219 protein-coding genes, 1 tRNA gene and 1 riboswitch (1 of these 221 running past the window's edge) are annotated in these 226,295 nt (G+C 61.9%); of the genes, 103 read left to right on the forward strand and 117 right to left on the reverse strand.

Annotated features, from left to right (window positions below; translation table 11 throughout):
* On the forward strand, positions 1-1,131 hold a 1,131-nt coding region (locus AC1DJO_RS14400; protein WP_477971286.1), incomplete at its 5' end, for a B12-binding domain-containing radical SAM protein.
* Here the strand turns inward: AC1DJO_RS14400 and AC1DJO_RS14405 are convergent.
* Together AC1DJO_RS14405 and iolG are read right to left on the reverse strand one after the other, a co-directional pair.
* Entirely contained in the window at positions 1,132-2,022 is an 891-nt protein-coding gene (locus AC1DJO_RS14405) for a DMT family transporter (RefSeq protein WP_477971288.1), read from the reverse strand.
* A 171-nt stretch (positions 2,023-2,193) separates the two neighbouring features.
* On the reverse strand, positions 2,194-3,186 hold the full coding sequence (gene iolG, locus AC1DJO_RS14410) for an inositol 2-dehydrogenase (RefSeq protein WP_477971290.1): 993 nt from the start codon (positions 3,184-3,186) through the stop codon (positions 2,194-2,196).
* A 154-nt stretch (positions 3,187-3,340) separates the two neighbouring features.
* On the opposite strand from iolG, the gene AC1DJO_RS14415 reads away from it, so the two are divergent.
* Positions 3,341-3,586, forward strand: coding sequence for a hypothetical protein (locus AC1DJO_RS14415; protein WP_477971621.1), 246 nt, complete (start codon positions 3,341-3,343; stop codon positions 3,584-3,586).
* On the opposite strand, the gene AC1DJO_RS14420 is transcribed toward AC1DJO_RS14415, so the two are convergent.
* Together AC1DJO_RS14420 and AC1DJO_RS14425 are read right to left on the reverse strand one after the other, a co-directional pair.
* On the reverse strand, positions 3,587-4,090 hold the full coding sequence (locus AC1DJO_RS14420) for a hypothetical protein (RefSeq protein ID WP_477949420.1): 504 nt from the start codon (positions 4,088-4,090) through the stop codon (positions 3,587-3,589).
* 62 nt (positions 4,091-4,152) lie between these two features.
* Positions 4,153-5,154, reverse strand: coding sequence for a LysR family transcriptional regulator (locus AC1DJO_RS14425; protein ID WP_477971292.1), 1,002 nt, complete (start codon positions 5,152-5,154; stop codon positions 4,153-4,155).
* A 273-nt stretch (positions 5,155-5,427) separates the two neighbouring features.
* Here AC1DJO_RS14425 and chvE point away from each other — a divergent pair, with 273 nt between their 5' ends.
* From chvE to AC1DJO_RS14470, 9 genes are all read left to right on the forward strand, one after another.
* On the forward strand, positions 5,428-6,492 hold the full coding sequence (chvE, locus tag AC1DJO_RS14430) for a multiple monosaccharide ABC transporter substrate-binding protein (protein WP_112390245.1): 1,065 nt from the start codon (positions 5,428-5,430) through the stop codon (positions 6,490-6,492).
* A 96-nt stretch (positions 6,493-6,588) separates the two neighbouring features.
* Positions 6,589-8,127, forward strand: a complete 1,539-nt coding sequence (gene mmsA, locus AC1DJO_RS14435) for a multiple monosaccharide ABC transporter ATP-binding protein (protein ID WP_310294149.1) — start codon at positions 6,589-6,591, stop codon at positions 8,125-8,127.
* Positions 8,124-9,335 carry a multiple monosaccharide ABC transporter permease gene (gene mmsB / locus AC1DJO_RS14440; protein WP_112390243.1) on the forward strand — a complete coding sequence of 404 codons (1,212 nt, stop codon included), beginning with the start codon at positions 8,124-8,126 and terminating at the stop codon, positions 9,333-9,335. Before mmsA ends, mmsB begins: the two co-directional genes overlap by 4 nt.
* A gap of 119 nt (positions 9,336-9,454) precedes the next feature.
* On the forward strand, positions 9,455-10,450 hold the full coding sequence (gene araD1 / locus AC1DJO_RS14445) for an AraD1 family protein (protein ID WP_477971294.1): 996 nt from the start codon (positions 9,455-9,457) through the stop codon (positions 10,448-10,450).
* A 69-nt stretch (positions 10,451-10,519) separates the two neighbouring features.
* The gene (locus tag AC1DJO_RS14450) at positions 10,520-11,953 is read left to right on the forward strand and encodes an aldehyde dehydrogenase family protein (RefSeq protein WP_477971296.1); all 1,434 of its coding nucleotides are present in this window, start codon (positions 10,520-10,522) and stop codon (positions 11,951-11,953) included.
* Between the two features lie 60 nt (positions 11,954-12,013).
* A complete protein-coding gene (araD, locus tag AC1DJO_RS14455) occupies positions 12,014-13,753 on the forward strand; it encodes an L-arabinonate dehydratase (protein ID WP_112515563.1) in 1,740 nt (579 codons plus the stop codon).
* A 117-nt stretch (positions 13,754-13,870) separates the two neighbouring features.
* Complete coding sequence (locus AC1DJO_RS14460) at positions 13,871-14,113, forward strand: hypothetical protein (RefSeq protein WP_112537983.1); 243 nt, start codon at positions 13,871-13,873, stop codon at positions 14,111-14,113.
* A gap of 43 nt (positions 14,114-14,156) precedes the next feature.
* Positions 14,157-15,041 (forward strand): transglutaminase family protein, encoded by an 885-nt coding sequence (locus AC1DJO_RS14465; protein WP_112537984.1) that lies wholly within the window; start codon positions 14,157-14,159, stop codon positions 15,039-15,041.
* A gap of 89 nt (positions 15,042-15,130) precedes the next feature.
* A complete protein-coding gene (locus AC1DJO_RS14470) occupies positions 15,131-16,024 on the forward strand; it encodes a transglutaminase-like domain-containing protein (protein WP_477971299.1) in 894 nt (297 codons plus the stop codon).
* On the opposite strand, the gene AC1DJO_RS14475 is transcribed toward AC1DJO_RS14470, so the two are convergent.
* The 4 genes from AC1DJO_RS14475 to AC1DJO_RS14490 form a co-directional block, all read right to left on the reverse strand.
* The gene (locus tag AC1DJO_RS14475; protein WP_477971301.1) at positions 15,972-16,796 is read right to left on the reverse strand and encodes a transglutaminase family protein; all 825 of its coding nucleotides are present in this window, start codon (positions 16,794-16,796) and stop codon (positions 15,972-15,974) included. The genes AC1DJO_RS14470 and AC1DJO_RS14475 overlap by 53 nt on opposite strands.
* A gap of 11 nt (positions 16,797-16,807) precedes the next feature.
* Entirely contained in the window at positions 16,808-17,752 is a 945-nt protein-coding gene (locus AC1DJO_RS14480) for an alpha-E domain-containing protein (RefSeq protein WP_477971303.1), read from the reverse strand.
* Positions 17,752-19,161, reverse strand: a complete 1,410-nt coding sequence (locus tag AC1DJO_RS14485) for a circularly permuted type 2 ATP-grasp protein (protein WP_112390234.1) — start codon at positions 19,159-19,161, stop codon at positions 17,752-17,754. The genes AC1DJO_RS14480 and AC1DJO_RS14485 overlap by 1 nt, the downstream gene beginning before the upstream one ends.
* Positions 19,162-19,416: 255 nt before the next feature.
* Positions 19,417-20,652, reverse strand: coding sequence for an ROK family transcriptional regulator (locus AC1DJO_RS14490; protein ID WP_112515555.1), 1,236 nt, complete (start codon positions 20,650-20,652; stop codon positions 19,417-19,419).
* A 225-nt stretch (positions 20,653-20,877) separates the two neighbouring features.
* On the opposite strand from AC1DJO_RS14490, the gene xylF reads away from it, so the two are divergent.
* The 4 genes from xylF (at position 20,878) to AC1DJO_RS14510 (ending at position 24,526) form a co-directional block, all read left to right on the forward strand.
* Positions 20,878-21,918: a D-xylose ABC transporter substrate-binding protein gene (xylF, locus tag AC1DJO_RS14495; protein ID WP_477971305.1), complete on the forward strand. Its 1,041-nt coding sequence runs from the start codon at positions 20,878-20,880 to the stop codon at positions 21,916-21,918.
* Positions 21,919-22,171: 253 nt separating this feature from the next.
* Positions 22,172-23,482, forward strand: a complete 1,311-nt coding sequence (locus AC1DJO_RS14500; protein ID WP_112390231.1) for a sugar ABC transporter permease — start codon at positions 22,172-22,174, stop codon at positions 23,480-23,482.
* Positions 23,483-23,496: 14 nt separating this feature from the next.
* The gene (locus AC1DJO_RS14505) at positions 23,497-24,279 is read left to right on the forward strand and encodes an ATP-binding cassette domain-containing protein (protein WP_112390230.1); all 783 of its coding nucleotides are present in this window, start codon (positions 23,497-23,499) and stop codon (positions 24,277-24,279) included.
* 170 nt (positions 24,280-24,449) lie between these two features.
* Positions 24,450-24,526, forward strand: a tRNA-Arg gene (locus AC1DJO_RS14510).
* Positions 24,527-24,541: 15 nt separating this feature from the next.
* Here AC1DJO_RS14510 and AC1DJO_RS14515 read toward each other — a convergent pair.
* On the reverse strand, positions 24,542-24,757 hold the full coding sequence (locus AC1DJO_RS14515) for a DUF6719 family protein (protein WP_112390228.1): 216 nt from the start codon (positions 24,755-24,757) through the stop codon (positions 24,542-24,544).
* A gap of 260 nt (positions 24,758-25,017) precedes the next feature.
* Between AC1DJO_RS14515 and AC1DJO_RS14520 the strand changes: the two genes are divergently transcribed.
* Positions 25,018-26,127, forward strand: a complete 1,110-nt coding sequence (locus AC1DJO_RS14520; protein WP_477971307.1) for a helix-turn-helix transcriptional regulator — start codon at positions 25,018-25,020, stop codon at positions 26,125-26,127.
* Positions 26,128-26,160: 33 nt separating this feature from the next.
* Here AC1DJO_RS14520 and AC1DJO_RS14525 read toward each other — a convergent pair whose 3' ends face one another.
* The 3 genes from AC1DJO_RS14525 to AC1DJO_RS14535 form a co-directional block, all read right to left on the reverse strand.
* Positions 26,161-26,343 carry a hypothetical protein gene (locus AC1DJO_RS14525; RefSeq protein ID WP_148194282.1) on the reverse strand — a complete coding sequence of 61 codons (183 nt, stop codon included), beginning with the start codon at positions 26,341-26,343 and terminating at the stop codon, positions 26,161-26,163.
* A 104-nt stretch (positions 26,344-26,447) separates the two neighbouring features.
* Positions 26,448-26,642 (reverse strand): FliM/FliN family flagellar motor switch protein, encoded by a 195-nt coding sequence (locus AC1DJO_RS14530; RefSeq protein ID WP_477971309.1) that lies wholly within the window; start codon positions 26,640-26,642, stop codon positions 26,448-26,450.
* Positions 26,636-26,839, reverse strand: coding sequence for a hypothetical protein (locus AC1DJO_RS14535; protein ID WP_477971311.1), 204 nt, complete (start codon positions 26,837-26,839; stop codon positions 26,636-26,638). Before AC1DJO_RS14535 ends, AC1DJO_RS14530 begins: the two co-directional genes overlap by 7 nt.
* Before the next feature lie 387 nt (positions 26,840-27,226).
* Between AC1DJO_RS14535 and AC1DJO_RS14540 the strand changes: the two genes are divergently transcribed.
* The gene (locus AC1DJO_RS14540) at positions 27,227-27,667 is read left to right on the forward strand and encodes a hypothetical protein (RefSeq protein WP_477971313.1); all 441 of its coding nucleotides are present in this window, start codon (positions 27,227-27,229) and stop codon (positions 27,665-27,667) included.
* A gap of 56 nt (positions 27,668-27,723) precedes the next feature.
* Here the strand turns inward: AC1DJO_RS14540 and AC1DJO_RS14545 are convergent, their stop codons facing one another.
* From AC1DJO_RS14545 to AC1DJO_RS14565, 5 genes are all read right to left on the reverse strand, one after another.
* Positions 27,724-27,933 carry a hypothetical protein gene (locus AC1DJO_RS14545; RefSeq protein WP_112390223.1) on the reverse strand — a complete coding sequence of 70 codons (210 nt, stop codon included), beginning with the start codon at positions 27,931-27,933 and terminating at the stop codon, positions 27,724-27,726.
* Positions 27,934-27,975: 42 nt separating this feature from the next.
* Entirely contained in the window at positions 27,976-28,218 is a 243-nt protein-coding gene (rpsU, locus tag AC1DJO_RS14550; protein WP_112518562.1) for a 30S ribosomal protein S21, read from the reverse strand.
* 27 nt (positions 28,219-28,245) lie between these two features.
* Complete coding sequence (locus AC1DJO_RS14555) at positions 28,246-28,530, reverse strand: cold-shock protein (RefSeq protein WP_112390221.1); 285 nt, start codon at positions 28,528-28,530, stop codon at positions 28,246-28,248.
* Between the two features lie 110 nt (positions 28,531-28,640).
* Positions 28,641-28,850: a cold-shock protein gene (locus AC1DJO_RS14560; protein WP_112390220.1), complete on the reverse strand. Its 210-nt coding sequence runs from the start codon at positions 28,848-28,850 to the stop codon at positions 28,641-28,643.
* A 352-nt stretch (positions 28,851-29,202) separates the two neighbouring features.
* Positions 29,203-29,979 (reverse strand): class I SAM-dependent methyltransferase, encoded by a 777-nt coding sequence (locus AC1DJO_RS14565; protein WP_477971315.1) that lies wholly within the window; start codon positions 29,977-29,979, stop codon positions 29,203-29,205.
* A 165-nt stretch (positions 29,980-30,144) separates the two neighbouring features.
* Here AC1DJO_RS14565 and AC1DJO_RS14570 point away from each other — a divergent pair, with 165 nt between their 5' ends.
* The gene (locus AC1DJO_RS14570; RefSeq protein ID WP_477971317.1) at positions 30,145-31,038 is read left to right on the forward strand and encodes a LysR substrate-binding domain-containing protein; all 894 of its coding nucleotides are present in this window, start codon (positions 30,145-30,147) and stop codon (positions 31,036-31,038) included.
* Here AC1DJO_RS14570 and AC1DJO_RS14575 read toward each other — a convergent pair.
* The 9 genes from AC1DJO_RS14575 to AC1DJO_RS14615 form a co-directional block, all read right to left on the reverse strand.
* Positions 31,035-32,519: an ethanolamine ammonia-lyase reactivating factor EutA gene (locus AC1DJO_RS14575; protein ID WP_477971319.1), complete on the reverse strand. Its 1,485-nt coding sequence runs from the start codon at positions 32,517-32,519 to the stop codon at positions 31,035-31,037. The two genes, AC1DJO_RS14570 and AC1DJO_RS14575, sit on opposite strands and share 4 nt — an antisense overlap.
* Positions 32,520-32,521: 2 nt before the next feature.
* Complete coding sequence (locus tag AC1DJO_RS14580; protein WP_477949451.1) at positions 32,522-33,760, reverse strand: cupin domain-containing protein; 1,239 nt, start codon at positions 33,758-33,760, stop codon at positions 32,522-32,524.
* Between the two features lie 104 nt (positions 33,761-33,864).
* The gene (locus AC1DJO_RS14585; RefSeq protein ID WP_477971321.1) at positions 33,865-35,370 is read right to left on the reverse strand and encodes an ethanolamine ammonia-lyase reactivating factor EutA; all 1,506 of its coding nucleotides are present in this window, start codon (positions 35,368-35,370) and stop codon (positions 33,865-33,867) included.
* A 66-nt stretch (positions 35,371-35,436) separates the two neighbouring features.
* Positions 35,437-36,657 carry a cupin domain-containing protein gene (locus AC1DJO_RS14590; protein ID WP_477971322.1) on the reverse strand — a complete coding sequence of 407 codons (1,221 nt, stop codon included), beginning with the start codon at positions 36,655-36,657 and terminating at the stop codon, positions 35,437-35,439.
* A 127-nt stretch (positions 36,658-36,784) separates the two neighbouring features.
* A complete protein-coding gene (locus tag AC1DJO_RS14595) occupies positions 36,785-37,642 on the reverse strand; it encodes an NAD(P)-dependent oxidoreductase (protein WP_477971323.1) in 858 nt (285 codons plus the stop codon).
* Between the two features lie 34 nt (positions 37,643-37,676).
* Positions 37,677-39,470, reverse strand: coding sequence for a thiamine pyrophosphate-binding protein (locus AC1DJO_RS14600; RefSeq protein WP_477971325.1), 1,794 nt, complete (start codon positions 39,468-39,470; stop codon positions 37,677-37,679).
* 79 nt (positions 39,471-39,549) lie between these two features.
* Complete coding sequence (locus AC1DJO_RS14605; protein ID WP_112390213.1) at positions 39,550-40,554, reverse strand: Bug family tripartite tricarboxylate transporter substrate binding protein; 1,005 nt, start codon at positions 40,552-40,554, stop codon at positions 39,550-39,552.
* A 157-nt stretch (positions 40,555-40,711) separates the two neighbouring features.
* Positions 40,712-41,260: a tripartite tricarboxylate transporter TctB family protein gene (locus AC1DJO_RS14610; protein WP_112540630.1), complete on the reverse strand. Its 549-nt coding sequence runs from the start codon at positions 41,258-41,260 to the stop codon at positions 40,712-40,714.
* The gene (locus AC1DJO_RS14615) at positions 41,257-42,768 is read right to left on the reverse strand and encodes a tripartite tricarboxylate transporter permease (RefSeq protein ID WP_112390211.1); all 1,512 of its coding nucleotides are present in this window, start codon (positions 42,766-42,768) and stop codon (positions 41,257-41,259) included. The genes AC1DJO_RS14610 and AC1DJO_RS14615 overlap by 4 nt, the downstream gene beginning before the upstream one ends.
* A gap of 543 nt (positions 42,769-43,311) precedes the next feature.
* On the opposite strand from AC1DJO_RS14615, the gene AC1DJO_RS14620 reads away from it, so the two are divergent.
* The 4 genes from AC1DJO_RS14620 (at position 43,312) to AC1DJO_RS14635 (ending at position 46,492) form a co-directional block, all read left to right on the forward strand.
* Entirely contained in the window at positions 43,312-43,893 is a 582-nt protein-coding gene (locus tag AC1DJO_RS14620; RefSeq protein ID WP_477971327.1) for a chromate transporter, read from the forward strand.
* The gene (locus AC1DJO_RS14625) at positions 43,886-44,425 is read left to right on the forward strand and encodes a chromate transporter (RefSeq protein ID WP_477971329.1); all 540 of its coding nucleotides are present in this window, start codon (positions 43,886-43,888) and stop codon (positions 44,423-44,425) included. Before AC1DJO_RS14620 ends, AC1DJO_RS14625 begins: the two co-directional genes overlap by 8 nt.
* A gap of 114 nt (positions 44,426-44,539) precedes the next feature.
* Entirely contained in the window at positions 44,540-45,409 is an 870-nt protein-coding gene (locus tag AC1DJO_RS14630; RefSeq protein ID WP_477971331.1) for a substrate-binding domain-containing protein, read from the forward strand.
* A gap of 42 nt (positions 45,410-45,451) precedes the next feature.
* Positions 45,452-46,492, forward strand: a complete 1,041-nt coding sequence (locus tag AC1DJO_RS14635; protein WP_477971333.1) for an amidohydrolase family protein — start codon at positions 45,452-45,454, stop codon at positions 46,490-46,492.
* Positions 46,493-46,503: 11 nt separating this feature from the next.
* On the opposite strand, the gene AC1DJO_RS14640 is transcribed toward AC1DJO_RS14635, so the two are convergent.
* The gene (locus AC1DJO_RS14640; protein ID WP_477971335.1) at positions 46,504-46,800 is read right to left on the reverse strand and encodes a hypothetical protein; all 297 of its coding nucleotides are present in this window, start codon (positions 46,798-46,800) and stop codon (positions 46,504-46,506) included.
* A 155-nt stretch (positions 46,801-46,955) separates the two neighbouring features.
* On the opposite strand from AC1DJO_RS14640, the gene AC1DJO_RS14645 reads away from it, so the two are divergent.
* Genes AC1DJO_RS14645 through AC1DJO_RS14655 form a run of 3 tightly spaced genes read left to right on the forward strand, consistent with a single transcriptional unit; the run spans position 46,956 to position 49,621 of the window.
* Positions 46,956-48,065 carry a zinc-dependent alcohol dehydrogenase gene (locus AC1DJO_RS14645; protein WP_112540626.1) on the forward strand — a complete coding sequence of 370 codons (1,110 nt, stop codon included), beginning with the start codon at positions 46,956-46,958 and terminating at the stop codon, positions 48,063-48,065.
* A 10-nt stretch (positions 48,066-48,075) separates the two neighbouring features.
* Positions 48,076-48,753, forward strand: a complete 678-nt coding sequence (locus AC1DJO_RS14650; protein ID WP_477971337.1) for an RraA family protein — start codon at positions 48,076-48,078, stop codon at positions 48,751-48,753.
* A gap of 22 nt (positions 48,754-48,775) precedes the next feature.
* On the forward strand, positions 48,776-49,621 hold the full coding sequence (locus AC1DJO_RS14655) for an alpha/beta fold hydrolase (RefSeq protein WP_477971338.1): 846 nt from the start codon (positions 48,776-48,778) through the stop codon (positions 49,619-49,621).
* 3 nt (positions 49,622-49,624) lie between these two features.
* Here the strand turns inward: AC1DJO_RS14655 and AC1DJO_RS14660 are convergent, their stop codons facing one another.
* Positions 49,625-50,545 (reverse strand): LysR family transcriptional regulator, encoded by a 921-nt coding sequence (locus AC1DJO_RS14660; protein ID WP_477949473.1) that lies wholly within the window; start codon positions 50,543-50,545, stop codon positions 49,625-49,627.
* 213 nt (positions 50,546-50,758) lie between these two features.
* Between AC1DJO_RS14660 and AC1DJO_RS14665 the strand changes: the two genes are divergently transcribed.
* Positions 50,759-51,358 carry a HupE/UreJ family protein gene (locus tag AC1DJO_RS14665; RefSeq protein WP_112390202.1) on the forward strand — a complete coding sequence of 200 codons (600 nt, stop codon included), beginning with the start codon at positions 50,759-50,761 and terminating at the stop codon, positions 51,356-51,358.
* 78 nt (positions 51,359-51,436) lie between these two features.
* On the opposite strand, the gene AC1DJO_RS14670 is transcribed toward AC1DJO_RS14665, so the two are convergent.
* From AC1DJO_RS14670 to AC1DJO_RS14700, 7 genes are all read right to left on the reverse strand, one after another.
* On the reverse strand, positions 51,437-51,640 hold the full coding sequence (locus tag AC1DJO_RS14670; RefSeq protein WP_162706075.1) for a hypothetical protein: 204 nt from the start codon (positions 51,638-51,640) through the stop codon (positions 51,437-51,439).
* A gap of 127 nt (positions 51,641-51,767) precedes the next feature.
* The gene (locus AC1DJO_RS14675) at positions 51,768-52,766 is read right to left on the reverse strand and encodes a substrate-binding domain-containing protein (RefSeq protein WP_477971340.1); all 999 of its coding nucleotides are present in this window, start codon (positions 52,764-52,766) and stop codon (positions 51,768-51,770) included.
* A 199-nt stretch (positions 52,767-52,965) separates the two neighbouring features.
* Entirely contained in the window at positions 52,966-53,898 is a 933-nt protein-coding gene (locus AC1DJO_RS14680; protein WP_477971342.1) for a LysR family transcriptional regulator, read from the reverse strand.
* A gap of 1 nt (position 53,899) precedes the next feature.
* Complete coding sequence (locus AC1DJO_RS14685) at positions 53,900-54,910, reverse strand: FAD-binding oxidoreductase (protein ID WP_477971344.1); 1,011 nt, start codon at positions 54,908-54,910, stop codon at positions 53,900-53,902.
* 13 nt (positions 54,911-54,923) lie between these two features.
* Complete coding sequence (locus AC1DJO_RS14690; RefSeq protein WP_442207789.1) at positions 54,924-55,748, reverse strand: IclR family transcriptional regulator; 825 nt, start codon at positions 55,746-55,748, stop codon at positions 54,924-54,926.
* Positions 55,749-55,836: 88 nt separating this feature from the next.
* Positions 55,837-56,361: a hypothetical protein gene (locus AC1DJO_RS14695; protein WP_112390198.1), complete on the reverse strand. Its 525-nt coding sequence runs from the start codon at positions 56,359-56,361 to the stop codon at positions 55,837-55,839.
* Positions 56,362-56,389: 28 nt separating this feature from the next.
* Positions 56,390-57,676, reverse strand: coding sequence for an aromatic ring-hydroxylating dioxygenase subunit alpha (locus AC1DJO_RS14700; RefSeq protein ID WP_112390197.1), 1,287 nt, complete (start codon positions 57,674-57,676; stop codon positions 56,390-56,392).
* Between the two features lie 207 nt (positions 57,677-57,883).
* Between AC1DJO_RS14700 and AC1DJO_RS14705 the strand changes: the two genes are divergently transcribed.
* The 3 genes from AC1DJO_RS14705 to AC1DJO_RS14715 all read left to right on the forward strand — a co-directional run bounded on the left by AC1DJO_RS14705 (position 57,884) and on the right by AC1DJO_RS14715 (position 59,976).
* Entirely contained in the window at positions 57,884-58,201 is a 318-nt protein-coding gene (locus AC1DJO_RS14705) for a non-heme iron oxygenase ferredoxin subunit (RefSeq protein WP_112390196.1), read from the forward strand.
* A 67-nt stretch (positions 58,202-58,268) separates the two neighbouring features.
* Complete coding sequence (locus AC1DJO_RS14710; RefSeq protein ID WP_477971346.1) at positions 58,269-59,033, forward strand: class II aldolase/adducin family protein; 765 nt, start codon at positions 58,269-58,271, stop codon at positions 59,031-59,033.
* A 193-nt stretch (positions 59,034-59,226) separates the two neighbouring features.
* Entirely contained in the window at positions 59,227-59,976 is a 750-nt protein-coding gene (locus AC1DJO_RS14715) for an IclR family transcriptional regulator (protein ID WP_477971348.1), read from the forward strand.
* A 30-nt stretch (positions 59,977-60,006) separates the two neighbouring features.
* Here AC1DJO_RS14715 and AC1DJO_RS14720 read toward each other — a convergent pair whose 3' ends face one another.
* A complete protein-coding gene (locus tag AC1DJO_RS14720; protein ID WP_477971350.1) occupies positions 60,007-61,617 on the reverse strand; it encodes an FAD-dependent monooxygenase in 1,611 nt (536 codons plus the stop codon).
* 205 nt (positions 61,618-61,822) lie between these two features.
* Here AC1DJO_RS14720 and AC1DJO_RS14725 point away from each other — a divergent pair, with 205 nt between their 5' ends.
* The 4 genes from AC1DJO_RS14725 (at position 61,823) to AC1DJO_RS14740 (ending at position 66,108) form a co-directional block, all read left to right on the forward strand.
* Positions 61,823-62,812: an ABC transporter substrate-binding protein gene (locus AC1DJO_RS14725; protein WP_477971352.1), complete on the forward strand. Its 990-nt coding sequence runs from the start codon at positions 61,823-61,825 to the stop codon at positions 62,810-62,812.
* Positions 62,805-63,593, forward strand: a complete 789-nt coding sequence (locus tag AC1DJO_RS14730; RefSeq protein WP_477971354.1) for a class II aldolase/adducin family protein — start codon at positions 62,805-62,807, stop codon at positions 63,591-63,593. The genes AC1DJO_RS14725 and AC1DJO_RS14730 overlap by 8 nt, the downstream gene beginning before the upstream one ends.
* A 34-nt stretch (positions 63,594-63,627) precedes the next feature.
* Positions 63,628-64,644: an amidohydrolase family protein gene (locus AC1DJO_RS14735; protein ID WP_477971356.1), complete on the forward strand. Its 1,017-nt coding sequence runs from the start codon at positions 63,628-63,630 to the stop codon at positions 64,642-64,644.
* Between the two features lie 93 nt (positions 64,645-64,737).
* Positions 64,738-66,108, forward strand: coding sequence for an MFS transporter (locus AC1DJO_RS14740; RefSeq protein ID WP_477971623.1), 1,371 nt, complete (start codon positions 64,738-64,740; stop codon positions 66,106-66,108).
* Between the two features lie 2 nt (positions 66,109-66,110).
* Here AC1DJO_RS14740 and AC1DJO_RS14745 read toward each other — a convergent pair whose 3' ends face one another.
* A complete protein-coding gene (locus AC1DJO_RS14745) occupies positions 66,111-67,016 on the reverse strand; it encodes an AraC family transcriptional regulator (RefSeq protein ID WP_477971358.1) in 906 nt (301 codons plus the stop codon).
* Positions 67,017-67,105: 89 nt separating this feature from the next.
* Here AC1DJO_RS14745 and AC1DJO_RS14750 point away from each other — a divergent pair, with 89 nt between their 5' ends.
* On the forward strand, positions 67,106-67,930 hold the full coding sequence (locus tag AC1DJO_RS14750) for an SDR family oxidoreductase (RefSeq protein WP_112540610.1): 825 nt from the start codon (positions 67,106-67,108) through the stop codon (positions 67,928-67,930).
* Between the two features lie 51 nt (positions 67,931-67,981).
* On the opposite strand, the gene AC1DJO_RS14755 is transcribed toward AC1DJO_RS14750, so the two are convergent.
* The 3 genes from AC1DJO_RS14755 to AC1DJO_RS14765 form a co-directional block, all read right to left on the reverse strand.
* Positions 67,982-68,410 (reverse strand): SRPBCC family protein, encoded by a 429-nt coding sequence (locus AC1DJO_RS14755; RefSeq protein ID WP_477971360.1) that lies wholly within the window; start codon positions 68,408-68,410, stop codon positions 67,982-67,984.
* The gene (locus AC1DJO_RS14760) at positions 68,403-68,738 is read right to left on the reverse strand and encodes an ArsR/SmtB family transcription factor (protein WP_477971362.1); all 336 of its coding nucleotides are present in this window, start codon (positions 68,736-68,738) and stop codon (positions 68,403-68,405) included. The genes AC1DJO_RS14755 and AC1DJO_RS14760 overlap by 8 nt, the downstream gene beginning before the upstream one ends.
* An 83-nt stretch (positions 68,739-68,821) precedes the next feature.
* On the reverse strand, positions 68,822-69,037 hold the full coding sequence (locus tag AC1DJO_RS14765) for a DUF1127 domain-containing protein (RefSeq protein WP_112540607.1): 216 nt from the start codon (positions 69,035-69,037) through the stop codon (positions 68,822-68,824).
* A 94-nt stretch (positions 69,038-69,131) separates the two neighbouring features.
* Between AC1DJO_RS14765 and AC1DJO_RS14770 the strand changes: the two genes are divergently transcribed.
* Positions 69,132-70,007 (forward strand): LysR family transcriptional regulator, encoded by an 876-nt coding sequence (locus tag AC1DJO_RS14770; protein WP_477971364.1) that lies wholly within the window; start codon positions 69,132-69,134, stop codon positions 70,005-70,007.
* Between the two features lie 6 nt (positions 70,008-70,013).
* Here the strand turns inward: AC1DJO_RS14770 and AC1DJO_RS14775 are convergent, their stop codons facing one another.
* Complete coding sequence (locus tag AC1DJO_RS14775; RefSeq protein WP_477940491.1) at positions 70,014-70,409, reverse strand: hypothetical protein; 396 nt, start codon at positions 70,407-70,409, stop codon at positions 70,014-70,016.
* Between the two features lie 237 nt (positions 70,410-70,646).
* Here AC1DJO_RS14775 and AC1DJO_RS14780 point away from each other — a divergent pair, with 237 nt between their 5' ends.
* The 6 genes from AC1DJO_RS14780 to AC1DJO_RS14805 all read left to right on the forward strand — a co-directional run bounded on the left by AC1DJO_RS14780 (position 70,647) and on the right by AC1DJO_RS14805 (position 79,687).
* The gene (locus tag AC1DJO_RS14780; RefSeq protein ID WP_477971366.1) at positions 70,647-70,967 is read left to right on the forward strand and encodes a hypothetical protein; all 321 of its coding nucleotides are present in this window, start codon (positions 70,647-70,649) and stop codon (positions 70,965-70,967) included.
* A gap of 121 nt (positions 70,968-71,088) precedes the next feature.
* Entirely contained in the window at positions 71,089-72,510 is a 1,422-nt protein-coding gene (locus tag AC1DJO_RS14785) for an efflux transporter outer membrane subunit (RefSeq protein WP_477971368.1), read from the forward strand.
* A 536-nt stretch (positions 72,511-73,046) separates the two neighbouring features.
* Positions 73,047-74,369 carry a polysaccharide biosynthesis/export family protein gene (locus AC1DJO_RS14790; RefSeq protein ID WP_477971370.1) on the forward strand — a complete coding sequence of 441 codons (1,323 nt, stop codon included), beginning with the start codon at positions 73,047-73,049 and terminating at the stop codon, positions 74,367-74,369.
* 18 nt (positions 74,370-74,387) lie between these two features.
* Entirely contained in the window at positions 74,388-77,600 is a 3,213-nt protein-coding gene (locus AC1DJO_RS14795; RefSeq protein ID WP_477971372.1) for a glycosyltransferase, read from the forward strand.
* 3 nt (positions 77,601-77,603) lie between these two features.
* Positions 77,604-78,860 (forward strand): glycosyltransferase family 4 protein, encoded by a 1,257-nt coding sequence (locus tag AC1DJO_RS14800; RefSeq protein ID WP_477944598.1) that lies wholly within the window; start codon positions 77,604-77,606, stop codon positions 78,858-78,860.
* Positions 78,861-78,994: 134 nt separating this feature from the next.
* Complete coding sequence (locus AC1DJO_RS14805; protein WP_112516396.1) at positions 78,995-79,687, forward strand: sugar transferase; 693 nt, start codon at positions 78,995-78,997, stop codon at positions 79,685-79,687.
* On the opposite strand, the gene AC1DJO_RS14810 is transcribed toward AC1DJO_RS14805, so the two are convergent.
* Positions 79,677-79,874 (reverse strand): hypothetical protein, encoded by a 198-nt coding sequence (locus tag AC1DJO_RS14810; protein WP_112390127.1) that lies wholly within the window; start codon positions 79,872-79,874, stop codon positions 79,677-79,679. The two genes, AC1DJO_RS14805 and AC1DJO_RS14810, sit on opposite strands and share 11 nt — an antisense overlap.
* A 245-nt stretch (positions 79,875-80,119) precedes the next feature.
* Here AC1DJO_RS14810 and AC1DJO_RS14815 point away from each other — a divergent pair, with 245 nt between their 5' ends.
* Positions 80,120-81,580, forward strand: coding sequence for an oligosaccharide flippase family protein (locus AC1DJO_RS14815; RefSeq protein ID WP_477971374.1), 1,461 nt, complete (start codon positions 80,120-80,122; stop codon positions 81,578-81,580).
* A gap of 30 nt (positions 81,581-81,610) precedes the next feature.
* Positions 81,611-82,432, forward strand: a complete 822-nt coding sequence (locus AC1DJO_RS14820; protein WP_112516393.1) for a methyltransferase, TIGR04325 family — start codon at positions 81,611-81,613, stop codon at positions 82,430-82,432.
* Between the two features lie 69 nt (positions 82,433-82,501).
* Here the strand turns inward: AC1DJO_RS14820 and AC1DJO_RS14825 are convergent, their stop codons facing one another.
* The gene (locus AC1DJO_RS14825; RefSeq protein WP_477971376.1) at positions 82,502-84,199 is read right to left on the reverse strand and encodes an FAD-dependent oxidoreductase; all 1,698 of its coding nucleotides are present in this window, start codon (positions 84,197-84,199) and stop codon (positions 82,502-82,504) included.
* A 232-nt stretch (positions 84,200-84,431) separates the two neighbouring features.
* On the opposite strand from AC1DJO_RS14825, the gene AC1DJO_RS14830 reads away from it, so the two are divergent.
* Positions 84,432-85,610 carry a DegT/DnrJ/EryC1/StrS family aminotransferase gene (locus AC1DJO_RS14830; protein WP_477971378.1) on the forward strand — a complete coding sequence of 393 codons (1,179 nt, stop codon included), beginning with the start codon at positions 84,432-84,434 and terminating at the stop codon, positions 85,608-85,610.
* Positions 85,600-86,346, forward strand: coding sequence for a 4'-phosphopantetheinyl transferase family protein (locus AC1DJO_RS14835; RefSeq protein ID WP_477971380.1), 747 nt, complete (start codon positions 85,600-85,602; stop codon positions 86,344-86,346). Before AC1DJO_RS14830 ends, AC1DJO_RS14835 begins: the two co-directional genes overlap by 11 nt.
* On the opposite strand, the gene AC1DJO_RS14840 is transcribed toward AC1DJO_RS14835, so the two are convergent.
* The 5 genes from AC1DJO_RS14840 to AC1DJO_RS14860 form a co-directional block, all read right to left on the reverse strand.
* Positions 86,316-87,908 (reverse strand): glucosamine inositolphosphorylceramide transferase family protein, encoded by a 1,593-nt coding sequence (locus tag AC1DJO_RS14840; protein ID WP_477971382.1) that lies wholly within the window; start codon positions 87,906-87,908, stop codon positions 86,316-86,318. The genes AC1DJO_RS14835 and AC1DJO_RS14840 overlap by 31 nt on opposite strands.
* A 29-nt stretch (positions 87,909-87,937) precedes the next feature.
* The gene (locus tag AC1DJO_RS14845) at positions 87,938-90,733 is read right to left on the reverse strand and encodes a condensation domain-containing protein (protein WP_477971384.1); all 2,796 of its coding nucleotides are present in this window, start codon (positions 90,731-90,733) and stop codon (positions 87,938-87,940) included.
* The gene (locus AC1DJO_RS14850; RefSeq protein WP_477971386.1) at positions 90,733-98,814 is read right to left on the reverse strand and encodes an amino acid adenylation domain-containing protein; all 8,082 of its coding nucleotides are present in this window, start codon (positions 98,812-98,814) and stop codon (positions 90,733-90,735) included. Before AC1DJO_RS14850 ends, AC1DJO_RS14845 begins: the two co-directional genes overlap by 1 nt.
* Positions 98,811-100,730 carry a non-ribosomal peptide synthetase gene (locus AC1DJO_RS14855; RefSeq protein WP_477971388.1) on the reverse strand — a complete coding sequence of 640 codons (1,920 nt, stop codon included), beginning with the start codon at positions 100,728-100,730 and terminating at the stop codon, positions 98,811-98,813. The genes AC1DJO_RS14850 and AC1DJO_RS14855 overlap by 4 nt, the downstream gene beginning before the upstream one ends.
* A gap of 282 nt (positions 100,731-101,012) precedes the next feature.
* Positions 101,013-101,870, reverse strand: coding sequence for a glycoside hydrolase family 16 protein (locus AC1DJO_RS14860; protein WP_310294078.1), 858 nt, complete (start codon positions 101,868-101,870; stop codon positions 101,013-101,015).
* A 144-nt stretch (positions 101,871-102,014) separates the two neighbouring features.
* On the opposite strand from AC1DJO_RS14860, the gene AC1DJO_RS14865 reads away from it, so the two are divergent.
* From AC1DJO_RS14865 to AC1DJO_RS14890, 6 genes are all read left to right on the forward strand, one after another.
* On the forward strand, positions 102,015-103,445 hold the full coding sequence (locus tag AC1DJO_RS14865; RefSeq protein WP_477831739.1) for a hypothetical protein: 1,431 nt from the start codon (positions 102,015-102,017) through the stop codon (positions 103,443-103,445).
* Positions 103,442-104,668 carry a polysaccharide pyruvyl transferase family protein gene (locus AC1DJO_RS14870; RefSeq protein WP_477971390.1) on the forward strand — a complete coding sequence of 409 codons (1,227 nt, stop codon included), beginning with the start codon at positions 103,442-103,444 and terminating at the stop codon, positions 104,666-104,668. Before AC1DJO_RS14865 ends, AC1DJO_RS14870 begins: the two co-directional genes overlap by 4 nt.
* Positions 104,669-104,889: 221 nt before the next feature.
* Positions 104,890-105,558, forward strand: a complete 669-nt coding sequence (locus AC1DJO_RS14875; protein ID WP_112516405.1) for a Crp/Fnr family transcriptional regulator — start codon at positions 104,890-104,892, stop codon at positions 105,556-105,558.
* 368 nt (positions 105,559-105,926) lie between these two features.
* Positions 105,927-106,568, forward strand: a complete 642-nt coding sequence (locus AC1DJO_RS14880; protein ID WP_310294071.1) for a response regulator transcription factor — start codon at positions 105,927-105,929, stop codon at positions 106,566-106,568.
* A 218-nt stretch (positions 106,569-106,786) separates the two neighbouring features.
* Positions 106,787-107,977 carry a glycosyltransferase gene (locus AC1DJO_RS14885; protein WP_477971392.1) on the forward strand — a complete coding sequence of 397 codons (1,191 nt, stop codon included), beginning with the start codon at positions 106,787-106,789 and terminating at the stop codon, positions 107,975-107,977.
* Between the two features lie 118 nt (positions 107,978-108,095).
* The gene (locus AC1DJO_RS14890; RefSeq protein WP_310294067.1) at positions 108,096-108,491 is read left to right on the forward strand and encodes a DUF1236 domain-containing protein; all 396 of its coding nucleotides are present in this window, start codon (positions 108,096-108,098) and stop codon (positions 108,489-108,491) included.
* A 72-nt stretch (positions 108,492-108,563) separates the two neighbouring features.
* Here AC1DJO_RS14890 and AC1DJO_RS14895 read toward each other — a convergent pair whose 3' ends face one another.
* From AC1DJO_RS14895 to AC1DJO_RS14910, 4 genes are all read right to left on the reverse strand, one after another.
* Positions 108,564-109,607 carry a Gfo/Idh/MocA family protein gene (locus AC1DJO_RS14895; protein ID WP_112390115.1) on the reverse strand — a complete coding sequence of 348 codons (1,044 nt, stop codon included), beginning with the start codon at positions 109,605-109,607 and terminating at the stop codon, positions 108,564-108,566.
* Positions 109,608-109,616: 9 nt separating this feature from the next.
* Positions 109,617-110,402: a ThuA domain-containing protein gene (locus AC1DJO_RS14900; protein WP_477944569.1), complete on the reverse strand. Its 786-nt coding sequence runs from the start codon at positions 110,400-110,402 to the stop codon at positions 109,617-109,619.
* Between the two features lie 198 nt (positions 110,403-110,600).
* Complete coding sequence (locus AC1DJO_RS14905; RefSeq protein ID WP_477971394.1) at positions 110,601-110,942, reverse strand: SMR family transporter; 342 nt, start codon at positions 110,940-110,942, stop codon at positions 110,601-110,603.
* Positions 110,943-110,960: 18 nt separating this feature from the next.
* Positions 110,961-111,524, reverse strand: coding sequence for a TetR/AcrR family transcriptional regulator (locus AC1DJO_RS14910; protein ID WP_112390112.1), 564 nt, complete (start codon positions 111,522-111,524; stop codon positions 110,961-110,963).
* Positions 111,525-111,683: 159 nt separating this feature from the next.
* Here AC1DJO_RS14910 and AC1DJO_RS14915 point away from each other — a divergent pair, with 159 nt between their 5' ends.
* From AC1DJO_RS14915 to AC1DJO_RS14925, 3 genes are read left to right on the forward strand one after another with little or no spacing between them, the layout of a single operon-like run.
* Positions 111,684-112,073, forward strand: a complete 390-nt coding sequence (locus AC1DJO_RS14915; RefSeq protein ID WP_477971396.1) for a group II truncated hemoglobin — start codon at positions 111,684-111,686, stop codon at positions 112,071-112,073.
* A 7-nt stretch (positions 112,074-112,080) separates the two neighbouring features.
* A complete protein-coding gene (locus AC1DJO_RS14920; RefSeq protein WP_477971398.1) occupies positions 112,081-112,455 on the forward strand; it encodes a DUF423 domain-containing protein in 375 nt (124 codons plus the stop codon).
* Positions 112,452-112,976, forward strand: coding sequence for a GNAT family N-acetyltransferase (locus AC1DJO_RS14925; protein WP_477971400.1), 525 nt, complete (start codon positions 112,452-112,454; stop codon positions 112,974-112,976). The genes AC1DJO_RS14920 and AC1DJO_RS14925 overlap by 4 nt, the downstream gene beginning before the upstream one ends.
* A 65-nt stretch (positions 112,977-113,041) precedes the next feature.
* On the opposite strand, the gene AC1DJO_RS14930 is transcribed toward AC1DJO_RS14925, so the two are convergent.
* The 8 genes from AC1DJO_RS14930 to AC1DJO_RS14965 form a co-directional block, all read right to left on the reverse strand.
* Positions 113,042-113,419 (reverse strand): pentapeptide repeat-containing protein, encoded by a 378-nt coding sequence (locus AC1DJO_RS14930; protein WP_477971402.1) that lies wholly within the window; start codon positions 113,417-113,419, stop codon positions 113,042-113,044.
* Positions 113,420-113,612: 193 nt separating this feature from the next.
* Positions 113,613-114,386 (reverse strand): sugar phosphate isomerase/epimerase family protein, encoded by a 774-nt coding sequence (locus tag AC1DJO_RS14935; RefSeq protein WP_477971404.1) that lies wholly within the window; start codon positions 114,384-114,386, stop codon positions 113,613-113,615.
* Positions 114,387-114,467: 81 nt separating this feature from the next.
* Complete coding sequence (locus tag AC1DJO_RS14940) at positions 114,468-114,827, reverse strand: bleomycin resistance protein (RefSeq protein ID WP_477971406.1); 360 nt, start codon at positions 114,825-114,827, stop codon at positions 114,468-114,470.
* Between the two features lie 3 nt (positions 114,828-114,830).
* Entirely contained in the window at positions 114,831-115,145 is a 315-nt protein-coding gene (gene hmuQ, locus AC1DJO_RS14945; RefSeq protein ID WP_477971408.1) for a heme-degrading protein HmuQ, read from the reverse strand.
* A 10-nt stretch (positions 115,146-115,155) separates the two neighbouring features.
* The gene (locus tag AC1DJO_RS14950; protein WP_112390105.1) at positions 115,156-115,416 is read right to left on the reverse strand and encodes a hypothetical protein; all 261 of its coding nucleotides are present in this window, start codon (positions 115,414-115,416) and stop codon (positions 115,156-115,158) included.
* Entirely contained in the window at positions 115,413-115,823 is a 411-nt protein-coding gene (locus tag AC1DJO_RS14955) for a DUF2325 domain-containing protein (RefSeq protein WP_112538962.1), read from the reverse strand. The genes AC1DJO_RS14950 and AC1DJO_RS14955 overlap by 4 nt, the downstream gene beginning before the upstream one ends.
* Positions 115,824-115,935: 112 nt before the next feature.
* Positions 115,936-117,222, reverse strand: a complete 1,287-nt coding sequence (gene tolA / locus AC1DJO_RS14960; protein WP_477971410.1) for a cell envelope integrity protein TolA — start codon at positions 117,220-117,222, stop codon at positions 115,936-115,938.
* A 61-nt stretch (positions 117,223-117,283) separates the two neighbouring features.
* Positions 117,284-117,736: a hypothetical protein gene (locus AC1DJO_RS14965; protein ID WP_477971412.1), complete on the reverse strand. Its 453-nt coding sequence runs from the start codon at positions 117,734-117,736 to the stop codon at positions 117,284-117,286.
* A gap of 144 nt (positions 117,737-117,880) precedes the next feature.
* On the opposite strand from AC1DJO_RS14965, the gene hemP reads away from it, so the two are divergent.
* From hemP to AC1DJO_RS15000, 7 genes are all read left to right on the forward strand, one after another.
* Positions 117,881-118,060, forward strand: a complete 180-nt coding sequence (hemP, locus tag AC1DJO_RS14970) for a hemin uptake protein HemP (protein ID WP_112390101.1) — start codon at positions 117,881-117,883, stop codon at positions 118,058-118,060.
* A gap of 9 nt (positions 118,061-118,069) precedes the next feature.
* Positions 118,070-119,119, forward strand: coding sequence for a hemin-degrading factor (locus tag AC1DJO_RS14975; protein WP_477971414.1), 1,050 nt, complete (start codon positions 118,070-118,072; stop codon positions 119,117-119,119).
* 10 nt (positions 119,120-119,129) lie between these two features.
* Positions 119,130-120,062 carry a heme/hemin ABC transporter substrate-binding protein gene (locus tag AC1DJO_RS14980; protein ID WP_477971416.1) on the forward strand — a complete coding sequence of 311 codons (933 nt, stop codon included), beginning with the start codon at positions 119,130-119,132 and terminating at the stop codon, positions 120,060-120,062.
* A gap of 1 nt (position 120,063) precedes the next feature.
* Complete coding sequence (locus AC1DJO_RS14985) at positions 120,064-121,179, forward strand: FecCD family ABC transporter permease (protein ID WP_112538956.1); 1,116 nt, start codon at positions 120,064-120,066, stop codon at positions 121,177-121,179.
* A gap of 10 nt (positions 121,180-121,189) precedes the next feature.
* The gene (locus tag AC1DJO_RS14990; protein ID WP_477971418.1) at positions 121,190-121,975 is read left to right on the forward strand and encodes a heme ABC transporter ATP-binding protein; all 786 of its coding nucleotides are present in this window, start codon (positions 121,190-121,192) and stop codon (positions 121,973-121,975) included.
* 148 nt (positions 121,976-122,123) lie between these two features.
* Complete coding sequence (locus AC1DJO_RS14995) at positions 122,124-122,474, forward strand: ElaB/YgaM/YqjD family protein (RefSeq protein WP_112390096.1); 351 nt, start codon at positions 122,124-122,126, stop codon at positions 122,472-122,474.
* Positions 122,475-122,482: 8 nt separating this feature from the next.
* Entirely contained in the window at positions 122,483-122,884 is a 402-nt protein-coding gene (locus AC1DJO_RS15000) for a hypothetical protein (protein ID WP_477971420.1), read from the forward strand.
* 187 nt (positions 122,885-123,071) lie between these two features.
* On the opposite strand, the gene AC1DJO_RS15005 is transcribed toward AC1DJO_RS15000, so the two are convergent.
* A complete protein-coding gene (locus tag AC1DJO_RS15005; protein ID WP_112390457.1) occupies positions 123,072-123,626 on the reverse strand; it encodes an RNA polymerase sigma factor in 555 nt (184 codons plus the stop codon).
* A gap of 9 nt (positions 123,627-123,635) precedes the next feature.
* The gene (locus AC1DJO_RS15010) at positions 123,636-123,839 is read right to left on the reverse strand and encodes a NepR family anti-sigma factor (protein WP_112390456.1); all 204 of its coding nucleotides are present in this window, start codon (positions 123,837-123,839) and stop codon (positions 123,636-123,638) included.
* Positions 123,840-124,104: 265 nt separating this feature from the next.
* Between AC1DJO_RS15010 and AC1DJO_RS15015 the strand changes: the two genes are divergently transcribed.
* From AC1DJO_RS15015 to AC1DJO_RS15040, 6 genes are all read left to right on the forward strand, one after another.
* Positions 124,105-124,899, forward strand: coding sequence for a response regulator (locus AC1DJO_RS15015; RefSeq protein WP_112390455.1), 795 nt, complete (start codon positions 124,105-124,107; stop codon positions 124,897-124,899).
* Between the two features lie 193 nt (positions 124,900-125,092).
* On the forward strand, positions 125,093-126,088 hold the full coding sequence (locus AC1DJO_RS15020; RefSeq protein WP_477971626.1) for a sensor histidine kinase: 996 nt from the start codon (positions 125,093-125,095) through the stop codon (positions 126,086-126,088).
* Between the two features lie 412 nt (positions 126,089-126,500).
* A complete protein-coding gene (locus AC1DJO_RS15025; RefSeq protein WP_477971422.1) occupies positions 126,501-127,862 on the forward strand; it encodes an NAD(P)-dependent oxidoreductase in 1,362 nt (453 codons plus the stop codon).
* Between the two features lie 15 nt (positions 127,863-127,877).
* Positions 127,878-129,191, forward strand: coding sequence for an NAD-dependent dihydropyrimidine dehydrogenase subunit PreA (gene preA / locus AC1DJO_RS15030; RefSeq protein ID WP_477971424.1), 1,314 nt, complete (start codon positions 127,878-127,880; stop codon positions 129,189-129,191).
* A 78-nt stretch (positions 129,192-129,269) separates the two neighbouring features.
* On the forward strand, positions 129,270-129,560 hold the full coding sequence (locus AC1DJO_RS15035; protein ID WP_477971628.1) for a type II toxin-antitoxin system RelE/ParE family toxin: 291 nt from the start codon (positions 129,270-129,272) through the stop codon (positions 129,558-129,560).
* A gap of 13 nt (positions 129,561-129,573) precedes the next feature.
* The gene (locus tag AC1DJO_RS15040) at positions 129,574-129,885 is read left to right on the forward strand and encodes a HigA family addiction module antitoxin (RefSeq protein ID WP_477971426.1); all 312 of its coding nucleotides are present in this window, start codon (positions 129,574-129,576) and stop codon (positions 129,883-129,885) included.
* A 2-nt stretch (positions 129,886-129,887) separates the two neighbouring features.
* Here the strand turns inward: AC1DJO_RS15040 and ftrA are convergent, their stop codons facing one another.
* Positions 129,888-130,868: a transcriptional regulator FtrA gene (ftrA, locus tag AC1DJO_RS15045; protein WP_477971427.1), complete on the reverse strand. Its 981-nt coding sequence runs from the start codon at positions 130,866-130,868 to the stop codon at positions 129,888-129,890.
* Positions 130,869-130,936: 68 nt separating this feature from the next.
* Between ftrA and AC1DJO_RS15050 the strand changes: the two genes are divergently transcribed.
* Entirely contained in the window at positions 130,937-131,344 is a 408-nt protein-coding gene (locus tag AC1DJO_RS15050; RefSeq protein ID WP_477971429.1) for a rhodanese-like domain-containing protein, read from the forward strand.
* Positions 131,345-131,382: 38 nt separating this feature from the next.
* On the opposite strand, the gene AC1DJO_RS15055 is transcribed toward AC1DJO_RS15050, so the two are convergent.
* Positions 131,383-132,396: a zinc-dependent alcohol dehydrogenase family protein gene (locus AC1DJO_RS15055; RefSeq protein ID WP_477971431.1), complete on the reverse strand. Its 1,014-nt coding sequence runs from the start codon at positions 132,394-132,396 to the stop codon at positions 131,383-131,385.
* Positions 132,397-132,504: 108 nt separating this feature from the next.
* On the opposite strand from AC1DJO_RS15055, the gene AC1DJO_RS15060 reads away from it, so the two are divergent.
* The 3 genes from AC1DJO_RS15060 (at position 132,505) to AC1DJO_RS15070 (ending at position 136,647) form a co-directional block, all read left to right on the forward strand.
* Positions 132,505-133,404 (forward strand): LysR family transcriptional regulator, encoded by a 900-nt coding sequence (locus AC1DJO_RS15060; protein ID WP_477971433.1) that lies wholly within the window; start codon positions 132,505-132,507, stop codon positions 133,402-133,404.
* Positions 133,405-133,546: 142 nt separating this feature from the next.
* Entirely contained in the window at positions 133,547-134,083 is a 537-nt protein-coding gene (locus AC1DJO_RS15065; RefSeq protein ID WP_477971435.1) for a biliverdin-producing heme oxygenase, read from the forward strand.
* A complete protein-coding gene (locus AC1DJO_RS15070) occupies positions 134,080-136,647 on the forward strand; it encodes an HWE histidine kinase domain-containing protein (RefSeq protein ID WP_477971437.1) in 2,568 nt (855 codons plus the stop codon). Before AC1DJO_RS15065 ends, AC1DJO_RS15070 begins: the two co-directional genes overlap by 4 nt.
* Before the next feature lie 3 nt (positions 136,648-136,650).
* On the opposite strand, the gene AC1DJO_RS15075 is transcribed toward AC1DJO_RS15070, so the two are convergent.
* Positions 136,651-137,295, reverse strand: coding sequence for a TetR family transcriptional regulator C-terminal domain-containing protein (locus tag AC1DJO_RS15075; protein ID WP_112390446.1), 645 nt, complete (start codon positions 137,293-137,295; stop codon positions 136,651-136,653).
* Between the two features lie 281 nt (positions 137,296-137,576).
* Here AC1DJO_RS15075 and AC1DJO_RS15080 point away from each other — a divergent pair, with 281 nt between their 5' ends.
* From AC1DJO_RS15080 to AC1DJO_RS15095, 4 genes are all read left to right on the forward strand, one after another.
* Positions 137,577-138,830 (forward strand): Zn-dependent hydrolase, encoded by a 1,254-nt coding sequence (locus AC1DJO_RS15080; protein WP_477971439.1) that lies wholly within the window; start codon positions 137,577-137,579, stop codon positions 138,828-138,830.
* Positions 138,831-138,882: 52 nt separating this feature from the next.
* Complete coding sequence (locus tag AC1DJO_RS15085) at positions 138,883-139,080, forward strand: hypothetical protein (RefSeq protein WP_112390444.1); 198 nt, start codon at positions 138,883-138,885, stop codon at positions 139,078-139,080.
* 102 nt (positions 139,081-139,182) lie between these two features.
* Positions 139,183-140,637: a dihydropyrimidinase gene (hydA, locus tag AC1DJO_RS15090; protein ID WP_477971441.1), complete on the forward strand. Its 1,455-nt coding sequence runs from the start codon at positions 139,183-139,185 to the stop codon at positions 140,635-140,637.
* 5 nt (positions 140,638-140,642) lie between these two features.
* Positions 140,643-141,020, forward strand: coding sequence for a hypothetical protein (locus AC1DJO_RS15095; protein WP_477971443.1), 378 nt, complete (start codon positions 140,643-140,645; stop codon positions 141,018-141,020).
* A gap of 2 nt (positions 141,021-141,022) precedes the next feature.
* Here AC1DJO_RS15095 and AC1DJO_RS15100 read toward each other — a convergent pair whose 3' ends face one another.
* Complete coding sequence (locus tag AC1DJO_RS15100) at positions 141,023-141,436, reverse strand: cupin domain-containing protein (protein WP_112516359.1); 414 nt, start codon at positions 141,434-141,436, stop codon at positions 141,023-141,025.
* Between the two features lie 99 nt (positions 141,437-141,535).
* Between AC1DJO_RS15100 and AC1DJO_RS15105 the strand changes: the two genes are divergently transcribed.
* The 6 genes from AC1DJO_RS15105 to AC1DJO_RS15130 all read left to right on the forward strand — a co-directional run bounded on the left by AC1DJO_RS15105 (position 141,536) and on the right by AC1DJO_RS15130 (position 150,489).
* Positions 141,536-142,318, forward strand: coding sequence for an ABC transporter ATP-binding protein (locus AC1DJO_RS15105; protein WP_310294008.1), 783 nt, complete (start codon positions 141,536-141,538; stop codon positions 142,316-142,318).
* A 204-nt stretch (positions 142,319-142,522) separates the two neighbouring features.
* Entirely contained in the window at positions 142,523-143,407 is an 885-nt protein-coding gene (locus AC1DJO_RS15110) for an ABC transporter permease (RefSeq protein WP_112516356.1), read from the forward strand.
* Positions 143,404-144,531, forward strand: coding sequence for an ABC transporter permease (locus AC1DJO_RS15115; protein WP_477971446.1), 1,128 nt, complete (start codon positions 143,404-143,406; stop codon positions 144,529-144,531). Before AC1DJO_RS15110 ends, AC1DJO_RS15115 begins: the two co-directional genes overlap by 4 nt.
* A 57-nt stretch (positions 144,532-144,588) precedes the next feature.
* Positions 144,589-145,560 (forward strand): ABC transporter substrate-binding protein, encoded by a 972-nt coding sequence (locus tag AC1DJO_RS15120; protein WP_112390438.1) that lies wholly within the window; start codon positions 144,589-144,591, stop codon positions 145,558-145,560.
* Between the two features lie 418 nt (positions 145,561-145,978).
* Positions 145,979-147,172: an efflux RND transporter periplasmic adaptor subunit gene (locus tag AC1DJO_RS15125; RefSeq protein WP_477971448.1), complete on the forward strand. Its 1,194-nt coding sequence runs from the start codon at positions 145,979-145,981 to the stop codon at positions 147,170-147,172.
* Positions 147,173-147,183: 11 nt separating this feature from the next.
* A complete protein-coding gene (locus AC1DJO_RS15130) occupies positions 147,184-150,489 on the forward strand; it encodes an efflux RND transporter permease subunit (protein WP_477971450.1) in 3,306 nt (1,101 codons plus the stop codon).
* A gap of 216 nt (positions 150,490-150,705) precedes the next feature.
* On the opposite strand, the gene crcB is transcribed toward AC1DJO_RS15130, so the two are convergent.
* Together crcB and AC1DJO_RS15140 are read right to left on the reverse strand one after the other, a co-directional pair.
* Positions 150,706-151,137 (reverse strand): fluoride efflux transporter CrcB, encoded by a 432-nt coding sequence (crcB, locus tag AC1DJO_RS15135; protein WP_477971452.1) that lies wholly within the window; start codon positions 151,135-151,137, stop codon positions 150,706-150,708.
* A gap of 52 nt (positions 151,138-151,189) precedes the next feature.
* Positions 151,190-151,252, reverse strand: a riboswitch (Fluoride riboswitch).
* 104 nt (positions 151,253-151,356) lie between these two features.
* On the reverse strand, positions 151,357-152,109 hold the full coding sequence (locus AC1DJO_RS15140; protein ID WP_477971454.1) for an SDR family oxidoreductase: 753 nt from the start codon (positions 152,107-152,109) through the stop codon (positions 151,357-151,359).
* 111 nt (positions 152,110-152,220) lie between these two features.
* Between AC1DJO_RS15140 and AC1DJO_RS15145 the strand changes: the two genes are divergently transcribed.
* Positions 152,221-153,162, forward strand: coding sequence for a LysR family transcriptional regulator (locus AC1DJO_RS15145; RefSeq protein ID WP_477971456.1), 942 nt, complete (start codon positions 152,221-152,223; stop codon positions 153,160-153,162).
* 11 nt (positions 153,163-153,173) lie between these two features.
* On the opposite strand, the gene ureG is transcribed toward AC1DJO_RS15145, so the two are convergent.
* The 12 genes from ureG to urtE all read right to left on the reverse strand — a co-directional run bounded on the left by ureG (position 153,174) and on the right by urtE (position 161,759).
* Positions 153,174-153,785, reverse strand: coding sequence for an urease accessory protein UreG (gene ureG, locus AC1DJO_RS15150; protein WP_310293994.1), 612 nt, complete (start codon positions 153,783-153,785; stop codon positions 153,174-153,176).
* A gap of 76 nt (positions 153,786-153,861) precedes the next feature.
* Positions 153,862-154,533 carry an urease accessory protein UreF gene (locus AC1DJO_RS15155; RefSeq protein WP_477971458.1) on the reverse strand — a complete coding sequence of 224 codons (672 nt, stop codon included), beginning with the start codon at positions 154,531-154,533 and terminating at the stop codon, positions 153,862-153,864.
* Between the two features lie 6 nt (positions 154,534-154,539).
* Entirely contained in the window at positions 154,540-155,109 is a 570-nt protein-coding gene (gene ureE, locus AC1DJO_RS15160; protein WP_477971460.1) for an urease accessory protein UreE, read from the reverse strand.
* Between the two features lie 81 nt (positions 155,110-155,190).
* Positions 155,191-156,060 (reverse strand): GGDEF domain-containing protein, encoded by an 870-nt coding sequence (locus AC1DJO_RS15165; RefSeq protein ID WP_477971462.1) that lies wholly within the window; start codon positions 156,058-156,060, stop codon positions 155,191-155,193.
* Positions 156,061-156,374: 314 nt separating this feature from the next.
* Positions 156,375-158,084 carry an urease subunit alpha gene (ureC, locus tag AC1DJO_RS15170; RefSeq protein WP_310293988.1) on the reverse strand — a complete coding sequence of 570 codons (1,710 nt, stop codon included), beginning with the start codon at positions 158,082-158,084 and terminating at the stop codon, positions 156,375-156,377.
* 3 nt (positions 158,085-158,087) lie between these two features.
* Positions 158,088-158,711 (reverse strand): Urease operon accessory protein, encoded by a 624-nt coding sequence (locus AC1DJO_RS15175; protein ID WP_310294886.1) that lies wholly within the window; start codon positions 158,709-158,711, stop codon positions 158,088-158,090.
* Between the two features lie 16 nt (positions 158,712-158,727).
* Entirely contained in the window at positions 158,728-159,144 is a 417-nt protein-coding gene (locus tag AC1DJO_RS15180) for a lysozyme inhibitor LprI family protein (protein WP_477971464.1), read from the reverse strand.
* Positions 159,145-159,177: 33 nt separating this feature from the next.
* Positions 159,178-159,483, reverse strand: coding sequence for an urease subunit beta (locus AC1DJO_RS15185; protein ID WP_310293986.1), 306 nt, complete (start codon positions 159,481-159,483; stop codon positions 159,178-159,180).
* A gap of 10 nt (positions 159,484-159,493) precedes the next feature.
* Positions 159,494-159,748 carry a DUF1272 domain-containing protein gene (locus AC1DJO_RS15190; protein ID WP_310293984.1) on the reverse strand — a complete coding sequence of 85 codons (255 nt, stop codon included), beginning with the start codon at positions 159,746-159,748 and terminating at the stop codon, positions 159,494-159,496.
* A 10-nt stretch (positions 159,749-159,758) separates the two neighbouring features.
* Positions 159,759-160,061, reverse strand: a complete 303-nt coding sequence (locus tag AC1DJO_RS15195; RefSeq protein ID WP_310293982.1) for an urease subunit gamma — start codon at positions 160,059-160,061, stop codon at positions 159,759-159,761.
* 21 nt (positions 160,062-160,082) lie between these two features.
* Positions 160,083-160,904 (reverse strand): urease accessory protein UreD, encoded by an 822-nt coding sequence (locus tag AC1DJO_RS15200; protein WP_310293980.1) that lies wholly within the window; start codon positions 160,902-160,904, stop codon positions 160,083-160,085.
* A 159-nt stretch (positions 160,905-161,063) separates the two neighbouring features.
* On the reverse strand, positions 161,064-161,759 hold the full coding sequence (gene urtE / locus AC1DJO_RS15205) for an urea ABC transporter ATP-binding subunit UrtE (RefSeq protein WP_112390422.1): 696 nt from the start codon (positions 161,757-161,759) through the stop codon (positions 161,064-161,066).
* Between the two features lie 122 nt (positions 161,760-161,881).
* Here urtE and AC1DJO_RS15210 point away from each other — a divergent pair, with 122 nt between their 5' ends.
* Entirely contained in the window at positions 161,882-162,166 is a 285-nt protein-coding gene (locus tag AC1DJO_RS15210) for a GIY-YIG nuclease family protein (RefSeq protein ID WP_477971467.1), read from the forward strand.
* A 233-nt stretch (positions 162,167-162,399) separates the two neighbouring features.
* On the opposite strand, the gene urtD is transcribed toward AC1DJO_RS15210, so the two are convergent.
* The 4 genes from urtD to urtA form a co-directional block, all read right to left on the reverse strand.
* On the reverse strand, positions 162,400-163,155 hold the full coding sequence (gene urtD / locus AC1DJO_RS15215) for an urea ABC transporter ATP-binding protein UrtD (protein WP_477971469.1): 756 nt from the start codon (positions 163,153-163,155) through the stop codon (positions 162,400-162,402).
* 6 nt (positions 163,156-163,161) lie between these two features.
* Positions 163,162-164,322, reverse strand: a complete 1,161-nt coding sequence (gene urtC / locus AC1DJO_RS15220; RefSeq protein ID WP_477971471.1) for an urea ABC transporter permease subunit UrtC — start codon at positions 164,320-164,322, stop codon at positions 163,162-163,164.
* Positions 164,319-165,938, reverse strand: a complete 1,620-nt coding sequence (gene urtB, locus AC1DJO_RS15225; RefSeq protein WP_477971473.1) for an urea ABC transporter permease subunit UrtB — start codon at positions 165,936-165,938, stop codon at positions 164,319-164,321. The genes urtC and urtB overlap by 4 nt, the downstream gene beginning before the upstream one ends.
* A gap of 118 nt (positions 165,939-166,056) precedes the next feature.
* Entirely contained in the window at positions 166,057-167,349 is a 1,293-nt protein-coding gene (gene urtA / locus AC1DJO_RS15230; protein WP_112538920.1) for an urea ABC transporter substrate-binding protein, read from the reverse strand.
* Positions 167,350-167,565: 216 nt separating this feature from the next.
* Here urtA and AC1DJO_RS15235 point away from each other — a divergent pair, with 216 nt between their 5' ends.
* Together AC1DJO_RS15235 and AC1DJO_RS15240 are read left to right on the forward strand one after the other, a co-directional pair.
* Positions 167,566-170,952, forward strand: a complete 3,387-nt coding sequence (locus AC1DJO_RS15235) for a hybrid sensor histidine kinase/response regulator (protein WP_477971475.1) — start codon at positions 167,566-167,568, stop codon at positions 170,950-170,952.
* Entirely contained in the window at positions 170,945-171,862 is a 918-nt protein-coding gene (locus AC1DJO_RS15240; protein WP_477971477.1) for a response regulator, read from the forward strand. Before AC1DJO_RS15235 ends, AC1DJO_RS15240 begins: the two co-directional genes overlap by 8 nt.
* A gap of 264 nt (positions 171,863-172,126) precedes the next feature.
* On the opposite strand, the gene AC1DJO_RS15245 is transcribed toward AC1DJO_RS15240, so the two are convergent.
* The 7 genes from AC1DJO_RS15245 to AC1DJO_RS15275 form a co-directional block, all read right to left on the reverse strand.
* Positions 172,127-173,095 (reverse strand): 2-hydroxyacid dehydrogenase, encoded by a 969-nt coding sequence (locus tag AC1DJO_RS15245; protein WP_477971479.1) that lies wholly within the window; start codon positions 173,093-173,095, stop codon positions 172,127-172,129.
* Positions 173,096-173,249: 154 nt separating this feature from the next.
* Positions 173,250-174,374 carry a branched-chain amino acid ABC transporter substrate-binding protein gene (locus AC1DJO_RS15250; RefSeq protein ID WP_112538915.1) on the reverse strand — a complete coding sequence of 375 codons (1,125 nt, stop codon included), beginning with the start codon at positions 174,372-174,374 and terminating at the stop codon, positions 173,250-173,252.
* A 229-nt stretch (positions 174,375-174,603) separates the two neighbouring features.
* Positions 174,604-174,957 carry a DUF6867 family protein gene (locus AC1DJO_RS15255; RefSeq protein ID WP_112390414.1) on the reverse strand — a complete coding sequence of 118 codons (354 nt, stop codon included), beginning with the start codon at positions 174,955-174,957 and terminating at the stop codon, positions 174,604-174,606.
* A 24-nt stretch (positions 174,958-174,981) separates the two neighbouring features.
* Positions 174,982-175,710, reverse strand: coding sequence for an ABC transporter ATP-binding protein (locus AC1DJO_RS15260; protein WP_112390413.1), 729 nt, complete (start codon positions 175,708-175,710; stop codon positions 174,982-174,984).
* On the reverse strand, positions 175,710-176,573 hold the full coding sequence (locus tag AC1DJO_RS15265; RefSeq protein WP_112390412.1) for an ABC transporter ATP-binding protein: 864 nt from the start codon (positions 176,571-176,573) through the stop codon (positions 175,710-175,712). Before AC1DJO_RS15265 ends, AC1DJO_RS15260 begins: the two co-directional genes overlap by 1 nt.
* A complete protein-coding gene (gene livM, locus AC1DJO_RS15270; protein WP_477971482.1) occupies positions 176,573-177,964 on the reverse strand; it encodes a high-affinity branched-chain amino acid ABC transporter permease LivM in 1,392 nt (463 codons plus the stop codon). Before livM ends, AC1DJO_RS15265 begins: the two co-directional genes overlap by 1 nt.
* A gap of 5 nt (positions 177,965-177,969) precedes the next feature.
* On the reverse strand, positions 177,970-178,872 hold the full coding sequence (locus AC1DJO_RS15275; protein WP_112390410.1) for a branched-chain amino acid ABC transporter permease: 903 nt from the start codon (positions 178,870-178,872) through the stop codon (positions 177,970-177,972).
* Between the two features lie 477 nt (positions 178,873-179,349).
* Here AC1DJO_RS15275 and cysQ point away from each other — a divergent pair, with 477 nt between their 5' ends.
* Together cysQ and AC1DJO_RS15285 are read left to right on the forward strand one after the other, a co-directional pair.
* Positions 179,350-180,147: a 3'(2'),5'-bisphosphate nucleotidase CysQ gene (cysQ, locus tag AC1DJO_RS15280; RefSeq protein WP_477971484.1), complete on the forward strand. Its 798-nt coding sequence runs from the start codon at positions 179,350-179,352 to the stop codon at positions 180,145-180,147.
* 113 nt (positions 180,148-180,260) lie between these two features.
* Positions 180,261-181,295, forward strand: coding sequence for a DUF2793 domain-containing protein (locus AC1DJO_RS15285; RefSeq protein WP_477971486.1), 1,035 nt, complete (start codon positions 180,261-180,263; stop codon positions 181,293-181,295).
* Positions 181,296-181,298: 3 nt separating this feature from the next.
* On the opposite strand, the gene AC1DJO_RS15290 is transcribed toward AC1DJO_RS15285, so the two are convergent.
* Complete coding sequence (locus AC1DJO_RS15290) at positions 181,299-182,045, reverse strand: helix-turn-helix transcriptional regulator (protein WP_310293961.1); 747 nt, start codon at positions 182,043-182,045, stop codon at positions 181,299-181,301.
* A gap of 396 nt (positions 182,046-182,441) precedes the next feature.
* Between AC1DJO_RS15290 and sciP the strand changes: the two genes are divergently transcribed.
* Positions 182,442-182,717 (forward strand): CtrA inhibitor SciP, encoded by a 276-nt coding sequence (gene sciP, locus AC1DJO_RS15295; RefSeq protein WP_034476390.1) that lies wholly within the window; start codon positions 182,442-182,444, stop codon positions 182,715-182,717.
* 19 nt (positions 182,718-182,736) lie between these two features.
* Here the strand turns inward: sciP and AC1DJO_RS15300 are convergent, their stop codons facing one another.
* On the reverse strand, positions 182,737-183,204 hold the full coding sequence (locus tag AC1DJO_RS15300) for a paraquat-inducible protein A (RefSeq protein WP_112516332.1): 468 nt from the start codon (positions 183,202-183,204) through the stop codon (positions 182,737-182,739).
* A gap of 102 nt (positions 183,205-183,306) precedes the next feature.
* Here AC1DJO_RS15300 and AC1DJO_RS15305 point away from each other — a divergent pair, with 102 nt between their 5' ends.
* The gene (locus tag AC1DJO_RS15305; protein WP_112390405.1) at positions 183,307-183,585 is read left to right on the forward strand and encodes a GNAT family N-acetyltransferase; all 279 of its coding nucleotides are present in this window, start codon (positions 183,307-183,309) and stop codon (positions 183,583-183,585) included.
* Between the two features lie 105 nt (positions 183,586-183,690).
* Here the strand turns inward: AC1DJO_RS15305 and AC1DJO_RS15310 are convergent, their stop codons facing one another.
* Positions 183,691-184,041 (reverse strand): flagellar export protein FliJ, encoded by a 351-nt coding sequence (locus AC1DJO_RS15310; RefSeq protein ID WP_112390402.1) that lies wholly within the window; start codon positions 184,039-184,041, stop codon positions 183,691-183,693.
* Positions 184,042-184,484: 443 nt separating this feature from the next.
* Between AC1DJO_RS15310 and ctrA the strand changes: the two genes are divergently transcribed.
* Positions 184,485-185,186, forward strand: coding sequence for a response regulator transcription factor CtrA (gene ctrA, locus AC1DJO_RS15315; protein WP_112390401.1), 702 nt, complete (start codon positions 184,485-184,487; stop codon positions 185,184-185,186).
* Positions 185,187-185,386: 200 nt separating this feature from the next.
* Here the strand turns inward: ctrA and AC1DJO_RS15320 are convergent, their stop codons facing one another.
* Both AC1DJO_RS15320 and chpT read right to left on the reverse strand, forming a co-directional pair.
* The gene (locus tag AC1DJO_RS15320) at positions 185,387-185,749 is read right to left on the reverse strand and encodes a response regulator (RefSeq protein ID WP_112538909.1); all 363 of its coding nucleotides are present in this window, start codon (positions 185,747-185,749) and stop codon (positions 185,387-185,389) included.
* 119 nt (positions 185,750-185,868) lie between these two features.
* Positions 185,869-186,516 (reverse strand): histidine phosphotransferase ChpT, encoded by a 648-nt coding sequence (gene chpT, locus AC1DJO_RS15325; RefSeq protein ID WP_112445871.1) that lies wholly within the window; start codon positions 186,514-186,516, stop codon positions 185,869-185,871.
* A 189-nt stretch (positions 186,517-186,705) separates the two neighbouring features.
* Between chpT and AC1DJO_RS15330 the strand changes: the two genes are divergently transcribed.
* Together AC1DJO_RS15330 and AC1DJO_RS15335 are read left to right on the forward strand one after the other, a co-directional pair.
* Positions 186,706-187,302, forward strand: coding sequence for a DUF1134 domain-containing protein (locus tag AC1DJO_RS15330; protein ID WP_112516328.1), 597 nt, complete (start codon positions 186,706-186,708; stop codon positions 187,300-187,302).
* Between the two features lie 118 nt (positions 187,303-187,420).
* Positions 187,421-188,578 carry a hypothetical protein gene (locus AC1DJO_RS15335; RefSeq protein WP_477944281.1) on the forward strand — a complete coding sequence of 386 codons (1,158 nt, stop codon included), beginning with the start codon at positions 187,421-187,423 and terminating at the stop codon, positions 188,576-188,578.
* 2 nt (positions 188,579-188,580) lie between these two features.
* Here AC1DJO_RS15335 and AC1DJO_RS15340 read toward each other — a convergent pair whose 3' ends face one another.
* Both AC1DJO_RS15340 and AC1DJO_RS15345 read right to left on the reverse strand, forming a co-directional pair.
* On the reverse strand, positions 188,581-189,399 hold the full coding sequence (locus AC1DJO_RS15340; protein ID WP_477971489.1) for a TrmH family RNA methyltransferase: 819 nt from the start codon (positions 189,397-189,399) through the stop codon (positions 188,581-188,583).
* A gap of 3 nt (positions 189,400-189,402) precedes the next feature.
* The gene (locus tag AC1DJO_RS15345; protein ID WP_477971491.1) at positions 189,403-189,786 is read right to left on the reverse strand and encodes a hypothetical protein; all 384 of its coding nucleotides are present in this window, start codon (positions 189,784-189,786) and stop codon (positions 189,403-189,405) included.
* A gap of 36 nt (positions 189,787-189,822) precedes the next feature.
* On the opposite strand from AC1DJO_RS15345, the gene AC1DJO_RS15350 reads away from it, so the two are divergent.
* Together AC1DJO_RS15350 and rpoH are read left to right on the forward strand one after the other, a co-directional pair.
* Positions 189,823-190,857 (forward strand): RluA family pseudouridine synthase, encoded by a 1,035-nt coding sequence (locus AC1DJO_RS15350; RefSeq protein ID WP_112516323.1) that lies wholly within the window; start codon positions 189,823-189,825, stop codon positions 190,855-190,857.
* Between the two features lie 163 nt (positions 190,858-191,020).
* Positions 191,021-191,929: an RNA polymerase sigma factor RpoH gene (rpoH, locus tag AC1DJO_RS15355; RefSeq protein ID WP_112390391.1), complete on the forward strand. Its 909-nt coding sequence runs from the start codon at positions 191,021-191,023 to the stop codon at positions 191,927-191,929.
* Positions 191,930-192,017: 88 nt separating this feature from the next.
* Here the strand turns inward: rpoH and AC1DJO_RS15360 are convergent, their stop codons facing one another.
* The 4 genes from AC1DJO_RS15360 to AC1DJO_RS15375 form a co-directional block, all read right to left on the reverse strand.
* On the reverse strand, positions 192,018-192,527 hold the full coding sequence (locus tag AC1DJO_RS15360) for an SRPBCC family protein (RefSeq protein ID WP_477971493.1): 510 nt from the start codon (positions 192,525-192,527) through the stop codon (positions 192,018-192,020).
* Positions 192,511-192,867, reverse strand: a complete 357-nt coding sequence (locus AC1DJO_RS15365; RefSeq protein ID WP_477971630.1) for an ArsR/SmtB family transcription factor — start codon at positions 192,865-192,867, stop codon at positions 192,511-192,513. Before AC1DJO_RS15365 ends, AC1DJO_RS15360 begins: the two co-directional genes overlap by 17 nt.
* Before the next feature lie 228 nt (positions 192,868-193,095).
* Entirely contained in the window at positions 193,096-195,468 is a 2,373-nt protein-coding gene (locus AC1DJO_RS15370) for a hypothetical protein (RefSeq protein WP_477971495.1), read from the reverse strand.
* A gap of 59 nt (positions 195,469-195,527) precedes the next feature.
* The gene (locus tag AC1DJO_RS15375) at positions 195,528-196,823 is read right to left on the reverse strand and encodes an adenylosuccinate synthase (protein ID WP_112390388.1); all 1,296 of its coding nucleotides are present in this window, start codon (positions 196,821-196,823) and stop codon (positions 195,528-195,530) included.
* Between the two features lie 196 nt (positions 196,824-197,019).
* Between AC1DJO_RS15375 and AC1DJO_RS15380 the strand changes: the two genes are divergently transcribed.
* Positions 197,020-197,937: a DMT family transporter gene (locus AC1DJO_RS15380; RefSeq protein WP_477971497.1), complete on the forward strand. Its 918-nt coding sequence runs from the start codon at positions 197,020-197,022 to the stop codon at positions 197,935-197,937.
* Here AC1DJO_RS15380 and AC1DJO_RS15385 read toward each other — a convergent pair.
* A complete protein-coding gene (locus AC1DJO_RS15385; protein ID WP_310293938.1) occupies positions 197,934-198,779 on the reverse strand; it encodes a GNAT family N-acetyltransferase in 846 nt (281 codons plus the stop codon). The genes AC1DJO_RS15380 and AC1DJO_RS15385 overlap by 4 nt on opposite strands.
* 321 nt (positions 198,780-199,100) lie before the next feature.
* The gene (locus AC1DJO_RS15390) at positions 199,101-201,140 is read right to left on the reverse strand and encodes a response regulator (RefSeq protein WP_477971632.1); all 2,040 of its coding nucleotides are present in this window, start codon (positions 201,138-201,140) and stop codon (positions 199,101-199,103) included.
* 351 nt (positions 201,141-201,491) lie between these two features.
* Between AC1DJO_RS15390 and AC1DJO_RS15395 the strand changes: the two genes are divergently transcribed.
* Positions 201,492-202,361: a DUF6030 family protein gene (locus AC1DJO_RS15395; RefSeq protein ID WP_477971500.1), complete on the forward strand. Its 870-nt coding sequence runs from the start codon at positions 201,492-201,494 to the stop codon at positions 202,359-202,361.
* A gap of 4 nt (positions 202,362-202,365) precedes the next feature.
* Here AC1DJO_RS15395 and AC1DJO_RS15400 read toward each other — a convergent pair whose 3' ends face one another.
* From AC1DJO_RS15400 to ung, 3 genes are all read right to left on the reverse strand, one after another.
* Positions 202,366-202,974: an alpha/beta hydrolase gene (locus tag AC1DJO_RS15400; RefSeq protein WP_477971502.1), complete on the reverse strand. Its 609-nt coding sequence runs from the start codon at positions 202,972-202,974 to the stop codon at positions 202,366-202,368.
* Positions 202,975-202,985: 11 nt separating this feature from the next.
* A complete protein-coding gene (locus AC1DJO_RS15405) occupies positions 202,986-203,918 on the reverse strand; it encodes a VOC family protein (RefSeq protein WP_477950086.1) in 933 nt (310 codons plus the stop codon).
* 139 nt (positions 203,919-204,057) lie between these two features.
* Positions 204,058-204,759, reverse strand: a complete 702-nt coding sequence (ung, locus tag AC1DJO_RS15410; RefSeq protein WP_477971504.1) for a uracil-DNA glycosylase — start codon at positions 204,757-204,759, stop codon at positions 204,058-204,060.
* Positions 204,760-204,912: 153 nt separating this feature from the next.
* Here ung and AC1DJO_RS15415 point away from each other — a divergent pair, with 153 nt between their 5' ends.
* The 4 genes from AC1DJO_RS15415 (at position 204,913) to AC1DJO_RS15430 (ending at position 210,235) form a co-directional block, all read left to right on the forward strand.
* Positions 204,913-206,334 (forward strand): phosphomannomutase, encoded by a 1,422-nt coding sequence (locus tag AC1DJO_RS15415; RefSeq protein ID WP_477971506.1) that lies wholly within the window; start codon positions 204,913-204,915, stop codon positions 206,332-206,334.
* Positions 206,335-206,366: 32 nt separating this feature from the next.
* Positions 206,367-207,794 carry a mannose-1-phosphate guanylyltransferase/mannose-6-phosphate isomerase gene (locus AC1DJO_RS15420; protein WP_477971508.1) on the forward strand — a complete coding sequence of 476 codons (1,428 nt, stop codon included), beginning with the start codon at positions 206,367-206,369 and terminating at the stop codon, positions 207,792-207,794.
* Between the two features lie 97 nt (positions 207,795-207,891).
* Positions 207,892-209,208, forward strand: a complete 1,317-nt coding sequence (locus AC1DJO_RS15425; protein ID WP_477971510.1) for a UDP-glucose dehydrogenase family protein — start codon at positions 207,892-207,894, stop codon at positions 209,206-209,208.
* Between the two features lie 4 nt (positions 209,209-209,212).
* The gene (locus AC1DJO_RS15430) at positions 209,213-210,235 is read left to right on the forward strand and encodes an NAD-dependent epimerase (RefSeq protein WP_477971512.1); all 1,023 of its coding nucleotides are present in this window, start codon (positions 209,213-209,215) and stop codon (positions 210,233-210,235) included.
* Here the strand turns inward: AC1DJO_RS15430 and AC1DJO_RS15435 are convergent, their stop codons facing one another.
* From AC1DJO_RS15435 to AC1DJO_RS15460, 6 genes are all read right to left on the reverse strand, one after another.
* On the reverse strand, positions 210,236-212,023 hold the full coding sequence (locus AC1DJO_RS15435; RefSeq protein ID WP_477971514.1) for a putative bifunctional diguanylate cyclase/phosphodiesterase: 1,788 nt from the start codon (positions 212,021-212,023) through the stop codon (positions 210,236-210,238). It abuts the gene before it with no gap.
* A 179-nt stretch (positions 212,024-212,202) separates the two neighbouring features.
* Positions 212,203-213,090, reverse strand: coding sequence for an NAD(P)-dependent oxidoreductase (locus AC1DJO_RS15440; protein ID WP_477971516.1), 888 nt, complete (start codon positions 213,088-213,090; stop codon positions 212,203-212,205).
* Positions 213,087-214,073 (reverse strand): D-erythronate dehydrogenase, encoded by a 987-nt coding sequence (denD, locus tag AC1DJO_RS15445; RefSeq protein ID WP_477971518.1) that lies wholly within the window; start codon positions 214,071-214,073, stop codon positions 213,087-213,089. Before denD ends, AC1DJO_RS15440 begins: the two co-directional genes overlap by 4 nt.
* A gap of 142 nt (positions 214,074-214,215) precedes the next feature.
* Positions 214,216-217,413 (reverse strand): efflux RND transporter permease subunit, encoded by a 3,198-nt coding sequence (locus AC1DJO_RS15450; RefSeq protein WP_112390374.1) that lies wholly within the window; start codon positions 217,411-217,413, stop codon positions 214,216-214,218.
* A 233-nt stretch (positions 217,414-217,646) separates the two neighbouring features.
* Positions 217,647-218,834, reverse strand: coding sequence for an efflux RND transporter periplasmic adaptor subunit (locus tag AC1DJO_RS15455; protein WP_112518335.1), 1,188 nt, complete (start codon positions 218,832-218,834; stop codon positions 217,647-217,649).
* Positions 218,835-218,882: 48 nt separating this feature from the next.
* Positions 218,883-219,695: an alpha/beta hydrolase fold domain-containing protein gene (locus AC1DJO_RS15460; RefSeq protein ID WP_112390372.1), complete on the reverse strand. Its 813-nt coding sequence runs from the start codon at positions 219,693-219,695 to the stop codon at positions 218,883-218,885.
* 165 nt (positions 219,696-219,860) lie between these two features.
* On the opposite strand from AC1DJO_RS15460, the gene AC1DJO_RS15465 reads away from it, so the two are divergent.
* Positions 219,861-220,772 carry a LysR family transcriptional regulator gene (locus tag AC1DJO_RS15465; RefSeq protein WP_477971520.1) on the forward strand — a complete coding sequence of 304 codons (912 nt, stop codon included), beginning with the start codon at positions 219,861-219,863 and terminating at the stop codon, positions 220,770-220,772.
* A gap of 234 nt (positions 220,773-221,006) precedes the next feature.
* Here AC1DJO_RS15465 and AC1DJO_RS15470 read toward each other — a convergent pair whose 3' ends face one another.
* Both AC1DJO_RS15470 and AC1DJO_RS15475 read right to left on the reverse strand, forming a co-directional pair.
* Positions 221,007-221,909 (reverse strand): SDR family oxidoreductase, encoded by a 903-nt coding sequence (locus AC1DJO_RS15470; RefSeq protein ID WP_477971522.1) that lies wholly within the window; start codon positions 221,907-221,909, stop codon positions 221,007-221,009.
* A gap of 60 nt (positions 221,910-221,969) precedes the next feature.
* A complete protein-coding gene (locus AC1DJO_RS15475; RefSeq protein WP_477971524.1) occupies positions 221,970-222,710 on the reverse strand; it encodes an SDR family oxidoreductase in 741 nt (246 codons plus the stop codon).
* A 118-nt stretch (positions 222,711-222,828) separates the two neighbouring features.
* Here AC1DJO_RS15475 and AC1DJO_RS15480 point away from each other — a divergent pair, with 118 nt between their 5' ends.
* Positions 222,829-223,746, forward strand: a complete 918-nt coding sequence (locus AC1DJO_RS15480; RefSeq protein WP_477971526.1) for a LysR family transcriptional regulator — start codon at positions 222,829-222,831, stop codon at positions 223,744-223,746.
* 2 nt (positions 223,747-223,748) lie between these two features.
* Positions 223,749-224,330, forward strand: a complete 582-nt coding sequence (locus AC1DJO_RS15485; RefSeq protein ID WP_477971634.1) for a DNA-3-methyladenine glycosylase — start codon at positions 223,749-223,751, stop codon at positions 224,328-224,330.
* Between the two features lie 16 nt (positions 224,331-224,346).
* Here the strand turns inward: AC1DJO_RS15485 and AC1DJO_RS15490 are convergent, their stop codons facing one another.
* Together AC1DJO_RS15490 and AC1DJO_RS15495 are read right to left on the reverse strand one after the other, a co-directional pair.
* Positions 224,347-225,891 (reverse strand): DHA2 family efflux MFS transporter permease subunit, encoded by a 1,545-nt coding sequence (locus tag AC1DJO_RS15490; protein ID WP_112390366.1) that lies wholly within the window; start codon positions 225,889-225,891, stop codon positions 224,347-224,349.
* Positions 225,892-225,903: 12 nt separating this feature from the next.
* On the reverse strand, positions 225,904-226,295 hold the end of the coding sequence (locus tag AC1DJO_RS15495; RefSeq protein WP_112538885.1) for an HlyD family secretion protein. 826 nt of this gene lie beyond the right edge of the window; the window shows 392 of its 1,218 coding nt (coding positions 827-1,218); its start codon lies off the right edge, out of view; it ends in the stop codon at positions 225,904-225,906.

Consider the following 226,295-nt stretch of genomic DNA (forward strand, 5'->3'; position numbering starts at 1 on the left):
TCCTTCTGCACCATCATCAATGTCCAGGGCCGCAAGTCGCGTTTCCGCTCGGCCGACGATATCGAGAAGCTCGTCCGGATGAACTGGGCGCAGGGCATCCACAAATTCTTCATCACCGACGACAACTTCGCCCGCAACCGCGATTGGGAAGCGATCTTCGACCGGCTGATCGAACTGAAGGAAAAGGACGGCATTCCGCTCGGCCTGATGATCCAAGTCGATACGCTCTGCCACAAGATCCCGAACTTCATCGAGAAATCGAAGCGCGCCGGCGTCACCCGCGTCTTCATCGGCCTGGAAAACGTCAACCCCGATAATCTGACAGCGGCCAAGAAGAACCAGAACAAGATCACCGAATACCGCAAGATGCTGCTCGCCTGGAAGGCACAGGGCATCATGACGCTGGCCGGCTACATCCTGGGCTTCCCCGCCGATACGCCCGAGAGCATCCGCCGCGACATCCAGATCATCCAGCACGAACTTCCGCTTGATGTCATCGAGTTCTTCGTGCTGACGCCCCTGCCGGGTTCGGAGGACCATCAGACGCTATGGCGCAAGGGCGTAGAGATGGATGGTGACCTCAACACCTACGACGTCGAGCATGTCTGCACCGCCCATGACAAGATGAGCCGCGAGGAGTGGGAGACAGTCTACCGCGAGGCGTGGTCGCTCTATTACTCGCCCGAACATGTAAAGACGCTGCTGCGCCGTGCGGTCGCAACCGGCGTGCCGCTCGCCAGCCTCGTCAAGGTCCTCGTCTCCTTCGCAACGACGGTCCCGCTCGAAAACGTCCATCCGCTGCAGAGCGGCTTGCTGCGCCTGAAGCATCCCTCGGAATTGCGCCCCGGCCTGAAGCCGGTTCATCCGCTGCTCTTCTGGCCGCGTTTTGCGTGGGAAACCTTCAGCAAGCATATGAAGCTTGCCGGCGTCATCGTGAAGATGAGCTACGCCGCCTTCAAGATCGCCAGGGATCCGGCCTCGAAGACCTACATGGACCAGGCGCTGACGCCGGTCGAGGATAACGAGGAAGAACGCCTCGAGCTCTTCACCAAGACCTCGGGCGGCACCGCTGCCGTCACCCACGTCCGCAAGATCGCAAAGCTCACCCACGCGGCTCCGGCCGCCGAGTAATCAGGCCTCGATCGCCCGCACGCTCTTTCGATTGGTCAGATAGACACCAGTGACAACAACGACAGTCCCGAGGATGAGCGGCAGTGTCAGCGGCTCGCCAAAGGCGATGAAGGCCTCGATCGCCACCGTCGGCGGCATCAGGTAGATCAGCGACGCTGCGCGCGACACCTGACCGCGGCGGATCAGGTAGAGCAACAGGCCGATACCGCCCATCGACAGACCGAAGACCGACCAGGCCAGCGCCGCGAAGGCTTCGGCGGTGCCGTCGAAATGCAGGCTTTCGAAGGCGAGCGCCAGCGGCACGGTGATGATGAGCGCGCCGAGATATTGCAGTGTCGCGATGGTCTTCAGGTCGCCGCTGTGGAGGTGCTTCTTCTGATAGATCGTTCCGTAGGTGACCGAGGCCATGCCGATCAGGTTGATCGTCAGCGGCACCGCCGAATGCATCAGATCGGCGGTCGCCGGTTCGAGAAGCTTGGGCGACACGGCAATGATGATGCCAAGGAAACCGAGCGCCAGGCCGAGCTTCTGCGCCGGCTGCAGACGCTCACCGATCAGGAAGGGTGCGGCCATCGCCGTCAGTAGCGGCTGCATGGCGGCAATCACGCCGGAGATTCCGGCCGGTACGCCATTGGCGATCGCCCACCAGATGGCGGCAAGATAGAAGCCGTGCAGGAAGAACCCGGAATAGATCGCCCGCCAGATGGTCGCGCGGTCGGGCCACTTCGCCTTCAGCACCAGACAGAGCGCCAGGAAGGCGAGCGCCGACAGCGTGTAGCGCATGACGAGAAACGTGAACGGCTCCGAATGCATCGCCGCATATTTCGCCACGACCCAGCCGGTCGACCAGAGAAGCACGAAGATGGCGGGAGCGAAGCGGTCGAGGGTCATGATGCGGCTCGGGGCAAGAGCAAGAATATCCCCGGCTGATAGCCTCCCCGCTCCGCTGCGTCAAAGGCGAAACGTTGATGCTAAATTCAAATCCGGCTGATGCCCGGAAACCGAAATGGCCGGGCGATTGCCCGGCCATCTCATGGTCAGCTTTCGGTCGGGAGAAGGCCGTCAGCCGATCTTGATGAGCTTGCCTTCCTTGACGGACTGAACCGCGGCATCGGCAAGCGCCAGCGCTGCGAGACCATCGGCACCCGACGGCGCGATCTTGCTGCCCTTTTCGATCGCGGCGATGAAGCTGGCGATCTCGTTGGCATAGGCTTCGGTGTAGCGCGTCATGAAGAAGTCGTGCAGCGGCGGGCGGGTATAGCCGTCGCCATTGGCAACCTCGATGGAAACGGGACGCTGGTTTTCCGCAGCAACCATGCCCTTCGAACCATGCACTTCAATGCGCTGGTCGTAGCCATAGGTGGCGCGGCGCGAGTTGGAGATCATCGCCTGCCTGCCGGATTTCGTCTGCAACAGAACCGAAACGCTGTCGTAATCGCCAGCTTCGCCGATCGCCTTGTCGACGAGAACGGCAGCCGTTGCGAACACCGAGACCGGCTCTTCGCCGAGCAGGAAGCGCGCCATGTCGAAGTCATGGATCGTCATGTCGCGGAAGATACCGCCCGAACGCTTGATGTAATCGACCGGTGGTGCGCCCGGATCGCGCGAGGTGATCGTCACCATCTCGACATCACCGATCCGGCCGTCGTCGATCGTCTTGCGCACAGCCATGAAATGCGGGTCGAAGCGGCGGTTGAAGCCAACCATCAGCTTGCCCTTGTTCTCTTCCACGACCTTCATGCAGGCCCGGACGCGGTCAACGTCGAGATCGATCGGCTTTTCGCAGAAGATCGCCTTGCCGGCGCGCGCGAAGCGCTCGATCAGATCGGCATGCGTATCGGTCGGCGTGCAGATGACGACGGCATCGATATCCTTGGCGGCCTCGATCGCCTCGATCGTGCGCACTTCGCAGCCATAGGCGGACGCGATGGCATCAGCCGCCTGCGGAAACGCGTCGGCGACGGCGACGAGCTTGGCATTCGCATCGCCGCTTACGGCCTTGGCATGCACCTTGCCGATACGGCCGGCACCGAGAAGACCAAATCTGACAGTCATGAGAACCTCCCTGAGAATTCGGAACAAATGGACCGAATTGCAATATTTCTGGAATTTTCATTCCATTTTCTATGCGAGCCGTCAAGCCCGCCACCCTTTCACATTTGTGAAATCCATCCTAAAGACAAGTGATGGAAATATGACCGGGGAACTTATGCAGCTGATTGATCCAACCCATCCCGCCTATCGCAACGTCTGGGTACGTGCGCTCATCGTTGCAGTCTGCCTTGGCTGGGCGGGTGTGGAATTTCTCGGCGGCGATCCCTTCTGGGGCGTGCTGTCGGGCGCAGCGGGCATCTATGCCTTCTATATGCTGTTCTGGACTTTCAAGCCGCAGCAGCCAGCGGAAGAGAAGACGGAAACCGCAGAGCCCGTCGCCGAAGACAAGGATCCGGAGTGATCAGCGGCTGAGGCGGCGCACCGCTTCATCGATCAGAAGATTCGCCAATGTCATGCGCCGCGTCGCGTTGTCGCGAAACTGCGGCAGCACGCGATCGGGATGATTGGCCTTGGCAAAGGCTCGGCGCTTTTCGCCGAGCGACTGCACCGTATCCGTCGATGAGATCGCCAGCTCCGCCGCAATGTCGGCCGGGGCGATGCGAGACAGATGTTCGGGCATGACGGGTTCCGGCTCAGGCTCCGGTGCGGGTTCAGGCTCGGGCACGGCCACAGGCGTTTCCGGCGCGGGTGGTGGCGCTTCGAATTCGAGATTGTCGAAATAGCCCTGGCCGGGCTTCTGCTCCCCCGCTGTCGACACCCCTTCCATCACATCGAAGGCAAGACCGGTCGCGAAGCCGCGAACGCGATATGCCGCGGGCTGATCGCCAGCCTCGTCGTCTTCCTCGCCTTCTTCCGCCTTCAGGCGCTCCAGAACCGACTGGAACACCGATTGTCCGAACAGCATGTCGCCTTCCCGTTTCGAAGGGCGCAGTCTCGCGTCCCAACATGGCGCCGGGCTTGCGGCCATTACGACAGCGCCATCGCCTCCGCGAGGATCAGGTCGTAGAGCAGCCGTGCGCTCGGTGGCAGCGCCCGCTCTCGCGCCGTGATCAGGCTGTAGGGCTTCACGTTGATCTCGAATTCGGTCGGCAGGATGCGAACATCGGCGGCCTGCGAATTCTGGCTCGCCAGGAACTGCGCAACGTCGATCGCCACCGGCGCGATCGCATCGGTCTTGCAGACGATGGCGCAGGTCAGAAGCAGCGATGAGGTGTTGACGATATTTCCGGGCACCGGAACACCCGCGCCCAGGAAGATGTCCTCGACCGTACGGCGCAGCAGCGTACCCGGCGGCTGGAACACCCAGTCATAGTCGCTGAGGTCGGACAGGCTGCTCGGGCCGCCCTGCAGCAGCGGATGGCCGCTGCGCACGATCAGGCAGGCCTTCTCGATGCCGATCTCGCGCACCTCGAAAAGTCGCGGATTGAGATCGTCGGGGATACGGCTGATGATGAAGTCGTGCCGCGCCGCCAGGAGTTCGCGCGCCAGCACGTTGCTGGTCTCCACCTGGATGTTGACCTCGATCCCCGGGAAGCTCTTTCGCACCTTGTCGATGGCCGGAACGACGAGGCTCATGGCCGGCGCGGTGACCGCGCCGATGAACACCGAGCCGCCCTTCCCGCTCTTCAGTTCGGCGATCTCCCGGCCCGCCTCGCGCAGCTCCAGCAGGATCTTGCGTGCACGTCTGGCGAGTGCTTCTCCGAAGGTCGTCAGTACCACGCCGCGTGCCACCCGCTCGTAGAGCGCGGTCTTCAGGATTGATTCCATTTCGGACAGCATCCGTGATGCGGCGGGCTGCGAGATGGCGAGCGTCTCCGCGGCGGCGGAAATCTGGCCGCTATCTTCGATTGCGACGATCATACGCAGGTGATTCAGCTTTAAACCCGCACGCAGAAAGGCATCGTCGGCAAAATTATCGCTGTGGATATCGACGTGATCCAGCGAAATCGGCTCGGAAATAATCGGCATGGTTGCGGCCTCCCCTCCGCCTTCCATTAAAAGTAATACTTTTTAACGATATACCAAATTTGTTATGCACTTTACCACTTATTCTATTTGACAGTTATAGGATTCCGTACGAGTTTGCCGCCGTGTGCTGGTTGGCACTCAACACGTGTGAGATCGTGGAGGAGACCTACTTCGTTTCTCACCATCTGAAGTAACTATCCGATCTACGGAACCTGCCACAGTTTCGTGGTGGGCGATTTTTCGTCCGCCGATCTATTAACAAGGGAGAGAGAAATGAAATCCATTATCTCATTGATGGCTGCGGCTGCCTTCGGCGTCGCTTCGTTCGTTGTGCCTGCAATGGCAGCTGACAAGGGCCTCGTTGGCATCGCAATGCCGACCAAGGCTTCGGCTCGCTGGATCGACGACGGCAACAACATCGTCAAGCAGCTCACGGACGCCGGTTACCAGACCGACCTCCAGTATGCTGACGACGACATTCCGAACCAGCTTTCGCAGATCGAAAACATGGTCACCAAGGGTGCCAAGGTTCTCGTTGTTGCTTCTATCGACGGCACGACCCTTTCGGACGTTCTCCAGAAGGCTCATGACGCCGGCATCAAGGTCATCGCTTATGACCGCCTGATCCGCGATTCCGGCAACGTTGACTACTACGCAACGTTCGACAACTTCCAGGTTGGCGTTCTCCAGGCTGGCACGATCGTCGACAAGCTCGGCCTCAAGGACGGCAAGGGCCCGTTCAACATCGAACTCTTCGGTGGTTCGCCGGACGACAACAACGCCTTCTTCTTCTATGACGGCGCAATGTCGGTTCTTCAGCCTTACATCGACAGCGGCAAGCTCGTCGTAAAGTCCGGCCAGACCGGCATGGACAAGGTTGGCACGCTGCGTTGGGATCCGGCAACGGCCCAGGCTCGCATGGACAACTTGCTCTCGGCTAACTACACCGACGCAAAGGTTGACGCTGTTCTGTCGCCTTACGACGGCCTGTCAATCGGCATCATCTCGTCGCTGAAGGGCGTCGGCTACGGTACGGCTGCACAGCCGCTGCCGGTCGTCACCGGCCAGGACTCGGAAATCCCGTCGATCAAGTCGATCATCGCTGGCGAACAGTATTCCTCGATCTTCAAGGATACCCGCGATCTCGCCAAGGTAACCGTTGCCATGGTTGATGCCGTCATGTCCGGCAAGGAGCCGGAAGTGAACGACACCAAGACCTACGACAACGGCGTCAAGGTCGTTCCGTCCTACCTGCTGAAGCCGGTTGCTGTCACCAAGGAGAACTACAAGGCAGTTCTCGTTGATGGCGGTTATTACAAAGAAGACCAGCTGAAGTAATATTATGAATGGCCGGAACCTGCACAATTGCGGGTTCCGGTCTTCGATTCTATGATCGCCAGATCATTTTCGGTCGCGGCGTTGGGTTTTAAAGTAATGGACAATTTAATCCTCGAAATGCGGAACATCACCAAGACGTTCCCGGGTGTGAAAGCGCTCGAGAATGTGAACCTCAAGGTTCGCCAAGGTGAAATCCACGCATTGGTGGGCGAAAACGGGGCCGGCAAATCGACCCTGATGAAAGTGCTCTCCGGCGTTTATCCAGCAGGAAGCTATGAAGGCGACATCGTCTACGAAGGCGACGTCCGCAACTTCAAAGTCCTGAAAGATTCCGAAGAAATCGGCATCGTCATCATCCACCAGGAACTTGCCCTGGTACCGCAGCTTTCGATCGGGGAAAACATCTTCCTCGGCAACGAAAACGCCACGAACGGCGTCATCAGCTGGGGCGAAACGTTCAATCGCACCAAGAAATTGCTGGCCAAGGTCGGCCTGGCGGAATCTCCGAATACGCTCGTGACCGACATCGGCGTCGGCAAGCAGCAGCTCGTCGAGATCGCCAAGGCATTGTCGAAGAGCGTCAAGCTGCTCATCCTCGACGAGCCGACGGCATCGCTGAACGAAAGCGATTCCGACGCATTGCTCACCTTGCTGATGGAATTCCGCAAGCAGGGCATCACCTCGATTATCATTTCGCACAAGCTGAACGAGATCCGCAAGGTCGCCGACCAGATCACGGTCCTGCGCGACGGCATGACCGTCAAGACGCTCGACTGTCATGCGGACGAGATCAGCGAAGACATCATCATCAAGAACATGGTGGGCCGCGACCTGGCCGACCGTTATCCGCCGCGCTCTGTGCCGATCGGCGAGACGATCTTCGAGGTCAAGAACTGGAACGCCTTCCATCAGCAGCATCGCGACCGCCAGGTTCTGCACGACATCAACGTCCATGTCCGCAAGGGCGAGGTTGTCGGCATCGCCGGCCTGATGGGTGCCGGCCGTACCGAATTCGCCATGAGCGTGTTCGGCAAGACCTATGGTCACAAGATCACCGGTGACGTCTTCGTCGATGGCAAGAAGGTCGATACGACGACGGTGCGCAAGGCGATCGACGCCGGTCTTGCCTATGTGACCGAAGACCGCAAGCATCTCGGCCTCGTTCTGGGCGAGACGATCGTTCACAACACCACGCTCGCCAATCTGGCGGCAGTGTCGAACGCCACGGTCATCGACAGCGTCAAGGAAACACGGGTCGCGTCCGACTATCGCTCGAAGCTGCGCATTCGTTCTTCCAGTATCTTCCAGGAAGCGGTCAACCTGTCCGGCGGCAACCAGCAGAAGGTGGTTCTGTCGAAATGGCTGTTCTCGGATCCCGATGTTTTGATCCTGGACGAACCAACGCGCGGCATTGATGTTGGCGCTAAATATGAAATCTATACTATCATCAACCAGCTCGCGGCTGACGGCAAAGGCGTTCTGATGATTTCATCGGAAATGCCGGAGCTCCTTGGTACGTGCGACCGCATCTACGTCATGAATGAAGGACGGATCGTTGCGGAACTGCCTAAAGGGGAAGCGAGCCAGGAAACCATCATGCGCGCCATCATGCGTTCAGGAGATAAGAAACAATGACGCCGATCAATCAACCAATCACCGAACAAGGGCGTGTCGTATCCATCGGCGAATTTGTTCGCGGTAACATCCGCGAGTACGGCATGTTCATCGCGCTCATCGCGATCATGGTGTTCTTCCAGATCTCGACCGGCGGCGTTCTCTTCCGCCCGCTCAACCTGACCAACATCATCCTGCAGAATTCCTTCATCGTCGTCATGGCGCTGGGCATGCTGCTGGTGATCGTTGCCGGCCATATCGATCTTTCGGTTGGCTCCGTCGTCGGTTTCATCGGCGCCATCGCCGCCGTCATGACGGTCGAGTGGCACATGAATTATGTGCTGGCAGCCGTTATTTGTCTGGCCGTGGGTGCGCTGGTTGGCGGCCTGCAGGGCTATTTCGTCGCCTATCACAAGATCCCGTCCTTCATCGTCACTCTTGCGGGCATGCTGGTCTTCCGCGGCCTGACGCTGACCGTGATGACGGGTGCCGGAACCGGCACCAGCATCGGTCCATTCCCGCCCGCCTTCCAGCTGATCAGCATCGGCTTTTTGCCGAACCTCTTCGACATGGGCGGCATTAATTCGACGTCGCTCATCCTGACCGTCGTCGGCGCCGTTACCCTCGTCTACCTGGCCTGGCGCCAGCGCAAGTCGAACGAGAAGCATGGCAACGACGTCGAGCCGCTCGGCTTCTTCCTTGCGCAGAACGGTGTCATCGCTCTCGCCATCCTGGCGCTCGGCTATCAGCTGTCGATCTACAAGGGCTTTCCGAACGTGCTCGTGATCATGCTTGTGCTGATCACCGCTTACGCCTTCATTACCCGCCGCACGACGATCGGCCGCCGCATCTACGCCATGGGCGGCAACGAGAAGGCAACGAAGCTGTCCGGTATCAACACCGAGCGGCTGACGTTCCTCACCTTTGCGAACATGGGCCTGCTTGCCGGTCTCGCCGGTCTCATCGTTGCGCTGCGCCTCAACTCGGCAACGGCAAAGGGCGGTTTCGGCCTGGAGCTTGACGTCATCGCGGCCTGCTTCATCGGCGGTGCATCCGCCCAGGGCGGCGTCGGCAAGGTGACCGGCGCTGTGATCGGTGCTCTCATCATGGGCATCATGAACAACGGCATGTCGATCCACGGCCTCGGCACGGACTCCCAGCAGATGGTCAAGGGCGCAGTCCTTTTGGCCGCCGTCTTCTTCGACGTCTATAACAAGAATAAGGGCTGAGCGCTCCGGCGCCGGCTCCATGCATTCGCATTCGCAGTCATGAAAACGAATAGTTCCGGCTCCCCAGGGAGCCGGACGGGCGGAGCATTATCCGCAGCTACCCAAAGAGGATGAAGACCGTGCTCATTTCGCAGATCAAGGGTTCGAACGGAGAGATCATCGTCGCCGTGCGCGAGCCGGGCGGTGCAGCGAAAGCCGTGAAGAATGCAGGCAGCGTCTATGCGCTGGCGATGGAAGCGGCAAACGCCGGCAAGTCCCTCGTTTCGGTCATCGAGGCGCATGGCCTCGGCGATGCCGTCGATCTGGAGAAGGCTTACGCCGATGGCAGCTTCCTGCCGCCGATCACCCATCCCGACGCCGCCCACCTGCATCTGACCGGCACCGGCCTGACGCATCTGGGCTCGGCCGCCACCCGCGACAGCATGCACAAGAAAACCAGCGAAGCCGCTGAGGAAACCCTCACGGACTCGATGAAGATGTTCAAGATGGGCATCGAGAACGGCAAGCCGAAGGCTGGCGAAAAGGGCGTGCAGCCCGAGTGGTTCTACAAGGGCAACGGCTACGGCGCTGCAGCACCGGGCGCGCCCCTCGTCTCCCCCTCCTTCGCGCTCGATGGCGGCGAAGAACCCGAAATGGCCGGCATCTACGTCATCGCCGAAGATGGCTCACCGTTCCGCATCGGCTTTGCGCTGTCGAACGAATTTTCCGACCACGTCACCGAGCGGATCAACTACCTCTACCTCGCCCATTCCAAGCTGCGTCCGGCGAGCTTCGGCCCGGAAATCCGCATCGGCGTTGCCCCTGAGGATATCCGCGGCACCTCGCGCATCAAGCGCGGCGACAAGGTGATCTTCGAAAAGCCGTTCCTGTCGGGTGAAGCGAACATGTCGCACACCTTTGCGAACCTCGAATACCATCACTTCAAATACGGCCTGTTCCGCGTACCGGGCGACGTTCACGTCCACATGTTCGGCACGGCGACCCTGTCCTTTGCCGACGGCATCAAGCCGGAAGCCGGCGACGTCTTCGAAATCGAGGTCGCCGAATTCGGCCTGCCGCTGAAGAACCCGCTGAAAATCGACGCCGAAGAAGACATCGTCATCAAGCAGCTCTAATTTCCCATGACCCGGCTGCCGCTACGGCCGGGTCATTTTTCATAAAAGGTAAAGGAGGCTCGCGAGCCCATGACCATTTATCAGAACCTGATCGCCGGCGAATGGGTCGGCACCAATGCGACGAAGAACATCAACCCGTCGGATACCAACGAAGTCGTCGGCCTCTATGCCGATGGCTCCGCCGAAGACACCAGGAACGCCATCGCTGCCGCCAAGGCCGCCTTCCCGGCCTGGTCGCGCTCCGGCATCTGGGAACGCCACGTCATCCTGAAGAAGACCGGCGACGAGATCATGGCCCGCAAGGACGAGCTCGGTGTGCTGCTTGCCCGCGAAGAAGGCAAGACCCTGCCTGAGGCCATCGGCGAAACCATCCGCGCCTCGCAGATCTTCGAATTTTTCGCAGGCGAAGTGCTGCGCCTTGCCGGCGAGATCGTCCCCTCGGTGCGCCCGAATATCGGCGTCGAGATCACCCGCGACCCACTCGGCGTCATCGGCATCATCACGCCCTGGAACTTCCCGATCGCCATTCCGGCGTGGAAGATCGCCCCTGCCCTCTGCTATGGCAACACCATCGTCTTCAAGCCGGCGGAACTCGTTCCGGGCTGCTCCTGGGCGATCGTCGATATCCTGCACCGCGCAGGCCTGCCGAAGGGCGTCCTCAACCTCGTCATGGGCAAGGGCTCGGTCGTCGGCCAGGTCATGCTCGACAGCCCGGATGTTTCGGGCATCACCTTCACCGGCTCCACCGGCACCGGCAAGCGCGTCGCTGCCGCCTCCATCGAGCATAACCGCAAGTTCCAGCTGGAAATGGGCGGCAAGAACCCGATGGTCGTTCTCGACGATGCCGACCTGACGGTCGCCGTCGAAGCGGCTGCCAATTCCGGCTTCTTTTCGACCGGTCAGCGCTGCACCGCCTCGTCGCGCCTGATCGTCACCGAAGGCATCCACGACAAGTTCGTTGCTGCACTGACGGAAAAGCTGAAGACCATCGTCGTCGACAACGCTCTGAAGCCCGGCACCCATATCGGCCCTGTCGTCGATGAGCGCCAGCTGAAGACCGACACCGATTACATCGAGATCGGCAAGAAGGAAGGCGCCAAGCTCGCCTTCGGCGGCGAAACCATTACCCGCGAAACGCCCGGCTTCTATCTACAGCCGACGCTCTTCACCGAAGCGACCAACCAGATGCGCATTTCGCGCGAAGAGATCTTCGGACCTGTCGTCTCCGTCATCCGCGTCAAGGATTACGAAGAAGCACTGGCAACCGCCAACGACACGCCCTTCGGCCTCTCGTCGGGCATCGCCACCACCAGCCTCAAGCATGCGACGCATTTCAAGCGCAATGCAGAAGCCGGCATGGTGATGGTCAACCTGCCGACCGCAGGCGTCGATTTCCACGTTCCGTTTGGCGGCCGCAAGGGCTCCTCCTACGGCCCGCGCGAGCAGGGCAAGTACGCCGCCGAATTCTACACAACCGTCAAGACCAGCTACACACTGGCCTAAGACATCCATTGGCGTTCCGGGCCGTGCGAGGCGGTCCGGCGCCCTTGAAGGACAGAGACTATGTTCAAGAAAGCGGAATGGCCGCGCAAGCTTCGGTCGCAGGAATGGTACGGCGGCACCAGCCGTGACGTCATCTATCACCGCGGCTGGATGAAGAACCAGGGACATCCCCACGACCTGTTCGACGGACGCCCGGTGATCGGCATCCTCAACACTTGGTCGGACATGACGCCGTGCAACGGCCATCTGCGCGAGCTCGCCGAAAAGGTGAAGGCCGGCGTTTGGGAAGCCGGCGGCTTCCCGATGGAAGTGCCGGTGTTCTCGGCCTCCGAAAACACCTTCCGCCCGACGGCGATGATGTACCGCAACCTTGCCGCTCTCGCGGTCGAGGAAGCGATCCGCGGCCAGCCGATGGATGGCTGCGTGTTGCTCGTCGGCTGCGACAAGACCACGCCGTCGCTGATCATGGGCGCGGCCTCCGTCGATCTGCCGTCGATCGTCGTCACCGGCGGCCCGATGCTGAACGGCTATTTCCGCGGCGAGCGCGTCGGGTCCGGCACGCATCTCTGGAAGTTCTCCGAAATGGTGAAGGCCGGCGAGATGACGCAGGCCGAGTTCCTCGAGGCAGAAGCGTCGATGAGCCGTTCGTCGGGCACCTGCAACACGATGGGCACCGCCTCGACCATGGCGTCGATGGCCGAAGCTCTCGGCATGGCTCTCTCGGGCAATGCCGCAATCCCCGGCGTCGACAGCCGCCGTAAGGTGATGGCGCAGCTGACAGGCCGCCGCATCGTGCAGATGGTCAAGGACGACCTGAAGCCCTCCGACATCATGACCAAGCAGGCCTTCGAAAACGCCATCCGCACCAACGCGGCCATCGGCGGCTCGACCAATGCCGTCATCCACCTGCTCGCCATGGCCGGCCGCGTCGGCATCGACCTGACGCTTGACGACTGGGATCGCTGTGGCCGCGACGTGCCGACGATCGTCAACCTGATGCCGTCGGGCAAGTACCTGATGGAGGAGTTCTTCTATGCCGGCGGCCTGCCCGTCGTGCTGAAGCGCCTCGGCGAGGCCGGTCTCCTCCACAAGGATGCGCTGACCGTCTCCGGCGAAAGCATGTGGGATGAGGTCAAGGACGTCGTCAACTGGAACGAAGACGTCATCCTGCCGGCTGAAAAGGCGCTGACGCAGTCCGGCGGCATCGTCGTCGTGCGCGGCAACCTGGCGCCGAAGGGCGCCGTCCTGAAGCCATCCGCCGCCTCCCCGCACCTGATGGTCCACCGCGGCCGCGCCGTCGTCTTCGAAGACATCGACGACTACAAGGCGAAGATCAACGACGACAATCTCGACATTGACGAGACCTGCGTCATGGTCATGAAGAACTGTGGTCCGAAGGGCTATCCGGGCATGGCCGAAGTCGGCAACATGGGCCTTCCGCCGAAGGTGCTCAAGAAGGGCATCACCGACATGGTGCGCATCTCCGACGCCCGCATGTCCGGCACCGCCTACGGCACCGTCGTCCTGCACACCTCGCCGGAAGCTGCCGTCGGCGGCCCGCTGGCTGTCGTCAAGAACGGCGACTTCATCGAGCTCGACGTCCCGAACCGCCGCCTGCACCTCGACATTTCCGAAGAGGAGCTGGCAAAGCGTCTCGCCGAATGGAAGCCGCACCACGACCTGCCGACCTCGGGCTACGCCTGGCTGCACCAGCAGCACGTTGAGGGCGCCGACACCGGCGCCGACCTCGACTTCCTCAAGGGATGTCGTGGCAGTGCTGTCGGCAAGGACAGCCACTAAACAACCATGTCTTGAACGTGATGGAAGGCGGGGCGAAAGCTCCGCCTTTTCTTTGTGAGCGGAAAGCCTATCTGGAACGAACCAGAGCCAGAACCGTTAGCGGTCATGGAGAGCGCCATGCCCGGAATACGAAAGCTGATTGTGCTGAGTGCCTTCAACAGGGATTCCGAAGGTGGTTTGACACCGGCCTTCGAACCACGCCGGATGAAACAGGAAGACACGGCAGTCTATGTCGCCCAGACGCTCGTCAACGATTACGCCGGCGTGGTCGTGTGGACGCGTGAATCCAATGTGGCGATCGGCGAAGCAGGACCCTCGGTGATCCTGTTTCAGTCCGGGCAGGTACCGGAATTCGAATAGCGGCGGCTCCTGCCTCTGCTCGAATCCGGCAGACAGGGGCACCATGACCGTCTACGCCGTCAGACACGTAACGCACTATAGCTACAAACGCCCTGTCACCTTCGGCCAGCATCGCGTGCTGTTCCGGCCGCGCGACAGCTTCGATCAGCGCCTCCTTGATGCGACGATTGCGATCATGCCCAAGCCCGCCAACATTCGCTGGATCCACGATGTCTTCGGCAATTGTATCGCCCTTGTGGACATGGCCGGACCGTCTGATCACCTGCGTTTCGAGACCAACATCCGCCTGGATCACACCGCGCAGGTCCCTCTCGATCTGGAGATCGACACTGAGGCTCTGACCTATCCCTTCGCCTATGACGAGGAGGAAATGCCGGATCTCGATTGCACGATTATCCGCCGCTACCCCGACCCCGAAAATGAGGTTGCGCATTGGGCACGCCAATTCGTCGGCACCGAGCCGGCGGCGCGTACAGGGCATATCCTGATGACGCTCTGCTACGCGATCCGCCAGAGCTTCTCCTACGCGCGCCGCGTCGAGCGCGGGACGCAGACCCCCGTTCAGACATTGCAGAAGCGCCAGGGCACCTGCCGCGACTTCGCGCTGTTGATGATGGAGGCAGCCCGCTCGCTCGGCTTCGCGGCCCGCTTCGTCACTGGCTACATCTATGTGCCCGACCGCGATGGCTCGACGACTCTCGGCGGCGGCTCGACGCATGCGTGGTGCCAGGTCTATCTCCCGGGCGCCGGATGGGTCGAGTTCGACCCAACCAACGGCATCGTCGGAAACCAGGATCTCATCCGTGTCGGCGTCGCGCGCGACCCGGTTCAGGCCATCCCGCTATGGGGCAGCTATGATGGCGATGCCGGCGATTTCGGCGACATGACCGTGCAGGTCAACGTCACCACTGAGCCCGGACCGTCCTAGAAGCATTGGCGCCATGGAACCGATCGACTGCAGTGGCGTTCCCAGATGGCCCGCTGCCGGGTGTCAACCCGCTCCGCAAAGGACATTCCATGAAGATCCACGCTGGTTTTACGATTGGCTATGAATGCGTTCAGCCCACCCCGATGCTTTTGGTGCTGAACATCCATCCCTCGCGGCGGGGTGACCTGCTGACGGAGCAACCGCTATCGTTCAATCAGCCGATCGATGCCTGGGGCTATACCGACACGTTCGGCAACGCCTGCACGCGCATCGTCGCCCCGGCGGGGCTGACGACGATCTCGACCGAATTCGACATCTACGATAGCGGCCAGCCGGATCTCGTGCCTGTCGATGCCGCACAGCACGACATCAAGGATCTCCCCGATGACGTCCTGGTCTTCCTGCTGGGCAGCCGCTACTGCGACACCGACAGGCTTGCCGATTTTGCCTGGAAGACCTTTTCCGGCACGCCGCTCGGCTGGGCGCGGGTCCAGGCGATCGCCGATTTCGTGCACGGCCATATCCGCTTCGACTACATGAACGCCGACTTGCTGCGAACCGCGCATGGCGGCTACACGGACAGAACCGGCGTCTGCCGCGACTTCGCACATCTCGCCATCACGCTCTGCCGCTGCATGAACATCCCGGCGCGCTATTGCACCGGCTATCTCGGCGATATCGGCGTTCCCAGGGATCCCGCGCCGATGGACTTCAGCGCCTGGTTTGAGGTCTATCTCGGCGGCCATTGGCACACGGTGGACGCACGCCACAATACCCCGCGCATCGGACGAATCCTGATGGCGACCGGCCGGGACGCGACCGACGTTGCCCTATCGACCGCTTTCGGTCCCGCGAAGCTGGCGCAATTCGAGGTGGTCACCGACGAGATCCCGGCCGTAGGCGATATCGCGCCGCCGCCGGGTGCGGCCATCAGCTCTGGCTCTGGCTTTGCCCCTGCGCATTATCTTCCACCTTCACCGTGACCGTCAGCGTCTCGCCCGGCATGCCGATGCGCATGCCGGAGACGGGTGCAGCATCCCGGTAGCAGAGGCCAGACGCGGTGCGGACGTAGCGGGCGTCAGGGCAGATCTCGTTTGCCGGATCGAAACCGACCCAGCCGAGACCGGGAATGTGGGCCTCGCCCCAAGCATGCGTTGCCGCCTGCTCGACCTTCTCTTCCATCATCAGATAGCCGGAGACGTAGCGCGCCGGCACTTTCAACGCCCGGGCAGCCGAGACGAAGATATGGGCGTGGTCCTGGCAGACACCGCTCTTGCGTTCCATCGCCTGCTCGACGGTGGTTTCGCTATCGCTGGTGCCCGGTTTGTAGTCGACGGCCTCGTGGATCGCCGCCATCAGCGCATGCATGCGGGCGAGTTCGTTGTCGCCGCTGACGCCCTTGATCAGGTCCTTGATCAGCTCGCCGGGCTTGGTACGCGGCGTATCGCGCAGAAACAGCCAGAGCGGGCAGAAGCCGGTATGCGGACCGGTGACGCCGTTGCGGTCATCGGTCTCGACCTCGCCTTCGGCAACGATCCGCGTCACCTTCTGCGCACCCTCCAGCGACACCAGATTGACGTGATTGCCGAACTGGTCGTCATACTCGACTTCGGGTGTGGCACCCTCGACATTGAGCGACCAATTGACGACGACCTGTCCGAAACCGCTCGGCGGTGTCAGCCGCAGCCGCTGCAACGAGAATTGCGCCGGTTCGTCATAGCGGTATTCGGTGACGTGGCTAATCTTCAGTCTCATCTCTTCACCGCCTAAACATAAAACCGGTAGCCGTTGGTGATCTCGACGCTGAGCGAATTGTTGCGGTTAACGAACTCCTCGAGGAATTCGTGCAGCCCCTGATCGATCACGTCCTTGATCGCCCGCGAATGCAGCGAAGCGCGGATGGCATCCGCGGTGTCATGCGCCCTCAACCGCTCGCCGCCATAGCTGCGCGAGATATAGCCGAGATTGCTGACCACCTTCTCGTAGCAATAGGCGAGAGACCGCGGCATCTGCCCGTTGAGGATCAGGAAGTCGGCGATATTCGCCGCCCGGTATTCGTCGTCATAGGCCCAGCTGTAGGAGCGATGCGCCGAGACCGAGCGCAGGATCGATTCCCACTGCACGTTATCGACGGACGACCCCACCTGCGAAACCGACGGCAGCAGCACGTAATATTTCACGTCGAGAATGCGCGCCGTGTTGTCGGCGCGCTCGATGAAAGTGCCGATGCGCGCGAAGTTGTAGAGCTCGTTGCGCAGCATCGAGCCGTGGAACGCCCCGCGGATCAGCCCTGCCCGCCGCTTGATGACATCGATGACTTCAGGCAGCTCCGCCGCCTTCAGCCGCTTCGAAAGCAGCGTTTTCAGCTCGATCCAGCATTCGTTGGTCGCTTCCCAGGTCTCGCGCGTCAGCGCCGTGCGCACCATCCGGGCATTGTTACGGCCGCTGTCGATGCAGGCCATGACGCTGGATGGATTGGAGAGATCGCGCAGCAGATAGTCGATCGCATCGGCGCTCGTCAGCTTCGAATGGCCCTCGTCATAGGCCTCGCGGACGCCCGCGCTCTGCAGCACACCATCCCAATTGTCATCACCCGTCCCGCTGCGTGTCAGCGACATGCGCAGGCCGGCATCGACGAGACGCGCGATATTTTCGGCGCGCTCGATGTAACGGAACATCCAGTAGAGGCCGTTTGCAGTTCTTCCGAGCATCAGTCCTCCAGTACCCAGGTGTCTTTGGTGCCGCCGCCCTGGCTGGAATTGACCACCAGCGAACCCTGCTTCAGCGCCACGCGGGTCAGCCCGCCCGGAATGATCTGTACCTTGTCGGAAACCAGCACGTAGGGACGCAGGTCGACATGGCGCGGTGCAATCCCCTTGTTCACCAGGATCGGTACCGTCGACAGCGACAGCGTGGGCTGCGCAATATAGTTGTTCGGTCGCGCCTTCAGCTTCTCGGCGAAATCGGCGCGCTCCTTCTTGGATGCGGTCGGGCCGACCAGCATGCCGTAGCCGCCGGAGCCGTGAACCTCCTTGATGACAAGCTCCTCAATATGTTCGAGCACATATTTCAGGCTCGATGGTTCCGAACAGCGCCAGGTCGGCACGTTCTCGAGGATCGACTTACGCCCGGTATAGAACTCGACGATTTCAGGCATGTAGGAATAGATCGCCTTGTCGTCGCAGATACCGGTGCCCGGCGCGTTGGCGATCGTAATGTTGCCCGAGCGGTAGACGTCCATGATCCCGGGGATGCCGAGAGCGGAATCGCTGCGGAAGGTCAGCGGATCGAGGAAGTCGTCGTCGACGCGGCGGTAGAGCACGTCGATCGCCTCATAGCCGCGGGTCGTGCGCATCTTCACCTTGCCGTCGATGACGCGCAGGTCCGAACCCTCGACGAGCTCGACGCCCATCGTGTCGGCCAGGAACGAGTGCTCGTAATAGGCCGAGTTGTAGATGCCAGGCGTCAGCACCGCCACACGCGGCCTGCCTTTGCAGCCGGGAGGTGCCAGCGATGCCAGGCTCTGGCGCAGCAGATAGGGATAATCCTCGACGCGCTGCACCTTGTTCTCGTGGAACAGTTCCGGGAACATCTGCATCATCGTTTCCCGGTTCTCCAGCATGTAGCTGACACCGGAAGGCGTACGTGCATTGTCCTCGAGCACGTAGAACTGGTCTTCACCGGTGCGCACGATGTCGGTGCCGACAATATGCGTATAGACGCCGCCCGGCGGCCGGAAGCCGATCATCTCGGGCAGGAAGGTGACGTTGTTCTCGATCAGCTCACGCGGAATGCGCCCGGCGCGGATGATCTCCTGCTTGTGATAGATATCGTCGAGAAAAGCATTTAGCGCGATGACACGCTGCTCGATGCCCTGCGCGAGCTTGCGCCACTCTCTTCCTGAGATGATGCGGGGAATGATGTCGAAGGGGATGAGCTTTTCGGAGGAGTCTGCATGTCCGTAGACTGCGAAGGTGATGCCGGTTTTCCGGAAGATGTTTTCCGCATCGCGGGATTTGGCAATCAGATGCGCCCTGTCCTGGGCATTGTACCACTCGAAGTATTTCTCATATGGCTGACGCGGACTTTCGTCCCCGGTAATCATTTCATCAAATGCCAAAGGTGTGGCTCCCCTTTTTTGTTCATTTGAATACAACGCAAATGGCAATGCAAGAACCATGCTCAGTTCGCGGGCAAGATTCGTAAAATCGTCTGAAACCCCGAAAAGCGCCGAAAAACTGGGCATTTAGAGAAGGATGGCGTGATGCGCGAAAGTTTCAATCGCCGCTGCCGGCACAAAATATAAGCAATTGATGATTTTACGGTCGAGAACCCGATTCAATTCTCGGCAGCAGCAGGAAAGGGAAAGGTGGCCCTAAGCCGACCGCTCCAATCCCACCTGGCTGACACCACCCAGAATATCCTCGTCGAGAAGCGCCAGCGCGCGGCCGAGATGCCCCTCGAAAACCAGGTTCGTCTCGTCGGCAACGACCCGCAGTTCGGGCATGCCCTCCATGCGCACCACATGCGATTGCCCCAGCCCTTCCTCGATGCCCTGGCGCAACAGATCGTAGTAGCGCGTCCCAGGCCCGGTGATCGCCACCGGCATGCGTTCAGTGAGGCTGAGCATCCGCGACAGGCCATTGCCGAGCGCAAGTCCGGCCTGCCGGAAGGCAAAGGCCGACATGCGGTGGCCCTGGCGGGCGCGGGCGGCAATCTTGTCGAGTTCCCCGACCGGGACGAACTTGGCGGGAATAGTATCGAGCGGCACTTCGAAGGCGGTGCGCAGGATGGCGTAGAAGCCGGCATGCGCCTCGATACAGCCCTTGGACCCGCAGCGGCAGAGCCCGCCATTCGCCAGATGCAGCATATGGCCGAAATTCGGCGCCGAGATTTCCTGCCCGCCATCGGCGCCGCGCCTGACGATGCCGAGGCCGATGCTGTGGCCGAGGGAGAGAGCCGCGAGCGAACGAAAATCCGCCCCTTTCACATTCTCCTCATGCGCGCCGAGGGCGGCTGCAACCAGCAGGGTCTCGTTGTCGAGGATCACTCGCGCCCGCCATTCCGGCCGCAGCAGCGTCTCGAAATCGATCTGGTCGGTGCCGAAGATCGGTGACCAGAGCAGCACCGGCTCGGCGGCGTTGACCAGCCCCTTGCTGCTGATCGAGATCAAGAGCACCCGCTCCTGGGCAATCCGCGACCGCTCAAGAATGCGGGCGAGACCTTCCTTGATGGCTTCAGCAAAAACCGCAGCCCCGGCCGGATCATGCGAGCGCCCCTCGCTGAAACGGTCGATCAGCTTGCCGGCGTAATCCACCAGCGAGAACTGCACGGCATCGGATGAGATGATGACGACAATCAGATAGCCGCAATCGCGCCGTGGCCTGAACAGCACGCGCGGCCGCCCGCGGCCGCTCGCCGCCTGCTGCTCGGAACGCTCGATGATCTCCGACTTCTCGAGATCCGCCGTGATCGCCGAAACGGTCGCCGACGACAGCTTGGTGAAGTCGGATATCTCGGTATGCGCGAGCGCGCCGTGGCGGCGCAGGGCAGCGAGAACCAGCCCGCTATTCCTTTGCCGGACCGACTCCGTGCTCGATTTGGTCAGCATAAAGCCGCCCTTCCCCCGCTTCCGCCCTCGTTTCACAGGCCATCTCCAACAACTTATGCGTGATGGATGATTCTGCTGGTAGTGGCCTGTTGACAGTTGAAAAAATCTCTGACACTTAATTTCTCGACTGTCGAGAAAATAATGCATTGTTGCTCGACAGTGATCCGCGGCGGCTGGAGGAACCACTGGCTGGGGCTGGCCGCTTATCACTCGGGAGGATAATTTATGAAGTCTATTATGAAGCTGATGGCGGGTGCCGCCATCCTCGTTTCCGTGCACACGGCTGCCATGGCGGCCGATCTCGTCGTTGGCGTTTCCTGGTCGAACTTCCAGGAAGAGCGCTGGAAGACCGACGAAGCAGCCATCAAGAAGGCGCTGGAAGCTAAGGGCGCGAAGTACATTTCCGCTGACGCGCAGTCTTCCGCTGCCAAGCAGCTGACCGACGTCGAATCGCTGATCTCGCAGGGCGCCAACGCCCTCATCGTTCTGGCCCAGGACTCCGATGCAATCGGCCCGGCCATCGAAAAGGCTGCTGCCGAAGGCATTCCGGTCGTCGGTTACGACCGCCTGATCGAAAATCCGGCTGCTTTCTACATCACCTTCGACAACAAGGAAGTCGGCCGCCTGCAGGCTGAAGGCGTCTTCAAGGTTAAGCCTGAAGGCAACTACGTCTTCATCAAGGGCTCTTCGTCGGACCCGAACGCGGACTTCCTGTTCGCCGGCCAGATGGAAGTTCTGAAGGCTGCAGTTGACGCCGGCAAGATCAAGAACGTCGGCGAAGCCTATACCGACGGCTGGCTGCCGCAGAACGCACAGCGCAACATGGAACAGTTCCTGACCGCGAACAACAACAAGGTTGACGCCGTTGTTGCTTCGAACGACGGCACTGCCGGTGGCGCCGTTGCCGCTCTCGACGCACAGGGCATGGCTGGCACCGTACCGGTTTCCGGTCAGGACGCCGACAAGGCCGCTCTGAACCGCATCGCGCTCGGCACCCAGACGGTTTCCGTCTGGAAGGATAGCCGCGAACTCGGCAAGCGCGCTGCTGAAATCGCGCTCGACCTCGCTGGCGGCACGACCATGGACAAGATCCAGGGCGTTACCACCTTCGACGGCGGCCCGAAGAAGGTGAAGATGCAGTCGATCTTCCTGAAGCCGCAGGCCATCACCAAGGAAAACCTGAACGTCGTCATCGACGCCGGCTGGATCTCCAAGGCTGAAGCTTGCCAGGGCGTCAAGGCCGGCAGCGTCAAGGCCTGCGACTAATCCTCGTAAGCTGATCAACAGACCGGCGCCGCAGCGTTTCCGCTGCGGCGCCGGATGCGGATGCAGGCATCTTTCAGAAGCCTCCCCGCCTCGCAACGCCCCGCGAACGCTTTAATTCCCTGCCAGAATAACGCCGTCACCGACGCGGCTATTCCGGAAGCATCCCGGTGGTCATTTCGAAGAACAGGGCATCCTCAGGCTGGGCTTTTCGGGCACCCGGCCAGGGCCCAAACAATGGGGGAACGGCAAACCCATGGCAGACATCACGCAATCCTCACCGGGTCATCCGCGCACCGCGGACGCAAACCCCATCACGCGCTTCCTGCGCGCCACCGAGATCGACACGCGCCTGCTCGGCATGGTCGCAGCACTGCTGGTCATCTGGATCGGCTTCCATCTCTATACAGACGGCCTGTTCCTCACCCCTCGCAACCTCTGGAACCTTTCGGTCCAGACGACGGAAATCGCCGTTCTCGCGACCGGCATGGTGCTTGTCATCGTTACCCGCAACATCGACCTGTCGATCGGCTCCATGCTTGGCCTCGTCGCCATGATCATGGGCGTCGTCCAGGCGAAATTCCTGCCGCAATATCTGGGCTTCGACAATTCCTGGACCTGGGTGATCACGCTGGCCGCGGGCCTCATCGCCGGCACGCTGATCGGCCTCTTCCAGGGCGTCATCATCGCCTTCATGGGCGTCCCCTCCTTCATCGTCACGCTCGGCGGCTTCCTCGCCTGGCGCGGCCTTGCCTGGTATGTCACGTCGGGCCAGACGGTCGCGCCCCTCGACACCACTTTCCGCATCATGGGCGGCGGTGCAGAAGGTGCCGTCGGCGCCACCTGGAGCTGGATCATCGGGCTTATCGCCTGCCTGCTGATCGTCATCGGCATCATCGGCTCGCGCCATCAGCGCAAACGCTTCAACTTCCCGCGCCGCCCGCTCTGGGCGGAGTATTTCCTGGCCGTTCTCGGCTGCGCGCTGGTGCTCGGCGCCATCTGGGTCTCGACCATCTATTACTGGCCTGTTGCCATCGCCAAGAAATATGCCGAAGCCAACGCCATCGCCTGGCCCGAGACCGGACTGTTCATCTCCTACGGCATCGCCGTACCGGTGCTGATCGCCGTTCTCGTCGGCATCGTCATGACCTTCATCGCCACCCGCCTGCGCTTCGGCCGCTATGTCTTCGCCATCGGCGGCAACCCTGAAGCGGCCGAACTTGCCGGTATCAAGACCCGCTGGGTCACCGTCAAGATCTTCGCGCTGATGGGCTTCCTCGCAGCCGTTGCCGCGGCGATCTCGACCGCCCGCCTCAACGCGGCGGCGAATTCGCAGGGCACGACCTACGAACTCTATACCATTGCCGCGGCCGTCATCGGCGGCACGTCGCTTGCAGGCGGCACCGGCACGGTCGCCGGCGCCATGCTCGGCGCGCTCGTCATGCAGTCGCTGCAGTCGGGCATGGGTCTCGCAAATGTGGATACCCCCATCCAGAACGTTGTGGTCGGTGCCGTCCTCGTCGTTGCCGTCTGGCTCGACACGGTCTACCGCTCGCGTGCGAAGTAAGAGGAGTACGACTCATGACTGAACAACGCACTCCCCTTGTGGAACTGAAGAATATCTCGATCTCCTTCGGCGGTATCCACGCCGTCGACAACGCCTCGGTCGATCTCTACCCCGGCGAAGTCGTCGCCCTGCTCGGCCATAACGGCGCCGGCAAGTCGACGCTGATCAAGATCCTCTCGGGCGCCTACAAGCGCGACTCGGGCGATATCCTGATCAATGGAGAACCGGCCGATATCCGCAATCCGCGCGATGCCAAGAAATATGGCATCGAAACGATCTACCAGACGCTTGCCGTCGCCGATAATGTCGATGCCGCCGCCAACCTCTATCTCGGCCGCGAAATCCGCACCAAGTGGGGCACGCTCGACGACGTCGCCATGGAAGCCTCGGCCCGCGAGGTGATGGGACGCCTGAACCCCAACTTCCGCCGCTTCAAGGAGCCGGTGAAAGCGCTTTCGGGCGGCCAGCGGCAATCGGTGGCGATCGCCCGCGCGATCCTCTTCAACGCCCGCATCCTGATCATGGACGAGCCGACGGCAGCGCTCGGCCCCCAGGAAACGGCACAGGTCGGCGAACTGATCAAGCAGCTGAAGAAGGAAGGCATCGGCATCTTCCTGATCAGCCACGACATCCACGACGTCTTCGACCTCGCCGACCGCGTCTCGGTGATGAAGAACGGCCAGGTCGTCGGCCACGCCCGCACCGAAGACGTCACCAAGGACGAAGTCCTCGGTATGATCATCCTCGGCAAGGTCCCGCCCAAGGCCATCCCCGGCCCCGGCGCCATGCAGGTCTGAGACATCAACACAACAGAAAGCCCGCCGCGCCAAAGCCCGGCGGGCTTTTCCTTAGAATTCCGGTGACGCCGCCAGCCATTCCGCCGATTTCGCCATTTGGCGATTGAAGAGCGCCGAAAGCTAGGCTAAGAACCACCACATCGGACAGGCGATTCAAACCGCCACGGCATGCACCCGTAGCTCAGCTGGATAGAGTGTTGGATTCCGATTCCAAAGGTCACAGGTTCGAATCCTGTCGGGTGCGCCAATCATTTCTCGGACATCACCCCTTCGGCATTGGCACGCATTCCTTGATGCGCGGATTTCCGGCTGTGGCGCCGGTCACCTGTTTTACCTCTCCGGGCGGGCAGGTGCCGTCATCGACAAGGACTTTCTTTCCGGTCGGTAGCGTTCCCTTTGCGGGCTCTTCCTTCAGGATCGATTGGCATCCGGCCAGTCCGAAAGCGATCAGAACGGCGAGCGAATATCTGAGTTTCATTGTATCCCCTTCCCCTTGATAGACGGGCGCAAGGGAAGCGTCCGGACAGACCCGTCCGTTCGCAAACCCCGCCCGTTTGTGGGTCTACAGCGCCTTCGCGTGCAGGGCATGCTCCACCTGGAGTATGGGCGGCGGACCTGGCGCCGTGCGGCCATCCGATGACCGGACGGCCATGTGAACATCTTCTTTTGAAGGGCTGGTCAATCCCGTGCCGATTTGCGACAACCAAGACGTGTTCTTGTGTTTTGCGAGCCTGAGAAATGCCGCAGCCTGCCGATGCCGCCATTCATCTGATCGATATGATTTACGGAAGCCTGTTCGGCGAATGCAGCTGGCAGGGCTTTCTGGATGCCGTCGCCAAGACTTCTCCCGACGGCAAGGCTGCCCTGCACTACCACGATCTTGCCTCGCCGGTTGCCCACGTTCCCTATATTTCAGGCTTCACCAAGGACGAGGTCGATCAGTTCAGCAATCACTTCGCGTCGGTCAATCCGTGGATCCCGCGCATGGGCCTGGTGCCGGTCGGCCGCGGGTTGTGCGGCGAGGATATCTTTGCCCGAAGGAACCTCGTCAAGACCGAATTCTACAATGACTGGCTGAAGCGGCAGGCGGGCTGCGAGACCAGTATCGGCGTCTCCATCATCCGTGAAGAAGCCCGCACCTTCATTCTTTCGACAGCGACCTCCTCCTCCGATCCCGAGCGCAACAGGAAGGCCGCCGAGCGCTACACCCTGCTTGCCCCTCACCTGAAGCGCGCGTTCGATTTCATCCGCAAGCGCGACCTGCTTGCGCCTGACAATCAGGCGCTGCGAACGTTGTTCGACAGCATCGGTGCCGGCCTCATCTACGTGTCGGACAAGCGCAAGGTGCGCTGGTCGAATCGCACGGCTGAAAACATCATCGCCGCCGGGTTTCCATTTCGCGTCGCTGCCGATGGGCGGATCAGCATTCGATGCCAGAAATCGGCGGCAGCCTTCGAGTGGCTCGCATCCCGCCACGACGGACAGAGGGGCCCCTATACCGCCATCGTCCAGGGCGACGGAAAGGAAGGCAGCTATCGCCTGACCATCGTCAGGCTTCAGTCGAGCGCATTCACGGAATTTCTGGAAGGGCCGACTGTTGCTGTCATTGCCGAGCCGATGGTGGCCGCCCCGTTGAAAGACCGGCAGAACGCCCTCATGGAAACCTCGAAACTGACGGTGACCGAAATCAAGGTCGCTCTCAGCGTCGCCTCGGGAAACACGCCACGGGAAGTCGCGACAGCCTATCAGATCAGCTACGAGACGGTCCGGACGCATCTTCGGAATATCTACTCCAAACTCGGCGTCAATTCGCAGGTGGCACTCGCCGCATTGCTGCTGGGGAGTTGAGCGGGCAAGGCCCCAGGTTCCCCGCCGCCACCCTCACCTCGCCCTCCGCCGGCCGGCCTGCTGAAAGGCCGCGGCATGGCTCTGCCGTACAGTTTCGACCTCCGTGAGCGCCGCTTCCACCAGCGATCGCGCAGCACCCAGCTCCGGCTTGTCGCGCAACATTTCGAGCACAGTCTTCAGATGGCTCTCGGTCATTATGCAGGCTCGCATCGTCATGATGTCCTCCTTGCAGGTTTCCTTCGTGCCGGATGCCCCCGCGATCCTGACCGGCACCGTTGCGGGCCTGATGGCCCGTGCACTTGCCCCCAATGAAAACGCTCTCAACCTGCGAGACGAACGATCCGCACGCCGACGACATTGTCGTCGGCATCGGCAACGATTTCGCCGTGGCCGATCAGCCGGCCATTGACCAGCAGCTCGACCGGTTCGCCGAAACGGCTATCCAGCCGGAAGCTGTGACCCGGATCGACCCGCATCAACTCGGCAACCGAAACACGCGCCCGCCCGATCACCACCTCGATTTCGACAGGAATGTCGTTGACCTTTTGCGCAGCTCCGGACGCTGCGCCTCCACAACTTCCGGCGGTACGGCGGAGAACAGCAGATCTGCCTCATGCTGACGCAGGCGTTGCCAGGCAGCTCCGGTTCTGGCCACGCCGTCACCGGCGCTATCTGGTCCGATCGGCGGCAGGTCATCGGAAATATTAGACATAAAACACCATCTTAAGGAAAATCATCAGGGTCGGCCAAAAGCCGCCCAGCCATTTTAGGGTGCTTCAGCCCTGGCACGGGCCGGAAATTCCAATTGCCAGGCGATCAACCTTAACGAAGGGTTACGGTCCACAGCGGCCACGTTGCAGCCTTGCCGTTTCAATACAGAATACCTGTCCGGGGCATGGCCAGCGGCCATCACCGGCGACCCGCCGCGGCCGCGTTCGGGCGAACCGCTGCCCGACTCACCCTGCCCGCGGCCGGCAGCTCTCCGGGGCAGGAAATCATCAACATCTTTGCGTCGGGGCACACGCAATGCGCGTTGCCTTTCCGGCTTGCGGCGGCTACATGGTTAAAAATTCGTTAATGTCTTTTTCGCAGTCATTTCATGTTGAATTCGAACACCCACCGCAACTATCTGTCGCGGCTTGCCTTTGCGGGCGATAGCGCCGAGCCTGCCTATCATCGGGTCAATCTGGTTGCCCGGGCGCTCTGCCCAGTCAAGGGCGTGAAGTCCTTCACGGCCCGGCAGGTGCGCATCGTCAGCATCAGCGAGACCGGCGCCATATTGCAGGCGCGCGGCATCGAGCAGCTGACAGCGCACTTCTATCTCTGTCTCGGAACATCGGAAATTTTCATCACCTGCGCGCAGATCCGGCAGCAGGAAGGCAGCGTCTTCGTGCGTTTTTCGAAGCCTGAGGAGAGCGCCTTCATCCGCGCCTTGGCAGAGATCACCTTCCCGATGACGACGCTGCAGACGCTGCGTGGCCAATCGGCCCGCGCCATTGAGGCGCGCATTCGCCGGCCGGAAACAACAGCCCGCGGCTGATATGCCCAGACGCGAAAACGCCGCCTGGCGGCGGCGTTCTCAAGATGAGAATGAACTCAGGATTTCTTGCTGGCCGCGCGTGTCTTCTTCGCGGGCGGCTCGGCTACGGGCTGCGCCAAACGCAGCGCCCGCAGTCTCTCGGTCTTCTTCTGCCGCTCGATGAGCTCGCCGGCCATGATCTCCTTGGCCATCGAGGCGGTGTTTTCCGCCTTCGCCTGCGCCGAAAGCTTTTCGGGCTTGAAGAGATTGTCTTTCGTCTTGGTCATGCTTTCCTCCTTCAGGAGTGCCTGTCCCGGTATGACGGTCGGTTAGCGGGCGCGCGCCAGGATCTTCTTCTTGGGAGCCGGCAGGAGGCCTTCGCGCTGAGCCTGCTTGCGGGCAAGCTTGCGGGCGCGGCGGATCGCTTCGCCCTTTTCGCGGGCGCGCTTTTCAGAAGGCTTTTCATAGGCGCTGCGCGCCTTCATTTCGCGAAACACACCCTCGCGCTGCATCTTCTTCTTCAAGACGCGAAGAGCCTGATCGACGTTGTTATCCCGGACGAGTACCTGCAAGACGTCTCCTTAATCGGCCAACGGCCGTTATTTCTTGATGCGGATCGTGTTCGAATTGATCCAGCTCGATTTCGGGCTTTCCGTCACCTTGACCTCGGCGGCGGGGCGGCCTGACGATGCCAGAACGTCGATATCGTCCTGGCGGACGCTTCGCTCGCAATTCTCGTTCTGGAATCTGACGCGGTAATGGACGAAGCCCTGTGCTGCCGGCATGACCGACACGACGCGGCCGGCGCCGCCTGGCTGGACGCTTCCTAGAATTCCCGGCTTCAGAACGATGCTATCGCCCGGCCGGTAGTGGCGGTTCGTCATGCCGTTCTCCGTATCAGATGAAAAAACAAAAGGCCGGGACTAATCCCGACCTTCCTCCGTCATCGTCTCAGCGCGCCAGTACATCCGTGGTCGCGCGAGCCGTGACAAATTCATTCAGCCTGCAGGTTGTCCGCCGAGTTCTTGCCGGACTTGCGGTCCTGCACGATGTCGAAACGGATCTTCTGTCCGTCTGCGAGCGAGCGCAGGCCTGCGCGTTCAACTGCAGAAATGTGGACGAAAACGTCTGCGCCGCCGTTGTCAGCCTGGATAAAGCCGAAACCCTTGGTGGCGTTGAACCACTTGACTGTACCTGTATTCATAACGATCTCCTTTCAAAGCAACCGTTGTTTTTTCCGCGATACTTTGCGGACCTAGATCGATTATTTGGAAGGAAATCTGAAGAGGCAAAAGCGCTCTTGAGCGACGTCACAAGCAATGGTCGATGAACCCAATATAGGATCAATTTGAAATTTAGCAACGGGCAACGGCAAGAAACTTCGCCGGTTTTAAAATTTTATCCCGCAGTTTGCTGATTTCGTTGAATTTCGTTTCCGATAAAATCCGAAAGCCGAAAGAAACTTCTATCGGTTTTATCGTCATCCGGCAAGGCAGCCCCTTCGCCGCATAGGCGACGGGCTGCCTGAAAGCTGTGAGCGGTAAGCCGCTATCCGTTCACGGCGTCGAAACGATCAGCCGCAGCGACCCCTCGAAGAACGGCTGCGAGCGAAGTTCGCCATAGCGCCTGTCCCAGCTGCCATCGTTCAGATCGCGGCCGAGCTCTTCGGCGAAGCGCTCGCCAACGGAAGCGTCGACGAAGCTCCAGGCCGAGTTGGCAAGCCGTGCGCCGGGATCAAGCAGCCGCTCGGGGCGGCCGTAATAGCCTTCGCCGAAGCCGTCGGTGCAGTGAAGCGGGATCGGCACTGGCTTGATCTCGATCGCCCCACCCAAGGCGCCGGAGATGGCCGCAAGCGGCGGATAACGGCTGGCCTCGACGGAGATCATTTCAGGGGCGTAGGCCTGCAGCCATGAGCGATGCAGCTCGTCCGGATCGCAACTCAGCACGGCGACCGGCCCGCGCGTCACCCGGCGCATCGCGGCAAGCCCGGCCTTGAGATCAGACCATTGGTGGACCGAGAAGGTCGTCATGCTGGCATCGAAGCTGTCATCGGCGAAGGGCAGCTTTTCCGCCACCGCATCGATCGCTACCGGCAGATGCGCCGGACGCTGGGCACGCATCGAGGCCGAAGGCTCGACGGCGGTGACGGCGCGATCGGTCGGCTCGTAGGAACCGGCACCGGCGCCGACATTGAGCACCGTCCGGGCATCCCCTAGCGCGCGCCAGATGAAGGCGGCGATATGGGGATCCGGCTGCCGGTACCGGGTGTAATTAGTGCCGATCACACCGTAATTGGCGTCGCCGGCACCTCCGTCTACATGTCTGCTGTTCATGGTTTCCATCCTTTGCCAGGCAAAGCTTCGCCCTGCCGAATGCCTGGGCATCCAGCACCTGTTGTGCGCTCAGCGGCTTTGCCTTAGTGTTGCAACTGGAGAAAACATCATATTCTCCAGGATGAAAACCGATAAGCTCGAACACGGATTGTTCCTAAAACGCACATGGCAAGACGTCTGCCCTCCCTCAATGCGCTCCGCGCCTTCGAAGCCGCAGGCCGCCACGGCCGCATGACGCTGGCCGCCGAAGAGCTGAACGTGACGCACAGCGCCATCAGCCGCCAGATCCAGCATCTGGAGGAGGTTCTCGGCGTAGCGTTGTTCGAAGGACCGAAGAACAGGATGCGGCTGACGGAGGCCGGGCAGACGCTGCTGCCGGGGCTGGTCGCTGCCTTCGACCAGATCGACATGTCGGTGCGCGCCGTTGCCGATACCGGCGATGGCCCGCTCGATGTCTCCTGCCCCGGCACCTTCACGATGCGCTGGCTGATCCCGCGGCTTTATCGCTTCCAGGCCGAACATCCCAGTATCGACGTGCGGCTGACGGCCTCGTCCCGGCCGGTCGATTTCGCCCGCGACGGCTTCGACGTGGCGATCCGTGTCGGCACCGCACCCTGGCCCGACGGTGCCGATGTCATCCCGCTCTTTCCCGAACAGACCGGACCGGTGGTCTCTCCGGCCCTGTCGGCACAGATCGGCGGCCTGCCGCAGCTGCACACCAAGACCCGGCTCCGCGCCTGGGGCGACTGGCTGGCGCGCTCGGGTTTAAACATCGAGAGCGGACCGCGCGTCGAATACGAACACTTCTATTTCATGCTGGAAGCGGCAGGCGCAGGGCTCGGCGTCTGCGTCGCGCCTTGGCCGTATGTCACGGACGACATCCGCGACAACAGGCTGGCGGCCCCCTTCGGCTTCCTCGACAGCGGCCACGAATACGTGGCGCTGCGCCGCGCAAGGCGGAACCGCAAATCCGTCATCTTCTGCGAATGGCTGCGGGCCGAGGCTGAGGCCTTTGTCTCGACACATCCCGCCCCCAGGCGGGATGTGTCGAGTTCCTAGCCGCTGCCGAGCTTCTTGTCCGGAAACACCAGCGACTTGATGACGACAGGCACGGCACCAGAGGTTTCCAGCATGGCGCCGATATCGATGAAGTCGAACTCATCGAGCTTGATGCCGTCGATCGAGACCAGCGAGGAAATGCCGGCCTCCAGCTTGCAATGCATGCCGACAAGGCCGCCGACATCGCCGTTGCCGACCAGGATCAACGGGTGTCCCTTGGAAAGCAGCGGTGTCAGACCCTCGATCACCCCGCGGCAGAAGCCGTCGAGGCGGCGATAGCTTGCCGAGCCATCCCAGTCGTAGCAGACCGCAACCGGGCTTTCGCCGCTATTGAGATCAAGGCGAGAGAGGGACTCCGTCACCCGTGCTGCGACATCGGCGGGGTCGATCTTGTCGCCGAATTCGATCGCCGGTTTGATAACCGGGATATTGCGCACGGGAAGCAGTGACAGCGGATGAACGAAGATCGTACTGCCGCTGACCTGCACCGTATATTGCGAGGCGCCGACGACGGTGGCGCGGATGCCCTGCTCCGGCTTCTCCAAGCGCGGCGACCAGCTTTCCAGCTTTTCCCGCAGGATCTCCGCCAGCAGCGGGCCGAGATCGCTGAAGCTCTCCGGCTTTTCGGCATAGAGGAATTCCGCGACACCGCCGGAGACCGTGACGACATCAGGCAGAACGGATGGCAGCGGCGGCAAACGATGGAGCCCCACCGTCTCCCCACCCTGCATCGCCTCGAACAGTTGCTCGACCATCGCCGATGCCAGCCTGCGCGCATCGGCTTCGCTGAGTGTCGCCCCAAGCTCGACTTCGACACCCGCCTTGCGGCCGAAATAGCGACCGGCCTCCTCGACGCGGGTGATCCTGCGGTTCTCGTCGAAGGCAACAATGCGGGCGCCGATATCGATCGCCGCGATATGCCGGATCGTTCCCGCACTGCAAAAGGCAAGCTTCGAGGTACCGCCGCCGATATCGACGTTCAGCACGCTCTCACCCGTCCGGCCCGAAAGCGCCACCGCGCCCGAACCAAAGGCGGCGAGCGTCGTCTCCAGCCCGTCACCAGCGCTGACGACCACGAACTTGCCGGTCTCCTCTGAAAACAGCGTCCCGATCGCCCGGGCATTGCTGCGCCGGACGGCAACACCGGTCAGGATCAGCGCGCCGGTATCGATATCATCAGGCGTGATGCCCGCCTGCCTGTACTGGTCGGCGAAGAAGGCGCCGAGCGCATCGGCATCGATCTCGTCGTCACCGCTATAGGGCGTCAAAAGCACGTCCGACTGATGCAACAGCGTACGCTCGACAACCATGTAGCGGGTGTCGAGCCTTTCGAGCACGATGCGGGAAAAGGCGAGATGCGAGGTCGAGGAGCCGATATCGATACCGACGCTGACCAGCACGATCTCGTCTTCGAGCTCCATGCTGCGGCCGACATTCGAAAAGAATATCCGGCCGCCCTGTTCTTCTTCGTCGTCAGCCATGATCAGACGACGGTCGACTTCTTCGTCGTCGTGTCGGCCGGCTTGTCATACCATTCCGGCTTCATGCGAACCTCCACACCGTTCTTCTTCAGAAGCGCCTCATATTCCTTGCGGATATACGGATCTTCCATCCAGTACGGAATGGCCGTGCCGCCTTCGTTGACGTCGATCGCGGTATAGTCGATGTGCTTTTCGCCCGGAGCCCCGGGATCACGGCCCGGATTGTGCGGGCCGAACCACGCCGTCAGGCGGAAATCGTCCTTCGAGACGCTGAAATGCTGGTGGTACCAGCGTGCGCCACCCGGCGCCGCCGTCACCATGCCGTACTGGCCGTAGTCGAGGCGGCGGACGCGGTCGGCATGGCCGTTTTCCCACGGATTGACGCCGCATTCTTCCGGCCATGTATAGGTATAGCCCTCGCCTTTCAGGCAGATCAGGATTGCCGCCGAGGTGTGGGCATGCGCCTTGGAATAGCGGCCGTTCTCGTGCTGGCCGATCCAGTAGTAGAAATTGTTGTTGGTCATGAACGGCTCGACGCGGCGATAGCCGACCGAGCGGCGGTTATCGAGCGGCAGGTCGCAATTGACGGCATCGGGCAGGAAGTTGGTGCGGCGCATCGCAAGGCCGCGCACCGGATCCGGCTCGATCTCCTCGCGATACTTGTAGAAGTCGTCGGCGCCCGAAAAGCGGTCGCGGAAGACGAAGGGGTTGTTATAGACGGCGTCGAAATTCTGGATGGCGTTGACGACGACAGGCGCCGTCGTGCCGCCGAGCAGCAGCGCCGGGCTGTTGGTGGCGTTGACGATGCGGTGCCAGGCATTCATCGGGATCGAGAACATCGATCCTTCCTGCCATTCGAACACATGCTTCTTGCCCTCGCCTTCGAGCCAAACTTCGGTCGAGCCGCGGCCCTCCACGACGAGGTAGATTTCCTCGTACATGTGCTTTTCCGGATTGAGTTCGCCGGCGGCGGGCACTTCGACGAGGTGACAGCCCCACTTGGTCTCTGTGCCGTAAAGCTGGATATAGCTGCCGCGGCCGCCGGTGCGCTTCCAGGGCTTCAGCGGCAGGTTCTTGACGTTGGAAATACCGAGGTCGCGGAAGACAGGAATGCCTTCCTCTTCCATGAACTGGTCATAGGGCGTCGGCTGCTTCTTGAACTCGCCGAAACCTGCCTTCTTCGTGCCGGCCGGCTCGTGCCAGTGCGTGCCTGTGCCGCCGCCAAGGGGATCCTGATGCATGGGTTTCTCCTCCCAATCGGATGTTCCTATATGCGGAACATCGTTCCAATTTAAACTCAACGTACATCCGCCCGCCCTTCAAATCAAGGCCATCGGGCGATCCGTTACGAAAACAACAGCGACTTGATCACGACGGGCACGACGCCCGGCGGATTGATGAATTCGCCGAGATCGACGAAATCGAGTTCTTTCAGCTGCACGCCATCGATCGAGATCAGATGCGGCCCGATCTTCAGCTCGCGGTCGAGGATACGGCCGAGCGTCTGGCCAATATCGCCATCGATGACGAGCACCAGCAATTCGTCGCGATGCCCCTCGGGCGCCGCAAACATCTTGATCGCCTTGGCGAGCTCAAGCAGCCGCGGATAGTCGGGCAGACCGGTGAAGGTGAAGGCCAGCGCCAGCGGCGCGGCAATCATGCTGTCCCGGCGCTCCGCTCCCGCCGCAAAGGCCCTGGCGATCGCTTCGGCATCGACATGTTCAGGCACCGCATGGCCGAGATGAACAACCGGGATGTTATGCGATGGCAGGCCGCGATTGCCGGTGCGGTACATCGTCTTGCCGCTGACCTGCACGGTAAACTGTGAGGCGCCGATGACGGTGGCACGGATACGCTGCCCGGCATCGACGATGGGCATATCGATCCGCGGCGTCAGCTGCGCGATGATCTCCTTGGCGAGCATCTGGGCGATATCGCCGTGATCGGCGGTCTCGTATTCGAAGATGTATTCCGAGACGCCACCCGAGAAGGTGACGTAATCGGGCCGGAAGCTGCGGTCCAGCGGTTCGGTCAGCAGCAGCTCTTCGCCGAGCGCATCGAGCGGCGCGCCGAGGATCTGGTCGACGGCAGCGGCCGCCAACCGCCTTGCGATCGCCAGCCGCACCTCCGGTCTCCCCAGCGTTTCCGGATCGGTTGAGAGGCCGAGTTCGGAGGCAACGATCGAGGCCGATTCATCGACACGGGTCCATGCCCCCGTCTTATCCTGCGCCACCAGACGCCCGCCGACGGCGAAGGCAGCGACATCGATGATCTCTCCCTTGCTGATCAGCGCCAGCTTGGTGGTGCCGCCGCCGATATCGACATGCAGCCCGCAAGCATTGCGCTTCTTCGACAGTTCCGTGGCACCGGAGCCATGGGCCGCCAGCATGCATTCGAGCTTGTGACCTGCGGTCGCGCAGACGAAACGGCCGGATTCGCTGGCGAAGATCTCGTCGATCGCCCGCGCATTCTTCCGCTTGATCGCCTCGCCGGTGAGGATCACAGCACCGGTATCGATATGGCTGCGCTTGTATCCGGCATCCTCGTAGCAATGGGCGAAGAAATGCCTGAGTTCATGCGCGTCGATCGTCCCGTCGGGCAGGAAGGGCGTCAGCAGGATCGGCGAGCGCCAGACCACTTGGCGGTCGATCACCTGGAAACGGCTGGAGAGCTCTTCCGTCTCGCGGCGCATGACGACGCGGGCGAAAAGCAGATGCGAGGTCGAGCTGCCGATATCGATGCCGACGGTCAGAAGCTCGACGGTTTCCTGCTGCCACAGCCAGTCGGAAATCGCCCGGCGCTCATCGTCCGAGAGATCGCCATGTTCGTGATCGAAATCGAGATCGTGCACTTCACTCTATTCCCTGTACATGCCTGCGCGAGGAGGCCGGCGGACCTGCCACCGGCTCGCCTCTGGTCAGCTGGCCGGACCGGCGAGGATCGGCGTCTTGATGACGCCGGTGAGGCTTTCCTTGTCGAGCGCCATGATAGCCGCCTCGTCGAAGATGTCACCCATGGCCGAGGGTACGCCAGTCTTCTGCAGTTCCTCGAGGAACTTGCGGTGAACGCGCGGATCCTGATCCTCGTACTCGATCTGGCGGCCGCCATCCTTGACCGAAGTGGCACCGCCACCTTCCGCGCTCTTGCGGCGCAGCGAGATGAACGGGTAGCGGCGGCTGCCGAGCGAGCAGGCGACGTAGCGCGCCGGCTGGTCACAGGTGTTGAAGTGCTGGTGGTACATCCAGAAGGGCGGCGTATACATGTAGCCGTGGCGCCACGGGATTTCCTTGAACTCGGATTCCCCTTCGTACCACATCAGCGAATAGCCCTCGCCGTCCACGGCATGGACGTGCGTGCCCGCCGCATGGCGATGCGCCTTCTTGTAGCGCCCGACCGGCATCTGCGAGACATGCGAGTGCATGGTGCCGTCGGCGAGCACGAAGTTGACGTTGAGCGAACCCTTGCCGCGGCCGTCGAACTCGTAAAGCTTGAAGCTCGTCAGGTCGTGGACGAAGTTGGTTTCCCAGACGTTCTGCACCTTGCGGGCGGATTCCGCGCCGTAGCTGTAGAGCACGCCCTCGCCCTCGAAATGCTTGGCGCCGCCGATGCGGTCGTCGAAGTCGAAGTCGTTCTCGAAGACGAATTTCAGATTGTGGTAGAGGTTGATTGTCAGCGGCGCATGGTTGGTGCAGGAGAGCCGCACCGTTTCCTGACCGGAGCCGTTGTGGAACTGATACTGGCAGTTCAGCGGTATCGCAAACAGCGCCTTCGGACCCCATTCGAATGTCCGCGTCTCGCCGTTCGGCAGCCAGACGGTGGTCGAGCCGTAGCCCGACAGCACATAGAAGAAGGCCTCGTAGAGATGCTTCACCGGCCGCGTCTTCTTGCCCGGCAGAACTTCGATGACGTAATTCGCCATGAAGTCGCCCATGCCCTGGGTATGCGCAAAGCAGCCGCGGGCATCGTAGCGGTCCCAGGTTCCGGTTTCGAGCGCCAGGAGGTCGTGGCCGAGATCGAAATGGATCGGGATCCCCTCGCCCTTCGACCAGTCGCCATAGGGATCGACCAGAAATTTCGAATTGCCGGGATCCTTGACGGCAACGGGATCGGCGACGGCTGGATTTTCACTGACGGACATAATCTCACTCTCGATGTCTTGTTTCGGTTTCACCACTGGAGCCGTCAGATGACGGAGCGGCGGTTCAGCACATTTCCAGAGGGGGCTCCTGGCGCATGCGCGGGCGCGAATTCATGGGCGGCAGGCGTCAGGCAACGCCCCCTTCGGCCGGTGTCATCGGCCGCACGGTCTTGCCGAGGTAGCTCGCCTCCTCGCCATAAAGCAGACCCTTCACGTCGTCGGCTTTCAGCGACTTGATGATCTGGTCCACCTGACCGGCGAGCGGCAGCATCAGCCCGGCCTTCTGTGCCAACTCCAGCGTCACATCCATGTCCTTTTCCTGCCAGGTGAAGCGCGTCGAATCCCAGCGGGCGAGCGTGCCGTTGGTGCCGGGGCAAAGCAGCAGGATTTCGCGCATGCGCTGGGCGTCGATGCCGTAGCGCTTGGCGATCAGCAGCGTCTCGTAATTGGCGACGCAATGGACCCAGTGGAGCAGATTGTTGCAGGACTTGGCGATCTGGCCGGATCCAAGCGGCCCGACGCGGACAACCTCGCGGCTGTAGCACATCATCGCCGGGCGGATGCGTTCGACATCCTCCTCGCTGCCGCCGCACAGCGAAAGCAGCGTGCCGGAGCGCGCACCCGATGCCCCATAGACGACAGGCGCATCGACAAGACCGATGCCCCTTTCTCTCAGCTTCGGACCAAGCTTCTGCATCGTCTCCGGGCTGATCGTCGCCGCCACAGCGATGATCGATCCCTTCGCAGCACTTGCCGACAGCGTTTCGCAGACATCGATGACCTGCTGATCGGTGGCAACGACGAGGATGAAGACCTCGGCTTCGGAGAGTTCCGCGAGATCGCCAGCGGGTTTGATGCCCTTCTCGGCAGCCGCGGCAAGCCGTTCGGCATTGACGTCAAAGCCGGAAACCTCATGCCCGCCGTCGAGCATGTGGCCTGCCATTGCAAGCCCCATCTCTCCCGTACCGACCACTGCTACCTTCATGCCTGTCTCCCAAATGCCTGCTGCGCCGAGGCGCTTATCCTTCGTGCTGTGTCACGACGTCGATCAGCGCCGGAATGCCGTTCTTGACCTGGGCGATCGCCCGCTCCAGCGCGGCACCAATATCATCGGCGTCCTCGATCGGTCCCTCGGCATACCAGCCGAGACCGCGGGCGAGCGTCGCGAAATCGGGCGCCGGATCGAAGAGATCCATGCCGATATGGGCGCGCTCGACCGGCGTGCCGCGCTGGCGGGCCACGGTGATCTGGTGATCCCAGTCATTGTAGTAGGCGCGGTTGTTATGCATGACGCAGAGGAACGGCACCTTGTGCTTGGCCGCGAACCACAACGCCCCGACATCGAACATCAGGTCGCCATCCGTCTGGCAATCGACGACGAGACGGCCGGTACCCTTGTGGGCGAGCGCGATCCCCGTCGCCATGCCGATCTGCGTGCCGGTGCCGAGCGCCTTGCCCGGCCAGCGGTAGGGCTTGTCGAAATCCCAAAGCTTCAGCGCCCAGTCCTCGAAGGCATTGGTGGTCAGCACCCAGTCTTCATGCTGAATCTTGTCCCAGACTTCGGTTGCCAGACGGCCGAGCGAGACGGGCTTGGAATCCCAGCCGTCGCGCGACTCCTCGCGCCACCTGGCGCGCTGCGCCTTGTGCATCTCGCCGACGGCGGCGGCGCGCTCGGCGATCCGCTTGGCAAGGGCGCCATTATCCTTGACGCGATCCTTGATCAGCGTCGTCAGCGCCGGGATGGCAAGCGCCGTATCGGCAAGCACGCGCTGCGCCGTTTCCGGGAAGCGCTGGTAATCCGTTGCCCACTTGGAAATCTCGATGTCGGCAAAGCCGATATCCAGCCAGTCACAACCTTTCGGGAAGAGCGGCTTCAGCGTCCGGTTGATGCGATCGTTGACATGCGTCGGGCGTTCCCAGTCGCGGCAGTCGAGCAACGTGATCAGGTCGGCCTGCTTGAAGACGTCCTTGCTCATGCGCATGTCGAGCGGATGTTCGGTCGGGAAATTCAGGCGCCACTGCGTATCGACGACAGGTGCGCCGAGCGCTTCGGCGAGGCCGACCATGTCGTTGTAGCCATTCTTGTCGCGGCCGACGAATTGCGGCACGAGCACCGGCCACTCGGCGGTAACCAGCCGGTCGGCTGCCTCTTCCAGCGCCTTCGGATCGGGCGCGATGCGGCTCGGCACCTTGGCGGATTTCGGCGAAGGTAGCGCGATCGGCTCCTCCAGCGGCGCTTCCTGCAGCCCGGCGTCGTAGCACATGTAGATCGGGCCGCGCGGCTCGGTCATCATAATGGAATAGGCACGGGCGAAGCTGTCGACGACGCCGTCGATGCCACCCGGCTGATAGTCCCATTTCACGTAATCGCGGACCTGGTTGCCCTGCACGTTGGCAGTATGCGCCCAGTCGACGCGCGGACGGCGCTTGCCCTCGTCCATCGGGCCGGTGGCACCGATCAGGAAGACAGGAGCGCGGTCGGTATAGGCGTAATAGACGCCCATGGTGGAATGCAGGAGGCCGACGACATTGTGAACGATGACAGCCAGCGGCTCGCCCGTCACCTTGGCGTAGCCATGGGCGATCTGCACGGCGATCTTCTCGTGCTGGCAGATCAGCATCGGCGGATTGTTGCCGTTGTGATTGACCAGCGAGTCATGCAGGCCGCGATAGCTGGCGCCCGGATTGAGCGTGATGAACGGAAAGCCGTATTGCTTGATCAGATCGGCAATCACGTCAGACTGCCAGGCCGAGGGTATGCCGTCCTTCTTCGCCGCCTCGTCCAGCGCGGCGTTCGTCACCTTGTTATCCATGCTGTGCCTGCCTTCCCGAGACCGCATTGAAAAGAGGCGGGCGGCGGAACTGCCGCCCGGCCATTCGCTCAAGAGACGATCAGTCCTCCTTGAGCGACTCCTTCAGGAAGCTGACGACTTCAGGCGTCTGGTTCATGGCGCCCTTGACGAGGCTGCCGACGTCGTCGCCGATCTTCGGATCGACGGGAACGCCGATCTCCTTGGCCTTGGCAAGGAATTCCGGATCGGACGTGGCAGCCTGATAGGCATCACGCAGCGCCTTCAGCCGGTCGGCCGGAATGTCGGACGGGCCGGCGGTCAGGCGGGAGATGTCGCTCTGCGATTCCACCAGCGCGATAACGCGCTTGGCATCGTCATTGTTGACGAGCGAGGCGAGCTGCGGAATGTCGGTTTCCGAGCCGCCGATCTGGGCGATCAGCTTGCCGTTGCCGGCATCGACGAAGGGCTGGAACGTCGAGCGCGAGCCGATGATGCCCTGCACTTCGCCGCGTCGCATGGCGAGCTGGTCGTCGCTGCCGTTATAGCCGGAGACGACTTCGATCTTCAGGCCGAGCGCCTTGACCAGCATCGTCGTCTCGATCGTCGAGGCCGAGCCGACACCCGCGGAAGCGAACTTGATCGGCTCCTTCAGATTGGCGAGATCCTCATAGCTGTTGATGCCCGAGTCCTTGGAGACGACGATGACGCGCGGATCCGACGATACCTTGCCGATCCAGGACATCTGGGCGAGATCGAACTTGATGCCGGGGTTACCTGCGAGCTGGCCGTAGATCAGGCCGGTATTGAAGGTGCCGAAAGTCAGGCCGTCAGGATCGGACGCATAGATGAAGTTGGCGCCGATCAGGTGGCCCGCACCCGGCATGTTCTGGACCACGAAGGTCGAACCCGGCAGATGCTTCTGCATGAACTGTGCGACAAGGCGGCCGTTGGTGTCGTAGCCGCCGCCCGGTGCGGTGGCGACGATATAGTTGACCGTCTTGCCGTTGAAGAAGTCAGGGCCTTCCTGTGCAAAGGCCGATCCCGTGACCAGCGCCAGGCCGGCGCCCAGGCCAATCGCTGCCATGCGGATTGAGTTGATGTTCATATGCTTCCCTCCCAGTGAGCGTTATGACGTCGTTTATGCGTACTGTGTCTGAACCGTCCGCGACCCATCTCCTCGGCAATCGCGGCCCGGCATGTCTTCCTCGTGCGCGAACGGCCTTGCCGGTCGCATTCTCAAAATCCCCGCAATCCGGACCCTGCTAGACCGCGCCAAATCCGAAAGCGTGCATTGCCCAGCGGGTCACGAAGCCCGGATGGAGCTCGATACCGAGCAGGCGTCCGAACATCAGGTAGAGAGCGAGCGTTGCGGCGATCGCCAGTGCCAGCGCGAACTTCCAGCTTGCCTCGCCCTGCCTGCGCAGGAAGGTCAGCAGCATGATCGGGACGCTGACATAGAAGCCGAACAGGATGATGCCGGTGACGAAGCTGACGAGGTAGACCCACATGATGGCTTCCTGCCGCGCCGTGTGCGGGCCGAACTCGGGCAGTTCCTCTTCCTGCTGACCGCTCTCCGGGGCGCTGGCCGCAGCGATCTGCTGTCCGAGCGAGGCCGCGGCCGGTGCCGAGGGCGAGCGGAAGAGATCGAGGCCGAGTTGTACCAGACAGAGCAGGATTCCGGGGATGCCGACGACCAGCGGCATAAAGCGTGCCTTCGCCGGGTAATCGAACGACAGCGCCACCATGGTGGTAAAAATGGCGAGCATCACGAAGGTCAGCGCAGTGCTGAAGCTGATGGTCTTCAAGGTCATGGGCTGACCTCCAGGTTGCGCCGGCGAGCCGCCGGGCGGAAGTTGCGGTAGAAGGCGTACGCCATCAGCGAGACGATCATCGCGATCAGCACCAGCGACAGCGGTCGCAGGAAGAAGCTGTAGCCCCAGAGCTGCAGTGCCTGATTGAGCGAGGCTTCCGCCTTGCCGCCGAGCACCAGGCCGATGACGAAGGGCGCACGCGGCCAGTCGGCACGCAGGAAGCCGTAACCGATGGCACTGAACACCACGAGGACGATCAGGTTCTGCCACTGGAAGTCGCTGACGAAGCAGCCGAGTGTCACGAAGACAAGGATGAACGGCACCAGCATGCGGCCGTTGACGAAGGTCAGAACCGCGACCCAGCGACAGATGACGAGCAGGATCGCCACGGCGATGAGGTTGCCGACGACCAGAGCCCAGATCAGCGTCCAGACGAGGTCGAGATGCTTGGTCACCATCAGCGCACCCGGCTGGATGCCGAGGATCAGGAAAGCGCCGAGCAGGACGGCCATGCCGGAGGAACCGGGAATGCCGAAGAACAGGGTCGGTAGCAGCGAGCCGCCTTCCTTGCCGTTGCTGGCGGTCTCCGGCGCAATGACGCCTTCGATCGCACCCTTGCCGAAACGTTCCGGATGCTTGGAGCTCTGGACGGCGTGACCGTAGCAGAGCCAGGCCGCCGTCGAACCGCCGAGACCCGGGATCATGCCGATGATCGCGCCGATGACGGAGGTGCGGAGAACCAGCCACCAGTGGCGCGGTACTTCACGAACGCCAGACAGCAGCTGGCGGTAGGAGAAGCCCGTATCCATAGGCACCGCGGAGATCGAGCCGCCCTTAGTGCTGAGCGAGATCATTTCCGGCACGGCGAACATCGCAAGCACGGCGGTGACCAGGCTGACGCCGTCCCAGAGGAACAGGAAGTCGCCGGAATAGCGTGGCGTGCCGGTGATCGGGTCCATGCCGACGGTCGACAGCATCAGGCCGTAAAAGCCGACGATCAGACCCTTGACGATGCGGCTGCCGCTCGAAAGGAAGGCGATGAAGCTAATGCCAAGCAGCGCGATCAGGAAGAATTCCGCCGGGCTGAACATCAGGATGACGGGTTCGAGGATCGGGATCATGATCGCGAAGACCACGGCGCCGATGATGCCGCCGACGCCCGATGCCGTGATACTGGCGCCGAGTGCCCTCGCCGCCTGCCCCTGTTTTGCAAGGGGATAGCCGTCCAGCGTCGTTGCCGCATCATCGCCGTCGCCGGGGATGCCGAACATGATGCTGGATATCTGGCCGCTGGTGCCGTTGACGGCATGCATGGTCAGCAGGAACACCGCTCCCGCCACCATATCCATGCCGTAGACGAAGGGGATGGCCATGGCGATCGACAGCTTGCCGCCGATCCCGGGCGTGACGCCGACCAGCAGTCCGAAGACCACGGCGATTAGCATCAGGCCCATGATATGGGGCGAGCTAACGAGGTTGAATAGCGCCCCGAACATAGTCTCAATCATTGCAGCTTTACTCCTCCCGTCAGCGGCGACCGAAAGATCTCCGCTGCTCCGCCGCACACTCCCCCAGAGTGCGGTTTATCCTCACCCGGCGCCTTAAAGACCCGGCCTCTGAGGATCATTAGGACCCCTGGCCGAAACTTTGTCCAAAGCAAAAATTTATGCTTAGTCCATCACTTTTCTTGCGGGCTGGCAATAGGCATTCCGTAGAGGGGTACAGCGTTCCGTTTAGCAGAACACAATTTAAGTTGTTGTTTAAAAACGGTTTTATTCGAGAATATGGCCGATTTTTACATATTGCAACGGCAACAAAAGGCTTCGTGTAGCGATTTTCCGCTGAGCGGCACGAGCCGCGGATACCGCATCTTTTTGCCAACCTAAAAGCCTCATCCTGCTGTGAAAACCACAGGCGAACGCCGCTCACGGTAAGTTTTCCTTACTGTGCGGCTAAGCCGAAATGGCGTGGACTTCGCCCGATGGCGCGGCGCATCCTTGAATGCCGCCACCCGGGATTCCGGACAGGGCAGCCATTCAAGGGAGGCCGATTTGGACAAGCCGGTAGAAGCTCATCTGCGCGAACAGGAAAAGGTGCCGCTCTCCGATCTGCTGATCTCGTTCCTGCGCCTGGGGGCCTCGTCCTTCGGCGGCGGCGTATCGGGCTGGACCCACCGGGAGATCGTCGAGCGGCGCGGCTGGCTCGACGAGGACAATTTCCTGAAGACGCTGACCATCGCCCAGATCCTGCCCGGCGCCAATCCGGTCAACCTCGCCGTCTATATCGGCCTTAAGCTGCGCGGCTGGACGGGCGCGGTACTCGCCTTCACCGGCATGCTGGCGCCCGCCTTCACCGTCATCCTGATCATGAGCTTCTTCTATGAACAGATAAACGGCTACGAGGCGGCCCATACGGTGCTGCGCGGTCTTGCCTGCGTCGGCATCGCCTCATCGCTGACCATGGGCATCAAAACAGGCAAGCGGCTGCGCCGCCACGCCGTGCCGATCCTCATCGCCATCGCGGTCTTCGTCACCGTCGGCGTGCTGCGCTGGCCGCTCGTCCCGGTCGTCGCCGTCAGCATTCCCCTGAGCATCCTCGCCGCCTTCTTCGTCAAGGAGAAGAAAAATGGATGACGCCAAGCTCCTCAATCTCGTGCTGCTCTGCATACCCTTGTCGCTCGTCTCCTTCGGCGGCGGCCAGTCGATCATCGCCGGACTGCAGCACCAGACGGTCGACGTGCTCGGCATGCTGACCCCGCGCGCCTTCACCGATTTCTACGCCATATCCCGCGCCGCCCCTGGACCCGGCACCCTGATTCTCGCCCTGATCGGCTGGCATCTCGACGGCCTCACCGGCGCGCTGGTCGCGACGCTGGCGATCTTCCTGCCCTCCTCGCTGCTCGTCTGCGTCTGCGGCAGCATCTGGCACAAGCATCGCGCGTCGCCCTGGATCATCGCTGCAGAACGCGGTCTGGCACCGGTTGCCGCCGGTCTGATCTTCGCCGGCGGCTACACCGTCGCCCAATCGGCGCATCTGAACTGGATCGAAGCCGGCACCGTCGTCGCTGCGATCGGCCTGCTGCTCTTCACCAAGATCGGCCCCTATCCGATCCTCGCCACAGCGGCAGCCGGCTACTACCTGCTGAGCCTCGGCGGCTACGCCTGAAACCACCCATCTGAAAAATCGCCCGAACCGGAATTGACCGGCGGGCATTTCACGGTATTATTTTAAATCAGAACATCGTTCCATATAAAGGAACAATCGATCCGGGAGGGTTCGATGCCGGAAAAGCTTCAGCTGCGCACGGCGCTGGGAAAACATGCTCACGTCAAACCGCTCGTCGATGGCCGCGTCTCGTCAACGCGCATCGATTTCGATTTCCGCGACTACGAGCCGCTGCCCAAGGGCTTCCGCGCCATGGTCCGCGGCGACGAGCTCGACGTTTCGGAACTGGCTGTCGTCACCCATCTTCTCGCGCATCACTACCGCAAGCCGCTGACCGGCATCGCCATTCCGCTCTGGAGCCGCCTGCCCCACGCCAACCTCGTCTGTCCCACCGGTTCCAGCATCCGCGAGCCGAAGGATCTCAACGGCACGACGGTCGGCGTGCGCGCCTATGCCCAAACCTCGGGCGTCTGGGTGCGCGGCATCGTCAAGGACGACTACGGCGTCGATCTGAACAGCATCACCTGGCTGACGATGGAGGACGCCCATCTCAGCGAATATACCGACCCCCAGAATACCCTGCGCAACACCAAGCCGACAGGCCTTCGCGACCTGATGCTATCAGGCGAACTCTCGGCCATCATGGGCGAACGCACCGTCGATCCCTCGGGCATCCGCACCGTCGTTCCCGATGGCGACAAGGCCGCCGAAGCCTGGATCGCCCGCACCGGCATCGTGCCGATCAACCACGTTCTGACGGTCCGCAACGATCTGCTTGCCGAACACACATGGCTGGCGGGAGAGCTGATGGAATTGTTCGAAGAGGCCCGGCGCGTCTCGATCGCCGAAGACGGCGCGACGCCGCCGCCGGTCTACGGCCTCGAGGAAAACCGCCGCTCGCTGCAGCTTGCTTTCGACTACTCCGCCGACCAGCGGATCACGCCACGGCGCTACGAGGTCGATGAACTGTTCGTCCGCATCTGAGGACGCCGGATCACCGCCCCCCGGCGCAAGGAGGATTGCCCCATGATCATCGACATTCACGGACATTACACCACCGAGCCGCAGGCGCTTCACCAGTTCCGCGACAAGCAGCTTGCCGGTCTCTCCGACGCCATGCGCCGGCCGACCAGCACCGATCTCGGCATCTCCGACGACATGCTGCGTGAATCCGTGGCGCCGCAGCTGAAGTTCCAGCAGGAGCGCGGCAGCGACCTGACGATCTTTTCGCCGCGCGCCGCCGGCATGGCTCATCACGTCGGCACCGAGGCGGTGAGCATGCAATGGTCGTCGATGTCCAACGACCTGATCCATCGTATCTGCAAGCTGCTTCCCGACAATTTCGCCGCCGTCGGCCAGCTGCCGCAGCATCCGGGCGCCCCGCCGAAGAACTGCATTCCCGAGCTGAAGCGCATCGTCGAGGAACTCGACTTCGTCGGCGTCAACCTGAACCCGGATCCATCAGGTGGCTACTGGACCGACCCGCCGCTCACCGACAGGCAGTGGTACCCGCTCTACGAGACGCTCTGCGATCTCGACGTGCCCGCGATGATCCACGTCTCCTCGTCCTGCAATGCCTGCTTCCACCACACCGGCGCCCATTACATCAACGGCGACACGACGGCCTTCATGCAGCTGCTGCAGGGCGATCTGTTCAAGGATTTTCCGACACTGAAATTCGTCATCCCGCATGGCGGCGGCGCGGTGCCTTTCCACTGGGGTCGCTATCGCGGTCTGGCGCAGGAAATGAAGAAGCCGTTGCTGACGGAGCATCTGCTGAAAAACGTCTTCTTCGACACCTGCGTCTATCACTATCCGGGGATCGAGCTGATGTCGAAAGTGATTCCGGTCGATAACATCCTCTTCGCCTCCGAGATGCTCGGCGCCGTCAAGGGCATCGATCCGGAAACCGGCCATCACTACGACGATACCAAGCGCTATATCGACCAGCTCGGCGATCTCGACGAAATGAGCCGCTACAAGATTTTCGAGGGCAATGCCCGCCACGTCTATCCGCGTCTCGACGCCCAGCTGTCGCGCCGCGGCCGCCCCGGTCTGACGCTATGACGGCGGCAAGCTCAGCAGCAGGAAAGATCGCCGCTTTCGGTGATGATGGCATTCTTCATCCAATAGGGCGGCAGGTCTTCGACCGTCACGTCGGCAACCGGCTTGAATGCCTTGAAGGCATGCCGGGTCTCCGGCGCCGTCCAGAAGGTCACGATCGTTTCGATCGGCGGACAGCCCGGCAGGCCGCAAGCGACTTCCGCCACCATCACCGCGACGTCGTCGCCGAGGCTGAAACGCTCACGCGTCCAGTCCTTGATGCGGCGGACGGCATCGATCTTTCCGGCGTTGCGGCTTGCGGTCTTCAGCATGGGTTCCGGCTGGGTTTTGCGGCGCCGAACGGGCGCCTTTCTGAACGCAACATAGGGCGCGCCGGCGCCGGTTGTCAAAATGGTTTGTCGAAACTGCGGACCATCCGCGCGGCATCTGAGCCGCCGGTCGATCGTCCGATCCAAGGGAGTGAAGCATGACTGAGAAGGTTCTCGCCGCGGTCCGCACCGGACCGAGCATCATGGATTTCCGCGAATTTCCGATGCCTGACGTGCCTGAAGACGCCGCCCTTCTGAAGATGGAAGTGGCCGGCATCTGCGGCACCGACGTCAAGCTCTTCAAGACGCCGCCGAACAACGCGCCGACGATCATGGGCCATGAAAACATCGGCTATATCGCCAAGGCCGGCCGCGAGTTCACCCGCCGCAAGGGCTTCAAGGAAGGCGACCTCGTCTTCGTCGAGCACTATGTCATGTGCGGCAAGTGCCAGTGGTGCCATCAGGGCCAGTATCGCCATTGCGAAAACACCGATTGGCGCAACAACCCCGAAAGCATCCGCTACGGCTACACCTCGGCCGAGCGCGCGCCGCATCTCTGGGGCGGCTTCGCGCAATATGTCTACCTTCCCTGGAATGCCGTCGTGCACCGCGTTCCCAAGGGCGTGACGCCGGAGCTTGCCGGTTTGGTCACCCCGATGGCGAACGGCGTGGAATGGTCGCTGTTCGACAGCAATGTCGGCTATAACTCCACCGTCCTCATCCAGGGGCCGGGCCAGCAGGGTCTGTCGCAGACGGTGATCTGCAAGCAGGCCGGCGCCTCGCTGATCATCGTCACCGGGACGACCAAGGACACGGCGCGCCTCGAAGTCGCCAAGCAGCTCGGCGCCGATTACGTCATCGACGTCCAGAAGGAAGATCCGCTGGCCCGCATCATGGAAATCACCGGCGGCAAGGGTGTCGATATCTCGCTCGACTGTACCGCAGGCGCCGGCACCATCCCGATCCTGCTCGGCGTCGAAGCCTTGGTCAGAAAGGCAGGCACCATCCTCGTCCAGGGCGAGATGAAGGAATTCCCTAACTTCCCGCTGGAAAAGGTCACAACCAAGGCGATCACCATCAAGAGCGCCCGCGGCCATAGCTACCGGGCCTGCGAGCTGGCGCTGGAGCAGATCGCCTCCAACCGTTTCCCGCTGGAAAAGATCACCACCCACAAGTTCGGCCTCAAGGACGCGGCGCTCGCCATCGAGTCGGTTGGCGGCAAGGGCGTACCCGATGTCATCCACGCATCGCTGATGCCCTGGGAATAAGGAGAGCGACATGACCATCGGTTTCAGAATTGCCGAACGCACCCGGAAGGTCGATGCGGAGACCATCGAGAAGTTCCGGACCATCCCCGTCGCCAATGTCAGCGATGTGATGTCGCGCATGACGGCCGGCGGCCCCGGCCTTCGCCCGATGCACGCCTCCGGCCAGATGTCGGGCGCCGCCTTCACCGTGAAGACCCGCCCCGGCGACAATCTGATGATCCACAAGGCGCTGCTGATGGCCGGCCCCGGCGACGTCATCGTCGTCGATGCCGGGGGCGATCTCACCAACGCGCTGGTCGGCGAGATGATGCTGTCGCATGCCATGCAGATCGGCGTCACCGGCGTCGTCATCAACGGCGCGGTGCGCGACTACGGATGGATCAAGGCCGGAACCTTCCCGGTCTTCGCCGCCGGTATCACGCATCGCGGTCCCTACAAAGACGGCCCCGGCGAGATCAATGTGCCGATCGCCTTCGGCGGCATGGTGATCAATCCCGGCGACCTGATGATCGGCGATGACGACGGCCTGCTCTGCGTGCCCTACGGCATCACCGAAGAAATCTACACGCAGGCCAAGGCCAAGAACGAAGCGGAAGCCAGAACCGTGGCCAACACCATGGCCGGCAAGCTCGATCCGAAACTCTGGGTCGACGAAAGCCTTCGCAAGCTCGGCTGCGAAGGTCTGTAAGACAGAAACGGGGGTGGAATTCATGGCAACCGCAGTCATCGACGGCATCAGCACGCGCTACGAGATCATCGGCAGCGGACCGCCGCTGCTGATGTTCTCACCCGGCGGCTTCGACGCGACAGTCGAGAAATGGCGCACGCAGGGCATTTACGTGGTGACCCAGTTTCTGGAGCACCTCCCCTCGCATTTCACCTGCATCGTTTTCGACCGACGCGAGACCGGCCAATCGGGCGGCCGCGTCGAGCGCGTCACCTGGCGCGACTATGTCAAGCAGGCGACCGGCCTGCTCGACCATCTCGGCATCGAGAAAGCCCATATCATGGGCGGCTGCATGGGCTGCAGCGTGGCGATGGCGATGGCGACGCAGGCGCCGGAGCGTGTCGACAAGATGGTGCTGTTCTGGCCCGTTGGCGGCGCCCGCTACCGGATGACCGGGCATCAGCGCTTCGCCGAACATCTGGCCTTCGTTCAACAGAACGGCCTCGAGGCCGTCGTGGCGCTGTCAAAAGAAAGCAACAAGGCCTTCGGCGCCGATCCACGCGGCGGCCCCTGGATCTCGGTGCTGCGCCATGACGCGGAATTCGCCAAGCACTATGCCGCGCTCGATGTCGATGCCTACAAGGCGATCGTCGCAGGCATGCCGCGCGGCCTCATCGACCGCGACACCTCGCCGGGAGCCGAACCTGAAGATCTCGTCCGTCTCGACATCAAGACGCTGATCATCCCCGGCGCCGACTTCTCGCACGCGACATCGGCGGCCCGCTATCTGCAGGAATGCATTCCGGGCTCCGACTACTGGGATATCCCGGTGCCACAGCTGACGGCCGAAAACACCAATGCGCGGATGATCGATTTCCTGAAGGCGTAAACCTCAGGATGGCAGTGCTTCCGGGAGGAACTGTCCGCTGTGACGGGTCAGGAACTCCTGGAAAGCGGTCATCACCGGGGTCATTGCCCGGTCGGTGCGGCTGACGGCAAACCACTGCCGGCGGATCGGCAGGCCGGCAACATCGAGGATCGCGATCTTGCCCGCCTGCACTTCCTCGGCAACGCTGTGGGCCGCCAGAAAGGCAAGCCCGGTATCGGCCATGACGGCGCGCTTGATATCCTCGACGAGCTCCATCTCGGTGTTCGGCCCTGCCGCCCGTCCCGGGATTTCCGCCATGAAGCGCTCGAACCAGATCCGCGTACTCGAACCCGAGCCGCGGACGATGAAATGCTCGCCGGCGATATCGGCCTTGGAAATCCCGTGCTGGCCGACCAGCGGATGGTGGGGGGGCGCAACGACGACGAGCGAATGCTCGCCGAAGATCGCCGCACGCACCGAGATATCGCGTGGCGGACGGCCGACCAGAGCGATATCGATCGTCCGGTTCTTCAGCCGCTCGATCGTCTCCGTCCGCCGGTCGATGATCAGATCGAGATCGATATCGGGAAATTCGGCGGCAAAGGCGTTCTGCATGGCGCTGGCGAAATAGCGCACGGTCGAGACGGCGCCGACGGCGATCCGGCCGCGCTTGACGCCCTTGAAGGCATTGATCTCGTCGCCGAGCAGCTGCAGCCGGTCTTCGATATCGCGGGCGGCGGAAAGAACCGCCCTGCCCGCCTCGGTCGGATACATGCCGTGGGCCATGCGCTCGAAGAGCTGAACGCCCGCCTCCGCCTCCAGCTGTTTCAGCTGCAGGGTAACGGCCGGCGCGGTCAGTCCGAGCACTTTCGCAGCCTCGACGATCTTGCCATGAGTTTCGATGGCAAGAAGCGACCTCAGCTGACGAAAGCTTATATTTTTCATGGAAATGACGATAAAAAAACTTAACGCAGGTGTAAAGAGATTAAAATTTACTTCGGTGCCATCAGGGCATAGCGTCGATCTCATGCGGGTGTGTTGTTTTTCGCGTCGCGGAGGACGGATCTACGGCAAACGACCCCTTGCTTTATCATCACATGTTGGCGACCTTGCCCCATCGAAATACGCCGCCAACGCCGAACCCAGGAGGGAAATGACATGAGACAATCACTGAAGAGCGGGCTTCTTGCCTTGATCGCCGCCGCCATTCCGGCTGCTGCCTATGCCCATCCGGCGATTGGAGAGGCCGCAGGCTTCAGCCACGGATTTGCCCATCCGATGACCGGTCTCGATCACGTCCTGGCGATGGTCATGGTCGGCGTTCTCGCCTTCCAGCTCGGCGGCCGTGCCACCTGGCTGCTGCCCGCAACCTTCGTGCTGGTCATGGCCTTCGGCGGCGCGCTCGGCATGGCAGGCGTCAACGTTCCCTTCGTCGAAATCGGCATCGCGCTGTCCGTGATCGTGCTCGGCGCCGTTGTCGCCTTGAACATCAAGGCTCCGGTTGCCGCAGCAATGGCCGTCGTCGGCCTCTTCGCCGTCTTCCATGGCCACGCGCACGGCGCCGAAATGCCTGAAAACGCTGCCGGCCTCACCTATGCTGCGGGCTTCATGATGGCGACCGCCATCCTGCACATGGCCGGCCTTGCGCTCGGCTTCGCCATCGGCCGCGGCGGCGAGCGCAGCGGCTTCCTGGCAACGCGCATCGCCGGCGGTCTCGCTACCGTTGCCGGCGTCGGCATCCTGACCGGCCTTATCTGAGCCATCACCTGAAACGAAAAAGGGCTGCGATCCCCGCGGGATCGCAGCCCTTTTTGATTCTGCCGTAGCGTCCTGAAATCAGCGGCGCTTGTAGGTGCGCTTGAAGGCCGTCTCGTCGATGCCCAGCGTGTGGAGGGCTGCCGTATTCGGCGCGCGGCGCTCGCGGCGGGCCATCGAGCATTCATGCGCGGCGCCGACGAGGCTCATCGTTTCGAACAGACCGCCGAAAGCGCTGCGGACCCAGTCCGTACGGCCGGTGCTGCGATAAGTGGTAGCGGTCATCTCGATCATCTCCGTCTATTGTGCGCTGCATATAACTTGACAGCGCCAATCCGGAAAGACCTGGCAACACAGGGCAGCCATACGGATTCCGCATAGCGGAACTTCGTTCTCGATTTAGAGAACGGTATCAGATGACGAAATTCTCCATCGTCTCGGGGACGAAGATATCCTCCGGCTGCAACCGCCGCTTTGACAGCCCCTGCTCATGCGAATAGCGCAGGAACGTGTCGAGCGTCTGGCGGTTCTGCTTGAAGCCGTAGCTCCAGTAGTCATCGCCCATGATGCGGCGCGCCTCTTCCACATGGGCATTCAGCCAGGGAAGCATCACCTTCAGCGCCGCCGTCTCCTCGAGATCGCGATAGATGCGCGCCTGCGCCTCGGCAAACGCCTTGTAGAGAGACTGGGCAATCCAGCGATGCCGCTCGTAGATTTCGCGGCGGATGACGATCGTATGCATGATCGGGAAGATTTCGGTCTTGCGGAAATAGTCGCGCTCCACCTCGACGAAATCCTCGAACAGCCGCTTCACATGACAGCCGTCATAGGATGATGGCTTGCGGGCCGTGAACAGCGCATCGATCTCGCCTTCGCGGATCATCGCCGACAGGGTCTGCTGCGGCCCGATGCGCTTGACGTTGATATACGACGGCAGGTTGAGCGGCAGCTTTTCCGGCCGGTTCGGCTGCTCTTCGCCACCGGTGTAATGCGTGACGTCATCGACCTTCACACCGTACTCGTCCGAGAGAATGCCGCGGATCCAGACCGGCGCGGTCATCTGATATTCGGGACTGCCGACCCGCTTGCCGATCAGATCGGCGGGATTGCGGATGCCGGCTGTCGAATTCACATAGATCGACGAATGCCGGAAATAGCGCGACGGAAAGACCGGAATGGCGACGAAAGGCTGCTCTTCGGTGAAATGCGAGAGCACATAGGAAGAGAGCGACATCTCGGCGATATCGAACTCCTTGTGGCGGAGCATGCGGAAGAAGGTCTCTTCGACAGGCATGTTCAGATAGACGAGATCGATACCGTCAGGCACGACCGTGCGGTCCATCAGCGCGCGCGTGCGGTCATAGTTCCAGCAGCCGAAGGACAAACGAAGCGACGATGTCAGATTACTCACTCCCCAACAGCCGGACGTGAATCAAAACCTGACATCCTCCTGTCAAGCTGCTGATCATCAAAGACAATCGGCGATCCGCTCACCCACCGGATTTCTCAGTTCCGGTGAACGCCCTTCCACATTCGAGAGAGATCATCGGGCCCGGTCGGGCAAATGTCCAAGATAAATCATATTGTCCAGCTCATACGAAAATCGCTGATCAATCCTCTATGACGCGATCGATCGGATGGGCGTAGGGACCGATCGCCGCGGCAAGACGCTCGACCATATTGTAGATGAAGCCATGGAACAGCCGCTCGTCCGCCAGCCCCTTGTGGGAGGCATGGGCGAGAAACAGCGTCAGCTTCACATCCGGCCGCTCGATGCGCCGGGCGATCAGTTCGCCGGAGCGGATTTCCTCCGAGACGATGCCGTAGGGCATGATGCTCTGCGCGACGCCATGCGAGATCAGCGCCTTGATCGCCTCCATCGACTGCACCTGATAGGTGATCTTGACATCGACGGAGAGGCGCGACGCCGTCTCGTGGACGCGACGCCATATGATGTCGCGGTTGGAGACCAGCGCCAGATCGCCGGCAACCGCATGGCGGAAGGAGACATCCTGCTCCGCATCCTTGCCATCGGGTGCGGAGATCAAAAGCAGGTCTTCCTCCATCAGCGCGATGCGCCTCAGGCCGGGGCTGTCCTCGATATCATAGGCCAGCACGTAGTCGAGTTCGCCGCGCTCCAGCGCATCAGTCAGCACGAAGCTCAGTTCTTCGACGACATGAAGCGCGATACCCGGAAGCTGCTCGTTGGCGGCAACCAGAAGATCGGTGCCGATCAGTTTCAGGATCGACGGCGTGGCGCCGAGACGCACCCGCACCTTCTCGCCACCGAGCGAAATCAGGTCACGCCGCGTTTCCTCGATCCGCTGCAGGATTTCGCGCGCCCGATCGTAGAGCAGCATGCCGGCCGGTGTGGCGCTGACGCCGCGCGAATGGCGGTCGAGAAGCTGGATTTGCAGCGAATCCTCGAGATTGCGGATCTGGATGCCGAGCGCCGTCTGGGCAAGGTTCAGCTGTTCGGCGGCGCGCGTGATGTTGCCGACTTCGACGACCTTGACGAAATATGCGAGCTGACGGAGCTTCATCTTAGTAGAACTGGTCGAAATGGACCTGGCCCTGCGGGACGCCGAGGTCGATGAGCATTTTCTGGATCGCCTGGCCCATCATCGGCGGACCGGCGAAATAGATCTCGCATTCGGGCAGGCGCTCGGCAAAGAGCTTGGCGGCGACCTCGTGGACGAAGCCGCGATAGCCATCCCAGCCGTCATCCTCGACAGGCATGCCTGAAACAACCGGATGATAGTGCAGCGTGCTGCCGAAGCCCGGCAGCTCTTCCAACATCTCGCGGCCGCAGATATCGCGCGCCTCGCGGCCGCCATAGATGAAGTCGATCCGCCGCCCGGCAAGTTCGGCCGAGACCGCCGCCGCCCGCGTCACCGAGATCATCGGCGAAAGGCCGGAACCGCCGGCGAGACAGATGATATCGCGCGGCGAATCCTCGCGCAGGTAAGCCATGCCATAGGGACCGTCGATGCCGATCCGCTCGCCGACCTTTAGCCGATTGAAGAGCATCGAGGTGGCAGCCCCATTCGGTACCTTGCGAACCTGGAAATGCCATTCATCCGGCTGATCGCCCCGGTTCGCCATCGAATAGGCGCGGCTCCCCTCGACGCCATCGAGCGTCAGCAGCGCATACTGGCCGGAAAGGAAGGCCGTCGGCGTATCGAGGCGGAAGCGGAATTCCCGGATATCGTGGGTGATGTCGGTGATGCCGGTTAGTACGCCTTCCTGCTTCACCGGCAGATGGGCACTCTCATATTGCGGCATGAGGCGAAGCTTGACGACGCAGTCGGTCAGCGGCCGTGCCTGGCAGCCGAGACGGCGGCCGCGCTGGCGGTCACGGTCGCTCAGACCCGGCGCGTCGGCGCGGAGCTCCTCGATCTCCCCTTCGAGCAGATCGAAACGGCAATTGCCGCAGGAGCCGACATTGCATTCATAGGGAAAGCCGAGACCGGCGCGAATGGCGGATCGCATGATCGTGTCACCGTCGGCGCAGGACCATTTGGCATCGGTCCCGCTCAATGTCATCACGGTCATGCGTTCCTCCTCATCATCTATGTCTGTAACCCGCTCCATGACCGAGACGGGACGAGATCGTTGCCACCGTCTCCAACAGCGGTGGCGCAAATTTTTCGATGGCCTCCAGCGACAGCCGCAGAGACGGCCCCGCTACGCCGACGGCGCCGACGACGGCACCGGTAGAATCCCGGACGGGGGCGGCAATCGCCCGGATACCGGGCTCGCTTTCCTCATCCTCGATGGCAAAGCCGCGCTGGCGGACTTCGGCCAGGATCTCGCGCACCCGCGCGGGATCGGTGATCGTGTGCGACGTGCGCTTGGCGAGCGGACCCGAAAGCACCCGCTCGATCGTCTCCTCCGGCGCGAAGGCGAAGATCGCCCGTCCGACAGCGGTGCAATGGGCCGGCTTGCGGGCACCGAGATCGGACTTGATGCCGACAGCCTGCGGGCTCTCCAAGTCGTAGACATGCATCACTTCGGTATCGGTGGGGATGCCGAGTATGATCGTCTCGCCTGTATGCTTTCTGAGGTCGAAGAGGTAAGGACGCGCCTCGTTCGACAGGTTCATGCGGCGGCGCACCAGCGTGCCAAGCCCGAAGAGACCGATACCCAGCCGGTAGCGCTCGGTTTCCGGGTTCTGCTCCAGCAGCCCTTCGGCGACCAGGGTCACGGCCAGACGATGGACCGTGCTCTTCGCGACCTTCAGTTTCTGCGCCAGCGCGCTGACCCCGATCTCAACCTCATCCTCCGAAAATGCTTTCAAAAGACGAATGGCCGTGGTGACCGATGACAGGCGGTTGCGGGTCGCAGGGGCGGCCTTTTTGGTGCGTGCCGTTTCCTTCACAGATGCATTCATGGCGTGCGTTTTCCGTCTTTTTGCAAGGAGTAAGGGATCGTCCATAACACAGCTCCTGCAAATACTCACGCCACGCCATCAACCATTCTCAGACCCTCAAGGCGCTCAGCATCTCGGCCACATATTCGTCGCCATTCGAGATGACGAGCATGGCCGCAAACGGGCGCATCGCCGTCAGCGTCCGGGCCAGATCGAGCGCTGGAACCTCCTTCGAACTGACGACCAGACCCGTCGTCATCTTGCTGCGCACGAAGCAGGCATTGCCGATAATCTCGGCCGCCTCCGCCGAAGCACCCGCCGTCGTCAGCATGACGATGACATCGGCATCGGCGATTTCTTCAGCCAGCGTCGTGCGCCGCCCGGAGATTTCCTCCAGCACCGCATCGACAGGCAGCATGTTCAGCGTATCCGTCGCGAACTTCGCCTCGACATAGCGCAGGAAGTGGGCATCGCCGCCCTGATAGCCCGCCGCCAGCCGGTCCAGCGCCGAATGGCTGGTCCGGTCGAGGGCGATGATCCGCGACTTGCGCGGCTTCGAATTCGGATAGTTGATCCGGAAACGGGCCTCTTCCGCCGTCGTTGTGCGGGCGCTTTCGCTCAGTCCGAGTTGCATGGCATCTCTCCCTTGAAGGACGTTGCTGTCAGACGCTGGTCTGCGCCTTGCCCGCGATCACCGTCAGCGCTTCGTCGGCGATATCCGTGTAGGCCTTGTCGGCAGGCAGCACGATTGCCGCCGAGCGGACACGATGGTGGGCCGGATCGACGCCGGGGGGCGTGATGCCCTTGTCCTTCAGCGCGCGCGCCGCCCGCATCAACCGGTGACGCGCCATGATGATGCCGTTGTCCGTCGAGACCAGGTTCTCCTTGGAACGGTCGACGATCGGACCCATGCTTTCCTGCAGCGATGCGTCCTGCATGGCGATGCCTTCGACGCCGGAATAGGTCGTGCCCTTGCGCTGCGCCTCGCGGTCCATCAGGTAGTCGTTGTCCTTGTTGGCGGCCGGACGATAGGTGCCGGGAACATAGGCGACATGGATGCCCTTGCCATCCTTCATCGCCTGGCGTTCCCCCGCCGTCAGCGCCCGGACCGGATGGTAGTCGAAGCTCCAGGCCCAGCAGTTTTCATCGTCGATCGGGATCCAGAAATGGCCGTGCACCGGATGGTCGCCACGCGGCGGCACCATGGTGAAGGACGGCATGACCCAGGGGGTGATGCGCCAGTAATAATGGCCCTCTTCGGCATTGCGGCGCGCGCCGATATAGAGGCCGCCGTCCATGTCGGTCACTTCGAAGAATGGGCGGGCATCCGACATGTTGTACTTATTGCCACGCGCACCCTTGAACAGCGGGTCGGAATTCAGGCTGCCGCTGTGAAGCCAGGAGACGTGGCTGGAATCAATGCCGCCTTCCATCGCCTGCAGCCAGTTGCATTCCTGCCAGCGCTTGGAGGTGAAGGTCTGCTCCGCCGGTACCAGCGCGAATTCCCATTCCGGATGCGGCGGCTCCTTGTCGGCAGGGCCCATATAGGTCCAGAGGATGTCGCCGATCTCGATCAGCGGATAGGACTTCAGCTTGATCTTGCCGCAGTAGCCGCTTTCCTTCGGCTCCGAGGGAACCTCGATGCACTGCCCGGTATTGTCGTATTTCCAGCCATGATATGGGCAGCGCAGGCCGCCCTGCTCGTTGCGGCCGAACCACAGCGAGACGCCGCGATGGGCGCAGAACTCGTCGATCAGGCCATAGCGCCCCTCGCTGTCGCGGAAGGCAAGCAGGCGTTCGCCAAGCAGCTTGATACGGACAGGCGCACAGTCATTGTCCGGCAGCTCTTCGGCCAGCAGCGCCGGGATCCAATAACAGCGGAACATATCCCCCATCGGCGTGCCGGTATCGGTCTGCGTCAACAGGTCGTTCTGTTCTTTCCTGAGCATGACTACTCCTCCTCGAGTGCCCGCACGGCGAGCCGCAGCGCCGCGCCAAATCCTGTTTCCTCCGGCCGATCGATTTGCGGTTGACCTTCACGCCGGATCGGGTATTTTTATCGCGTGTTCCGTTATGCAGAACATCGTTTCGTTTTAAACGCTACATGCTGATTGCACGCTCGTCAAGCGCTGCGCAAGACAAGGGAGGAGATGCGAATGTCGGAAGTGGGTTCCCGGATCAGACTGTGTTCGACCGATGACGTGGATTGGGATAGCGCCATCCGCGTCGAGCAAGGCGATCTGACGCTGGCCGTCTACAACGTCAACGGCACGTTCTACGTGACCGACGACCTCTGTACGCACGGGCCCGGCTCGCTGGCCGAAGGCTATCTCGACGGCTACCACATCGAATGCGACTTCCATAACGGCCAGTTCGACATCCGCACCGGCGAAGTCGTCGCCCCGCCCTGCATGGTCCCGATCAAGACCTACAAGGTGGTCGTCGAAAACAGCGACGTGATGATCGAAGTCTGATCGCCGCCGCTTGCGGATCATAAAAAGTCGTATAATGTGGGATTAATTAAAACGGGAGGAACCGGTCATGAAATCTCACAAGCACGCGGATGAGCAGCATTCCGATCTGTCGGAAAATACGCTGCGCCACGACGTCTCGATGGCGACGCGCCTGCTGAACAGCCTGAAGATCCTGGAGTATAGCGGCCATGTGAGCGCCCGCCTGCCCGGCGGCAACACGTTCCTGATCCAGCCGCAGGACAAGAGCCGCGCCGACGTCGCGCCGTCGGATTTGTTCGTTTGCGATCTCGATGGCAAGGTCATCTCGGGCCCTGACGGCTCCAAGCCGCCGTCCGAGACTTTCCTTCATTGTGAGATTTATCGATCGCGCGCTGATGTGAACTCGATCGCCCACTTTCACCACGACGTCACCAATGTTTTCACGCTGGTCGAGGACGTGCCGCTGCTGCCGGTGAAGAACCACGCGATCCGCTGGCGCAACGGCATTCCGGTACATTCCGACCCTGCCCATGTCGATACGCCCGAGCGCGGCCGCGGCATCGTCAAGACGCTCGGTGATTGTCACGCGATGCAGATCCGCGCCCATGGCCAGATCGTCACCGCCGAGACCGTCCGCGGCGTCTTCATCGATGCCGTGCACCTGGTCGAGAATGCCGAAGCTGCCTATCGCGCCGCCACGCTTGGCAAGGTCAAGCCGCTGACCGAGGAGGAGATGGAATCCTTTGCCCATTCCTTCCGCCGCGGCCACCACGTCCGCAAGCTCTGGAAATACTATGCAGGCGGCGCAATCCGCGACGGTCTCTTCCCCGAAGGCTGGAATACGGCGGCTTAGTCTGGGGGCAAGGGCCTGCGGATCGGAGCTCTTGGGTCGCGCTCCGGTCCGCGCGGCCGTTGCCTGCCGGCCGATCATCGCTTTATAGTGAAGCACTTAGGGATGAGGCTGAGGCGGGATTCGATTTGCTGAAAGACTGGTTTGCCATTGGCGCAGGACGCCCTTCAGCGAGCGCGTGTTTGGAGATGCCAGCTTGAGCAGCCCGGAGAAATTGATCGGCCTGCTCGACCTCTTCGATGCCGGTGACGATGCGGTGGCGCTGAGCTTCGAGGAGCTTTGCGACACGCTCGGCTACACCCGCTCGACGCTCTACCGCTATCTGAAAATCCTGACGGATGCCGGTCTGCTGACCTCGCTTCCCGGCGTCGGCTACATGCTCGGCCCGCGCATCGTCGAGCTCGACTACAAGATCCGCACCGGCGACGTGCTGATCCGCGCCGCCCGTCCGATGATGGAAGAGCTTGCCGCCCGCTTCAAGGCCGTCGCCCTGCTCTGCCGCCGCTACAAGTTCGAGGTTCTCTGCGTCCATCAGGAGGTCGGCACCGAAGCCGTTCACAGCAATTACGACCGCGGCCGCCGCCGCTCGCTGCTGCATGGCGCAGCCTCGATCGCCATCCTCGATCATCTCCCGGATCACCAGCTCAGGAAATATTACGGCCTTGCTCAGGATGAGTTCCTGAAGGCCGGTTTCGGCGCCACGCTGACGGAGGTGAAGGCGAAGTTCCGCCAGCATCGCGAGCGCGGCTGGGTCAGCACCACCGGCGACGTCACGCCCGGCGTCACCGGCGTTGCCGCCCCCGTCTTCGACGGCCGCTCGGAGATCATCGGCAGCCTCAGCCTGACGCTGCGCGACACGCAGATGCAGGCGAAGACGCTGGAGGATATCGCCGAACAGGTGGTGTTCTGCGCCGGTGTCGTCTCGAAGACGCTGGCGCGCAGCTGATCCTTCTCAATGCCCCGGCACTGATCTTTCTCAGTGCCCGGTGGCCATGGCCGCCAGCGCCTCGGCATCATCAGGAGCCGCCTTGCCGCGCCAGACGACATGCATGTCGGGGCGCACCAGAACCAGATCATAGCCATAGATGTCGCGGGCGCGCTGCGAGGCGATGTCGAGCGTCTGATAGGGCACGCCCCTCGCCTTGAAGGCACCCTCGATCCCTGACGTATCGATCTGCGTTCCACCGAGCCGCAGCATTGTATAGCCCGCCCCGATCCGATCCTGCACCGGATCGTTGTCGCCGAGCCAGAGATGCGGCAGGCGGGCGCCCGGCCATGTCGTCGGGTGATATTCGCGGAAGAGATGCTCCGGGCCACCCGGCTCGTCAGTGATGACAGGCGAGCCGACATAGCGATAGCCTAGCTCCGCGCCGATCATCTCGTTGGTCTTTCGCTGTTCGGTATCGGCAACACCAGCAAGATTGTCGCGTGTCGCCTGCCCTGCCGGCGTGTTGTCGCGGATATCGGGTCTATATTGCGAGCGCCACTTGCGGCGACCGAGCGAGGCATAGCGCGAGGCGCCGACATTGCGGTCGCCAACCTGCCGGCGTTCAATTTCGTAGGAGCGCAGCAGGTTCGGCCCGCCCCAGCCCTCAAGTGTCGCGGCCAGCTTCCAGCCGAGATCGACGGCATCGCCGACGCCTGTGTTCATGCCGAGACCGCCGGTCGGAATGACCAGATGTGCGGCATCGCCGGCCAGGAAGACGCGGCCCGAACCGTAATTGTCGGCGAGCAGCAGGTTCTGCTTCCACTGCCCGACATAGAGCATCTGGTAATCGACAGGTGCACCCACAGCCTTCTCGAACTGGGCTGCCATGTCCTCGTCCTTCTCGACGACGGCATGCAGCGTCCAGTGCTTGGTTGAATCCTGCATGATGAGAAACGTCGCCTGGCCATCGGCGACATGATAATGCCGACCCCGGCCCGGACCATCGCCGAGCGGAATGCGATTATAGAGCTCTTCGGAATAGTAGAGCGCCTGGCGCAAATGCAGGAGATTGCCCTCGCCGCGCAGCTTGATACCGAGCTGCTTGCGCACCGGGCTTGCCCCGCCATCACAGCCGACGACATATTTGGCGCGATAGGTGACATCGCCGTCCTTCGTCGTGGTCCGCGCCGTCACGCCACCCTCGTCCTGCTCCAGCGACAGGAATTCCGTGCCGTAGCACACGTTCACCGTGGGCAACTCTTCCGCCACCGATTTCAACAGCGGCTCGAGCGTATATTGCGAAATCAGCTGGTAGGCTTCGAGCGGCTGGCTGGCATCCTCCGACTTGCGGATTTCCGCCAGCGCCTCATTGACGGAGGGATATGGCAGCCGCAGCAGCGGCGGCTCGTTCATGGCAAGAACGACATAGACATCCATCGGCACCGAAGCATCGAGACCCGCTTTGCGGATCTTCTCGGAAAGGCCCATGCGGCGGAAGATTTCCATGGTGCGCGCGTTGCAGCGCTCCATCTTCGGCAGGAATTCCGGCGCCTCCTTCTTCTCGATCAGCGTGCAGCGCGCGCCCTTCTGCCCGAGGTCGATAGCCAGCGTCAGCCCGACCGGGCCCGCACCGACAATGAGAACATCCGTCTGTTCCATGTGCTCCATCCCTTCGCCGCCCTCCAACCCGACAGCATTCGCCTTCATTTATGTCGAGTTCGAAACAAGCGTCAATTGATTTCTTAAAAAATCCCATAATGCAGGAATAAATGAAAAATGACTGGACAGGCGATTGCTGTTCTGCGCATGCTTGCCTTAAATGATGGCGCGGCGACTTTTGCCGGGCGGCTCTGGGAGGAGTTCAGTGACGAAGAAGGTGGAGCTAACGCTCGCTTGCGGTGATTACGAGATCATCCGCGCGCTGAAGGAGGGAGTGGTGAAACCCGACGGGATCGAGCTGACGATCCTGACCGAGATGGATTCCACCACCCGCCACTGGCGCTTCCTGCGCAACGGCGAATTCGATGTTGCCGAGGTCTCGCTATCGTCCTACATGGCGGCCAAGACCCGCGGCCTGCCCTTCGATGCGATCCCGGTCTTCCTGCACCGCCGCTTCCGCCACGGCTTCATCTTCACCAACACCGCCGCAGGTATCCGCAAGCCGAAAGACCTGATCGGCCGCAAGGTCGGCGTGAAGAGCTATCAGGTGACCGCATCGCTCTGGCTGCGCGGCCTGCTGGAAAGCGAGTATGGCGTGCCGCACCAGTCGATCGAGTGGTATTCGGAACTCGACGAGGACGTCGATTTCAAGCTTCCTTCCGGCCTGAAGCTGCACAAGATCGGCGAGGACAAGTCGATCGAGCAGATGCTGGTCGACGGCGAAATCGACGCCCTGCTGCATCCCGATCTGATCGCCCCGATCAAGAAGCGGGACCCGCGCGTCGGCCGCCTTTTCCCCGACTACAAGGCCGAGGAGATCGCTTACTACGAGCGCACCGGCATCTTCCCGATCATGCATGTGATGGGCATCCGCCCGGAGATCGTCGCCCGCCACCCCTGGGTGCCGATCAATCTCTATATCGCCTTCGAGGAGGCCAAGCAGATCGCCATGAAGCGCATGGAAAACCCGCGCATCGTGCCGCTCGCCTGGTATCGCGAGGCCTGGGAGGAACAGCAGGCGATCATGGGTGACGATCCCTGGGCCTACGGTCTCGAAGGGCAAAACGGCAAAACGCTGGAAACCGTCATCGGCTACGCCCACCAGCAGGGGCTGATCGACCGCAAGGTCGCTCCCTCGGAGCTCTTCCTCGACATCTCGCAGGGCCGCAAACGCGGCGACAAGCACCGTGTGTAGCGCCTGCGACGGCAGCGGCGGGACCGCATTCGAACCGGCCTGGTCCGGCAGCGGCATCCGCTGCGACAATTCCTCGGAGAACAAGACGATGCATGAAGATCTGAAGCAGCGGATGATCGAGGCCGGTCGCATTCTGGAGGCAGCCGGCCAGGGCGACTGGACCCGCGGCCACGTCTCGATCCGCGTTCCCGATCAGCCCGACCGCTTCTACATGAAGCCGTCGAAATTCGGCCTCGAAGAGATCACCCTCGACAACATCATCACCGTCGATCTCGACGGCGAGAAGGTCGATGGCGAATTCGGCCGTCACAACGAGGTCTATATCCATTCCGAAGTGCTGCGCACCCGGCCGGATCTGAACGCTGTCGTTCATACCCACGCGCCCTATGCCACCGCCTTCTCGGCGCTCGGCAAGCCACTGCAGCCGGTCGGCCACCCGGGCTCGATCTTCGCCGAGGGCTTACCCGTGTTCTCCGAAACCACGGAGCTGATCACCACCATCGAGCGCGGCAAGGCGGTCGCCGCCTGCCTCGGCGAGCATGGCGCCATGCTCTTGCAGAACCACGGCATCGTCACCGCCGCCCCCACCATCGAGCAGGCGATCTATCTGGCGCTATCGCTGGAAAACGCCTGCATGATGCAGCTGTGGGTCGAGGCTGCCGGAGGCGCCAAGGCGCTCGGCAAGCCTGAGGATATCAAGGCCAAGCGCAAGCACATGTTCCGCGACGAGATGTTCAAGGCGACCTTCGCCTATCTCGTCCGCCGCCTGAAGCGCGGCTGAGGCGGCCAGACATAGAAGACTGAGGAGGAGTCCCATGTATTATATCGACGCGTTCAACCATTTCTTTCCGAAGGCGCTCTGGGAGAGTATCCAGAAGCTCGAAGGCGCCGGCAAGGATATCGGCCGCCGCATGCAGGGCGTGCCCTGCATCTACGATCTGGAAACCCGCTTCCGCGTCATGGACGAGTTTCCTGATTACCGTCAGATCATCTCGCTGGGCATGCCACCGCTGGAAGCGATGGGCGGCCCGGAACTCGCCACCGAATTTGCCCGCATTGCCAATGACGGCCAGGCCGAGCTCGTCGAGAAATATCCTGAGCGCTTCGCCGGCTTCGTCGCCGCCCTGCCGATGAATGCGCCCGACGCTGCCGTTCGCGAGGCCGAGCGCGCCTTCACCGAACTCGGCGCCAACGGCCTGCAGATCCACACCAACGTGAACGGCGCTCCGCTCGACGAGGAGCGCTTCTTCCCGATCTTCGAGGTCGCCGCCAAGCACAACAAGCCGGTGCTGCTGCATCCCTCGCGCAATTCCTCGATGACCGATTATGCCACCGAGGATAAGTCGAAATACGAGATCTGGTGGACCTTCGGCTGGCCCTACGAAACCAGCGCCGCCATGGCCCGCCTCGTCTTCTCCGGCTTCATGGACCGCCTGCCCAACCTGAAGGTTCTCGCCCACCATATGGGCGCCATGGTGCCCTATTTCGAGGGACGCGTCGGCCCGGGCTGGGACCAGCTCGGCAAGCGCACCACCGACGAGGACCTGACGCTGGTGCTGAAGCGCCTGAAGAAGCGCCCGCTCGATTATTTCAAGGATTTCTACGCCGACACCGCCGTCTTCGGCTCGAAGGCGGCCACCATCTGCGGCCTGGAATTCTACGGCAGCGACCGCATTCTCTTCGCCTCGGACTCTCCCTTCGATCCCGAAAAGGGCCCGGGCTATATCCGCGACACGCTGAAGATCCTGAACTCTCTCGATCTTCCCAAGGAAGACATGGAAAAGATCTGCTTCCGCAATGCCGAGGCCCTGTTCGGGCTGAAGGGCAGATAATCCGCGAGAAGTTGAACTAGTGCGCGGCTGCAATGCGTCCTATAACGGCCGCGCATCATTTACCGGTCAATGCCCTTGCCTCGTCTCACGCCTATCATCCTTGCCATCGCCCTGTTCATGGAACGGATGGATTCGACGATCATCGCGACGAGCCTGCCGGCAATCGCCGCCGATATCGGCACCTCGCCGATCGCCTTGAAACTGGCCGTCACCAGCTATCTCGTGGCGCTCGCCGTCTTCATCCCGATCAGCGGCTGGATGGCTGATCGTTTCGGCGCTCTCAACGTCTTCCGCATCGCTATAGGCATCTTCATGATCGGTTCGATCGGCTGCGCCTTCTCGGGCTCGATCGGCGCCTTCGTCTTCTGCCGGCTGGTGCAAGGCGCCGGCGGCTCGATGATGACGCCCGTCAGCCGGCTGCTGCTGGTGCGCGGCACGCCGAAGCATCAACTGGTCGATGCGCTGGCCTGGCTCACCATCCCCGCCCTCGTCGGCCCGATCCTCGGCCCGCCGGTCGGCGGCTTCTTCACCACCTATCTCAGCTGGCACTGGATCTTCTGGATCAACGTGCCGATCGGCATTGCCGGTATCATCCTCGTCACCAAGCTGTTACCGCCGGTCGAAGCACGCGAGCCGAAGCCGTTGGATTTCACCGGCTTCTTCCTCTCCGGCATCGGCTTCAGCGCTTTCGTCTTCGGCATTTCCGTCGTCAGCCTGCCTGCCCTGCCGATGTACTATGGCTATACGACGATCGCCGTCGGTATCCTGATGGGCATCGCCTATCTCTGGCATGCCAGGCGCACCGAGCATCCGCTGCTCGACCCGCGCATGTTCCGCTATCCAATCTTCCGCGCCTCGATCATCGGCGCCTCGAATTTCCGCATGGGGCTCGGCGCCCTTCCCTTCCTGATGCCGCTGATGCTGCAGCTCGGCTTCGGACTGACGCCCTTCCAGTCAGGCATGGTGACCTTCATCACCGCGGTGGGATCGCTGAGCTCGAAATTCGGCGCCGCCCACACCTTCGCGCGCTTCGGCTTCCGCCGCATCCTGATCGTCACCACCTTCATTTCCGCCATCCTGCTCGGCATCAACGCGCTCTTCCATCCTGGCACGCCGATGTGGCTGATCATGGGCTGCCTGCTGATCGGCGGCATCCTCCGCTCGATGGCCTTTTCCGGCATCAGCGCCATGTCCTTCGGCGATGTCGACGAGGCCGATACCGGCCAGGCAACGGCGATCAATGCGGTGGCCCAGCGCGTCTCCATGGCCATGGGCGTGGCGGTAGCCGGCGCCTCGCTCGATATATCAAGCAGCCTGCATGGCGGCGGCCTGCTGCTCTCCGATTTCCACATCGCCTTCGTGGTCGTCGGCCTGGTATCGGCCTCCAGCGTCATCACCTTCTGGCGCCTGCCGCCCCAGGCCGGCGATGATCTCGTCCGCCGCCGTCCGCGTCACGCCGATTGAGCTCAACTCCCCGCTGACCGGCCGAACTCGCGCGGTGAGCAGCCATTGTGGCGGCGAAACGCGGTACTGAACGCACTGGCCGATTCATAGCCGATGTCGCCAGCCAGCCGCTCGAGGCTGATATCGCCGCGGCTCAGCGCATCGCGCGCCAGCGCCATCCGCCATTGCGCGAGATAGTCGATCGGCGTCGTGCCAAGCGCCTCGGCAAAGCGGACAGCAAAGGCCGAGCGCGACATGCCCGCCAGCTTCGCCAGCCCCTCGACGGTCCAGCGCGCACGGACATCGGCATGCATCGCCCGCAAAACACGGGCGAGCGAGGGATCACGCATCGAACGCAGCATTCCCGATGTCACCGGCCCGGCATCCATACCGCCGCCCCAGCGCAGCGCCTCGACCAGCATCACCTCCAGCAGCCGCTCGACCACCGGTTCGCGGCCCGGCCGGTCGGCCACGCTCTCTTCCATGATCAGCGCGATGATGCGCTTCAGCCGGTCGGCCTCGCCCTCATCGGCACGGATATGGATGATCCCGGGCAGCAGTGCCAGCAGCAACCCTGCATTGACCGGATCGATCTGGAAGCCGCCGCCGAGCATCCGGAAATCCGCCTCGCCTTCCGCCTCGCCATGCCGCACCGGCTGATCGGTGGGTTCGCGCGGCAGCCGCTCTGCCTCGGCATGACTGAACAGCGAGAACGCCGGCGTCGATGGAATGAGAATGAAATCGCCGGCGGCAAGCCGGATCGGCGCTTCCTCGTCAAACTGAAGAAAGCAGGTCCCCTCGAGCACGATGGCAAATCCGGGCGCCCCGTAGGGACGATAGCACGCGCCCCATCTGCCGCGGCCGGTGATCGGCTTGGAGACGGCCGCATGCGGCCGAAGCAGACCGATAAGGTCACTGAAAGGATCCATGATGGACGATCTACAATGTTTTATGGAGTTCTGATTATAGATCGTCTCCGCGACTTGTCTATGCTCCCTGACAACGAAAGGAGCCCGACATGGCCAAGACGATGATGATCACAGGAAGCTCGACAGGATACGGAAAGGCAGCAGCAGAGTTCTTCCTCGACAAGGGGTGGAACGTGCTGGCGACGATGCGACAGCCGGAGAAGGCGGCCTTCGCGGATAACACCGGCCGCCTCAAGGTCCTGCCGCTCGATATTACCAGCGACGACAGCATCCGCGCGGCGATCGCCTCCGGCATCGAAGCCTTCGGCACGATAGACGCCTTCGTCAACAATGCCGGGATCGGCCTCGCCTCAGCCTTCGAGGCAACACCCGATGCGGTCACCCGTGAAATCTTCGAAACCAACAGCTTCGGTGTCTTCACCGCCTGCCGGGCGATCATCCCAGTCATGCGCAGACAGGGCGGCGGCACCATCATCAACGTCACATCCAGCGCCGGGATCGGCCCAATGCCGATGGTCGCCGTCTACTGCGCCAGCAAATGGGCCGTCGAAGGTTTCACGGAATCGCTCGCCTACGAACTCGAACCCTTCGGCATCAAGGCGCGCCTCGTCGAGCCCGGCTATGCGCCGACAACGAGCTTCACCACCAATAGCGGCGACCGCATGAACGGCCTGATCCCGGATGACTACGGCGCCTATGCGCAGACCTATTTCCAGAGGATGGCAAACTACCCGACGCCCTACTGCACCGAGCAGGAAGTGGCCGAGGCGATCTTTGCGGCGGCGACGAACGAGGCAAGGCAAGTGCGCTACCTTGCCGGAGCCGATACCAGGATGGTCGCCGATCTCCGCTGGACGACATCAGACGCCCACTACACTGAGACCATGCGCAAGACCTTCAGCCCGCAAGGCTGAGAGGATGGAAAGCATGGCCGCCGCAGCCGACGAGCGCGGCGGCCATGAACATCAGGCGATAATGCCCCGAAGATTGTCGAGGATCGCATTCCAGCCGCCGCGGTGGCCGTCGCGGGCCTCTTCGCTGCGGAACTTTACCTGCTTCAGCGTGATTTCGGTGGTGTTCGCATCGACCTCGGCGAGATCGATGGTCACCACACTGTCGTCGAGCGAATAGGGCGACTCCCAGGTGAAGGCGAGGCGCGCGTGCGGATCGATCTCCAGATAGGTTCCGGCATGCGGGATTTCGCGCTCGGCGGTCTTCATCACGATCGAGAAGCGGCCGCCCTTCACCGGGTCGTTCGACACCTTCGATACATCGCTGCCGCCGGTCGGCGTGCGCATGAACTGCGCCAGGATTTCCGGCGAGAGCCAGGCGTTGAAAACCTTCTGGCGGGGCGCTGCGATCTTGCGGTTGATTGTCAGTTCCAGTTCACTCATGTCCGTCATCCTTTGAAACGAGAATAGCCTCCAGCGCCGACAGGCGCAGGTCCCAGATGGACTTCAGTTGCGCGAACCAGCCCTCAGTCAGCTTTAGTGGTTCGAGCTCCGCGGCCATGAAATGCTCACGGCCGACAGTCCTGCGGGTCACAAGTCCCGCCTCCTCCAGCACCTTGATGTGCTTGGAAACGGCATTCAGGGACATGTCGAAATGAGCGGCAAGCGAAGTCACTCTCAGCGCCCCTTCCTGAACAAGAAGCGTAAGGATCTTCCGCCGCGTGGTGTCACCCGCGGCCTTCAGAATACGTGACAGAGCGTCGTCGTCCATTTATTCACCCGTATGGTTGAATATACAAAATTCGAATCGATAGTCAACCATATGGGTGAATGTTTTCGCGCGGGGCAAGAGCGTCAGTCCCAGAACCACGACTTTCGCACCTCGGCGCGGGCGGCCTCGCGGGTCATGCCGATATCGCTAAGCTCACTGGCCGAAAGCTCAAGCAGGTTTCTGCGCGTGCGGCGCTTTTCCAGCCAATGCCTCAACGCCGCTACCAGCCCGTCAGGCGCCAGCCTCCATCGCCCCGCGTCCGCCCGTCGTCCGGCGCTCTCTTCAGTCTCGATCGTCATGCCAGTCTCCTGCCGTTTTGAAGGCGCGAGGATGGACTGGCAGGAACAGTGAAAGAAGCTTATCGTTGTTATGCAATGCATAAGGATTTCTTTGATGATCAATCTCGATCAGCTGGCCGCCTTCGTCAGCGTCGCCGAATTGGGCAGCTTCACGGCGGCCGCTGACCGCGCCGGGGTCACGCAGCCGGCCGTCAGCCTGCAGATCAAACTGCTGGAACAGCGATTGGGCGTGCGGCTGATCGAACGTGTGGGACGCCGTGCCCAGCCTTCGGCCGCCGGCGTCGAGTTCCTCGCCCATGCGCGAAAAATCATCGAGCAATGCGATACGGCGCTCGATGCCATGGCGCCCTATAAGGAAGGGGCTGCGGGGCGTGTGAGGATCGGCAGCGGCGGAACCGCCTCGATCCATCTGCTGCCTCGCGCAATCGCCGCCGCCAAGAAGCGCATGCCGGGCCTCGAGATCACCGTGAAGATCGGCAATACCGACGAAATCCTTCGCGATCTGGAATCCAACGCGCTCGACCTCGCCGTGGTCACCCTGCCCGCCGCAGCCCGGTCGCTGGAGGTCGAGATCTTCTATGAGGACGAGCTTCTGGCCGTCGCCCCGCGCGGCAGCGACATGCCGGAAGGCGGTCCTGATGCCACTTTCCTGCAGCAGAAGGTGATGATGCTCTATGACGGCGGCAATACCCGCCAGGCGACGGACAAATGGTTTGCCGATGCAGGCATCCGTGCTCAGCCGGTCATGGAATTCGGCAGCGTCGAGGCGATCAAGGAACTGGTGGCGGCCGGTCTCGGCTGGTCGGTGCTTCCGTCGCTGGCGCTGCGCCGCGACCGCGCCGGCTATCTCGCAACGTCGCCGGTGAAACCGCGTCTGGTCCGGCAGCTCGGCATCGTCATGCGCCGCGACAAGCACCTGACCCGCGGCCTGCGCGAAATCGTCAAATGCCTGCGCGACTTCAAGGATTGATGGCGGCTATTTCTCGGCTTTGGAGAGAACGAACGGTACGACCGCCGTCAGGATGGCGGCGACCGGTGCGTTGCGCAGCATACGGCCGAACACATAGGTTCCGGCCATCGCGCCCGCGAGCTTCAGCCACGGATAGTCGCCGAGCTGGTCATGGGCGCTTCTGTCGGCCCATTCCAGATTGTTGCGCACCACAGCCGCACTCTGTTCCTTGATCACCGAAAGGCGCGCCCGCAGTGCTTCGAGCTCTGCCTGCAGCCGGTGAAGATCAGCCTCAAGGGCCGCGTCTTCTTCCGGATTGTCCCGGACGAAATCATCGGCCATCGCCTCCGCTTCCATCTCGGCCAGATGCGCCTGAAGGTCCGCTTCGGTTGCGTCTGCTCCGGGCCGTGATCTGTCTGGCATCTGTCTCTCCTGCGTTTGCGGTCTCTACCCACTGCTGCTGAAGACCGAAACTCCCCGACAGGCGAAAAGTTTCGCGAAGATCGGGCGCTCACCGCTTTTCAGCGAAATCCGGCTGTTTTTCTACCCCGCTTGGCACCTGCGGAGGCGCGCGACCTACATCCGGCAGTGGATTCTAATCCTAATTGGCAGGTTGATATGGTGGGGTGCGGCTGACGTTATAGGCTCATGAGGTTTGTGTTGATTTATATCGTAGCGTGCGTAACGGTGAGCCTGGCAACGGGGTTCGTCATCTATCCATTTTTCGCGCCGCCGCTCGACCCGGTAACCAGACTGTCCGCAACCGGCACAGTCAACCTCGCTCCAAAGACGACAGCAAAGACATTCCGCGTCCGCCAAAGCTGCGTGGCGCCAACCGAATGCGCCGCCTACGCATCCTCCGAAAGCCTTGCCGATCTGCTGGCAGCACGCTTCCCGTCGGCCGATATGCATGCCGTTCCTCCACAGCCGCCGCTCGAGCTCTACGGAAGAACCGGGCGTCATGAGGAGAAGGCGCTGTGACGCCGCATTCGGCAGCATCGCGCAAAATCAACCATCCATTAACCATAATTAGGCATCGTCGATATAAACACGGAGAGGGCCGTTGAAGCATCAGACGATAATCGCGCGGGTTGCAGCATGCATGCTGATGTCTTCCGCACTGGCCGGCTGCGTGAGCGGTCCGGATCATGTCCCCCCGGAGATGCCGCTTCCCGCGAAGTTCGGTGAAGGCGGGGTCAAGAGCAATGGTGATGTTGCGACCGCCCAGTGGTGGACGGCCTATCGCGATCAGCGGCTGAACTCGCTGGTGGCCCAAGGCATCGGCCAGAACCTCGACGTGCTGCAGGCGCTGGAGCGCATCAACGCTGCCGAAGCCCAGGTGACAGTCGCCGGTGCAGGCGCGCTGCCGAGCCTCGTCGTCGGAGCTTCCCATACGGTCAGCGGCCAGATGGGCAACCTTCGCACCCGCTCCGGCGCCACCAACACCACCGCCGGTGAAGCCAATGTCTCCTGGCTGCTCGATCTGTTCGGCGAATACCGCCGCTCGAAGGAAAGCGCGCTGGCATCGCTGGATTCGGCCTATGCCACCGCCGATGTCGCCAAGCTCACCTTCCTCCAGGATCTGGTCAACAGCTATATCGACGCCCGCTACTACCAGGAACGCATCGCGCTCTCCCAGGCAAACCTGAAGTCGCGCCGCGAAACCTTCGATCTCACCAAGTTCCAGCTCGAAGCCGGTGCGGCCTCGCGCCTCGACGTCGTCCAGGCCGAAGGTCTGGTGCAGTCGACCCAGGCCGAAATCCCCGGTCTCGAAACCAACTTCCGGGTTGCCGCCCATCACATTGCCACCCTGCTCGGCCTGCCGGCCTCCTCGCTGGTCAGCGATCTGCAGAAGGGCTCGCATCAGCCGGTGTTCCGTGGCGGCCTGCAGGCCGGCATTCCGGCTGACCTGATCCGCAACCGTCCGGATATCCGCAAGGCCGAACGGGATCTGGCCGCCGCCACCGCCAATATCGGCGTGGCCGAGGCGCAGCTTTATCCGTCGATCTCGCTGTCGGGCTCGATCTCGCCCTCCTATGTCCGCCCGGTCGGCGGCAATGGCGGCCTGACCACCTGGTCCTTCGGCCCGACGCTGAACCTGCCGATCTTCGACGGCGGCCGCCTGCGCGCCAATGTCGACATCACCAAGTCGGATGCCAAGGCYGCCTATCTCGCCTGGAAGTCTGCGGTGCTGAGCGCCGTCGAGCAGGTCGAGAACGCAYTSTCGGCRGTGCGCCGCGATGCGCAGACGGTTCAGGCCCTGCGTGCCCAGGTGAAGACCACCCAGGAATCGCTTGAGCTCTCGACCGCCAGCTACAAGGACGGCGCGTCCTCGCTGCTCGACGTTCTCGATGCGCAGCGCAACGTCTCGACGGCCCAGGCAAGCCTGGCCGCCGCCGTCCAGCAGATGGCCAAGGACTACGTCTCGCTCAACGTCGCCGTCGGCGGCGGCTATGCGCCCGATGGCGCAAAGCCGAGTGCCGTCGCGAAGGTGGAAACAATCGCTCCGCCAAAGGGAAGCTGAACCGCGGCAAGCGTGCAACAGGAGGCGCTAAAAAGCGCCTTATCTGCCCGAAAACCGGCTATTTTGCCCCGGTTTAAGCCCTTAACCCAAAGGGATTAGTTGATTTCGACCATCGATATGGCATCCTGACCTCGGGATTGGGGAAAGTAGCGAGTAGAACCTATTCCAAATGCGGCAGCTAATACTCGCGGACTATAGAGCCGCGACCTGGCTCCTTGCGGAAGGGCTCGCTTCGGAACACGGAGCGAGCCCGGTTTCGTTGATATACAGGGATCTTGCGCGGCGGGTGCGGTTTCGGCCCGCTTCGTGATGCTGTCCGCCTTCTCCTTTTTCACGCTAATCCGAATGAAGCATTCCGGGCCTCGCCGCGCGGACGCTTCAGTGCGTCCCATGCGCGCGAGCTACCCCAGCGGCCAAAAGAACTAGCTGCGCCTACCGCCTCCAGGGGATTTCGCTCGCGGGCGTTTCGCCTGATCATCCGTGCCATTATGCCCGGCGGCCCTCCGCCAGGACGATGCGAACCATGAGGCTGTCAGATGACCATTGGCGCAAAAGGACGCGGACGTTTCTCCGCGAAGGTTGCGGGCGCCGCCCTACTCTTGCTTGCAGCCGCCCAGTCAGGCGTTCTGGCGGATGAGAGCGGCTATCAGGTCCGTCCCGAAACCAAGCTGAAGGTCACCGTGGTCGAATGGGTGGCATCGACCGGCGACTACAAGGAATGGACCGCGCTCAACGGCGAATTCACTGTCACGCCGGCCGGCAACATCTTCATCCCGATGATCGGCCAGATGAATGTCGAGGACAAGACCGTCGATGAGATCTCGCAGCTGATCGGCGCCAATCTGAAGCGCATCACCGGACTGGCGACCGCGCCGACCGCCTCTGTCGAGGTGGTCAAATATCCGATGGTCTATGTCAGCGGCGCCGTCGAGCGCTCCGGCGAGTTCGAATTCCGCCCGGGACTGACCGTCAAGCAGGCGATGGCCATGGCCGGCGGCAAGGAACGCCGCAGCAGCCCGCAGGGCGAATATTCCGACGCCGAACAGATCCGCTATGCCGGCGATCTCGGCCGCCTCGAACTGCAGCTCAAGCAATATATGGCCAAGCGCGCCCGGCTGATGGCCGAGTTTTCCGGCAAGGATGCGATCGAATTTCCGCCGGAGATCGCCGCGGGGAGCCAGGATCCGATCATCGGCCAGATCATCCAGAGCGAAACGGCCCTGTTCAAGGCCCGTGCCGATGCGCTGAGCCGCGCGCTGCAATCGGCAACCGAGCTCGAAACCCTGCTGACCAGCGAAATCAGCGTCCTCGACGAGAAGATGTCGACGCAGGACCGGCAGGTCACCATCGCCCAGGACGAGTTGAGCGACATCTCCAAGCTCGTCGATACCAAGATCCTGACCACCTCGCGCAAGACAGCCCTCGAGCGCACGGTCGCTGAAATGCAGGGTAGCAAGCTCGACCTCGTCGTCGCCTCGATGCAGGCCAAGCAGAAGCTCAGCGAAACGAAGCGCGACGCCGAAACCCTGAAGAGCCAGCGCACCACCGAAGCCGGTCAGGAGCTGCAGACCACTGAATCCGACATCGAGGATACCAAGCTGAAGCGGGCAACCACGCTCCAGCTCTTGCAGATCGCCGGTGCAACGGTGTCCCGCTACCAGAGCCTCAAGGCTGTCGACCTGCAGCCGCTGGAGTTTTGGGTGACGCGCACCGCGAGCGACATTCCGACGACGAGCGAAGTTCAGGACACCGAGGAACTGCAGCCCGGTGACGTTCTCGATGTTCGCTACAACGTATCCACCAGCTTCCAGGGAACGGTCATTTCCGCCCTGGAACCTGAACAAAAACAAACGCCCTAGGGAGCTGCGAGGATAGACATGGTCATTCAGGAGATCGGCAAAATCGTTCCCGGCAATCATCACGCTTTCGATGAGACGCAGCGCGAATACATATCCTTCCGTGACATCTGGGCATTCCTGAAGCGCCACGCCGCGCATCTGGCGATCTGCACGGCACTCGGCGTGTCGGTCGGCGGGCTCTATATCTTCAGCACCGAGCCGATCTTCTCGGCAACGACCCGCTTGGTCATGGACCCCGAGCAGGGCCGTATCGCCTCGCAGGACGCCTTCACCGGCACCATCATCATCGAAGCCGCCGAAATCGCCAGCCAGGTGGAAATCGTTAAGTCGGAATCGATCGCCCGCGACGTCATCGCCAAGCTGAAGCTCGATCATGACCCTGAGATCATCGGCGGCGAGTCCTGGCGCGGCATGATAACCGGCGCCATAAAGAGCATCATCCCGGGCATGCACAAGCCGGAGACTGCGCCGCAATCCCCAACCGAGACGGCTGAGGAAGCCTTGATGCGCCGCACGATGGCGTCTTTCCTCTCCCGCGTCACGGTGACCCGCGTCGGCCAGTCCTATATTCTAGAAATCGGCTACAGCTCCACTGATCCGGAAAAGGCGGCCCGCGTCGCCAATGCCATTGCCGACGCCTATATCCGCTCAGGCCTTGCCGAGCGCGCCGCCGCCGCGCAGAGCGGCGCCAAGTGGCTCGAAAGCCGGTTGATCGAAGTTGGCCGGAAAGCCCGCGAGACAGCGATGCAGGCGGAAGAATTCCGCGCCAAGAACGGCATCATGGAGATCAATGCCACCTCCTCGCTCGACCAGCAGCAGCTTTCCGAAATCAGCACCCAAGAACTCAGCGCCCGTACCCAGACGGCGGCTGAAGCCGCAAAATACGACGCACTCGCCCGCCTGAAGAACGGCGGGGAGCCCGATGCAACGGTGCAGGAAGCCGTCAACAATCCGCGTATCCAGAAGCTTCAGGAGGACCTGAGCATCGCCGTGTCGAAGCTCAACAATCTGACCGGCCGTTACGACGCCGGCAATCCAGCCGTCGTTGCGGCACAGGACGAGGTCGCCGGCCTGAAGAAGGCGATCGACGACGAATATACCCGCATCCAGTCGCTCTACGCCACCAATCTGGAAGTCGCCAAGAACCGCGAACAGCTGCTCAAGACGCAGCTGGAATCGCTGACCGCCGCCGGTACCGACAAGAACCTTGCGCGTGTCGAACTGACCGAGATGGAAAGCCAGGCCACCACCTACCGCCGGATTTACGAAACCATCCTGCAGCAGGTGACCGGCGCCATCCAGCGCCAGTCCTTCCCGATCGGCAACGCCCGCATCGTCACGGCGGCCACCGCTCCGCTTTCCAAGAACTGGCCGAAACCCAGCCTCATCATTCCGCTGACCGCCATGCTCGGCCTTGCTGGTGGTCTCGGCATGGCTTTGTTCAACGACGGTTATCGCCGCCGCCTCAATGTCCTCGGGCGGCTGCGCAGCGAGCTCGGCATCAATTCGCTCGGGACCATCCCGCTGATCGGCCGCGAACGCAATCTCGCCGCCAGCGTCTCGCCTGTCAGCATCGACGTCGCCTACCGGCGGGTTCTCGATGCACCCTATTCACGCTTCACGGAATCCTTGCGCAGCATACGGGGCGCCATCGACGCCGCATTCCGCTCCAACAATTCGACCGTCATCGGCATCACCTCGATCACGCCTGGCGCAGGAAAGACGACGCTCAGCGTCAATCTGGCTCAAGTCTACCAGCATGAAGGCAGCAATGTCGTTCTCGTCGACGCCGACTTCATCAACGCACGCCTGAGCACAGTCGCAGCCGACTCCGGCCCGGCCTTCGGCCTGAAGCTGCTCGGCTCCGATCACGCCGCCCGCAAGAACAACCAGCGTCCGAACGATCTCGAGCCGGTGGTGGATACCGAGGGCGCGCTCGCGACCGTTACCGTACCCGACATCATGCGCTCGGCAGGCCCGCACCAGCGCTTCGGCCATCTGATGGCCTTGCGCCAGGAAATCGAGGCGTTGCGCCGCAAGTTCAAGATCGTCATCGTCGACATGTCGCCCTTCGAAGGGTCGGCTGATACGCGCCAGATCTGCAGCTTCATGGACGGCGTGCTGCTGGTCCTCGACAATGGCAGCGACGTGACCAACGACCGTATCCAGAACGCCCTCAGCGAATTCAGCAGCGGCCGCATCAATCTTCTCGGCGTCGTCACGACACAGATCAGCGCCGCAAAGCCGAAAGTATCGGGCGGCCGCCACAAGCTCCTGAAACCAACCGGGGCCACCCGGACCGCTTCGGTACCGGCAATCATCAACCGCGCCACGGCATCACCGCTGAACATGGTGGTTGGGATCGCCAGCTCGGGCCGCCGCGACATCCTCTCGGCCATTCTGCCGCAGATCTCGAAGCAGACGCGCCAACCCGACGAGGTCATCGTCTGCGTCACCTCGACCACCGATATCGACCAGGTGTCGCTTTCTTCGCTCGCCTGCCCCGTCCGCATCATCATTTCCGAGCGCGGCCTCTGCAGACAGCGAAACGAGATCGTCGCCAATGCCGGAAACGCCGGTGTGGTGCTCTTCCTCGACGACGACTTCATCATGGTGCCGAACTACATCGAACGGCTGGAAACCATCTTCCAGACCCATCCGGATGTCGCCATGTGCACCGGCCGGGTATTGGCCGATGGCATCATCGGTCCCGGCATCTCCGTTCATGACGGGTTGAAGCTGGTCAGCGACCGCGCCCGGCAATCGTCGAACCTGCCGATGACCATCAGCCCGATCTACAACGCATACGGCTGCAACATGGCAATCCGCATGTCGGCGGTGAAGGCAGGTGAAATCCGCTTCGACGAAAACCTGCCGGCCTACGGCTGGCTCGAGGACGTCGATTTCAGCCGCCGCATCGCCGAATATGGCAGCGTCGTTTCCGCCGACAGCCTCGAAGGCGTCCATCTCGGCGTCAAGGTCGCCCGCACGGCGGGTCTGAAGCTCGGATACTCGCAGATCGCCAACCCGATCTATCTGATGCGAAAGCAGACGATGGGTACGCGTTACGGCACAGTCCAGATCGGCCGCAACGTCGCGGCGAACTTCGCCAAATGCCTGCGCCCGGAACCCTGGGTCGATCGCCGCGGCCGGCTGAAGGGCAACATGCTTGCGATGCTCGACCTTTTCCGCGGCCGGTTGACCCCGCGCCGGATCGAAAGTCTGGAATAGCGGATGCGGCACCGTCAGCCCGATCGCGTCGTGATCATCAATGACCGTTCCGAACGGGTCGGCGGCGCGTCCAATCTGGCGGTCCTCTCCGCCGAACTGATCCGTGACCGGGGCATTCCGGTCACCTACTTCGCCGGCGACGGCGTCGAGCACGGTATCGCTTCGGCCGAGATGGTCGGCGTCGGCGGCATGCCGCTCGTCAACCAGCACAAGCTGGCGGCAACGATCGGCGGGCTTTACAATCAGGCAGCCTACGACAGCCTGCGCGGCGTCATCGCCCGTACCGATTCACCCGGCACGATCTATCACGTTCATGGCTGGTCGAAGATCCTCTCGCCGTCAATCTTCCGGGCGCTCTGGCGCGTCCGCTCGCGGGTGGTGCTGCACGCCCACGACTATTTCCTCTCTTGCCCGAACGGCGGTTATGCCAACTATCAGAGCCACCGTGTCTGCAACCTGACGCCGATGTCGGCACGGTGCCTGACGACGCAATGCGACAAACGCGGCTATCACGAGAAAGTCTGGCGCTCGACCCGCCATCTCATCCGCCAGCACTTCTTCCCGACGCGCTACGTTCCGGCCAATATCGTCATCGTGCACCAGCACATGCATGAATATTTCACCCGGGCCGGCATCAATGCCGAATTCATCCGCACAATCCGCAACCCGGTGGAGCCCTTCCTGCACCTGCCGCCCAGTCCGGCGGAGACGAAGAAATTCTTCTTCATCGGCAGGCTGGAGCCGGAAAAGGGCTTCGAGGATGCGGCGCGCGCAGCGCGTCTCGCCAATGTCCCGCTGCATGTCATCGGCGATGGCGCCGGTCGCGCGGTGCTGGAACGCGATTATCCCGAAGCCGTCCTGCACGGCTGGAAGAGCAAGGAGGAGATTGCCGGCCTCGTCACCGACGCACGCTGCATCGTCATCTCCTCGCGCGTGCCGGAACCCTTCGGTCTTGCCGCAGTCGAGGCGGTCGCCAGTGGCATTCCCGTGATCATTCCGCAGGCCGCACTGCTCGCCCGCGAGATCGCCGATCTCGGCTGCGGATTGACCTTCGAGAACGGCAATATCGAAACCCTGGCAGCCGCCATGCGGCGGCTTGCCGATGACGACGCCCTCATTCGCACCATGAGTGCAAATTGCCTGCGCCAGCGCTCCGGCATGGCACATACCTCCCTCTCCTGGGCTGAGGCCCTGTTCGAGCTCTACGATGAGATCCTCGAACGGGCACACGCTGGCCAAGAAGCTGCACTTGCTGGGTAATCCCGCATCGCAAGGCAACGATTGGACGCGCCCGATTACCTCTATGTGACTAGCCGACTACCCTCAGGATGAATTGTAAATGGCCAGACGCGCTGGCAACCTGATCATGGGTTCAAGGGTAAATGGGGTTTGATATGTTATCTGCTTTCGACGGCTTTGCCCGCGGTGACCAGGTCACGCCGGAGATCCGTGTCGTTGCAGCCGGCTACCGGCTCAAGCGTACCCTCGACATCGTTTTCGCTAGCCTCGGCCTGCTGTTTCTGGCCCCGGCCCTGATCCTGATCGTCATCGCCCTTTTGATCGTCGATGGCCGCCCCATCTCCTTCAGCCATACCCGTGTCGGCAAATACGGCCGCCCGTTCCGCTGCCTGAAATTCCGCTCGATGCGCACCGATTCCGCCGAGCGCTTGGCCGAAATCCTGGCGACCGATCCGGTGCGCCGGGCCGAATGGCAGGAAACGCAGAAGCTGATGAACGACCCGCGCGTCCACTGGCTCGGCAAGCTCTTGAGAATGACCAGCGCCGACGAATTGCCGCAGCTGATCAACGTGCTGCGCGGCGAGATGAGCCTTGTCGGCCCGCGCCCGATCATCGCCGAGGAAATCGAGCGTTACGGCGCCAACGCCCATGTCTATCTGGCGATGACGCCGGGTCTTACCGGCATGTGGCAGGTCAGCCGCCGCCAGGACACTTCCTACGAGGAACGCGTCCAGTACGACGTGGATTACTACCGCTCGTGCTCATTCACGACGGATATCAGCATTCTCTGGAAAACGGTCGGGGTGGTTTTTCTCGCTCACAACGAGAAAGAGCGGCTCACCAAATGAAAATGGCGGCGAGAATGACCCAGCAGGCGAGGCAGAACAGCGCCAAGCCCCAGCGGAGCTTGTATTTCAGGAAAGACGGACGGCCATCCGGCGCCTGGCCGGGACCGGCATCCTTGGAAAGATCACTGAAGCTGGCCGCGCTCTGCGCATATGCAGATTTACGTGCCGCCTTTGACTCTGTGATCATGACATTGTCTCCCTACCTATTCGGCAGCCGACTCAGTACAAGCTCTCCGTCCTGCCGGGAATCGCATACCGCGCAAACCTTGTCCAACGATTGTTTCTCGGGCTGGCAAGGCGGCGCCGTATCTATCCGGGCTTCAGTAATAACACCGCAGCCGCCTTGTTGTTCAATCCGCCGCGAGGTTCGGTGAGATGAACGAGGGGGAGGAAAGACCGGACAGCCAGAATCCGCAGCAGAAAGCCAGGCGCATGAAGATGCCCGCCTTCCTCGGTGCGGGGCTCTGGACGCTCTCTGCCAAGATCGTCTCGCAGCTCGCCCAGCTGCTGGCATTCCTGCTCGCCGCCCGCATCCTCGAATCGGCGCAATTCGGCTTTTACGCCTACAGTTCGGCGATCGCCATCCTGCTGGTGCTCTGTGCCGAGGGCGGCTGGGGCGAGTATGTGATGAAGTCCCACAGCACCGGCCGCGAGCTCGACCAGATCGGTACGATTGCGGTGATGTCTGGCGTTCTCTGCACCGGGGTCGGCTTCCTGATTTCCGGCGCCCTGCATGTCTGGAACGAGCAATGGCTCGGTATTCTGATCGCGCTCTACAGCTGCTGGTTCCTGCCTTCCTCGCTATCGGTCGTCTATGACGGCCTCCTCGTCAATCGCGGGCAGTTGAAGCAGCAGTCGATCATCCGCATCGTCGCCGAGGGCTTCGGGCTCGCCGTCACCATCGCCGGCTTGCATGCCGGCTTCCACGTCGCCTCGCTGATCATCGGCCGGCTGGTGATGCAGACCACCTGCCTGATCGGCTCCTTCATCGTCGTGCGCTGGTATCCGCGCTTCCATCTCACCCGCGCTTTCCTCTTCGATATCCTCGAATTCTCGCGGCACATCCTGTCCAACCGGATCATCTTCTACCTACGCTCCTATTCCGGCACTCTGGCACTCGGCAGCTTCCTGGGCCTGGCAGAAGCCGGTTACTACCGCGCTGCCGAACGGATCGTCGGCGCCATCTCCGAGCTGCTCGGCGAGCCGGCCCGCATGCTGGCCTGGACGGCTTTCCGCAAGATCAAGGGCCAGCCGGCCGACCCGCAGAAATTCGAGGAGCTCGGCCGCACCGCAACGCATTTCATGACGGCGCTGATGATCGTCTCGGCCCCCGTCTATATCGGCCTTGCGCTGGTCTCTCCCGCGCTCGTCGACATCGCGCTCGGCGACAGCTGGGCGCCGACTGCGGCACTCGTCTCCATCCTCGCCATCAAGCAGGTTCTGCTGATCCCGGGTTATGTCACCGAGCCGCTGCTGTCGATCACCGGCAACATCGCCCGGATGCCGCGCCTGATGCTGCTGAACGGCGTCGTGGCGATCGCCCTGATCGTCGCCGCAGCACCGTTCGGGGTCGAGGCCGCAGCCTTCGGCCAGTGCATCGCCGCGCTGATCAGCCTGAAAATCTCCGCCCATCTACAGGGCCGCTATGGCGGCCTCGACTGGAAGCGGGTGTTCCGCGATTGCGGCTATGTCTTCATCGCGATCCTCGCGATGTCGGCCATCGTCTATGCCTTCGGCTATATCGGTGAAGCGACGGCGATGACCCGCATCGAGATGATTGCCTTTCAGGTGCTGTCAGGCGCCGTGACCTATTTTGCAGCACTGGGGGTGATGCATCGGTTCCACGGCGGCGTCGTTCCGATCTGGGAGGTGAAAGATCAACACAAGACTTAGTGACCATCCATCAAGGCCGGGGAAAAGCCGATGACGACGACTGTGACGCTGAAAGGCCGCACATCGACTTTGCGCGAAGCAAGGCGGCGTGCTGAAAAGCTTATTGTGCCATTGCAAGCCCTCAGCGGGCGCTTGCGATACTTCCTTCCGATCCCGCGCCGCTTTACCGGCGCCTATTCCAGCTATGCCGAAGCGCTGGCCGCAGCCAGCACCGGTCCGCTTGCCGGCTACGATCACGACGAGATCGCCCCTGTGGCCTTCGAGCAGATGTGCAAGATCGCCGCCTGGGACTATCCGGTCCTCTTCTGGATGCGCGATCTGGTCCGCGAGACCGGCAGCCTGGTCGATGCCGGCGGCCATATGGGCACCAAATACCGGGCCTTCCGTTCACACTTGCCGCTTGGTCCGGATTTCCGCTGGGTCGTCTACGACCTGCCGTCGATCATCCGCGCCGGGCAGCGCCTTGCCGAAAAGGATAAGCTGACCCGGCTTTCCTTCGTCGACCGCATGGCCGACGCCGGTCCCGCGCCGCTGTTTCTCGGTTCCGGGCTGATGCAATATCTCGACATCCCGCTCGGCAAGCTGATCGGCGACATGCCGCAAGCCCCGAAACATCTGCTGCTCAACAAGGTCGCCCTGCGCAAGGGGCCGACCGTCGTGACGCTGGAGCAGATCGGGCCTGCCAAGGTGCCCTACCAGATCCGCAATGAAGCCGAGTTCATGCATCATGTGACCGGCCTCGGATACGAGCTGGTGGACCGCTGGGCGATTCCCTCGCTGTCGTCCAGGATCGACACCCATCCGGAACTCGGCGCCAGCGAAAGTGCCGGCTTCTACTTCCGCAAGATCTGAACGGGATCGCCACGAATCCAAAACGCCGCGCATTGCGCGGCGTCTTCATTTCCGGATCGAAATGGAACCTCAGACGACCTGGCGCGATTGCTGTGCGCCTGAGGCCGGCCGCCGCTCGCCGGCAAGGCGTTCGCTGAGATGATCGGCAAGCCGCATCGATAGCGCCACCAGCATCAGCGTCGGGTTCGCGTGACCTGCTGTCGGGAATACAGAGCTGCCGGCAACGTAAAGACCATCGACGCCATGCACCATCGCGTTGCGATCGACGACGCTGGTCGCCGGATCGCTGCCCATGCGCGTCGTGCAGGATGGATGGGCCATGTCCATGAAGGCCGCCGCCGACCGGTCGCCGGAGGCGATCCATTCGGCAAGCTCCGGCTCCGGCAATCCGAGCCGCTGGAACTCGCCGGCAATGGTCTGCGCCAGCCGCGCGATGCTCTCGACTTCGGTCTCGCCGATCTTCCAGTTGACCCGGGCAATCGGCTTGCCGAAGCGGTCGAGCTTCTCGGACAGCGTCACGCGGCTTTCCGGATCAAGCTGCTGCTCGGCCATCACGTCGAAGCGCAGTTCGGCCGAACGATGCGGAAGTCCGCGCATCTTGACGAGACGCTGATAGGCGCCCGATACGACCATGCCGGCAGAACCGGCGACCGTTAGCAGATCGCCGAGCGCGCGCTTGCCGCCGCCCTTTGCCAGCCGCTTGAGGGCTGCCCAGGGATCGTCGGCAGCGTGGATCTGCACCGGATAGGCGGCACAGTTGGTTAACCCTTCCCGCACCTGGATCGCTGGGCTCAGAGACAGGCCGCGAAGATAAAAATGCGGCGCGCCGCCATGCTTCAACCCGTAGAAGTTGAAATGACGCGTGACTGCGTCGATATCCCGGCTCTTGCGGAAGCGCATCAGCGTCGTGCGCGGATGATCGGCGAGATAGCGGCCGACCGTGCCGCGGGTGTTTCCGAGACCGGCAGGCGACAGCGAATTCGACGCCAGAAGCAGCCGCGCATTCTCGACGCCGCCGCAGCAGAGCACCACCATCTTCGCCCGCACTGTCGCCGTATTACCCTCGGCGCTGGCGACGCTCAGCGAATGATAACCGCGCTGTTCGGCACGGATCTCGGTGACATTGGCGTTGGTCAGGAACTTCGTGCCCGATTGCGCCAGCCCGCGGGCCACATTGGCAAAGCGCATCGGCTCGCCCCTCTTCTTCCGCTCATGGCTGAACTGCCAGAAGAAATAGCGCAGGCTCTTGGCGTCGAGCCTGAGCTCTTCCGGCGCCGTGCGCAGCAGATCGTGCAGCTTCTCGTCATAGACGTTGGGCCCGAGATTGAGCAGTTCGGCGGCACGGCCGAGATGCGGCATCAATTCATTGCGCTCGAAAGGCCAGCCGGACAGCCGGAGCCACGGCCGCAATGCGAAATCCATATCGTCGAAGGCGGCGCATTTGCCGATCCAGGTATGGGTGCTGCCGCCGAGCATGCGGTTGCGAAGCTCGAAGGCCGGAATGGCGTTCAGCCAGGAAAGAGAGCCGTTATAGCCCCGCCCTTCGGGCGCCTGACGGCCGCCGGATGGTTCACCGGTATTCTCGACCGCATTCAGCGCCTGCGGGCCCGGTTCATAGGACGGGCCGCCACTGTCGAGCACCAGCACATCCGCCTTTCCAGTCAGCTCGCGCGCGATCGTAAGCCCGGCAGGCCCGCCGCCGATGACGGCGACATCGACCTGCAGCAAGGTGTGCACGGGCATGGATCTGAGATCGAGAATGCTCAAGGCCTTTTCCCCTTCGATAGCGTCCCCTTTGATAGCAAGACCGCGCCCGCGACATAAATCGTCCAATGAGGTCCCGCGGATTAGATCGCCTACCGACTTCGGCTAGGCTCCCACCACCGGCCACCCTCTCCTAAGCCGGAAGGATATGCTGAACGGCCCGGCGCTCCGTTTTAAGGTTCGGTGTCGCGCGGCCATGAGCGCCGCGAATTGGGAGCGCAGGAGATTTCAGCAGATGGCCCGTGTCGGAGTTCGTGAATGGCTGGCGCTTGCGCCGGTAATGCTATCAGGCAAGCTCGCCCGTTACAGCGATGACACCGGCGGGCCGCTGAAGCGTTTCGAAACAGACTTCTGCGAGAAGTTCGGCCTGTCACACGCGCTGACGATGTGCAACGGCACCGCAGCGCTGATTTCGGCGATTGCCGCCGCCGGCATCGGCCCCGGCGACGAGGTGCTCGTGCCCGCCTATACCTGGATCGCCACCGCCGCCGCCCCGCTCGCTGCCGGCGCCGTTCCCGTGCTTGTCGATATCGACCAGACGCTGACCATGGATCCGGCCGATATCGTCCGCAAGATCACGCCGCGGACCAAGGCGATCATTCCGGTTCACATGGCCAACATGGTCTGCGACATGGATGCCATCATGCGGATCGCCCGCGAACACAATCTTCTGGTCATCGAGGATGCCTGCCAGGCGGTCGGCCTGACCTACAAGGGCAAGCGCACCGGCTCGTTCGGTGATGCGGCGGCCTACAGCTTCAATCAGTTCAAGAACATCAATATCGGCGAAGGCGGCGCTCTCGCTACCAACGATGCCACCCTGTTCGCCCGCGCCCGCATGTATCACGATATCGGCGCGCTGTTCCGCGGCCATCTCGAATTCATCAAGGAGCCGCCGATCCTCGGCGTCAATTTCAAGGCCAACCAGATCCAGGGCGCGATGCTGAATGTCCAGCTGAAGAAGCTCGATCCGATGATCGGCAAGATGCGCCGGCGCTATGATGTGATGACCGACATCCTGTCGCACAGCGACGTGCTGCGCGTCGGCCCCCATAACGACGTCAACAACGCCGCCGGTCTGCATGTCATGTTCGACACCGAGGACGACGCCAAGCGCTTTGCCGCCGAACACAAGCGTGGCGTTTACCGTCTCTACGATTCCAGCCGCCACGTCTTCACCAACTGGCAGCCGATCCTGCAGAAACGTACCGCCCATCCGGGCATGAACCCCTACAAGTGGGCCGACAAGAGCGTCGATTACGGCGGCGACACCTGCACCCAGTCGCTCGACATCCTGAAGCGCACCTGCCGCATCAGCCTCGGCGAAAACTATCCGCTGATGCTGATGGCCCATCTTGCCAAGCGGATGGTGCAGCAGCGTCCGGCCGGCGGACAGCTCGCCTATGCGACCTGAGACGGCTGGCAGCGACGGCATCATCGACCTCTGGCTGTTCGATCTCGAACCGCCGCTGCCTGACGTCCACGGCTTCGAACGGCTGCTCAGCGGCGACGAGCGGACCCGCGCCGCCGCCTTCGTCTTCGACGCCGACCGCAACCGTTACATTGCCGGGCGCGGGCGGCTGCGCGAAATCCTGGCGCACTATCTCGGCCTGCCGCCGCAGGACATCAGCTTTAATTACAACGAATACGGAAAGCCCGGTCTCGACACCGGGCTTCACGGGGTTCTGCATTTCAATCTGAGCCACAGCGCCAGCCTGGCGCTGCTGGCCGTTTCGGACCGCTATCCTCTTGGCGCCGATATCGAACAGGAGGCGCCGTTAAAGGAAGACGTGGCCGCCTATTGCTTCTCCGATGCCGAACGGCGCGATCTCGCAGCCTTGTCGCAAGACGAGTACCTGAACGGCTTCTATCGCTGCTGGACGCGCAAGGAAGCCTTCGTCAAGGCGCATGGCGAAGGCCTGTCGCTGCCGCTGCAATCCTTCGACGTCTCTATCGGCACGGAAGCCACGCCTCTTCTCAAGAGGCTGGACTCCGATCCATCAGGCCCCCGGAAATGGAAGCTTTTCAATCTTGCCCCGGCGCCAAGCTTTGCCGGCGCCCTGGCAGTGTTGACGGGCGGCAGGAACCCCCGGCTGCAATGGCGCAGCCTGGAGGAACTCTACGCCGTCAGCCGCGCATCCAGTATGTAGCGCCCGCCTGCCTCGTCGAAATGATGGCAGCCGTGCAGGCCGGCCTTGAAGTCGGGCGTGATCACCCGGACGCACCGCTCGCGATAGGCATCTTCGCTGAGCTCGTCGATCTCCATGATGTTCAGACCATAGCCGTAGACGCCGTTGGTGTTACGCTGCGACGGCCGGTAGAGATGGCCGCCGCGCTCGAACATCCGCCCGCCGTTGCGAGCCGCGACGCTGCCGATCACCACAGGATTGTGCCGGTGCGGCTTCAGACCCTTCAGATCCGGGCCATCGACCTCGTAGATATAGAGCTCGCTGCAGTGATCCTCATAGGCGTGATAGTCGGATAGATTGCTGAACAGCCACCACTTGCCGCCATGCTGGACCAGCATGTTGTCCGCGGCAGACCGCCCTTCGAGCGCCGTGGAATGCAGCTCCCATTTCAGCGGAAACTCGACGCAGCGCCATATCTCGATGCGCTTGGTGGCATGCGTCTCCGGCATCATGAAGATGTCGTCGCCATCCCGGAAGACGTAGGGATAGGAGAGATGGTGCTCGCAATTCAGCGCGATGCCGACAGGAACGAGCTTGTCGCCCTCGAAGCGCCCCACCGAGATATGCGCCTTGTGACCGCCGGTCGAATAGGATTCGTAGAACAAATAGCAGTTGCCATCATGCTCGAAGAGAAAGGGGTCGGCCTTGATGTCGTCCTTGGTCGGCGGCACCTCGATCGATTGCGACGGATCGAAATCGTCGATCTTTCCCCGGCCGGTATAGAGCGTCCAGACGGCGGCGCGCAGATGCATCCGCCGGCCGGCCGCACTCGCCGCGCGTTCGAGGAGATGCAGGCCGAGAGCCGCGCCATAATGCAGCACAGTCGCAAGCTTCGGTGGTGTCGCAGGTTTGCGCACCCGGGCGGGCTCGATGTTGAGCTCGCCGGCAGCCGCCTTGCGCAGCTCGCGCATCAACAGCGTGACCGAACGCTCCTTGATGAAGGCGGTGTTGCGGGCTGCTGAAATCTTGATGTTGAAACTGCAGGCGGCAATCGTCGATTTGCCCGCCCCGCCGCGGTCGGCTGACAGGATAAGCTCGGTCGCCGGTGCCTTCGACAGCAGATCCCGGTATCCGAACCAGCTGCCGTCTGCCGAGCACTCGTCGGAAAAATTGAACGACCAGACGCCGAACGGGAGAAGGTTCGCCACCGTTGCCGGCAGCGATGCCGGTGTCATCCGGATGATCAGATCCAGCCCCAGTTCGACCGCAAGCCGTGCAACATAATTGCCGCGCGCCGTATCGTCGGACATCGCATGCATGACGTCGAAGCGCTGCTCGGCAGCCTGGAAGCTGCCGGGCAGATAGGCGGGCTGGCGGGCAAAAAGCCGGTTCTCGATCTGCCATTGCAGCCGGAACAGGCGCGATGCCCGCGCCGTGCCGTCGGGACGATCGTGGACGATGACGGTCTCGAGCACGAAACGGCTGTCGGCCTTGATCCGGTCGAGCACGGCCAGCTGCCAGCTTTCCAGCCCGTCCTTGCTTCCGGCCAGAACGCCGATCCTCAGCGGTCTGTCTTGTCCCATGATGTCGCTCCGTTTCAACGGGTTGCGGGTCATTTCTGATCTGCTGACTGCAGTTTCCTTGAGATTGCCGAGGCCAGTTCGCGGATGCCGTCGCTGCTGAGCGAGTCCTCATGCCAGCCGCTGAGATCGACGCATGCCGTATCCTTGGCAACCGCCTCGCCCCAGCCGAACCGCAGTTTGCGGGCGCGCGGGTGATGTGCCTGGCTACGCAGGAAGACGATCGACGGATCCTGCGTCTGCGCCGGCTTGTACTGCCTAGATGCGCGCACCAGCAGGCCGGTCACCGCCTCGTTGGCAACTTCCTCCGGCGAATATTCGCCCTTGCGGACGCCGAAGAGACGCAGCAGGCCGAGCGTGACGTTGAACTCCTTCAGGTAATCGATGACAGGCATGCGGCCACCGAGCACCTTCTGCGTGAAGTAGATCGACCGCTTGACGCGCCGCTCTATCGTCCAGCGCTTCTGGCGGAACTTCGGCTGCGAGCGGAAATATCCCGGCGCCCAAGCGTCGATCATTGCCGTGAACTGCACGTTCTTGCCCGCTTCACGCAGCTGCCTGGCGATCTCGAAGGCGAGAACGCCGTTGACGCAGAGGCCGACGATGGAAACCGAGGTGACCTGCGGCGGAATCTGCATCGCGTCGATGGCAAGGGCAGCAATCTCCTCGAACGACTTGCTTTCCAGCGCATCATCGAGCCGCGCGTTGAACATGTTGACGTTGTAGACCGCGACCGTTTCCGGCAGCTCGCTTGCCAGTCGGTAGTAGAGGAACGGGTGATTCAGCGTATAGACCGCTTCCGTTCCCGTTCCCGGCTTGCAGGTGATCATTTCCCAAGGATTTTCAGGAGCTTGAGCCTCTGTCTTCACAGGCGCCGTCGAGACGCCGAACACCGATGCCGTGAACCGCTCGAGCGTCGGTTCGCGGAACAGTAGCTCGAGGTTCGGCTTTTCGTTGAACTTTTCGCGCACGGCAGCAAGCATCCGCAGCGCCAGCAGCGAATGACCGCCAAGTGCGAAGAAATCGCTCTCAGGCGTCACCGCGGGAACATTGAGGATCTGCTTCCAGAGGGCGGCAACCGCCGCCATCTTTTCCGGATCAGCCTTCATGGCGGCGCCACCGGTGGCAACGGCCTGGACAGCCTTGGCCGGAGCGGATGCCGGCAGACGCACCGCAGAACGGTCGATCGATCCATCGGCCGACTTCGGAAGCCGCATCAGCACGCTGATTTCCTTCGGCAGCTTGTCGCCGGGAACATGCGCTTCGAGATGGCGCATCAGGATCGCCGGCAGCCGGTCCAGCGCATCCTCGCAGCTCGGCGACGGAACGACGAAGGCCTGCGAGCCGATCTGCCCGCCACCGGAGACGACGGCAGCCTCGCCGACGGAAGGATGCGCGCGCAGCACGCCCTCGACATCATGTGGATCGAAGCGGTGAACCGCAACCGGAGCAGCCCCGCGGCGCGGCACCGTCAGTGCCGAAAGCGGCATGTCGGGATTGGCGAGCACCGCATCGTAGGTCTCCTTCCAGTAGCGCAGGAAGAGCTCGATGGTTTCCTTGTCAAACAGATCGGTGTTGTATTCGATCGACATGCGCCAGCCGCTCGGACGGCCGACCATCATGAAGCTCAGGTCGTAGATGACCCCAGGCGATTGCGACGGCGCGCTGATCAGCTCGAATTCGCCATAGCGGCGGTCTTCGAGGAAAGCCTTGGACAGGTTGAAATTGACCGAAATCAGCGGATTGCGCGACGGATCGCGCGGCGGATTGATCATCCCGACCAGTTCGTTGAACGGCATGCGCTGATGGTTGAGAACGCCTTCCAGCATCTCGTTCGACGAACGGATATGCTCGGCGAAGGTCGGATCGCCGCCCATGTCGTATTTCAGGACCAGCGTGTTGATGAAGACGCCGATCAGGTTTTCGAGGTCGGTATCCTCGCGTCCCGCGACGTTCGAGCCGAACAGCACGCAGTTTTCTCCGGTCAGCCGCTGCAGCATGGCGCTGATCACGGCGGTGCCGTAGCTGTACAGCGAGACGCGCGCCTTGCGGGCAGCGGCATCGATCTTGTCGCCGAAATCCATCGGCTGCAGGACCGAGATCAGGTCGGCGCTGGTGGTCTTGACCGAGCCACGCGGCCGGTCGGGGGAGACTTCGAAATACGGCGCATCCGTCAGCTTTTCACGCCAGAAGGTGCTTTCCGTCTCGAAGCCGTAACTCGCCAGATACTCGGTCTGCCACAGCGCGTAGTCGCCATATTGCAGGGCAAGCTCCGGCACGTCGGGCTGGCGTCCGGCATCGATTGCCGAGGCGATCTCGCCCAGTTCGCGGCCGAGCACGCGGATCGACCAGCCGTCGAAGCAGCTCTGATGCGCGGTGATCAGGAGAACGCCGACATCGTTTTCCATCATCAGCAGGGTGACGCGGAAGAGCCCTGCCTTGCTGAGATCGAAGGGCACCCTCGCGGTTTCCTCGCCAATCGACGGCACGCGGCTCTTGCGGGTTTCCGGCGGCATGTTGCGCAAATCGATCACAGGCATCTTGAAGTCGACGCTGTCGACGACCTGCTGATAGGGGCGACCGTCCTTTTCGACAATCCTGGTGCGCAGCACTTCATGGCGCTGGATGATCTTGCGGAACGCCGCTTCGAGTGTTGCCGCCTTGAAGTTCCCGCGGATTTCCCAGCGCACCGCGACGTTCAGCCCCGGATTGCCGGGATTGAGCTGGTTCAGGATCCAGCAGCGCAGCTGCGTTTGCGTGCACGGAAACTCGCCGATGATCTGCTGGCCGTCCTCAGGCTGCGCAGGTGTCTTTTCGAATGCGCTCATCATGCTCTCCCCAAGCCGCGGCGTGCGCCATTACGGAAATCCTTCAGTGAAGGGACGTGGTACTGCGCCGCCGTTTGGCTCATCACATCCTGCTGCTCGGCGAAGGCCGCAAGTTCAGCAATCGACGGGTGGCGCAGCAGGTGCTTGGCTTCAAGCGGCAGGCCGGCATCCAGCATGCGGGCCGCAATGCGGAAGATGGCGAGCGAGTCGGTGCCGAGCGCATAGAGGTTGTCCTCGACGCCGACATCCGGAAGGTTGAGAACATCCTGCCAGATGGCGAGCAGCTTGCGCTCCATCTCGGTGCGCGGCTGCACGGTGATGATCTGCGCCTCACGCTTCGGCACGCCACGCAGCTTCAAGGTCTTGCGGTCGAGCTTGCCGTTGGCCGTCTGCGGCAGCTGGGCTTCGGGCACCCAGAAGGACGGCACCATGTAGCCCGGCAGCTTGGCCTTGGCATGGGCTGCAAGCTCTGCCGGAGATGGCTCGCCCGCACCTGCTGTCGGCACCACATAGGCAACCAGCGACTTGTCGCCCTTGTCGTTCTCGGCAACCACCACCGCGCATTGCGCGATCCCCGGGACCTGGCCGACGACGGATTCGATGTCGCCGAGCTCGATGCGGAAGCCACGTAGCTTGACCTGCTGGTCGCGGCGGCCGAGCAGCTGCAGCGAACCATCCACCAGACGCCTGCCGACATCCCCCGTCTTGTAGAGACGCTGTGGCTTGCCCTGATCGAAGGCAACCGGGACGAAGGCTTTCTCGGTCAGGTCGAGACGGTCAAAGTAGCCGTTCGCCAGGCCGTCACCGCCGATGCAGAGCTCACCGGTAACTCCGATGGGTGCGATCTGGTCGGTATCGTCGAGGATGTAGAGCTGCGTATTGGCGATCGGATGGCCGATGGTGATCGGCTTTGTCGCGTCGGCGACCTGCTGGACGGACGACCAGATGGTGGTTTCGGTCGGGCCGTACATGTTCCAGAGCTCGCCGCCGATCGACAGCAGCGACTTCGCCAGATCCTTCGGCAGCGGTTCGCCACCGCAAAGCATCTTGAGAGCAGGCTTGTTCTTCAGCCCGGCCTCGACAAGCATCTGCCAGAGGGTTGGCGTCGCCTGCAGAACATTCGCGCCGCTCTTGTTGACGAGATCGACCAGCGCAAAGCCGTCCTGAACCGTCTGGCGATCGGCAATGATGACCTTGCCGCCCGAAATCAGCGGCAGGTAAAGCTCCAGCGCGGCGATATCGAAGGAGATCGTCGTAACGGCGACGATACTGTCATCGGCCGTGAAGCCAGGCTCGCGCTGCATCGACAGGAGGAAGTTGACCAGAGCGCCATGCGAGACTTCGACGCCCTTCGGCACGCCGGTCGAACCCGATGTGAAGATCACATAGGCGGCCGCGCCGGCCTCAACGGAGTTTTTTAGGACCGCCTCCGTCATAGACGCAGTCTGCGGCTTGTCGAGGCGGATAACCGGGACACCGGATGCCAGGGCCGCCAGCTCGTCGCTGTCGCAGACCATGCCGCCGATCCGGGCCGCATCGATCGTCTGGCGCAGGCGCTCGACGGGATGCCCGGGATCCATCGGTACATAGGCATGTCCCGATTTCATGATGGCAAGCAGGGCCACGACCATGCCGATGGAGCGTTCGCAGAGCAGCGCTACCCGCTGGCCGGGCTGCGGAACTGCCATCTGGATATCCAGCGCAAGGGCGTTGGAGCGTGCCTCGAGGTCGCGGTAGCTGATGGTCTCGGCGCCATACTGGACCGCCGTTGCATCGGGCTGCTCGGCAGCGCGCTTGGCAAACAGCGAGACAGCAAGCTCTTCCTGGTCGTAGGGCGCGGCCGTGTCGTTGAGCCCGCCGATCAGCCAGGAGCGTTCGACCGCCGTCAGCATCGGCACGTTCTCGATCGACAGCGTGAGATCGTCGGCCAGCGCACTGACCATCGTATCGAAATGACCGATCCAGCGCTCGACCGTTTCGCGGTCGAAGACATCGGCATTGTAGTCGACGTCGATGCGGACACCGTCGCGGCCTTCGATCATGTTGAAGAACAGGTCGAAGTTGGAGAAGGCCTTGGCATTCGGCGCCATCTGCGCCTTCAGATCGCCGAAGCTCTCGCCGCCGGCAACACGTTCCAGGTTGAACTGGATTTCAGTCAGCGGCAGGCGGCGTGCGTCACGCTTGACGCCGAGCTTCCGGACCAGTGTGCCGTAGGTATAGCCCTGGTTTTCGAAAGCCTGGAACACCAGCTGCTGGGTTGCCTTCAGATGCGTCAGGAAGCTTTCATGCGCATCAACGGTCTGGCGAAGCGGCAGAAGATTGACGCAATGGCCGAAGAGCACGTCGTCGCCGGCAAGCGTCTGGCCCGCCGATGGAATGGCGATGACGATATCCTGCTCGCCCGACAGGCGGGAGACCATGACCTGCAGCGTGGCAAGCAGCGTCGAGAACAATGTCGCCCCCGACTTCGCCCCGGCCTTCTTCAGCGCCTTGTAATGCTTGGTGTTGATAAAGCCGGTGCAGGTGCCACCAGCAAAGGTGCGCGGTTCCTGGCGCGGACGGTCAAGCGGCAGTTCCGGCAGGCCCGGAATGGTCTTGAACTGATCGAGCCAGAAGGCTTCGGTCGCAGCCGAGCTTTCCGTGGTCGGCGCATATTGCGTCGCGTAGGTGGCGAAGGACATGGCCTTCGGCAGAGCCACGTCCGTGCCTTCCTTGATTGCCGAATAGACGGTCGACAGCTCGCCGACGAAGATATTCAGCGACCAGCCGTCGCAGATGATGTGGTGGCCGGTGAAGACGAAGACATGCTTGTCCTTGGCAAGCTTGATGATCGCGGCCCGTGCAAGATAGCCCTCGACCAGATCGAAGGGCGTGCGCGCCTCGCCGTCGAGAATTTCCTGCAGCCGCGCGTCCGGATCGCTGTCGCCGGCCATGTCGATCAGCGGCACTTCGAGGCGGAAGTTCGGGATGAATTCAAAGCTTTCGCCGCTGCGGGCAAAGCGGATGCTGAGCGCGTCATGGCGTGCGGTGACGCGATCGACCGCCTGCTGGAAGATCGCATGGTCGAACTCGCCTTCCAGCGTCAGCAGGAAGGATTCGTTGAAAGCGCAGGAGGCTTCGTCACCGGCCTGGGCGGCGAGCCAGACTTCCTTCTGTGCTTCCGTCAGCGGTGCGGACTGCAGCTTCGGCTGGCTTTCGGTCTCCGACTTGTAGAACGGGTTGGAAGCGCCGTTGGTCTTGCGCTCCGCCGGTGCAAGGATGCCGACACCCTGCAGGGCATCGAGGCTCTTGCGGAAGGCGGCGGCAATCGCGTTGAAGTCCTCTTCGACATGCGCCGTGGTCAGGAAGCAGGGATAACCCTCCTGGATATGGATGCCGTTGAGGCGCATATGGGCGTAGATCAGCGAGCCAAGCGGATCCTCGCTGCCGAAATCGGTGATGAACCAGCTCTTGTAGCCCTGGATGACAATGCCGATGCCGCGCTTGGCAAGGTCGGCGTTCATTTCGGCGATCAGCGCCTGGGTGCGTTCAGCAACCCAATCATAAAGAATGGCACCGTCGCCCTTGATATGGTCGATGACCGCACGCATGGCAGCCAGAACCAGAGGATGGCGGACGAAGGTGCCGGCGAAGAAGGTCGGTGCCGTCATCGGGACCGAGTCATCGCCATAATTCCAGTTGCCGCCGTCGAGCGCGTCCATGAAGCGGCTGCTGCCGGTCAGAATGCCGATCGGCATGCCGCCGCCGATGACCTTGCCGTAGGTCGCCATATCGCCCTTGATGCCCCAGATGGCCTGCATGCCGCCCGGATCGACACGGAAGCCGGTGACGACTTCGTCGAAGACAAGCGCGAATTCGGCATCGGTGGCGATCTGGCGAAGCGAGCGGACGAATTCGACCGGACGAAGTTCCGGATGGCGGCTCTGCACCGGCTCGATGATGACGGCCGCGATATCGTCTGCGTTGGAGCGGATATATTCGAGGCTCTCGGCAGCGCCGTAGCGCAGCACGATCATGTTCGAAACCGACGCCGCCGGAATGCCCGAGGCAACCGGAATTGCCGTCGGATTGTCGGCGCGGTTGCGGCCCTTGACCAGCACTTCATCGAACTGGCCGTGATAGTCGTTCGAGAACACGACGATCTTGTCGCGGCCGGTCACGGCTCTGGCAAGGCGCATGGCGGCCATCACCGCTTCCGAGCCGGTGTTGCAGAAGGTAACGCGCTCATGGCCGGTCAGCGTGGCGATCATGTCGGCCACTTCGCCGGCAAGCGGCGTCTGCGGTCCGATCGCAAAGCCATCGTCGGCCTGGTCCTTGACGGCACGGACGACGAAATCGGGAGCGTGACCGAAGGCCGTCTGGCCGAAGCCGTTGACCAGATCGATATATTCGTTGCCGTCGATATCCCAGATGCGCGAACCCTTGGACCGGTCGCAGACCAGCGGGAACACCATTTCCTTCCATTCAGGACGGAAGCCGGAGGCGGTGCGCGGATCGGCGAGGCGGCGGCGATAGCGGGCGGTCGAGGACTTGGAGCGGCGCGTCTTGGTCTCGTATGCCGCGATCAGATCGGTGATGAACTGGCGCTTCTCGGGCGAGAGCTCGTTGACGGTGCTCTTCGTGCCCGGCTTGTAGAGCTTCATGCGCCGGGATTCCACCGGTGCATCGGCGGGCGCGCTTTCGCCAGCGGGTGCCACTGAAGGTGCCGGTGCGGCCTCGACCGGCTGTGGTGCTGCGGCAGCGGCCGGCGCGAAACTCTGGACCGGCGCCGGTGCGGCCAGCGCCGTGCCGCCCTGCATCAGGCTCATCTGCTGCGCAAACAGCGACTGCATGACCTGCAGCTGGGACTGCATCAGGGCTTCGAGGGTACCGGGTGCGGCAGAGAGTGGATTGGCAAGCGGCGGAGCGCTGATCATCACCGGCTGTGCGGCAGCCTGAACCGGTGCCGGTGCGGCTACTGCGGCAGGGGCTGCAGCAACAGCGGCAACAGGTGCGGCCTGCGCCGGCATTTCGCGGTCCAGATGGCGGGCAAGATCGGCGATCGACGGGATGTTGCTCAGCAACTCGCGGAACGAGATCTTGACCTTGTATTCGCGCTCCACCTTCTGAGCGAACTGGCCGATCAGCAGTGAATCGAAGCCAAGTTCGAGGAAGGTCGCAGCAGTCTCGTTCGCACTGAGCGACTCACCCGAGATGTCGCTCAAAATCCGAAGCAGCGAGGCTTCGAGAACAGGAACACGATCGACAACGGAAGAAACGGTCATGGATTTACTCTCACCGGTAGGTTGCGTTTGCAGTTCTTGAACTCCGGCGACGGATGCCGTCACCGCAGCGGGGGCTGATACGGTTGCTGGTTGGGCTTGTACGGGGGCAGTTGTTGCTGCCCGCCGCGTGGAAGGAGGCGCATCGACCCAATGGCGCTTGCGCTGGAAGGGATAGGTCGGCAGGTGCGTTTTGCTGCCGCCATGCGACCATGCCTGCCAGTCGATATTGCAGCCGGTCATCCACAGCTTGCCGACGGCTTCGCCGAGCGTTTCGGCGGCAGCGTCGGCACGGTCATGTTCCGGCAGCGACTGGATGATCGTCGCAACGCCTTCCTTGGGCAGCGTCTGCGATGCGAAGGTCGAGAGCGCCCGGCCGGGGCCGATTTCCATCAGCACCGGCTTGACGCCGCGGCACAGCGTTTCGAGGCCGGCCGAGAAGCGAACGGTTTCGCGGCAGTGGCGTGCCCAATAGTCCGGGGACGTGCCGCGCTCGCCGGTCTGCCAGTCGCCGGTGACGCAGGAGATGTAAGGCAGCGTCGCCGTGCCGTAGGTCACCCGCGCCGTCTCGTCACGCAGCGCATCGGCGGCATTGTCCATCATCGCCGAATGGAAGGCATGCGAGGTGTGAAGGCGGCTATAGGCGATCCCGGCCCCGTCGAGCGAGGCGCAGACGGCATCGACGGCTGTGAAGGTGCCGGAGATGACGCAGAGCTTCGGCGCGTTGACGGCAGCGATCTCGACGCCTTCGCGAAGATAGGCCGAGACCGTATCGACATCGGAGCGGACCGAAACCATGGCGCCATGCGGCTGGTTCTGCATCAGCCGCCCGCGGGTGGCGACCAGGCGCAGCCCGTCCTCGAAGGAGATGACATTGGCAAGCGTCGCAGCGACGAACTCGCCGACGCTGTGGCCGATCATCGCGAAGGGGCGTACGCCGCGGCTCATCCAGAGGCGGGCCAGCGCATGTTCGACGAGATAAAGGCAAGGCTGGGCGATCTGCGTCTCGCGCTGCTCGTCCATCATCGCCTGCGTCACCGCTCCGGAATGGCAGATATATTCGCGCAGATCCGCATTCAGCGACATCTTCAACAGCTCGGCGCCGCGGTCGATCCAGCGGGTGAATTCGGGCTCGCGGCTGTAGAGCGCTGCACCCATGCCGACATATTGCGCGCCCTGCCCCGGAAACATGAAGGCGATCGGCGGTGCCGCGTCTTCGGCCACCATCGAGGTATAGCGCTCCGACTTCAGCCGCTCGATCGCGTCGTCGCTGCTGCCGGCAGCAAAGGCGCTGCGGTGATTGAAGGTGCGGCGGCCGCTCTGCAGCGTGTGGGCGACATCGGCGAGCGCAGTGGCCGGATGGGTTTCAAGATGCGCGTGAAGCTTGCCGCGCATCGCCGAAAGCGCCTCCGGCGAACGGGCCGACAGCGGGATGATGAAAGGTCCCTCCGCCGGCACTGTCTCGGCAACCGGCGCTTCCTGCAGGACGACGTGAACATTGGTGCCGCCGACGCCGAAGGCGCTGACACCAGCGCGGCGCGGCGTCTCGGAGACCGGCCAGTCGGCCGTCTCGCTCAGGATATAGAACGGGCTGTTGGCAAGATCGATGCGCGGGTTCGGCGCCCGGAAGTTCGGCATTGCCGGTATCTTGGCATTCTTCAGCGCCAGAGCCGTCTTGATCAGGCCGCAGACACCGGCGGCCGCATCGAGATGGCCGACCGTTCCCTTGACCGATCCGAGCGCGACATTGCGCCGGTGCCCGGCAATGCCGGAAAAGGCTTCGCTGAGGCCGCCAAATTCGATCGGATCGCCGAGCGGCGTCGCCGTGCCGTGGCATTCGATATAGCCGATCGTTTCCGGATCAACACCGGCATTGGCGATCGCTGAGGAGATGACATTCGCCTGACCGGCGATGCTCGGTGCGGTGAAGCCGACCTTCTCCGAGCCGTCATTATTGACGGCATAGCCGCGGATAACGGCATAGATGTCGTCGCCGTCGCGCTGGGCATCTTCCAGACGCTTCAGCACCACGACGCCCGCGCCGCTACCGAATACCGTGCCGGTGGCATCGGCATCGAACGGGCGGCAAACGCCGTCGGCGGACACCATGCCGCCTTCCTGGTAAATGTAACCGCGCTTCTGCGGCAGGGTGATTGACACGCCACCGGCCAGCGCCATGTCGCAGCTATAGGTCAGAAGGTTCTGGCAGGCCTGGGATACGGCGAGCAGCGAGGTCGAGCAGGCCGATTGCAGCGAGAAGGCCGGACCATGCAGGTCGAGCTTGTAGGCGATGCGCGTTGCCAGCGCATCGTTCAGCGAACCGACGATCTGCTGGTAGAAGCCGATCTGGTAGTTCGAGGTCATTTCCTCGGCCGTCGCCCGGTCGCGGAGAATGTTGTTGATCAGATAGGTCGGCATCGAAGCGCCGGCAAAAACCCCGATCAGGCCGTCATAGGCGGCCGGATCATAGGCCGCGTCCTCGAGCGCTTCCCAGCAGATCTCCAGGAAGATGCGGTGCTGCGGGTCGGTGACGGCGGCTTCCTTCGGAAACATCCCGAAGAATTCGGCATCGAACATGTCGACATCGGTCAGGTTCGGCCGTGCCGGAACGAAATTCGGAAGAGCCCGCTCTTCGTCCGTAAACGAATCCTCGAGCTCTTCCGGCGTGAATTTGGAAAAGGCATTCCGGCCGGATGTTACCAGCTGCCACAACGCATCGACGTTCTTGGCCCCTGGAAACCGTCCCGACATCCCGACAATTGCGATCTGCCCGGCATCCTGCAAGGCTTCGTCAGCATCGCCCCCGCGATCCCCCATCATTTCGTATTCCTCCGGAAGCGAGCCATATTGTTGCGCTGTTGCTCGGCGCGCTGGGCTGCGGCGGTTCCCCGGGCCGAACTGTCGAGTTTGCCGTCCAGGAACCGGGACAGTTCCCGGATCGTCGAATGTTTGAAGAGCAGGACGACCGGGATCGCCCGGCCGAGTTCGGCCTCGATCCGCGCATGAACCTGCATCAGCTGCAGCGAGGTGCCGCCGAGATCGAAGAAATTGGTGTCGGCATCGACCGGCTTGTTGCCGAGCGCCTCGCGCCACAGCCGCGTCAGCATTGCCTCGCCGCCGCTCTTGGCGGTCAGGTCGAGGCTTCCAGCGACGGCTTCGGGCGGCGGTGCGAGCAGCTTCGAGCGGTCGATCTTGCCGGAGCGGGTGAGCGGCATCTCATCGATGACGACAATAGAATTCGGGATCATGAAGGCAGGCAGCCGGCCGCGCAAAGCCGCCATCACGTCCCGCGTCAGTTCCTGGTCCCTGCCCCGCAGATCCTCGCGCGGGCAGAGATAGGCGATCATCTGCTTCAGTTCCGGACCCATCACCTGGCAGACGACGGCCGCCTCGGCGAGCCTGGTATCGCTGCGCAGCGCAGTCTCGATCTCGTCGAGCTCGATGCGTTTGCCGTTGATCTTGACCTGCCGGTCGCGGCGGCCGCGGAAATAGACCATCCCATCGGCGTCCATCGTGCCGAGATCGCCAGTCAGATAGCAGCGTACCGGGCCGTCGCGCGTATCGACGATGACGAAACGCTCGCGTGTCAGCTCCGGGCGGTTGAAATAGCCAAGCGCCAGACCATCGCCGCCGATGGCGATTTGCCCTTCGGTGCCGTAGGCGACTTCGCGGAGCTCGTCGTCGAGAATGCGGATTTCGGTATGGGCGATCGCCTTGCCGATCGGCAGCTCCGAGCCCTTGAAGTCGGCAGGGATCGAATAGGCAGTAACGAGAACAGTCGCTTCGGTCGGTCCATAGACATTCGAGACGCGGCAATTCGGATGCGATTGCATGAAGCGCAGCGAATGCGTAACCGAGCCGACATCGCCGCCATAGATGACATGGCGCAGCGACTGCATGCGCTCTTGCCCATAGTCGGCCATGAGATTGAAGAGACCCGGCGTCGAGGCGTGAAAGGTGACGCCGTGCTCTTCGATCAGCTCGCAGAGGCGGCTGACCGAGAAATTGACATCCAGCATGCCCACCAGCTTGCAGCCGTTCAGTAACGCGCTCCAGATTTCCAGCATCGACGCATCGAAGGAGATCGTCAGCGCATGCAGCACCACATCCTTGGTGGTGAGGATATTGTGGCGCTGGTCGAGGATCAGATTGCTGAGGCCACGATGCGGGACGACGACGCCCTTTGGCCGGCCGGTCGAGCCGGAGGTAAACATGACATAGGCGGCATCGCAGCCACAGGGTTGGCCGGCCGGCTGAACAGCCGGGCGCGCGGCCGAAGCGTCGGCAATCGCCGCGCGGGCATCCAGCGTCTTGGTCTCGAGACCCGGGATCAGCGCCAGCTTCGGAACAGAGGACGTCTCGGCGAAGATGATCTTCGGCGCGCATTCGGCAATCACATAATCGAGGTGTTCGGCCGGATAGGCCGGATCGAGCGGCAGATAGGCGGCACCCGCCTTGAGAATGGCCAGCATGCAGACCACGGTTTCGAGGCTGCGGGGAAGCAGCAGCCCGACGACATCGCCGCGCACCACGCCGCGCTCCTGGAGCATGACGGCGAGCGCATCCGAAATGGTATCGAGCTCGCCATAGCTCAGCTGGCTGTTGCCGAAAACTAGGGCAGTAGCGGCCGGATTTCTGAGCGCATGACCGCGGACGATCGCCGGCAGTCCGCGATCCCTGTCGTAGTGGCCGATGTCCTGCGTCTCGGCCGTTTCTGTGTAAGCAAGGCCCGTCATCGCCTTTTCCCCTTCATACCCCGCTGGCGGGTGTCTGCTGAGCGGCATCCGTGAGCCGACCTTCCCATTTCACAGGGATTCCGCCAGATGATCATTGGGATGAAATCGGCGCCATCTGGCGGTAGAGGGTGTAGAGGAGTGGCCGCAAAGGGCTAGGCGGCCGCACCGGACCTAGCCGAAAGAATTAGGTTTTCCGCTGGTGGCAAAACGCAGCGGGAGCGGCATCTCTGCCGCTCCCGCTATCCATTTCTGGTGCTGTTGACTTGTTTTCCAAGCTGCCGCTCAGGGCAGCCCGTAGACATGCACGTAATCGACGAACATATGCGACGGATCGGGTGCACTGGCCTTCGTCACATTATCGACGAGACCGAGGTTGAGCAGCACATACATCGGCTGTTGATGCTCGGGCCGCGTCTCGGTCTTCCAGACCAGTTTCCGGTCGAAATACATGCGGATGTATTTCGGGTCGATCTTCACGCCATATGTATGGAAGTCGCCGGGCTTGGCCTTCAGGAAGGCGTTGATCCGCGAGAATTTCGAATAATGCTCGCCCGTCTTGTACCAGACATGCACGGTCGACGAATAACCGTCCGGCTTGTCGCCGTAATATTCCATGACGTCGATCTCGGCCGTCGATTTCGAGCGGTCCTTGCCGATCAGCCAAAAGGCCGGCCACAGACCGGGACCGGTCGGCAGCTGGGCGCGCGTTTCGAAATAGCCGTATTGCTGCGCAAAGCCGTTGCCTTTTGGATCAACCGAGGCAAGCAGCCCCGATCGCCATTCGCCCTCGCCGTCCTTCGAGGACTCGATGCGCAGCACACCATCATCGATGGTGAACGGGAAGCCATCCTTGGGATTGGCAAAGCGCGCCCCGCCAAAATCTCCCGACCACGGCGTATGCGCAATCCAGCGCGTTCCCGGCCCCCAGGCCGAGACGCTGAGATCGTCGAACTCGTCGGCGAAGGTGATCTTCATCTTGTCGAGGTCGAGAGCGTCGCCCGTATCGCCGGACGCCGCGTCGTCTGCAAAGATCGGTGCCGCCGTGGTTGCAGCGAGCGCAGCCGCGCACATGGCCAGCAGCAACGGACGCCGCCCGCCGGTCAAATGCTCGTTGCGAGATGTCTTGAATATATTGAACATGGCGCAACGATAGGCAGACCCTGAAACCGGGTGAAGAACCACGTTCGGCCGAGCCCCTGCCCGAAAGAAGTAGCCGCGGGCGTAAATACGCGGTGCTTTCCTGCATGCTACTGTTTCTGAAAATAGGGCTGGGCAACGACTTCCATGCACTTTCAGATCATGGGATTTCTGACGTTGGTATTGGGCGCGGCGGCACTTTACATGCCGCCGGTCTGGTCGTTCCTGCTGATCTTCGTTTCGACGGTTTTCGGTTCTGCCGCCGCCTTCAACCTATCGGGTCTCGGCGGCGCATCGGTTCTGGTTCCCAATCTCTTCCTGGTCTTCTTCTTCATCCGCGTGCTGATGAGCTGCGGCGAAGGCCGGATCCTAGCAGCCTTCGCACCCTCCAGGATCGGCTTCTATCTCCTGGCGCTGACCGTCTTCGGGCTGGTCACCGCCGTCTTCTTCCCGCGGCTGTTCCAGGGCATGGCCGAGACGATGATCGTCGAGCGCCAGGTCGGCGCGCGCAGCTTCATCGCGCTGCAGCCGCTGCGCTTCTCGTCCAACAATATCACCCAGTCAGTCTATGCCGTCGGTGGGCTGCTCTGCTTTGCCTGCACCTTTGCCTGGTTCCGCCGCGAGGGCATCGCCACCTCGCTGGTTACCGCGCTGATCGTGACGACCGTGGTCGACCTCTCCTTCGCCGTCGCCGATATCATCACTTATTACTCGCATACCGAATGGCTGATGAGCTTCGTGCACACCGCCAACTACGCGCTGCTGACCGCCTCGGAAAAAGGCGGACTGAAGCGTATTTCCGGAACCTTCCCGGAAGCATCCGCCTTTGCCGACTATACGCTGGTGCTGTTTGCCGCCGTCTCCAGCCTCTGGCTGGATGGCGTGCGCAAGAAGATCACCGGCATCCTCTCCCTGGCGCTGCTCACCTCGCTGCTGCTCTCGACATCGGCAACCGCCCTCGTCGGCGTCGCGGCAATCATGCCGTTCCTGCTGATCCGGGCGATCCGCGGCCGCCACGCACTGGCGATCACCCTCGGTGCTGCGGCGCTGCCGCTTCTGGCGGTCATCGTTGTCGTAGCACTTCCCGATCTCGCCACCGGCCTGCACGACTTCCTCGACGAGATGGTCCTCTCAAAGGCCGACAGCCAGTCGGGCCGCGAGCGGTTCATGTGGAATTCGGTCGCCTACGAAAGCTTCGTCAATACCTATGGCTTCGGCGCTGGACTGGGCAGCGCCCGCGCATCGAGCTTCGTGCTCGTGCTGTTGTCGAACCTCGGCGTTGCCGGGACGGCGATCTTCGTGATCTTCTCGCTCGCCGTCGTGCTGGCACGCCTGCCGCAGCATGATGCCGAACGTCCGGAGGATATCGCCGCCGTACGCGCCGCCAAGCTCGGCTTCTTCGCGGTGCTGGTGACGGCCACCATCTCAGGCACCGTCTACGATCTCGGCCTCACCTTCTATATCCTCGCAGGCAGCGTCGCGGCCCTGACGCTGCCGCGCGCGCTCAGCCGCCCGGCACAGGCCGCACCGGCCTTCCGCTTCCGAAGCAGCCAGGACGCAGCACAGGCTCACTCATGAAAATCGTCGTCTTCAACGTCAAATACAGCGAGAACCTTGGAGATGGCCTGCTGGCCGACTGCATCGAAACCACGCTGCGCGCCGAAGGCATAGAGGTCGAGACGCTCGATCTGGCCGGCCGCACCGCCGTCGGCACCAGCAGGAACCGCAGCCTGATCCTCAATATCCTGCGCCACCTCCCCGCACGGCTGCGACGCGCCGTCGTCACGAARGCACTGGCCAAACAGTTGCGCGAAAGCAGCCGCATCTGGGACGCGAAGATTGCGGCCGCCGACGCCGTCATTCTCGGCGGCGGCAATCTGTTTCAGGATGACGACCTGAACTTTCCGCTGAAGGTCGGCACGCTGCTCGATTGCGCCGCACGGCAGGGCAAGCCCCTTGCCATCTATGCCGTCGGCGTCGGCCCGCACTGGTCAGAACCGTCAAAACGCCTGTTCCGGCGGTTGCAGGACACCCAGCTCGCACATCTCTCCGTCCGTGACGGCTTCGCCTATCGCAACTGGCTCGAATATTTTCCCTCAGGCCCGGTGCCGCAGATCGAGCCCGACCCCGGCCTGCTCGCCGCAAGCCTCGTTTCCGGGGATCTTCCTGCCGTCCATAGATCCGTCGGCCTCTGCGTCACCGAGCCGAAGATTCTGGCACGACACGCTTCGCGCCCGGCGCTCTCCATTCCGCTGACCACGGTCTCCGATTACCGCGAACTCATCGGCCATCTGACCGGCGCCGGTTACCGCGTCACACTGTTTTCGAATGGGGCCGGCGAAGACCAGAAGCTGGCAGAAACCGTGCTATCGTCCTGCAGGGCTGCCGGTATCGGCTCCGCCGAGACGCTGCGCCTGGCCGATCGCCCGCGCGATCCGCAGCAGCTGCTGGCGATCCTCAGGCAAAACAGCGTCATCGCCGCCCACAGGCTGCATGCCTGCATCGCCGCACACGCCATGCGTATCCCGGCGGTGGGCCTTGCCTGGGATGGCAAGGTCGAGGGTTTCTTCCGTGAGATGAACCGCTCCGGCGCTTTCGCCGCCGCTGGAACCACCCCCGCCGGGATTGCGGCGATGGTCATGCGCGCAGATCAGGAAGGGCTCTCTTCCGAGGTCCATCACGAACAAGTGACTGCGGCCAGGTCCGCACTAACGAATGTGTGCTCGACTTTATTTGGGCTGAACCGGCCAGACACGATTTCCCGCTCCAAAAAACGTAATAAATTGGTACATAACGTATAAAAATGAGATTTATTCTGCACCAATATTGAAAATAACCATTCCGGCAAATCTATCCTCTTCAACAATCCCGATTCCGAGACAACATGAAATATTCATGTTACGATGTGCTCATATTTAATGGTTAACAGGTGTCTAAGGGGAAATAAAACCACGAAGTTTGCTGGAGGCGGGGCGTGGCGATATACGAAGGGTCGGACCACGAAAATCTTGGGCTGGTCAGAATACAGGGGCAAAGATTCACGTTATCGGGCGGTTCTCACCGTGCGTATGATGACGGCGATATTGTATTCGACCCCGAAGCCCGGAAGGCGGCGCTGCTTATTCTTGTAAGCGGCTGGGCAGTGTCCTGCAAATCGCTGCCGAACGGCACCCGCGTCGTGCTCGAATTCATCCTTCCCGGCGACATCATCTGGACGCCCTCGGTTGCGACCGCCCGGGAAACGATCGAAGCCATTTCCCATGTCCAATTCTATGAGCTCAGCGGCCATGTTCTGGCCCGCTATCTCGACAGCAACACCGGCCAGAACATCATTCTCTCCGAGATGATGCGCTGTCATGCCCGCATGTCCGAGCGTCTCGCCAATGTCGGCCGCCGCGATGCGCTGGCCCGCACCGGACACCTTCTTCTCGAGCTCGCTGCGCGCATCGGACCGGACCGCAAGCGGCCGGGCCTCGATGGCTTCCTTTGCCCCCTGACCCAATCCGACATCGGCGATGCCGTCGGCCTCTCCACGGTGCATATCAACCGTGTCCTGAAGGATCTTCGGGTCAATGGACTACTGTCGTTTAGAAACGGGACCGTCGAGTTTCTAAATCGTAGAAAGCTCGAAGAACTTGTTGAATTCGACGATAGTTACCTTGCTACACAACCGCAGATAATTCCGAGATAAAGTGATAGTTCAAAGTAATTAGTCGCCCATTTCTGGGCTAATTATTTCAGACGCTGATATTTTAACAGAACATTAACCTATGTTAATGCCGCCTCATTTGGCTTCCTCCATATTTACATACAAGAGATCAATTCCGGAGCCATGGAATTCAAACAGACATAGCACCTAGTGCTAAGTAATAATTCTCGGGCTTACTTCTCTTACACGTTTAGTATTGAGTTCAACCAATGTAGGGGCGTGAAATGGAAGGTCTAACAACATCGAGTGAGCAGATCAGATCTGATACAGCTCACCTTATCTCTCTTCGCACATCCGATTCCATGAGACATTATCAGGTTTCCTCCCGGGCAGATTCCCAGGAAGAGCTGATGGATTATGTCCTGCTGCTGGATCCCCGCTCGCTGCAGAGCGAGTGCCTTTCCAGAAGCCTTTCCGAATACGACGAGGATCTCAAGGTCATCACCGCGACCTCGATCGAGGAGTGGCAGCGCAAGCGCATGCGGTTCGAACCGGCACTGATCTTGTACATGATCGGCGGAAAGCATGTCTCCGAACCGGATGTCAGCGACAAGATTGCCAAGCTGGCGCAGAAATTCCCGTCCGTACCTGTCATCGTCGGCGCAGAGGGCGACGAAATCCAGCAGGTGCTGAAGGCACTGGAATGTGGCGCCAAGGGCTACATCCCCGCCAATATCGGCATCGGCGTTGCCGCCGAGGCAATCGCTCTGGCCCGTGCCGGTGGCGTTTTCGTTCCGGCAAGCAGCCTGCTCGCCGCCAAGGAGATGATCACCTCAAGCACCACGGCAGCGAAATGCGGCGATCATTCCTTCACGCCACGCGAAATGTCGGTGGCGGATGCACTTCGCCGCGGCAAGTCGAACAAGATCATCGCTTACGAGATGAACCTCTGCGAAAGCACAGTCAAAGTGCATATTCGCAATATCATGAAGAAGCTGCACGCGACCAACCGGACGGAAGTTGCCTACAAGATCCGCGAGTTCGCTCAATAATCTCCCATTCCTCCGAAGATCTAGCCGGAGCGCCAACGCGCTCCGGTTCTTTTGCATGCCTGCCACCCGGCCTCTTGCACGAGGAGCCAGTTTCCCGGCCGCGTAAGACTTTCGGCTAGGCTCCTACCCCCAATTGACGCCGGTCAGCGCCGATGAAGGCGCTAGGGCCCGCAACCGAACTCAACGATGATGGCACCGCTTCACCTGAGGGGATAATTATGCGCGTCGCGATCGTACATTACTGGCTCGTGTCCATGCGCGGCGGCGAAAAGGTCGTCGAAGCGCTCTGCGACATGTATCCGGACGCGGATATCTTCACGCTTGTCTATGATGAAAGCCGGATGTCGGAAACAATCAAGCGCCACAAGGTCACCTCCTCCTTCCTGCAGAAGATCCCCGGCGCCGTGAAGCACTATCAGTCGCTGCTGCCGCTGATGCCCTTTGCGCTCGAAAGCCTCGATCTCAGCGGCTACGACCTGATCATCTCCAGCGAGTCAGGCCCCGCCAAGGGCATCATCGCCCCGCCGCACTCGACTCATGTCTGCTACTGCCATTCGCCGATGCGCTATATCTGGGACCACTATCATGTCTATCGCGCCCGCGCAGGTCTCGCCTCGCGCATGATGCTGCCCGTCATGGCGCCGCTGCTCCGGTCCTGGGATGTCAGCACCAGCCTGCGCGTCGACCGCTTCGTCGCCAACTCGCATCACGTCAAGGCGCGCATCGGCAAATATTACGGCCGCTCGGCGACGGTCATCCATCCCCCCGTTGCCGTCGACGACTATGCCGTCTCCGACGACATCGGCGACTTCTACCTCTGTGCCGGCCAGCTCGTGTCCTACAAGCGCATCGACCTCGCCGTACGCGCCTTCACCAAGATGGGCCGCAACCTCGTCGTCATCGGCGAAGGCAAGGAGCTTGCGGCACTGAAGGCGATCGCCGGTCCGACCATCACTTTCCTCGGCCGCACGCCCTTCCCGGTGATGAAGGAGAAACTTGCCCGCTGCCGCGCCCTGATCTTCCCCGGCGAAGAGGATTTCGGCATCGTTCCCGTCGAAGCCATGGCCAGTGGCCGGCCGGTCATCGCCTTCGGCAGCGGCGGCGCGCTGGAAACGGTGGTGCCGGGCCTGAGCGGCATGCTCTTTAACGAACAGACGCCGGAAGCCATCATCGACGCCGTGGAAAGCTTCGAGGCGCAGGCCGCGATGTTCGACCCGCAAGCCATCCGCGCCCACGCCGCCCGCTTCAGCACCCGCAATTTTAAGCTCGGCATGGACCTGATCATCCAGGAGGAACTGCGCGCCCGCAAGACCGCCGCCCTGCAGCCCGCCCCCCACGGCGAAGCCCGCCGCTTCCCCTTCGACACCGTCTTCCCGGTACCGGCCCCGGAGACTGACCGGGTGCACTAGGCCCCCTATCCCGATCCTCACGCCATATGACCACCGCACGGAAAGCGTGACTCCCGGCGCGGAACAACAAATAGGATGCACCGTTTCTCCCCCGCAAACCGAGCTAAGGAGAAATACAATGTACAAGGTTCTACTTGTCTCCAGCGCACTGGCGCTGTCGTCCCTGGCCACGAATGCGCTGGCTGATGGTGCGGTCACCGGCGCTGCCGGTGGTGCCGTGACAGGTGCGATTGTCGGCGGCCCGATCGGCGCTGCCGTGGGTGGTGTCGCAGGCGCCGTCGCCGGTGCCGTGATAGATCCGCCGCCGCGCGAAGTCGTGACTTATGTCGAGGCCCAGCCCGCTCCGCCGCAGGCCGTCATCGTTCAGCAGCCGATCGTCGTCGGCAAGCCGCTTCCGGCCGAGGTCCAGGTCGTTCCGGTGCCGGAGAACCCGAAATATGCCTATACGGTGGTCAACAACCAGCGTGTGATCGTCGAGCCCGAGACGCACCGCGTCGTGCAGGTGATCCAGTAACGCGAAGACCTAAGCTGGAAACAAAAAAGCCGCCCTCAACCCGGGCGGCTTTTTTTGCTTGTGGCGCGGAAATCAGACCTTCAATTCCCGCCGCTCGCGCTCGGTGACGACAGAGAGGTCGATCACCTTCTGCAGATTGGCGGCATGGCGGAAGTTGGGATCGGGCTGAACGCCGGTCATCACCGCTTCTGCGAAACGCTGATAGTTGGTCGGAACAGCGGGAACCTCGATATCCTTCCAGGTCGCCGTCTCGACATCATCGCCGAAGCAGCCGCGCAGCGATGAGCCGTTCGGGTTGTGATTGACCTCGAGGCTGCCGCGTTCGCCATAGATGCGCAGCTTCAGCTCATTCAGATGCCCGGTCGCCCAGCGGCTGGCATGGACGACGCCGAGCGCGCCATTGGCGAAATCGACCGACATGGTGAAGCTGTCATTGGCGTCGAGCATATATTCGCCGATCTGGCCGCCCGGCGCCTTGTTGAAGGTCTTCAGGCGGGCAAAGACATGGTCGATATCGGTTGCCGCACCATAGGCCGCGAAGTCGAGAATGTGGATGCCGACATCGCCGAGCACGCCGTTCGAGCCGTGACCGGTCGAGAGGCGCCAGAGCCAGGTCGATTCCGTGCGCCAGTCGCCCCAGGCGCGCGACACCAGCCAGCTCTGCAGATAGGACGCCTCGACATGCTTGATGGTGCCGAGCTCGCCGGCCAGCACCATTTCCCGGGCGCGCTGCAGCGGCGCGACGTTGCGGTAGGTGAGGTTCACCATGTTGATGACGCCGGCGGCTTCCGCAGCTTCGGTCATCTCCAGCGCCTTCGGATAATTCTCCGCCAGCGGCTTTTCGCAGAAGACGTGCTTTCCGGCGGCGATCAGCGCCATGGTCGTCGGGTGGTGGATTCTGTCAGGCGTTACATTGGTCGCCGCGTCGAATTCGCCCCAGGCGATCGCTTCGTCGAGGGTCAGGAAACGCTTTTCGATGTTGAACTTGTCGGCGAATGCCGCAAGGCGGACGGTGTCGGTATCGACAGCACCGACCACCGTCACACCGTCAATGCGGGTGAAGTGGTCGAGCTGGTTTTTCGCCATCACGCCCGTTCCGAGAACGAGTAGTCGCATGGATGTTCCTCAGCGGTAACCGGCTTCGCCGGCCTGGTGCAGTCTCGGGCCGCGCTCTTCGATCGGCTCCAGGGCCTTCTCAACCGGCACATTTGGGGCATCGTGGATGGCAGTCAACGCGCCGGCCGGGTTATGTGCCCACTTCACGCCGTTAATCAGCACCTTCTTGACGTTGGCGTCGTGATAGGTGGGATAGGTCTCGTGGCCCGGGCGGAAATAGAAGATATTGCCCGCGCCGCGGCGCCAAGTCATGCCGGAGCGAAACACTTCACCACCCTGGAACCAGGAGATGAACACCGTTTCCAGCGGCTCCGGAACGGAAAACTGCTCGCCATACATTTCCTCGTTCTCGAGGACGAAATTCTCGTCGAGACCGGCGGCAATCGGATGGCGCGGATTGATGACCCACAGGCGTTCGCGCTCGCCCGCCTCGCGCCATTTCAGCGCGCAGGGCGTGCCCATCAACCGCTTGAAAATCTTCGAGAAATGGCCGGAATGCAAAACGAGCAGACCCATGCCCTCCCAGACGCGCTTGGCAACGCGCTCGACCACCTCGTCGGACACCGCGCCGTGATCCTTGTGGCCCCACCACAGCAGCACGTCGGTCTCGTCGAGGCGCGACTGCGGCAAGCCATGCTCGGCCTCCTGCAGCGTCGCCGTCGTGGCGTTGATCGCCGGGTCGCTGTTCAGCGCCTTGGCAATCGTCGTGTGCATGCCCTCCGGGTAGATACCCCTGACGATCTCGTTGGTATTCTCGTGAATATTCTCTCCCCAGACGACGGTACGAATGGCCATTGCCGGTGCTCCTCTAGGCTTCGGGGGTTGTCAAAACTGGCGGGTCGAGAAGAATTCAAAGCGCTTTGGGAAATTGAACAAAACTGCGCCTCGCCTCCTCCAAGTCACAAGAAGACATAGACCTTTGGCCGCAATTTGACAAAGGGGAAAATTAGCCGCCGGGGCACGCCGCGGAACGTCGGCTCAAACCCATGAAAATCAATGGGAAACCGATTTGGAGAACAGATTGACGACGAGAACGCCCGATATGATGAGGCCAAGCCCGATCATCGCCGGCAGGTCGAGACGCTGCTTGAAATAGATCAGTCCTACGGCCGACATCAGCACGATTCCCAAAGCGCTCCAAATCGCATAGGCGATGCCGACGGGGATCGATTTCAGCGTCAGCGACAGCAGGTAGAAGGCCGTCGCATAGCAGACTACCAGCACCGCGCTCGGCAACAGCTTGGTGAACTGCTGCGACATCTGCAGCGCCGTCGTGCCAATCACTTCTAGCACGATCGCGAGAAAAAGCATCGCATAGACGGCAGCCGGGCTCATGGTCTTCTATCCCTGGAATTATCGCTTGGTCAGTTCGGTCAGCCGAGCGATCAGCGCCCGGCGCTCGGCAAGCCCGAGATCGTGGCTCTCGGTCGTATCGGAGAGCCAGAGCCCATCGGCCGCAAAGCGGACGATCTGCGCATCGACCGACGAGTCGGTGCCGACATATTCGTCGGCGCGCGCCTGCACCCATTCGCGCCAGCGCTGGCGAAGCCGCGGCTCGGCAAGCATCGCAATCGTCACCTGCGCCCAATGGCGCGATTCGTCGCGATCGCTCTGGATATCGGCGACGGCCAGAAGATAGGCGCGGGTGAAGCGGCCGTGCGAGACCGCATCGCGGCGCATCAGCTCCTCGATATCGGCGTCGAAGCGTTCCAGCAGACTTTCGAACAGTGCATCGAGCAGCGCATTCTTCGTCGGGAAATGATGCAGCAACCCACCCTTGCTGACGCCCGAGGCGCCCGACACCGCATCCAGCGTCACCGACGCCATGCCGCTCTCCGTCGCCAGACGTGCGGCGACATCCAGCAGCTGCCGGCGGACGAGTTCGGGTTGTTTCTTGCGGTGATGTGCGAGTGCCATGCATTCTAAAAATACCGTCTGGACGGTTTTGTCAATTAAAATCGATGTGGAGCGTTGGTATCGCAGGCGTTTGGACGAAATGCCGCGCCTTGGTCTTCCCGTGTTGCGCGCCGATGCGTGCCGGTGCATGAAGACTGCGGGGTATCGAGGGATGGTTCAGTGACGGAAGAGGCGATCACGCTTTATCAGGCGATCGGTGGCGACGATACGGTCAAGGCTTTGGCGCATCGCTTTTACCAGCTGATGGATACGCTGCCGGAGGCCAGGCACGTGCGTGCCGTCCATCCGCCGAGCCTTGCGGGCAGCGAAGAGAAATTCTACGAATATCTGACCGGCTATCTCGGCGGCCCGCCGCTTTATACCGACAAGCGCGGCCATCCCCGCCTGCGCAGCCGCCATTTCGTCGCCGAAATCGGCCCCGCCGAGCGTGACGAGTGGCTGCTCTGCTTCCGCTGGGCGATGGACGAGACCATCGCCAATCCCAAACTCCGTGACCTCATATGGCCGCCGATCGAAAGGCTGGCCTTCCACATGCAGAACAAGGACTAGCGCCGCCATGATCAGCAACGAACGCATCGCGCCGTTCTTCTTCCTCTTCGCCGGCCTCTTCGGCGTCGCAGGCGTCGGCCTTGCTGCCGTCGCGGCCCATGGCGGCGGCGATGCCAGCCTCGCGGCCTCGGCGTCGGCCATGTGCCTGGCGCATGCGCCGGCCTTGCTCGGCCTTGCGCTGGCAGGCGAGAAGCTCAAAACCGCCTGGCTGGCCGGTTTGCTGATGATCGTTGGCACCGCGCTCTTCGCCGGCGATCTCGTGTCGCTGCGCTTTGCCGGATCCGGCCTCTTCCCCTATGCCGCGCCATCAGGCGGCTGGGGCATGATGCTCGGCTGGCTGACCATTTCTGTCGGCGGTTTCCTGCGCCGGCCAGTCCGGTGAACGGCGTCACCATCCGCAATGCCCGTGCCGGTGAGCTCAATGCGCTGCGCGCCATCGAAATGGACGCGGTGGTGGCGCTCATCGACGCCGGCGTCCCCTTCCCCGGCGAACCGCATCCGCTGTCGTCTGAACAGCTTACCACCTACTGCGCGAATGGTCTGCTGATGGTGGCCGTCGACGGGGACGACACGCCTGTGGGTTTCGTCGCGGCGGAAGAGATCAGCGGCATGCTTTACATCGCCGAGATCGATGTGCTCCGTCGATTGCAAGGCAAAGGCATCGGACGGTTGCTGATGCAGGCTGCGATCAATGCCGCGCGAAGCCGGGGCCTATCCGCCGTCGTGCTGACGACAAACCGCTTCGTGGTGTTCAATTATCCGTTCTACCGGTCGTTGGGCTTCGAGGAGCCTGAGGCCGAAAATATGCCTGCGGGTCTGCGGGCGATCCTTGATGCCGAGGTCGCGAACGGCTTGGATCCGGAGAGGCGTGCGGGTATGGTGCTGCGGCTTCCGGGTATTTGATTTTAACTCGGCGCCCCTCATCCCCCGCGAGTTACACGCATTTCAGACCTGAAGACGGACCTTTGTCATTTCGCCTTTTCATAGGCGTCGAAGAGATCGGTTACCAGAATCCCGTTGATCCGCATCCCAGTCAAATCGGCGTCTCTGATCTCCGAATTCGCCAATGTGGCACCGCTTATGGTCAATCGCGACAGGTTTGCATTGGTGACGGCCACTCCAGACAGATTGACGTTATTAAAGCGCGCAGCTTCAAGATTGACGTCGTCGAAATCAGCTTCGCCTAAATTGGTGTCGATGAATTTTGCTTTCGTCAGAACAGCATAAAATCGTGCGTCAGCGAGATAGACGCCATCGAAATTGGCGCCCGACATATCTGCCCGCTCGTAGCGCACCCCCTGCATTTGAGGGCCGTCAAAGGGATTGTTTCCTTGCTGATCAGTCATTGCCGTCTCCTCCAGCCGATCCTGATGACCATTCAGAGAGTGCATAGTTTTGGTGGAGCTTCAACACTCTCGATAGAGGCAAAACTTGTTGTTCTGCTTTTTACAACGCTGCATCGCTGGCTGTTTCGCAGCAGAGGCATCCAAAATCGACATAAAACTGCCAACGCAACTTCTCGATAATCGCGCGAAACCCTCACCCCGAATGCGCCATGAACCGGCTGAGATAGGCAAAACTCGTCTGCGCAAATTCGAACGGCTTGCGCGGGCTGTCGTGCTCGACCACCAGCGTCCGCGCGCCCTTCGCCAGCGCCAGCCGCCAGAGCGAAGGCCACATCAGCGTGCCGGCGCCGACATCGGCCCAGCCGTCCTCATCGGGGTTTGCCCCTTCAGGCGCCCTGTCCTTCACATGCGCCGAAACCAGCACCTTGGCATAGCGCTGCAACCATTCTGCCGGATCGACGCCGGCGCGGGACATCCAGGCGATATCGGCCTGCCAGACGAGCGGGCTGCCGCGGGCCGCTTCGAACATCACCTCGAAGCCGTAGCGGGCGGTGGAAAGCAACGAGAAGCCGGCCATCTTGTTGTGATAGCCGATGAAAATGCCGTGCGGCCTGTATTGCTCGGCGAGACGCCCGAGTTCGGCGCCGAGCCGCTGCCAGCCGCCGGTGGTCTCCGGCGGCAGGAAACTCGATGATTGCGGCACGAAGAGCTGGGAGATGCCGCAGGCCTGACAGGCCTCGGTGACCTGGCTAGGCTCGTCGCGCAGGAATTCGAAGCCGATATGGGCCGTCGGCGCCGTCAGCGCGTGCCGGGCAAGCGCCTCACCGAGATCATCGGCCTCCCGCAGATGATGGCCGAGCGGCTCGACCGATTGGAAACCCGCTCTGGCGGCTGCCGAAAGCTGGGCATCGAGCGATCCGAGTTCACGCAGCGAGAAAAGTTGCAGGGAGAGGGTCGGCTTGGTCATTGTGACAGGATAGCACGGCAAGTGGCTCCGGCCATAGCGCGCCCCTCCGCCAGACAAACATGCCGCAGGGCCGGTTGCGCCTCAGCGCCCCGGGATACGGGCGAACCGTAGCAGGTTGCCATGCGGATCATGGATGAAGAACTCCTCCATGTTCCACGGCCGGACCTCGAGAGCCGTCAGCGTCGGCACGGCTTTTTCGGAATATTCCCGGTGCAGCGCACCGATCCGGCCGCCTCGGAGATAGACGGCGCTGCTTTCGCAGAATGCGCGATTGCCGGTCAGCCGGAAATGCAGCTCCATCTCCTGCCGGCGAACGATCAGATAGTCTGGCGTCTCATAGGTCGCGGCAAAGCCCAGCTGGTCACAATAGAAGGCCAGCGTCTCCGCGATATCCAGCGACGGCAGGATCGGCAGAACTTCGATGCGCTGCGGATCGTCCACGTCTCAGATACCCTCGACGACGGTAAAACCTTCGAAAACTGGCGGCCCCTTGTACATCGCCTTGCGGTCACCGGCATTGCGATGCGCAGCGCGAAAACTCTCGGACTTCGTCCAGTTCAGAAAATCGTCTTCGCTCGCCCAAAGCGTATGCGAGGAAAACAGCGTGTAGCCCTCGTCAGCATTCGCCTTGCCGCGCAGCAGCCGGAACTCGACGAAACCGTGGACCGTGGAGAGGCTGGAATCGCGATTGCGCCAGACATCCTCGAATTCGCTCTCCGATCCCTCGGTCACCTTGAAGCGGTTCATTGCGATATACATTGCGCCGTCCTCAGCCCTTGGCACGCTTGCCGCTTGGGAAAGCGACGACATTATTGCCGTTGGCGGCTTCGCGGCCAAGCGGCTTTTCCGGCTCCACGCCGGGCATCCGCGTTTCCCAGTAGGGGAACTCCGTGACATTGGGATAATCGGCCTGCCGTTCCGCATTCTTCATCAGGAGCTCGTAGAGTTCGGGCACAAGGCCGTCGCCGTTCTGTGCGGCCAGCTTGTGCAGGCCGATCATCATGAAGCCCTCGGGGCGCTGGTCTTTCATCGGGCGGTGTCTCGTTCGTTCATGGTGTTCAAGGCCCGCTCGAGGCTGGACTTGCTGCCGCTGCGCAGCGGGATGAATGCCTTGCCGAATTTCTTGCAGCCGGTCTTCACGCGCACGCAGGCATCGTGGCTGATACAGTCGATCGGGCAGAACACGCAGTCGACGGAGGGCAGAACGGTGTCGATGCGCGAGACCGCTTCGCGCAAGCCTCCGTCGTGGTGGATCAGCTCGGCGCCGAAGCTGCTGGCGATTTCGCGAAGATGTGCCACCTGGCAATCCCGGCCGCCGACATAGAGAAAACTGCGGCCATCCAATTTGGATCGTCCGGACGGCTGCTGCGTCTGCGCTGCCGCATCCGCGCTGACGCGGATGTCCCGGTTAGATCCCTTCTTCGCCTTCCGAGCCATTTACCACCCGTTCGCTCGTTGATCGTCACACGATTCCAGTGTGCAAGCGGGACCTTATTAAACTTGATTTTTAGAGTAAAGTATAAAGTTGACTATTTTGATCATATTTATTTCAGCGACCGGTGACCTGGACTTCCTGAGTGAAGGTCCAGTTCGGCTTGCCCCATTCGGACGGCAGCGGCGGGAATGGTGAGGCGCGCTGCACGCCGGAGACAACCGCCTGATCGAGCTCGGGAATTCCGGAACTGCGGGCAACAGACAGACCGCTCAGCGAGCCGTCGCCGCCGATCGTCAGGCGAACCCTGACACTCATCGACGCGCTCATCCGCTTGTATTCGGACGGCACCTTCACGGCGCGGCGGATGCGCGATTGCACCTTGCCCGGATAATTGGCGACAGCCGCACTGCCTGCCCCGCCAGAGCTTCCTGCCGAGCGCGAATTCCGGTCGGCATTGGCGACTTCCTCGCCGTCGCTGGCCCCGCGGCGCGAATCCTGCTTGTTCTCGCCCTGCGATCCCGCAGCCTTTTTCACCACCTTCTTCGGTGGCTCTTTCTTCTCGGCCTTCGGCTTCTCGACCGGCTGCACCGCCTTCGGCTTGGCGATCGGCGTCGGCGCTTCCTCGGGCTGCACCGGATCCGGCAGCGCCTCGGCCGTCGCGACGGGCTCGACCGGCTTCACCTCTTCGGGAACCTCGGTTGCCATTGGCTGGACGACGGAAGTTTCGGCCGGAACGTTGGAGGTCAGAATCTCGGGCTCAGCGGCCGTCACCGTTTCAGGCGAAACCCGCGTCACTTCCTGGGTTGGCTGAACGGCCTGCGCTTCAACCGGCTGCGCCATCTCGGGCTGCACTTCGGTCGGCTGAACCTCTGTCGGCTGCACGGTTTCCGGCTGGACGCTTTCGGCGACCACCTCCTCCGGCTGCGGCTCGACCTGCAGATCGGGATCACCGGCAGAAGCCTGGTCGGCTTCGGAATCACCAAGAATGATGACGCTGACCGCCTCGCCGGCTTCCTCTTCCGACTCATGCGGTGCCACGACGAAGCCGATGGCCAGCGCGGTGAAAAGAATGGCGTGGAAGGCAAAGGACGTCAGGCAGGCGACGACGACGTTGCGCTTGGCAGGTTTGACGCCAGCCTCCTGCTTTTCGATCGCTGAAGCGTCCATCGCCGGAGCGTCGGCGGCACCGGCCTTCGGTCCCTGCGCATGTTCCGGGAAGGAGCCGATATGGGCAAAGCGAGTATAGTGAACGACGGTTTCGGCGGCCGGCTGGCGCGGCGCGTTGCGCAGTTCCGGCATCTCGTGTCCGGGATGCAGCCCCGGCAGATTGTCGTTCGACGTGCCGGCATCCTGCTCGGCAAGGAACGCGTGCCGCGATGTGGATTTCGCTGAAACTACCATCTGCCTTGCCTCGGCTAGTTTGAAACTGAAGCCTGCCGGAAATCATCTCCGGCGGTCTGTCTTACCCTTCGAAGGGCACAGAAATCTGCGAGCGGGTGACGAGACCCTTCATGCATGCACCGGCAGACGGACCATCACAAACCGGCGTATCGTTGATGATGATGCGGGTCACCGCCTCGCATTTCATGTTGGGCATGTCGAACTGGCGCACGCGCTTCTTGCCCTCGGGCAGATCGCGGAAATCGAGAACGGTGATCTTGTCGACCGCGTTCTTGTCGTTGAAGAAGGCCAGCTCGAAGGAGATCTTGTTGACGGGCGCAGCCAGCTTGTTCAGCGCCACGAAGGTCATCATGCAGCCCTTCTGCGATGGCGCCAGCGCGTTCAGTTCGACTTCGAGAGCGTTGGCCGGAGCGGCTGGAGCAGCAGCGGCGGCATCCTGTGCATAGGCAGGAAGAACGCTTCCAACGACCATCAATCCGCCCGCCACAAACGATGCAAAACTGCGTGCCGCCATCACCACTTCTCCATGCGATTTCGAAAACTTGAGTTGATAACTCTTCTATTGCGTCTTTAAAAAATGGTGACTATGAAAGTCAAGATAAATGTATCTAGGCCGCCGGAAAACAAGCCGCGGCAAAAGCGGAAATTGCCAGCCGAAATGATGGTTGAAAAGCCTGACACCTTTAAGCATGCGCCGTTCGTCAAAGACGCGGCGGAAGTGCGCACGATCGAAAGCGGAGACATCTTCCGCGGCGCGAACGAGATCATGATCCGGCATGACGGCGTGGTCTATCGCATGAAAATTACCCGCCAGGGCAAGCTCATTCTCAATAAGTAAGGGTAGACCATGACCGAGAACACCAGACCGGCACCGGCCGAAATTCGTGCGTTCCGCGCCGAAAATCCGAAGATGCGCGAGCGCGATATCGCCGCTCAGCTGAAGATTTCGGAAGCAGCCCTCGTTGCCGCCGAAGTCGGCATTTCCGCCACCCGCATCGATGCCAGCGCCGCCAAGCTTCTTGAGCGCGTGGCGACACTCGGCGAGGTCATGGCCCTGTCGCGCAATGAAAGCGCCGTGCACGAGAAGATCGGCGTTTACGAGAACATCAGCGTCGGCCAGCACAATGCCATCGTTCTCGGCGAAAGCATCGACCTGCGCGTCTTCCCGAGCCGCTGGGCCCACGCCTTTGCCGTCACCAAGAAGGACGGCGACACCGAGCGCCTCAGCCTTCAGTATTTCGACAAGACCGGCAGTGCCGTCCACAAGATCCACCTGCGCCCGGCCTCCAATGTCGAAGCCTATCACGCCATCGTCGCCGAGCTGACGCTCGAAGACCAGTCGCAGGAATTCGTCGAGCAGGAAGCGAGCTTCAGCACCGATGAAGCTGGTGAGGTCAACCAGAACGAACTGCGCGACAGCTGGAGCAAGTTGACCGACACGCACGAATTCTTCGGCATGCTGAAGCGCCTGAAGATCGGCCGCCAGGCCGCTGTGCGCACCGTCGGCGACGATTATGCCTGGAAGCTCGACAACACCGCCACCGCAGACATGATGCACGCCTCCGTCAAATCAGGCCTGCCTATCATGTGCTTCGTCGCCAATAACGGCATCGTCCAGATCCATTCCGGCCCGATCCACAACGTCCAGCCGATGGGTCCGTGGATCAACGTTCTCGACGAGACCTTCCACCTGCATCTGCGTCAGGACCACATCGCCGAGACATGGGCCGTGCGCAAGCCGACCAAGGATGGCCATGTCACGTCGCTCGAGGCCTATGACGCCAATGGCGAGATGATCATCCAGTTCTTCGGCAAGCGGAAGGAAGGCACGGATGAGCGCGGCGACTGGCGCGAGATCATGGAAAACCTGCCGCGCGTGGCAAGCGTCGCCGCATAAGGAGCCGATCATGAGAATGCCTTCAAGCCTGCGCCGCATCCGCCTCTGGGAACTGGCGCTGACGGCTGCTGTCATGGCCCTGCCGCTCATCCCCTCGCCGGTCGCCACGCCCGGCTATTCCTTCGTCCGCGCTGCTCATGCGGCTGAACCGAAGAAGCTCGACACCTCGCGCGTCGTCTCGGTCGGCGGCGACGTCACCGAGATCATCTACGCGCTTGGTGAGGAAGGCCGCATCATCGCCCGCGATTCCACCAGCATGTATCCGGAAGCGGCAATGAAACTGCCGGATGTCGGCTACATGCGGGCGCTGTCGCCTGAAGGCATTCTCGCCGTCAATCCGTCGGCGATCATCGCCGTCGAAGGCGCCGGTCCGCCGGAAGCGCTGACGGTTCTGAAGAATGCCAGTGTTCCTTTCGAGACGGTGCCGAACACCTACGACCGCGAAGGCATCCTGAAGAAGATCGATCGCGTCGGCTCCCTGCTCGGCGTCGAGGACAAGGCCAAGGCGCTGGAAGCCAAGGTCGGCGCCGATCTCGATGCCGCGATCACCGATGCCGAAAAGCGTCCGGAGGGCGAGCGCAAACGCGTGCTCTTCATCCTCAGCATGCAGGGCGGCAAGATCATGGCTTCGGGCACTGGTACGGCTGCCGATGGCATCATCAAGCTCGCCGGCGCCGTCAATGCTGTCGGCACCTTCCCGGGCTACAAGCCGCTGACCGACGAGTCGATCATCGAGGCCAAGCCCGACGTCATCCTGATGATGGACCGCGAAGGCGGCCATGCGGCGGCCAATGACGATCTCTTCAAGCAGCCGGCGATCGCGCTGACGCCTGCCGCCCAGAACAAGGCTGTCATTCGCATGGACGGCCTGCATCTGCTCGGCTTCGGCCCGCGCACGGCAAGCGCCGTCCGCGAACTCAACACGGCGATCTACGGCGGCTGATATGGCAGTGCAGGATGTGATGACGGACGGCAAGCGTTCCATGTTTTCGATCGCCGCATTGCGCGAAAGCCACCGGGTTGGCGATCGTACCCGGATCGCTGCCCTCGTCATCGCCCTGCTCGTCATCGGCTCGGTCTTTTCGCTGCTGTTCTCGGTCACCACAGGCGCGTCTGATGCTTCGATGTTCGACGTGATGGCCAATCTCGGCGGCCAGGCCGATGCGCTGACCACGCGCGACCGGATCATCATCTTCGATATTCGCATGCCGCGTGCCATCCTCGGTTTCCTGGTCGGCGGCTCGCTCGCCGTATCAGGAGCGGTCATGCAGGGTCTGTTCCGCAATCCGCTGGCTGACCCCGGCCTTGTCGGCGTCTCCTCGGGCGCCGGTTTCGGTGCCGTGATCATGATCGTGCTCGGCGGCTCGATTGCCATGCCGGTGTTCAATCTGCTCGGCATCTATGCCCTGCCGCTCGCAGCCTTCGGCGGCGGTCTCGTCACCACGTTGCTGCTCTACAGGGTCGCCACTAGCAACGGCCAGACCTCGATCGGCACCATGCTGCTCGCCGGCATCGCGCTCGGCGCTCTCACCGGCGCCCTGACCGGCCTTCTGACCTACATGGCCAACGACCAGCAACTCCGCGACCTGACATTCTGGGGCATGGGCTCGTTGGCGGGCGCCACCTGGATGAAGATCGCCGCAGCCGCGCCGATCATCCTCGCCTCCTACATCGTGCTTCCCTTCATGGCCCGCGGCCTGAACGCCATCACGCTTGGCGAGGCGGCGGCATTCCACATGGGCGTGCCGGTTCAGCGTCTGAAAAATATCGCTATCGTCACCGTCGCAGCCGCCACCGGCGCCTCGGTCGCCGTCAGCGGCGGCATCGGCTTCGTCGGCATCGTCGTGCCGCATGTGCTGCGCATGGTGATCGGCCCCGACCACCGCTATCTACTGCCCGCCTCCGCCCTGCTCGGCGGTTCGCTGCTGATCTTCGCCGACGTGCTAGCGCGCACCATCGTCGCCCCGGCCGAACTGCCGATCGGCATCATCACGGCTGCTGTCGGCGGCCCGTTCTTCCTCTGGATACTGCTGCGCCAACGCTCGCGGCTCGCCCTCTGAGAGCATTTCCATGATCGAGCTTTCCAACGTCTCCGTCGATCTGTCGGGCAAGACCATCGTCCACGGCGTCAGCTTCACCGCCCGCGCCGGCGAGCTGACCGCGATCGCCGGTCCCAACGGCTCCGGCAAGACGACGACGATGAAGGCGGCCTCCGGCGAATTGCCCGCCCAGGGATCGGTCAGGATCAACGGCACCGAAGTTCGTGACCTCGCCCCCTGGAAGCTCGCGGCCATCCGCGGCGTGCTTCCACAGGCAAGCGCCATCTCCTTTCCCTTCACCGTCCGCGAAATCGTCCGCATGGGCCTGACGACAGGCGTCAACCTTCACCCGGAACGCGCCGAGGAAACCGCCGCCCGCGCGCTCGGTGCCGTCGATCTCCACGGTTTCGAGGGCCGCTACTATCAGGAACTGTCGGGCGGCGAGCAGCAGCGCGTCCAGCTTGCCCGCGTTCTCTGCCAGATCGCCGAACCGGTGGCCCACGGAAAGCCCTGCTGGCTGTTGCTCGACGAACCCGTCTCAAGCCTCGACATCAGCCACCAGCTGACGATCATGCGGCTCGCCCGCCAGTTCTGCGAAGCCGGCGGCGGCGTCATCGCCGTCATGCACGACCTCAACCTGACAGCACTCTTCGCCGATCAGATCGTATTGATGAAGTCGGGCCGGCTGGCAGCAGCTGGCAGCGTTCGCGAGGTGCTGACGGATCAAAACATGCAATCGGTCTTCGGCTGCCCGCTGCGCATCAATCAGGTGCCATCAGACGGCACGCCCTTCGTGCTTGCCCACAGCGCGCTCTGAGGCTTTTCCGGGAACCTTTCCCAGTCTTTCGCGTTCTCCGTGTCGATGATTTGGGTCATTGCCGGGCGCTTCTTCAAGACAGCAACGGTGACGGCCTGTGATTTCAAACAGGCGGCGCATGTGCACGCCCAAAAACATGGAGAAAATCATGGCTTCATCCATCCTCCAATCCGTTCGCGGCAGCCGCAAGGGCAATGGCACGCTTCACAGCATCGAAAGCACGATCGAAGATCAGATCGAGCACCTCCGCGACGAGATCGACGCCCTGACCAAGCTGGCCGCCAAGAGCTCGCGCCGCCAGTCCGACAAGCTGCGCTATCAGGCCTCTGCAGGTTATGACGAGATCGTCGGCCGCGGTGAAGACCTGCTACGCGATCTGCAGGACGGCTACCTGCGCGGCGCATCCGAAGTGCGCGACACGGTGCGCAAGCATCCGGTTGCGACCATTGGGGCTGCGGCCGCATTCGGCCTCGTCCTTGCTCTCCTCGCCCGCCGCTAGGAGGCTCGATGCTCTTTCCTCTACTCAGTATGCTGGTAGGAAACGGCGTTCACCGTACCGTTGCGCGGACCAAGCGCAACGGTATTTTCATTGCCATTGCAGCCCTGTTCCTGCTGACGGCCTATGCGCTTGCGGTCACCGCAGGAGCGATCTGGCTTGCGGGGATTTATGGCCCAGTCGGGGCAGCCCTGTTCCTGGCCGCCTGCGCCGTCTTCATCGCCGTAGTGGCGCTGATCGCCGTGGTGATCATGAATGCGCAGGAAAAGCGCCAGGCCAAGGATCGCCGCCTGGCGCTCGAATCCGCAGCCGCCGCCGGCATCGGCCTGATCCGCTCGCAGCCGCTGCTGACGGCTGGGATCTTGATGGCGCTTGTGGCATCGAATTTGGTTGGGTCCAAGAAGGACGATTGATCCTTTTAGTTGCCGTCTCACCCGGGAGCCCCCTCATCCGACCCTACCGGGCCACCTTCTCCCCTCGGGGAAAGGTTGCGGCAGCTGGATGAGGAGGCCCCGGCCGCAAACCTTTCCAATCGACGCAAAACAAAAAAAGCCGGCGCCTTTTCAGGCGACCGGCTTTTTCCTCCCAAGTATCCCTTGGTTAGAAGGCAAAGGCCTTCGATGTCAGTGGCGCCGATGTCGCATCCGGGCCGAAGTCTGCTTCGCCGGTGATCTGCAGCAGTTCCTGCAGCCGCTGGCGGGCGCGGTTGACGCGGCTCTTGATCGTGCCGACGGCGCATTCGCAGATTTCCGCGGCCTCTTCGTAGGAAAAGCCCGAAGCGCCGACGAGAATGATCGCTTCACGCTGGTCCGGCGGCAGCTGATCGAGCGCCTTCTTGAAGTCCTGCAGATCGAGCGCGCCATATTGCGACGGATGCATCGCCATCGACTCGGTAAACAGGCCGTCGCTGTCCTGGATTTCGCGGCCGCTCTTGCGCATCTGGCTATAAAGCTCGTTGCGCAGGATGGTGAACAGCCAGGCCTTCATGTTGGTGCCCATCTCGAAATGGTCCTGCTTGGCCCAGGCCTTCATGATGGTATCTTGAACGAGATCGTCGGCGCGGTCGTGGCGGCCGGTCAGCGAGATGGCGAATGCGCGCAGGCTTGGCAGGGCTGCCAGCATCTCGCGCTTGAAGCTCGGTTGCTCTTTTTCCATCAGCTCACCCTATTCTGCCAGCTTCGCCGAGGCCATTTCGGCCTGATCGAGCTTTTCGAGCAAATCAAGGAACCGGTCTGGAATGGCCTCATCCTGCGCCGCCGCGTAAAGCGAGCGAAGCTTCACACCGATCTGGTTGTTGGGGTCGAGAATGTCGCTCGCCCTTACATCCAGCCGCTGCTGATCTCTTTCTTCATTCTGCTGTGTAGCCATCAAATCGTCACTTCTCGCCTGTTGTCTGTAAAACCGGGCGGCCTTTCCGTCGAAAGCGGCTATCGACACCGATAGCACCAGCTGCCTGTTGGGCAGTTGATGCCGATACGCTGCCTAAGTCCTGCTTCAAGCTGGTGCGCCCTTTATTCGTCGGCAGGATAATGCGGCTGTCTGAAAAAAGTTCCGCAAGCTCCGGAACTTTTTTACCCGTCTCACGTTTCTGCCTCATTAGCGCCAGTTACCGGCCTACAGACGGGAGTTTTTAATGACACTTTCTACTCGAATTGCGCCGCACCTTCCTTATCTGCGTCGCTATTCCCGGGCTCTTACCGGCACTCAGACCTCTGGCGACGCCTATGTAGCTGCCGTGCTTGAGGCAATCATCGCCGACCTGTCCATTTTCCCGGATACCGCGAACGACCGCGTTGCACTCTACAAACTGTTCACGAAACTGTTTGGTTCCACAGCCGTCCAGATTCCGGAACCGGCGTCTCCCTACGCCTGGGAACAGCGCGCGACCGTCAATCTTGCCAAGGTTTCCCCCCGCGCCCGCCAAGCCTTCATTCTCGCATCGGTCGAGAACTTCCGCGTCGGCGAAATCGCCGAGATCCTCGAGATCGCCGAACAGGACGTGATGGGCCTTCTGGACACCGCCTCGCAGGAAATTTCCCGCCAGGTGGCGACCGACATAATGATCATCGAAGACGAACCGCTGATCGCCATGGATATCGAGCAGATGGTCGAAAGCCTCGGCCACCGCGTTACCGGCATTGCCCGGACGCATACCGAGGCGGTTGCGCTTTACAACAAGACCAAGCCGAGCATGGTTCTCGCCGATATCCAGCTTGCCGACGGCAGTTCCGGCATCGATGCGGTGAACGACATCCTGAAGACCTCGAACGTGCCGGTGATCTTCATCACCGCCTTCCCCGAACGCCTGCTCACCGGCGAGCGTCCGGAGCCGACATTCCTTGTCACGAAACCCTTCAACCCCGACATGGTCAAGGCGTTGATCAGCCAGGCGCTGTTCTTCAATGAATCCACCAAGGTTGCAGCCTGAAACCCGGGTTTCCGGATGACGGAACAAAGCAATAGCCGGGGCGTTCCAGCATGACTGGTGCGCTCCGGCGGCTTTAACTGTTTCTGCAACGCTTGGTTATAAACTGACCGGCGGGTTGGCTGATGGGCCAACTTCTATCCAGCTGCACCAGACGGATCGAAGGAAAGGCGGCTTGGTGAATACGACAGAACCATTGACCGGCAAGCCGTTCCGCACGGATGGCAAGGCCGCAATGATGGAGCGGGCGCTGCGCAGCGCCGGAATCTCGATTGTCTTCCAGGACTCAAGGCTTGAGATGGCCTATGCCGAGAATCTCCCCGCTCATTTCCAGGATTTATTCAGACCCGGCATGACGGACGCCGATCTGTTCGGCAGCGCCTATGGCGACTATCTCCATGCATTGAAAATGAAGGTGCTCGACACCGGGCTCGCCACGACCGCTGAGATCGAAGTCAATGTCGGCGGCGAGATGCGCAGCTACGAGCTGAAGGTCGAGCGCGCCAGCGAACGCGTCAGCCATGGCGTGCTGACGGTGCTTTCCGAAGTGACCGAAACCCGCCACCGAGAAAAGGTCCTGAAGTCGCTGTTGCGGGAACTCTCGCACCGCTCCAAGAATCTCTTGGCGATCATCCAGGGCATAGCCACGCAGACGGCAAGAAACACGCTCTCGCTCGATGGCTTCCTGGTAAAATTCCGCGGCCGCCTGCAGTCTCTCTCAAATTCGCAGGACCTGATCACCGATTCCAGCTGGCGCGGCGCCTATCTGTTCGAACTCGCCCAAAAGCAGTTCGCGCCCTACTGGCCGGAGACTGCTGGCTCGCTGCCGATCTATGGGATCAACGCCCATATGACGCCGAACGCCGCCGTCCATCTCGGACTGGCGCTGCACGAGCTCATCGTCAACTCCGCCTCCTTCGGCGCAATCGCCGGCGGCGCGGCGTCGATCACGCTGAACTGCCGCGAGGCGGAACTGAACGGCAGGCGGGCGATCGAAGTCACTTGGGCGGAAGCGCTGCCTGATAAGACCGAGATCCATGAATTTAGCGAAAACAGCTTCGGCAAGACAGTTCTAGAACGCGTGGTGCCTTCCTCTATGAATGGCAAGGCGGAACTGAAGCTAATCCCCGGGCGCATCGAATACTCGCTGCTCGTCCCCGAGACCGAATTCGAAATCCTCAAGCGGGCGTGAGATAGCCCCCGTCTCCCGTGACCGCAAACCGGACAAAGTAAAACAGCCAGTGCGAGGGCGGCGCACTGGCTGTTTTTACTCACCGGGAGGGGACCGTGAGTAAGATCCGGATGATGGGTTGGGGGCGCGCATGTTGGGTCGATGCGGTCATCATCTGGATATCCCAATAACGGCGCCGTTAACCTTTGGTTCCAACGCTGCGGAAAAAAAGTGGACTTTTGTGAATCTTTTTTTGCCTGGCCCTAGGCGCCCCGCCCCAAGCAGCATTTCCGCTCACGATACCAAAACAAAAAACAACATGAAATCAGCCTAATAGCCTGCAAAATATTCCAAAATTTTACCATTTGATAAATTTTTAGACCTGAGTTACGCTTTCCCTCACAGGCCGTTTACCAATAATGAGGGAACTTCAATGGAACGTCTGGAAACTGGGATTCATGCTGGCCGGCTTTCGCCCGCCGAGTATGACGCGAACTTTTCCGATCTTCATCCGCGCCTCGACAAGCATGAGGCGCTGGTCGCTTCCGACCGCTGTTATTTCTGCTACGACGCGCCGTGCATGACGGCCTGTCCCACCTCCATCGATATCCCGCTGTTCATCCGGCAGATATCGACAGGCAACCCGCTGGGTTCGGCGAAGACGATCTTCGATCAGAATATCCTCGGCGGCATGTGCGCCCGCGTCTGTCCCACCGAAGAGCTCTGCGAACAGGCCTGCGTGCGCAACACGGCAGAAGAAAAGCCCGTGGAAATCGGCCGCCTGCAGCGCTACGCCACCGATGCGGCGATGAACGCCGGCCGCCAGTTCTACTATCGCGCCGCCGCAACCGGCAAGAAGATCGCCGTCGTCGGCGCAGGCCCCGCCGGTCTTGCCGCCGCCCATCGCCTCGCCGTCAAGGGCCACGACGTCGTCATCTACGACGCCAAGCCGAAATCCGGCGGCCTCAACGAATATGGCATCGCCACCTACAAGTCGGTGGACGACTTCGCCCAGAAGGAAGTCGATTACGTCCTTTCGATCGGCGGTATCGAGGTCAGGAACGGCGAACAGCTCGGCCGCGACTTCTCGATCTCCGATCTGCAGCAGCAATATGACGCCGTCTTCCTCGGTCTCGGTCTTGCCGGCGTAAACGCCCTGAAGGTCGATGGCGAGAGCCTGCCGGGTGTCGAAGACGCTGTCGATTTCATCGCCGGTCTGCGCCAGTCTGCAGACAAGGGTGCGATCGCCATCGGCCGCCGCGTCGTCGTTCTCGGCGGCGGCATGACGGCGATCGACGCGGCCGTCCAGGCAAAGCTGCTCGGCGCCGAAGAGGTGACGATCTGCTACCGCCGCGGCAAGGAACACATGAACGCCTCGGAATTCGAGCAGGATTTGGCCGCCTCCAAGGGCGTCATCATCCGCCACTGGCTGGCGCCGAAATCGATCGTCGCCAACAACGGCAAGGTCGCCGGCATCGAGGTCGAATATACCGCGGTCGCCGAGGGACGTCTGGTGACGACGGGCGAAACCGGCGTCATCGCCGCCGATCAGATCTTCAAGGCGATCGGCCAGACCTTCGAAGCCTCGGGCCTTGGAGCGCTGCGCATGGAAAACGGCCGTATCGCCATCGATGCCGAGGGGCAGACCTCGATCGAAGGCGTCTGGGCCGGGGGCGACTGCGTGCTCGGCGGTGACGACCTCACCGTCTCGGCCGTGGCGCAGGGCCGCGATGCCGCCGAATCGATCAACCGCATGCTGACTGCAGGTTTGCAGCCGGCCGTTGCCGTCGCGTGAAGGGGAGAATGAACCATGGCTGATCTCCGCAATAATTTCGTCGGCATCAAATCCCCGAACCCGTTCTGGCTCGCGTCCGCTCCGCCGACGGACAAGGCTTATAATGTCGAGCGCGCCTTCAAGGCGGGCTGGGGCGGCGTGGTCTGGAAGACGCTCGGCGAGGAAGGCCCGCCCGTCGTCAACGTCAACGGCCCGCGCTACGGCGCGATCTGGGGCGCCGACCGCCGCCTGCTCGGCTTGAACAATATCGAGCTGATCACCGACCGCGACCTCTATACCAACCTGCGAGAAATGAAGCAGGTGAAGATGAACTGGCCGGATCGCGCCCTGATCGCCTCGATCATGGTGCCCTGCGAGGAGGAGAGCTGGAAGGCGATCCTGCCACTGGTGGAAGAAACCGGCGCCGACGGCATCGAACTCAACTTCGGCTGTCCGCACGGCATGTCCGAGCGCGGCATGGGTGCTGCGGTCGGTCAGGTGCCTGAGTATATCGAGATGGTGGTGCGCTGGTGCAAGCAATATACCCGCATGCCCGTCATCACCAAGCTGACGCCGAATATCACCGACATCCGCAAGCCGGCCCGCGCTGCAAAGCAAGGCGGTACCGACGCCGTGTCGCTGATTAATACGATCAACTCGATCACCGCTGTTAATCTAGACACCTTCTCGCCGGAACCCTCGATCGACGGACGCGGCAGCCATGGCGGCTATTGCGGCCCGGCCGTCAAGCCGATCGCGCTCAACATGGTCGCCGAGATCGCCCGCGATCCCGAGACCTATGGCCTGCCGATCTCCGGCATCGGCGGTATCACGACATGGCGCGATGCCGCCGAGTTCCTGGTTCTCGGCGCCGGCAACGTGCAGGTCTGCACGGCAGCGATGACCTACGGCTTCAAGATCGTCCAGGAGATGATCTCCGGCCTCTCCGACTGGATGGACGCCAAGGGCCACCGCAACCTCGACGACATCACCGGCCGCGCCGTTCCGAATGTCTCGGACTGGCAGTACCTGAACCTCAATTACATCGCCAAGGCGAAGATCGACCAGGACGCCTGCATCAAATGCGGCCGCTGCCACATCGCCTGCGAGGACACTTCGCACCAGGCGATCACCCAGTTCGTCGACGGCGTCCGCCACTTCGAGGTCATGGAAGACGAATGCGTCGGCTGCAATCTCTGCGTCAACGTCTGTCCGGTCGAGAACTGCATCACCATGGAAGCCCTGCCCGCAGGCGCGCTGGACGAACGCACCGGCAAGACCGTCGATCCGAACTATGCCAACTGGACGACGCATCCAAACAACCCGATGGCGAGACAGGCCGCGGAATAGACCAGACTCAAGTTAAGACAAAACCGTCTTCCGTAAAGCGACACTTTACGGAAGACGGTTTTGTGCTTATATGTGCTGATGAAGATCCGGAACATCATCCACAAAGGACTTCGCCGCTTTGTCCTCGATGACGACGCATCGGGCTTGCAGCCCGCTGTCGTGCCTAAGCTGCGCCGTATGGTTTCCTTTCTGCAGGACATGCAAACGGAAGACGAGTTACGCACTATTCCGAGTTGGAAGGTCCACCAGTTGACCGGTGACCGCAAAGGCAGCTGGAGCTTATTCGTGACGAAGAACTGGCGGCTGACATTCCGGATAGACAACAACGCTATCGAGATCATCGATCTCGACTATGAAGACTATCATTAGGAGCACCCCGACGATGGAAGGACTTGGAATTCGCATGAAAAGCCCCGCGCATCCCGGGGATTTCTTGAAGCATGAGGTCTTGGAGGAGTTGGAACTCTCGGTCACCGACGCGGCCCGCGTTCTTGGCGTGACCCGCCCCGCGCTCTCGGCACTACTGAATGAGCGGTCGTCCCTGTCTCCCGAAATGGCTTTGCGATTCGAAAAGGCATTCGGCCTGTCGATGGACACGCTGATGCGGATGCAAAACAGTTTCGATATTGCGCAGACGCGGCTGCGCGAACAGGAGATAGACGTCCTGCCCTATCGCCCAGGACCGAACGCCTAGGCTCACCCCGCAAACGTCTTCCGGTACGCCCCAGGGCTCGTTCCTAGCCGCCTGCGAAAATGATGCCGCATCGTCGCCAGCGTCCCAAACCCGCTGGCGGCGGCGATGTCGTCGAGCGAGGTGGCGGCCGGTTTTTCGAGCAGCTCCCGGGCGTGACGTAGGCGCTCCTTCAGCAGCCATTCGCCAACGCTGAGGCCCGTCGTCTTCTCGAAACGCCGCTGGAAGGTGCGCTGGCTCATGCCGGCTTTTTCGGCGAGCAAGGTGATCGGCTGTTCGGTATCGAGCCTCTCGCGCATCCATTCGATCAGCGGCCCGAGCCGGATGCCTTCGCGCTCCTGCGGCACCGGCGCATGGATGAACTGCGCCTGTCCGCCCTCGCGATGCGGCGGCAGGACGAGGCGGCGGGCGACACTGTTGGCCGCCTCCGCACCGAAATCGCCCCGCACCACATGCAGGCAGAGATCGATCCCAGCCGCACTTCCCGCCGCAGTCAGGATGCTGCCCTCGTCCATGTAGAGAACGCCGGCGTCGAAGGTTATATCGGGGTAACGCGCCGCAATCGCGGCGACATAGCGCCAATGCGTCGTCGCCCGGCGGCCGGAAAGCAGCCCTGATGCCGCCAGCACGGCGACGCCTGAGCAGAGCGACATGATGCGGGCGCCGCGTTGATGGGCAGCGCGCAGTGCCGCAACGAGACCGGCAGGAACCGGCGCATCGATCGCCCGCCAGCCGGGCACGACGATCAGGTTTGCATGTTCGAGCACGTCGAGGCTGTGATCGGCAGAGACCGTCAGGCCTCCGGCAGCCCGCAGCGGCCCCGGCTCGATGCCGCAGACCGAATAGCGGTACCAGCCATCGCCCATCTCCGGACGCGGCAGGCCGAAGACCTCGTAGGCGATGCCGAATTCGAAGGTGCAGAGGCCGTCATAGGCAAGCACCGCGACATGGGGCCCTTTTGGCATGATCTTTACGTTCATCGTCATCCTGGCCAATTTCGCCAAGCCATAGCATCGGCGATAACGGGCGGCAACCCGAACGAAAGGAACCGCCCATGCCAAGCCACGTCAGCGAAACCCCTGCCGCCTCCCCGGAAGCCACCGCCACCTATTATGCCCGCAAGCTCGCCTTCGAGACGGATTGCTGGGATGTCCACGCCTCGCTGGCTGCAGGCAATGCCGATTTCGTGCTGCTCGACGTCCGCTCGCCCTCAATGTTTGCCGCCTCGCATGTGCCGGGCGCCATCAACCTGCCGCATGGCAAGATGACGGCGCACCGCATGTCGGAATGGGCGGAGGATACACTCTTCGTCGTCTATTGCGCCGGGCCGCATTGCAACGGCACCGACAAGGCAGCGCTCCGCCTCGCCCGTCTCGGCAAGCAGGTGAAGGTGATGATCGGCGGCATGACCGGCTGGGCCGACGAAGGCTTCGGCTTCGAGAACGAAGCGGCTGCGGCGTGATGATGGAAGGCTCCCGCGCGATTGCGGGAGCCGGCTTCTCAGAATTCGATGACGAGCTTGCCGAACGGGCCGCGATCGAGATGCGCCAGCGCCTCCGGCAGTTCCTCGAAAGCGTAGCGATGATCGATGACCGGCTTGATGCCCGAAACATCTACGGCGCGGATGAGATCCTCGAGCGCCCGGCGATGGCCGACGCTGATGCCCTGCACCGTCGGTGATTTCAGAAGCAGCGGCCCGACGGGACCGGACACCTCGAAACCGTCGAGTACGCCGATGACATGGATATGCCCGCCGACGGCAACCGCCTTAAGCGCCTCGCCAAAATTGGCGCCACCGGCAATTTCCAGAATGTGATCCGCACCGTAGTCGCCTGTCAGCCCATAAAGCGTCTCTACCCAGTTCTCACGTCCGAAGCCGTGATCGGCGCCGATCGCCCGGGCACGCTCGAGCTTGTCCTTGCTGCCTGACGTGATGAAGACCTCGGCGCCATGGGCCTTGGCGATCTGCAGGCCGAACAGCGCAACGCCGCCGGTTCCCTGGATCAGCACCTTCTGTCCGGCCTTGAGATGGCCGCGCTCGATCAGCGCGAACCAGGCCGTCAGGCCGGCGCAGGGCAAGGTGCTGGCCTCGGCCGCATCGAGGCTGTCCGGCGCCCTGGCGAACCAGTCTTCGGAGAAGGTCAGATAGTCGGAAAGCACGCCGGGATAGAAGCCGCCGAGCGTGCGGTAGGGCGGGTTGCGCGCATTCCCGGCATTTGCGCCATCGATCCAGCCGGGAGAGAAGGTCGAGATCACCCGGTCTCCCGGCTTGAAGCGCGTCACACCGGGGCCGACTGCTTCGACGACACCCGCCATATCGGAGGCCGGCACGAAGGGAAATTGCAGCGGCAACCCCATGCCGGTTTCGAGCATCAGCTTGTCGCGATAATTCAGCGAGACGGCCTCGGTCCGCACCAGAATATCGCGCCCCGAGGGATCGTCCATCCGTCCTTCCGATATCGTCAGGTTCTGCGGACCGATGCCGTCGATCGTCCACTGCCTTATCTTGGTCATCGCATGTGCTCCTTTGCATATTCAGCGAAGAGAGCCATGCTATCGTTGAAAAGATGGCGGCAGTTGCGATATAAATTCCCAAGATGGGTTCCGCTAAGGATACAATTCATGGAAAAGCTTGGTGGTATCTCCGTCTTCGTCGAGGTCGTGGAAGCAGGCGGATTTTCAGCCGCCGCAAGCGGCCTGAACCTGACGCGATCCGCTGTCGGCAAGACGATCGCCAGGCTCGAAGAGCGCCTCGGCGTCCGCCTCTTCCACCGCACCACCCGCTCGCAGAGCCTGACGGAGGAAGGCCGCTTCTTTTACGAGCGCTGCCTGAAGGCTCTGGAAGAGATCAAGATCGGCGAAGCGCTTCTGGAGGCCGGCAAGCAGACCGTGCGCGGCAAGCTGCGGGTGTCCATGCCAGTTATCTTCGGTCGGCAATGCATTGCGCCGATCCTGATTTCACTGCTCGACGACCATCCCGAACTGGAGCTCGACCTGTCCTTCAACGACCGGATCATCGATCTTCTTGAAGACGGCTACGATCTGGCGATCCGCAACGGGCCGCTCAAGGACGATCAGGACATGATGGCGCGGCTCGTCGCCCACCAGCGGCTGACCGTCTGCGCCTCGCCCGATTACCTCGCCAAACACGGCACGCCGCAGTCGCTGGAAGATATCCCCAAACACGTCGGCATCATCTATGGCCGGCAGGACAAGCACCGCACCTGGGTGTTCCCGACCGACGACGAACCCTGGCGGCAGGTTCTGCCGAAATCGCGGATGCGGCTGGACGATCTCGCCACCATCTGCGACGTGGCGATCGAAGGTGCCGGCCTAGTCTGGCTGCCCTGCTGGATGGTGCGCGAGCACGTTGCCGCCGTGCGCCTGGTGCGGGTGCTGAAAGACGTGCGTCCCGTCATTTTCCAATCGCACGCGATATGGCCGCGCTCGCCCGTCATGCTGCCGAAAGTCCGCCTCGCCATCGATGCGCTGGTTGCGAGATTGCCCGGCCTGATGGAGTGACGTTTTGAATTTACCAAGCCGCTGAAGTGGCTGAATTTTTTATTGTATTCACTGGAAATCATGAAATGCTGCCGTATATCGCCATGATGATGCGTCGTACGGGGCGGTGCATCGGCCACCATCAACTGGAATAGCAATAACCATGCCACTTCGAACTGCGCTGCGCGCCGGCACCAGCGATTGCCACGCTGATGTCGATCAAATCTTCGGCCGGTTCGATCTCGGACGTGAAGCAGATTACAGGGCCTTCCTCTCCGCCCACGCCCGCGCCGTTCCAGCCGTCGAGATAGCGCTGGAAGAAGCCGGCATCGAGCGGCTGATCCCCGACTGGGCGGAGCGCCGCCGCCGCGATCTGTTGCTCGACGACCTCGCGGCCATGAATGTTCCGCTGCCGCCCGCCCTCGATGCGCCTCCGATGCAAGACGATGCAGCGCTTCTCGGCGCCGTTTATGTGCTTGAAGGCTCGAAGCTCGGCGGCGCGATGCTGGCCAAGGCCGTCGGCAAAGGGCTGCCATCCGCCTATCTCAGCCCCTTCGGCCCCAAGGGCGGCATGAAGGCCTTCATGGATATGCTCGATAATGCAGGCGCCGATGAAGCGGGTGCCGTTGAGGCCGCCCGCGCCGTCTTCGTCCTGTTCCGCAAGGCTGCTGAGATGGAACTGGAGATGGCCGCCTCGTGAGCGAAACCTTCGACCGCGTCGACCTGACGAATTGCGACCGCGAACCGATCCACCGCCTCGGTGCCATCCAGCCGTTCGGCTTCCTGCTCGTCTCCTCGGCCGATTGGCTGGTTGCCCGCGCTTCCGAAAATCTCGAACAGTTCATCGGCGTCAGCTATAAGGACGTACTCGGCCGACCGCTCTCCGAAGTGATCATGCCGCAGACGCTGCATACGCTGCGAAACCGTCTCGCCGTCATCAGGGGCCCAGATATCGTCGAGCGGCTTTTCGGCGTGCAGTTTTCCGAGAACGGTCCTGCCTTCGACGTGGCGCTCCACATCAGCGACGGTCAGGTCATCATCGAGGCCGAGCCCTCGCAGGACGGTGCCCAGGGCGGCGCGACCATGTCGATCCGCAGCATGATGGCCCGTCTCGACCAGGCGCAGACGCTGGAAGCCTTCTACCGCGAAGGCGCCCGCCAGGCCCGAGCGCTGACCGGTTTCGACCGCGTCATGGTCTATCGTTTCGACGAAAAGGGATCGGGCGAAGTCGTCGCCGAAGCGGCCCGCCCCGGCATCGGCTCGTTCCTCGGCCTGCACTATCCGGCCTCCGACATCCCGGTTCAGGCCCGCGCGCTCTATGTCCGCAACCTCTTCCGCGTCATTGCCGATATCGATGCGACGCCTGTCGCCATCCATCCGGAGTTCGACGAGCACAGCCGCCCGCTGGATCTGTCGATGTCGATCCTGCGCTCGGTCTCGCCGATCCACATCGAATACTTGAAGAACATGGGCGTCGGCGCCTCGTTGTCGATCTCGATCATCGTCGACGGCAAGCTCTGGGGCCTGTTTGCCTGCCACCATTATTCCGCCCGCCTGCCCTCTTTCGAGCGCCGCTCGACCTCCGAGCTTTTCGGTCAGATGTTCGCCTCTCGCCTCGAAAGCCGCGAGCGACGGCTGGCGCTGGAATTCGAAACCAAGGCCCGGCAGATCGCCGACAGGCTGCTGACCTCGGTCGCCGACAATGCCAGCCTGCTCGACGACCCTACCTGGCTGATCGACGCGCTCTCGGACGCCATTCCCACCGATGGCATCGGCGTCTGGATCAACGGCCGCTCGGCGCTGACCGGGCTTTCGCCGACGCAGGAGCAGTTCTCCAGCCTGGTGAAGGTGCTGAACCGTACCTCGTCGGGCCGTGTCTTCACCACCGACCATCTGCAGGAATTCTGGCCGGACAGCGATATCGACGGCACCGTCGCCGGATTGATGGCCATCCCGATCTCGCGCTCGCCGCGTGACTACGTGATTCTGTTCCGCCAGGAGATCGTCCGCACCGTCCGCTGGGCCGGCGACCCGCACAAACCGGTCGAATACGGCCCAAACGGCCCGCGCCTGACACCGCGCAAGAGCTTCGAAAGCTGGTCGGAACTCGTCCGGGGACGTTCGCACCCCTTCACCCCAGCTGAAAAGCGCGTGGCCGATACGATCCGCGTGACGCTGATCGAGGTCATCCTGCGCCTTGCCGACGAGGCGAGCGCCGTGCGCCAGCAGGCCAACGAGCGCCAGGAAATCCTGATCGCCGAGCTGAACCACCGCGTCCGCAATATCCTCAGCCTGATCAGCGGCCTGATCCGCCAGTCGCGCACCAGCGATGGCGATATCGGTGAATATGTCGGCCAGCTGGAAGGGCGCGTTCAGGCGCTTTCACGCGCTCACGACCAGATCACGCGGGATCATTGGGCCCCGGCTTCGCTGCGCTCGCTGCTGCAGGCAGAAGCCGCCGCCTATCTCGGCAAGAATGCTGCGCGTGTGGTCATGCGCGGCGAAGAAGTGCTGCTCGGCCCGCAGGCCTTCTCGACGGCGGCCCTTGTCTTCCACGAACTCGTTACCAACAGTGCCAAATACGGCAGCCTCTGCGACAGCGGAACGGTCAGCGTCGCCTGGACCGAGGACGACACGGGCAATCTGCTGGTCGAATGGCGCGAGAGCGACGGTCCGCCGGTAAAGGCGCCGAAACGGCAGGGCTTCGGAACCACCATCATCCGCCACTCGATACCGTACGATCTCGGCGGCAAGGCCGAGGTGCGCTATGAGCCCAAGGGGCTACAGGCGGATTTCACCATCCCGGCGAAATATGTCACCTTCGCCGATGGGCCGGTCTCGATCGTCCCGGAAGTGCGCCAGCAACCGGCCGCCAAGACCGCGACGATCATTTCCGAAAAACCGCTGCAGGGCTGCGGCATCCTGCTGGTCGAGGACAACCTGATCATCGCCATGGACGGCGAGGATATCTTCCTGCAGCTTGGCGCCAAGGATGTGACGCTGGCGCCGAGCGTCTATCAGGCTCTCGAATATGTGGCGGAGAAGCATTTCGATCTCGCCGTGCTCGACGTCAATCTCGGCGACGAGACCAGCTTCCCGGTCGCCGAAAAGCTGGTGCAGGCAGGCACGCCGCTTGTCTTTGCAACGGGTTACGGCGAAGCGGTCGCCAAGAATTTCAGCGGCGCCAATATCTTGCAGAAGCCCTATACGATCGAAAGCGTGGCGGCGGCGCTCGACAAGATGATGCCATTGAAGAAGGTCTGACACTCAGACCGGCTGCACCATCAGCCCGCCGACGAAGAGCTGTTCGAGAAACCGCGCGGCGTCTTCAAAGCGCCCGGCACCGGAATGCTCTTGGCCGAGGACGGCTCTGACCTGCACGTCGAAGTCGGCATAGTGCTGGGTCGTCGACCAGATCGAGAAGATCAGGTGATAGGGATCGCATTTGGCGATCTTGCCGGCCTTGGCCCAGACGCGGATGACCTCCGCCTTCTCGTCGACCAGGCTCTTCAGCGGCCCTTTCAGCTCGTCCTCGATATGCGGCGCGCCCTGCAGAACCTCGTTTGCGAACAGCCGGCTCTCGCGCGGGAAATCGCGCGCCATCTCCAGCTTGCGCCGGATATAGCTGCGGATTTCGGATTCCGGATTGCCTTCGGCATTAAAGGCCCTGAGCGGCTCCAGCCAGGTGAAGAGTACCCTGTCGATCAGCGCCCGGTGCATCGCTTCCTTGGTGCGGAAATAATAGAGCAGATTGGGCTTCGACATGCCCGCGGCGGCAGCGATCTGGTCGATGGTCGAGCCGCGGAAGCCGCTGACCGAAAACACATCCAGCGCCGCTTCGAGGATCTGCTCTTCCTTCTCCTCCTGGATGCGGGTCCGCCGCTGGGTCCTCGCTGCTCTCGGAATGGCCATATGGCTCTCGTTTCCCTCACAAATTCAACTGCTTCACTCAAGTTTTCAGAAGCAGTTTCCGGCTCGCAAATTTGTCAGTATTTTTGCTGTTTTACGTCTTGAGCCCGGCGCCGGAAGCTGTAATGTTTACCAATCGGTCAAATTATCCGTCAGATGCAAAATAAAGGCAACGGCGGATTTTCCAGCGCAAAGAAAACAAACAATCGCGCCGGGAATTGACCAAGGGAACAGACCGGACATGCTCACGGCATGACTGATGAAAACAGGCGAGGACTTCAGATATGGTGGCAGCACCAGGCGAAAACATGCGCGTCAACGGCGACCGTCTGTGGGACAGTCTCATGGACATGGCAAAGATCGGCCCCGGTATCGCCGGCGGCAACAATCGCCAGACGCTGACCGATGCCGATGGCGAGGGCCGCAGCCTCTTCAAGACCTGGTGCGATGCCGCCGGCATGGCCATGGGCGTCGACAAGATGGGCACGATGTTCGCAACCCGCCCCGGCACCGATCCTGACGCCCTGCCGGTTTACGTCGGCTCTCACCTGGACACCCAGCCGACCGGCGGCAAATATGACGGCGTCCTCGGCGTGCTCGCCGCGCTTGAAGTCGTGCGCACCATGAACGACCTCGGCATCAGGACGAAGCACCCTATCGTCGTCACCAACTGGGCCAATGAGGAAGGCGCGCGTTTCGCGCCCGCCATGCTCGCTTCCGGCGTCTTCGCCGGCGTGCACAGCATGGAATACGCCTATGGCCGCAAAGACCCCGAGGGCAAGACCTATGGCGACGAGCTGAAGCGAATCGGCTGGCTCGGCGACGAGGAAGTCGGCGCCCGCAAGATGCACGCCTATTTCGAGTATCACATCGAACAGGGCCCGATCCTTGAAGCCGAGAACAAGCAGATCGGTGTCGTGACGCACTGTCAGGGTCTGTGGTGGCTGGAATTCACGCTCACCGGCCGTGAAGCTCATACCGGCTCGACGCCGATGAACATGCGTGTCAACGCCGGTCTCGCCATGTCGCGGATCATCGAGATGGTTCAGGGCGTGGCAATGGGCGAACAGCCCGGCGCCGTCGGCGGTGTCGGCCAGGTATTCTTCTCGCCGAACTCGCGCAACGTGCTGCCCGGCAAGGTGGTCTTCACCGTCGATATCCGCACGCCCGATCAGGCAAAGCTCGACCGCATGCGCGCCAGGATCGAGGCCGAAGCCGCCAAGATCTGCGAAGCACTCGGCGTCGGCTGTTCGATCGAAGCCGTCGGCCATTTCGACCCCGTCACCTTCGACCCCATCCTCGTCGGCCGCGTCCGCGATGCCGCCGAAAAGCTCGGCTACTCCCACATGAACGTCATCTCCGGCGCCGGCCACGACGCCTGCTGGGCCGCCAAAGTGGCGCCCTCCACCATGGTCATGTGCCCCTGCGTCGGCGGCCTCAGYCACAACGAGGCGGAAGAGATTTCCAAGGAATGGGCAACCGCAGGCGCCGACGTGCTGTTCCATGCGGTGGTCGAGACGGCGGAGATTGTGGTGTGAAACAATTGCGCCTATATTCCGAAGGAAAATTGCCGCCAACGGAGGCCGGTGAATGTCGACCGACAACCTCATACTTGAGCACCTGCGTGCCATCCGGGGCACCGTCGAACGGCTCGCCGACGACATGCAGGTCGTCAAGCAGCGTCTCGGCATTCTCGAACATCAGTATGCGACCATTTCGACACGGCTCGACCGCATCGATGAACGCGTCTTGCGGATCGAAAAGCGGCTTGATCTCGTCGAGGCATAGCGCCCTCGAGCATTTGCCGAACATCACCAGACTGCTTCGCACGCAACCTCTCCACTAGGGGATGCGATCGGTCACCTGACTCAATAAGAACAGGGAACAGCCATGACCACAGTCATCAAGAATGGAACCATCGTCACCGCCGACCTGACCTACAAGGCCGACGTGAAGATCGAAGGTGGCAAGATCGTCGAGATCGGGCCGAATCTTTCGGGCAAAGAGGTGCTGGACGCCACGGGCTGTTACGTCATGCCTGGCGGCATCGATCCGCATGTGCATCTCGAGATGCCCTTCATGGGCACCTATTCCTCCGACGATTTCGAGAGCGGCACGCGCGCTGCTCTTGCCGGCGGCACGACGATGGTCGTCGATTTCTGCCTGCCCGATCCCGGCCAGTCGCTGCTCGACGCTCTGAAGCGCTGGGACAACAAATCGACCCGCGCCAATTGCGACTATTCATTCCACATGTCGGTGACCTGGTGGGGCGAGCAGGTCTTCAACGACATGAAGACCATCGTGCAGGAAAAGGGCATCAACACCTTCAAGCACTTCATGGCCTACAAGGGCGCGCTGATGGTCAACGATGACGAGATGTTCGCCTCGTTCTCGCGCTGCGCCGAGCTTGGCGCCCTCCCCCTCGTCCATGCCGAAAACGGCGATGTCGTCGCCGCCATGCAGCAGAAGCTGATGGACGAAGGCAACAATGGCCCCGAGGGTCACGCCTACTCACGCCCGGCCTCGGTCGAGGGCGAAGCCACCAACCGCGCCATCATCATCGCCGATATGGCGGGCGTGCCGCTCTATGTCGTCCACACCTCCTGCGAACAGGCCCACGAAGCGATCCGCCGCGCCCGCCAGAACGGCATGCGCGTCTATGGCGAGCCGCTGATCCAGCACCTGACGCTCGACGAGACCGAATATTTCAACCGCGACTGGGATCACTCGGCCCGCCGCGTCATGTCCCCGCCGTTCCGCAACAAGCAGCATCAGGACAGTCTCTGGGCCGGCCTTTCCGCCGGTTCGCTGCAAGTCGTCGCGACCGACCACTGCGCCTTCACCACAGACCAGAAGCGCACCGGCCTCGGCGACTTCCGCAAGATCCCGAACGGCACCGGCGGCCTCGAAGATCGCATGCCGATGCTCTGGACCTATGGTGTCGCCACCGGCCGTATCACCATGAACGAGTTCGTGGCGGTGACCTCGACCAATATCGCCAAGATCCTCAACGTCTACCCGAAGAAGGGTGCAATCCTCGTCGGCGCCGATGCCGATATCGTCGTCTGGGATCCGAAGCGCTCCAAGACGATCTCGGCCAAGAGCCAGCAGTCGGCGATCGATTACAACGTCTTCGAAGGCAAGGAAGTCACCGGCCTGCCGCGCTACACGCTGACCCGCGGTGTCGTCGCCATCGAGGAGTCGACCATCAAGACGCAGGAAGGCCACGGCCAGTTCGTCAAGCGCGAACCCTTCCAGGCGGTCAACAAGGCGCTGTCCACCTGGAAGGAGCTCACCGCTCCCCGCAAGGTCGAACGCACCGGCATCCCGGCAAGCGGGGTGTGATCCATATGCGCGGCCAAGTCATTCTGACGATTGTTTCATTGGCCGCGCTCTCCACCGCGGCTTTCGCCGATACGCTGCCGATCAAGGGCAGCTACGGCAACAAGGACGGCTGCGCCTACGCCAAATCGGGCGAAAGCACCGGCTCCGACAACTTCTTCCTGCTGACCTCGGAAGCGATCACCACGGCCGCCTCCTATTGTGAGATCAAGAAGCTCGTGAAGACCGAGGGCAAGAATTTTACGGCCACGGTCTCCTGCCAGGCCGAGGGCGAGGAAGGCGAGAGCGAGGACACGGCGAAGATCATCTCCGGCCCCAAGGGCTACACGATCGGCTTCACCTCGGACGCCGCCATCAAGTGGGGGCCGCTGCCGCAATGCAAGTAGCCTCAATCCGGCACGATACTGTCGAGCGCGGGCAAGAGCACGACGCTCTCCTGCTCGTTGGGATCTGTCCGCGCGATGATCGCCGTGCAGGGCGTGCTGCTCAGATTGGCGGGCAGATGCGGAACGCCCGCCGGGATATAGAAGAGCTCGCCGGCATGGACGATGACGTGGTTCTCGAGATTGTCGCCATACCAGGTATGCGCCTCGCCGGAGAGCATGTAGATCGCCGTCTCGTGCGCCTCGTGCAGATGCGCCTTAGCGCGCACGCCGGGCGGGATCGTCAGGAGATGCATGCAGATGCCCTTGGCGCCGACGGTCTCCGCGGCAATGCCTTCGAAATAGCTGAGCCCCTGCTTGCCGTCATAGGCGTGGCTGGGGCGAACAATGTGGCAGGTGGGCTTTGACTTAGCGTCCATTCTCATCCTCCATGGACTTTGCCGCGGCGTGTGAAACCGGGCGGCAGCATAACATGCAAACCGCGCAGGCGCGGGGAAAACAGGACTGGTAACATCTCGATGCAAGCAGCCTCCGTCGTATCCGCCAAGGATCTCTGTCTCACCTTCCAGACGAATGACGGGCCGGTGCATGCGCTGAGCAATGTCAATCTCGACGTCAACAAGGGCGACTTCGTCTCCTTCATCGGCCCATCCGGCTGTGGCAAGACGACATTCCTGCGCGTCATCGCCGATCTGGAGAAGACGACATCAGGCGAGATCAGCGTCAACGGCATGACGCCGGAAGAAGCCCGCAAGGCACGCGCCTACGGCTACGTCTTCCAGGCCGCGGCACTTTATCCCTGGCGGACGATCGAGAAGAACATCGCCCTTCCCCTTGAGATCATGGGCTACTCGAAGGCAGATCAGAAGAAGCGTATCTCGGAGGCTCTCGAGCTCGTCGAACTCGCCGGCTTCGACAAGAAATTCCCCTGGCAGCTCTCCGGCGGCATGCAACAGCGCGCCTCGATAGCCCGCGCACTCGCCTTCGACGCCGACCTGCTGCTGATGGACGAACCCTTCGGCGCCCTTGACGAAATCGTCCGCGACCATCTGAACGCCGCTCTGTTGAAGCTCTGGGCCCGCACCAACAAGACGATCTGCTTCGTCACCCACTCCATTCCGGAAGCGGTCTACCTCTCCACCAAGATCGTCGTCATGTCCCCCCGCCCCGGCCGCGTCACCGATATCATCGACTCGACACTGCCGAAGGAACGCCCGCTCGGCATCCGCGAGACGCCGGAGTTCCTGGAGATTGCGCATCGGGTGCGCGAGGGTTTGAGAGCGGGGCATAGTTATGAGTGAGCTGATGTTTGAGGCCGTGGTTACCCCCCTCTGCCCTGCCGGGCATCTCCCCCACAGGTGGGGAGATCGACTCGTGGCGGACTTCGCGCCAAGCATCACCGTTGGAGCGAGCGGGTGCGCCCAGCTCATCTCCCCCCTTGAGGGGGAGATGTCCGGCAGGACAGAGGGGGGTAACCCCACCCTCAGAGCCAAGAGGATGTCCGCATGAAACCCGACACCCTCAAGGACAAGATCGTTCCGGTTCTGACCATCCTCGCCGCCCTCGTCGTCATCTGGTACATCGCCGCCGTCTTCATGAACGCGCCGTTCCAGCGCGACATGGACCAGCGAAACAACATCACGCCGACGACATCCGAATTCATCTCCGCCACGCTCTCCCAGCCGAAGCCGATCCTGCCGGCCCCGCATCAGGTGGCGCAGAATGTCTTCGAGAACACCTTCCTCAGAAAGCTCTCCAGCAACCGCAGCCTCGTCTATCATGCCGGCGTGACGCTCTCCTCGACCGCACTCGGTTTCGCGCTCGGCACCATGCTCGGCATCCTGATTGCCGTCGGCATCGTCCATATCAGGGCGCTGGACCGCAGCCTAATGCCGTGGATCATCGCCTCGCAGACGGTGCCGATCCTGGCGATCGCGCCGATGGTCATCGTCGTGCTCGGATCGATCAACATCACCGGACTGATCCCGAAAGCGCTGATCTCGACTTATCTCTCCTTCTTTCCTGTCGCCGTCGGCATGGTGAAGGGGCTGCGCTCGCCCGAAGTCATGTATCTCGACCTGATGCGCACCTATAATGCCAGCGCCGCGCAAACCTTCTGGAAGCTGCGGGTGCCGGCCTCGGTTCCCTTCCTGTTCACCTCGATGAAGGTAGCGATTGCCGCCAGCCTCGTCGGCGCCATCGTCGGCGAGCTGCCGACCGGCGCGGTCGCCGGCATCGGTTCGAAGCTGCTCGCCGGCTCCTATTACAGCCAGACGATTGACATCTGGGCCGCCCTCGTTGCCGGTTCGGTGCTGGCGGCACTGCTGGTCGCCATCGTCGGATTGGCCGCCAAGATCGTCGATCGCGCCATGGGCGGGAGGCCGGCATGAAATATCTGACGCTTTCCTGGCAAAGCGCTCTGGCGCTGCTCTTCTGTCTCGGTGCGCTGGCCTCGCTGCCGCTGCTGGCGGACGGCGCCCCCGCCCCGTTCAGCAGCCAGACCACGACGCTTGTCGTCATCATCATAGCCGCCGCGGCGCTGATTTCGCTGACGGCGCTGCCGCCGCTTTATTCGGCAACCGTGCTGCTGCTGGCCTCCTTCGATGCCGCCTGGCTGCTCCTGTCGGGCATCACCGGCAACGAGGGCATGGCGACGAAAGCTTTCTTCCTGCTGATCGCTGCCGCCTGGCTGCTCGCCTGGCGCTGCGTCACGCTGCTGTCGGACCTGCAGCCGCTGTCGAATACCGGCAAATCCTTTCTGCGGCTGTTGATCCCGGCAATCTTCGGCGCCTGGATCCTGATCCTCTGGGAGGCGGCAACGCGCGGCGGCGGCATCCCCTTCGTCATCCTGCCGCCGCCGAGCACCATCGGTGTGCGGATCGCCAATTCTCTGCCGATCCTCGGCGAAGATGTGCGCCAGACGATCTTCAAGGCCGTGCTGTTCGGGTATGTGGTCGGCTGCGCCTCCGGCTTCATCGTCGCGATCCTCGCCGACCGCGTCGCCTTCCTGCGCCGCGGGCTGCTGCCGATCGGCAACATGGTCTCGGCCCTGCCGATCATCGGCGTGGCGCCGATCATGGTCATGTGGTTCGGCTTCGACTGGCCGTCGAAGGCCGCTGTCGTCATCATCATGACCTTCTTCCCGATGCTGGTGAACACGGTGGCGGGCCTTTCCGCCTCCGGCGCCATGGAGCGGGACCTGATGCGCACCTACGCATCCGACTACTGGCAGACGCTGCTGAAGCTCCGGCTTCCCGCAGCCATGCCGTTCATTTTCAACGCCCTGAAGATCAACTCGACGCTGGCGCTGATCGGTGCCATCGTTGCGGAGTTCTTCGGAACCCCTATCGTCGGCATGGGCTTCCGCATCTCCACCGAGATCGGCCGCATGAATGTCGACATGGTCTGGGCCGAGATCACCGTTGCGGCGGTGGCTGGCTCGGTTTTCTACGGCGTCGTCGCCCTTGCCGAACGGGCGGTGACTTTCTGGCATCCGTCTATCCGTGGTGGCTAGGCGTCGCTTTGTTCCCGCAAATGGGATTGGAGCATAACTTCAGAGGGAAAAAACAAAATGAAGAAGTTGATGGTTGCAATGATGGCGAGCGCCATGTCGCTCGCCGCCGCTAACGCGATGGCGGCCGACAAGGTGACGCTGCAGCTGAAGTGGGTCGCGCAGAGCCAGTTCGCCGGCTATTACGTCGCCAAGGACAAGGGCTATTACGAAGAAGAAGGCCTCGACGTCGATATCAAGCCGGGCGGTCCTGACATCGCCCCGGAACAGGTGATCGCCGGCGGTGGCGCCGATGTCATCGTCGACTGGATGGGCGGCGCGCTGGTGGCCCGCGAAAAGGGCGTTCCGCTCGTCAACATTGCCCAGCCCTACCAGAAGTCGGGTATGGAAATGATCTGCCGCAAGGACGGCCCGATCAAGACCGAAGCCGATTTCAAGGGCCATACGCTCGGCGTCTGGTTCTTCGGCAACGAATATCCGTTCTTCGCCTGGATGAACAAGCTCGGCCTGAAGACGGAAGGCGGCGCCGATGGCGTGACCGTGCTGAAGCAAAGCTTCGACGTCCAGCCGCTTCTGCAGAAGCAGGCCGACTGCATTTCCGTCATGACCTACAATGAATACTGGCAGGCAATCGATGCCGGCCTGAAGCCGGAAGATCTGATCGTCTTCAACTACAGCGCCATGGGCAACGATCTCCTGGAAGACGGCCTCTACGCCAATGAGGACAAGCTGAAGGACCCGGCTTTCAAGGAAAAGATGGTCAAGTTCGTCAAGGCCTCGATGAAGGGCTGGAAATACGCGACCGAAAATCCGGATGAAGCAGCAGGCATCGTCGTCGATGCCGGCGGCCAGGACGAAAACCACCAGAAGCGGATGATGGGCGAAGTCGCCAAGCTGATCGGCGACGGCAGCGGCAAGCTCGACACGACGCTCTACGACCGTACCGCCAAGGCTCTTCTCGACCAGAAGATCATCACCAAGGAGCCATCCGGCGCCTGGACGCACGACATCACCGACGCCGCTTCCAAGTAAGCGACCGGGCAAAACACGGCGAACGCGCGGAGAGATCCGCGCGTTTTCTGCTTTTTTAACGCCGATTGAAATTATTTGGCGTGCGCGTGTCGCATCTACCATGTCTCGATCGTCTTCAGATTATACGCTGCGATCAATCATCGGAATGCAAACATAACCTGACGGTGATTGATCTATACGTAAACGGTAATTAATGTGCCACTCATCGGGAATTGTTTTCTAGCGGTCTTGTACGTCGCGCAAACCGATACCACGTACAAAACCAGATTTGCCGGACCGGGGACTTCTCTGTATGAGAGACGGCAAATGCGGGAATACCTCTGAGTAGTTAGACAGAGACGGGAATGGCCTGTTCGCAAGCTGCAGCATCGCTGCGCCGATTTTGGCCGGACATTTTGACATAATTGGATGACGACGCATGGCACGCACGCTTGAAATACTACGCGCCTCCACCCTTTTGATCGCCATCATGGCGGTATCGCCGGTCTTTGCCCAGGAGGCCGAAACGGCCACGACAAAGCCGAAGCAGAACCTTCCGGCGATCGTCGTCACCACGGCGAAGACCCGCGCGCTCGTCGATCGCGTCGTCGCGACGGGCACCGTCAAGGCCGTCGAGGAAGTCTATATCCAGCCGCAGGTCGAGGGCCTGTCGATCAGCTCGCTGAATGTCGATGTCGGCGACAAGGTCGCTGCCGACAGCACGATCGCCACGCTGAACACCGATTCCCTGCTGTTGCAGAAGAGCCAGATGCAGGCGACCAAGGCCAAGGGCGAGGCATCGCTTGCTCAGCTTCGCGCCCAGCTGGTCGAAGCCCAGGCCAATGCCTCCCAGGCCCGTCAGCAGCAGGACCGCGCCCAGGAAATGGTCAAGAAAGGCACCGTCTCGACTGCAACGGTCGAACAGGCCGATGCGGCTGCCGCCTCCGCCAATGCCCGTGTCAGCTCCGCGGAGCAGGCAATCGAGGTCGCCCAGGCCGATCTGAAGGTCACCGACAGCCAGATAGCCGATGCCGACCTGAAGCTCGCTCGCACCGACGTGAAGACGCCCGTTGCAGGCACGGTGGCGGCCAAGAACGCCAATGTCGGCGCCATCGCATCCGGCACCGGCGATCCGATGTTCACCATCATCCGTGACAACGATATCGAACTCGTCGCCGAAGTCGGCGAAAACGACATCATGAAGATCCAGCACGGCCAGAAGGCGACGATCTCGCTTGCCGGCAGCCGCGAGAAGCTCGCAGGCTCCGTGCGCCTGGTCTCGCCCACGGTCGATCCGACCACCCGGCTCGGCCTGGTACATATCCTGATCGACGACGACAACAAGGCGCGCTCCGGCATGTATGGCAGCGCCGAAATCATCGTCAACACGGCTGAGAACGTGGCGCTGCCGCTGTCTGCCGTGCTGACGACGAACGAGGGCTCGTCTGCCCGCAAGGTCGAGAACGGCGTGGTGAAATTCGCCGCCGTCGAGACCGGCATCCAGGACGGTGCCTTTGTCGAAATCACGAAGGGCCTGAAGGACGGCGAGGAAGTCGTTGCCAAGGCCGGTGCCTATGTTCGCGACGGTGATCACATCACCCCTGTCCGCGAACAGCCTGCTGCTTCCAACTGAGAGACGGCCCGATGAACTTTTCAGCCTGGTCCATCCGAAACCCCGTAGCGCCGCTGCTGCTGTTCGGCCTGCTGCTTTTTGTCGGCATCCAGTCCTTCAACAAGCTGCCGATCACCCGTTTCCCGAATATCGACGTGCCGCTGGTCTCGATCGTCGTGACCCAGAGCGGCGCTTCGCCCGCCGAACTCGAAATGCAGGTGACCAAGGAGATCGAAGACGCGGTCGCCTCGATCACCGGCATCGATGAAATCCAGTCGACGGTGACGGACGGCCAGTCGCAGACCGTCGTGATGTTCCGCATGGAAGTGCCGACCGAACAGGCCGTGCAGGACACCAAGGACGCGATCGACCGCATCCGCAGCGATCTTCCGGCCAATGTCGAAGAGCCGATCGTCTCCAAGGTCGATGTCGAGGGACAGGCGATCCAGACCTTCGCCGTCTCCTCGCCCGACATGACGCTCGAGGAACTCTCCTGGTTCGTCGACGACACGATCAAGCGCTCGCTGCAGGGCCAGAGCGGCATCGGCCGCGTCGACCGTTACGGCGGCGCCGAGCGCGAAGTGCGCATCGAGCTCAACCCCGACAAGCTGAACGCCTATGGCATTACCGCGGCCAGCGTGAACCAGCAGCTGCGCGGCACCAATGTCGACCTCGGCTCCGGCCGCGGCCAGGTGGCAGGCAGCGAGCAGGCGATCCGCGTCCTCGGCGACGCCCGCAATGTCGCCGAACTTGCCAACACCACGATCGCGCTGCCGAACGGCCGCTTCGTCAAGCTGACCGATCTCGGCGCCATCAAGGACACCTATCAGGAGCCGAAATCCTTCTCGCGCTTCGACGATACGCCTGTCGTGACCTTCGGCGTGTTCCGCTCCAAGGGCGCCAGCGAAGTCAGCGTTGCCGAAACGGTGGCGCAGAGCCTCGACAAGGTGCGGGCCGAGAACCCGAATGTCGGCATCGAACTGATCAACGATTCCGTCTATTTCACCTATGGCAACTACGAAGCCGCTATCCATACCCTGCTCGAAGGCGCGCTGCTCGCCGTCATCGTCGTCTTCCTGTTCCTGCGGAACTGGCGCGCAACGCTGATCTCGGCGATCGCGCTGCCGCTGTCGGCGATCCCGACCTTCTGGATCATGGACCTGATGGGCTTCTCGCTGAACCTCGTCAGCTTCCTGGCCTTGACGCTGGCGACGGGTATTCTCGTCGACGATGCGATCGTCGAAATCGAAAACATCGCCCGCCATATCAAGATGGGCAAGACGCCGTATAGGGCGGCCATCGAGGCAGCCGACGAAATCGGCCTCGCCGTCATCGCCACGACGTTTACGATCATCGCGGTCTTCGTGCCGGTGTCGTTCATGCCGGGTATTCCGGGCCAGTATTTCATCCAGTTCGGCCTGACCGTCGCCTTCTCGGTGTTCTTCTCCCTTGTCGTCGCGCGTCTGATCACGCCGATGATGGCCGCCTATCTGATGCGCGCCGAAGACGGCCAGGAGGATCATCACGATAACGATGGCGCCTTCTTCCGGGGCTATACCCGGCTGATCCGCGCCACCACCGGTCACTGGTGGAGCCGTTATGCGACGCTGATCGCCGCCATCGGCTTCCTCATCGGATCGGTATTCCTGCTGTCGCAGGTTCCGGGCAGCTTCCTGCCGCCGGAAGACGCCTCACGCATCGTGCTCTCGGTCGAGCTGCCGCCCAACGCGACACTCGATGACACCGACAAGACCAGCAACGCCATCTATGAGCGCGTCAAGGATATCGACGGCGTCGAAAGCGTCTTCGTGCTCGGCGGCGCTTCGCCAAAGGGCGACCTCGAGCTGCGCCGCGCGACGATCACCCTTTCGCTCCATAAGCTCGACCAGTCGTTGGTCAAGAAGCTCGTCAACGACGTGCTCGGCTCCATCCCGGTCATCGGCCCGCATCTGCCGAAGGTCGAGGTTCATGGCCGCGTGCGTCCGCAGTGGGATATCGAAAAGGAAGTCTTCGCCAAGGTGAAGGATATTCCTGACGTCCGCATCCTGAAGCTCAACGACCGCGGCGAACGCGACCTGTCGTTCAACTTCCTCTCCAAGAACGATCAGGACCTCAACGAGGCCGTCGGTCTTCTGGAATCGAAGCTGCGCGCCGATCCGCTGCTCGCCAATGTCAGCGCCGACGGCGCCCTGCCCCGTCCGGAACTGCAGGTCCGCCCGCGCAAGGATCAGGCCGCCCGCCTCGGTATCACGCCGCAGCAGATCTCCGAGACCATCCGCGTCGCCACCATCGGTGATGTCGATGCCGCACTCGCCAAGATCTCGCTCGACGACCGGCAGATCCCGATCCGCGTCCAGGCCTCGCTCGACATGCGCCGCGATCTCCAGGCCATCCGCGCCCTGAAGATCCAGACCGCCAGCGGCGGCAGCGTGCCGCTCTCTACGGTCGCCGACATCGACTATTCGGAAGGTGTCAGCTCGATCAAGCGCAACAACCGCTACCGCGTCGTGGCGATCGGTTCCGACCTGCCGCAGGGTGTGGCGCTGGATACGGCCTCGGCCCGCTTCCTTGAGATCGTCAAGGATACCAAGATCCCGTCCACGGTGCAGCTGGTCGAAAGCGGCGACACCAAAGTGCAGAAGGAAATGCAGCAGAGCTTCGTCAACGCCATGTTGATGGGCCTGATGCTGGTGCTTGCGGTGCTGATCCTGCTCTTCAAGAACGTGATCCAGCCCTTCACCATCCTGTTCTCGCTGCCGCTGGCAATCGGCGGCGTGGCAGTCGGCCTGCTCGTCACCAACAATCCGCTGTCGATGCCGGTTTTGATCGGCATCCTGATGCTGATGGGCATCGTCACCAAGAACGCCATCCTGCTCGTCGATTTCGCCATCGAGATGCGCCGTCACGGCCTGTCACGCGTCGAAGCCATGGTGGAGGCCGGCCGCAAGCGTGCCCGCCCGATCATCATGACCTCGATCGCCATGTCGGCCGGCATGCTGCCCTCGGCCATGGGTGTCGGCGAAGGCGGCTCGTTCCGCGCGCCGATGGCGATTGCCGTGATCGGCGGCATCATCGTCTCGACGGTGCTGTCGCTCGTCGTCGTCCCCTCCTTCTTCCTGATCATGGACGATCTCTCCCGCCTGCTCGGCTGGATGTTCGGCCGCCTCGTCGGCAAGAAGGATGAGGAAGAGCCCACCTTGTCCCGCGAGGAACTGACCGAAGCCGTCGGCTCGCTCAAGGACCGGGTGAGCGCGATCGAAAACCCGGAAGCCAAGCAGAAGAACGCCAACAGCAACGGCAAAAACGTGCTGAGGCTGCCGCCTTTTGCGGCGGAGTAACGCGGACGTCTCTTACAAAAAGGCCGGGCTCAATGCTCGGCCTTCTTGTTTGCGGGATGGCGCACAGACCACCGCGTTTCCCTCATCCCTGTGCTCGTCACAGGGATCCAGCCGGCCCAAGTCCTTGGGCCGAAAAAGACTTTCCCGCCACGCAGACGCGCGGCGACTGGATTCCTGTGACAAGCACAGGAATGAGGGCATTTTGGTTGCCGCCCCTCACACCTCTTCCTCAATCCGCAACTGCGCCACCTCCCTCTCCCCGCCGCTGAAGTAGGACGCAATCAAATGCCCCGACGAAACGGCAGCGACGCAAAGCACCACCGAGGCGGCGATATTCACCCCTGCCCGCATCATCGCGCCCGAGCGGATCAGATCGAGCGTCTGCAGGCTGAAGGACGAGAAGGTGGTGTAACCGCCGCAGAGACCGATCATCACGAAGAGCCGCACGTTCTCCGACACCGGAAAACGGCCATGCGCCAGCGTCAGCGTGCCGAACAGGCCGATGATGAAGGAGCCGGTGATGTTGATGATGATCGTGCCCCAGGGCAGGTTGCCGCTTATCGGCGCCGCCAGAACCGAAATCAGGTATCGCGCCAGGGTGCCGAGAGCGCCTCCGGCCATGATGATCAAGCAGGTATAGAGTGACATGCACGCCTCATTGTATCGGCGGGCAGTAGACACACTCCCACCGTCGATTGAAATCGCGGTAGGAGTCATCAGCCATCACGGCGGTTATCGGGGGCACTCCATCCCCATCGCGAACAGGCTAATCGCCGGAGGCCGGAGATGCAACAGGCTCAGGCTGCGTCACTTTGCATCGCTGTGGCCGCGTCTGGCCACAGCGTCCATATCACCTGCCGGAACGTATCAGGCCGAAAAGCCGCCATCGGCGACAATCTCGGCGCCGGTGACGAAGGCGGCGCCGGGGCTTGCGAGATAGGCAACGACGCTGGCGATCTCGTGATCCTTGCCGTAGCGGCCAACGGCGATGCCGGGACCGACGATCTGCGAAATCGGTCCGCCATCAGGGTTCATGTCGGTATCGGTCGGGCCGGGATGGACGGTGTTGACGGTGATCCCCTTCGGCCCGAGATCGCGAACCAGACTGCGATTGAACCCGGCGACGGCGCCCTTGGTCAGCGTATAGAGCGAAGCAGTCGGAAAGGCCGCGTAACGCACCATCGACGAGCCGATGTGAATGATGCGGCCGCCGGGCTTCATCCGGCGCACGGCCTCCTGCGTCGCCACGAACATGCCGGTGACGTTGACGGCAATCATCCGTTCGTAATCCGAAAATGTCGTCTCCTCGATGGCGCCACCGAGCGCGATGCCGGCATTGTTGACGAGAATGTCGATTGCGCCGAAGGCTTCCCCGGTCTTTGCCACCGCGGCCCGCACGGCAGCGGGATCGCCGGCATCGGCCTGGATTGCGATGGCTCGTCCGCCACCAGCCTCGATATCCTTGACGACAAGCGCGGCGCGGTCGGGCGACGCATGGTATGTGATGGCAACCGCCGCCCCATCCGCCGCCAGCCGCCTGGCGATGGCAGCGCCGATCGAGCGCGAGCCGCCGGTGACGAGTGCTGCCTTGCCTGACAGGGGTTTCGATAGATCGGTCATTTCCTGAGCTCCAGGTTTCGTTTCAATGGAGCGGAATATGGCCAGTCTATTCCATTGCGATTAGCTGGTAATGGATTTAAGAAATTTCAAACAATCGTTGAAAGTGACGAGATGGAATCTCTGATCAATCTGGAATCCTTCGTCAGGACGGCGGAGCTCGGCAGCTTCTCCGCCGCGGCGCGACGGCTGGCGATGACGCCCGCTGCCGTCAGCCGCAACGTCGCCGTGCTCGAGGCCAATCTCGGCATCCGGCTCTTCCAGCGCAGCACCCGCAGCCTGACGCTGACCGAAGCCGGCGAGCGCTTTCTGCAGGCGATTGGCGACAATCTCTCCGGCCTGCAGAACGCCATCGCCTCGGCGGCATCAGACGAAGCGGCGCCTTCGGGCACGTTGAGAGTGAGCATGAGCCCGACGCTCGGCATCGGTTATATCCTGCCGTTGCTGCCGGATTTCCTGGCGCGCTATCCGCTGATCAGGCCGGAATGGATGTTCGAGAACAGGCAGGTCGACCTGATCGCCGAGGGCTATGATGCGGCGATCGGCGGCGGCTTCGAGCTGGCGCCGGGCGTGATCGCCCGCACCCTTGCCCCTGCCCACATCATCGCCGTCGCTTCCCCCGCCTATATGCGTGGGAAATCGCCACCGGAGGAACCGTCGGACATGGCCAGTCTCGACGGCATCGTCATGCGTGCCAACCGCACCGGCAAGATCCGCTTGTGGCAGATGCGCAATGTCGCCGGCGACGAGCAGACGGCGGTGCCCAGAGAGCGGGTCGTGGTCGATGATCCGGCAGCCATGCGCGAGGCCGCGCTGATGGGCATCGGCGTGGCGATGATCGCCAAGCCGGACGCGCTGCCGCATCTGGAACGTGGTGACCTCATCCGTGTTGTCCCGCAATGGTATGTCGATGCCGGACCGGTCTCGATCTACTATTCGGGCAGGAAACTTCTGCCGCTGAAGACCCGCGTCTTCATCGATTTCGTTCTCGAAGCCTCGCGGCGGAAAAACTGGGCAGAACGCTTCACCGGAAGCCTCGGCGAGCACGGCCCCTGAACGCTTCCGCGTCAGAGCCCGCCATGCTCCTTGAGGAAGCTGACGATCGAGCCGATACCATCGCCGCGCTTCATGTCGGAGAAGACGTAGGGACGGGTTGCCCGCATGCGTGTCGCGTCCCGGTCCATCACCTCCAGATCGGCGCCGACATAGGGTGCCAGATCCTTCTTGTTGATGACCAAAAGGTCCGACTTGGTGATCCCCGGCCCGCCCTTGCGGGGGATTTCCTCGCCCTGGCAAACGGAGATCACATAGATGGTGATATCGGCGAGGTCAGGAGAAAAGGTCGCCGCCAGATTGTCGCCGCCGGACTCGATGAAGACCACGTCGAGATCGGGGATGCGCTGGTTCAGCCCGGCAATCGCCTGCAGATTGATTGTCGCATCCTCGCGGATGGCCGTGTGCGGGCAGCCGCCGGTCTCGACGCCGACGATGCGGTCCGACGGCAGCGCCTGCATGCGCATCAGCGCTTCGGCATCCTCGGTCGTGTAGATGTCGTTGGTGACGACGGCGACGGAATAGTCGTCGCGCATCGCCTTGCAGAGCTTCTCCGTCAGCGCCGTCTTGCCGGAGCCGACAGGCCCGCCGATGCCGACGCGGAGAGGTCCGTTTCTCGATTTCATAGATGTCACTCCAATTCACCCGATGATAGCGCCCGGCCATCACGCCTGCCACCGGCAAATGACGCAGATGCCTGCCTTACGAGCGGAAAAGTCTGCTGCTCTGGGTCTCGTGCCGCAGCGTCGAGATATCGGCCTGAACGGCCGCTGCACCGAGATCGTCGGTCGTAGCAGCCGAGGCGTTTCTGGCGATCTCGGCAATAACAGGTTCGAGCTTGGCCAGTATGCCGACACCATCCTTCTGACCGCCGACACCGAGGCGGATACCGGCCGAGACGGCCTGCGAGACATAGGCATGCAGGAAAGCGGCCAGCGCCTTGTCGAGCGCAACATCATGGGCGCCCGCGATGGCGCCGACGGCAACGGGATAGGCCACCTGCTGCGGCAGCCGCTCAAAAACAGGGTCCGGCCAAGCCCGCGCTGCGGTGAGGAAGGCATCGCCTAGCAGCATCGTTTCCTGATGCCGTTCCCGAGAGCCGGCGAGCGCTTCGGCAAGTGCGGCGAGATCGCCGATCGCAGTCGCATCGCCCTGCCCGCGCCACGCCGCGGCAAAGATCACCGCGTCGTTCCAGACATTGCCATGCGTCAGCAACGTCGAAATCCACGTCTCGAGTCCTGCGGCATCGGTGACGAGGCCGTCATGAACCGCGCGTTCCAACCCGCCGGAATAGGCGAATGAGCCGACCGGGAAGGTCGGCGACAGCCACGCCATCAGGCGCAGCAGCGCCTGGAGATCATCCGCTTGCGTCATCGCCGCTCAGTCGTGAGAGTGATGGTGTCCGTCACCATGCTTGTGGTCGTGATCATGATGGCCATGATCGTGGTCGTGGCCATGCTTATGGTCATGGTCGTGACCATGATGATCGTGATGATCATGCGCGTGGTGATCGTGGCCATGGCTGTGATAGGCGCCGCGGGCAGGCTGGAAGGGCTCGGTGACTTCGAGAACCAGCGCGCCGAGACCCTGCAGCATGGTGCGGATCACGTGGTCGCGGAGGATCAGGATGCGATCGTCCTCGATCTGCGCCGCCAGATGCCGGTTGCCGAGATGCCAGGCAAGCTCGATCAGGTGGACGCCGTTCTTGCCGCGGATTTCGAACAGCTTTTCGTCGGCCGCCAGGATCTCGATCAGCTCGCCGTCGTCGCGCACTAGAAGGTCGCCATTGGCAAACAGCACGGGATCCTTGAGGTCGAGCATCACCATGCCGCCGCTCTCCAGGTGCAGCAGCTTGCGGCGCAGGTGGCGCAGATCATGCGGCAGCTTCACCTGCTCGATCGGATGGGAGGACGGCGTACCGGCGGGAAGATAGGATGTGACGCGTTGCATGGGATTTATCCATTTTGCAGAGACCGTGACCTTGCAAAATAGCGGGCGGCGGCGCAAGCGCCAATCCCGCCCAGGGAGTGGCTAAATGCCGTAGGCGCGCTGCGCGCCTTCATAGCCGGTATCGTCGTCGCCCTGAACGGCAAGACCGTTCTCCACCAGGCGGCTATGCCAGGCGTGGTGCAGACCTTCGCTCTCGTGGACGACGCGGTTTCGCCCGAGCGCCTTGGCGAGATAGAGCGCCTTGTCAGCCGAAGCATAGACCGCCTCCTTGTTCCGTCCCGGTTCGAGATCGGCGATCCCGGCCGAGATGGTGATCGGCACGGTGCAGCCGTCCGCGGTGATCGGCTGGCAGGCGATCTGGGTTTTCACCTGCTCGACGCGCTCAAGCCGCGCCGCCAGCGGAAAGCCGGTGACGATGACGCCGAATTCCTCTCCGCCGAGGCGCGCGACCACCGAACTGTCGTTGAAGGCCGTCGCCAGGATCGCCGAGATGGCGATGATCACGGCATCGCCGCAGGCATGGCCGAAGCGGTCGTTGATCGCCTTGAAGCGATCGACGTCGAAGATGACCAGCGACGCATCGGCTTCAACCGTTGCCAGCGCTTCGGTAAAGGCGCGGCGGTTCAGCAGGCCTGAGAGCATGTCGGTGCGGCTGAGCTTTTCGAATTCCGCCCGCGAGATCGTCAGGTGGTGCAGCGCAAAGCCGGCGATCAACGACAGGAGACCACAGGCCGCCCCGCCGAACAGCCATGAAAACACGATCCCGAGGCTCAGCGAATGGGCAAGCGACAGCGGCAGCAAATCGAAGAAGGAAAGCGGCGGCAACACGATCAGCATGATGACGGCGGAGAGGATGATGGCGGAAAAGCTCATCTTCAGCGCGAAGCTGAAAATGGTGCCGCGGTGCTGAAAATTGCCGAGCCCCATCTGGAGCATCATCCAGTTTTTCATGCGAATCGACCTCCAGCCCCGGCACCCCATGGCATTTGATTAGAATGCATTTGCTGCCGGGTTCTTAAGCCTATCGTTAAGATTTGAACGAGTTCGGTCGAATTAATGAAGTTGCATTTTCACGGGCAGGCCGCACCCGCCCTCAACCTGAATCAGAACTGCTGAACGCCTGATTAAACCGCTGATATCGCGCGCATTTCAGTCCACACCGATGCGCTGATGAAAGCCACGTTTCGAGCACGAAGATTTCCCGGAATTTCTGCAACCGGGCAGAGAATGCCGTTAACGAAACGCTTTCGGCAGCACACCGTGTCTCAGAACAGGAAGTAGCGCTGTGCCATCGGGAGAACGGTCGCCGGTTCGCAGGTCAGCAACTCGCCATCGGCCCTGACTTCATAGGTCTCTGGATCGACCTCGATATGCGGTGTCAGGCTGTTGTGGATCATCGACGCCTTGGAAATTCCGCCGCGCGTGTTCTTCACGGCGACGAGATTCTTGGCAACGCCGAGCCGTCCCTTGAGGCCTGCATCCAGCGATGCCTGCGACACGAAGGTGACCGACGAGGTGGTGCGCAGCTTGCCATAGGCGGCAAACATCGGCCGGTAGTGCATCGGCTGCGGGGTCGGGATCGAGGCGTTCGGATCCCCCATCGGCGCCGCCGCGATCGAGCCGCCGAGCAGCACCATCTCCGGCTTGACACCGAAGAAGGCGGGGTTCCACAGAACCAGGTCGGCGCGCTTGCCGACCTCCACCGAGCCGATCTCGTGGCTGAGGCCCTGAGCGATTGCCGGATTGATCGTGTACTTGGCGATATAGCGGCGGACGCGAAAATTGTCGTTCTCGCCCTTTTCTTCCGGCAGGCGGCCACGCTGACGCTTCATCTTGTCGGCCGTCTGCCAGGTGCGGATCGCCACTTCGCCGACCCGGCCCATGGCCTGGCTGTCGGAGGAGATGATCGAGAAGGCGCCGATATCATGGAGGATATCTTCGGCGGCGATCGTCTCCTTGCGGATCCGGCTTTCGGCGAAGGCGATATCTTCGGGGATCGACGGCGACAGATGATGGCAGACCATCAGCATATCGAGATGCTCGGAGATCGTGTTGACCGTGTAGGGCCGCGTCGGGTTGGTGGACGACGGGATGACGTTCGACTGGCCGCAGATCTTGATAATATCGGGCGCGTGCCCGCCGCCGGCACCCTCGGTATGGAAGGCATGGATGGTGCGACCCTTGAGCGCCCCGATCGTGTCTTCCACGAAGCCGCTCTCGTTCAGCGTATCGGTGTGGATCATCACCTGGATGTCGTACTCGTCGGCCACCGAAAGGCAGCAGTCGATCGCCGCCGGCGTCGTACCCCAATCCTCATGCAGCTTCAGCGACGAGGCCCCGGCCAGCACCATTTCTTCGAGTGCCGCGGGAAGAGACGCGTTGCCCTTCCCCGCCAGCGCCAGGTTCATCGGAAAGCCGTCGAAGCTCTCGATCATCCGCTCGATATGCCAGGCACCGGTGCAGGTCGTTGCAAGCGTGCCATGCGCCGGGCCGGAGCCGCCGCCCAGCATGCAGGTGATGCCGGACATCAACGCCTCCTCGATCTGCTGCGGGCAGATGTAATGGATATGCGCATCCATGCCGCCGGCCGTGACGATCTTGCCCTCGCCCGCGATCGCTTCCGTCGATGGGCCGACGATGATGTTGACGCCCGGCTGCGTGTCGGGATTGCCCGCCTTGCCGATCGCCACGATGCGCCCGTCCTTCAGCCCGATATCGGCTTTCACGATCCCCGTGTGATCGATGATCACCGCATTGGTAATCACGGTATCGACCGCGCCCTGCGCGCGTGTCGCCTGGCTCTGCCCCATGCCGTCGCGGATTACCTTGCCGCCGCCGAACTTCACTTCCTCGCCATAGGTCGTGAAGTCCTTTTCAATCTCGATGAACAGCTCGGTATCGGCCAGTCGGACCTTATCGCCGACGGTCGGTCCGAACATGCTGGCATAGGCGGCGCGGGAGATCTTGTGGGGCATATGTCAGGCTCCTTGGGAGGAAGAATGAGGTGGTTCGGCGGCGTATCGTTTCAGCCGCCCGGCAGCGATATATCCATCGACAAGCTGCCGCTCGGCAGCAAATGGGTGGCCGTCCCAGCCTGCATGACCGAACCCCGCAAGCCCGATATCGGCGCCGGGGAACCGGCGGAAGGCTTCGGCTATCGCGATCAGTCCGGTGCTTGGCACGACGTAAGGCTCGGGGTGAAAGGCGGCGAGCGCGTCGTCCACCGCCTCATGAATCACTTTCTCAACGACCACATGCCGTTTGCCAGCTTCCTTGCAGAAGGCCTTGAACTGACTCGTGTAATCGTCGCAGAAATCGTCGAGTTCCGGATGCGAGAGGGCGAGCGGCGCCCGCATCTCCGCAAACTTTTCCGGGTCGCGCACGCACCAGATCTCGGACGCTTCGATCACGCCGGCTAGTGTCCGCCAGCCGGTGTCGCCGGTCATCGCCTTGCCCGGGCGGCCGGTATTGCAAACGGCAACGGCATCGGTGCGGCCGGGGCTCGCGGCATAGGATCGGCACTCGTTGAAGCGGACGACGAAATCGGCCGCAGCGATCGCCGCGCGCCCCTCGTCTCCCACCTCACCGTTGCCGACGATCATGATCTTCTGTCCCACGTCAGTTGCCGCCCAATGCGTCGGCAAGCGCCTTCAGTTCCTTGGTTCTGGTATCGCTGAGATTGGCGAGGCACCCGGCCACCAGCATCGACTCCATCGTCCCGCCGCGGGCCTGAAAGCCTTCGGCCTCGCATTGCGCGTCGCGATAGGAGATCCAGGCGCGCTGCGCTGTGAGCAGCGCCTTCTCGGCACCGCGATCGTTCTCGTCCAGATCCTCGTCGGTCGCAGCCGCCGCGGTGCGCGTTTCCTTCCACTGGGCGTTCAGCGCCTTGTCTGCCTCGCCATAGCGATCCTGTTCGCAGCTCGTCATCTCCGCCTGCGTCTCAGGGTTCTTGCAGTCGGTCTCCTCCTGCGCGAATGCGCCCGAAGCCATTATTACGCCGCCCGCCAATGCAAGCAGACCGATCACCAAACGCATCATTTCCTCCCGTCTTCTGCTATTTTTTGTGCTTCAAAGCTTGCCCATGACGAGCTGGCGGAAGCCATAGACCTCGCGCTTGCCCGACAGCGGGATCAGCGTCACCTCGCGCGTCTGGCCCGGCTCGAAACGGACGGCGGTGCCGGCGGGAATGTCCAGCCGCATGCCATGCGCCTTCTCGCGTTCGAAGGAGAGCCCCGCATTGGTTTCGGCAAAATGATAATGGCTGCCAACCTGCACCGGGCGATCACCGGTGTTCGACACCACGATCGTCAGGGTCGGTGCGCCGGCATTGAGTTCGATGTCGCCGCTTGCGGCAATGATTTCGCCTGGGATCATGTCTTTCTCCTCACGCAGCCTTCTGGGGCGCGCAGCCTTCGGCCTTCAATACACGTTTGGTCGACGCCGGATTGTTGGCGAGCTTCCCGGCCGGGCGGACCGGGCGGCGCGTAAATTCGCCGCCACAGTTCGGGCACTTGCCGCCGAGCACATCTTCGGCGCAAGCAGCACAGAAGGTGCATTCGAAGCTGCAGATCATCGCTTCCAGGCTTTCGGGCGGCAGGTCCTTGTCGCAGCATTCGCAGTTCGGGCGCAGTTCCAGCATCGCGGCCTCCTCAGCGGATCGGTTCGTGGACGGTGACGAGTTTGGTACCGTCAGGAAATGTCGCCTCGACCTGCACGTCGTGGATCATCTCGGCGACACCTTCCATCACCTGGTCGCGGCCGACGACGTGGGCGCCAGCCTCCATCAGATCGGCGACGGACCGCCCGTCACGCGCGCCTTCGACCACGAAATCGGTGATCAACGCGATCGCTTCCGGATGGTTAAGCTTGACGCCGCGCTCCAGCCTGCGGCGCGCCACCATTGCCGCCATGGAGATCAACAGCTTGTCTTTTTCTCTCGGAGTGAGGTTCATCGTTCATCCATTCCAGCTGAATTACAGGTTCCAGACTTTCGGCACCGGCGCGCCGTTGCGCAAGGCGGATATGACCGGAATCAGGATTTTTCTGAGCGCGAAACCATCCGCTGCCGCAGCACGCACGACAAGCTTGCCATTCCACGCGCTGGCGCCGGCCATATGCCCTTCGAGCAGCGGGCGCACCTTGGCGAGATAGCTGTCGGCCAGCGGACCGGCATAGAGCATCGTCACAAACGCCACCCGCCCGCCGAGAACCGGCTGCAGCGCCGTCAGCGCGCCGACTGCGCCATCGAGCCGGAGCTCCTCGGAATGAATGAGGTTCCCGGCACGGCGGATGCGCCAGCGGTCGCGGAAGAGACCTGTGACCATCGCCTCGCCCATCGCCTTGCGGCCGAGCAGGATGGCTTCGACGGCCAGAAACTCGGCGGTCTCGTCGAGATCGACGTCGAGGCGGCGAAACAACGAGGCGCGGTCGAAAAGAATGGTTTCCTGCGGCAGCCAGTCGACACGCGATCCGGCACCGGCGCTGATCACGGTATTGACCTCGGCAGTGCCTGCCGATGCCTTGTAGATCTTCTCGCAGGCCTGGGTGGTGACGTCGATGCGCGTGCCGGGACCGGCGACGACGCTCCAGTTCATCCGGTCGCCACCGGTCAAACCACCGGCGGTGTTGATGATAACGGCTTCCATCGAGGCATCGAAGGTGTCAGGCAGCCGGATCTTCGCCGCACCTTCCTGATAGAGCTCGCGAAGCCGCGTGCGCCCATCCAGCGCCTTGGCGGCCAGATGCCCGCGTCCCTCGGCTCTTTGCGGTCTGGTGCTTGCCGCAGCGATCGTCATTCCATCCCCTTGAACATCCGCCGTTCATCCGGCTGTTCTCATTCAATGCGCTAAACAAGTGAAAGCAAGCAATTCCCGTGCCGCCCGCAATCGCCTTCGCCGCAAAGCCGGACGGCTCGCCCCGGAACCGAGATTGCCGAAGAAAGCGGCAATTGCCGCTCAGACGGTCAGGTGGCGGCGGGCCTCCGGCGTATCCAGCGTTTCCGCCAGCCCTTCATGCACGATCTCGCCGCGGTCCATGATGTAGACGTAATCGGCAAGCTCGCGGCAGAAATCCAGATATTGCTCGACCAGCAGGATCGCCATTCCGGTCGAATCCCGGAGGTAGCGGATCGCCCGGCCGATATCCTTGATGATCGACGGCTGGATGCCTTCGGTCGGCTCGTCGAGCACCAGGATCTTCGGCCGCGTCACCATGGCCCGGCCGATCGCCAGCTGCTGCTGCTGCCCGCCGGAAAGATCGCCGCCGCGACGTGACAACATCGACTTCAGCACCGGGAAGAGGCTGAAGATATCGTCAGGGATGTTGCGGTCGCGGCGGCCAAGCGGAGCAAAGCCGGTCTCGAGGTTTTCCTTCACCGTCAGCAGCGGAAAGATTTCACGCCCCTGCGGCACATAGCCGATGCCCTGCTTGGCGCGGGCAAAGGGCGGCAGGCCGTTGAGCGCGGTGTCGTTGAAGGTGACGCTTCCGGCAGAGAGCGGATGCTGGCCGGTAACGGCGCGCAGCAGAGAGCTCTTGCCGACGCCGTTGCGGCCGAGCACGCAGGTGATCTTGCCCATCTCGGCCTTGATCGAGATGCCGCGCAGCGCCTGGGCGGCGCCGTAGTGGAGGTTTGCGTTTTCGACTGTCAGCATGATGCCACTTCCATAGATTTGTAGGGCTTTACTCGCTCGATGCGTGCTGTGAAGCTGCCCATGTAACAACCCCTTCGGTCATCCTCGGGCTTGACCCGAGGATCCATTATTCGGCGATTGTCATGAGCGGCTACGTCTACATCATGGCCAGCAGGAAGAACGGCACACTCTATATCGGCGTGACGTCCGATCTCGAACGGCGCGTGTACGAACATCGGGAAGGCCTGACCAAAGGCTTTACCAGCCAATATGGATGCACTCGTCTGGTCTGGTACGAAGAACACCTCTCCATCAGCACGGCGATCCAACGGGAGAAGTCGCTGAAGCGATGGTATCGCGCCTGGAAAATCACCCTCATAGAGCAGCTCAATCCCGGCTGGCGCGACCTCTATGAAGAATTTGGCTGAGACGGTGGATCCTCGGGTCAAGCCCGAGGATGACGGAGGAAGGGTTTTGCCAGGGTAATCCGACGGAAACACCGCGCGCGTGCGATGGTCGCTTTCGTCTGCGACGCCCACTTCCCTCTCGTAGTCCTTGCCCACATCCCTCGCGTCATCCTCGGGCTTGACCCGAGGATCCAGGCACCGGAGTTGCAGGGCAGAGGGGGGTATCACGCCCACGACGTTCACGACGACCATCCTTACCGCCCCAGATAATTCTCGATCACCTTCGGATCGGAACTGACAAAATCGATCGACCCCTCGGCCAGCACCGAGCCCTCGGCCAGACACGTCACCTTGACCCCGAGATCGCGGATAAAGCCCATGTCATGCTCGACGACGACGACAGAGCGGGTCTTGGCGATCTCCTTCAGAAGGATCGCCGTCTCCGCCGTCTCGGCATCGGTCATCCCGGCCACCGGCTCATCGACGAGCAGCAGTTTCGGCTCCTGGGCGAGCAGCATGCCGATCTCCAGCCACTGCTTCTGGCCGTGACTGAGATTGGCCGCCAGTTCGTCGCGGCGATGTGTCAGCCGCACCGTCTCGAGGATTTCATCGATGCGCGCCTTGTCGTCGCCGGAGAGACGGTAGAACAGCGTCGGGAACACCCCGCGCTTGCGGTTGAGCGCCAGCTCCAGATTGTCCCAGACCGTATGGCTTTCGAACACCGTCGGCTTCTGGAACTTGCGGCCGATGCCGAGCTGGGCGATATCGGCTTCGTCGAGTTTCGTCAGGTCCGTCTGGCCGTTGAAAAACACCTCGCCTTCGTCGGGCCGGGTCTTGCCGGTGATGATGTCCATCATCGTCGTCTTGCCGGCGCCGTTCGGGCCGATGATGGCGCGCAGTTCACCGGGCTCGATGACGATCGACAGCGAATTCAGCGCCTTGAAGCCGTCGAAGGAAACGGAGACGCCGTTCAGATAGAGCACGCTGTTGGGTTTGATATCGGGGATCATCCGCGCCTACTCCGCTGCCTGGATTTTTGCATCGACGCCGTCCTCGAGCGAGGGAGGCGTGGCTTCCGTCCGCGGCTTGCGCTTGCCGATATACTGCGCGGCCGTGCCGACGATTCCCTTCGGCAGGAACAGCGTGACGGCAACGAAGAGGCCGCCGAGCGCAAACAGCCAGAATTCAGGGAACAGGCCGGTGAAGATGGTCTTGCCGCCATTGACGAGGATCGCGCCGATAATCGGCCCGATCAGCGTCGCGCGGCCGCCGACAGCCGTCCAGATGACCACTTCGATCGAATTGGCAGGCGCGAATTCGCCCGGATTGATGATGCCGACCTGCGGCACGTAAAGAGCGCCCGCAACGCCCGCCATCATCGCCGAGACGACGAAGGTGAAGAGCTTGAAATGCTCGACACGGTAGCCGAGGAAGCGCGTGCGGCTTTCGGCATCGCGAACGCCGACCAGAACCTTGCCGAATTTCGAACGGACGATCGCGGAGGCAATCATCAACGACAGCGCCAGGAAGATCGCCGTGGCAGCAAAGAGCGAGGCGCGGGTGCCGTCGGCCTGGACGTTGTAGCCGATGATTTCCTTGAAATCGGTCATGCCGTTATTGCCGCCGAAGCCCATGTCGTTGCGGAAGAAGGCAAGCAGCAGGGCGTAGGTCATCGCCTGGGTGATGATCGAGAGATAAACGCCGTTGACGCGCGAGCGGAAGGCGAACCAGCCGAAGATGAAGGCCAGCAGCCCGGGCACGGCGACGACCATGATCGCCGCGAACCAGAAGTGATCGAAGCCGTACCAAAACCAGGGCAGTTTCTTCCAGTTCAGGAACACCATGAAGTCAGGCAGGATCGGATCGCCATAGACGCCGCGCGAGCCGATCTGGCGCATCAGATACATGCCCATCGCATAGCCGCCGAGCGCGAAGAAGGCGCCGTGGCCGAGCGAGAGGATGCCACAGAAACCCCAGACGAGATCGAGCGCGAGCGCTAGCAGCGCATAGGTCAGATACTTGCCGAACAGCGCCATGATGTAGGTCGGGATATGCAGCGGATTCTCGGGGCCGGTCAGGAGATTGAGCACCGGAACGAGGATCGCAACCAGAAGCAGGACGGCGATGGCTATCGAGATCTTGCGATCGAGAGACCGGAAAAGGAAAGCCGTAATCATGCTTCCACCGCCCTTCCTTTGAGTGCGAAGAGCCCGCGGGGACGCTTCTGGATGAAGAGAATGATGAGGACGAGCACCAGGATCTTGCCGAGCACCGCGCCGGCGAAGGGTTCCAGGAATTTGTTGACGACGCCGAGCGACAAGGCGCCGACCAGCGTGCCCCAGAGATTGCCGACGCCGCCGAAGACCACGACCATGAAACTGTCGATGATGTAGCTCTGTCCGAGGTTCGGCGAGACGTTGTCGATCTGGCTGAGCGCCACCCCGGCGATCCCGGCAATGCCGGACCCGAGGCCGAAGGTGAAGGCATCGACCCAGCCGGTGCGGATGCCCATCGAGGACGCCATGCGGCGGTTCTGGGTGACGGCGCGCATCTGCAGGCCGAAGGCCGAACGCTTCAGGAGCATCAGCAGCGTCACGAACACCGCCATTGAGAAGACGATGATCCACATGCGGTTCCAGGTGATCGACAGGCCGCCGAATTCGAAGGCACCGGACATCCAGCTCGGATTGCGAACCTCGCGGTTGGTCGGGCCGAAGATCGAGCGCACCGCCTGCTGCAGGATCAGCGACACGCCCCAGGTGGCGAGCAGCGTTTCCAGCGGGCGGCCATAGAGATAGCGGATGACGAGACGCTCGATGACCAGACCGACGAAGCCGGTGAAGAGGAAGGCCGCGGGTACGGAGAAGGCCAGCGAATAGGTCTCCATGCCCGGGAAATTCGAAGTAATGTACTCCTGCACCACATAGGTCGTGTAGGCGCCGATCATCACCATCTCGCCATGCGCCATGTTGATGACGCCCATAACGCCGAAGGTGATGGCAAGGCCGATGGCGGCGAGCAGCAGCACCGAGCCGAGTGACAGGCCGTACCAGACGTTCTGCACCACATCCCAGACGGCCAGGCTGCGCTTGATGCCATCAATATCCGACTGGATCGCCGGCTTCAGGTCGTCAGGCGCGGTTTCCATCGCCGTCGTCAGGATCGTCATGGCGTTGCGGTCGCCACGGGCGGCGATCGTGTCGATGGCGGCTTTCTTGTCCTCGGCGCTGACATCGCTCTTCAGCATCATCACCGCGCGGGCGGCTTCCATCGTGTTCTTGACCTCGCCGTCCTTCTCAGCAGCAAGCGCCGAATTCAACAGATCGAGATTGGAGGGGTCGGCATCCTTGAGCAGGCCCTGAGCGGCGGCGAGCCGCGCGGAACGATCCGGGCTCAGCAGCGTCAGCGTGCTCATGCTGGTGGCGATGATGCCGCGCAGCGCGTTGTTGATCTTGACCTTGGACATGTAGTCCGGGTCGATATCGGCGACGGCTTCGCCGCTGATCGGATCGGAGAATGTCGGTTCGTCATCCGTGCCGCCCTGCAGCAGAACCGGGCCGCCCTCATCGGAATTCACATAAAGCTGGCCGTCGCTGAGCTGCTGCAGGATCTGGCCCACATGCGGATCCTTGGAAGCGACGAGCGCCTTGATGGCCGCCTCGCGGGCATCGAAATCACCGACGCCGAGCGCATTGACGAGGACGTGAATGTCTTCCTGCGCCTTCAGTGCCGAGGAGAAGACCGGCAGGGCGAGGAGGAGCGCGAAAAGAACGATCTTGATGGCGCGATACATCGGCTTTCTCGCCTGGATTATCGTTGGCCTCTGGGGCACCAACCGTTTGGGACGGAGCTTCCGCCCGGAACATGGAAGTCCGGACGGAAGGCATCAGGCAGGTATCGGATCGGCTAACTCAAGACCCCTTGCCGCCGCACTTGCCGGTCGCAACGTTGAAGTTGCCGCAGTTCATCGGCTTGCGCCAATCGGAGATCAGGTCCTTGGAGTCAGGCAGGTAATCGGACCATTCGTCACCGACGACGGCAGGTGTCTGCTTGACGATTTCGAACTGGCCGTCGCCCTGGATTTCGCCGATGAGAACAGGCTTCGTGATGTGGTGGTTCGGCATCACGGTCGCATAGCCGCCCGAGAGGTTGGGAACGGAAACACCGATGATGGTGTCGAGAACCTTGTCGGTATCGGTGGTGCCGGCAGCCTCGACAGCCTTAACCCACGCGTTGAAGCCGATATAGGCGGCTTCCATCGGGTCGTTGGTCACGCGCTTGTCGTTCTTGGTGTAGGCGTGCCATTCCTTGATGAACTTCTTGTTGGCCGGGCTTTCGACCGACTCGAAGTAGTTCCAGGCAGCCAGGTGGCCGACGAGCGGCTTGGTGTCGAGGCCGGCAAGCTCTTCTTCGCCGACCGAGAAGGCGACGACAGGAATGTCGGTTGCCTTGATGCCCTGGTTGCCGAGTTCCTTGTAGAACGGAACGTTGGCGTCACCGTTGATCGTCGAGACGACGGCGGTCTTCTTGCCGGCCGAACCGAATTCCTTGATCTTGGAGACTTCGGTCTGCCAGTCGGAGAAGCCGAACGGCGTGTAGTTGATGATGATGTCTTCCTTCGGAATGCCCTTGGATTCGAGATAGGCTTCCAGGATCTTGTTGGTCGTGCGCGGATAGACGTAGTCGGTACCTTCGAGAACGAAGCGCTTCACGCCTTCCTTCTCCATCAGGTAGTCGACGGCCGGGATCGCCTGCTGGTTCGGAGCAGCACCGGTGTAGAAGATGTTGCGCGAAGATTCTTCACCCTCGTACTGGACCGGGTAGAAGAGGATCGAGTTCAGCTCTTCGAAAACCGGCAGAACCGACTTGCGCGACGAGGACGTCCAGCAGCCGAATACGGCCGCGACCTTGTCCTTTTCGATCAGCTCGCGTGCCTTTTCGGCAAACAGCGGCCAGTCGGACGCCGGGTCGACGACGACGGCTTCGAGCTTCTTGCCGAGAAGGCCGCCCTTCTTGTTCTGCTCGTCGATGAGCATCAGCATGGCGTCCTTGAGCGTCGTCTCGGAGATGGCCATGGTGCCGGAGAGCGAGTGCAGAACGCCGACCTTGATCGTGTCGTCGGCAGCGACTGCCCCATGGAATGCGGCCGTGGCCGACATGACGGCGCCGAGCACGGCACCTGAAACATATGATCGCAGATTCATCTTGTGATCCCCTCTTCTTGTTCGACAACAGGCCGAAACCGGCGGTTAACTGTTGCTTAAGGGACTATCCGGTGCTGCACTGCGAAAACACATACGTAATATGACGTAGGCACCGGGGCTAAATCTGCACGCTTATGCTGCGCCGCACCCTTAAGCGTCGCGCCCATCCATGTTACGGAAGAATGACAAACGGAACGAAGGGACCGGCGCACACGCATGGCAGCGCGGCAACGCATCATTCCGGTCAGGCGCGAATATAACCGCTGGGTCGCCAACCAGACGCTGGAAGACTACGCGCTGCGCTTCACCGCAAAGAGCGCCCGGCAGTTCTCTTCGCAACGCATCTCGCAGACGGCGATCGGCGCCATCTCCTTCCTGGCGCTGGAGGCGATCGGTGGCGCCATCACGCTGTCCTACGGCACCACCAACGCCTTCTACGCCATCATCGTCGCCTCGATCGCCATGCTCGCCATCGGCCTGCCGATCAGCCGCTATGCCATCCGCCATGGCGTCGATATCGACCTGCTGACCCGCGGCGCCAGCTTCGGCTATATCGGCTCGACGATCACCTCGCTGATCTATGCGAGCTTCACCTTCATGCTCTTCGCCATCGAGGCGTCGATCATGTCCGGGGCGCTGGAGCTGACGCTCGGCATACCGCTGTGGATCGGCTACATCATCAGCGCCGTGATGGTGATCCCGCTGGTCACCCACGGCGTCAAGCTGATCAGCCGCTTCCAGCTGATGACCCAGCCCTTCTGGATTGTGCTGAACATCCTGCCCTTCATCTTCATCGCCTTTCTCGACTGGGAGAAATTCGATGTCTGGCGGGCCTTCGCCGGCATCCGCCATGCCTCGGGACCGCCGGGCACTATCGCCGATTTCAACCTCGTCGAGTTCGGCGCCGCCTCGGCGGTCATCCTGGCGCTGATGTCGCAGATCGGCGAACAGGCCGACTTCCTGCGCTTCCTGCCACCAGATGGTCAACGCAAGTGGCGCCATCGCCTTGCGGTCTTCCTCGCCGGTCCCGGCTGGGTGATCATCGGCGCGCCGAAGCTGCTGGCCGGTTCCTTCCTCGTCGTCCTGACCTTCACGGCTGGCGTCCCGGTAGATCGAGCCGCCGATCCGGCGCAGATGTATCTGACCGCCTTCGGCTATATGATCCCCTGGCACAATGCCGCTCTTCTGCTGATGGCCGCCTTCGTCGTCGTCTCGCAGCTGAAGATCAACGTGATGAACGCCTATGCCGGCTCGCTCGCCTGGTCGAACTTCTTCTCGCGCCTGACGCATAGCCATCCGGGCCGCGTCATCTGGCTGATCTTCAACGTCGCCATCGCACTGCTGCTGATGGAACTCGGCATCTACAAGCTGCTGGAAGAAACGCTCGGCATCTTCTCGATCATCGCCATGGCCTGGCTATGCACCATCTCGGCCGATCTCTTCATCAACAAGCCGCTCGGCCTTGCCCCTCCCGGCATCGAGTTCAAGCGTGCCCATCTCTACGACATCAACCCTGTCGGCCTCGGCGCCATGACGCTGTCGGCGACCGTGGCACTCATCGCCCATTTCGGCGCTTTCGGGGAGATCGCGGCCTCGCTGGCGCCCTATATCACGCTTGTCATCTCGCTCATCGCCTCGCCGCTGATCGCCTGGGGCACCAGGGGCAAATACTATCTGGCCCGCAAGCCGCGCCACAGCTGGAAGAACCTGACCAGCATCACCTGCTCTGTCTGCGAACATCCCTTCGAGCCCGAGGACATGGCCTGGTGCCCGGCCTATGCCGCGCCGATCTGCTCGCTCTGCTGTTCGCTCGACAGCCGCTGCCACGACATGTGCAAGCCGAACGCCCGGCTGAATGCGCAGATCGGCACCGTCGCCAAGGCGCTGCTGCCCGAAACGGTCATCGAGAAACTCACCACCCGCCTGGGACGCTACGGCATCGCCGTCGTGCTGGCGCTGACCGCCGTCGGTGCGATCCTGGCGATGATCGCCCATCAGGTTGCCTCCGCGTCCCCCGAGACCGCCGAGGTCGTCAACCGCACGATCCTGATCGTCTTCTTCGTCTTCGCCGTCATCGCCGGCGTCGTCTGCTGGTTCTATGTGCTCGCCCACGACAGCCGCGTCGTCGCGGAAGAAGAATCCTCACGCCAGAACACGCTGCTGCTCAAGGAAATCGCCGCCCACAAGAAGACCGATGCAGCACTGCAGAATGCCAAGGAAACCGCAGAAGCCGCAAACCGCGCCAAGAGCCGCTATGTCGTGGGCCTTAGCCACGAATTGCGCACGCCGCTGAATGCCGTTCTCGGCTATGCCCAGATCCTCGAGCGCGACGAAACCATCCCGGCGCCGCGCCAATCCTCGATCAAGGTGATCCGCCGCTCGGCCGAGCACCTCTCCGGCCTGATCGACGGGCTACTGGATATCTCCAAGATCGAGGCCGGGCGCCTGCAGGTCTATTCCAACGAGATCAACATCCAGGATTTCCTCGACCAGATCGTCGACATGTTCCGGCCGCAGGCACAGGCGAAAGGCCTCACCTTCCATCACTATCGCTCGCCCTCACTGCCGCAATTCGTGCGCACCGACGAGAAGCGGCTGCGCCAGATTCTCGTCAACCTGCTGTCGAACGCCATCAAGTTCACCGACGAGGGCACGGTGACCTTCGACATCGGCTATCGCAGCCAGGTCGCGACCTTCACGGTTTCCGATACTGGCCGCGGCATCGCGGAGAAGGATATCAGCCGCATCTACGAACCCTTCCAGCGCGGCGAAGCCGAAAGCATCCGGCCGATGCCGGGGCTCGGCCTCGGCCTTACCATCACCCGGCTCCTGACCAACACGCTCGGCGGCGAAATCTCGGTCGAGAGCGAGAAGGACAAGGGCTCGACCTTCCGCGTCCGTCTGATGCTCTCCGCCGTCACCCGCGAAATCGTCGCCCCGCCGCAGGAAAAGAAGATCGTCAGCTATGACGGCCCGCGCCGCACCATCGTCGTCGTCGACGACAACGAGGATCACCGCGAGATGATGCGGGAAATCCTGGCGCCGCTCGATTTCGTGGTGCTGACGGCAGCCAGCGGACCGGATTGCCTGACGTTGATCGAAGGCATCAAGCCGGACCTCTTCCTCGTCGATATCTCCATGCCCGGTATGAGCGGCTGGCAGCTTGCATCGCGCCTGCGCGAAAGCGGCCAGACGTCACCGATCTTGATGCTTTCGGCCAACATCGGCGATGCCGCAGCGACCGCCGAGAGCGACGACAGCCACAATGACGCGATCGGCAAGCCCGTCGATATCAAGCAGCTGCGCGACAAGCTCGCGCTGCATCTCGGCCTCAAATGGACCTATGCTGACAGCGCCCCGCCGCCTGCAGCGCCAGCCAGGCCGCCGCTCGTCAGCCCGGGTGCGGCGCATATCGAGGAACTGATGCGCCTTTGCGAAATCGGCTACATCAGGGGGATCGAAGCCAAGCTTAATGACCTTGCCAAGGACGAAGCAAATCAGCCATTCACCGATGAACTGAGAGCCTATGTCGGCGCCTTCGATCTCGACGGCTTCATGACCTTCCTGCACGGCTTCGACGAAAAGGTAGAGACCATTGGCTGACACGGCCCATCCCCGCGATATCGTCCTGCTTGTCGATGATTCCCCGGAAGCGCTGGGCTTCCTGACCGACGCGCTGGAACAGTCGGGTTTTTCCGTGCTGATCGCCACGTCAGGCACGGCGGCGCTCAACATCGTCGAGCGCATCACCCCTGATCTCATCCTGCTCGATGCGGTCATGCCCGTCATGGATGGCTTCGAGACCTGCCGCAAATTGAAGGCGAATGCCGCAGTCGGCCAGGTGCCGGTCATCTTCATGACCGGGCTGACGGAGACCGAACATGTCGTCCACGCGCTGGAATCGGGCGGCGTCGACTATCTGACCAAGCCGATCAATATCGACGAGCTGCGCGCCCGCATCCGCGTCCATCTGCGCAACGCCCGCTCCGCCCAGAGCGCCCGCGTCGCCCTCGACGCCGCTGGACGCCATCTGCTGGCGGTCAAGGGCAATGGCAGCATCCACTGGTCGACACCACAGGCCACCCGCCTCGTCAACGCTGCCATGGGCAGCGACGACGGCATGGAGGGGGTGACGGCGCATATCGCCGCCTGGATGAAGGACCGCATGGGGAGCGGCCGCGACACCGCCTTCTCGGTCACCCACGCGGGCCAACCCGTGCTGCAACTCGCCTTCCTCGGCACCATCGGTCCCGACGAATACCTCTTCCGCCTCACCGCCGTCAGCCAGCGCAGCGACGACGCGGTGCTGCGCCAGCATTTTTCGCTGACCCAGCGGGAGTCGGAAGTGCTGCTCTGGATCGCCAAGGGCAAGGCAAACCGGGATATCGGCGAAATTCTCGGGCTGTCGGCGCGGACGGTGAACAAGCATCTCGAGCAGATCTATGTGAAGCTCGGGGTGGAGAACCGGGCGTCGGCGGCGGTGAAGGCGGCGCATGTGCTGCACGAGGGGTGATGTTGGGGGTCGCTTTCGTCTTGAGACTTCGAGCAAGAACGCCCCCCTCTGCCCTGCCGGGCATCTCCCCCACAGGTGGGGAGATTGGCTGGGCGCAACCGCTCGCCTCACAAATACCGCCCTGAAAACCGCAGCCTTCATTTAAAGCGGGGAGCCCGCTACGAGTCATCTCCCCACCTGTGGGGGAGATGCCCGGCAGGGCAGAGGGGGGCGTTCTTGCTCGAAGCCCGAAAGCAGACTCGCTCAACCCTCAGCCGATAACCCTCAAACCACCCTATCCGCAGGCTCCCGCCCCTCGAAGAACGCCGTGACATTCTCCACCACCTTCATCCCCATCGCCGTGCGCGTCTCCTCCGTCGCACTGCCGAGATGCGGCAGCAGCACCACATTCTCCATCGCCTTCAGCGCCTCCGGCACCTGCGGCTCCGCCTCGTAGACATCGAGCCCTGCCCCGCGGATCGTCCCGTCGCGCAAGGCCGCAATCAGCGCCGCCTCGTCCACCACGTCGCCGCGCGCCGTGTTGATCAGAAAAGCGCCCTTCTTCATCGCCGCAAATCGCGCCGAATTCATCAGATGCCGGTTCTCGGCCCCGCCCGGGCAATGCAGCGAGACGAAATCGGCGGCCGCAAGCACGTCCTCGACGGTGGCGAGCTGGCGCGCACCATAACGGGCCGCTTCGGCCTCATCGACCTTGGAGCGATTGTAGAACACCACATCCATGCCGAAGCCGAAATGGCAGCGCTGGGCAAACGCCTTGCCGATGCGGCCGAAGCCGATGATGCCGACGGTCTTGCCGGAGACCTTGGTGCCGATCATGTGGGTTGGGCACCAGCCCTTCCATTTATTGGCGCGGACCTGCCGGTCACCCTCCCCGCCGCGGCGGGCAACATCGAGCAGCAGCAGCATGGCGATATCGGCGGTGCAATCGGTCAGAACGCCGGGCGTATTGGTGACGGCAATGCCCTTGGCTTTGGCCGACGTGATATCGATGTGATTGTAGCCGACGCCGAAATTGCCGAGGATTTTCGTACGGATCTCGCCCTCGAAGACGGATGCCGGCAGCTTGTCGGAGACGGTCGGCAGCACCGCGTCGTAGTCGGCCAGCGCCTGGCGCAGCTGATCGGCGGTCATCGGCACGTCAGCTTCGTTGAGGGTAACCTCGAAACGTTCGGCGAGTGCCGCCTCGGCGGCAGCGGGCCAGCGGCGGGTGACGAGAATGCGCGGTCGGGACATGATGAGCTTCCGTTCTAGATCCAGGCGAGGCTCAAGACCTAGCCCATCACACCTGGATTGAAAACGTCACTCCGCCGCGAAACCGTCGCCAAAAACAAAGAAGCCCGGTCGAAACCGGGCTTCCTCTAAACGGTCGGAACCGTGCAAGCGATGCTTACTTCGCAGCCTGCGGGAAGTAGCTGTACTTGCCGTCCGGGCCCTTCTTCCATTCGTACATGATGTAGCCCGGAAGCTTCGGGTCGCCCTTTTCATCGAAGGACATGTCGCCGAGAACGGTCGGGAACGGACCCTTTTCCTTCATGGCCTTTGCAACAGCTTCCGGATCGTTAGAACCAGCGGCCTTTGCAGCGCCTGCGATCGACTGCATCGCAGCGTAGGAGTAGAGGGTGTACGCTTCCGGGTTGAAGCCGGCAGCCTTGAACTTCTCGACGAGGTCCTTGTTGGCCGGGTTCAGCGTCGGATCCGGGCCGAAGGTGTTCAGCGTGCCTTCGACAGCGTCGCCAGCGATCGAGGCCAGTTCGTTCGAAACGATACCGTCACCCGATACGAGCGTTGCCTTCAGGCCCTGGTCCTTTGCCTGGCGGATGATGAGACCAGCTTCGGTGTGGAGACCACCCCAATAGATGATCGAAACGCCGGCTTCCTTCATCTTGGCGATGAGGGCCGAGAAGTCCTTGTCGCCGACGTTGATGCCTTCATAGATGGCTTCGGTGATACCAGCGGCGTTCATAGCCTTCTTGGTTTCGTCAGCGAGACCCTGGCCGTAAGGCGTCTTGTCGTGAACGACAGCGATCTTGGCGTCCTTGAAGTGGTCGGCAAGATACTTGCCGGCAATCGCGCCCTGCTGGTCGTCACGGCCGCAAGTACGGAACGTGTTCCAGAGACCACGCTCGGTGAACTGCGGGTTCGTAGCAGCCGGGGTGATTTCGAGGATGCCGTTTTCAGCGTAAACTTCAGAAGCCGGGATGGAAACGCCCGAGTTGAAGTGACCGACAACGAATTTGACGCCGTCAGCAACGAACTTGTTCGCTACCGAGATGCCCTGCTTCGGGTCGGAGACGTCGTCGCCGAGCTCGACCTTGATCTGCTCGCCGTTGATGCCGCCAGCAGCGTTGATATCAGCGGCTGCCTGTTCGGCACCCTTCTGAAGCTGTGCACCGAACGCAGCGTTCGGGCCCGTCAGCGGACCACCAACACCAACAAGCAGGTCAGCCCGCGCAGCGCCGCTGAAAGCAACCATCGCGGAAAGAGCTACTGCTGACAGAAGATACTTCTTCATGTTTTTACTCCCAATTTTTGGGCGGGTTCCGGTCCTAGACCCAGCGCATTACCCACCATCGTTTGCGCCGGGAAAGCTGTTCCTCTCTGGGGGCATGAACCGGTGGCGTTGTGCCTTGCCGGCCATGAGCCATGCCCTTCGATTTCTTATCAGTGGCGGATTTCCGTTTTAAGTCCAAGACTTCCGGGTACCGCCGCTGAGGCAATTCATGCCTAGTTTCAACGGGCTGTCAATGTTTGTTCTTCCACGAGAAGGCGGAAGTTTTTTCGTACAGCCAGTAATAGTTGTTGACCATCTGATTGGTGCGGCGGAAGCGGAAGCCGGCCGTCGAGAAGACGAGCAGCAGCACGAAATCGATGATGTAGAAGAAGGCGCTCAGCATCGGGCCGTTGAACAGCGCGTGATGCAGGAACTGCATCACCCAGGCGAGCAGGAAGGTATAGGCGATCACCAGCGGGTAATCGCTCCAGCCTTCGGCCGCGGCCTTTCCGGCGCGCCATGCGGTCCAGAAACCGATGAGCATGACGAGCGCGCGGATAACCGTCCTGACGCCCATATCCGGTTCGAAGAAAAGTCCCTGCATGTCAAAGTCTCCCTTCTGCCCGGATCAATGCCGCCCGCCTTCGAGATAGGCGGCACGGACTTCGGGATTGGCGAGCAGTTCCTTGCCGGAACCGCTCATCGTCACCTTGCCGTTCACCATCACGTAGGCGCGATGCGAAAGCTTGAGGGCAGCAAATGCGTTCTGCTCGACGAGGAAGACGGTCAAGCCTTCGGTTTCGTTGAGCTTCTTGATCGCCTCGAAAATCCCCTTGACGATCAGCGGCGCCAGGCCGAGCGACGGTTCGTCGAGAAGCAGAAGCTTCGGACGGGCCATCAGCGCGCGGCCGATCGACAGCATCTGCTGCTCACCGCCCGAAAGCGTGCCGCCGCGCTGCGTCTGGCGCTCCTTGAGGCGCGGGAACATCACGAAGATCTTCTCGAGGTCCTCATGGAAATATTTCAGGTTATCCAGACCCGCGCCCATCTGGAGGTTTTCCAGAACGGTCATGCGCGGGAAAATCCGGCGTCCCTCGGGCGACTGGGCGATGCGCAGACGTGCGATCTCGTGGGTCGGCATCTTGGTGATGTCGCGGCCCTCGAAAATGATCGAGCCGGTACGCGCCTGCGGGCTGCCGCAGATCGTCATCATCAGCGTCGACTTGCCAGCGCCGTTGGCACCGATCAGGCTGACGATTTCACCCTTCTTGACTTCGACATCGATGCCGGCGAGAGCGCGGATATTGCCGTAATAGGTCTCGACACCCTGAACACTAAGAAGCTGTTCCCCAGCCATCAGAATGCGCCCCCTTCTACGGTCGCGATGACCTCTTCAACTTCTTCGTCTTCGACACCGAGATAGGCCGCGATGACCTTCGGGTCGTTCTTCACATGATCGGGCGTACCGTCGGAGATCTTCTGGCCGTATTCGAGAACGACGACGTGGTCGGAAATTTCCATGACCACCGACATGTCGTGCTCGATGAGCAGGATCGAGGTTCCGGTATCGGCGCGGATGCTGCGCAGCAGCTCGTTGAGTGCCAGCGATTCACGCGGGTTGAGACCCGCCGCCGGTTCGTCGAGGCAGAGCAGTTCCGGACCGGTGCACATGGCGCGGGCGATTTCCAGGCGGCGCTGGGCGCCGTAGGGCAGATCGCCAGCCGGATCGTCGGCGCGATCGGTCAGATCGGCCTTGTCCAGCCAGTAGCGTGCAAGCTCGATCGAGGCGGCAGCTTCCTTCTTGTAGCTGCCGATGCCGAGCAGGCCGAGGATCGTGTAACCCGAGGCCTTCATCAGCTTGTTGTGCTGGGCGACGAGCAGGTTTTCCAGGACCGTCAGACCCGAGAACAGGCGAATGTTCTGGAAGGTACGGGCGACCTTGGCTTCCTTGGTGATGCGGAAATCCGGAAGGCGCTCAAGCAGATACTGCTTTCCGCTCTTCTGGTTCATGGTGATCATGCCCATCGTCGGCTTGTAGAAGCCGGTGATGCAGTTGAACACGGTCGTCTTGCCTGCGCCGTTCGGGCCGATCAGGGCGGTGATATCGCCGCGCTTGGCTTCGAAGGACAGATCGTTGATGGCCATCAGGCCGCCGAACTTCATCGACAGGTGCTCGACCTTGAGCAGGGTATCGTTGGACATCGTTTCTACAGGGCTCATCAGCCGTGGCCCTCCTTGGTGAAGCTTCCGGATACCGCCTTGCGCTCCTTGAGGAAGGCGGTCGGTTCACGCGAGCCGACGAAACCGCGCGGCTTGAAGAGCATGACCACGACCATGGCGAGGCCGAAGAGCAGCATGCGGTAGAGTTCCGGCGTGAAATCGGGACCGAACACGACCTTTAGGAAGTCCATTTCGCGCAGCACTTCCGTGCCGCCGACCATGACAACCGCGGCGATCGCGATACCCGTCAGCGAGCCCATGCCGCCGAGGACGACGATGGCAAGGATGACGGCCGATTCCAGGAAGACGAAGGATTCAGGCGAGACGAAGCCTTGGCGCGCTGCGAAGAACGAGCCGGCGAAGCCGCCGAACATGGCGCCCGTCGCAAAGGCGGTGAGCTTGGTCGTCACCGTGTTGATGCCGAGCGAGCGGCAGGCAATTTCGTCTTCACGCAGAGCTTCCCAGGCGCGGCCGATCGGCATGCGGCGAAGCCGGATGGTGACGTAGGCCGTGACCAGGCAGAGCGCCAGGATCAGATAGAACAGGAAGATCTTGTAATAGGCAGACGACATCGGCAGGCCGAGCAGCTTAGCAAAGCCGCCGGCGGACGCATCGAACGGAATACCGAACAGCGTTGCTTTCGGAATGCCGGAGATGCCGAACGTTCCCTTGGTGACATCGGTCCAGTTGATCAGCACCAGACGGATGATTTCACCGAAGGCCAGCGTCACGATGGCGAGGTAGTCGCCGCGCAGACGCAGGACCGGGAAGCCGAGGATGATGCCCCAGAGCGCGGCGAAGATGCCCGACAGCGGCAGCAGCACCCAGAAGGACAGGCCGAAATAGCTGGAGAGCAGCGCGTAGGAATAGGCGCCGACAGCATAGAAGGCGACATAGCCGAGGTCGAGAAGACCGGCGAGGCCGACGACGATGTTCAGACCCCAGGCGAGCATCACGTAGATGAGGATCTGGATACCGAAGTTGTCGACCCACTTCAGCGAGCCCTGCGCACCGACGAGCGCGTAGATCACAACAGGGTAAAGCAGCAGGGCAACCAGCGCGATCTTCAGGAAGTGCGTGTGGAAGAAGCTCTTTTCCGTCGAGATATCGAGGTCGCCCTGCTTTGCCTTGGCAAGCTTGCGGCGATTGATGTTCGGCTGGATGAAGACGACCATGACGAAGCGGCCGATGGCGGCGATTGCGACGAAGATCGCAAGCAGGCCCCAGCGCTGGACGATGATCAGTTCGTTGTTGATGTTCTGCTGCGTGCCGAGACCGACATAGAGAACGAACAGGCCGAGCGAGACGAGACCGGTGAAGAAAGCTTCACGGATACCCTTCTGGACAAGCCCGGCCTCGGGCTTGCCTGCGGAAGTTTCAATGTTTGCCATGACGATTATACCTTCTCGACTTCCGGCCGTCCGAGAATACCGGTCGGCTTGAAGATCAGGACGAAAGCCAGGATCGCGAAGGTCGCGACGTCCTTGTAGGCGATGGTGAAGTAGGCGGACCAGAGCGACTCGATGAGACCGATCAGCAGACCGCCGAACACTGCGCCCGGCAGCGAACCGATACCGCCGAGAACGGCAGCCGTGAACGCCTTGACGCCTGGGGTGAAGCCATCGGTGAACGAGGCGACACCGTAATACATCAGGTACATCGTACCGGCGACGGCAGCGAGTGCGGCGCCCATGATGAAGGTGATGGAAATCGTCTGGTCGACATTGACGCCGAGCAGAGCGGCCATCTTGCGGTCCTGCTCAGTCGCGCGCTGGGCACGTCCGAGCGCCGTGCGGTTGACGAGGTACCAGAAGCCCGCGAGCAGCACGACCGTGATGACGATGATGATGATCTGCTTCAGCGAAACCGAGATGCCRCCGATATCATAGACCGAAGTGACCAGCGGCGGGATCGGCTTGTTGCGCGGGCCCTGCGTCACCTGGATGAAGTTCGAAAGCGTGATCGACATGCCGATCGCGGTGATCAGCGGCGCCAGGCGGAACGAACCGCGCAGCGGACGGTATGCAACTCGCTCGATCGTCCAATTCCACAAACTCGTCATCAGCATCGCAACAACAAGCATCGCCAGCAGAAGAACTGCTACCGGAAGACCTGCGAAAATGGATGTGAGAACGAGAAAGACGATAAGAGCAGCGAAACCACCAAGCATGAAGACATCGCCATGGGCGAAATTGATCATGCCGACAATGCCGTAAACCATCGTATAGCCAATAGCGACCAGACCATAGATGGATCCAAGAGTCAGCCCATTGAAGAGCTGCTGGATAAAGTACTCCATATGTCATTTCCCCTGGATGCGAACCAACATGGCTGCATCTCTTTTTGGTTAGGGCTCCGCTTTTAAATCGAAACCTCGTAGCCGCATGCATAGCGCTTTCAGGGAAAATGTGAAGACAAAAAGGCTGCGCTGAATCAGATTCTTGCTCAAACGGACGCAAATGGCGCGTTACGGATCAATTTCCACACTAAAAAGGCATTATATGACAAAAATTTAGCCAGAAACGACCTGTGGATTAACCATTGCGGCGCTTTTGTGATCCGGCACCGGTTCCGGCCAACGAAAGCTATTCCACAAAAATGGAATTCGAAGCAAATTCCGACCATGTGGCTGACGATTGGGTGAAAACCATTCCGCCGCCTGTCTGCTTTCATAGCGGTTTTCCGCGGCGTGCAAAAGGCTGGCCTCAATCTTATATTTAAAGTTATATTCGACGCTTCGCCGGGGCCTTCCCGGTCCGACAGATTCTGAAACGTGATGTTGCCGACATTCGAAAATGCAGCTCTCGAAGCAGGGCGGAAGATCATCGAGATTTTCCGTGCGGGCTATCACGTCTCGACGAAGGCCGATGAGACGCCGGTAACGCTGGCCGACCACGAAGCCGAAAAGATCATTCTCGCGCATCTCACCAGGGAATATCCTGACATTCCCGTCATTGCCGAAGAATCGGTGGCTGCAGGCCATATCCCTGATATCGGCGAGAAGCCGTTTTTCCTCGTCGATCCGCTGGATGGCACGCGTGAGTTCGTCGACAAGCGCAAGGAATTCACGGTCAACATCGCCTATATCGAGAACGGCATCCCGGTCGCGGGCATCGTCTATGCCCCGGCGCTGGGCGTCGCCTTTGCCGGCGAATCGGGCAGCGCCGAGAAACTGCATGTCGGCGAAGACTTCACGGTCGGCAGGCGCGAAACCGTGACCGTCCGTGACGAGCCGGAACACCGGCTGGCGCTGGCAAGCCGTTGCCACAACAGCCCGGCGACCGACAGTTTTCTGGCCAAGCACGACATTTCAGAATGCACCAATATCGGTTCGTCGCTGAAATTCTGCCTGCTGGCCGAGGGTAAGGCGGATGTCTATCCGCGCTTCACCCGGACGATGGAATGGGACACGGCGGCGGGCGATGCCGTTTTGCGCGCCGCTGGCGGCACGACCCTGACGCTCGACGGGCTGCCGCTGACTTACGGCAAGATCGGCCGAAAGGGTGAGCCTGACTTCGTCAATCCGGATTTCATTTCCTGGGGAAGCCGAAAGCGCGCGCTTCGCCGCGCATAACAGGGCAAGAATCAGCTTGAACATCAACTGCGGCAGCGGGCCTTCGTCCCCGGCCGCTGCAGTAGATCTAAGATCAGCAGCACCCGACGCCCCGGCGCAATGGAGATTGCTGCATGTCCGAGATTACCGCCAATCTTGCCCTCCCGTACATTCTGCCCTCCCAGGCACAGAAGCATGTGACGCATAACGAGGCGCTGCAGCTGATCGATGCGGTCATCCAGCTGACGATCACAAGCGAAGCCTCGACACCGCCGGAAGCGCCGGAAGAAGGCACCTGCTTTCTGATCGCAGCAGACGCGGCAGGGATCTGGGCCGGGAACCAGGGGCGGCTTGCGTTCCGCCAGGACGGCGCCTGGCTCTATATCGTGCCGCGCGAGGGATGGCGGGCGCATTTTGCCGCCACCGGAAAATTCCGGATTTTGGTCGATGGCACGTGGAGCGATATTGCCCCACCGCCCTCCAGCCTGCCGCTTCTCGGATTGAACGCGACAGCCGATCTGCAAAACCGCCTCGCCATCTCCTCCCCTGCCAGCCTTTTCAATCACGAAGGCCATGGTCATCAGGTGAAGGTCAACAAGGCGTCGGCCGGCGACACCGCGTCGCTTCTCTTCCAGTCCAACTGGTCGGGTCGTGCGGAAATGGGGCTTGCCGGCAATGACGAGTTCTCGATCAAGGTGAGCGGCGATGGCGCGGCATGGGAGACAGCGTTGGCGATTGCCGCCGGCGGCATCGTCAGGACACCGGCGCGCCCGGTTGTGCGCGCTTCGCTTGCGGCGGGGACTTCGACCCCGGCCAACAACGCCCGCACCGGCTTCAATGCCATGCATGCGCAGCAGGGTGGGTTCGCCTTGGGCGCCGCGGTGCCGTCCGGCACCGGCAACAGATTGATCGTCCCGGCTTCCGGCCTCTACCTGCTGTTTCTCTCCGTCAGCACGCTGACCTCATCGGCCTATGGCGCACGGCTGGAAGCGAACGGCAGCACCGCACTTGCAGCCGTTGCCGGAGTCACCACAACCGCGGCGGCACGCCAGACGGCGTTCGGCCTCGCCCAGCTTACGGCCGGAGACTGGCTGTCGATCGTGCATACAGGAACGGCGCAATATGAATTCGGCGCCGGAAAGACGGAGATCAGCGCCATCCTGCTCTGAAGGTCAGAGCAACCGGTAACGCAGTGCCCGGGCAACGGCCTGCATGCGATTGACCGAATCGAGCTTGCGCATGGCGCTCTTCAGGTAGCCGACGACGGTATGCGAGGAGAGGTCGAGAATGATGGCGATCTCGTCGCTGCTCTTGCCGGCCGCAGACCAGCGCAGACATTCGATTTCGCGCCGCGTCAGGCTTTCCGCCGGGCCCACTTCATCGCGATTGGCGCTGCTGAAGCGGTCGAGCGCCTGCATCGCCGAGAAAAAAAGTGCCATCTGCTCTTCCTGCTGCAGCGCAGGACGCGAACCGGAAAATGCAAAAATGTATTGTTTTAGATCAGCGTCATGTAGCGAAAAGCCGAAAGTTGCCTGCAATCCATGCATCTGGAAGGCGGCGTTCAACCGGCGGTTTTCTAGATTGGCGGCAGCCCCGCCAAAGGTTCCCGCATTGCAATATACTGGCACGATCGTCTGCTTCAGAGCATTGACGAGTTCGCTGCAGTAAAACATGTCCGCGCCCTCGTATAGATTGACGAGGGTCTGCGGCCAGTTGCTTGCGACCCGGTTTTCAACGAAGCCCGTCGCATCTCCGCGCGGAAACGAGGCGAGCAAGAAAAAATCGAAGCCCGCGTCCTTGGTCATGCGCTCAAGGCTGCGCTTGAACTCGATCTTCAGATCGCCCTGGCGCGTGGTGGTGGAAAGCGAAAAAGCGTTATCGTCTACGCAGTTACGCACTGCGCGTTCCCGTCTCGTCATCGATTTTTTCCTCAATCGCGACCTGCGGTCCGTTCCCGCTCCAGCAGGCCGTTGAAGGCGCCGGACAACAGCAAGAGCACAGCGAGGCTCCGCGTCGCAGTGGACGGAAGCTTTCGGCGTGATTCTATGACTGAATGCTGCGAGAAGAACGGAGACGAGGTCTAGCGCTCATTCGTAATGTTGCAGCGCTTATAAATCTTCCCGCGAAATATAGATATTATTTATTACGCATGGGAGCCATGCACCGGGCTCAAATTTACGTAAGGGAAGTTCGGCCGGAGGTGGGTAGCTCCGGCACTTAAAGTTGTTATCAAATTCTTACGACCGGTTTAGGCAATTTTTAAATGTGACGGGCTAGAGTGACGTTTGTGGTCTTGAGTTGTGTAGAGAGTCCCAATGACCGAAATGATACGACCCCGAGTAAAATATGTCATCGGCCCCGATGGCAGCCCGCTTACGATTGCGGATCTACCGCCGCCGAATACAAGGCGCTGGGTTATCCGCCGCAAGGCTGAGGTTGTCGCGGCTGTGCGCGGTGGCCTGTTGAGCTTGGAAGAAGCGTGTGAGCGTTACACGCTTACCGTAGAAGAGTTCCTGTCCTGGCAGTCGTCGATCAGCAGTCACGGCCTGGCCGGCCTGCGCACGACGCGTATCCAGCAGTACCGTCACTAATCGCCTTTTGGCGCCAAATTCATTTCGGGCCGGACGCATTCCCCTTCAAGGAATGCAGAAGGCCCGAAATTATTGTTGAGGCCGCATAGCACCAGAGGCCCGGCTGCGTAAAAGCATCCGCCAGCCCTGTGGTCTTCGCCGCAGCAATGACGATCGCCACCAGAAGCACGTCCATCATTGACCACTTGGACAGGTAAGGCACGGCGTGACGATAAAACCAGCTGCCGGTTCCGCCACCGGCCGCTGTCGCCTCCACCGCCAGGCCGATCATCTTGCAAACCGGCAGAACGATCGAGACCAGGGCCACGATCGCCGCAAGCAGCATGTCGCCGCCGCTCCAGAGTGATCCCACGATCCCGATCAGCGACGGCGTCTCATCGAAAAAATAGAGTTTCTCGAAGCGGATCAGCGGCAGGACCAGCCCGAGCGCCAGAAAGAACGGCGCCGCGACCAGCAGCACGGGCTTCAGCAGCGCCAATTTCACCATCAAGCCTTCTCCGTTGAACACTGCGTCGCCCCCGTTCCGGCTTGTAGGCCCCTGCCCGCCATGCCACGTTCGGGCAACGCATCTCTTTCGGAGGACAATAGAATGGATATCCGCAACGAAGAAAATGCCTCGGGCGGCCGTTATGTCGTTGATGTCGAGGGGCATGAGGCCGAGATGACCTATTCCCGCACCTCGCCAAAGCTCATCATCATCGATCACACCGGCGTGCCGGACGCATTGCGCGGCAAGGGCGTCGGCCAGGCGCTGGCGCTGCACGCCGTAGAGGAAGCCCGCAAGGGCGGTTGGAAGATCTTCGCGCTTTGCCCGTTCTTCAAGGCACAGTCGCAGCGCCACGACGAATGGCGCGATGTGGTGAACTGAGAAATAAAAAACACGAAAAGCCACGTATGACGGACCTTGCCCGTCATACGTGGCTTTTTCTTCGGCGATTCCCCAGGACGCCAGGCGGCGTCCATCGCCAGACCGTTACGCCCGGGCGCGAATCGCGCCGTCGCGCTCCTCGAGGGCGGCTGCACGGGCATATTCTGCCTGCATCTCCTCGAGCGCCTGTTCCAGAGCCTCTTCCTGCATCTTCAACTCCTTGATGGAGACCTGAAGATTGTCGGCACGCTGACGTGCGGCCTTGGCGAAGGTCGGGTAGGCGAAATGATTCGGGTCGGAAATGCCGGACTTCTTCTCTTCGACGACGATCTGGCTCTCCAGATCCTTCGTCATCCGTTCGAATTCAGACATCATCATCTGCAATTGCTGCAGCTGACGTCGTTTTTCGTTCACCTGAAATTCCTTCAGGCGAACTAGGCTCTCACGCGACTTCATACGCATTACTCCAGTGATGCGAGATCCCGGCTTTACTAAAACTGCCCCTTGCGCACCGCTTTGAGACGGTCTGCCCAAAAAATTTCCGTCGGTATTAACAAAAACCTACCGCTGGTAACCTTTCGTTTACGGGCATCGTTAATGATAGGTCCGATGATTTAAGGCTCGGTAAACATCACTACGCGATTTCCGAAACCTTTTCATTGCTGAGTCGAATGAATCGCTTAGCGGCCGTTCTTAATGTAAAAGTTAAGGAATCGGTCTTGCGAATTCTCGTTGGAAAACAGCGGAATGGACAAAATATTTAATAAATTCGTTACCTCTTGCCAGAGTGGAATAGAATTTGTTAACCATTTCGTGGCAGCTTCCAAATCACGCAGTGACATATTTCGGTATCGCGTAGGGGGCCAGACCACCTTTCGGCGGCGGTAAAGGGGATAATAATGCGGGTACTACTGATTGAAGACGACAGCGCGACCGCGCAGAGCATCGAACTGATGCTCAAGTCCGAAAGTTTTAACGTCTACACCACCGATCTCGGTGAAGAAGGCGTCGACCTCGGCAAACTGTATGATTACGACATCATCCTTCTCGATTTGAACCTTCCCGATATGTCCGGATATGAAGTGCTGCGCACTCTCCGCCTGTCCAAGGTCAAGACACCGATCCTCATCCTCTCGGGTATGGCCGGCATCGAAGACAAGGTCCGTGGTCTCGGCTTCGGCGCCGACGACTACATGACCAAGCCGTTCCACAAGGACGAGCTCGTCGCACGCATCCACGCCATCGTCCGCCGTTCGAAGGGCCATGCCCAGTCGGTCATCATGACGGGCGAACTGATCGTCAACCTCGACGCCAAGACCGTCGAAGTCGGCGGCCAGCGCGTTCACCTGACGGGCAAGGAATACCAGATGCTGGAGCTGCTTTCGCTCCGCAAGGGCACGACGCTCACCAAGGAAATGTTCCTGAACCACCTTTACGGCGGCATGGACGAACCGGAATTGAAGATCATCGACGTCTTCATCTGCAAGCTGCGCAAGAAGCTCGCCAATGCTGCCGGCGGCGCCAACTATATCGAAACCGTCTGGGGCCGCGGCTACGTGCTGCGCGAGCCGGATGGTGCCGAATACGCCGAAAGCGCCTGATACCGCATTTCCCCTTTTGCCAAATTCAAAATCCCGCCTTCAAGGCGGGATTTTTTCGTTTGCGGCCTGCTGTTCTCCCGATCGCCAGTCGCCCTGCATCATTCCGGCCAAGTGCCGGAGAGTGGTAGCTTATTAGACGCACGAAAATGCCCGGGACAGGCCCCGGGCATTGCATCTGGAACTTCAAATGGATGGGATCTTTACGCGGCGATCGCGCGGTTGCCGAAAACGGCGGTCAGGATCTTGCGGTCGAACGGCTTCAGCAGGAAGTCGGTCGCCCCTGCCCGCTTGCCGGCCATCAGCTTCTTCAGGTCGGCTTCGATGACGCAGTAATAGATCTTGACCTCTTTGCCACCATCCATGGCGCGGATGGTGGTGATCAGCTCAAGCGCGCCTTCCATCCCGGAATCGACGATCAGGTAATCGGGAAGTTCGGTCTGGCAGGCAGACAGGGCTTCGGCGGCATTTGCCGCCTCGCCCACCAGGAAATCGAGCTCGGAAAGGATACGCTTGCCGACCTTGCGAACGACGTCCGAACTGTCGGTGATCATGAAACGCTGCATCACTGCTCCTTCGCCCCACTTCTGTCCCGGTGGCGCTTCCTCAGCCCGAAAGGATAGGTCGATTAGGCTAAGGAAGTGTTACCCGGCAAGAGACAATGCGCAGTCATGCAACCATAAGCTTAGGCCGCAACGGTTTCGGCTGTAAAAATAATCTCTTCGCCGGTTGCGCTGTGGCCCAGCTCCATGCCGCATTCGTCGGCCAGCAGAACGGTGTAATAAGGCTGGATCGAATGGGCATCGACCGCTTCCTCGATATTGCCCGAGGCAATCTCGACGAATTTCGGCGGCAGGCGCATCAGCTTGCCCTTGGCGACGATCTTGAATTTCGCATCGAATTCCGGATTTTCGAGCGTCACTTCCAGCGAGCCGCCGCGCGGGATCGAGGAATAGGCGACCAAAAGCAGATTGAGCAGCAGCTTGACGCGGTTCTTGGCGACGATGGCGCGCGGACCGATCCAGGTGATCTCGGTTTTCTTTTCAGCCGCCGCGAAATCCTTGGCGGCGCGTTCTGCCTCACCGGTGTCGATCGAGGCGCCGACGGAGCCCGAAGCACCAAAGGCAAGACGAGCGAACTTGAGACGAACAGAGGCATTCAGCGCACTGGTGCGGATCAGATCCATGGCGTCGGCATCGGCACCGCCCTCGTCGAGCAGCTCCAGACCGTTATTGATTGCGCCGACAGGCGAGATGACGTCATGGCAGACGCGGCTGCAGAGCAGCGCGGCAAGATCCGGGCCGGTCAAAGTCAGATTGGGGTTCTTGGACATCATCGTCTCCTAATGGCGGTCAATTCATTCCGCCATATCTTGCCTGATCAAAATTGCACGAAGTTTGCGCCCGTACTCGGCGCCATAATGACACCATATTTGGTAAACCGATTGTTAAGGCGATCGGAGCAAAATGTATCAATTGCCGGAAACGGCTCATTGAACCGACCATGATGAACGGATGACACCATGCACCTTCAATCCCCAGGAAGATTTATGGGCTTCTGCCGGCTGCTTGTCGCGTTGACCATCTCTGCATTTATGCTCTCTTCGCAACAGGCTGCGGCCCAGCAGGCCAATAGCAGCCAGTACACGGTCCAGGAAATCGTCGACGCCGGACACTCCTTCTTCGGCTCCACCAGCGGCGGCCTTGCCAAGGTGATCGAAGCGGCCTTCCAGAAATACGGCCTGCCGAACGGCTACATTCTCGGACAGGAAGGCTCCGGCGCCTTCATCGCCGGCCTCACCTATGGCGAAGGACAGCTGAACACCAAGAACGCAGGCGAGCATCCGCTCTACTGGCAGGGTCCGTCGCTCGGCATCGACTACGGCGGCCAGGGCTCGCGCGTCATGATGCTGGTGTACGACCTGCCGTCTATCGACAGCATCTATGCCCGCTTCGGCGGCGTCAGCGGCCAGGCCTACGTCATCGCCGGGTTCGGCATGACGCTTCTGAAGAACAACAACGTTCTCGTCGTGCCGATCCGCACCGGCGTCGGCGCCCGTCTCGGCGTCAATGTCGGCTACCTCAAGATTACCCCCGGCCCGACTTGGAACCCCTTCTGATATGGAATGGACGGCGGGATTCTTCCCCGCCGTCACCCATCCGCCACTTGCCCCGCGCGCATTGCGTGCGTAATCATTGCTGCGACGCAAATCACTTTCTGGAAGCATTGACAGCGCCGTGATCGAATATGCTCTTCTGTTCGGGCTGGGTTTCCTGACTGCGGCCTTCCTGGTTTTCCTGGTGTCCCCTGCCATCCACCGGCGCGTCGTCTGGTACACGGAAAACCGGATGCGGGCGACGATGCCGCTCAGCCCCCAGGAAGTGCGGGCGCAGAAGGATATGGTCCGCGCCCTCTACGCTGCCGATAATGCGCGCACGACGCAGGATCTTACCCGCGAGCGTGAAAAATCCCTCTCCCTGCAATTGCGGCATGACTCTTTGGCGCTCGACGGCGGCCGGTTGGCCGCCGAGATCAGCACCCTCCAGGGCCAGATCAGCGATCTCAACGTCGAAGCCGCCGAGCTGCGCTCGCATCTGCGCAAGGACGAGAACTATATCAGCCAGCTGAAGACCAGCCTGCATATCGCCGAGCAATCGAGCGCCCAGAAGGAAGGCGAGCTGGATGCGCTGCGCATCCGGCTGAACAAGCTTGCTGAACAGACAGACAACCTGAAGATCGACATGGCGGCACGCGAAACCGAGATCGAAAGCGTCAAATTCCGCGCCAATGCACTGCGCGACGAGCGCGACACGCTGCGCCAGGACGTCAACCTCCTGCAGAAGCGCGCCAAGGATGCCGAGCAGAAGCTGACCCAGCAGGAACACATGGTGATCCGCCTGGAAGACAAGGTGGCGCGCGAAACTGCTGCTGCGGCCGACAAGGACACGCTGCTTACCCGCCGCCAGCAGGAGCTCGCCAAGCTCAAGGAGCAGCTGAAAGGCACCAATTCCGAGCTGCGTAAGGCAGGCCGCGTCATCCGCGAGGCCGGCATATCGGGTTCGCTGCTGAACGCGCTTCCCGACACCGCACCGGCAACGGAGGAAGACGAAGGCATGGATCCGGCAGTCGCCGCAGCGCAGCTCGCCGAGGATGCGCGCGCCCGCAGCAGCGATCTCTCGGATCGCGTCCTGAAAGCCAGGACCGCCACCGGCAAGGACAGTGCGCTGCGTGAGGAAATCGCCTCGATCGCTGCCAAGGTCGTGGCGCTGACAGCGCTCAACGAGGGCGAGACATCGCCGGTTCGCAAGCTCTTACCCGAAAATGGCGGCAGCCTACAGGCCGAGCGGTTGAACCTCGCGGCCCGCACGGCAACCATTCTGTCCGAACAAAAATAGGCTCAGAGCCTGCGGGCGGCCGACGCCATGGAAAACAGGGCGATGCCCGTTGCCGTCGCGACGTTCAGGCTGTCCAACCCTTCGGATTGCGGGATTCGGGCGCTGCGGAACCGCGAAAGGATCGCCGCCGGCAACCCCTCCCCCTCGGTTCCCGCCACCAGCGCCATGCGCGGCGAAGCCGGGATATCGCGGATATCGACGTCGCCACGCGGCGACAGCGTCCAGATATCGAAGCCGCGCCCAGCAAGGCCGCCAAGCAGATCGAGTGCGGACCCGCTGCGTTCATAGGGAACGCTGAGCACAGAGCCGACCGAGACGCGCAACGCCTTGCGATAGAGCGGATCACAAGAGATTTCGTCGAGGAAGATCGCGTCCGCCTTGAACGCTGCCGCATTGCGGAACATCGAGCCGGCATTGTCGTGATTGGAGATGCCGCATCCGGCAATAACCAGCGCCTGTTCCGGTAGCCGGTCGATCAGACTTGTCGCCGGCGCGAGCTTCCTGCCGAGCGCCAGCACGCCGCGATGCAGATGAAAGCCGACGATGCCATCAAGCGTGGCGGCATCGGCGATGTAGACGGGCACGTCGCTGGGAAACTCGGCCAGGATATCGTCCACGCCCGCCGCCCGGTTTGCGAGCAACAGGATCTTCTCGGCCGCGAACGTGCCGCGCCGGTGGGCCTGCGCCAGCATGCGCAGCACCACTGTTCCCTCGGCGATGAAACGGCCCTGGCGCCCCGTCAGGTCACGCTCGCGGATCTCGCGAAACTCCGCGATCCTCAGATCGGCGGGATCATCGATCGTGACCGGAGCAGCCGCCATGGCTCAATTGCCGGCGATGGCGATATCGGCGACGGTATGGCCCGTCCTGGTATCGACGACGATCGCGTGGTGCTTGCCATCGCTACCCTGACCGTAGAACAGGATCTGGCTGCCCGAAAGCGAGGTCGACTGAACCGCGAAGCCAGCCGGCAGCGAAACCGTGCCGCTGACCGGCGAATCCGTCGGAACGCCGTTCGAAGCAACAGCAGGCGCGCCTGCCGGTGCAGGCCGCGTCACCTTGTAGACAACCGCGCCGAAGACCGCCATAAGGCTCACGAACATGATGGCGCCGGAAACGATCTGCAGGCGAACCATCTTGCGCCGGACGCTTTCCATTGCCGGGTCAAGGGGCTTGTCTTCCTGATCGTCTGGTTCGATTTGCGTCATTACGGTGTCCTATGAAAACTTCGGAGAAGAAGCGACTTGAGCGACCCCTTTAAACAAGCATCCGGCATTAGGAAAGTCCTGACGGCAGATGAGAGCGCAACGGGCCGCCTCGACGCATGGCTGACAGCCCAGCTTGGGCCTGAGTTTTCGCGCAGCCGGGTGAAGGTGCTGATCAAGGAAGGCCAGCTTCTCGTCAACGGCGCGCTGGCGACCGATCCGCAAAAGAAGGTCCGCCCCGGCGATACCTACGAGATGCTGCTGCCCGAGCCGGAGGATCCGGAACCCAAGGGCGAGAACATCCCGCTCGATATTCTTTACGAGGACGATGACGTCATCGTCATCTCCAAGCCATCGGGCCTCGTCGTTCATCCGGCCGCCGGCAACTGGACCGGCACGCTGGTCAACGCACTGATCTATCATTGCGGTGACAGCCTTTCCGGTATCGGCGGCGTCAAGCGCCCGGGCATCGTCCACCGGCTCGACAAGGATACGACCGGCGTGATGATCGTTGCCAAGAACGATATCGCCCACCGCCATCTGTCAGCGCAGTTTGCCGACCACGGCCGCACCATGCCGCTGGAACGCGCCTATCAGGCGATCGTCTGGGGCCGTCCACGCTCGCTGGCAGGCACCATCGACGCGCCGCTCGGCCGTGGCACCAACGACCGCACCCGCCGCGAAGTGAAGCGCCCCGGCAATCAGGAAGCCGACGAGGCGATCACCCATTACGAAGTGCTCGAACGCTTCCAGGAGACGCCGGACGCCTTGTCGCTGGCTTCGCTGGTCGAGTGCCACCTGGAAACCGGCCGCACCCACCAGATCCGCGTTCACATGGCCCATATCGGCCATCCGCTGCTCGGCGACACGGTCTATGGCGCTGGCTTCAAGACCAAGGCAAACAAGCTTCCCGATGCCGTCCGCAAGGTGGTGAACGGCTTCACGCGGCAGGCGCTTCACGCTTACATGCTGCAGTTCGAGCACCCGCGCACCGGCGAAGTCATGCGCTTCGAAGTGCCGCTGCCGGATGATATGATCGAGCTCGTCGAGGCGCTGCGGGCGGCAGCACCATAACGCCTTCGTGAATGCCCCAGTGGCCTTGAACCCCTGTTCGGCCATACTTATCTGTATATGGACTTAGTGCGGGCTCAGCTTTGGGCCGCACGTCCCGGTTTGCCTTTAACGACGCGGGGACGCGTTCCATCGGGAACCGGAATCTATATAGGAGGGTGCAATCATGGCCCGTAATAACCTGCCATCCATTACGGCCGGCGAAGCCGGTCTTAACCGTTACCTCGACGAAATCCGCAAGTTCCCGATGCTGGAACCCCAGCAGGAATATATGCTCGCCAAGCGCTATGCCGAACATGGCGACCGCGATGCCGCACACAAGCTCGTCACCAGCCACCTGCGTCTCGTCGCCAAGATCGCGATGGGCTACCGCGGCTATGGACTGCCGATCGGCGAAGTCGTGTCCGAAGGTAACGTCGGCCTCATGCAGGCCGTGAAGAAATTCGACCCGGAACGCGGCTTCCGCCTGGCAACCTATGCCATGTGGTGGATCAAGGCCTCGATCCAGGAATATATCCTGCGTTCGTGGTCGCTCGTGAAAATGGGCACGACCGCCAATCAGAAGCGCCTGTTCTTCAACCTGCGCCGCCTCAAGGGCCGCCTGCAGGCGATCGACGAGGGTGATCTGAAGCCGGAACACGTCTCCGAAATCGCCACCAAGCTGAAGGTCTCGGAAGAGGAAGTCGTGTCCATGAACCGCCGCCTGTCCGGCGACGCATCGCTGAACGCCTCGATCAAGGCGTCCGAAGGCGATAGCGGCCAGTGGCAGGATTGGCTGGTCGACGATCACGACAGCCAGGAAGAAGTGCTGATCGAGCAGGACGAGCTCGACACCCGCCGCCGGATGCTGTCCAAGGCGATGTCCGTGCTCAACGAACGCGAACGCCGCATCTTCGAGGCCCGCCGCCTCGCCGAAGATCCGGTCACGCTGGAAGACCTGTCGTCGGAATTCGACATCAGCCGCGAACGCGTCCGCCAGATCGAGGTCCGCGCCTTCGAAAAGGTCCAGGACGCCGTCCGCAAGGAAGCGCTCGACATGGCCAAGGCCGTCCGCGTGGTGGAAGCCAGCGCGTAAGCGCCTGCGGTAGAACAACAATTGAAAAAGGCGGGCCAATGGCCCGCCTTTTTTGCAATGTGGAAGCGTTGGGCTTCACGATACCATGTCAGCAATGATCGCCGATGCTGGAAAGAAATTTGCGGAGTTGTTCCAGTTGTTCCGGCAATGCGGCCGCGCCTTCCTGAAGTGCTTGTTCAAGGGCCTCCCTGGACGGATAGACTTCGTGGAAGGTCAACAGGGTTTTCCCGTCCTGATCCTCGAAGGTCACGGTCGTGATCGCGCCCTCTTCGCCCTCGTCATTGGTCCAGACGATACGCTCGTTGGGCACGACCTCGAGATACTTACCGTAGAAGGCCATGGTATCCGAACCGCCAGTGCCGAATTCAAGCCGATATTTGCCGCCGGTCCGAACGTCCATGTCGCACGATACGAGCGAAACGCCGCCCGGCGCCGATTCCGGCACCCACCAGCGCTGAAACAGCTCCGGCTGGCTCCACGCCCTGTAGACCGTGCTCGGCGGCGCATTGAATGTTCGCGTAATGACGAGCTCGCGATCCCCCTTGCGCTGGACTGACGTAGGGTTCTGCGCGCCTGTACTCTCAAACTGCTCCTTCATCGCTTCCTCCCTGTTGTATTTTGTTGATGATTTCATCCAACGCGTCGAAACGGGCCTCGAAGAGCTTGCGGTGCGCCTCTATCCACTCCGCCTCCGCCTTGAGGCCGCGTTTTCCAAGCCTGCAGGTTCTCACCCTTCCAACCTTCTGCGTGACGACAAGCCCGGCCCTCTCAAGAACCTGGACGTGCTTCTTCATGCCGGTCAGCGTCATCTGAAAAGCATCAGCGAGACTGGTAATAGATGCGTCCCCATGGCCGAGCAGATCGATGATCCCACGGCGTGTCGCATCCGAAAGCGCCGCGAACGAGAGATCAAGAGGAGGAGCTATATACTGAACCATATAGTTCAGTGTTGTAATCTGCTTAGACGAGAAGCGCAAGCGTTCCCTGCCATTCCGACTATTCGCTATGTCCCTTTCCAGCGCGCGGATTCGATCGAGTTCGAAAATTCGACACTCGTAATCGTCCCGCCAACCGCGGTTCGTGGATAGAACTGGAGATGTTTCCGGCGCGTGAAGGGCAGGCGGTCCCCGCAGGAACCGCCTCGTTTTGCGGCTACCAGCCAGATTTTACTGGCTGGTGCTGACGTCGCCGAGGGCGGTCCAGCTGCTGATCGCGGTGTTGAACGCGGCGCCGCCGGTCGAACCCTTCTGCATGGTGATCAGGGCACGGCGGCCGTTGCGGTAGGTGATCGGGATGTCGATCCAGTCGCGGGTGGCGAGCAGGTCGAGGTTCGACTTGCGGGCGTCCGGATAGTCGTTCAGGGCGATCATGTGGAAATCGTCGGTGATCTTGGCCGGAACGGCGATCAGCGCGTCGCCGCGGTCCTGCTCGGTCCGCTTCATCGAGATGCGCTGAACGCTGTCGATCTTACCACCTTCAAAATTCGGCGGTACCGAGAAGACGATCTCGACCAGATGGCTGGCCGGCAGCGACGGGTCGGAATTGCGCTTGAAGGTCACGAGAGCCGAGAGATTGCGCTCGGGAACGGTGACGTTGCCCTGCACCGTCGCCTCATCCTTGCCGTTGGCGCCCTTCTCGTGCTGGACGCTCCAGACGACCGAACCCTGGATCGCCGTCGGCGAGCTCTGGCCAATACGCTCCTCATAGAGGAACATCTTTTCCGACGCGCCGACCGGTGTCTGCGTCTGCGCGGCAGGCGGGGCCGGCGCATCCGTTGCAGGTGGCTGCTGTGCATTGGCAGCGCCCGACTGCGCCGCAGGCGTGGCCTGTGCCTGTACGGCCGGGGCGGCAGAAGCGACGCTCTGCTGCGCAACCGACTTGCCTTCGGCTGTCGGTGTCGTGGCGACCGTGGCGGGACCCGGATCCGTCTCGCTGCCGTCGGCCATCAGGCGCTGGTTGAACTTGTTGCTGACCGACGCGCCGTCATCCACGGCGGCAACCTGCTTGTTGCTTTCAGCCGGGGCTGCGGAGCTGTCGTTTGCCGCAGGAGCGGTGCCCGATGCCGGCGCGGTGGCGGGCGGCGGCGTTGTCGCTGCGGGCTTCGTCGTTTCGGCGGTCTTCGGCGCCGAGCTGATCAGGCCATTGACCATGGCGTTCAGCTCGTCGCGCCTCATCCACGCCGCGTAACCGCCACCGCCAAGCACGGCGAGAGCAACGAGCGTACCGATGATCCTGCCGAGGCCGAAGCGGCGGCGCTTCGGCTCCATGCGGAAATTCTTGTTCTGCAGCTTGGCAGCGACGATCTGGTCGATATCGGCAACCGGCGCCGTATCGTCGTCGTCATTGGCAACGCTGCCGCGTCGGCCGTAGCCGCGAAGCGATTCGGCTTCCTTCCACTCGCTGCCAGGCACATCCGGCGCCGGCTGCGCGGGCGCCGCCTTGTTGCCATGCACTTCGGAAAACAGATCGGAATCGTCGCCATGCGGTGCTGCTGCGGCCTTCTTGGGCGCATCGATCGGCGGCAGGTCGTCGAAGGCTGCCGCTTCCCATGAGAAGCCTTCGTGCGCCGGAGGCATCTTGGCGGGTTCCGGCACAGAGCTCAGACCCGACAGCGCCTCTTCGAAGGCGCGGGCGCCGGAATCGGCGTTAGCGGCAGGCGCAAGGCTGGAGAAGTTGTGCAGTTCCTGATCGGCCCAGACCGTTTCCGCATCCTTCGGCGGCTCGGCGGGCGCCTCGGCAACAGGCTCGCTCCACACAGGTTCGAAACGCCCGGCGGCATCGCTCTGCAGCGGCTCGTCCTGCGTCTGCTCGACAAATTCCTGCGGCTTTTCGAACGAGGCGAAAGGCTCGACCAGGCGGTTGGCTGGATTATATTCGCTGGCGCGAAGCGGCTCGACGGCTTCCACCGGTTCCGGTTCGGCGTGATGTTCTTCGAAGACTGCGGTTTCGGCGGCAACGTGGTGTTCCTGCTCGACCGGCTCTTCGTGCTGCGGGGCGTGCCAGGTTTCAGCAGGCGCGTCCTCGGCAGGCTGCTGCCACGGCGCAGGCTCTTCGGCATGCACTTCAGGTTCGGCAGCCGGTGCCGCTTCTTCATGATAGACGGGCTGCGGCTCTTCGTAGGCAGGCTCGGCGGCGGCAGGCTCTTGGTCGGCGACAGGCTCCTCGTAGGCGGGATGCTCTTCCGGAGCGGCTTCTTCAACCGGCTCGGCCGCAGCGTGCACTAGCTCTTCGACCGGCGCTTCTGCTGCCGGTTCTTCATAGACGGGCTCGGATATGGCCTCGGCAGCGGCTACAGGCTCAAGCGCTACGGCGTTGTCGTCCGGCAGCGCCTCGGCATGCTCGGCCTCGACTTCACGAATGGCGGCATCCAGCTTTTCAAGCTGCCGTTGCAACATCGCCTCCGGCGGACGCGGTTTCATGTTTTCGAGCTGCCGCTGCACTGCGCCGCGGGCCCGCTCGTAAACCTTCACCCGCATCTCGGGCGTATTTTCGGTCAGACCGTCAACGGCCCGCCGGATGACTGCAATAAAATCCGCCATTCGTACTTTCTCAAAAGGCCCGGCTTAACGCACGGGCCAAATCGCAATGACCCGCGACATTAATCCTCAAAGGGATCGGTCACAAGTATGGTGTCATCTCGCTCAGGGCTTGTGGACAACAAGGCGACCGGTGCGCCGATCAGCTCCTCGACCTGGCGTACATACTTGATCGCCTGCGCCGGAAGATCGGCCCAGCTGCGGGCACCGACGGTCGATTCCTTCCATCCCTCGAGCGTGATGTAGACGGGCTCGACACGGGCCTGAGCGGCCTGGCTTGCCGGCAGGTAATCGATCTCCTTACCGTCGAGCTTGTAGGCGACGCAGATCTTCAGCTCGTCCAGGCCATCGAGGACGTCGAGCTTGGTCAGCGCGATGCCGGTGATGCCGGAGGTCTTCACCGTCTGGCGGACCAGAACCGAATCGAACCAGCCGCAGCGGCGCGGACGGCCGGTGTTGACGCCGACTTCGCGGCCGACGGTCGACAGGTGCTTGCCGATCTCATCGTTGAGCTCGCACGGGAACGGACCTTCGCCGACGCGGGTCGTATAGGCCTTGGTGATGCCGAGGACATAGCCGATCGCCGTCGGGCCGAGGCCGGAGCCTGCAGCCGCCTGACCGGCAACGGTGTTCGACGAGGTCACGAACGGATACGTGCCGTGGTCGTTGTCGAGCAGCGCACCCTGGGCGCCTTCGAACAGGATGCGGGCACCGGCCTTGCGCTGGTCGTCGAGAATGCGCCAGACCTGATCGACATAGGGCAGAACCTGAGCGGCAACGTCGTTCAGTTCCTTCTCCAGCGATTCCACCGAAATCTCCGGCAGGCCGAGGCCACGGCGCAGGGCGTTGTGATGGGTCAGCAGGCGGTCGATCTTGGCCGGCAGCGTTTCCGGATCTGCAAGATCGATGGCGCGGATGGCGCGGCGGCCGACCTTGTCTTCATAGGCCGGGCCGATGCCCCGGCGGGTGGTGCCGATCTTGGTGCCGCTGTTGGAAGCAGCGTCTTCACGGAAACCATCGAGGTCGCGGTGCAGCGACAGGATCAGCGGCGCGTTGTCGGCGATGCGCAGCACTTCAGGGGTGACATTGACGCCCTGGGCGCGCAGCTTCTCGACTTCGGCAACGAAGTGATGCGGATCGACGACGACACCGTTGCCGATGACGCTGAGCTTGCCGCGAACGAGGCCGGACGGCAGCAGCGCCAGCTTGTAGCTGACACCGTCGATGACCAGCGTATGACCTGCATTATGGCCGCCCTGATAGCGAACGATGACGTCCGCACGTTCCGAAAGCCAATCGACAATCTTGCCCTTGCCTTCGTCACCCCATTGGGAACCGACCACGACTACGTTCGTCATCCAACTCTTCCTGTTACCGGCGGATTATCCGCGCCCTGCTCAAACCCGCGCATCTATAAAGGTTTGTTTTTTGGAAAGCGACCCTGTTATCGCGGTGAAATGGGCTTTTTGCGTGACAAAACAGCCCGCCGCGGGCTATTGCCGGAACCACGCCCCGCCTCCTGTCCGGCCAGTCACCGATACGGAAAGAATCATCGTGCAGATCACGGCCTATATTTGCCTCGTCATCGCAACGCTGTGCTGGGGCGGCAATGCGGTGGCCGGCAAGCTGGCACTCGGCCATATCAGCCCGATGATGCTGACCCTGCTGCGCTGGACGCTGGCAACGGCATTGATCGCCGCGATCTCCCTGCCCTACCTCAAGCGCGACTGGCCGCTGGTGCGCAAGAACCTGCCGCTGCTCTTCTTCTACGGCATCATCGGCTACACGACCTTCAACGCCATGCTCTATTCGGCCGTGCAGTATACGACGGCGATCAACGTGGCGATCGAGCAGGCAGGCATCCCGATGCTGATCTTCATGCTGAACTTCGTCTTCTTCCGTACTAGCGTCTCGCTGGCGCAATTCGCGGGCTTCGGCATGACGCTGGTGGGCGTGGCCCTGACGGCGGCCCACGGCGATTTCGCCACGCTGCTGCATCTCAGCCTCAACCGCGGGGACGCGCTGATGCTGATCGCCGTCGTCGCCTATTCCGTCTATACGATCTTTCTGCGCTGGAAACCGCCCGTCGACTGGCGCACGCTGATGGCGATCCCGGCACTTGCTGCCGCACTGAGCTCGGTGCCGTTGCTGATCTGGGAAGGCTCGAAAGGCAATATCCAGGTGCCCGATGCCAATGGCTGGGTCATCGCCTTCTACACGGCAATCTTCGCCTCGCTGCTGGCGCAGATTCTCTACATCAAGGGTGTCGAGACAATTGGCGCCAATCGCGCCGGGCTGTTCATCAACCTCGTGCCGGTCTTCGGCACTCTGCTGTCAGTCCTGCTTCTCGGAGAGGAGCTGCAAGTCTTCCACATGATCGCGCTGGCGCTGACGCTCGGCGGGATCGCCATCGCCGAGAAGGGACGCCCAAAGGCATCCGCTCCCACGACGCCAGCCTCGCCGGTCGATTAACCGAGCTCGAGCGTCGTCACGCCGTAAACGTTCTTCAGCGGGATCACCGGCGCCTGGCCGCGATACATCCGCATCGTCTCCAATACCGGCTCAAGCCCGATCGCCTCGGCGAGCGCGATAGCTTCCACGTTATCGGCCGGCACGTCGATGAAGATCCGGGCGCCGTTCGCCTCGGTGACGAGCTGCGCAACGAGCGCCGCCGCCGTATCGGCATCGGCGGCAAATAGCGGGCCGATCTTGTAGCCTTCGTAACAGCGGCGGATCGTGCCATAGCCACGGATCTTGCCGCTCTTGCGCACGACGGCACTCTTGCGGCCCTTGCGGCTGGTGCACCAGGCGCTGATGAACTCGGGACGCGATGCGGGGAAGATCGAGGAGTCGTAGCGGGCGATGCCATCTGTCTTGTCGGAGACCGCTTGTGCGAGCTGCGGCGATTGCGGTGCAGGCTTGGCTATGCCGCCGAAGCGGATCGTCTTGTAGGCGGGCTCGAAACCCGCCTTGCGGTAGCTCGGCTGCTGCGCCTCGACGCCATCGAGGCCGATGGTACGGCCTTCGGCAGACGCCATGCCGGCATTCCAGATCGCCTTGCCATAGCCTTTGCCGCGGAAATCCGGGTGAACGATATAGAGGCCGAGAAAGGCGAAACTGTCGCCGTATTTGACGACCGAGATCGAGCCGACAGGCACTTCGCCTATGGCGCCGACGAAAAAGCCGGACGGATCGGCGTCATGAAATGCAAGGGAATCGTCGAGGCCGGGATTCCAGCCTTCCTGCCGGGCCCACTCGAGTACAAGCTCCAACTCGCCCGGCCGCATGGGACGAACCGTAAACTCCGAATTCATGCAACTTCCCTAACCAACTCTGCCGCAAGCCCGCAAAGCGCATATGAAGAAAAGCTAAAGAATAGCTTTCCAAGCATCCCCGCCCATACGAAGAAACATGTTCATGACTGAAACGATCAAACATCGATCGCCGTAAGGCCCGGCGCGAGAAACTTCGTGCCGCAATGATCATGAAACAACAAAGCTACAATCTCAAGAAAATTACTTAACAAATCGCCAGCATCGCGAAGCCGTGAAAGAAGATTCCGGCGGCTCCAGGCGTGCTATTCTCGCTGTTGCGGCAGTGCTGGAAGAATGCGGGCGGCAGTCTTCGACGGTCCGTTACTTGATCAGCAGATCTTTCACCCGGCGGGCGAAAGCATCGCCGAGAAACGGCTTGGTCATCACATGCATGCCGTGATCGAGATGGCCGTGGTTCAGAACCGCATTCTCGGCATAGCCGGTAACGAACAGGACACGGAGATCAGGCCGTGTCGCCCTGATCGCATCGGCCAGTTGCCGCCCGTTCATGCCGCCGGGCAGTCCGACATCGGTCACCAGGAGATCGATCGGTTGGCCGGAATTCATGATCCGCATCGCGCTCATGCCGTCATCGGCCTCCAGCACGTGATAGCCAAGCTCCTCGAGAATCTCGACTGCGACCATGCGTACCAGTGGCTCGTCATCGACGACGAGGATCGTCTCGTGGCCCGAAGCGCGCGGCGTCACCGTCGGGCTCGACATGTCGTCAGCCGTTTCCGCGTCGCCGAGATGGCGCGGCAGATAGATGCAGATCATCGTGCCCTTGCCGAGCTCCGAATAGATGCGCGCCGTCCCGCCGGACTGGCCGGCAAAGCCATGCACCATCGATAGGCCGAGACCGGTGCCCTGTCCGGTCGGCTTGGTGGTGAAGAACGGATCGAACGCCCGCTCCACGACATCCGGCGTCATGCCGGTGCCGGTATCGCTGACGCAGAGCGACACATACTGCCCGGACGACAGCCCTCGCTGCCGCGAAGCCCGCTCGTCGAACCAGCGGTTGCCGGTCTCGATCGTCAGCTTGCCGCCGTCGGGCATCGCATCCCGGGCGTTGAGGCAGAGGTTCAGCAGGGCGTTTTCGAGCTGCCCGATATCGACGAACGTGGTCCACAGACCGCCCGCCAGCGCCGTCTCCACCTCGATGGTCGGCCCGACGCTGCGGGTCACCAGATCCTGCATGCCAGACACCAGGCGATTGAGCGTTGCCGGTTTCGGATCGAGCGTCTGCCGGCGCGAGAAGGCGAGTAGCCGCTGAGTCAATCCCGCCGCGCGCTTGACCGCGCCCTGTGCGCCGGTGACGTACCGGTCGAGTTCGCTGATGCGGCCCTGCGCCAGGCGCGTCTGCATCAGCTCCATGGAACCCGAGATACCGGCCAGCAGGTTATTGAAATCATGTGCCAGGCCGCCGGTCAGCTGGCCGACCGCTTCCATCTTCTGCGAATGGCGCAGCTGCTCCTCGGCATGCATCAGTTCCGCCGTCCGCTCGGCGACACGCTGCTCCAGCGTATCGTTGAGCGAGCGAAGTGCCGACGTGGCGCGGTCGCGCTCAGCCTCGACGGCACGGCGCGTTTCGATGTCGAGAAGCACGCCCGGAAAACTGAGCGGCGTGCCATCGGCAGCAAGCTCGACCCGTCCATTGGCTTCCAGCCAGTAATATTGCCCGTCGGCGCGGCGCGTCCGGTATTGATGCGCGTAGGGACCGCCGCGTCTCAGGGCTTCGCCCATGGCCTGCGAAAGCGAGGCCTTGTCGTCGGGGTGAACGGTTTCGATCACCTGATCGAGGCTGAGTCCGATCCGGCCGAGCGCCGGATCGAGACCGAATGCCCGCGCAAAGGCCTCATCCACCGTGAACCGGTTTGACGGCACGTCCCAGAACCACGTGCCGATGATGGCGCCGGCCGCCAGCGCCAGCTGAACGCGCTGCACATTCTCACGCGCGGTCGCCTCGCTGTCACGCAATGCATTTTCCGCCTGCCTGCGCGCGGAGATATCGCGAAACAGCACCGAGACCTGGCGCAGGCTTGCCGGCTCGACGCGCGAGGCCGAGACTTCGATATAGCGGTCGACGGCAACGAAATGCTGCTCGAAGCGGATCGCCCGGCCACTTTCCAGCACGCCGCCATAGAGCGTCAGCCACTGGTCCGGCGCATTCGGTTCGATCTCGCGCAGCCTCTTGCCGATGATGTCGGAGATCCCGGTATGCCGCCCATAGCCGGAATTGGCCTCGATATGCACATAGTCGCTCAAGGGGCCATGCGGACCGTCGATGAATTCGATGATGCAGAAACCGTCGTCGATCGCCTCGAACAGCGCCCGGTAGCGCGCCTCACTGCGCATCTGCATCTCGTCGGCCGATTGCGGCACGTCACCGCGTCCCGGCTCGACGCCGCTGTGATTGCCTGCTCCGAGGGGTCTGTCTGGCTGCTGCGATCTCAGACGTCGTACTTCTTCTTCGAGCTGCTCCCGGGAGAGCGATGTTACGTCTGAACTCAAGGCGGCAACCTTTTCTGGATGATATCCGCTTGTACGGAGAGGGACAGATGTAGATCACCATCGGCCAACCGCAATGGTCCGAATGCCGTGCTGCGGGCATTTACTGCACATCGGCAGAATTTGCGGTATTTTATTGAGTATTCCGCTTTATCTTTACTGAGACGTGGCGGGCGGGAAGCGCTGGGGAAACGCCACACCAGAGTGATCGATTTGGCAACCGAGACCTTAAATCAGGACATGAAGAGCCCGCCGCTGCGCCGGAGGCGCGGCCTGGTGCTATGGTCTATGCTGGCCGTTTCGCTGTCGCTGATCGGCGGCACCGTTCTGCTGTCGAACGACATGCGGCATCTGCGCGATCTTGCCGGGCGGCTGGGCTACCCGTTCACGCCACAAAAGACCGTGGCAGTCCTCCCGAAAAGCTCGCCTCCGCCACCCAGGCCAAGACCGGCACCCAATCCTGTCCTCGTCAGCATCGAGCGTGATCCGCGGTTGATGGATCCACCGCTTGCCGAACTCGCGGCCGCCTTCTTCAGGACATGGTGGACGACGGGCCCGGCGATCTGCGACGCCCTGCGGAAGGCCGGCATCGGCACGACGCCGTGGCGAGCTGCGGGCATGAGCAGCACCACATTCGAATGCACCTTCCAGCAGGTCTACAAGCAGGATGCCGAACGCCCGCTGAGCTCGGTCTTCGTGATTATCCGCGGCGACCGCGATGGAGCGATCTTCAACATGCGCGCCAAGCTCGTCGGTCCGGAAACCGACAGCGCCGGAAAGCTCGATCCGGCGGCGATGCGAATTTTCGAGACCATGCTCGCCCAGCCGCACTGGCAGGACTTCTCCGCCACGCTGGCAGCGATCCGCGAATTGAAAGACGTGAAGGAAGAAAGCTTCGGGACCAGCGTCAGCTTCACCCGCGAGACCACCAGCGACAATAGCTTCAACTTCATCATCGCAATGAAGGCGACGCCCGGACCGCAGATCCGCACCAGAGCCTATTTCTCCGGCGAACGCTGGCTTGAGTTGCCCGAGCAGCCGCCTTCGGAAAAGCGGCCGCCCTATTTTCGTTAGAGCCTTAGAAGTAAGGCTCGAAGAACGTCCTGATGGCATCGATCTCGTTCGGACGAATGTCATGCCCGCCCGTGTGCCATTCGGTCGTGACCTTTGCCTTTTCCTGTTCGAAATAGGCAGCAAGCGCCTCGGTCAGCGGCACCGGGCAGATCGGATCGCGCTGGCCGGCGGTGATCAGAACCCTGCGCCCGGCAAGTTCCGGATTGGACTTCGGCTGAAACGGGATGAGCGGATGCAGCAGTGCGGCAGCATCGAAGATGCCTTTCTCGATCAGCACATTGGCGAGAATGTTCGCACCATTTGAAAAGCCCAGTCCGAGAATGTGTGACGCGCCGTGACCGGCCGCGAGATCCCTGACATAGGCGGCCATCTTTTCGGTCGCCCGGGCGAGGTCGTCCATATCGTAGACGCCCTCGCCGGTGCGCTTGAAGAAACGCGCCGCACCGTGTTCGGAAACATCGCCCCGCGGCGAAACGATCGTCGCTTCCGGCAGCAGGCGGCGGCCGAACTCGAAGAACTGCGTCTCGTCGCCCCCCGTGCCGTGCAGCACGAAGAGAATAGGCTTGCCGGGTGCACCGGCATGCAGCCGGTGCACATATGAATGATCAGCCATGGCTGTTCTCCTTAGGCTTCGAGCGGCGGCAGATGCTGCTCGATCAACTGGCGCATATGCGCATGCTGCTGCGGCAGCTTCAGCGCCTCGCCCAGATGAGCCGTATCTTCGTCACGGTCGAAGCCCGGTTCGTTGGTGGCGATCTCGAACAGCACGCCACCCGGCGTGCGGAAATAGATTGCCCAGAAGTAATCGCGGTCGATGACCGGCGTCACCTGGTAACCGGTATCCATCAGCGCCTTGCGCACTTCGAGCTGCGTCTCGCGGTTTTCGACGGCGAAGGCGACGTGGTGGACGGAACCGGCACCCGGAAGCGCACGGTTGATGCTCGGCATCGTTTCGAGATCGATCAGATGCGCGCCATTGCCGCCGGGCAGGATCAGACGCTTGACGCCGTCCTTCTCGTCCTGGACCTGATAGCCCATGAACTTCAGAAGTTCGGACGTCGCGCCGTCATCGCGCAGCCGCATGGCAACCGAGTGGAAACCGCGGATCGCATGATCCTCGGAGATACCGCCGTTCGTCCACGGCTTGCGCGCATCGTCCTTGACCTCGACGAGCGCGAAGCCGTCACCGTCGGGACCGGCAAAGTTCAGACGCTTCTCGCCGAAGCTTTCCTCGGTCTTCAGGCCGCCGGCATCGAGCTTCGACAACCGGTCGCTCCAGAAGCCGATCGAGCCTTCGGGAACCGAGTAGACGGTGGTGCCGACTTCGCCGGTGCCCGGACGGCCCTGCGCCATCTTCGGGAACGGGAAGTAGGTCATGATCGTGCCCGGCGCACCGGTCTCGTCACCATAATAGAGGTGATAGACGTCGGGAGCGTCGAAGTTCACGGTCTTCTTGACCCGGCGCAGGCCGAGCGCGTGGGTGAAGAACTGATTGTTGGTCCGGGCATCCTCAGCCATCGATGTGACGTGGTGCAGCCCCTTGATCTGGTTCAACATGGAAAACCCCTTTCTTGCCCGCATCGGCGGGCTTTCGATGGGTGATAGATGATCCCTCGGCGGCTTTTGGAATAGCCCCGCAAGCTGACACGCATTGTCTCTTTTTATTGAACGATGAGAGAATGTCGTTCAGAAAGCGCTAGTTAACCTGTGGGTTCGCAGGCAGCTGCCAATCGATCGCCGCACGGCCATGAGACTGCAGATAGGCATTCGCCTTGGAAAACGGCTTGCTGCCGAAGAAGCCATTGTGCGCCGAGAGCGGCGAAGGATGCGGCGCCTTCAGTACCAGATGGCGCGCGCTATCGACGAACGCCGCCTTGCGCTGCGCATAGGATCCCCAGAGGATGAAGACCACATGCTCGCATTCCTCGTTGACCTTGCGGATCACGGCATCGGTGAATTTCTCCCAGCCCTGCCCCTGATGCGAGGCAGCCTGCGCCTCCTCGACGGTCAGGACACTGTTTAGGAGCAGCACGCCCTGCTTCGCCCAATGCTCCAGGAAGCCATGCCGGGCGCGCTCGATACCGAGATCGGTCTCCATCTCCTTGTAGATATTGACCAGCGACGGCGGGATACGCACGCCGGGACGCACGCTGAAGCACAGCCCGTGCGCCTGACCGTGACCGTGATACGGATCCTGGCCGAGGATGACGACCTTCACATCGGACAGCGGCGTCAGATCGAGGGCGCGAAAATATTCCGATCCCTTGGGAAAAATATGCTTTCCCGCCTGCTTCTGCGCCTGTAGAAACGCCTTCAGCTGCGCCATGTATGGGCTTGAAAACTCCGGGGCAAGCGCGGCCTTCCAGCTGTCTTCCAAGGCGATTGTCTGTTCGGTCATTTGCGCTCCCGTTCTCTGAGAACGAGCACCTGATGTGGCTCGAAAAGGGAATTGCGAAGTAATTTAGTGATCGCTGCGGATCAAAATTTACGAAGTGACAGTAGTGTGTTGATAATGGCCGACGGATTCAAGCGCTGGCAGGGCTTATTCAGAATGAAATTTGGGACTAGTGGACTGCGCGGGCTCTCCGCCGATCTAAAAGGCAGGGCTTCCGCGCTCTATGCGGCCGCCTTCGGCCAGCATCTCCTGGAAAGTGGACAGGCAAAGCGGGGTGACCTCATTCTGCTCGGCCGCGACTTTCGCGATTCCAGCCCGGAAATTGCTGATAACTGCACCGCAGCGCTGGCCTCGCTCGGATTCGCGGTCGCCGATTGCGGCACCGTGCCCACCCCGGCGCTGGCGCTCTACGGCCTCAAACTTGGCGCCGCCAGCCTGATGATCACGGGCTCGCATATCCCCGCCGATCGCAACGGCATCAAGTTCTACAGGCCAGATGGCGAAATCGACAAGGCCGACGAGACGGCAATCTCCGCTGCCGCAGCCAAGCTCGACGCCACGTTTGTGATGCCCGCGAAAACAGGCACGGCATCGGATCATGCCGCCGTCTGCGCCGAAGGCTTCTTCAAGCGCAACGCCGCCATCCTTCCGGCAAAAGCGCTCTCCGGCCTGCGCATCGGCGTCTACCAGCACAGCACCGTCGCGCGCGACATGCTGGTCGATCTGCTGGCGCTCTATGGCGCCGAGACGATAGCACTCGGCCGTTCGCAAACCTTTATCCCGGTAGATACCGAAGCCGTCTCGCCTGAGACGATCGAGCTGTTGAAGGGTTGGGCTGCCGAGCACCGGCTGGACGCAATCGTCTCCGCTGATGGCGATGGCGACCGACCGCTGGTGACCGACGAAACCGGTACGCCGCTGCGCGGTGATCTCCTCGGCCTCATCGCCGCCAAGATCCTGAAAGCCGCCGTGGTCGTCACTCCGGTGACCTCGAATTCCGGCATCGAGACGGCGGGCGATTTTGCCGTCACCCGCACCAAGGTCGGCTCGCCCTTCGTCATCTCTGGCATGCAGGAGGCGGTTTCGGCGGGCAAGGCGCGCGTCATCGGCTTCGAAGCCAATGGCGGCACGCTGACGGCGTCGGAATTTGTGATCAACGGGACGGTGCTGGCGCCGCTGCCGACACGCGATTGCTTCCTGCCGATGCTGGCCGTGCTTTCGCTTTCTGCAACGGACGGCAAACCGCTGTCCAAGATTGCCTCGTCCTTTGCCCTTCCCGTCGCTGCTGCCGACAGGCTGGAGAATTTTCCGGTCGAGACCAGCGCCAGGCTGATGGCTTATCTTCGCCAATCGCCTGACAAGCTCGCCGAATTCCTGACGCCGATCGGCGAACCGGCGAAGGTGAGCGATATCGATGGCCTGCGGGTAACGCTTAAGAATGAAGCCGTCATCCACTTTCGGCCTTCCGGTAACGCACCGGAAATGCGCTGTTATGTAGAAGCGAAAGATGAAGCTGCGGCAGCTGCGCTGCTGGATGCCGGCCTGAACCGGATCCGGCAATGGGCGAACGCCAACTGAACCAAGACTTACGACCGCGAGGAAATATAGAAATGACGCAGAAGATCGTTCCCGTGATCATGGCCGGCGGCAAGGGCACCCGCCTCTGGCCGCTGTCGCGCGCATCGGCGCCAAAGCAATTTATCCAGTTCATTGGCGACCGGACGCTGTTCCAGGAGACGCTTGCCCGCGTCTCCGATCCCGCTCTCTATGAGGCGCCAGTTGTCCTTACCAACGAGGAGTTCCGCTTCCTCGTTGCTGAGCAGGCCCGCGAACTCGGCCACGAACTAAAGGCGATCCTGCTCGAGCCGTCGGCCCGCAACACCGCACCCGCCGTTGCCGCCGCCGCCGTGCTGATCGCCGATCTCTTCGGCAAGGACACGCTGATGCATGTCCTCGGCTCCGACTACGAGATCGTCGCCGACCAGAGCTATTTCGATAGCGTCCGCGCCGCTGAAGCGACCGCCGCTAAGGGCAAGCTCGTCACCTTCGGCATCGAACCGTCCGAGGCCGCGACCGGCTACGGCTATATCGAAGGTGGTGAGACGCTCCCGACCGGCGCACTGACCGTCAAGCGCTTCATCGAAAAGCCGCCGCTGGCCAAGGCTGAGGAGATGCTGGCTGCGGGCGGCTTCTACTGGAACTCCGGCATGTTCATGTTTCAGGTGTCCGCTCTGCTCTCCGAAATGCGCAGTCGTGCCCCTGAAGTGGCTCAGGCTACAGAGGAAGCGGTTCTGAACTCCGTCCGTGATCTTGACTTCATCCGTCTCGACGCTGCGTCCTTCGCCAAGGCGCCGAACATCTCCATCGACTATGCGATCATGGAAAAAACGGCCAACGCCGCCGTCGTCCCCTCGCCCTTCAAGTGGTCGGATCTCGGCAGCTGGGACAGCGTGTGGAAGTCAGGCAAGCGTGACGAGCATGGCAATGTCGCCACCGCCAACACGACGCTAATGAACAGCCGGAACTCACTGGTCATGACCCACGGTGTCCACCTCGCGGTCCAGGGCATGGACGACATCGCTGTGATCGCCAGCGAAGACGCCGTCTATGTCGGCCGCCTGCAGGACAGCCAGAGCGTCGGCGATATCGTCAAGACGCTGGCCGCACGGCCGAAGACCGTGAAGCTCACCGAAACGCACCCGACTTCCTACCGTCCGTGGGGTGGTTACACCTCGATCTTCAATGGCGACCGCTTCCAGGTGAAGCGCATCTTCGTCACCCCGGGCAAGAAGCTGTCGCTGCAGAAGCACCATCACCGCTCCGAGCACTGGATCGTCGTCAAGGGCACTGCCGAAGTGACGATCGGCGAGAATGTGCAGATGCTGCGYGAAAACGARTCGGTSTATATCCCGCTCGGCGAAGTCCATCGCCTCGCCAATCCGGGCAAGATCATGCTGGAACTCATCGAGGTGCAGACCGGTTCCTATCTCGGCGAAGACGACATCATTCGCCTCGTCGACGAGTTCGGCCGCAACTGACAACAGCACTTGTCTTGAACTTATGACTTTCGCTCTGTAACACGGTCGCGTTCTGCCAGTGGCGGACGCGATCGTTTTTCATGATGGAAGTCATCCCATGCGTATTGTTATGATCGGTTCTGGTTATGTCGGCCTGGTGTCCGGCGCCTGCCTTGCGGATTTCGGCCACCACATCACCTGCGTGGACAAGTCCGAAGCCAAGATCGATGCCCTGGAGCGCGGCGAAGTGCCGATCTTCGAGCCAGGCCTCGACGCGATCATCGAGCATAACCGGGCGGCCGGCCGCCTTGATTTTTCCAAAGATCTGGCGGCGCCCGTCGCTGCTGCCGACGTCGTCTTCATCGCTGTCGGCACCCCATCGCGCCGTGGCGACGGTCATGCCGACCTGAGCTACGTCTATGCCGCAGCCCGCGAGATCGCCGCTGCCGTCACTGGCTTCACCGTCATCGTCACCAAGTCCACCGTGCCCGTCGGCACCGGCGATGAGATCGAGCGCATCTTCCGCGAAGAATTCCCCGGCAAGGACATCGCCGTCGTCTCTAATCCGGAATTCCTGCGCGAAGGTGCCGCGATCACCGACTTCAAGCGCCCTGACCGCATCGTCATCGGCACCGAAGAGCCGCGCGCCGTGGAAGTCATGCGCGAGGTCTACCGCCCGCTCTATCTCAACGAAGCACCGCTCTATTTCTGCGAACGCCGCACCTCCGAGCTGATCAAATACGCCGCCAACGCCTTCCTGGCGATGAAGATCACCTTCATAAACGAGATCGCCGACCTCTGCGAGCAGATCGGCGCCGACGTGCAGAAAGTCGCCAAGGGCATCGGCATGGACAAGCGCATCGGCGACAAGTTCCTGCATGCCGGCCCCGGCTATGGTGGCTCGTGCTTCCCGAAGGATACGCTGGCTCTCGTCAAGACCGCGCAGGACTATGACAGCCCGATGCGGCTGATCGAGACGACGGTCGCCATCAACGACAACCGCAAGCGCGCCATGGGCCGCAAGGTGATCGCCGCGTGTGACGGCACAGTGCGCGGCAAGAAGATCGCCGTCCTCGGCCTGACCTTCAAGCCGAATACCGACGACATGCGCGACGCCCCGTCGATCACCATCATCCAGGCGTTGCTCGATGGCGGCGCCGAAGTCCATGCCTATGACCCGGAAGGTATGGAAGACGCCAAGGGCATGCTCGGACCTGTCACCTACGGCAAGGATCCCTACGAGATCGCCCAAGATGCCGACGCGATCGTCATCGTCACCGAATGGGATGAGTTCCGCGCCCTCGATTTCAAGCGCCTGAAGACCACGGTCAAGACGCCGACGATCGTCGACCTGCGCAACATCTATCCCGCCGCCGAAGTCAGTAGACATGGTTTCAGCTACTTCGCCGTCGGCAAGAAAAGCGAGAAGCAGTAAGAGGATGCATTATTTCATAACAGGCACGGCCGGTTTCATCGGATTCCACCTGGCGCGGCGCCTGTTGCAGGATGGTCACCGGGTGACCGGCTTTGACGGCCTGACGCCCTATTACAACGTCAAGCTCAAGCATATGCGCCACGCAGCGCTGGCGCAGTTTCCGTCCTTCACGCCTGCTATTGCCATGCTCGAAGACCGCGAGAAGCTGGAGGCGGCCATCGCTGAGGCACAGCCTGACGTGCTGATCCATCTCGCCGCGCAGGCGGGCGTTCGATACAGCATCGAGAACCCGCGTTCCTACATCAGTTCGAACGTCGACGGCTCCTGGAACATTCTGGAATTTGCCGAACGTTACAAGGTGAAGCACTTGATGCTCGCCTCGACCTCGTCGATCTACGGCTCCAACCCAGACGTCCCCTTCCGCGAGACCGATCGCGCCGACGAGCCGCTGACCATCTATGCCGCGACCAAGAAGTCGATGGAGCTGATGGCGCACAGCTATTCGCATCTCTACAAGCTGCCCGTCACCGCCTTCCGCTTCTTCACCGTCTACGGCCCGTGGGGCCGGCCGGATATGGCGCTCTTCAAGTTCGTCAAAAACATGCTCGAAGACCAGCCGATCGAGATCTATGGCGAAGGCAAGATGAGCCGCGATTTCACCTATATCGACGATTTGGTGGAATCGATCGTCCGCCTCTCCGCCGTCATTCCCTCCGAGGAAAATCGTGTCGCCGGCGACAAGGTCGAGACGCTCTCGCACCAGGCGCCGTTCCGCGTCGTCAATATCGGCGGCGGCCAACCCGTCAGCCTGATGGATTTCGTCGAGACCGTCGAACACGCGCTCGGGCAGTCCGCCAAGCGCACCATGCTGCCGATGCAGAAGGGTGATGTGCCCCGCACCTTCGCCAGCCCCGACCTGCTTCTGGCGCTGACAGGCTACAAGCCGGAGACAACGCTGGATCAGGGCGTGAAGGCATTTATCGAGTGGTATCTCGAAGCGCGAGCCGACATGGAAATCCCTGCTTAGCTATCGTCCGCCGACGCCTGGCGTCGCGTGGTTCAGGGCACGCGGCGCGATCAGTCTGGCGATATCGGCCGCGGGCGCCGGATAGCCGAGCGCATAGCCCTGCAGCGTGTCGCAGCCGATTGCCGTCAGCACCTCGGCATGGCCCTCAGTCTCGACGCCCTCGGCAATCACTTCGACATTCAATGCCTTGGCGATCTCGACGATCGAGCCGACGACGCGGTGTTGTTCTTTCGAGCCGACGATATCGGTCACCAGCTGCCGGTCGATCTTCAGCCGCTTCGGTCGCAGGCGGGCAAGCCCGATCAGCGAGGCATGCCCGGAGCCGAAATCGTCGATCTCGATATCGATGCCCATCTGCTTGATGCGCTCGATGCTGGCGACCAGACGGTCGTCGGAATCGTCGAGGAAGATGGTTTCGACCAGTTCGAAGGCCAAGGCGCCCGACGGGATCTTCAGGGCTTCCAGATTTGCAAGCAGCCCGGGATCGAAGAGCCGCGGGCCGGATATATTGACGGCGACACGGGGGACTACAGCACCCTGCGCCTGCCAGTCGAGCCGGTCTTCCAGAACCCTGCTGAGAATGGCCGCGTCGATCTCTGCGGCAAGGCCGTTCTCGTCAGCCACCTTGAGGAAAACAGCTGGAGACAACACGCCTTTTTCAGGATGGATCCAGCGGGCCAGCGCCTCCAGGCCGGCAATTTCACGGGTCTTCGCGTCAAGCTGGATCTGGTAATAGGGAACGATCTCGCGGCGCTCCAATCCGAGCCTCAGTTCCTCGGCCAGCCGCCGCTTGCTCTGAATGTCGTCCTGCAGCTGCCGGGTGAAGAATTCGATGCGGTTGCGGCCGAGCTTCTTGGCCTGGAACAGCGCCAGATCGGACTCGGTCAGGAGATTGCGCGCGTTGCGCCCGTTGTTCCAGGCAACGCCAATCGACGTTCCTGATTGCAGGAGTTCCTGTCCGAACCGGATCTTCTTGCCGAGCCGGCGCTGCAGGTCGCTGGCAATGCGATCCAGTTCCTCGCGGCCTGCGAAATTCCATAGAATGATGACGAACTCATCGCCGCCGACACGGGCCACCATGCCGTCAGCGGGAATGCCTGCGGTGATCCGCAGGGCAGCAGCACGCAGAACGGTATCGCCGGCCGAATGGCCATGGCTGTCGTTGATCTGCTTGAACTGGTCAAGATCGAGATGCAGAACCGCGAGCGACGATACCGACTTGTTGCCATGCAGCTCGGCAAGCCGCTTGTCGAGAAGCCTGCGGTTCGGCAGACCCGTCAGATAATCGTGCTCGGCGGCGTGCTCGATCCGCGCATTGCTTTCCTCCAGCGCTTTCGCCCGCGCTTCGGCGACGAGGCGCTGGCGCTGCAGTTCGGCGGCAAGCTCGACATCGGCGGTCACATCCCATTCGGCGCCGATGAACGACGGCGCGCCATCCTCGCTGACGAAGAAATGCGCCCGCGAACGCATATGACGAATCTCGCCGTTCGGCCAGATGATGCGAAATTCAGAATTATAGGCGCCGCGCCGCGCAATCGCATCGTCGAACTCTGCGAAGGCACGGTCCCGGTCATCGGGATGGATGGCGTTTTCCCAGATCGCTGTCGGCACCAGCCGGCTGGTCTCGCCGGTCTGGTATAGGCGGTGCATCTGCGCATCCCAGACGATCCCGCTCTTGCGGACATCATGTTCCCACACACCGATCTGCGACGCATCAAGGGCAAGCTCGAGGCGTCTCAGCAAATCCTGGAATTCACGTTCTGACCGGGTCGGTTTGTTATGGGGCAATGCAGTCTCAACCTAGCAGCGGCCTTTGCCGATATTACCACCTTCTCAAAGCCGGATTAACGAAGGCTTCTCCGTATTATCGAACTAGTTACTAGGTGAACTGTTCCTTACAACAGTCACAAAAACGCTCATGGGTTGTGCCGGGATCGTATTTTCACTTGAGAATCAAGCACCCTGTATCACCGCTTGGCGCGCGAATGCTTGTCCTCGAAATGCTGGAGAATGCCGCTGTGGTCGACGTCGCCGCCGCCGCCCGCGACGAATTCGGCGAACTCGGCGCGCACGGTTTCTGTCAGTGGCAATGCCAGCGACAGGCTCTCTGCCACAGCCAGGATATTGTTCAGATCCTTGAGCTGCAGCTTCGAAGGGCCGCCGGTGCCGAAATTATGATCGACCATGCGCTGGCCATGCAGATCGAGGATACGGCTCTCGGCGAAACCGCCGCGGATCGCATTGCGAAACGCCTCGCGTGAACCGCCACCGGCTTCCACCAGCATCATCGCTTCGGCAACGGCACCGATGGTCACAGCAACGATCTGCTGGTTGCCGAGCTTGGCAAGCTGCCCGGTTCCGGTGGGGCCCACATGGGTGACGCGGCCGAGAGGCGAAAAGACATCTGCTAGTTCGGCGATGACAGCCCCGTCCCCGCCCGCCATGATCGCCAGCGTTCCGGCTGCTGCACCGACGACACCGCCGGAAACCGGCGCGTCGATATGCCGGATGCCACGTTCGGCAAGGCGCTGGGCATGATCCCGCGCCGCCTTGGGCGCGATGGAGCTGCAGTCAATAACAACCGCACCTGCGGCAAGCGCTGCCGCAACACCCTGGTTGAAGAGGACGTCCTCAACGGCATTGCCATCCGACAGCATGGTGAAGACGATACTCGCGCCCTTTGCCGCTTCACTTGCATTACCTGCAATGCGCGCGCCGTCAGCCGAAAGTGGCGCAGCCTTGCTGGCATCCCGGTTCCAGGCCGTGAGCCCAAAGCCCGCGCCCAGCAACCGGCGTGCCATCGGCCCGCCCATCAGGCCGGTGCCGAGGAAGGCGATGTTCCGTGTGCTGCTCATCCGATCTTGCCTCCAAGCTCGTCGTCTATATGAATGCGGATGATCTCATCGAAGGAGCTGTCGGCGCTGAAACCGAGCGCGCGCGAGCGCTTCGCTTCAAAAGCTTCCGGCCAGCCCGAGACGATGCGCATGATCAGTTCGTCGGGCTGGCGGCGGATGAGCTTCACCGCCTTGTCCCCAGCCACGCGGCGCAGCGCCTCGATCTGCTCTCCAACAGTGGCGCTGACGCCGGGCATGGTCAGGCTTCGCGCCGCGCCGAGCGGCGCGAGATCGATCCGCGACGCCTGCAGCAGAAAGCCGACGGCCGAGCGTGGCGATGCATGCCAGTGCCGCACGGTATCCGGCACCGGCAGGATGGCTTCCTGTCCGGCGAGCGGTTCGCGCAGGATACCGGAGAAGAAGCCCGAAGCCGCCTTGTTGGGCTTACCCGGACGAATGCAGATGGTCGGCAGCCGGATACCGATACCGTCGAGGAAACCGCGGCGGCTGTAGTCGGACAGCAGCAGCTCGCTCATCGCCTTCTGCGCGCCGTAGCTGGTCAGCGGCGTCTGGTGGAAATCATCGGGAATGACCTTCGGGAAGGGTGAACCGAAGACTGCGAGCGACGAGGTGAAGACCACGCGCGGCTTGTAGCCATCCTCGATATGCGCGAGCCGGATTGCTTCGAGAAGCTCGCGCGTGCCGTCGAGATTGATCCGGTAGCCCTTCTCGAAATCGAGCTCCGCTTCGCCCGAAACGATCGCTGCCAGATGGAAGATCAGGTCGGGCCGGCCGGCAACGATCTTCGCTGCTTCACCGTGCGCTGAAATGTCGGATGCCCAGGCATTCACCGTACCGGCAAACCCCGCCGGCTTTTCCGGTTCGATGACGTCGATCAACGAAAGGGCCGAGATTTCCGCGCTGCCGAGAACCTTGTCCTCGACGAAACGCGCCGTCAGCTTGCGGCCGACCATGCCGGCCGCACCGATAATCGCGATATGCATGCATTCCTCCGCTATGCGCTTCATCGGCCTAACTCCACCGGCCGATGTACGTTCATCAAAGACTAACCGGCTGACGGGTCGATGCAAATGAAAAAGGCGGGACTAAATGTCCCGCCTTCCTGTTTCACTCTGGGGTTGCCGCTTACTCAGCTGCGACCTTCATATGGTCTTCTTCATCCACCGGATGGTTGTCGTTGTGCTGGATCAGCGGGCGATTGCCAGCCAGCTTGCGCAGCAGCACGTAGAACACCGGCGTCATGAAGATGCCGAAGAAGGTCACGCCGATCATGCCGGAGAACACCGCGATACCCATGGCGGCGCGCATTTCGGCGCCCGCACCAGTCGACGTAACGAGCGGCACGACGCCCATGATGAAGGCCATGGAGGTCATCAGGATCGGGCGAAGACGCATGCGGCTCGCTTCGACCGCCGCCTGCACCGGCGTGCGTCCTTCGAACTCCAGTTCTCGGGCGAATTCCACGATCAGGATCGCGTTCTTCGCCGAGAGACCCACAAGGACCACGAGGCCGATCTGCGTGAAGATGTTGTTGTCTCCACCGGTGAGCCAGACACCCGTCAAGGCGGCAAGCACACCCATCGGCACGATCATGATGATCGCCAGCGGCAGTGTCAGGCTCTCATACTGGGCAGCCAGCACGAGGAAGACCAGCAGCAGGGCCAGCGGGAAGACGACGACACTCGAGTTGCCGGCAAGGATCTGTTGATAGGTCAGATCCGTCCATTCGAAGTCGATGCCGGATGGCAGCGTCTCCTTCAGGATCTTCTCGATCGCAGCCTGTGCCTGTCCAGACGAGAAGCCCGGGGCCGGACCACCGTTGATGTCGGCAGCGAGGAAGCCGTTATAGCGGTTCGTGCGCTCCGGACCGGTCGTGGCATCGACCTTCAGCAAGGCCGAAAGCGGGATCATCTGGCCGGATGCCGACCGAACCTTCAACTGACCGATATCTTCCGGCTGGGCCCGGAACTTGGCATCGGCCTGTACACGGACGCTGTAGGTGCGGCCGAAGGCGTTGAAGTCGTTGACGTAGAGCGAGCCGAGATAGATCTGCAGCGTCTGGAAGACGTCGGTGACGGAAACCCCAAGCTGCTCGGCCTTGGCGCGGTCGAGATCGGCGTAGAGCTGCGGCACGTTGATCTGGAAGCTCGAGAAGATGCCTGCGAGTTCCGGCGTCTGGTAGGCCTTGGCGAGCACGGCCTTGGTCGCCTCGTCGAGAGCCTGGTTGCCGAGACCGGCACGGTCCTCGATCTGCAGCTTGAAGCCACCCGTGGTGCCGAGACCGTTGACCGGCGGCGGCGGGAACATGGCGATGAAGGCGTCCTGGATGACACCGAACTTCTGGTTCAGCGCCATGGCGATTGCCCCGCCCGAAAGATCAGGCGTCTTGCGCTCGTCGAAATCCTTCAGCGTCACGAAGACGATGCCGGCGTTGGACGAGTTGGTGAAGCCGTTGATCGACAGGCCCGGGAAGGCGATCGCATTGGCGACACCCGGCTGCTTCAACGCGATATCGGTCATCCGCTTGATGACGTCTTCGGTGCGGTCAAGGCTGGCGGCATCCGGCAGCTGGGCAAAGCCGATCAGATACTGCTTGTCCTGCGACGGCACGAAGCCGCCAGGCACTGCGGTGAACAGGCTATAGGTTGCCCCCACCAGTGCCAGATAGATGACCATGACGATGCTCTTGCGCGACAGGAGACCGCCGACGCCCTTGCCATAGGCATTCGAGCCCGAGCCGAAGGCACGGTTGAAGCCGCGGAAGAACCAGCCGAAGATCGCATCCATGAACCGCGTCAGCCAGTCCTTCTTCGCACCATGCCCCTTCAAGAGAAGGGCTGCGAGTGCCGGAGAAAGCGTCAGCGAGTTGAAGGCCGAGATGACGGTCGAAATGGCAATCGTCAGCGCGAACTGGCGATAGAACTGACCGGACAGACCGGAGATGAAGGCGAGCGGCACGAAGACCGCGACCAGCACCAAGGCGATCGCAATGATCGGACCGGACACTTCCTTCATCGCCTTGTAGGTGGCGGCGCGCGGGCTGAGACCCGCCTCGATGTTTCGTTCGACGTTTTCGACGACGACGATCGCATCGTCGACGACGATACCGATCGCCAGCACCAGCCCGAACAGGCTGAGCGCGTTGATCGAGAAGCCGAAGGCATACATGACGGCGAACGTACCGATGATCGACACGGGGACGGCGATCAGCGGAATGATCGATGCACGCCACGTCTGCAGGAAGATGATGACGACGAGCACGACGAGCGCGATGGCTTCGAGCAGCGTGTCGATGACCTTCTCGATCGAGGCGCGAACGAACTTCGTCGTGTCATAGACGATCTCGTATTTGACGCCTGTCGGCATCGCCTTCTGCAGTTCCTGCATCGTCGCATTGACGTTATCGGCGATCTGGATGGCGTTCGAACCAGGGGCCTGAAGCACCGCGACGGCAACGGCAGGCTCGCCGTCGAGCAGCGAACGCAGCGTATAGTCGGCCGCACCGAGCTCGATGCGGGCAACGTCGCGAAGGCGGGTGATCTGGCCGTTGGCCCCCGTCTTGACGATGATGTTGCCGAATTCCTCAGGCGTGCGCAGACGGCCCTGGGCATTGACGTTCAGCTGAAGGTCGACACCCTGCGGGCTCGGCGACGCGCCGATGATACCGGCAGCGGCCTGAACGTTCTGCGAGCTGATCGCGTTGCTGATGTCGCTGGCGGCGAGATTATGCTCGGCAGCCTTCTGCGGGTCGATCCATACACGCATCGAATAGTCGCCGGCGCCGAACACCTGCACCTGGCCGACGCCCTCGATACGGGCAAGGCGGTCCTTGATGTTCAGGGTCGCGTAGTTACGCAGATAGGTGATGTCGTGATCACCGCCGGTCGAGACGATATTGACGACCATGATGAAGTTCGGCGAGCTCTTGACGGTCGTCAGACCGAGCGCGCGAACTTCGGCCGGCAGACGCGGCTCGGCCTGCGACACGCGGTTCTGCACCAGCTGCTGCGCCTTGTCGGGATCGGTGCCGAGCTTGAAGGTGACGGTGACGTTGAGAACGCCGTCCGACGTCGCCTGGCTTGCCATGTAAAGCATGCCTTCGACGCCGTTGATCTGCTCTTCGAGCGGCGTTGCCACCGTCTCGGCGATGACCGAGGGGTTGGCGCCGGGATAGGTGGCGCGCACGACGATCGACGGCGGCACGACCTCGGGATATTCCGAGATCGGCAGCGAGCGCAGGCCGATCAAACCTGCGACGACGATCAGGACCGACAGCACGCCGGCAAAGACCGGCCGGTCGATAAAGAATCTGGAGATGTTCATATCAAAGCCCTCTCCGGGATGAACGTGGAATGCAACGTCCCATTCCGGCGGCTTGGGAGGCCGCCGGCGGGTGGTATGAATGTGTAGAAAGACCCCTTCTGGCCTGCCGGCCATCTCCCCCACAAGGGGGGAGAAGACCCGCTGCACCGTCTTGCGCAATGGCGGTTCGACGGTTCCTCTGGCTAGCCCCTCCCCCTTGTGGGGAGGGGTTGGGGAGGGGCCTTAAGCCGCGATCAGTTGGTCGCGACCTTCTCTTCCATCTGCGGCGCGACGACGGCGCCCGGACGGATGCGCTGCAGGCCGTTGACGACGATCTTCTCGCCGGCCTTCAGACCGTCTTCGACGACGCGCTGGCCGTCATAGATGGCGCCGAGCTTGACCTGGCGGTAGCCGACCTTGTTGTCGCCATCGACGACGAAGACGAACTTCTTGTCCTGGTCGGTGCCAACGGCGCGGTCACTGATGACGATCTTGTTCTCGGCCTTCGGCTGGCCCATGCGGACCCGCACGAACTGGCCGGGGATCAGCTTGCCGCCCGGATTGTCGAAGACGGCGCGAACGGCGATCGTGCCGCTTGCGGCATCGACGACGTTGTCAACGAGCTGCAGCTTGCCCTTGATCGGCGTGCCATCATCGGCAAGCGTGCCGACTTCGACCGGGATCTGCTCGACGGCAGGCAAGGCGCCATCCGTTGCCGGAAGCTCGGAGAGGGCCTTGGTGACCATCTCTTCGCTGGCATTGAAGCTCGCATAGATCGGATCGACGGAAACCAGCGTCGTCAGTTCGGGCGACGCCGAACCGGCGGCGACGAGATTGCCGACGGTGACTTCAAACTTGCCGATGCGGCCGGAAACAGGAGCCCGCACCTGCGTATAGTCGAGGTCGAGCTGGGCCGACTGCAGGGCTGCCTGAGCCGACCGGAGACCCGCCTGCGCTTCGGCCAGCGTGCTCTGACGCTGGTCGAGATCGCTTTGCGAGATCGTGCGGTTGTCGGAAAGCCGATGGCCGCGATCGAGCTCGGTCTGCGCCAGACTGACCTTGGCATCGGCCGAGGCCACCTGGCCCTGCGCCTGCGCCACGGCTGCCTGGTAAGGTGCCGGATCGATGGTGAAGAGCAGATCGCCGGTCTTCACCAACGCGCCTTCCCGGAAATGCACGGACTGGATGGCACCCGCAACGCGGGGACGGACCTGAACGCGATCGACTGCTTCGAGACGGCCCGAGAAATTCTCCCAGGCGGTGACGTCACGGTTCTGGACCAGGGCGACGGTAACCGGCACAGCGGGAGCCTGCGCGGGTTCCGAAGCGGCGGTCGCGACCGTGCTCATCGGCAGTTCGAAAAAGATGGCAGCGGCTGAAACAGACGCAGCAAGGCCCAAGCCGGCGCCCACGAGGGCCCAGCGCTTCTTTCTGGACGTCATCGGTATCTCTCCTTGCGGCCTCAACGGCCGCTCATTCACAACAAGACTTCAATGCAATTGGGGTTGGACGCTTAACTCGCGGATGAAACTTCCGAACTCACGGCTGATAGTCGCCTGCCAGTCGGACACTCCTTCCGTTTTCCCGCCGTAGATTGACGGCCAGCCCTTCCCGGCGGGGAGAACGTGCTGGCGAACCGAAACTTCCGCCTTCTTGAGACGCGCGGCATAGCCAAGCGTCTCGTCGCGAAGGGGATCGTCTTCTGCTGTCATGACCAGTGCCGGCGCGACACCCGAAATTCGCGAGCAGAGGCTTGGTGCCGCATAAGGGTGGCAGCCGCCGCCGCTGAGATAATGGCTCCAGCCTTCCGTCCAGCGCTGCCGCATGCCTGCGACATCGGCCTTTCGGATCGACGAGGTTCCCATGAAAGGATCGAGCAGCGGCGAAATCAGGATCTGGCCATTCAGCGCATTGGCGTAATGGTCACGCGCCTTCAGCGCCACGCCGGCAGCGATGTTGCCGCCCGCCTCTTCACCGGCCACCAGGAGCAGCGAGTTGCGGTCGCCAAGACCGGAGGCCCGCTTGTTGGCCATGTAGGAGAAGAGCGAATAGCCAACTTCGAGCGGCTTCGGAAAAACACCGCCGAGCGGCGCGTTGTAATCGGCAACGACGACGATAGCACCGGCGCTGGCAATGCTTTCGGCCACGGCACTGTCCTGAAGACCAGAGCCCTGAAAAGCGCCGCCGTGAAAGAACAAGACGATCGGCGAACCCTTGCCGTATTCGGCGCCCTGATAGACGCGCGTAGAGACGGGGCCGATGGCCACCTTCTCGAACACCATGTCTTTCACCTGCACCGTCATCAGTCTTGTAATCCTGTTAGCCGCATAACACATGACGAAACGCCACGGCTTGCCAAACTTGTAAAAAACATATTGTTATTCAGGCCACGGAATAAGAACCGCCATTCTGATTACACTGTTCCGTATTTCGAATAATATCGCAGTGCAAACTGTGGAGATCCCATCATGGACCAGCTCTCGGCAATGCGCGCCTTCATCCGCGTAGTGGAGACGGGTAACTTTACACGGGCCGCCGACACTCTGTCGATGCCAAAGGCCACCGTGACCAATTTGATCCAGGGCCTCGAGGCCCATCTGCGCACCAAGCTTCTCAACCGTACGACGAGACGCGTCATGGTCACGACCGATGGCGCGCTCTACTACGAACGCGCCTCGCAGATCGTCTCGGAACTGGAAGAACTGGATGGCAGCCTTTCCAATTCGCAAAGCCTGCCGACCGGCCGCTTGCGCGTTGAAATGGCTGGCGCTTTCGCCGATTCCATCGTGGTCCCGGCACTCTGCGATTTCTATCAGAAATACCCCGATATCCGCATCGATCTGGGTGTCGGCGACCGCACCGTCGATTACCTTGCAGAGAATGTCGATTGCGCGCTGCGCGCCGGCACCCCTGCTGATCAGTCATTGATCGCCAGGCGTGTATCCGAACTCGAAATTGTCACCTGCGCCGCACCGCTCTACATCCAGAAATTCGGCGAGCCGCAGCGGCCGCAGGACCTCGAGAACGACCACTATACGATCAACTATTTCCGCGCCCAGACGGGCCGGACAATGCCCTTCGAATTCGATCGCGACGAGGATCATCTGGAGATCACACCGCGCTATATGCTAGCCGTGAACGACGCCCGCACCTTCATGACGGCGCTGACGACGGGGCTGGGAATCGGCCAGACGGTACGGTTCATGGCCCGCGACGCGATTAAGAGAGGGGAGCTGGTGGAGGTTTTGCCGCAATGGACGCGCGATCCGCTGCCACTCTATATCGTCTATCCGCCGAACCGTCACCTCAGCAACAAGGTGCGCGTCTTCGTCGACTGGATGGTGAAGCTGCTGGCCGATGCCAAGCTGAACGACCCCTGAAAATGAAAACGGCCCGGAAGGGAGGGATACCTTCAACGGGCCGTCAATCATCGACTTTGAATTTGGTGGTCCACCGCGTCACCAGGGGAAATGGCTCGGCGGACCCGGGAGGCGGGCTTCGGAACGGAGACTTTCCGTCGCCCCTTACCCAATAGATATATGCCCTATTGCGGAGTTTGTAAGGCGTTTGATTCGCATAGCAGTGTTCGCAAAATTGCAACAATCAAGCGCCGATCAGCCGATCACCGAAGGCTTCAGCAGGTCTTCGAGACCGACGCGATAGAAAAGTTCGGCCCTGACCCGATCGGCAACGCCGTTGACGATCTCCGCTCCATCCTGCGACGGATCGATATGGACGCGGAACGGGCGCTCGCCGAACTGCTTGCCGACGACATTAACGATCGCGCGGGCAACCTCTTCCGGATCGGCATCTTCAGGTTCCAGCGACGCCAGGCCCTGCAGCGCCTTGTCAGAAACACCCTTGTAGGGACCATCAAGATATTCGGCAGTCCGCGCCATATCCGCCGGCGAGCCGGAATGGGCGAAATGGTTCGTGCCCTTGGTGAAGGCGCCGGGAACGATGATCGAAGTCTCGATGCCCCAGCGGGTCAGCTCACTGGCATAGGAAACCGCCAGCGAATCCATCGCCGCCTTGGCGGCGAAATAGGGCGCCAGGAACGGCGGAGTGCCGCCGCGGGTGCTCGACGAGGAAACCCAAACGATCAGACCCCTGCCCTGCTTGCGAAGCTGCGGCAGCGCGGCACGATTCAGCCGCTGCGTCGAGAGAACATTGATGTCGAACAGCTCGGCATATTGCTCCGGCGTGAAGGCTTCGGCCGGGCCGAAGGACATATGTCCGGCATTGTGGACGATCACATCGAGCCGACCGTTTTCGGCAACGATCTTTGCGACCGCCTGCTCGATCGATGCATCGTCGGTAACGTCGAGCTCGATGCTGCGCAGGTCCGCATTATTGTCCCTGGCGAAAGCCGCCGCATCGGTAACGGCCTTGGCATTGCGGGTGGTGGTGGCGCGGATGCCGGCATAGACGGTGTGGCCGGCTTTGGCGAGCGCACGGGCGCTCATCGCGCCGAAGCCGCTCGACGCGCCTGTGACGACGATAACTTGCTTGCTCATTGTCCTGCTCCTTGTGCTCTTGGGGTGAAGGGAGGCAGCGATGCCGCCCCCGGGGATCGATCAGATCAGGCCGCCATTGGCGCGCAGCACCTGGCCGTTGATCCAGGCGCCATCGGGACCGGCGAGGAACGACACGGCCGCGGCGATATCCTCCGGCGTGCCGAGACGCTCCAGCGGGTTCATCTTCGCCATGCGGGCGACGAGCTCGTCCGACTTGCCGTTAAGGAAGAGATCGGTGGCAGTCGGTCCCGGTGCGACGGCGTTGACGGTGATGCCGCGGCCGCGCATTTCCTTGGCCATGATGCCGGTCATCGTTTCGACGGCAGCCTTGGTACCGGCATAGACGGCGTAGCTTTCGAGCTTCAGGCCGACGACGCTGGTCGAGAAGTTGACGATCCGGCCGCCATTGCGCAGGCGCTTCGCGGCTTCGCGCAGCGTGTTGAACGTGCCCTTCAGGTTGACGGCGATCTGCCTGTCGAAGTTCTCGTCATCGGCATCAGCCAGCGTCGAGAGCATCATGATGCCGGCATTGTTGACGAGGACATCGACGCCGCCGAAGGCAGCTTCCGCTGCATCGAACATCCGGCGCACCGCCCCTGCATCGCTGACATCGGCCTTCGCCGTCAGCGCCTTGCCGCCGTTCTTCTCGATCTTGGCGGCAAGCTCCTCGGCGAGCGCCGCATTGCCCGAATAGTTGATGACGACGGTGAAGCCGTCCTTGGCGAGGCGTTCGGCAATTGCCGCGCCGATGCCGCGCGAGGCGCCGGTAACGAGAGCGACCTTGTTGTCCTGAGTAGCCATCTTCTTTCTCCTTCAGTGATCTGCGCTTCAGCGCGTTTCGATGAGAAGAAGATGGCCCTTTCCCTCTTTCGGATAATCGGGCATTGTTCGGCATCACTATCCGGATAAGCCGAACAAAATGGACAGATTCGATGCCATGCGGGTCTATTCCCGCGTTGTGGAGCGCCGCAGCTTCACCGCTGCCGCCGAGGATACCGGCCTGCCGCGCTCGACGGTGACGGATGCGGTCAAGCAGCTGGAAGCCCGGCTCGGCGTCCAGCTCCTGCAACGCACCACCCGGCATGTCAGCCCGACGCTCGATGGCGAGGCCTATTACCAGCGCTGTCTGTCGATCCTGGCCGATATCGAGGATGCCGAAGGTGCTTTTGCCGGTGCCAAGCCGAAGGGCATGCTGCGCGTCGATGTGCACGGCACGCTGGCCCGGCATTTCGTGCTACCGAGCCTGCCGTCGTTTCTGAAGACCTATCCCGATATTGAGTTCTACATGAGCGAGGGCGACCGGCTGGTGGATCTGGTGCGCGAAGGCATCGATTGCGTGCTGCGCGTCGGCATCCCCCAAGACAGTGACATGATCGCCCGCCGCGTCGCCATGCTTGAGGAGATGACGCTCGCCTCGCCCGAATATCTCGCCCGCCACGGCATGCCCGAACATCCCGACCGGCTGGACGGCCACCGCATGGTCGGCTTCCGCTCTTCGGCGACAGGCACGCTGATGCCGCTGGAATTCATCGTCGACGGCAAGGTCCGCGAGATCACCATACCCGCGACGATCTCGGTGAATGCCGCCGAGAGCCTGCATGCCGCCGCCCGCTGTGGCCTCGGCATCATCCAGGTGCCGCGCTATCACGCCGAGCGCCACCTTGCCTCGGGTGAACTGATGCAGATCCTGAAAGACTATCCCTTGACGGAAACGCCGGTCTCACTTCTTTATCCGCGCAACCGCCAGCTTTCGCCGCGCGTGCGCGTCTTCATCGACTGGCTGGTGAAGATCTTTGCAGAGCACCGGCGGACGGCCGATAGCGAGGGCATCAGTTGAATATGCAGGGACCGATCGGCGCAGCACCTCTGGAAGGCGGGACGCTTCGCGATTTCTTCGAGCGCGATGCGATCGCCGTGGCCCGGGATCTTCTCGGCTGTCACCTTCTGGTCAACGGCATGGGCGGGCGGATCACCGAGACCGAAGCCTATTTTCGCGATGACGAGGCCTCACACAGTTTTCGCGGCCCGACCAAGCGGAACGGCGCGATGTATGGCCCGCCGGGCAATGTCTATATCTACCGCATCTACGGCATGTACTGGTGCCTGAACTTCGTCTGCACCCCGGGCTCGGCCGTTCTCATCCGTGCCATCGAGCCGGAAAGCGGCATCGCCGAGATGGCCGAGCGCCGCGGCACGGATCAGCTGACAAGCCTGTGCAGCGGCCCGGGCAAGCTCTGTCAGGCCATGGACATCGGCATCGCCATCAACGACCGGCCGCTCGACCGGGAGCCCTATGCGCTCTTCCCTTCCTCCCCGGTTCCCATCGTTTCGGGCAAGCGGATCGGCATCACGAAAAATGCCGAAGCACCATGGCGCTTCGGCATTCAGGGATCGCGTTATCTCAGCAAGCCGTTCCGGTAGTTGCTGCGCGCAGGAGCTATTCCATCACGGCTGCATGATCCATCGGCGGCGCGGCCGCCTTCGGCTTGCGCAGCAGGAAGACCAGCGGCATGACGGCGAGCGACATCAGCATCAGCAACTTGAAATCGTCCATATAGGCAATGATCGTCGATTGCAGCGTGATGACCTCGTTCAGCGACGCCCGCCCGGCGGCCGTCAGCGGGCTCAGGCCCTGAGCCGCCGCCGCGTTGAAGGCATGGTTGAACGGCGTCACATAGGCGGCGATCGATTCATGGTTGCTCTGCGTATTCTCGACGATCAGCGCCGACACGATCGAGATACCGACCGACGATCCGATATTGCGCGAGAGATTGTAGAGGCCCGTACCATCGCCGCGCATCTGCGCCGGCAAGGTCGAAAACGCCATCGTCGTCAGCGGCACGAACAGGAAGCCGAGGCCGGCACCCTGGATGAAGCCGGTGGAGACGATCGTCCATTGCGAGACATCAGGCGTCCAGCCGGTCATGTCGTACATCGCCCAGGCGGTCAGCGCGAGGCCGAGCGCCAGCAGCCAGCGGGAATCCACCTTGCCGATCAGCCGCCCGACGATGAACATGCAGAGCATCGTCCCAAGACCGCGGGGACCCATGACGATACCGGCGGTGATGACGGGATAGCCCATCAGCGTCTGCAGATAGGGCGTCATCAGCGCCAGCGAGGCCAGATAGGTGATACCGACCACGAAGATGAAGATCATGCTGACGGAGAAGTTCTGATCGAGGAACAGCCGCGGATTGACGAAGGATTTCTCCGCCGTCAGCGTATGCACGACGAGCAGATAGAAGGCTGCGGCGCAGACGATCGCCTCGATCATGATCTCGCCCGACGAGAACCAGTCGAGCTGCTCGCCGCGATCGAGGAAGAGCTGCAGGGCAGCGATGAACAGGCTCATCATCCCGAAGCCGAACCAGTCGAGCTTCGCCAGCGCATCCCTCTTGGTTTCCGTCACGAAGATGACGATCCCGGCAAAGGCCAGGGCACCGATCGGCACGTTGATATAGAAGACCCAGCGCCAGCTGATATTGTCGGTCAGCCAGCCGCCGATGACGGGCCCGAGAACCGGGCCGACCATGACTGAGACGCCGAACAGCGCCATGGCCGAACCGCGTTCCTCAGCTGTGTAGATATCGAGCAGGATACCCTGCGACAGCGGCACCAGCGAGGCGCCGAACAGGCCCTGCAAAAGGCGGAAGGCAACGATCTGGTTCAGCGACTGCGCCAGACCGCAAAGGACGGAGGCGACGACGAAGCCGACGATCGCCGTCAAAAGCACGTTCTTGCGGCCAAACTTGGCCGCAAGAAAGCCCGATGGCGGCGTCATGATCGCGGCGGCGACGATATAGGAGGTCAGAACCCAGTTGATCTGGTCGGCGGAGGCCGAGACGCTGCCCTGGATGTAGGGCAGCGCAACGTTGGCGATCGTCGTATCCAGCGCCTGCATGATGACGGCCAGGATGACGCAGGCCGTGATCGCGCCGCGATTGGCAACCGGGGTTGCCGGGGATGCGGGAGCGTTGCTCATGGCAATAACTCTTTACTGGTGGCTCACAGGCCGCCCAAGAAGCTTGTTGACGAAATCAGGCAGGCCGCGGGCATGGCCGGTTTCGACATCGACGACCGTGCTCATGCCGACGCGGAGCGGCGGCTTGCCTGCAGCATCCTCGATGCTGACGCGCATCGGGATACGCTGCACGACCTTCACCCAGTTGCCCGTGGTGTTCTGCGCAGGAAGCAGCGAGAAGCTGGAACCCGAAGCCGGGCTGATGCTCTCGACCTTTCCTTTCCAGGAAACGCCCGGATAGGTATCGACATAGACGGTCGCTTCCTGGCCGGGCTTCACATAGGTGAGCTCGGTTTCCTTCGGGCTGGCGGCGATCCAGAGATTGTTGGTCGAAACCAGCGAGAAGGCCTGCGCGGACGCCTGCA

Source organism: Rhizobium sp. 05N430 (assembly GCF_056396985.1).

Excerpts from the sequence above, each read along its gene's own strand:
- AC1DJO_RS14405 (WP_477971288.1), bottom strand. The coding sequence starts at position 2,022 with ATGACCCTCGACCGCTTCGCTCCCGCCATCTTCGTGCTTCTCTGGTCG.
- iolG (WP_477971290.1), bottom strand. The coding sequence starts at position 3,186 with ATGACTGTCAGATTTGGTCTTCTCGGTGCCGGCCGTATCGGCAAGGTG.
- AC1DJO_RS14415 (WP_477971621.1), top strand. The coding sequence starts at position 3,341 with ATGCAGCTGATTGATCCAACCCATCCCGCCTATCGCAACGTCTGGGTA.
- AC1DJO_RS14420 (WP_477949420.1), bottom strand. The coding sequence starts at position 4,090 with ATGCTGTTCGGACAATCGGTGTTCCAGTCGGTTCTGGAGCGCCTGAAG.
- AC1DJO_RS14425 (WP_477971292.1), bottom strand. The coding sequence starts at position 5,154 with ATGCCGATTATTTCCGAGCCGATTTCGCTGGATCACGTCGATATCCAC.
- chvE (WP_112390245.1), top strand. The coding sequence starts at position 5,428 with ATGAAATCCATTATCTCATTGATGGCTGCGGCTGCCTTCGGCGTCGCT.
- mmsA (WP_310294149.1), top strand. The coding sequence starts at position 6,589 with ATGGACAATTTAATCCTCGAAATGCGGAACATCACCAAGACGTTCCCG.
- mmsB (WP_112390243.1), top strand. The coding sequence starts at position 8,124 with ATGACGCCGATCAATCAACCAATCACCGAACAAGGGCGTGTCGTATCC.
- AC1DJO_RS14450 (WP_477971296.1), top strand. The coding sequence starts at position 10,520 with ATGACCATTTATCAGAACCTGATCGCCGGCGAATGGGTCGGCACCAAT.
- araD (WP_112515563.1), top strand. The coding sequence starts at position 12,014 with ATGTTCAAGAAAGCGGAATGGCCGCGCAAGCTTCGGTCGCAGGAATGG.
- AC1DJO_RS14460 (WP_112537983.1), top strand. The coding sequence starts at position 13,871 with ATGCCCGGAATACGAAAGCTGATTGTGCTGAGTGCCTTCAACAGGGAT.
- AC1DJO_RS14465 (WP_112537984.1), top strand. The coding sequence starts at position 14,157 with ATGACCGTCTACGCCGTCAGACACGTAACGCACTATAGCTACAAACGC.
- AC1DJO_RS14470 (WP_477971299.1), top strand. The coding sequence starts at position 15,131 with ATGAAGATCCACGCTGGTTTTACGATTGGCTATGAATGCGTTCAGCCC.
- AC1DJO_RS14475 (WP_477971301.1), bottom strand. The coding sequence starts at position 16,796 with ATGAGACTGAAGATTAGCCACGTCACCGAATACCGCTATGACGAACCG.
- AC1DJO_RS14480 (WP_477971303.1), bottom strand. The coding sequence starts at position 17,752 with ATGCTCGGAAGAACTGCAAACGGCCTCTACTGGATGTTCCGTTACATC.
- AC1DJO_RS14490 (WP_112515555.1), bottom strand. The coding sequence starts at position 20,652 with ATGCTGACCAAATCGAGCACGGAGTCGGTCCGGCAAAGGAATAGCGGG.
- xylF (WP_477971305.1), top strand. The coding sequence starts at position 20,878 with ATGAAGTCTATTATGAAGCTGATGGCGGGTGCCGCCATCCTCGTTTCC.
- AC1DJO_RS14500 (WP_112390231.1), top strand. The coding sequence starts at position 22,172 with ATGGCAGACATCACGCAATCCTCACCGGGTCATCCGCGCACCGCGGAC.
- AC1DJO_RS14505 (WP_112390230.1), top strand. The coding sequence starts at position 23,497 with ATGACTGAACAACGCACTCCCCTTGTGGAACTGAAGAATATCTCGATC.
- AC1DJO_RS14515 (WP_112390228.1), bottom strand. The coding sequence starts at position 24,757 with ATGAAACTCAGATATTCGCTCGCCGTTCTGATCGCTTTCGGACTGGCC.
- AC1DJO_RS14520 (WP_477971307.1), top strand. The coding sequence starts at position 25,018 with ATGCCGCAGCCTGCCGATGCCGCCATTCATCTGATCGATATGATTTAC.
- AC1DJO_RS14525 (WP_148194282.1), bottom strand. The coding sequence starts at position 26,343 with ATGACGATGCGAGCCTGCATAATGACCGAGAGCCATCTGAAGACTGTG.
- AC1DJO_RS14535 (WP_477971311.1), bottom strand. The coding sequence starts at position 26,839 with ATGTCTAATATTTCCGATGACCTGCCGCCGATCGGACCAGATAGCGCC.
- AC1DJO_RS14540 (WP_477971313.1), top strand. The coding sequence starts at position 27,227 with ATGTTGAATTCGAACACCCACCGCAACTATCTGTCGCGGCTTGCCTTT.
- AC1DJO_RS14545 (WP_112390223.1), bottom strand. The coding sequence starts at position 27,933 with ATGACCAAGACGAAAGACAATCTCTTCAAGCCCGAAAAGCTTTCGGCG.
- AC1DJO_RS14555 (WP_112390221.1), bottom strand. The coding sequence starts at position 28,530 with ATGACGAACCGCCACTACCGGCCGGGCGATAGCATCGTTCTGAAGCCG.
- AC1DJO_RS14560 (WP_112390220.1), bottom strand. The coding sequence starts at position 28,850 with ATGAATACAGGTACAGTCAAGTGGTTCAACGCCACCAAGGGTTTCGGC.
- AC1DJO_RS14565 (WP_477971315.1), bottom strand. The coding sequence starts at position 29,979 with ATGAACAGCAGACATGTAGACGGAGGTGCCGGCGACGCCAATTACGGT.
- AC1DJO_RS14570 (WP_477971317.1), top strand. The coding sequence starts at position 30,145 with ATGGCAAGACGTCTGCCCTCCCTCAATGCGCTCCGCGCCTTCGAAGCC.
- AC1DJO_RS14575 (WP_477971319.1), bottom strand. The coding sequence starts at position 32,519 with ATGGCTGACGACGAAGAAGAACAGGGCGGCCGGATATTCTTTTCGAAT.
- AC1DJO_RS14580 (WP_477949451.1), bottom strand. The coding sequence starts at position 33,760 with ATGCATCAGGATCCCCTTGGCGGCGGCACAGGCACGCACTGGCACGAG.
- AC1DJO_RS14590 (WP_477971322.1), bottom strand. The coding sequence starts at position 36,657 with ATGTCCGTCAGTGAAAATCCAGCCGTCGCCGATCCCGTTGCCGTCAAG.
- AC1DJO_RS14595 (WP_477971323.1), bottom strand. The coding sequence starts at position 37,642 with ATGAAGGTAGCAGTGGTCGGTACGGGAGAGATGGGGCTTGCAATGGCA.
- AC1DJO_RS14600 (WP_477971325.1), bottom strand. The coding sequence starts at position 39,470 with ATGGATAACAAGGTGACGAACGCCGCGCTGGACGAGGCGGCGAAGAAG.
- AC1DJO_RS14605 (WP_112390213.1), bottom strand. The coding sequence starts at position 40,554 with ATGAACATCAACTCAATCCGCATGGCAGCGATTGGCCTGGGCGCCGGC.
- AC1DJO_RS14610 (WP_112540630.1), bottom strand. The coding sequence starts at position 41,260 with ATGACCTTGAAGACCATCAGCTTCAGCACTGCGCTGACCTTCGTGATG.
- AC1DJO_RS14615 (WP_112390211.1), bottom strand. The coding sequence starts at position 42,768 with ATGATTGAGACTATGTTCGGGGCGCTATTCAACCTCGTTAGCTCGCCC.
- AC1DJO_RS14625 (WP_477971329.1), top strand. The coding sequence starts at position 43,886 with ATGGATGACGCCAAGCTCCTCAATCTCGTGCTGCTCTGCATACCCTTG.
- AC1DJO_RS14630 (WP_477971331.1), top strand. The coding sequence starts at position 44,540 with ATGCCGGAAAAGCTTCAGCTGCGCACGGCGCTGGGAAAACATGCTCAC.
- AC1DJO_RS14635 (WP_477971333.1), top strand. The coding sequence starts at position 45,452 with ATGATCATCGACATTCACGGACATTACACCACCGAGCCGCAGGCGCTT.
- AC1DJO_RS14640 (WP_477971335.1), bottom strand. The coding sequence starts at position 46,800 with ATGCTGAAGACCGCAAGCCGCAACGCCGGAAAGATCGATGCCGTCCGC.
- AC1DJO_RS14645 (WP_112540626.1), top strand. The coding sequence starts at position 46,956 with ATGACTGAGAAGGTTCTCGCCGCGGTCCGCACCGGACCGAGCATCATG.
- AC1DJO_RS14650 (WP_477971337.1), top strand. The coding sequence starts at position 48,076 with ATGACCATCGGTTTCAGAATTGCCGAACGCACCCGGAAGGTCGATGCG.
- AC1DJO_RS14655 (WP_477971338.1), top strand. The coding sequence starts at position 48,776 with ATGGCAACCGCAGTCATCGACGGCATCAGCACGCGCTACGAGATCATC.
- AC1DJO_RS14660 (WP_477949473.1), bottom strand. The coding sequence starts at position 50,545 with ATGAAAAATATAAGCTTTCGTCAGCTGAGGTCGCTTCTTGCCATCGAA.
- AC1DJO_RS14665 (WP_112390202.1), top strand. The coding sequence starts at position 50,759 with ATGAGACAATCACTGAAGAGCGGGCTTCTTGCCTTGATCGCCGCCGCC.
- AC1DJO_RS14670 (WP_162706075.1), bottom strand. The coding sequence starts at position 51,640 with ATGACCGCTACCACTTATCGCAGCACCGGCCGTACGGACTGGGTCCGC.
- AC1DJO_RS14680 (WP_477971342.1), bottom strand. The coding sequence starts at position 53,898 with ATGAAGCTCCGTCAGCTCGCATATTTCGTCAAGGTCGTCGAAGTCGGC.
- AC1DJO_RS14685 (WP_477971344.1), bottom strand. The coding sequence starts at position 54,910 with ATGACCGTGATGACATTGAGCGGGACCGATGCCAAATGGTCCTGCGCC.
- AC1DJO_RS14690 (WP_442207789.1), bottom strand. The coding sequence starts at position 55,748 with ATGAATGCATCTGTGAAGGAAACGGCACGCACCAAAAAGGCCGCCCCT.
- AC1DJO_RS14695 (WP_112390198.1), bottom strand. The coding sequence starts at position 56,361 with ATGCAACTCGGACTGAGCGAAAGCGCCCGCACAACGACGGCGGAAGAG.
- AC1DJO_RS14700 (WP_112390197.1), bottom strand. The coding sequence starts at position 57,676 with ATGCTCAGGAAAGAACAGAACGACCTGTTGACGCAGACCGATACCGGC.
- AC1DJO_RS14705 (WP_112390196.1), top strand. The coding sequence starts at position 57,884 with ATGTCGGAAGTGGGTTCCCGGATCAGACTGTGTTCGACCGATGACGTG.
- AC1DJO_RS14710 (WP_477971346.1), top strand. The coding sequence starts at position 58,269 with ATGAAATCTCACAAGCACGCGGATGAGCAGCATTCCGATCTGTCGGAA.
- AC1DJO_RS14720 (WP_477971350.1), bottom strand. The coding sequence starts at position 61,617 with ATGGAACAGACGGATGTTCTCATTGTCGGTGCGGGCCCGGTCGGGCTG.
- AC1DJO_RS14735 (WP_477971356.1), top strand. The coding sequence starts at position 63,628 with ATGTATTATATCGACGCGTTCAACCATTTCTTTCCGAAGGCGCTCTGG.
- AC1DJO_RS14745 (WP_477971358.1), bottom strand. The coding sequence starts at position 67,016 with ATGGATCCTTTCAGTGACCTTATCGGTCTGCTTCGGCCGCATGCGGCC.
- AC1DJO_RS14750 (WP_112540610.1), top strand. The coding sequence starts at position 67,106 with ATGGCCAAGACGATGATGATCACAGGAAGCTCGACAGGATACGGAAAG.
- AC1DJO_RS14755 (WP_477971360.1), bottom strand. The coding sequence starts at position 68,410 with ATGAGTGAACTGGAACTGACAATCAACCGCAAGATCGCAGCGCCCCGC.
- AC1DJO_RS14760 (WP_477971362.1), bottom strand. The coding sequence starts at position 68,738 with ATGGACGACGACGCTCTGTCACGTATTCTGAAGGCCGCGGGTGACACC.
- AC1DJO_RS14765 (WP_112540607.1), bottom strand. The coding sequence starts at position 69,037 with ATGACGATCGAGACTGAAGAGAGCGCCGGACGACGGGCGGACGCGGGG.
- AC1DJO_RS14770 (WP_477971364.1), top strand. The coding sequence starts at position 69,132 with ATGATCAATCTCGATCAGCTGGCCGCCTTCGTCAGCGTCGCCGAATTG.
- AC1DJO_RS14775 (WP_477940491.1), bottom strand. The coding sequence starts at position 70,409 with ATGCCAGACAGATCACGGCCCGGAGCAGACGCAACCGAAGCGGACCTT.
- AC1DJO_RS14790 (WP_477971370.1), top strand. The coding sequence starts at position 73,047 with ATGACCATTGGCGCAAAAGGACGCGGACGTTTCTCCGCGAAGGTTGCG.
- AC1DJO_RS14795 (WP_477971372.1), top strand. The coding sequence starts at position 74,388 with ATGGTCATTCAGGAGATCGGCAAAATCGTTCCCGGCAATCATCACGCT.
- AC1DJO_RS14800 (WP_477944598.1), top strand. The coding sequence starts at position 77,604 with ATGCGGCACCGTCAGCCCGATCGCGTCGTGATCATCAATGACCGTTCC.
- AC1DJO_RS14805 (WP_112516396.1), top strand. The coding sequence starts at position 78,995 with ATGTTATCTGCTTTCGACGGCTTTGCCCGCGGTGACCAGGTCACGCCG.
- AC1DJO_RS14810 (WP_112390127.1), bottom strand. The coding sequence starts at position 79,874 with ATGATCACAGAGTCAAAGGCGGCACGTAAATCTGCATATGCGCAGAGC.
- AC1DJO_RS14815 (WP_477971374.1), top strand. The coding sequence starts at position 80,120 with ATGAAGATGCCCGCCTTCCTCGGTGCGGGGCTCTGGACGCTCTCTGCC.
- AC1DJO_RS14820 (WP_112516393.1), top strand. The coding sequence starts at position 81,611 with ATGACGACGACTGTGACGCTGAAAGGCCGCACATCGACTTTGCGCGAA.
- AC1DJO_RS14830 (WP_477971378.1), top strand. The coding sequence starts at position 84,432 with ATGGCCCGTGTCGGAGTTCGTGAATGGCTGGCGCTTGCGCCGGTAATG.
- AC1DJO_RS14835 (WP_477971380.1), top strand. The coding sequence starts at position 85,600 with ATGCGACCTGAGACGGCTGGCAGCGACGGCATCATCGACCTCTGGCTG.
- AC1DJO_RS14840 (WP_477971382.1), bottom strand. The coding sequence starts at position 87,908 with ATGGGACAAGACAGACCGCTGAGGATCGGCGTTCTGGCCGGAAGCAAG.
- AC1DJO_RS14845 (WP_477971384.1), bottom strand. The coding sequence starts at position 90,733 with ATGAGCGCATTCGAAAAGACACCTGCGCAGCCTGAGGACGGCCAGCAG.
- AC1DJO_RS14850 (WP_477971386.1), bottom strand. The coding sequence starts at position 98,814 with ATGATGGGGGATCGCGGGGGCGATGCTGACGAAGCCTTGCAGGATGCC.
- AC1DJO_RS14855 (WP_477971388.1), bottom strand. The coding sequence starts at position 100,730 with ATGACGGGCCTTGCTTACACAGAAACGGCCGAGACGCAGGACATCGGC.
- AC1DJO_RS14860 (WP_310294078.1), bottom strand. The coding sequence starts at position 101,870 with ATGTTCAATATATTCAAGACATCTCGCAACGAGCATTTGACCGGCGGG.
- AC1DJO_RS14865 (WP_477831739.1), top strand. The coding sequence starts at position 102,015 with ATGCACTTTCAGATCATGGGATTTCTGACGTTGGTATTGGGCGCGGCG.
- AC1DJO_RS14880 (WP_310294071.1), top strand. The coding sequence starts at position 105,927 with ATGGATTATGTCCTGCTGCTGGATCCCCGCTCGCTGCAGAGCGAGTGC.
- AC1DJO_RS14885 (WP_477971392.1), top strand. The coding sequence starts at position 106,787 with ATGCGCGTCGCGATCGTACATTACTGGCTCGTGTCCATGCGCGGCGGC.
- AC1DJO_RS14890 (WP_310294067.1), top strand. The coding sequence starts at position 108,096 with ATGTACAAGGTTCTACTTGTCTCCAGCGCACTGGCGCTGTCGTCCCTG.
- AC1DJO_RS14895 (WP_112390115.1), bottom strand. The coding sequence starts at position 109,607 with ATGCGACTACTCGTTCTCGGAACGGGCGTGATGGCGAAAAACCAGCTC.
- AC1DJO_RS14900 (WP_477944569.1), bottom strand. The coding sequence starts at position 110,402 with ATGGCCATTCGTACCGTCGTCTGGGGAGAGAATATTCACGAGAATACC.
- AC1DJO_RS14905 (WP_477971394.1), bottom strand. The coding sequence starts at position 110,942 with ATGAGCCCGGCTGCCGTCTATGCGATGCTTTTTCTCGCGATCGTGCTA.
- AC1DJO_RS14910 (WP_112390112.1), bottom strand. The coding sequence starts at position 111,524 with ATGGCACTCGCACATCACCGCAAGAAACAACCCGAACTCGTCCGCCGG.
- AC1DJO_RS14920 (WP_477971398.1), top strand. The coding sequence starts at position 112,081 with ATGATCAGCAACGAACGCATCGCGCCGTTCTTCTTCCTCTTCGCCGGC.
- AC1DJO_RS14930 (WP_477971402.1), bottom strand. The coding sequence starts at position 113,419 with ATGACTGATCAGCAAGGAAACAATCCCTTTGACGGCCCTCAAATGCAG.
- AC1DJO_RS14935 (WP_477971404.1), bottom strand. The coding sequence starts at position 114,386 with ATGACCAAGCCGACCCTCTCCCTGCAACTTTTCTCGCTGCGTGAACTC.
- hmuQ (WP_477971408.1), bottom strand. The coding sequence starts at position 115,145 with ATGTATATCGCAATGAACCGCTTCAAGGTGACCGAGGGATCGGAGAGC.
- AC1DJO_RS14950 (WP_112390105.1), bottom strand. The coding sequence starts at position 115,416 with ATGAAAGACCAGCGCCCCGAGGGCTTCATGATGATCGGCCTGCACAAG.
- AC1DJO_RS14955 (WP_112538962.1), bottom strand. The coding sequence starts at position 115,823 with ATGGCTCGGAAGGCGAAGAAGGGATCTAACCGGGACATCCGCGTCAGC.
- tolA (WP_477971410.1), bottom strand. The coding sequence starts at position 117,222 with ATGGTAGTTTCAGCGAAATCCACATCGCGGCACGCGTTCCTTGCCGAG.
- AC1DJO_RS14965 (WP_477971412.1), bottom strand. The coding sequence starts at position 117,736 with ATGGCGGCACGCAGTTTTGCATCGTTTGTGGCGGGCGGATTGATGGTC.
- hemP (WP_112390101.1), top strand. The coding sequence starts at position 117,881 with ATGATGGTTGAAAAGCCTGACACCTTTAAGCATGCGCCGTTCGTCAAA.
- AC1DJO_RS14975 (WP_477971414.1), top strand. The coding sequence starts at position 118,070 with ATGACCGAGAACACCAGACCGGCACCGGCCGAAATTCGTGCGTTCCGC.
- AC1DJO_RS14980 (WP_477971416.1), top strand. The coding sequence starts at position 119,130 with ATGAGAATGCCTTCAAGCCTGCGCCGCATCCGCCTCTGGGAACTGGCG.
- AC1DJO_RS14985 (WP_112538956.1), top strand. The coding sequence starts at position 120,064 with ATGGCAGTGCAGGATGTGATGACGGACGGCAAGCGTTCCATGTTTTCG.
- AC1DJO_RS14990 (WP_477971418.1), top strand. The coding sequence starts at position 121,190 with ATGATCGAGCTTTCCAACGTCTCCGTCGATCTGTCGGGCAAGACCATC.
- AC1DJO_RS14995 (WP_112390096.1), top strand. The coding sequence starts at position 122,124 with ATGGCTTCATCCATCCTCCAATCCGTTCGCGGCAGCCGCAAGGGCAAT.
- AC1DJO_RS15000 (WP_477971420.1), top strand. The coding sequence starts at position 122,483 with ATGCTCTTTCCTCTACTCAGTATGCTGGTAGGAAACGGCGTTCACCGT.
- AC1DJO_RS15005 (WP_112390457.1), bottom strand. The coding sequence starts at position 123,626 with ATGGAAAAAGAGCAACCGAGCTTCAAGCGCGAGATGCTGGCAGCCCTG.
- AC1DJO_RS15010 (WP_112390456.1), bottom strand. The coding sequence starts at position 123,839 with ATGGCTACACAGCAGAATGAAGAAAGAGATCAGCAGCGGCTGGATGTA.
- AC1DJO_RS15015 (WP_112390455.1), top strand. The coding sequence starts at position 124,105 with ATGACACTTTCTACTCGAATTGCGCCGCACCTTCCTTATCTGCGTCGC.
- AC1DJO_RS15025 (WP_477971422.1), top strand. The coding sequence starts at position 126,501 with ATGGAACGTCTGGAAACTGGGATTCATGCTGGCCGGCTTTCGCCCGCC.
- preA (WP_477971424.1), top strand. The coding sequence starts at position 127,878 with ATGGCTGATCTCCGCAATAATTTCGTCGGCATCAAATCCCCGAACCCG.
- AC1DJO_RS15035 (WP_477971628.1), top strand. The coding sequence starts at position 129,270 with ATGAAGATCCGGAACATCATCCACAAAGGACTTCGCCGCTTTGTCCTC.
- AC1DJO_RS15040 (WP_477971426.1), top strand. The coding sequence starts at position 129,574 with ATGGAAGGACTTGGAATTCGCATGAAAAGCCCCGCGCATCCCGGGGAT.
- ftrA (WP_477971427.1), bottom strand. The coding sequence starts at position 130,868 with ATGACGATGAACGTAAAGATCATGCCAAAAGGGCCCCATGTCGCGGTG.
- AC1DJO_RS15050 (WP_477971429.1), top strand. The coding sequence starts at position 130,937 with ATGCCAAGCCACGTCAGCGAAACCCCTGCCGCCTCCCCGGAAGCCACC.
- AC1DJO_RS15055 (WP_477971431.1), bottom strand. The coding sequence starts at position 132,396 with ATGACCAAGATAAGGCAGTGGACGATCGACGGCATCGGTCCGCAGAAC.
- AC1DJO_RS15060 (WP_477971433.1), top strand. The coding sequence starts at position 132,505 with ATGGAAAAGCTTGGTGGTATCTCCGTCTTCGTCGAGGTCGTGGAAGCA.
- AC1DJO_RS15065 (WP_477971435.1), top strand. The coding sequence starts at position 133,547 with ATGCCACTTCGAACTGCGCTGCGCGCCGGCACCAGCGATTGCCACGCT.
- AC1DJO_RS15075 (WP_112390446.1), bottom strand. The coding sequence starts at position 137,295 with ATGGCCATTCCGAGAGCAGCGAGGACCCAGCGGCGGACCCGCATCCAG.
- AC1DJO_RS15085 (WP_112390444.1), top strand. The coding sequence starts at position 138,883 with ATGTCGACCGACAACCTCATACTTGAGCACCTGCGTGCCATCCGGGGC.
- hydA (WP_477971441.1), top strand. The coding sequence starts at position 139,183 with ATGACCACAGTCATCAAGAATGGAACCATCGTCACCGCCGACCTGACC.
- AC1DJO_RS15095 (WP_477971443.1), top strand. The coding sequence starts at position 140,643 with ATGCGCGGCCAAGTCATTCTGACGATTGTTTCATTGGCCGCGCTCTCC.
- AC1DJO_RS15100 (WP_112516359.1), bottom strand. The coding sequence starts at position 141,436 with ATGGACGCTAAGTCAAAGCCCACCTGCCACATTGTTCGCCCCAGCCAC.
- AC1DJO_RS15105 (WP_310294008.1), top strand. The coding sequence starts at position 141,536 with ATGCAAGCAGCCTCCGTCGTATCCGCCAAGGATCTCTGTCTCACCTTC.
- AC1DJO_RS15110 (WP_112516356.1), top strand. The coding sequence starts at position 142,523 with ATGAAACCCGACACCCTCAAGGACAAGATCGTTCCGGTTCTGACCATC.
- AC1DJO_RS15115 (WP_477971446.1), top strand. The coding sequence starts at position 143,404 with ATGAAATATCTGACGCTTTCCTGGCAAAGCGCTCTGGCGCTGCTCTTC.
- AC1DJO_RS15120 (WP_112390438.1), top strand. The coding sequence starts at position 144,589 with ATGAAGAAGTTGATGGTTGCAATGATGGCGAGCGCCATGTCGCTCGCC.
- AC1DJO_RS15125 (WP_477971448.1), top strand. The coding sequence starts at position 145,979 with ATGGCACGCACGCTTGAAATACTACGCGCCTCCACCCTTTTGATCGCC.
- AC1DJO_RS15130 (WP_477971450.1), top strand. The coding sequence starts at position 147,184 with ATGAACTTTTCAGCCTGGTCCATCCGAAACCCCGTAGCGCCGCTGCTG.
- crcB (WP_477971452.1), bottom strand. The coding sequence starts at position 151,137 with ATGTCACTCTATACCTGCTTGATCATCATGGCCGGAGGCGCTCTCGGC.
- AC1DJO_RS15140 (WP_477971454.1), bottom strand. The coding sequence starts at position 152,109 with ATGACCGATCTATCGAAACCCCTGTCAGGCAAGGCAGCACTCGTCACC.
- AC1DJO_RS15145 (WP_477971456.1), top strand. The coding sequence starts at position 152,221 with ATGGAATCTCTGATCAATCTGGAATCCTTCGTCAGGACGGCGGAGCTC.
- ureG (WP_310293994.1), bottom strand. The coding sequence starts at position 153,785 with ATGAAATCGAGAAACGGACCTCTCCGCGTCGGCATCGGCGGGCCTGTC.
- AC1DJO_RS15155 (WP_477971458.1), bottom strand. The coding sequence starts at position 154,533 with ATGACGCAAGCGGATGATCTCCAGGCGCTGCTGCGCCTGATGGCGTGG.
- ureE (WP_477971460.1), bottom strand. The coding sequence starts at position 155,109 with ATGCAACGCGTCACATCCTATCTTCCCGCCGGTACGCCGTCCTCCCAT.
- AC1DJO_RS15165 (WP_477971462.1), bottom strand. The coding sequence starts at position 156,060 with ATGAAAAACTGGATGATGCTCCAGATGGGGCTCGGCAATTTTCAGCAC.
- ureC (WP_310293988.1), bottom strand. The coding sequence starts at position 158,084 with ATGCCCCACAAGATCTCCCGCGCCGCCTATGCCAGCATGTTCGGACCG.
- AC1DJO_RS15175 (WP_310294886.1), bottom strand. The coding sequence starts at position 158,711 with ATGATCGTCGGCAACGGTGAGGTGGGAGACGAGGGGCGCGCGGCGATC.
- AC1DJO_RS15180 (WP_477971464.1), bottom strand. The coding sequence starts at position 159,144 with ATGCGTTTGGTGATCGGTCTGCTTGCATTGGCGGGCGGCGTAATAATG.
- AC1DJO_RS15185 (WP_310293986.1), bottom strand. The coding sequence starts at position 159,483 with ATGATCCCAGGCGAAATCATTGCCGCAAGCGGCGACATCGAACTCAAT.
- AC1DJO_RS15190 (WP_310293984.1), bottom strand. The coding sequence starts at position 159,748 with ATGCTGGAACTGCGCCCGAACTGCGAATGCTGCGACAAGGACCTGCCG.
- AC1DJO_RS15195 (WP_310293982.1), bottom strand. The coding sequence starts at position 160,061 with ATGAACCTCACTCCGAGAGAAAAAGACAAGCTGTTGATCTCCATGGCG.
- AC1DJO_RS15200 (WP_310293980.1), bottom strand. The coding sequence starts at position 160,904 with ATGACGATCGCTGCGGCAAGCACCAGACCGCAAAGAGCCGAGGGACGC.
- urtE (WP_112390422.1), bottom strand. The coding sequence starts at position 161,759 with ATGCTGACAGTCGAAAACGCAAACCTCCACTACGGCGCCGCCCAGGCG.
- AC1DJO_RS15210 (WP_477971467.1), top strand. The coding sequence starts at position 161,882 with ATGAGCGGCTACGTCTACATCATGGCCAGCAGGAAGAACGGCACACTC.
- urtD (WP_477971469.1), bottom strand. The coding sequence starts at position 163,155 with ATGATCCCCGATATCAAACCCAACAGCGTGCTCTATCTGAACGGCGTC.
- urtC (WP_477971471.1), bottom strand. The coding sequence starts at position 164,322 with ATGATTACGGCTTTCCTTTTCCGGTCTCTCGATCGCAAGATCTCGATA.
- urtB (WP_477971473.1), bottom strand. The coding sequence starts at position 165,938 with ATGTATCGCGCCATCAAGATCGTTCTTTTCGCGCTCCTCCTCGCCCTG.
- urtA (WP_112538920.1), bottom strand. The coding sequence starts at position 167,349 with ATGAATCTGCGATCATATGTTTCAGGTGCCGTGCTCGGCGCCGTCATG.
- AC1DJO_RS15235 (WP_477971475.1), top strand. The coding sequence starts at position 167,566 with ATGGCAGCGCGGCAACGCATCATTCCGGTCAGGCGCGAATATAACCGC.
- AC1DJO_RS15245 (WP_477971479.1), bottom strand. The coding sequence starts at position 173,095 with ATGTCCCGACCGCGCATTCTCGTCACCCGCCGCTGGCCCGCTGCCGCC.
- AC1DJO_RS15250 (WP_112538915.1), bottom strand. The coding sequence starts at position 174,374 with ATGAAGAAGTATCTTCTGTCAGCAGTAGCTCTTTCCGCGATGGTTGCT.
- AC1DJO_RS15255 (WP_112390414.1), bottom strand. The coding sequence starts at position 174,957 with ATGCAGGGACTTTTCTTCGAACCGGATATGGGCGTCAGGACGGTTATC.
- AC1DJO_RS15260 (WP_112390413.1), bottom strand. The coding sequence starts at position 175,710 with ATGGCTGGGGAACAGCTTCTTAGTGTTCAGGGTGTCGAGACCTATTAC.
- AC1DJO_RS15265 (WP_112390412.1), bottom strand. The coding sequence starts at position 176,573 with ATGAGCCCTGTAGAAACGATGTCCAACGATACCCTGCTCAAGGTCGAG.
- livM (WP_477971482.1), bottom strand. The coding sequence starts at position 177,964 with ATGGCAAACATTGAAACTTCCGCAGGCAAGCCCGAGGCCGGGCTTGTC.
- cysQ (WP_477971484.1), top strand. The coding sequence starts at position 179,350 with ATGTTGCCGACATTCGAAAATGCAGCTCTCGAAGCAGGGCGGAAGATC.
- AC1DJO_RS15285 (WP_477971486.1), top strand. The coding sequence starts at position 180,261 with ATGTCCGAGATTACCGCCAATCTTGCCCTCCCGTACATTCTGCCCTCC.
- AC1DJO_RS15290 (WP_310293961.1), bottom strand. The coding sequence starts at position 182,045 with ATGACGAGACGGGAACGCGCAGTGCGTAACTGCGTAGACGATAACGCT.
- sciP (WP_034476390.1), top strand. The coding sequence starts at position 182,442 with ATGACCGAAATGATACGACCCCGAGTAAAATATGTCATCGGCCCCGAT.
- AC1DJO_RS15300 (WP_112516332.1), bottom strand. The coding sequence starts at position 183,204 with ATGGTGAAATTGGCGCTGCTGAAGCCCGTGCTGCTGGTCGCGGCGCCG.
- AC1DJO_RS15305 (WP_112390405.1), top strand. The coding sequence starts at position 183,307 with ATGGATATCCGCAACGAAGAAAATGCCTCGGGCGGCCGTTATGTCGTT.
- AC1DJO_RS15310 (WP_112390402.1), bottom strand. The coding sequence starts at position 184,041 with ATGAAGTCGCGTGAGAGCCTAGTTCGCCTGAAGGAATTTCAGGTGAAC.
- ctrA (WP_112390401.1), top strand. The coding sequence starts at position 184,485 with ATGCGGGTACTACTGATTGAAGACGACAGCGCGACCGCGCAGAGCATC.
- AC1DJO_RS15320 (WP_112538909.1), bottom strand. The coding sequence starts at position 185,749 with ATGCAGCGTTTCATGATCACCGACAGTTCGGACGTCGTTCGCAAGGTC.
- chpT (WP_112445871.1), bottom strand. The coding sequence starts at position 186,516 with ATGTCCAAGAACCCCAATCTGACTTTGACCGGCCCGGATCTTGCCGCG.
- AC1DJO_RS15330 (WP_112516328.1), top strand. The coding sequence starts at position 186,706 with ATGCACCTTCAATCCCCAGGAAGATTTATGGGCTTCTGCCGGCTGCTT.
- AC1DJO_RS15340 (WP_477971489.1), bottom strand. The coding sequence starts at position 189,399 with ATGGCGGCTGCTCCGGTCACGATCGATGATCCCGCCGATCTGAGGATC.
- AC1DJO_RS15345 (WP_477971491.1), bottom strand. The coding sequence starts at position 189,786 with ATGACGCAAATCGAACCAGACGATCAGGAAGACAAGCCCCTTGACCCG.
- rpoH (WP_112390391.1), top strand. The coding sequence starts at position 191,021 with ATGGCCCGTAATAACCTGCCATCCATTACGGCCGGCGAAGCCGGTCTT.
- AC1DJO_RS15360 (WP_477971493.1), bottom strand. The coding sequence starts at position 192,527 with ATGAAGGAGCAGTTTGAGAGTACAGGCGCGCAGAACCCTACGTCAGTC.
- AC1DJO_RS15365 (WP_477971630.1), bottom strand. The coding sequence starts at position 192,867 with ATGGTTCAGTATATAGCTCCTCCTCTTGATCTCTCGTTCGCGGCGCTT.
- AC1DJO_RS15370 (WP_477971495.1), bottom strand. The coding sequence starts at position 195,468 with ATGGCGGATTTTATTGCAGTCATCCGGCGGGCCGTTGACGGTCTGACC.
- AC1DJO_RS15375 (WP_112390388.1), bottom strand. The coding sequence starts at position 196,823 with ATGACGAACGTAGTCGTGGTCGGTTCCCAATGGGGTGACGAAGGCAAG.
- AC1DJO_RS15385 (WP_310293938.1), bottom strand. The coding sequence starts at position 198,779 with ATGAATTCGGAGTTTACGGTTCGTCCCATGCGGCCGGGCGAGTTGGAG.
- AC1DJO_RS15390 (WP_477971632.1), bottom strand. The coding sequence starts at position 201,140 with ATGCAGATGCGCAGTGAGGCGCGCTACCGGGCGCTGTTCGAGGCGATC.
- AC1DJO_RS15400 (WP_477971502.1), bottom strand. The coding sequence starts at position 202,974 with ATGGCTGATCATTCATATGTGCACCGGCTGCATGCCGGTGCACCCGGC.
- AC1DJO_RS15405 (WP_477950086.1), bottom strand. The coding sequence starts at position 203,918 with ATGTTGAACCAGATCAAGGGGCTGCACCACGTCACATCGATGGCTGAG.
- ung (WP_477971504.1), bottom strand. The coding sequence starts at position 204,759 with ATGACCGAACAGACAATCGCCTTGGAAGACAGCTGGAAGGCCGCGCTT.
- AC1DJO_RS15415 (WP_477971506.1), top strand. The coding sequence starts at position 204,913 with ATGAAATTTGGGACTAGTGGACTGCGCGGGCTCTCCGCCGATCTAAAA.
- AC1DJO_RS15425 (WP_477971510.1), top strand. The coding sequence starts at position 207,892 with ATGCGTATTGTTATGATCGGTTCTGGTTATGTCGGCCTGGTGTCCGGC.
- AC1DJO_RS15430 (WP_477971512.1), top strand. The coding sequence starts at position 209,213 with ATGCATTATTTCATAACAGGCACGGCCGGTTTCATCGGATTCCACCTG.
- AC1DJO_RS15440 (WP_477971516.1), bottom strand. The coding sequence starts at position 213,090 with ATGAGCAGCACACGGAACATCGCCTTCCTCGGCACCGGCCTGATGGGC.
- denD (WP_477971518.1), bottom strand. The coding sequence starts at position 214,073 with ATGCATATCGCGATTATCGGTGCGGCCGGCATGGTCGGCCGCAAGCTG.
- AC1DJO_RS15450 (WP_112390374.1), bottom strand. The coding sequence starts at position 217,413 with ATGAACATCTCCAGATTCTTTATCGACCGGCCGGTCTTTGCCGGCGTG.
- AC1DJO_RS15455 (WP_112518335.1), bottom strand. The coding sequence starts at position 218,834 with ATGACGTCCAGAAAGAAGCGCTGGGCCCTCGTGGGCGCCGGCTTGGGC.
- AC1DJO_RS15460 (WP_112390372.1), bottom strand. The coding sequence starts at position 219,695 with ATGACGGTGCAGGTGAAAGACATGGTGTTCGAGAAGGTGGCCATCGGC.
- AC1DJO_RS15465 (WP_477971520.1), top strand. The coding sequence starts at position 219,861 with ATGGACCAGCTCTCGGCAATGCGCGCCTTCATCCGCGTAGTGGAGACG.
- AC1DJO_RS15470 (WP_477971522.1), bottom strand. The coding sequence starts at position 221,909 with ATGAGCAAGCAAGTTATCGTCGTCACAGGCGCGTCGAGCGGCTTCGGC.
- AC1DJO_RS15475 (WP_477971524.1), bottom strand. The coding sequence starts at position 222,710 with ATGGCTACTCAGGACAACAAGGTCGCTCTCGTTACCGGCGCCTCGCGC.
- AC1DJO_RS15480 (WP_477971526.1), top strand. The coding sequence starts at position 222,829 with ATGGACAGATTCGATGCCATGCGGGTCTATTCCCGCGTTGTGGAGCGC.
- AC1DJO_RS15485 (WP_477971634.1), top strand. The coding sequence starts at position 223,749 with ATGCAGGGACCGATCGGCGCAGCACCTCTGGAAGGCGGGACGCTTCGC.
- AC1DJO_RS15490 (WP_112390366.1), bottom strand. The coding sequence starts at position 225,891 with ATGAGCAACGCTCCCGCATCCCCGGCAACCCCGGTTGCCAATCGCGGC.